Here is a 209,084-nt window from a genome sequence, read left to right as displayed (position 1 = left end):
TGTAAACGCATCGATCAATATCGCTACCCTTGGACGCGCCGTAAACCGCGATGAAAAATCGAATGCTATGTGTTGCGCTATTGCTCATCTAGCTTCAGGTTTAAAACCCAATCCATCGCTATGCGTGGTTGGGTAGTTTATTAATCATTTTCGGTTTATCGTTGTAGTTCCATAGTTTTAGAAAAACATAAAATATCAGCCATGGGCAAAAAAAAAATAATTTTTGATTTTTACCTTCCAAATTATCAGGTCTTCCTTTAAGGTTTAGTATCCTTGATAAAAACTGAAAAACTTTAACAAGAACTTATCAAAGTCTTTTGAGATTTGTATTATTGATAGCACTTTCTTATACAATCGCGGTAAAAATAAAAAAAAATAAATTCTGCATAGTATATTATACGTTAAAAAATCATCAATTATTCAACTCTTCTAGAGTAATTATACTGTTGACAGATTTTTATCTATTGCTACCTTGGAGTAGAAACAAAAGTTTCTATGATCAAAACTTCGCTCATTTTTAGTCCGTAAGCCGATTATTTGGTAAATTACTATCGGTATCAAAGAATATAAAATAATAATTAATACATATGGTTTTTATAGATAATGAAGGTGTTAATGATCCACGGATCAATCTGGCTTTGGAGGAATATGCACTGAGGAATTTTAATCCGAAAAATGATTACTTGCTTTTTTACATCAATGACCCTTCCATCATCATTGGGAGGAACCAAAATACTCTTGAAGAGATAAATTTCAAATATGTACAACAGAAAGGTATACATGTGGTTCGCAGAATGTCTGGTGGTGGTGCGGTGTATCATGATTTTGGTAATTTAAATTTTAGTTTTATCACAGATCACGATGTCAAGAGTTTGAATAACTTTAGAAAATTCACCCTTCCGGTGACAAATCTGTTAAACGATATGGGGGTTCCAGCTGAGCTCAAAGGACGAAATGATGTTCTAGTTCAAGACAAGAAAATATCTGGTAATGCCCAATTTTCTACAGGGAAAAGAATGTTCCATCATGGAACCTTATTATTTGATAGTGACCTGTCTGAAGTGGCAAGAGCGCTAAATGTGAAAATGAGTAAAATCGAATCCAAAGGTCATAAATCTGTCCGTAGCAGAATTGCCAATATTTCTGAATTTCTAGACCATGAACTAGATATTGAAAGCTTCAGAAAATTAATCTTAAAAGGGTTGTATAAAGAAGAAAAGAACTTTGAGACCTATAGGTTAACAACAGAACAGTGGCAGGATGTTTATAAACTTCGAGATCAGAAGTATGGAACTTGGGATTGGAATTATGGGAGCTCACCAAAATTCAATATCAAACGTGCTAAACGTTTTCCAATAGGGGAGATCGATCTTCGGATTTTTGTGGAAAAAGGAAGAATCACCAATTTTAAAATTTATGGTGATTTCTTCGGAAAGGAACCAGTTGAAACGCTTGAAGAATTATTAATAGGTACCCGTTATGAGATAAATGAAATTGCCGAGTTGTTGGAACCTATTGTTATTGAGGACTTTTTTGGTGCATTGCCCAAAGAGGATTATCTGGAGTTGATTTTTGGCGAGGATGACAAGCCAACTGTTTTAAAGCCCATACACAAGTAAAAACCTATAGAAGGTGAGTTAGAAAGCGTATAGCAATTGCTGGAAAAGTAGGTGCTCTATGACTTTTTTTGGTTTAATTCAGCGAACTATTTCTGGTTATGCAGGATGGTAGAGGATGACCCTTTAGCTTATAAACTATTATATTTAGGTCGTTAATCAAACCAAAGAAGTTTATCTATGCAAACTAGTCGTTTAAATCACTGGTATATTTTATTTTTCTTTTTAGGTATTGGACCACTTAGTTTGTTGGCTCAGGATGTCTTTCCTGATGGCACTCCTATACCAGATTGGTTCCGAGAAACGACTCAAATTCCACTTTCTGAATTAGGGAAACAATATTCCATCACAGATTTCGGGGTAGAGCGAGATAGTAGTTTGGTTCAAACCAAGGCTATACAATCAGTAATTGACTTGGCGGCGGAGAAAGGTGGCGGCGTCATAGTGATTCCTAAAGGTGTATTTTTAACCGGCGCCTTATTTTTTAAACAGAACACTCATCTGTATTTGAACCAAGGAGCGATCATTAAAGGCAGCGACGATATCAGTAATTTTCCAGTTTTGATGACCCGAATAGAAGGGGAGTCGGTGAAGTATTTTCCTGCGATCATTAATGTGGATGGAATTGATGGGTTTACCTTAACTGGAAAGGGTACCATTAATGGTAATGGTTTACGCTATTGGAAAGCCTTTTGGCTGCGTAGAGCATGGAATCCGGACTGTACTAACAAGGATGAAATGAGGCCCCGTTTATTATATGTTTCCAATAGTAAAAATATTCAAATCTCAGGAGTGCATTTAATGGATTCTCCTTTTTGGACTACACATTTTTATAAATGTGAAAACGTAAAACTTTTAAATCTAAAAATCACCTCTCCTTCTGCGCCTGTGAAGGCACCAAGTACTGATGCAGTGGATATTGATGTGTGCACCAATTTTCTGATTAAGAATTGTTATATGTCAGTAAATGATGATGCTGTAGCATTAAAAGGAGGGAAGGGCCCCTTCGCTCATCAAGACACGAATAATGGAGAGAACAGAAACATCCTAATTGAAGACAACACCTATGGGTTTTGTCACAGCACTTTGACATGTGGAAGTGAATCTATTCATAATTACAATGTGCTTTTTAGACGAAGTACCGTGGAGGATGCCACACGTATTTTATGGCTTAAAATGCGGCCGGACACCAAACAGAACTATGAGTACATACAGGTGGAAGATATTAGCGGAACTGCCAAAAGTATGATCTTCATCAAGCCTTGGACACAGTTTTTTAACCTCAAAGGGGAGGATGATATTCGAAAATCAAAAGCTTCTAATATCACCATGAAAAATATAAACTTGAATTGCGATGTAGTGTTTAACATTCAAGAGTCTGATCAATATGATTTATCAAATTTTGTTTTTGAAAATTTAAAACTCACTACAAAGAACAGCAATAAGCAGCGGACTGAATTTATAACAGGGGTACAGCTTAAGAACGTAGCGATAAAAGAAAAAGATCAATAAACTATCCAACCACGCATAGCGATGGATTGGGTTTTAAACCTGAATCTACATGAGCGATAGCGCCAAGTAGTTTGAATTTGCGTTTTGTTTTCTTGTCCAAGGCGTATGCATCAGCCACCTTGGCAATAGATCGTATCAGTATTTGAGAAGAAAGCTCATAAAAGTTGCTACATGATTACGAGTCAAGAAAAATAGTTATTAACAAAAAGGGGAGTACTGCTTTGTTCCCATCCATTAAAGATCAATGAGTTTACGCAGTAAGTTTATGAAATTAAGAAATTATAATGTGATTTTGTTGCTCCTTATTGGGAGTACTGCATTTGGACAACAAATTGACCATTGGCCGGAAATCTCAGAATCACAAAAAGTTTGGACTCGCTGGTGGTGGATGGGAAGTGCTGTGGATAGCGCTGGGATCCGTCACAATCTGATATCCCTGAGTAAGGCAGGTATTGGTGGGGTAGAAATTACGCCTATTTACGGCGTTAAGGGGGAGGAAGAAAATACTGTAGAATATCTTTCTCCACAATGGATGGCCCTACTGGATTTTACCGTAAGAACCGCAGATAGCCTCGGTATGGGAGTTGACATGTCTTTGGGTACCGGTTGGCCCTATGGAGGCCCTCAAGTCGAGCAGCAATATGCAGCCAAAAAGATTGTGAGTCATAAAATAGTAGTACAGAAAAAAGAAGTTATCGAGCAAAAAGTTGGCGATTCCATCATAAAAGGAAATCCTATGAAATTCCTTGGGGTCTATGCTTATGGTAGTGATGATACTTTTGTTGATTTACACGATCACATCAAAAAAGGAAAACTACTATGGAAGGCCAAAAAAGATGACTACACGGTATATTTTGTGTATCAGGGTCTCACCGGGCAGCAAGTTAAAAGGGCTGCTCCTGGAGGTAAGGGCTATACGCTTGATCATTATTCAAAAGAGGCCTTTGAGGATTATACGCAGCCTTTTAATCAGGCATTTTTAAAAGATCAATCAAAGCTAAGAGCTGTTTTTAATGATAGTTATGAGGTATATGGAACGGATTTCACACCCAACTTTTTCACTTCCTTTCAACAGAAAAAAGGCTATGATGTTCGTCCCTACCTTAACCGCTTGTTTGAAAAAAGAGATGATGCAGTCTCTAATAGAATTCGATCAGATTACCGGGAGACGATCTCAGAACTATTACTTGAAGAATTTGTAAGACCTTGGACTCAATGGGCACATCAAAAGGGTTTCTTAAGCCGATTACAAGCTCATGGATCCCCGGGGAATCTTATAGATCTCTATGCTGCAGCGGACATCCCTGAATGTGAAACCTTCGGCTCAATGCCTTATGATATCCCTGGCTTTCGAAGACTGACTGAGAATATTCGCCCAGGCGATGCGGATCCTGCCATGTTGAAATTTGCGGCATCCGCAGCTCATATTTCAGGAAAGCCTCTGGTTTCTTCTGAGACTTTTACATGGCTCAGAGAGCATTTTAAAACGGCCTTGTCTCAGTGTAAACCTGAAGTTGAAGATTTATTGTTAAGTGGTATTAACCATACCGTACTCCACGGTTCGACTTATTCACCCCAGCGTGCCTCCTGGCCGGGTTGGAAGTTTTACGCCTCGGTGAACTTTAACGAAAATAACAGCATCTGGGAAGATGCCTCTGGTTTATTCTCATACATCTCTAGGTGCCAATCCTTTTTACAGAAGGGGGTAGCTGATAATGAAACCTTGTTGTATTTTCCAATTCACGATCTTTGGGATCGGTATTTGGATGGGACACTTTTTTTTCAGTTTAAGATTCATTCTCTTGATCAGTGGTTGTTAGATACTCCTTTTTACAAGACTCATAAAAAGTTAACCGAAAATGGTTTTGGAAGTGATTATATCTCAGATGATTTCGTAGGTCAAATAGCATTTAATCATGGAGAATTACAACTTCCCGGAGGTCGGTATAAAGCATTGGTTGTGCCCGATTGCAGTATCATTCCACTGGCTACTCTGGAAAAACTTCTTGACCTAAAAAGCCAAGGTGCAAACATTGTATTTCTAGGGGTCCCTGATGCGGTACCTGGTTTTAATAAATATGCTGAACGCATCTCAAAGCTTGAAGAATTAAACCAAAAAGTGGTGCAAACGGAAGATTTGTTGGGAGAATTAATGAATGTTGGTGTCAAAAATGAAGCCCTGGTTAAAGAGGGACTAAAGTATATTCGAAGAGAAATTAATGGAGAAAAAATTTATTATATCGTCAACCATGGTGATCAGACTATAAGTGAAATTCCTTTAAATATTTTGACTTCTCAAATTACTGTGTTTAACCCTCTAAACGGGGAGGTAGGTAAGGCTAAAATCAAGAGCAACAACGGTAAAACCATGGTTCAGCTAGTTATGGAGCCCGGAACTGCATTTATCTTGCAATCCGGAGAATTAAAAAATGTTTCTGATTTGGTATATACCACGGCCATAGGACAACCAATGGAAATTACATCAGATTGGAACCTAAGCTATTTAAAGGGTGGCCCAGAATTACCATCCTCAACGACCCTTTCAGAATTGGTCAGTTGGACTTCTTTAAGTGACCCTAAAGCCAAAGCATTCTCAGGAACGGCAGTTTATGAAACACAGTTTATGCTCGATCAGTCGGCTGCGGAGTATTGGAAAGTTGAACTCGGTGATCTTAGGGAGAGTGCCAAAGTCTGGATTAATGGTCAATATGCAGGTATGGTTTGGGCATTGCCATTTGAATTGAAAACTAATTTATTTAAAAATGGAATGAACAGCCTGAAAATTCAGGTGACCAACCTATCAGCCAATCGTATTAAACATTTAGAGGAGTCTGGAAAAGAATGGAAGATATTTCACGAGATCAATATGGTTGATAAAGATTACAAGAAATTCGATGCCACCAAATGGGATTACACCCCTTCGGGTCTATTAGGTCCTGTACGGCTTATTCCACTTGAGAAACACAATCCCCTATAAGGGAATGTGGGGTAAATCATCATCATCATAATAATAACAAAAAGAAAAACCAAACTTTAATTCGTAAACCAATGCTTAAGACCAATTTAATGTTGCTTTTTGCTGTACTATTTACAGTGTATAGCTATACGCAGAATAACTTTGATAAGAAGGAGCTTTTAGAAGATATGACCTTGGCTAACGCCTATTTTATGGAAAAATGGCCAGATACTGGAAAGACCATCATCACCAATAAAGAAAGACCTAGTAATATTTGGACAAGAGCGGTATATTACGAAGGTTTAATGGCACTACATGAGATCTATCCAAAGGAAGAATTTTATCAGTACGCCTTAGATTGGGCAGAAAGCCATAAATGGGGTTTTAATGGTGGGAACACCACCAGAAATGCCGATAATTATTGTGCGGCACAGACCTATATCGATTTGTACCAACTTGAGCCAGAGTCTTCAAAGCTTAAAAATACTAGGGCTCAATCGAAGATGCTACTTTCAACGCCTCAGTTAGGAGATTGGGATTGGATTGATGCCATTCAAATGGGGATGCCTGTGTTGGCTAAGATGGGGGTATTGGAAGACAATCCCTTGTATTTCGAAAAAATGTATGACATGTATATGTATACAAGAAACGTCGAAGGAGAGAATGGTCTCTTTAATCCGGAGGATGGACTTTGGTGGAGGGATGCGGATTTCGACCCGCCCTATACTGAACCCAACGGAGAGGACTCTTATTGGAGCCGTGGGAATGGTTGGGTGATTGCTGCATTGGCAAGAGTATTGTCTATTATCCCTGAGGATGCACCACATCGCAAACAGTATGTGGAGGATCTACAGGCCATGGCTAAAGCTTTGGTGCCTATTCAAAGAAAAGATGGCTTTTGGAATGTGAGTTTGCATGATGAAAATCATTATGGAGGGAAGGAGGCCTCCGGCACATCACTTTTTATTTATGCGCTGGCCTATGGGGTAAATAACGATATTCTTGATAAAGAAACCTATATTCCGGTAATCAAAAAAGGATGGAAAGCACTTGTTGAAGATAGCTTGCACAAAAATGGATTTTTGGGTTATATGCAATCTACCGGTAAGGAGCCTGCAGCTGGTCAGCCACTATCCTATACAAAAATGCCTGATTTTGAAGATTACGGACTTGGTTGTTTTTTATTGGCAGGAACCGAGATCTATCGAATGGACTTATAATTTTTAGTAATTATGAAATACCGTGTACTTGTACTGACAATCTCGCTCTGCTTTATTGCTGTTTTCGCAAAAGCTCAAGAGGGTAATACCTATAACATTTGGAAAGAGATTCCAGGGACTTTAAAAATCGACAATGGCAAAGAGCAACAAGAATTAAATGACAATGGAGAAGTACAGCGCGTTTCAAAAGTTGCTCAGCCGACGCTTCGTGTTTATCTTCCCGATCGAATTTTTGGAACTCCCACTGCCGCAGTGTTGATTTGTCCTGGTGGCGGCTATTCTCATTTGGCCATTGATAAGGAAGGGTATAAGGTAGCCAAATGGTTAAACTCCATTGGCGTAGCAGCCATGGTGCTCAAGTATAGAATGCCGAACGACCAAGTCATGGACGATAAAAAAATTGGACCTTTACAGGATGCACAGCAGGCGATTCGGTTTATTCGTACTCATGCACAGCAGTGGAATATTGATGCGAAAAAAGTAGGAGTCATGGGATTTTCTGCGGGAGGGCATTTGGCGTCGACTTTGTCGACTATGTATGACAAACCCACCTATACTAACGAGCTTTCAACAATAAGTGCAAGACCGGATTTTTCCATATTGATGTATCCCGTAATTTCAATGCTGGACCAACATACCCATAAGGGTTCCCAAGAAAATCTACTAGGTAAAAGAGCCTCAAAATCTTTAAAGAAATCTTTTTCCACCAATACATTGGTGGACTCCAATACACCTCCGGCATTTTTGGTTCATGCTTCTGATGATAAGGCCGTTCCTGTGACTAACAGCCTATTGTACTACCAGGGGTTAATCGATGCTGAGGTACCCGCAGAACTTCACATTTATAAAGGAGGTGGCCATGGATTTGGTATGGGGAATACCCAGTCGAATATGGAGTGGCCAAAGACACTAAAACTTTGGCTGGAGGCTACCGGAGTATTGTCTAACCCAAAAGTGTATCTGTTTTCGTATTTTAAATCTAATGGAGAGGATGGACTTCACTATGCTTATAGTACTGATGGCTTTACATGGAAGGCCTTAAAGGATGACGCTTCTTTTTTAACACCACATATAGGGGAGCAAAAACTGATGAGGGATCCTTGTATTATAAAGGGAGGTGACGGTAATTATCATATGGTATGGACTTGTGGATGGACAGAGAAGGGTATTGGTTATTCCAGCTCATCCGATCTTATTCACTGGTCCGATCAGAAGTACATTCCAGTGATGGAATATGAAATAAATGCGAGAAACACCTGGGCTCCTGAGGTCACCTATGACAAGCAATCCGGTCTGTACATGATCTACTGGGCTACCACTGTAAAAGGGGCATTTCCCGAAACACAATCCACCGAAGAGAATGGATACAACCATCGTATTTATTATTGTACCACCAAGGATTTTAAGACCTTTTCAAAAACGGCCTTGTTGTATGAGCCAGGTTTTAATGTTATCGATGCCAGTATTGTTGCCCGGGATGGGCGCTTTATCATGTTTTTAAAAGATGAAACTAGGGTTCCGGCGGCTAAAAACATCCGAATAGCCTATAGTGAAAACTTAACAGGTCCTTATAGTAATGCTTCAACCCCTATAACTGGAGATTATTGGGCCGAAGGCCCCACCTCTCTGAAGTTAGGTGCTTCAACAGTGGTGTATTTCGATAAGTATATCGACAAGCATTATGGAGGGGTTCAGTCTTCTGATCTTAAGCAATGGAAGGATATTTCAACGCAGTTGAGTTTTCCGAAAGGCATGCGCCACGGTAGTGTAATTGAGCTATCCGCTGAGGAATTTCTGCAGCATTTCAAGCCCTTTGTAAAGGCTTCTACCGCACCATAGTTTTAATTGAGGAAGTAAAGATATTAGAGGCTGCTGGCTATTGCCTGAAGTAACTCTCGGACCTCTTGAGTGTTTTTGATATAGTATCTTGCTTTGGATTTTTTAAAGCCTACTTTTATGGAATAGGAGTCTTCAGGGACTTCTTCAAACATATATTCATCGGTCCAATCATCGCCAATGGCAAGGACAAAGTCGTAGTCCTTTCGTGACAATAAATAGGTAGCAGCTCGTCCTTTATTGACTCTACTACTCTTGATTTCAATGACCTTATTGCCATTGAGTACCGTCAATTCATTGTTTGATATCAAACTCGTAACAACGGTATTGAGCTCATTGGTTCTTATTTGAGCCAATTCTGGATCAGCTTTTCTATAATGCCAAGCCAGAGAATATTTCTTTTCCTCAATAAAGGTACCCGGGGTGCGATCCACAAAGGTTTCTAAAACCGGCCGGATGTTTTCCATCCAATCGGTGCGCAAACGCTCCAAGGGTTTCCATGATTGTTTTTTTTCTTTTGCCCATACACCGTGATCTGTGATCATCGAGTAGTTTTTTTCCTTAAACCAATGCTCTAGGGTTTTTCTGTCCCGTCCACTAATGATGACCATATTGGTTTGATTTAAGGCATCTACCTTATCGAGTAATGACAGGAGTTCTTCATCTGGGGCTGCACTTTGAGGATTGTCCTGAAATCCAGTAAGTGTGCCGTCGTAATCCAGTAGAAGAAGTCTGCTCTTGGCTGCTTTAAATTTCTGTAACATTAGAACCTGCTCTTGCTTATCCAAAGGCTGTGAGACGATGACCTTTTCGATTTCTTTTGACGCCTTTAAGGATTTCATAAACTCATGCGACCATTTCTCTACACTGTAGCGCTTGAGCCGTTTTTGTAGCTGATCATTTCTGGAAATTTGTTGCTCAAGTGGCATCTCTATAGCAGTTTTTATAGCGTCTGCAAATTGCTCGAAGTTGTTGGGATTTATCAGGATGGCCTCGTTCATTTCCTTGGAGGCGCCTGCCATTTCACTTAAAATCAGAACACCATCCTTTTTGGTTCTTGTAGCCACATATTCTTTGGCGACCAGGTTCATTCCATCTCTAATAGGCGTGATCAGAGCAATGTCCGCTGAGCTGTACAAATCGATCAAATTGTCAAAGGGCAGCGAACGATAGAAGTACCAAATAGGAGTCCAGTTGATTGTGGCAAACTCTCCATTTATTCTACCTACCAGCTCGTCGGTTTCTTTTTTTAGCAATTGATATTGCGGAACATCAGATCTCGAAGGAACGGAAAGCATGATTAATCTGACCTTTTCTTTAAATTCGGGGTATTTGTTTAAAAAGTATTCAAATGCCCTTATACGGTTTGGAATACCCTTGGTGTAGTCTAACCGATCTATCGAAAGAATCAGTTTGGCATCTTTTGAGGACTGAAAATGCTCGTCTAGCTTTTGTTGCAGTTCAGATCGATCTTCGGTATTTAATTTCCTATGTGACTTGGCGGCATTGTGAAATTTCTTGTAATCAATACCCATAGGAAAGGAATCTACCTTTACAATACGTTCGTGATAGGTTATTTCATTGAAATTTACCTCTAATCGCAAAATTCTTTTGATCGAACTTAAAAAGTGACGTTCGTAATCATAGGTGTGAAACCCAATTAGATTCGCCCCTAAAATACCTTGAAGGAGTTCCTCCCTCCAGGGGAAACACCTAAAAATTTCATAGGAGGGAAAGGGGATATGTAAAAAGAATCCGATAGTAACCTCGGGTTTGTGTTGTCTAATCAGTGCAGGGAGTAATAGCAGCTGATAATCGTGGATCCAAATCTGATCCCCATCTTCTACATGCTCCAAAACAGCGTCTGCAAATTTTTGGTTAACGACTTTGTAAGATTCCCAATATTGATGCTCGAACTCTGTGTATTCCATAAAGTAATGAAATAATGGCCATAGGGCTCTGTTGCTTAATCCGTAATAGAAATTATCAACATCGTATTGGGTTAGACTTACTGTAGCGCAATTTTCTTCGGCTACTAACTTGTCTATTTTTTTACTAAGGTCTTTGTCGAGTTCTTCCTCGGTGAGTCCTGACCATCCAATCCAAATACCCTTTCCGTCCTTATGCACTGATTTCATTCCCGTGGCCAAACCTCCTATGCTTGGGGTCATCTCCAATTCTCCATCGTTGAGGTGGAGTTGCAGCGGTAATCGATTAGAAACGATTATTGTTTTCGTGTCCATGAATTCTTGAATTTAGATGTATTTAAATCAATAGCTTCAGTTGTTTAAGGGAAGGTTTGTAATTACTTTTCGGTCAATTATGGTTTAGATTTCTTCTCTATTGCTTGAAAAAGCAGCAATATTTTCGTTAATTTAAGGAAATTAAAAAATATTAACGTTAGAAAAAACTTAATAAATGGACAATTTAGATTATGGAATCATTGGAAATTGCCGAAGTGCAGCGTTAATTTCCAATCAGGGGTCTATAGATTGGTGTTGTTTACCTGAATTTGACTCGCCTTCCGTATTTGCTAAGCTCCTAGACGATAAGATTGGTGGACACTTTGCCATCAATGTAAGCGACGACTATCATATTGATCAACAATACTATAAGAATACCGGGATACTACTTACCATATTTGACAATGGCTCAGATGCGTTTACGATTTGGGACTTTATGCCGAGGTATCGTATGGATACACAACAGTTTCATACCCCTCCTGAAGTTATACGATACATTGAACATATCAAGGGTAAACCAAAGATCAAAATTGACTACCAGCCCAAGTTGGAATACGCAGAGGGTATTACCAATACATATGTCAAAGACGATTTTATTGTCTCTTTGACCTATCACGAAAAATTTGACACCGTATTTCTCTATACAAGTTTTGATCAACAGAAGGTGGTTAGCGGTGATGAAATTGTCCTAGAAGCAAATGGTTTTTTTCAACTGTGTTACAACGAAAAAATATTTGCCCCTAGTGTTGAAAAGGCTTTTTTAGAGCTTACACGAACCCAGGTCTATTGGCTGAACTGGAATGAGAAAACCCCTGAATACAAAAAATACAATGTGCAAATCAGACGGAGTTCGGTTGTCTTAAAAATGTTGTGCTATGAAAAGACCGGCGCTGTCTTAGCCGCTGTTACCACATCACTTCCAGAAACCATAGGGGAGATGAGGAACTGGGATTATCGATTTTGTTGGATCCGAGACGCCTCCATGGTTATTAAAGTAATCTCAGAATTAGGCCATAAAAATATGGCGAAACAATTTTTGAAATTTATCATAGATCTCATTCCTGATAAGGATGAAAAACTCCAAATCATGTATGGGATTAACAAGGAGAAAAAACTCACCGAACACACTCTTGATCACCTAAGTGGTTATATGGGAAGTAAACCGGTACGTATCGGCAATGCCGCTTATATCCAACGACAAAATGATATCTATGGGATCTTAATGGATGTGATTTACGAGCAGTTCATGAAGTTTAAAACTGAGATTGAGAACATCGAAGATCTATGGACGATTACTAAAGGTATCGTATGGGTGGTTAACAAGCACTGGGAGGAACCCGATAAGGGCATCTGGGAATTTCGAACAGATGAAATGCATTTCACCTTCTCGAAAGTGCTGTGTTGGGTGGCTGTGGAGCGTGCATTACGAGTTGCCAAGTTATTAAACAAAAATCGAAAAATAGAGAAATGGTCAGCTTTAGAAGAGCAAATTCGACAAGACATTCATGACAATGCATGGAACGAAGAGAAACAAAGCTTTACTCAATCCTATGGTTCAAAACATTTGGATGCCTCTGTATTGCTAATGGAAAGCTACGGCTTCATTGATGCAAGGGATCCTAAATACGTTGCTACAGTACATGCTACCGGAAGAGAGTTATCCCATGACGGATTGATGTACCGCTACAAGAATCAGGATGATTTTGGATTGCCATCTTCATCTTTTACCATTTGTAGCTTTTGGTATATCAATGCTTTGAATAAAATTGGAGAGCACCGTAAGGCAACAGCTCATTTTGATAAACTCTTGTCCTATAGCAATCACTTAGGACTTTTTAGTGAAGATTTAGACTTTAAAACCAAAAGACTGCTGGGTAATTTTCCACAGGCTTATTCGCATTTGGGCTTGATAGAAACCGCAATAAATCTTTCCAATTTTATAACTAAGGATGAGCAGGTTAAGGAAAATGTCGGTTAGTAACCGATGTTTAATTTTCATTCACCTCTATCCAATACCCATTGGGATCTTTAAGGTATATTTGACGAACGCCATCTGGACGATCATTGGTGGTGTTTTCTATGCCGGGCCAATTCTCAAAATAGATTTTATTCTCGCGTAAGTGGGTGATAAAAGCATCCAAATTATCGGTATACAACGCAAGATGTACTCCTTTGACATCGGCTACCTCGTGCTTTTTGTCTTCAATGACGTGTAACGCTGCCTTTGTACCCATGGAAAACCAACGGATGTGAGGCTGCTCAGTTTTGTTTTCAATTTCTTCTAAGCCCATAATGTTGTGATAGAAATTGGAACTCTCTTCGAGATCTTGAACTAAAATTGCGAAGTGATCGAAACCCAATTTAAAATTTTGGGCCTTGGTTTGTATACTCATGAGTGTAACTAAAATAACTAAAATGAAACAAAGGTTTTTTTTCATTGGTGCTTGTTGTGTTTGTCTTGGTTTAATGTTTAAGTGTTTCTAACAGTTCTCTGCCAAGCTCTGCAAGGAAAGGAATTCCGACGGTATCATACTGGTAATCACCTGTATTAAAAATACCACTTTCATTGACCAACAAATTCGCCGTTACTATAAATTCTGTACTACTTTCTTTATCATAAATATAGGCGCAGTCTGTAAGGTAACCATAAGCATAACCCACTTTGTTATAAATTTTGATGGATTCTGGGATCCTTTCATGAGTGTCCCCGTAGATAAGGAACTTTCCATAACTGTCGTAATACTCCTGCTCTTCGAAACCTAATGCTCGCGGTACAGAGGACATGGCATGTAATACAAACTCGCGATCACTTGGACTCAGATGAAACTGCTCTTTTTTGCTAAAGGCATCAGGGAAAATTATCCTCTTCATTATACCATGTAGACTGCTAATTGGGAGGTAGTTCTTCGTTGCAAAATTAAAGGGCTCTAGAACCAAAGAATCATTACTATCTATATAACCTTTACCTTTGTACACTGATTTTAAATTCAACCTTTCTACGGCCTTACTCGTCTTGGATTGTATTTGGCTTAGTGTACTGTCGTTTTGGTGAAAGATAATGGCCTTTGACATTGGGTTATGGGCATCTGGCGTTGAAAGTCTGTGGCTGATGCGCAGTGGACTGATACCTTTATCCTTTAGGGCCTTGTTGATATAATCCTTGCCTAGGTATTCAAACAAGCGATTGTAGGCCTCGTTGTCGCTAATGGCAAATATTTTGGTAATCTCCTTGGCAAAGGTGGTTTCCAAGGTATCTCCATCCACATAAAAGAGGGAGTTTCTATCGAAACGTGGATCTTGGTCCAATTTTTCTAAAGCGAGCAAGCTAATTGGGAGCTTAACGGTACTTGCAGGATAAAAATAATTGGAGTCATCTACCCTAAACTGATAATCGGTAAAGGTTACGGTGTCATTTTGCCGATCTATGGTACTCAGCATGACCTGAAGCTCATAATGATCCGCACTATCGATGATCTTTTTGATCTTGGGATGCTGGGATAGTGTTACTTTATTTAGGACATCATTGTTACTACTTTGCTTTGGCCCACAGCCTATCGCAATGGCAATGAGGATATAAAAAAGACTAAGTTTAATGGTTGGCATAAGAAATGATTTTTTTGGTGAAAAGAATTAGCTTTTAGGCGGATCATACTCTTCCCAGCTCTTGTCTTTAAAAATATCATCCCCAAAGTATTTGGCGATTTTTATAAAATCATCCGGTCCCTGATATCCGGGAACAGGGGATAAGATTTCTTGATTTGAATTAAGGAAAATAGTTGTTGGAAAACTCAATTTTCCTTGTAATAATGCTGCTGCTAACTCGTGATAACCGCTTCTCCCTTGTGCAATAAATTTAAAAGTCTTCCCTTTGTAAAGGATGTCTTCTTTTTGCTCGGCATCTAGTTTAACCATATAAAACTTGTCTTTCATATAGTTCAGAACCTTTGGGTTATTAAAGGTGTTCTTGTCCATTTTCTTACACCAGCCGCACCAATCAGTGTACACATCGACAAAGATTTTTTTTGGGGAGTCTTCTGAATTAGCCTTTTCAACAGCTTCCGTCCAGCTGAGCCACTGTATTTCCTGTGAATTGACGCTTGCAATGCTGCAAATAATAAATAAACTTAGGAGGTAGGTTCTCATAGATCTTTGATTTTTAATTTCGTATTCATTCGCCTACGAATTGGGGCAATTATGTCAAGTTGTTTACTGAATTAACTTCAAAGATAATTTCTTTTTATCAAAACAGCTCTAAGGCCTAAAGATAATAATTTCATTTTTAATTGTGGCATTGCACGATTTTCATCACTGCTGGGTTCACACACAAAAAAATCCTGAAACGAACAAAATTGCTCTTTTCAGGATTTCATAAAGATAATTGATCTTTAAATCAGGCTTCTTTTACCAATTCTTTTGTTGCAAAATCTTCGATGTTTGGATCTACTAGATTTGCTACAATATCATCTATGGTTTCTCTTTTGCGAATTAAATGTGCTTTTCCGTTATGCCATAAAACCTCTGCAGGTCTATATCTTGAATTATAGTTACTAGACATTGAAAAACAGTAGGCACCTGCATTTCTAAAGCAAAGAATATCACCTTCAGAAATTTCAGTTATACGCCTATTACTGGCAAAGGTGTCTGTTTCACAGATGTATCCAACGACCGAGTAGAAACGCTCTTTACCTTTAGAATTCGATATATTCTCGATATAATGGTATGAGTTGTAAAACATAGGACGAATCAGGTGGTTGAAACCAGAGTCAATACCGGCAAACACTGTTGAGGTTGTTTGTTTAACTACATTTACCTTGGCTAGGAAACATCCAGCCTCACTGACTAAGAATTTACCCGGCTCAAAGGCAAGGGTTAAATCTTTATCGACTTCTTTGCAGAAGCTATTGAATCGTTTGGATAACTTTTTACCAAGTTCTTCAACGTTGGTTTCAATGTCACCTTCTTTATAAGGTACTTTAAAACCACTGCCAAAGTCCATAAACTCTAGGTCATTGAAATGTTTAGCAGTTTCAAATAGGATTTCGGAAGCATATAAAAACACTTCAACATCCAAAATATCGCTACCTGTATGCATGTGAATTCCATTGACACGCATACCTGTATTATCTATGATGCGGAGTATATGTGGAATTTGATGGATGCTTATCCCAAATTTGGAATCGATGTGACCTACCGAAATTTTTGAATTTCCCCCTGCCATTACATGTGGGTTGATTCGGATGCAAACAGGTACATCAGGATTGCGAGCACCAAATTGCTCTAAAATCGAGAGGTTGTCAATATTTATTTGAACTCCTAATTTGGCAACATCCTCTATCTCTTCCAGAGAAACACCATTGGGTGTAAAGATGATGTCCTCCGGATTAAATCCAGCCATCAATCCAAGCTGTACCTCCTGAATAGAGACGGTATCTAAGCCGCTTCCTAAAGAATTAAATAGTTTTAAGATCGCAACGTTCGACAAAGCCTTTACTGCATAATTAAGTCTCAAGTGCTTTACATTCTTAAAAGCAGTTGTTAGCCTATTGTACTGCGAAATTATTTTTTCCGAGTCATATACGTAGACTGGACCACCATATTCTTTGGTTATTGAAATTAAGTCGCTATGGTTCATTTTTCAATATATTAGACTACAAAGCTAAATAATCTTCGAATACAATTCAGATAATTGGCATATTAATATAAATATAAAACATATTGTTATAATTCTAACATTTAAACAAGATGATTCCAGAACTTATCCCTAGTTTTATTTTAGAATTTTAATACTTAGGACGCGACTTCAGCCAGCATATTTGAATTCCTTAAAATTCTTATTCTTAATTGGGTTTATTAATCTCCATTTGTTACTTTTGTTCCGCTTAAATTATACAACGCATCGTTATGAATTTACACGAATATCAAGGAAAAGAAATACTTGCAAGCTTTGGAGTACGCATACAGCGTGGAATTGTAGCTCAAACTGCGGCGGAAGCTGTGGCTGCTGCCAAGCGATTAACCGAGGAAACTGGTACCGGATGGCATGTTATCAAAGCTCAGGTACACGCAGGTGGTCGCGGTAAAGGTGGTGGTGTTAAACTTGCCAAAAACCTTCAAGAGGTAGAACAAATCGCTGATACTATCATCGGTATGAATTTGGTAACACCTCAAACCAGTAAGGAAGGGAAAAAAGTTCATCAGGTATTGGTGGCAGAAGATGTTTATTATCCAGGTGATAGTGAGACTTCTGAATTCTATATGTCTGTATTGTTAAATAGAAGTACAGGTAGAAATATGATTATGTATTCTACCGAAGGAGGAATGGATATCGAAGAGGTTGCCGAGAAGACTCCTCATTTGATCTTTAATGAAGAGATTGATCCGGCTACAGGATTGCTTCCATTTCAGGCTCGTCAGATCGCCTTTAACTTAGGATTGAGCGGACAAGCTTTTAAAGAAATGGTGAAATTTGTAAGTGCTTTATATAAAGCTTATGAATCTTCAGATTCTTCTTTATTTGAAATCAACCCTGTTCTTAAAACTTCGGATGATAAGATCATGGCAGTGGATGCTAAGGTAACCATCGATGACAACGCTTTATATCGTCATAAAGATTATGAAGCAATGCGTGATATTAGAGAAGAAGATCCCATTGAAGTAGAGGCTAGAGCTGCTGGGTTGAACTATGTAAACTTGGACGGTAATGTTGGATGTATGGTAAACGGCGCTGGTTTGGCAATGGCAACCATGGATTTAATTAAAATGGCTGGTGGAGAACCTGCTAACTTCCTGGACGTAGGTGGAACTGCAGATGCACAACGTGTTGAAACGGCTTTTAGAATCATCCTGAAAGATCCTAACGTAAAAGCTATCTTGGTTAACATATTCGGTGGAATTGTTCGTGGTGATCGTGTAGCTCAAGGAATTGTAGACGCTTATAGAAGTATGGGTGATGCTATTAAAGTTCCAATTATTGTTAGACTACAAGGAACTAATGCGGAACTAGCTAAAGAATTAATTGATAATTCAGGATTAGCGGTACAATCAGCTATTGAATTCAAAGAAGCTGCGGATAAAGTACAAGAGGCATTACAATAATATAGTGTAAAAAACTATTTGCGTTATGCATTTTAATATTATAAAAAAAGAACCTCGGCTAGTCCGGGGTTTTTTGTATCCAATTTTTAGGGGTGTGTTATCATAATAATTTTGAAGCTAAAGTGCAGTAGCTTTATGTAACTATACGGTTAACAGCAGTACCTAAATATTTATATTCAGATTCTATCAAACTCTTGTTTCAACTCTTGCGAATATAAAGGAGTATGACGACGATTAGCAAAGGTTTGATCGAATATTATTCTCCACAATACGGAATTATCAAAACTCACTTTTGGAATCGCAATCCTCACCAATCTCCTCCCATCCTTTACTGCTCGGACACTAGGGTGATTTATGTTTAAAAATTCACAATGACGCTTAGGATTAGAGAATTGTTAAGTATTTTAATTTTTCATTAACTCATTATATATCAGTGTTGTAAATCTAAAATTCGTCATAGATTTGTACTGTTTAACAATCAAAAAACAATAGTTATGAAACGTTCAAAATTAATTTTAGTGCTAGCCATCCTTTCGATGACATTCGGGATGGCCAATGTGGATCCAAATCCAACTGCTAAAGAAATTTCAAAGCAATTATCTGCGATTTTAGGCAAACCAGACTTTAGGTTAACTGAGAACGTCTTGGTGGCCAAGGTTCGCTTTAAGGTTAATGCTGAATCTGAGCTGGTAGTGCTTACTGTAAAATCGGAAAACGAGCTTGTGGAGGCTTATATCAAATCCCGAATGAATTATCGTAAGGTAGATGTGCCTGGCCTAGTGAAGGGAATGGAATACAATGTGAGTGTTCGGATCCTGGCTCATTAAGTTTGTGAGGTTTGGAAAATGAATTGTGCCTGGAAAAATAAAGGGTTGTCTATAGTAGGCAACCCTTTGTTAACCGTTTTATCTCGTTTTGTTATTACAAGTGTAAGCCGCACTCTGTCTTAGGACTGTTGTTCCAACGTCCGCTCCTATCTTCTCCCGGTACAGTACAGTGTTTACAACCAATGGAGTTGTAACCTTGAAACACCAAGGGGTGGAAGGGAAGTTTGTGCTTTTCTATGAAGGCGTCTCTTTGTTCTTTACTAACGTCGAGTAATGGGTAAAATTTTATGATATTACCTCTTTCTTCAAATATATTTAAAGAGGATCGGTGGTCACTTTGCCATTCCATGAGTCCGGAAACCCAGACTGAATATTTCTTTTTGATCAGATCCAGAGGTTTTACTTTGTTTATCGTACAGCAAAACTCTGGATTTTTACGATAAGTTTCGTCTTGTACGGTAAATTCGTGTTCCTCTTTGATGGCGCTTATGGACTCCACGTTTAAACCATATAGGTCGGTAAGCTTCTTTTTATAGTCCAAAGTTTCTGGAAAGTGAAATCCTGTATCTATAAAATACACTCTTTGATCTTTGTTTACTGTTGAAAAAAGATGAAGTAGAAAAGCTGAAGTAGCCGCAAATGAACTTGTCAACATGATTTCATCTGTTGAAAAATCTTCGTACAACATTGCAATACGCTCTTCTATGGATAGCGGCATGTACTTGATATTTAGTTTCTGAAGTTCTTTATCCGTATAGGTTCTCTTTGCAACAAGTTCTTTTTCCAGCATATTAATCTATTTATTCTATAGGGAATTGGTTTTAAAGGTGCTAAGATAGTTTTTTTTTCAAAATATTTTAAAACTCAAGGACTTTCTTATTGAAAAATAAGAGATTTTTAACCTATTGAGTCTGTATTGTTAGATGTGTATATGGTCCTGTATTGTTGTAAATACTAGTGGTTTTTACATAAATCAGACAAAATGTCTGTATTGTTTTCTTAATAGCAGTCATAATGTCAGTATTTATAAATTGGAACTGAATTTGACTATAGGTAGGTGTACAATAAAAAAATTGATCATTAATCTTAAAATTATAGTTATGAGTTTAGTAAGAAGAAATCAAAGTTTGTTTCCAAGTTTTTTAGACGATATGGCCCGACCAGATTGGTTTGGTGGTTTAGAGCGCCTAAGTGATACCGTTCCTGCTGTGAATATAAAAGAGCAAGACAAGGCATTTGCTTTAGAGTTGGCCGTTCCTGGAATGAAGAAAGAAGATTTTAAAATTGAGCTTGACAAGGACGTATTAACAGTATCTGCCGAAGTTTCAAGTGAATCTAAATCTGAAGAGGATGCTGTTTACAGCCGAAGAGAATTTAAGTATGCGTCATTTAAACGTGTATTTACACTTCCAAAGGCTATTGATAAGGATCAAATTAATGCCAGTTATACTGATGGCGTGTTAAATTTAACGCTTCCTAAATTGGAAGCTGCGATTCCTGCTCCTAAAAGATTGGTTGAGATCGCTTAAATTAAAAAAGATAGTTTTTTCATAAGTAAGTAGAGTTAGTTAGTTAAAGAGCGCTCCTTCTTGTTGCAGAGAAGGAGCGCCTTTTCTTTAAGCAAGTGCTTTACAGAAAATCTTTTGACTTAATAGTGTCTGTTCTACCTCTTCAGCTGTAATGCCTTTAGAAACTACCCTAAGTACCTTATCAATGTCTTCGAGGTCGAAGTTGGCTTGTTTTACTCCTGGATGTAATAGGAGGTTTACTAAAACGTCATTCATTTGATCAATGGTGATTACATTGGTCGCGAATACTAAAATTTCAGTGGTTGTTAGATTATTCATAATTGGTCGTTTTTTGATGTTCACATTTTTGTTGTAATCTTTCTTTGAGGCTGGATTTCCAATGTACTTTAGATCGAGCAGAGCGTTTGCCTTTGCCTTTGTCTTTGCATTTACCACCTCCTGAGAATAGGAGTTTGCACAGCAGTACAATACCTCCTGCTTCCCAAAAGCTGATGGTGGATAAATCAAACAGCTTTGGCATTAGCCAATTCCATAGCTGCATAACAGCAAACACATAGAGGGCAATGGCTAAGACGATGAAAATACCAATTCCGATTCCTTTTAAAACTTTCATATTTTTTAATTTTCTTTTAATTCTTGATATAAATTTTCTAGTGCGCATTTTAATTTAGTTACGGCATAGCGTTTTCTAGAGAGTATGGTGTTAACCGATACCTCCTTTAGTGCTGCTATTTCTAAAATTGATTTACCCTCCAATTCATGGAGTACAAATGCATCACGTTGCTCTTTTGGCATTTGAGCCAAACTTTGATTCAAAACCAGGTAAACTTCATCCTTCCACATTTCATTGATCTGATGATCTTGTTCACAACTCTCAATCCAATCAAAAAAGCTTTGATCGTCCTGCTTAGCGTGTTTTAATTCTGAAACCGCGGTAGACTTTTTTTTCCTGATAAAATCTATGGCCTTATACCTTGCAGTGGTGTAGAGCCATGAGGTGACTTTTTCAAGATCTTTAATGTCTTCGAATCCAACGATCAAACTGTAAAATACCTCTTGAACAATATCTCTTGCATCTTCACGACTTATCATCCATTGCTTGAGAAAGGAGATTAATTTTCCTTGCTCATTAACAGAGAGTTGTTTTATTAATGTATTTTTTTCCTTTTGATTCATTGGCCATGGCTAGGGACTATTATATAGTCGAATGAGAAAGAATTATATTTTAAAATAAATTAAAAAAATCAATAAAATTTCAGGTTCACAACACGAATTTGAATGTAATACACTGTAAATCAATATATTTAGTGTTCTGTTTATTTTGGGTAACTTTTTCTGAAGAGTGGTGTTTTTTTAAGGTTTTTTGTGGTTGGTTTTTGGTTTAAGCGGGAATGAAATTTATCGACGGGTGGCTCTCGATGATTTCCAAGATGATTTCAAAATAGGTTTGTCCAGTGCCTTGTTCAAGGGCAAGTAGTTTGGATTTTGCAAATTCTCTATTGTAAATCTCGGGTTTGGATAGCTTGTCTTGGTAAAATTCTATAGTGGTCTCTAGACCGAGGACTCGTTTACTCTTGGTTACATTGGTCCAAATCAGGTTAAATGTAGCCATGGATTTATGGGTTCCAAACCCTCCGTGAAAAAGGTCGTTTAAAGCATCGAGGCTTTGTCCGATTTTCCAATCCTCACCTTGCATAAATAGTTGGTTGATTTGCTCGTAAAAATCCCCAATACTGTTAATGTGGTCTCCGACTATAGTGAAAGAATGGATTTTTTCCATCTTAAATATGTTGTTTAAGGGAAGCTATTTCATCTCTCAATTGTGCCGCTTCCAGGAAATCAAGTGCCTTGGCCGCCTTTTCCATGGCTTTGCGTTTATCACGAATGAGCTTTTCTATTTTTTCTTTGGGCATAAATTCTAGTTCAGGCTCTGAGGCTTTTCTGGCAGCTTCCTTTTCCAATTGATTGGTAGAAATGGAGTTCTTAGCCAGTACACTGTCAAGGCTCTTATTAAGTGCCTTTGGAGTGATGTTGTGCTTGGTGTTGTAGTTTATTTGTTTTTCTCTTCTGTAGTTGGTCTGATCAATAGTACGCTGCATACTCGCGGTAATTTTGTCTGCATACATGATTGCCTTGCCGTTTAGGTTCCTGGCGGCCCTACCTACGGTTTGCGTAAGTGAACGTGTTGATCTTAGAAAGCCTTCCTTATCGGCGTCTAGAATAGCCACTAATGAGACCTCGGGGAGGTCTAATCCTTCTCGAAGTAGATTCACACCAATGAGTACATCAAATAATCCTTTTCTAAGGTCTTGCATGATTTCTACGCGTTCAAGAGTGTCGACATCACTGTGGATGTAGCGACATCGAATTTGTATCCGGCTTAGGTATTTGGTGAGTTCCTCGGCCATTCGCTTAGTAAGTGTGGTTACCAAAATTCTTTCGTCACACTCGATACGTTGGTGGATTTCCTCTACCAAATCATCAATTTGATTTTCACTGGGTCTTACCTCAATAACAGGGTCTAAAAGTCCTGTTGGACGAATGACTTGTTCTACATAGGTTCCTTCACTGAGCTGGAGCTCGTAGTCTGCAGGTGTAGCACTGACAAAAATGACTTGATTTTGTAAGGCTTCAAATTCTTCAAATTTTAAAGGTCGGTTATCCATTGCTGCCGGTAGACGGAAACCGTATTCTACGAGGTTCTCCTTTCTGCTTCGGTCACCACCGTACATGGCGTGTACTTGTGGAATGGTAACGTGACTCTCATCGACAACCATCAAATAATCATCTGGAAAATAGTCCAGAAGGCAGAATGGCCGAGTCCCGGGTTCTCTACCATCGAGGTATCTGGAGTAGTTTTCAATCCCGCTACAATAGCCTAGTTCACGGATCATTTCCAAATCAAAATTGGTGCGTTCTTCCAAGCGTTTCGCCTCTAGGTGTTTTCCAGTTTCTTTGAAGAAATCCAATTGTTTTACCAGATCGTCTTGTATGTATTTAATAGCGTTCTGAAGGACATCCGGTGAGGTCACAAACATATTGGCGGGGTATATGGTTAAGCGCTCATGCTTCTGAATGACCCTATTGGTATTGGGATCAAAGGCTTCGATTTCCTCAACCTCGTCTCCGAAAAAGTGAATTCTATAAGCATCATCTGCATAACTTGGGAATATGTCGATCACATCACCCTTGACTCTAAAGTTACCATGAGTAAAATCAGCCGTAGTTCGAGAGTATAAACTTTGAACTAAACGATGTAAAAATTTAGTCCTTGATATCACTTGGTCCCTTTCAATAGCAATGACATTTTTTTGAAATTCGACTGGATTCCCAATACCGTATAAACAAGAAACCGAAGCGACAACCAGTACATCTCTTCGACCTGAGAGTAGGGAAGAGGTGGTGCTTAATCGCAGTTTTTCAATTTCTTCGTTAATGGATAAGTCCTTTTCAATATAAGTACCCGTTACCGGTATATAGGCCTCTGGCTGGTAGTAATCATAATACGATACAAAGTATTCTACCGCATTATCCGGAAAGAATTGTTTGAACTCAGAATACAATTGAGCGGCCAGTGTTTTGTTGTGTGCTAGTACTAATGTCGGACGTTGTACACTTTCAATGACATTTGCAACCGTAAAGGTTTTCCCTGATCCAGTGACTCCTAAAAGTGTCTGGAACCGCTCATCGGCAGTAATGCCTTCACTGAGTTGGGTGATTGCTGCTGGTTGATCTCCGGTGGGTTTGTATTCTGATTGTATCTTAAATTGCATCTCACAAAAATAAGCTATTAAAGTTAAAGTTCTAACCTTAATGGTCTACTATTCAGGGAAAAGATTCGTCTAGATTTTTAATTTTAAAAGTATTACAAATCTCGCTTCTTCAACAGGGCATAAGACCCGTAAATAAACAAAAATGTCCATATCAAAACTAGGAGAACATCGTACCAATGTACACCGTAATCCTTCTCAAAGGCCTGGCCAACTTGATTGGCAACTGATTGTACCGCATTAAGTCTACTAAAGGGTTCTTTGATAAGATTGCTCATGCTGGTTAGTGGAAAAAACTGCATGACTTTGGTGGCGGTTTCGTAATTAAACTTCCAAGAAAAAACACCTAATAATATCCCTTCTATGATTTGCCAAAGGATTAAAAATCCCAAGGCAAAGGCTGATCTTTTGACCAGTATCCCAAGAAACAGACAGAATGAAAAGAAACCTAAGAGTTTGACAAAAAAGGCCAATAAAAATTCCAGGTCGGAAAAGATTATACTGAGTTCGTTATAATCGGAATAAATCAACCCTAGGATCAAGGCGACAACAAAAATGAATAGGGTTGAGATTACCGAGAAGCTAATAACGGTATAAAACTTTGAAAGTATGAATTCCTTTTTACTCAGCCCATCAATCAGATTTTGCTTAAGTGTCTTATTGCTGTATTCATTGGACATCATCGAAACGATGACAATGGCAAGGAATAGCTTGAAAAATGCAACCAAATAGGTAGTGAAATGCCATATGTACGGGAAGTTAAAGATTCCCTGTTCAGCTAAATTGAAATGGAACTCTCCAATATCGAACTGTACCGCAGCACATAGGGCAATAAAGGTCAGTAGGATGAAGTAAGAAAGTATTAAAAACTTACTGCTTTTATTATTCCATAGTTTAATAAGCTCAATAGATAGTAATCGCTTCATAATTAGTTAGCTGAATTATTGGTTAGAGAAAGGAATTGTTCTTCAAGGCTTTCTTTTCGCCAGATAAGATGGGACAGTACAATATTTTGATCAAACATTATTTGGTTAAATGATGCAGGGTCCATTGGTTCACTTAAAAAGGCGGTGATTAAGCCATTGTCTTGCTTAATACTGCTAAAGTGATCGTTGTTTTGTAGGTAGGACAGCAAGGTATCCATATCCTTAGTTTTTAATTCAAAGTAACCATGGCTAGCAATCATTTGATCCACTCTTCCGCAATAAATCATATGTCCTTTTCTCAATATGATGGCATGGGTACAGACTTTTTCAACCTCGTCTAGCAGGTGAGAGGCCAATAGTATGGTGGTGCCAGTGGAAGCAATCTTTTTTATAATGCTTCGTATTTGATGAATACCCTGCGGATCTAGGCCGTTGGTCGGCTCATCTAGTATTAAAATTTCCGGATCATTGAGTAGTGCAGAGGCAATAGCCAAACGTTGTTTCATTCCCAGAGAATACGTTCTGAACTTACTGTCCTTACGATCTAAAAGCCCTACGAGTTCTAATTTCTCATTAATCTTATCCGGTGAAACCTCCTTTATTTTACATACCAGTTTGAGGTTTTGTTCAGCACTCATGTAAGGATAAAAGTTAGGCCTCTCAATAATGGCCCCTACTTTTTTTAAGGCTTCGTGCGTGGTGGTGCTTCCCCCAAACCACGAAAATGAACCTGAGGTCTCATTGACTACATTGAGTACCATGCCTAGGGTGGTGGACTTCCCGCTTCCGTTCGGTCCAAGAATCCCATAGACGTTGCCTTTTTTTATTTCAAAGGAAACATCGTTGACTGCGGTAAGGAAATTAAATTTCTTTGTGAGGTTATTGACGTTGAGTATGGTCTCCAAAATTGTTGTTTTTTTTAAAATTGGTAGCTAGTTACTTGACGAAGTTAAGTATATTTTGTTACAGTCTTAGGTGCAGTTTTTTGTGAAATGTGTTTTGAATGACTGTTTTTGGACTTAAAATAGTGATTTGAGTAGCATCTGATCGTAGTTTGGGTGATGCTATTTTAGAATTTAATGTATTTTTGAGTATATTCCTTAAAAAAAGTAGCTAATGAGTGAACGATTAATGTCCAGAAAGAAGCCTTCTTTTCCGATTTACCCGCGATTGCATGAATATTTGGAGCGGTATAGTAGAAATACGGAAATAGCAATTTCATATGATGATTTGCTTCGGTTTTCAGGTTCAGTGGTGGTCTATGACGAGAATGACAATGACACTTTATGGATTCGCGTGTACTACTCGGAGTTTGAACGTCCGGAGATAGACTATCAATTAAAAAGGGTCTATACTATGATTTTCTCGGATGGTAATGAGGATATCTTTCAGTATTTAAATGTGGATGCCATTGACTTTTGCACCTTTGGAAACTCCAGGCCATTTCGAATAAAGGTTAGGAACATCCTCAATGATAACTACACCTACCTCTATGTGAAAAAAGCAGATGCCTCTAGGGTATACGGCTTAGAGTTGGAGCATATTTTATCTCCGAATAGGATAAACTTTGCGGTCTTTGATGACACCTTAATAGAGGAACATATCTCTGGAATTCCAGGGGATGAATTCATTAAAAATTCACTCTCACAATGTACCGATATTCAAAAGAATCAAATCGCTAAAGAATTTGTGAAGTTCAACGAGCGCTGCATGATCCGACTATTGGGGGATATGCGTTCCTATAATTATGTAATCATTCCGGTTCATGATTTTGATAATGTCATCTATAAAATTAGGGCGATTGATTTTGATCAGCAATCCTATGAAGGGAACTTTAAGGTATATAAGCCACAGTCTTTTAAGGAAAACTATAAAATGGTTCGAATGGTGGAAAAGCGCTTAAAGCCTGCTTCGATAGAGCAGTATAAAAAGGAAGAACGTTCTTTGCTCGCCAAGCGAATACTGACTTCTAGGAAAAGATTAAAGGCACTACTTCGTTGTATGGTTAATGATCATATTACAACTAAGGAGAATTTAGAAGAATTAAAAAAGGAGCTTTATAATTACACCTTGGATATGAAGTTTAAACGCTGTAGGTCCATGGGTCAGGTACTTAGAGTTGCCTTGGAGTTCGTGCGAAGGAATTATGAAGATGTAAGTATGAAAAGGCTCCTACAGAATAGTAAGAACTATTAATTGCAACACCGCCTTCCAATAAGCAACTACTTAGGATCTCAAAATTTTATCTATAGCTTTTCCTCGTGCAAGCTCATCGATGAGCTTGTCCAGATAGCGTATCTTTTGCATCAGTGGTTCCTCGATACTCTCTACGCGAATTCCACAAACTACGCCTGTGATCTTTTGTGCATTAGGATTTAGATTGGCCTTCTCAAAGAAGGTTCTAAAGTCAACCTTTTGATCAATTAACTTATATAGCTCATTGGAATTAAAACCTGTTAACCAGCAAATGATGTTATCCACCTCCTGTTTTGTTCTGTTTTTTCTTTCAGCCTTTTGTACATAATGTGGATAGACACTAGAAAAAGCCATGTTGTAAATCTTGTGTTCCTTCATCGCTAAAGTTTAATCCCTTACCATAGTTTCGGGTCTGTTGAGATATATAAGTTAACCAATCTTAGATTAGCCTGATTAATTCTTTTCTTCTTTGTTAAAATATACCAGGTAGTAATACATTTGTTTTTCTTCATCCCATCCTTTTTCTACAAATTTTTCTGCGGATTCAGGATTGATGAAATCCATTTTTATTTGGATGTTAGTGTCCAAATTGATCACGTTTTTAATCTTTTTTCGAGCATCCGATACGGCTTTGTTCGCAATAGGAAAGGTGGATACATCTTCGATGCTGTACTTGGGCCCCTTTTCGGTTTTATAATGCTTGAATTCTGGAATTAAATCCGGATTGTCCATAACTTCATTAAGGAAGTTAGTTTCTTCGAACTCATCGTTTTTTGCAAAGTGGTTTACCGCTCGGTTCATAAACATAACCTCTTGCTTTTTGTCCTCAGCGGGAAGTACCACATCTTTGGCGAAATCCTGGCAGAATTTCAAGTATTTCTTAGTGAAAAAAGTTTCGTCTGTTAGGGCATCTACCGACAAGAAATTTTCTAACCAATACTTGGTGTCATAACGGTTGCTATCGATGGAAAGGATTTTAAAACCTTCTTCCTTATTGGTGTTGATGATAAGGCAACCTTTGTCTAATTTATTGATGTTGATACCGTGTCTTATAAGAATTTCTAAATTGTTATCCTTTTCTTCAAATTCTAAAAAATCGTGTTTGAGCTCCGATTTGAAGACTCCAATGGCGTTCATTTTTTCGTTATCCACAACCACATCACTCAAATAGGCAACATAAACTTCACCACTTTTGATATGTGGGTGGTTAGATTGTTCGTACAAATGCTTGGTGATACGTTGTGATAGTTGGTGAATATTGTTTGGATTTTCAAACACTTCAGTTGAGACGTTGTAGAGTTCGTTGTACTCTAAATCTACTTCGTGATCAAAACGAAAATAGTTTTCTTCTTTCTCTCTGAATGGTCTGAAGAAGAATTCTTTTAAAAGCTCATTCAACTCATCGTTCAACTGATAAGGTTGTTCAGAGAAGAATGTGCCTTCGTTCTTGCTTTTGTTTCCAACGCGGTGAATGGAAAGGCTCTCAATTTGAGTAAGATACAGATTGATCATATGTTTTTCGTTAATCGTGTTTGTTATTCAATGTTAGGTTTAACGCATTGGGTACAGCCTTCTTGTGGAAAACGAAGGAATATAATGCATTTTTAAATGAAATGGAGTGTTAATTCCAATTTTCGTTAAAATCGAAGTCGTCGTAACTATCCAAGTCGAAATCATCGGAATCTTCCAAGTCTTCATCTAATTCTTCTGCTTCAAATTGCTTTTGTGGCGGCGAATCGGGAAGTTGACCATGGATATATAAGAGGCTAGGGTAGTTCACTCCTTCTTCTCTTTCGTGAGTCGTGTCAGCGAGTTCGACATAAAAAGTCCACATGCTGAAAAAGTCGTATACATAAATTAAATTCCGATTGTCTTCATCGATCTGGTCCTCGATGATGGTATCATTCATCAATCGAACATTATTGCCATCCTCGCTCATGTCAAATAAGGCAATCTCCTCTCCCTGACTCCATTCCGGATCACTCACATAAAAGGAGGCCATTTCTGTTCCGTCAAAACCAAACGCCTGCGCAATAGTATTGTGAAGGTCTTCCATGGAATTATTTGATTCTATCGCGATATCTCTAAAGACATCCTCTTGCGCGTCAAGTATAATTCTTAGTTTGTATATCATCTCATTAGGTTTTACAGCTATTGCAAGTTACAAAGTTTTTGTCTTATTGAATTTGTTTCCAGTCTCCAAAATCAGGTAGAATTGAACACCGAATAAGAAGGTGGCCAACACCAAATGTATGGCTTGTGTTCCAAATGGAAAATCAATATAATACATGGCCATTCCGGAGATTATCTCTACAATAATGATGTAGAAAACCCAACGAACCTTATCAAAGCCTAGCTTGTTTTTCCAGTTTAAGTACAGTATCCAGGTATTGGTTATAAATACCAATGAGGAGAGTGAACGGTGGATGTAGAATGTTAACTCGGGTTTTGCTAACCATAAATTCCTTGCAGTGTCGCCCAGAAGGCTGACTTGTTCATCCACAAATTGACGTACCTGAGTTCCAAAAATCACTTGGACGGTAGTTAAACCGACTGCAAATACAAGTAGCGCTTTAAAGGTCTTGTTTGGTTTGGTTATTGGGGTGTGTTCTCTGGTTCTATAAATGATCACCAAGATGATGGCCACAATTACAAAGGCCATTAACATATGAATGGTGATTCGAGCTGGTGCAAGCACAGAATACACTACTGTGGCGCCAAGCCAGCCTTGAAAGCCCATTCCAAATACGGCCAACCAAGATAATATGGGGACCCAAATATCTTCTTTGCGGTAATATAATGATGCGATAGCCATGATAAAGGTTGCAAGTCCAGCTAAGGCTCCGCACAAACGGTTGATGTACTCCGTCCAGGTATGGGTAGGGTTAAAAATTGCATAGTCGTGTTTGGTATAGGTCTCCCAGTGAGCTTCGTTATAGCTGTCACCGGTGGTAAAATCTTCTATGGCAACTTTTAAGGTATTGTCAACGATGATAACCTGTCCCTTTTCAAAGGCCCTGTCTGGTTGCCATTCAAGTTGAGATATCTCAGTAGGAGGGATGTAATAACCAAAACACTTTGGCCAGTCCGGGCAACCCATTCCACTTCCTGTCATTCGTACAATAGCACCAGCAATAATAACCAAATAGACAAGTACTAAGGTGACCTTGGCGATACTTCTAAATCTTTTTTTCACTTTTTATCATTGACGGGGGTTAGACCTAATTTTTCACCACGCTTCAGCATATAATCATATGCGTCTTGGTATTGATTGGGGATTTCTCCTTCCAAAATAGCTTCCTTAATGGCTTCTTTGATTAAACCAATTTCCCGAGAAGGCTTAATGTTAAAAGTTTCCATGATTTGTTCACCTGAAATAGGGGGCTGAAAGTTTCTGACCTGATCGCGTTGTTCCACTTCAGAAATCTTTTGACGTACAATTTTAAAATTGTTACTGTATTTTTTATAACGCCTAGGGTTTTTGGTGGTAATATCAGCCTCACATAGGATCATTAAATCTTCGATGTCGTTACCAGCGTCAAAAATAAGTCTTCTTACCGCTGAGTCTGTGACGATGTCTTGAGCAAGTACGATAGGGCGAGAGCTCATCATAACAAGCTTTTGAACGTATTTCATTTTATCATTCAAAGGCATGCGTAGCCGCTTGAATAAGGTATACACCATTTTAGATCCAACAAATTCATGGGTATGGAAGGTCCAGCCTATTTTTTTATCAAATCGTTTTGTTGGGGCTTTTCCAATATCATGTAGAAGAGCCGCCCAGCGTAACCATAAATTATCAGTGTTCTTCGCGATGTTGTCTACAACCTCCAGGGTGTGCCAGAAATTGTCTTTATGGGTTTGTCCTTCCTTTTCCTCAATACCTTGAAGGTTGGTGAGTTCTGGAAGTATTTTGGATAATAAACCTGTCTCGTAAAGCAATTTAAATCCTTCAGAGGGTACGTCGCTTAGGATGATTTTGTGCAGCTCATCAATGATTCGCTCATTAGAAATGATCTCAATTCTATGGACATTCCTTTTGATGGCCTCAAAAGATTCTTCTTCAATTTTAAAGTTTAGTTGAGAGGCAAATCGAATGGCTCGCATCATTCTAAGCGGATCATCCGAGTAGGTGATATCTGGATCTAACGGTGTTCGTATGAGTTTTCGCTCTAGATCTGAAATGCCATAAAAGGGATCGAGTAAACTACCATAATCATCTTCGTTTAAGGAAATTGCCAAGGCGTTAATGGTGAAATCTCTTCGATTTTGGTCGTCTTCCAAACTACCATCTTCAACCACAGGCTTTCTACTATCTGCAGCATAACTTTCTTTTCTGGCACCAACAAACTCTACCTCCAAATCTTGGTGGCGGATCATGGCAGTTCCAAAATTTTTAAATACAGAGATCTTGGTTTGTCCAGGGATTAATTTGGCCACCTCTTTAGCGAGATTAATACCGCTTCCAAGAGCAACAACGTCGATGTCTTTTGGCACATTTCGCTCTAAGATATAGTCCCTAACAAAACCTCCAATGACATAAGACCTAATGCCTAGTTTGACAGATGCTTTAGTAATAAGTTCAAATACCGGGTGTTGTACGGCCTGTATGTATTGTTTTGACATTGTATTTGGATCAGCTTGATGGTCGAATTACTTTCGAATAATCTTCACAACGGCATCATTACCAATTTTAATTATCGATGAAGGTTGTGAATTTGTTTTTTCGAGCTGCAAATTTACCACATAGTCTACACCTTTTAAAATTTCCGAGCCAATTTCTCTAAAGCTTTTTGGTGTGGGACTCCCACTTATATTGGCGGAAGTGGAAACCAAGGGTCTCTTAAATTTTCTGATGAGCTTTTGGCAGAACTCATCGGAGGCGACACGAATCCCGACGGTATTGTCTTCGGCGACAAGGTTTTTAGCCAAATTAATGGGCTGGTCGTAGATGATGGTTGTTGGCTTGGTACTGAATTCTATGACATCGTAGGCTGCCTCTGGAATTTCGTAGACATAGCGCTGTAACATTCGCAGATCAGAAACCAGACAAATCAGTGCTTTATTGTCTTGGCGTCTTTTGAGTTCGAACACTTTTTTAACGGCCGCCTCATTGGTGGCGTCGCAACCAATACCCCAAACCGTATCGGTAGGGTAAAGTATAAGTCCCCCTTTGATGAGGATGTCTATGGTTTGTTGAATCTCGTTATGCATACTGTGTTACGTTAACTTTGGGATGTAATATATTTTTGTCCTTGTTTTAGTTTAGGAAGGATTAAGTAGTCTCCTGATATTTTATTGAAGTCATCAGGGTAAAATTCAAGAACACCATTTCCTGGATAAAAGGTCAATTCACCAAACACTATTTTTCCCTTGGTCGAATATAAATCCACTCTTACTAGAGGGAAGTCCTTGGATAATTGTTCAGAGACTTTTAGCATCTCTGCTAAGGAATCTGGTTTTTCTACATTAGCGTCATTAGGGAGGTAATGTTTATAGGGTAATTTATTCCACTCTATGTCGTAAAACAGCCGTTGGTGGTCACCAAAACGATCTACATCAATGTGAATGAATTTGGGAACACCATTAAAACAAAAGAATTTATAATCATGTAATATACCCCGATCGATATCTTCAAGATACTCCTCAGCAATAATTCTAGGCTTTACATCTTTATAAGCCCATTCCAATCCCGCTTTGTAGTAAAAATTATGGAATAACCATTTTCGCATTTTTAGCCGAGCGGTAATCTTGTTCAATTTAGCCTTGTCTTTTACAATCAAATTAAACCCGCTTCCATGTACACCTTTAAGTACAAATTGATCTGGCAGCGCGTCAAAATCAACCTCATTTACATGATCGTAAACACCGTAGCATTTATTTAAATATTGCTCTCCAATGGTGTCAATAACGTATTGTCTTACTGCGTATTTGTCGACGAGTTGGTTTAAAATCTTTGGACGATAAAAAACTTTTAACCATTGAATTTTCTCGTTTAATTCCTGTGGATTTTCGAGAGACAATTTCTTCTTAGTATAATACCTATAATAGATGCGAACATAGGTTTTTTGAGGAAGAAATTTTAATTTCTTGAGAAGCCCCAGAAATAATTTGTACATAAGGGATTGTTTAAGGTTTAAATAAAATTAATTATCCTTGCATAAAACAAAGATATATAAATTGTAGTTATTATTTTTGTGCGGAATTTAGATTTAATGTTTATGGATAACCTCAAAATCACAGTAATAATAAGCACTTATAATTCAGAAGCTTGGCTTGAGAAAGTGTTGCTGGGTTATAAGTGCCAAAGCTATAAGAATTTTGAGGTCATTATCGCCGATGATGGTTCTCGTTCTACTACAAAGGAGCTTATTGATGCCTATCGTAAGGATTATCCAGTTGAATTAATTCACCTTTGGCATGAAGACAAAGGGTATCGAAGGCAAGAAATTCTCAATATCGCCATTACCAAGTCTAATTATGAATACATCCTGATGACCGATGGTGATTGTATCCCAAGAGCTGATTTTGTTGAGGTGCACGCTAAAAATGCTAAAAAAGGCAGCTTTTTATCTGGTGGTTATTGTAAATTAAGCATGAAATTGAGTGAGCGTATTGACCAATCCGATATCGAAACGGCACGCTGTTTTGATGTAAGTTGGCTCAAATCCATAGATAAGCTCGGTTTTTCTCAAACCTTAAAATTAAAAAGTGGCCCTTTCTTATCCTCAGTATTGGACTTTATAACACCTACCAACGCATCGTTTAATAATTGCAATTCCTCTGGTTGGAAGGCCGACATGATCGCTATCAATGGTTATGATGAACGTATGAAATACGGTGGGCCAGATCGGGAGCTTGGTGAACGGCTGGAAAATTACGGAGTTAAGGGGGTTCAAATTAGACATCAAGCCGTATGCCTTCACCTTGATCATCCTAGGGGATATAAAACTCCTGAATCCTTAAAGCGCAATCTGGAAATTAGAGAGCAGGTAAGAAAACAGAAGACCATCTGGACACCCTTTGGTATAAAGAAAGAAGAAAAAGTAGAGGCTTAACAAAATCAGAGACATGAAAATATTGGTTACCGGAGCAGCCGGATTTATAGGATCACATACCGCGGAATATTTTGCAAAACAAGGACACCAGGTGTATGGTCTGGATAATTTTGATGCCTATTATGATTTAGCGTTGAAAAAGATAAATCAGAAGGACATAGTGGATGCAGGAGTACACTTTGTTGAGCTGGATTTGTTGGATGATCTTAAGGCTAAACTTCCAGGTGATTTTGATTATATATTTCATTACGCGGCACAACCTGGTATCTCTGCAACTACGCCATTAAATGAATATGTGCGCAACAATATATTTGCCACTCAAAATTTGTTAGAATGGGTATACGCAACTTGCCCAAATCTCAAGCTTTTTGTGAACATAGCGACTTCTTCTATTTACGGTAAGTTTGCTACACTTCCAGAAACCGCAGTTCCTGAACCTATTTCTTTTTACGGGACTACAAAGTTGGCAGCTGAACAATTAGTTCTTGGTGCACACCGCAGTGGGAAACTTACAGCTTGTTCGCTTCGCCTATATTCAGTTTATGGACCTAGGGAGCGTCCTGAGAAATTATACACCAAACTAATCAAGTCAATTTTCGAACAGATAGAATTCCCTCTTTTCGAAGGCAGTGAAAAGCATTCTCGTAGCTTTACCTATGTAGGGGATATCGTGGATGCTATGGCTTCGGTTATTGGAAAAGAGGACCGTATTAAAGGAGAAATCATTAATATCGGTACTGATGTTACCTATACCACCGGTCAAGGTATTGAACTAATAGAACAAATTATAGGCCTAAAGGCTAAACTTCAAACTCAGCCTCCTAGACCTGGAGATCAATTGCGAACTACAGCGCTTATCGATAAAGCACGAAAACTACTTGATTACAATCCTCAAACCAGCTTTGAAGAAGGTTTGAAGGCTCAAGTACAATGGTACGAAGATAAATTTCTTTAGTTGTTTGATTTTAACTCTAAGGCTCTTTGCTCTCGAAAGCGTTCATATACCCCTAGTGCATTTAAATAACAAATAATAAGGCCTTTTTTGCCATCTAGAATTCCGAGTCGCAAAAGGAAATGATTGACAAACTTCCAAGTAGGTCTTAGATACTGCTTGAGAATCGACCATTTTTTACCTTTTAAATGTGCTTGTTTGGCTTTTAATTGGCCGTATCGTATCATTTTACCCTTGTAATCTTCGTAGTTTTTATAAGAATAGTGAATCAGCTTTTCTTTTAATTTGCCTTCAGTTCCGTTGACCTTTAGTGTTTCGTGTACAATGCGATTGTTTATAAATTCACAGCGACTTTTACGAAAAAGGCGATAGACCTTATCTGTCTGCCATCCGCTAAAATACAAGCGCTCGTTTTTAAACATAAAGCTACGGTAATTCCAATAGGCATCAAAACTGTTAGGGTTGTTGATGGTTTGAATAATTTCTTTTTGCAGCGCTGGAGTTACCCTCTCGTCTGCATCAAAGAAATATACCCAATCGTTAGTGGCTTGGCTTAAGGCAAAGGATTTTTGTTTGGTAAAGTTTTCAAAGGGGTGTTGTAGTGCTGTTACCTCTGGTTTGTTTTTTAAGAATTCCCAAGTGCCATCCTTACTGTAAGAGTCTACGACTATAATTTCATCCGCGAATATTACACTATCTATGCATTCTTCAATATATTCAATTTCATTATAGGTAATAACTACCACGGATAATTTAGTGCTTTTACTCAACTTGGTGCTTTTTGCAAATATATTGGGTAGGACAGCAATAAAAAAATAAAACCTAGTCAAATGACTAGGTTTTAAGTAATATCATAGGTGTGGCAATCTAGACTGCTACATTGTATTCTCTTAAGGCATCGTTTAAAGAGGTTTTCTTGTTTGTGCTCTCCTTACGACGACCTATAATAAGTGCACATGGAACTTGGAATTCTCCAGCTGGGAACTTTTTGGTGTAACTACCAGGAATTACCACAGATCTTGCAGGTACGAGGCCTTTCATTTCTAAAGGTTCCTCACCGGTAACGTCAATGATTTTCGTGGATGCTGTCAAGACTACATTAGCTCCTAAAACGGCTTCTGTTTCTACTCTAACTCCTTCTACTACTATACTTCGAGAACCTAAAAAGGCGTTGTTTTCAATGATAACCGGTGCAGCTTGTAAGGGTTCAAGAACTCCTCCAATTCCTACCCCGCCACTTAAATGTACATTTTTACCGATTTGGGCACAGCTTCCTACTGTTGCCCAGGTGTCAACCATTGTTCCTTCATCGACGTAAGCACCAATGTTTACGTAACTAGGCATAAGGATGGTTCCTGGAGAGATGTACGCACCGTGTCTCGCTACGGCATGTGGAACTACACGGATTCCCTTTTCAGCATAGTTTCTTTTCAAAGGAATTTTGTCATGGAATTCCAATGGGCCAGCTTCAAAAGTTTCCATTTTCTGTATTGGGAAATAAAGAACCACGGCTTTTTTTATCCATTCATTAACTTGCCAGCCACCTTCTGAGGGTTGTGCTACTCTAAGACTTCCTTTGTCTAATAAGTCAATCACTTTTCTAATGGAATCTTGTGTGTCGCTATTCTTTAACAATTCCCTGTCTTCCCAGGCTGCTTCTATGATCGTACGTAGTGCATTCATAAATATCAAATTTTGTTACAAATATAAGCTTGTTGTTTGTAATTCTAAAGGGATTTGACAGCTGTAACATTTAAAGGTGTTTTGTTTAAAAAAAAAACATACCGAATAGGTGTTTGTCTTGGGAAAGGCTTTTTTAACATATTCCAACACAGTCACGTAAATCACTAGCACGTAGGACTATTGGTCTGCTATTAGAGGCTATTGTGAATAACTTCATGGATAAGTTCTCTCAGGACAAAATCCAAGACTTGTTTTTAGACGTATTTTTGTTGTAAAGCATTTAAACAATGGCAAGGATACTCGGAATTGATTTTGGGGTGAAAAGAACAGGGATTGCCGTGACTGATCCTTTACAAATGATAGCCTCTGGACTTACCACGGTAAGCACCCCAGAACTCATGGCGTATTTAAAGGATTATATAGGTAAAGAAGATGTGGAGCTCATCGTAATAGGTCAGCCAAAACGAATGAATAACGAGTTTTCTGATGTTGAGCAAAATATTCAATACTTTATCGATGCTTTGAAGGTGGAAATTCCAGAGATTTCTGTAGTTCGAGTCGATGAACGATTTACCTCTAAGATTGCATTTCAAAGTATGCTGGATACCGGGGTAAAGAAGAAAGATAGAAGGAAAAAAGAATTGTTAGACCAGGTGAGTGCGACGGTAATTTTACAATCGTATCTGTATAACCGTTAAATTATAAGCGGTTGAATCATAAAACGTTAAATTCAACCAAAAAAAGCTACATCTTGTAGATATACGGACGAGAAGTAGGAATTTTTATTAAATTTGTTAAGTACCCTAAACTGCAAAAAATGTATTTTAAAATAAGTCTAATCCAAAAATAAAGTGAATGAGATGAGAATTACCCTACTTATATTTTTATTTATTCAACTAGCCTTCCCCACTAATGTAGGGAAAGGCGCTGAGATGGTGCCCCAAACAGCAGCTCATGAACAAACTGATTTTAAAACTGCGAATTCAACTGCCCTGAATCTGGAATCAATGTTAGCGTTTTACGCATCCCCACTAGAAAATTCTTTGAAAGTATTTCCAAATCCTGTAAAACGGAAGGATATGCTACACATCACTACTAGTGATGCGGGTAAAAAGAAACTGGCGTTTTACGACATTACAGGTAAGGTGGTGAAAATCCTAGAAACCAATAGGACGGCTTTTGCATTTAGTGTTTCCGACTTAGATAGTGGTGTCTACATTTTAAATGTTTCTACTGCAAATTATCAATCGGCTAAAAAGGTGATTGTTCAATAGTACTGTTGTTTAGTATTTTCCAGAGCATGAAAATTGTGAAGTATATTCATAGTTTTTTGTGATTCAGTGTGCCAATAAGTGTAAGGGTTTAACGTTTCTTTTAATCCTAAGCACTATATTTTTCGTATTTACTTTGTATTTTTGCACTCTTAATCCAGAAGATTATTATGATATTACCAATTACTGCATATGGCGATCCTGTTCTTAGAAAGGTTGGAAAAGACATTACTCAGGATTATCCGGACCTAGATGTGCTTATTGAAAATATGTATGATACCATGTACAATGCATATGGGGTAGGACTAGCTGCTCCACAGATTGGCTTGGCAATACGACTTTTTGTTATTGATGCATCTCCCTTTGCTGATGATGAAGATCTCACAGAACAAGAGCAAGAGTTTTTAGGAGGACTGAAAAAAGTATTCATCAATCCTAAGATTGTTGAGCATACAGGTGAGGAGTGGAGTTTTAATGAAGGCTGCTTGAGTATTCCTGATATCCGTGAGGATATTTCGCGTTGTGATCGCATAAAGATCGAATACTTGGACCAGCAGTTTAACAAGGTTGTGGAAGAATACGATGGATTAGCTGCCCGTGTGATTCAACATGAGTACGACCATATTGAAGGAATACTGTTTACCGATAAGTTATCAAGCCTTAAGAAAAGACTGCTTAAGAGTAAATTGGGTAATATTTCTAAAGGAAAAATTAAAGTTGATTATAGGATGAAATTTCCTGATGCTAAAAAAGGGAGATAATCATTTTGTTTATTAGCGCAAAGCATAGATATTTGCGCACTCAAAAATTAATAGAGATATATGGGCTTAGAAAAAATATTATCGATTTCCGGGAAACCAGGGCTATATGAGCTAAAGACACAAACACGTAGTGGATTTGTGGCGGAATCTTTAATTGATGGAAAGAAATTAAGTGTAGGACTTAAAAACAATGTGAGTTTACTCTCTGAAATCGCAATTTATACCTTGACCGAAGAAGTACCTTTGAAAGAGGTCTTTAATAAAATTAAAGAAAAAGAGAACGGCGGTAAACCTGAGGTTAGCCACAAGGATCCTAAGATTAAATTGGAAGAGTACTTCTTTGAAATTCTACCAGATTACGATGAGGACCGTGTGTATGCTAGTGATATCAAAAAAGTAATCCAGTGGTATAACCTTTTACATGATAAAGGTATTACTGAATTTGATACTGATCCGGCAGAAGCTGAAGAAAAACAAGAGGAAAAAAATGAAAAGGAAGCCCAATAAGGCAAACCTTTTTTGCAACGTATTATAAATGGAGCTGTCTTACTTTTTTGTAGGATGGCTTTTTTATTTTTTATTAATTTAATTCAAAGACTGTAACTTGCGGTCTGTACAATACTAATTCTTAAGTATAGAACTATGACGAATTCCAGAGAAGAGCAGCTTAAAGCCTTTGATAGACTTTTAACCATTATGGATGAGCTGCGTGCACAGTGTCCATGGGATAAAAAACAAACGCTGCAATCCTTGCGACATCTCACCATTGAGGAGACCTATGAATTGGGTGATGCCATTTTGGATAATGATTTAGCGGAGGTCAAAAAGGAATTGGGGGATGTACTTCTTCATATTGTCTTTTATGCTAAAATCGGTAGTGAGACAGGTGATTTTGATATCGCTGATGTCGCCAATGAAATCTGTGAAAAGTTGATCAACAGACATCCGCATATTTATGGTGATGTCAAAGTTGAAAATGAGCAGGATGTTAAACGGAATTGGGAAAGCTTAAAACTCAAAGAAGGCAATAAAAGTGTTTTAGGCGGAGTCCCTAAAAGCTTACCGGCCCTAGTAAAAGCAAACCGCATACAGGATAAAGTGGCTGGAGTAGGATTTGATTGGGAAGAGCCACAGCAGGTCTTTGAGAAAGTGCAGGAGGAATTAGCCGAATTGCAAGTTGAGGTACAGAGGGCTGATCAAGATAAAATGGAGTCTGAATTTGGAGATGTACTCTTCTCTATGATTAATTACGCCCGTTTTCTAAATGTCAATCCGGAAAATGCTTTGGAGAGAACCAATAAGAAGTTTATTAAAAGATTTCAGTACCTAGAACAAAAAGCCGAGGAATTGAATAAATCTATCTCCGAAATGACCTTAAGCGAAATGGACATCTATTGGGAAGAGGCTAAAGGTCTTTAGTGTTGAAAGGCTTAGAATTTTGCTGCTTTGTAAGTGGAAGGCTTCTAGGGTGGTGGGGCTTGCTGAAGATAATATTTACAATATGATAATGAGCGGATAACCCTCAGGATCTTTACATTTTTTTAACTTGGGAAAGGCCTTGCTATATTAGGTCATGGACTGGCTAAACTGTATCTTTGCCGTCTTAAAATTTTGGGATGGTTTTATCGCAGTACACAAAAGAATTTTCATATAACTTAAAACTAGCTTTTCCGGTTATACTCGGGATGCTCGGGCATACATTTGTGGCCTTCGCTGATAATGTGATGGTAGGCCAACTGGGGACAACTGAATTAGCAGCAGTTTCACTTGGGAATAGCTTTGTTTTTGTTGCCATGTCTCTAGGAATAGGATTCTCCACTGCAATTACCCCTTTAGTAGCGGAGGCTGATGGTGCACAGGATATAGAGGCAGGCCGATCCTCATTTAAGCATGGTTTGATTTTATGTACTCTTTTCGGTTTGATTTTGTTTGGGCTACTTATATTGGCAAAGCCACTAATGTATGCGATGGATCAACCTATAGACGTGGTGGATATGGCCATGCCTTACCTGGATTTAGTAGCCTTCTCCTTGGTGCCACTTGTGGTCTTCCAGGCCATGAAACAATTCTCTGACGGGCTTTCACAAACCAAATACCCCATGTATGCCGCTGTGGTTTCTAATGTGGTAAATATTGGACTTAATTATGTATTGATTTATGGTAAATTCGGATTTCCAGAATTGGGAATTATCGGGGCAGCGATTGGGACGCTGGTATCTAGGTTTGCTATGGTTGCCTACCTTTGGTTGTTACTTTACTCTAATAAAAAAATAAAGCCGTATTTGGTTAACTTTAAGTGGAGGACCATTGATAAATCCATGATCAAAAAAGTAGCTAGTTTGGGATTACCCTCTTCGTTACAAATGTTTTTTGAAGCTGCCATCTTTACTTCTGCCGTATGGCTTAGTGGGGTGCTTGGGACAAATCCACAGGCAGCCAATCAAATCGCACTTAACTTGTCTAGTATGACTTATATGGTCGGTGTTGGATTAAGTGTGGCGGCGATGATTCGCGTAGGGAATCAAAAGGGACTCAAAAGCTATAAGGAGCTTCGGAGAATTGCCATCTCGGTATTCTGTCTTACCTTTTTAATTGAAGTCGTATTTGCCTTGTGCCTAATTATTTTTAGGCATTGGTTGCCTACGGTGTATTTGGATCAGAATGATTTGACCAATTTGGCTGATAATAATGAAGTGATTATGATTGCCTCACAATTACTGTTTATCGCGGCAGTTTTTCAAATTTCGGATGGTTTGCAGATCGCCTTTCTCGGTGCACTTAGAGGATTACAGGACGTGAAAATTCCAACGGCGATTACCTTTGTGGCCTATTGGATTGTAGGTTTTCCAATTTCGTACTATCTGGGACTTAAAACAGATCTAGGGAATATGGGAATTTGGATAGGTTTACTGTCCGGACTCACCATTGCCGCAATATTTTTGTACTTTAGATTTAATTATTTAAGTCGAAAACTCATAATGACCAATCCATAGGTACGTACCTTGGATATCAAATGTTTAAATTAAACTATAAAATGGAATTACCAAAGTTTATATTGGGCGATAATACCGACTACCCAACGGCTATATTTATCATACATACGGACTATCCTAGATTTATCATTAATCTTGAAGATGACCAAGTCGAATGGTTAGAGGACTTCGCTCCTGAGGATGAGACTGAGTTGTCTAGTGAGGCGGAAAATTTAATTCAAGCGGCTAACGATTTTTATGATCGTGAAGTGAATCGCTATAGTGAAAACTAGATTATGGAAAAAATAATCAACCTCGATCAAGAACTATTTCTTTATTTAAACGGCTTGGGAAATTCTTCCTGGGATGGGTTTTGGATGTTTATGACCGATAAATGGTCGTCTATTCCACTCTATTTAGTACTGCTGATCCTTTGTTTTCTACGGCTGAAATGGAGAAAAACAGTTCTGATTTTGGTTATAGTGGCCTTGATGGTTACCGTTTCCGATCAAGTGTCTAATTTGTTCAAATATGGTTTGGAACGTTTGCGGCCATGTCATGATGCCCTCATTGAGGAGCAAATGCGATTGGTTAAATCTTATTGCGGTGGGAAATTTGGCTATTTCTCAGCACATGCTTCTAATTCATTTGTAGTGGTTACTTTTTTCTCCCTGATTTTTAAAGGGATTTACAAATGGCTACCATTTGTTTTGATCATTTGGGGAATGGTTGTGGCTTATAGCCGTATCTACATTGGCGTTCATTATCCACTGGATGTGGTCACTGGAATAACCATTGGAATGTTGATTGGTGTACTATTTTATGCCGTGTACCGATGGGTTACCAGACGCTATGTTCTTGATTAAATCTAGCTGAGACTTAACCTAGCTAAATAATCGAAGTGATCGCCCTCTAAGATAAGATCACACTGAAATCCAGCAGCTTCGCTAAGTCTGCTCAGGATGTTGAAATCCAAATAGAGCCACGATGTAGTTTCAGATTCACCCTGGTATGTTAAAGTGTATTCTACTTCTCCGTAGTATTCATTTTCTGTAGATACCCAATGTCCTCCGTCTTGGTCTTGGTCGAACATGTATATGATATCGGAAGAGTCAATTAAGATTTGTCCACCAGGTTTTAAAAGGCTTTTGAGTCGTTCTAATTTTTTGGTCACATCCTGATATCTACCAAATATACCACTACCATTCATAAGCATTAGTAGGGTGTCAAAAGAAACGGATTCTAATTCGAAAACATCCGCGTGAATGGTACTTAATACACCTCTCTTTTGGCAGCATTGGATACCTCCTTTGGAGATATCAAGAGCGGTGACATCCATCTTTCGAACTTCTTGGAGATAAATCGAGTGACTTCCACTGCCCGCACCAACATCCAAAATTGTTCCTTTACATAGCGCTAAGGCTTTTCGCTCTATAGGAGGCATTTGATCATAGCTCCTGAATAAATAGGAGATTGGTAAAGTGTCTTGTTCAGATATAGAGGTCTCTGTTAGTAAATCCTCTTTTGAAACTCCTGTAACGTAATTGAATAATGCTTTGCCGAAAAGATCTTTCATTAAAAAACGGATATGGTTTTAGCCTTGTGCTATGATACTCAAATGTTGTGTTGTACTTTTGTCTTACAAATTAAGCTGTGGATTCAGGGGTCAAGAGCTTGAATTTAAATTGCAATTTGATTAGGCAAATATGGTGAACTTTTAGGTTCTACGGAAAAATATTTACAAACATGGGGTATAGCTACTTGCCCGCCCATATATGGAGCTTTATGGGTTTTGTGTGGCACATTTATGGAGAACGAAGATATTCAAAAACAATTAGAGCAACTTCCAGTACTTGCAAAGCAGAGGCAGGCGGAAAACAAAAAGTATTTTGCCAAATTAAAAAAGAAACCGCCTAAGAATTTAGATTACCTCATGCAGGAGTTGCACGAGCAGACTTTTGCACATACAAATTGTCTGGAATGTGCCAATTGCTGTAAAACAACAGGTCCTTTGTTTACCAATGCTGATATTACTCGCATTGCCAAACACCTTAGGATGAAGGAGCAGCAATTTATTGAAATCTATTTACAAGTTGACCAGGATAATGATCATGTTCTAAAAGAACTTCCATGTAGCTTTTTAGGTTCGGACAACTACTGCACGATCTACGAGGTTCGTCCTAAGGCTTGTCGAGAGTATCCACATACCGATCGGAAAAAGTTTCATCAAATTGCCTCACTTACTATTAAAAATACTACGATTTGTCCGGCGGCCTACGAGATCGTCGAAAAGATGAAAAAGAGTTTACCGATGTAGACGGATTAATACCTTTTACTGCTTTTTTCTTTTAGAAATCCAGAGGTGCATGAGCACTGTATTTAATTCGGAAAAAATAGTATATTGTGGTATGCAACAGTTGATTGACTATTTTGAGACCATTCCTTCCTGGGTCAGGAGTTTGATTCTTGTCGGGGGTATTACTTTATTTTGGCTTTTGGAATATGGGGTTCCACTTTTTCATTTCAACTACAAAAAATTCAGCCATGCGATTCCCAATATATTCTTTACCCTGACCACTGTGCTGGTGAACTTCTTACTTGCTTTTTTACTGTTGAGTATTAGTGACTGGGTGACTTTAGTTGAATTTGGAATTATCCATTGGTTAAGTCTTCCGCTTTGGGCAGAAGTTCTCTTAGGCTTGTTAGTTTTGGATTTTATAGGCGCATGGCTTCCACATTGGTTAGAGCATAAGATTAAACCGCTGTGGATGTTTCACCTGATTCATCACACAGATAATTATGTGGATACCACAACGGCCAATAGACATCATCCAGGAGAAAGCGTGATTCGTTTTGTGTTCACCCTTTTAGGAGTGCTGGTCGGTGGTTTACCCATAGGGATAGTCTTGTTGTACCAATCCTTATCGGTTGTATTTGCACAGCTTACGCACGCTAATATTCGTTTACCTAAAAAATTAGATACCATCATAAGCTGGGTGCTGGTCTCACCAGATATGCATAAGGTGCACCATCATTATATGTTGCCCTATACCGATACCAATTACGGCAATATCTTTTCGATATGGGATCGTATGTTGGGCACCTTCTCAGTCATGAATAATGAGGACTTAGTATATGGCATCGATACCTATCCTGATGTTGATTCCAATACAAACATCACAAAGCTATTAAAAATTCCTTTCGAAAAATACAGAGCACCTGAAGGCTCAAAATTTGAACGATAGGTGTAGTTTATGTAATTAATCGTACATCAGGTATTTTTTTCTAATTTCTTTAAAGTCATCTAAGCCTTGTTTCCAAGTGGCACTAATCTCATCTGCACTCATCCCTTGTTCAATTTGCTTTTGAAGCTTTGCAGTACCGGCATGTTTGGTAAAGGATGAGGTTCTGAAAAACTGGGATTTATCAGTGCTGTGTTGATAGGCTTCTATGATCCAGGTGAGATCCACTTTTTTTGGAGGTGTGATTTTACTTAAGTCTTTACCGTAACACAAAACACCCTTATGCTTAGGATCTTTTGAGCCAAAATTGGGCTGTGGGGTATAGGTGAAGGTAAAGTAGTTGTGATCTAAAAATGCTGCACCAAAGCGTTGAAACTGAAATTCTGTACCTCTACCCGCATTGACGTGGGTACCTTCGAATAGTCCTAAACTCGGATAAAGTTCTATAGACTGATCATTAGGTAAATTCGGGGAAGGACGGATTGGGAGGCTATAGCTAGAGTCATGGGTGTAATTTTTTAAAGGAATCACGGTTAACTCACATTGCACTCCTTCCTTAAGCCACTTTTGTCCGTTGAGCATCTTACCGTATTCTCCTATAGTAAGACCGTATACTAATGGAATGGGTATCAACCCTATAAAACTACTATTCTCTGATTCCAATATTGGTCCATCGACGAAGGATCCATTGGGATTTGGACGATCCAATACAATCACAGGAATATTGTTCTCGGCGCAGGCTTCCATCACTAGGTGAAGGGTAGAAGTATAGGTGTAGAAACGTACCCCTACATCCTGAATATCAAAGATCATTACCTCGATGCCCTTTAGTTGCTCAGGGCTGGGTTTTCTTGAGTCGCCATATAGCGAGACAATGGGAAGACCGGTTTTGGTGTCTTTATTTCCAACTACGTGTTCTCCTGCGTCTGCTTTTCCTCTAAATCCATGTTCAGGTGAAAATATCTTTTCAATCTTTACATTCAGTGCAACAAGGGAGTCTACCAAATGCGTATTGGTTCCGTCATTCTTGAAAATTACAGAGGTATTATTGGCAACAACACCTACTTTCTTATTTTGAATTAAGGGGAGATAGGTCGTTGTTCGGTTTGCTCCAACAACAATTTCGTTCTTCGCAATAGCACTGTTTTTGTCTGTCTTCGTTTTTTCTTTTTGGGCACCATTTGCACACGAAATGATGAGTAAAAACGATAATAATAATGTACTTTTGAAAATCTTAAAGTTTTGCATAGTTTGAATTTAGAATATTTTATTGCTAAACGCCTCATTAAAGGAGGGGGACATAAAAATAGTATATCAGCACCAATAATAAAAATTGCAATTGCTGCAATTGCACTTGGTTTGGTGATGATGCTTATCGCTATTGCCACCGGTGTGGGTCTACAGCATAAAATTAGAGAAAAAATCGCTGCCTTTAACGGACATGTGCAAATTTACAACTACGATAACAATAATTCTGAGGTTTCTGTAAACCCCATATCCATACATCAGAACTTCTACCCTGAATTTAAGACCGTTGACGGGATCAGTCACGTCCAGGCAGTTGCGACCAAAGGGGGGATTATACGAACAGAAAACACCTTCGAAGGAATTATAGCAAAAGGTGTAGGAGAAGATTTCAACTGGAAACCTTTTGAGGAATTCCTGGTTCAGGGTAGATTACCGAATTATTTGGGAAAGCGAAATGAAGAGGTACTGATTTCAGCCTATTTGGCCAATAGGTTACAATTTGAAGTAGGAACGGAATTTTGGGCTTTTTTCCTTAAAGATGATGTTGATGACATCCCAAATCAGGTGAAGTTTACTATCGTTGGGATTTATGATAGCGGCTTTCAAGATTTTGATGCAAATTATCTGTTTGTCGATCTCAGACATATTCAGCGCATGAATGGGTGGTCTGAAGATCAGGTAGGATCTTTTGAGGTTTTTATAGACGATTTTGATAAGATTAAGGAAAAGGGTAGGGCAATTTATGGCGTCACTTTATCCACCTTGGATTCACAAACCATTGCCGATAAGTATTATACCATTTTCGAATGGGTTTCTTTGTTTGATTTTAATATTGCCATTATCATAGGTATTATGATCATCGTTGGTGGTATCAATATGATAACAGCCTTGCTAGTCCTGATCTTAGAGAGAACCCAAATGATTGGGATTCTAAAAGCGTTGGGATCAAGTAATTGGAGTATACGAAAACTCTTCCTCTACAATGCAGTTTACCTCATAGCTATAGGGCTCTTTTGGGGTAACCTCATAGGTCTAGGATTTCTTTGGTTGCAGGACACCTTTGGTTTTATAGCATTAGATCCAACCTCTTATTATGTTTCAGAGGCCCCTGTTTATATTCATCCCATGCATGTCTTGTTTTTAAATATAGGAGTGCTGGCTCTTTGTTCTTTAATGCTATTATTACCTTCTTATATTATCACCAAAATTTCTCCTGCAAAATCTATTAAGTTTGAATAGGTAAGTCAATGTTGTTTTGTGATCTTTAAAGGTATTTTTCTTGATTATTTAGTAACTTCGACATAAATCAATCAAATACCATGAAAAGAAGAAAATTTATTCAATCCTCAGGGATGATTGCTGCTACAGCTTTTTTGGCATCTCCCGGCTATCTATTTGCTAAGAAGAAAGAAAAATTAGGCGTTGCACTAGTGGGTTTGGGCTATTACAGTACTGATCTGTTGGCACCGGCCCTACAACTTACAAAGTATTGTGAGTTAAAAGCCATTGTGACAGGAAGTCCTGAAAAAATTCCTATATGGCAAACCAAATACGGTATCGAGGACAAGAATATATACAATTATGAAAATATGCACACCATTGCGGATAATGATGCAATTGATGTGGTTTATATTGTCCTCCCACCCGCATTACACGCCAAGTACAGTATCATAGCAGCAAATGCAGGTAAAAATGTTTGGTGCGAAAAACCCATGGAAGTAACCTCTAAAAAATGCCGATCCATCATAGAGGCCTGCGCAAAGAACAAGGTAAAATTATCCATAGGTTACCGCATGCATCACGAGCCCAACACACAGTTATTGATGCAATGGGCGAAAACCACACCATACGGTAAAATCAATCATATATACGCTGAAGCAGGATATTATGAGAGTAGAATAACGCACTGGAAACAAATTAAAGCTTTGGGTGGTGGAGCCATGTATGATATGGGAGTATATCCACTCAATGCCATTCGCTATACTAAAGGTATGGAACCCATTGCGGTCAGTGCCCGACACCAAACCAAGCGGCCTGAAATCTATCACGAAGTTGATGAGGCTACCTTGTTTGATTTTAAATTCCAAGATGGTTCCACGGCAAGCGGTAAGACGAGTTTTGGTGAAAACATCAATAATTTGAAAGTCGATTGTGAGGCTGGAGATTATTATTTAAGCCCATTTCAGTCTTATAGCGGAGTTTCCGGAGCTGCTAGTGACGGGACTGAGCTTAAACCATTTAAAGGGAACCAACAAGCCAAGCAAATGGACTTTGATGCTCTAGCCATTATAGAGGACAAAGCGGTGCTTGTCCCCGGCACTGAAGGCTTAAAGGATATTGCCATTGTTGAACAGATCTACAAATCTGCAAGAAATAATGGGACTTGGATAGACCTGTAAAAGTGAACTTGTTGATTTTGAGTTAAATAATGCTTGAATTAATTGGTATTTATTTTGTAATTGATTATCTTCGGAATTCAATTAAACAGCCCCAAATAGCATTTTAGTAATCTTTTAAATAAATTATTATGGGGCAAGAATTACATCACGATTCACCTGTTTTAATCTATGCACTAAAAGCAATCGTATTTTTTCTGATTGCGGTATTGTCAGGGGTAGTTATCTCTGCAGTGCTTGCCTTTTTAGGTATTTTGAATTAGATTATTACACGGTTTGAATTCAGAAAAAGTCTTTAATCTATTTTTAGGTTAAGGACTTTTTTTGTTTTATCTATGGTTTTATTCCTAGTATTGTTTTGAAGCTAAAAAAAATATTTTCAAATTTGCTAGAACTACAGGGATGATTTCTCTCCAATAAGAAGGAATAGTAAAGTATCACATTTAAATTAGAATTTCACAATGTCAGTATTGGAAAAATTAAGTTCTCAAAGTGCAATTGCACTAGAAGAAAAGTATGGTGCACATAACTATCACCCTTTACCAGTTGTATTAAATAGAGGAGAGGGCGCATACATGTGGGATGTAGAGGGAAAGCAATATTTTGACTTTCTTTCTGCTTACTCTGCAGTAAACCAGGGACACTGTCATCCGCGTATTGTTAATGCGATGATCGAGCAAGCAAAAACACTCACCCTTACTTCAAGAGCGTTTCACAACGATATGCTAGGAAGGTTTGAAGCCTATATCACCTCATATTTTGGATATGATAAGGTGTTGCCCATGAATACAGGGGCAGAAGCTGTGGAGACCGCTATTAAAATATGCAGAAAGTGGGCTTATGAGAAAAAGAACATTCCCGAGCAGCAGGCTAAGATTATAGTTTGCGAAAATAACTTCCACGGTCGGACAACGACAATCATATCATTTTCGAATGATCCAGATGCTCGAAAGAATTTTGGCCCCTATACCCCTGGATTTATCAAGATTCCTTATGACGATGTAGGGGCCCTTGAGAAGGTACTAATTGAAGAGGAACATATTGCCGGATTTTTAGTAGAACCAATTCAGGGAGAGGCAGGAGTTTACGTGCCAACTGATGGTTATTTGGAAAAAGCTAAGGCGCTATGTGAACAGCATAATGTATTGTTTATAGCGGATGAAATCCAAACGGGAATTGCACGTACCGGCCAGATTCTAGCCGTGGATCACGAAGGGGTGAAACCTGATATGTTGATTCTAGGTAAGGCTATTAGTGGTGGAGTGTATCCTGTTAGTGCTGTATTGGCTAATGACCAGGTCATGGAAGTCATTAAACCGGGACAGCATGGAAGTACCTTTGGTGGTAATCCAATTGCTGCGGCGGTAGCCATGGAAGCCTTACAGGTGGTAAAAGATGAAGAATTGGCGGATAATGCCCATAGACTCGGGACGGTTTTTAGAGAAAAACTAGGTGAATATATTAAAGGCAGTACCATAGTGAATAAAGTCCGAGGTAAGGGCTTGCTAAATGCTATTGTGATCAACGATACGGATCAGAGTGATACCGCTTGGAATATATGTTTAAAGCTTAAAGAGAATGGTCTGTTAGCCAAGCCTACTCATGGTAATATAATTCGATTTGCACCACCACTAGTGATGACAGAGGAGCAATTACTTGAGTGCGTTTCTATAATTACAACGACACTAAAGGAATTTGAGGTATAACATTAAAATAGACCTCAATTAATACGTTATAATTTCCCGACTCATTTGAGCCGGGATTTTTTATGTCTCATTTTTAATGAACCTTTTAAAATTAGTAGCTGAAGTAGTTAAATTCTAACATACTATTAAGAGTTTTTGGTTTTATTATCTGAGATATTCTTGCTAATTTCGCTATTTAGAATTAGTATAAATAAATTGAAGGTATATACACTCTTAATACTGCTTTTTTTATTGATAGTAATTTCAATTTTTGTTGGAGTAACTGACATTTCCGTCCTTGAGATTCTCCAGTGGAATCAACAACAAAAATTAGTAATGGTGATCAGTAGAATCCCAAGAACAGCGGCTCTAATTTTGGCAGGTGTAGGAATGAGCGTCTGTGGACTGATCATGCAACAAATGACACAGAACCGATTTGTGTCTCCTACAACCGCTGGATCTTTGGATGCCGCAAAAATGGGTGTTTTGGCGTCTTTAGTGTTTATCCCTCAATCAGATGTTTGGCTCAAATCATTGTTCGCTTTCGGATTTACGTTTTTAGCCAGTATTGTGTTCTTAAAAATAGCAGACCGCATCCGATATAGAAATGTCATTTTTATTCCAATTGTCGGTTTGATGTTTGGAGGTATTTTAAATTCCATTACCACCTTCTTTGCGTATAAGAATGATATTGTTCAAAATGTGAATGCTTGGATGATGGGGGATTTTTCAGGAGTTCTCCAAGGGCAGTATGAGTTGCTATATTTTAGTATACCCGCGGTTGTGATAACCTATTTGTACGCCAATAAATTTACCCTTGTGGGGATGGGGGAGGACTTTTCTAAAAACTTAGGATTGAATTATAGAGCGGTCATGAATATTGGACTGTTTTGTGTTTCTCTAACGGTAAGTGTGGTGGTTCTTACCATTGGTACCATTCCTTTTTTAGGGTTGGTTGTTCCCAATATCGTAAGTGTACTTTATGGAGATAATCTAAAAAACACCCTGCCAATCACCGCAATTTTTGGAGCCATTTTCCTGTTGATCTGTGATATCATTGGGAGGTTAATCATCTTTCCTTTCGAAATCCCTATAGGTATGACCGTAGGGCTTATTGGAGGTGTGATTTTCTTAATTCTTTTAATGAGACAAAGACAATGAGTACGACATCAAAAATACTGGTCTTGGTTTTTTTAACCCTTTCTCTGAGCGGTTTATTTTTGTTCTACAACCTCCCGAATAGTTGGGAGTATGCCTTGGAAAGAAGGGGATATAAGGTTGCTTCCATGATTATTGTAGGTTGTTGTATAGCGTATTCATCAGTGGTCTTCCAAACCTTGACCAATAACAAAATCCTAACCCCATCTATAATGGGATTCGAGGCAGTTTATTTGTTGTTTCAGACCTTGATTGTCTTTGTGTACGGAGACCAAACATTTCAGGTGATTAAAAATTCTGAAAACTTTTTTGTTTCGATTGGACTTATGTTGGTTTTTGCTTTTTTACTATTTGTTCTAATTTTTAAAAGAGGCAAAAGCAATATGTACTTCCTGCTGCTGATAGGATTGGTTTTAGGAACCATATTTACTACAGTGAGTTCCTTCTTGCAGTTGGTAATAGACCCCAACGAATTTATGATCGTTGAACAAAAGATGTTTGCTTCCTTTAACAGGATGAACTTGGATATCTTCTGGTATGCTTTAGGATTTATGTTATTGTGTTTTATTATAGGGTTTAGAAAAGTTCACAACCTAGACCTGATTTCTTTGGGTCGGGAAAATGCCATCAATCTCGGATTGGATTACAATAGGACGGTTAGATTTTACCTGTTTATTATTTCAGTGTTAGTTGCGGTTTCTACTGCGCTTGTTGGTCCACTTACTTTTTTGGGAATCCTAGTGACCAATCTAACCTATGAGCTCTTTAAAACCTATAAGCACAATATCCTTATCCCATGTTGTTGTTTGGTGAGTGTCGTGGCTATTTTGGGTGGACAGTTTTTCGTAGAACAGGTATTTAATTTCAATACAACCATTAGCATCATTATTAATTTCATAGGAGGATTATACTTTATGTTCCTTCTACTAAAAGTTAGAAAGGTATGATTAGCGTAGATAGTGTTACTAAAACATATTCGGATCACACCGTTGTGGACCGTGTTTCCATGCAGATTCCAGAGGGTAAAATCACCTCCCTTATCGGTGCTAATGGCGCTGGGAAGAGCACGTTGTTATCAATAGTTTCCAGGCTTCTGAAGCAGAACAATGGAGATGTCATGATCAATGATAAAAACCTGGATTCCTATAAGAGTAGGGCATTGGCCAAAGAGCTTTCCATACTTAAACAATCTAATCATTTAGAGTTGAAATTGACGGTGAGAGAGTTGATAGGATTTGGTCGCTTTCCATATTCTCAAGGGAAATTGACCCAGCAAGATAAGCTTAAAATTGATGAGGCTATCGAGTTTTTAGATCTAAGGGACATCCAACACAAGTATGTTGATGAACTCAGTGGAGGGCAGAAACAAAGAGCCTTTTTGGCACTAGTTGTTGCCCAGGATACGGATTATATCTTACTGGATGAACCTTTGAACAATCTTGACATGAAACATTCTGTTCAAATCATGAAGCGCTTGGAACAATTGTGTAGAGAAAAAGGGAAGACCATCATTATAGTGATACACGAAATAAATTTTGCATCTCATTATTCCGATTATATCGTAGCCATGAAAAATGGAAAAATTCTCCACTCTGGAGCTACGCAGGATATTATGAATCCTAAAATTCTGGGTGAGGTGTTTGACATTGATTTCGAAATCATTCACAAATCTGGAAAACAGATTTGTAATTATTTTTATTAATAGCCTCGAGGCATTATTATACAAGAAATTATAAAAATTGAGAATTGAAAAAATTAAAAATTAACTTCATGAAAAGTAACTTTAAAATAGCGGTATTGCTTTTGTCTATAGTTTTTGTTGGATGTAAGGAAAACAAAAACACTCCGGTTGATCAGTCTGATCAAACTATGGATACTGTAACGATAACCCATGAATTGGGAACTGTTGAAATTGTCAAAAATCCGAAACGAGTAGTTGCGCTTGATTTTGCTTCCCTGGAAATGTTGGATTTGTTAGGTGTTAAAGTTGTGGGTGTTCCAAAAGCATCAATTCCACTGCAGTTGTCTAAATACAAGGATGATGCTTCGGTAGTGGATTTGGGGAATCTTAAAGAAATAAACTTTGAGCTCCTCAATGAAGTGCAACCGGATGTGATTTTTATGTCAGGAAGGATGTTGAATTCTTATGATGAAATTTCAAAAATAGCACCGGCGGTTTATACAGAAATTGATTATACCGATTATTTAAATTCCTTTAAAAAGATTACCCAAATGTACGCCACTATATTCGATGCTTCTGAGTCAACGCAAAAAGCTGAGCAGGAAGTAGAGAACGCTGTAGAAGACTTAAAGAATAAAGTGAAAGCATCGGATAAACGCGCCTTAATAGTGATTCACAATAAAGGTAGGTTTAGCGCCTATGGTAAAGGTTCTCGTTTTGGTATAATACATGATGTTTTTGGTGTAAAGGAGGTTGTTGAAGATTTAGAGGCGGGTCGCCACGGTCAACGAATTTCCAATGAATTTATCCAAAATGCTAATCCGGATTATCTCTACATCATTGACAGAAGTGCCGTAGTGGATAAGGATGCCACTAATAAAGATGAAATTGAAAACCAACTTATCCAGCAGACCAATGCGTATAAGAAAGGTAAAATTATTTATCTTGATCCTGAAGTTTGGTATTTGTCCGGAGGTGGTATTTATGCATTACAGAAAATGATTGAAGAGGTAAGTGTAAACTTGTAAAATAAAACAAATGGCACAAACAAAAGCAACAATAGCCCGAAAGGTCTTAACATTAAAATCCAAAGAATTTCTAACACCTCACTATATCAGAATTACACTGAGTGGGGATGTGACTGAATTTCAGCATTCGACTGTGGGAGATAATAATAAGATATATATACCTCCTGTGGGCGTGGATCAGGTGCACTTTCCTGTACTGGATCCACAAACTGGAAAATGGTTGCATGAAGATAACAAAGTGGCTCCTTCGGTGAGAACCTATACACATAAAGGAGTTGACCTATCTAAAAATGAACTTTATATAGATTTTGCGAACCACGGGGATAATGGTCCAGCTTCTACTTGGGCTGTAAATGCTGAAATAGGTGATAAACTTGGTGTTGCCATGCGTACAACGCCAAAGGTATTATACCCAAGTCATGCGGATTGGTTTTTACTTGTTGGTGATGTCACGGCAATTCCTGTATTGGGTGCTATTCTAGAGGGTCTTGCAGCATCAGCAACAGGGATTTGTGTGATCAAGGTAAACTCGCCTGAGGACATACAGGATTTGACGACCAAGGCGGCTATTGAATTTCAATGGATCGTTGAGCAGGAAACTCAAAATGAGTCTGGGTTAGTAGCAGCTGTAAAAAACCTCAAGATACCTTCGAGATCCAAATTTGGATATGTTGCATCCGAGTTTTCAGATGTCAAACAAATTAGAACCTACCTGCGAAAACAGCTAGAGTGGAGTGCCTCCGAGCTCTATGCCTATTCTTACTGGAAGAAAGGGGTGGCGGAGGATAAATCTGTGGTAGACCGACAAGCAGAAAAAAAATCCATTGCATAAACGTCATTTTCTAAGCTCTTTATCACATCTGTTTAATAACAAAACAGTTGAAAGCTAGGCTCGCAACTGTTTTGTTATTATAAATCCTTGTGGGTTTTAATACCTCTGAAATATTAGGCTCCTTCTAAGCCCCACTGCTCCATAATTTGTTGCTGTTGCTCTTGTAACTCATCCCATCCTATTGTCGAAATAGTGTAAATGGTATACGCTAAGTATAGAAGATTCAAAATTAAGACAACTAAAGCCACTATTTTAACGGTATTCATGGACTTTACACCAGAATCAGTGTAGCCGTCCGGATCTCTAAGTGCTTCATTTATCTTTTTGTTAGCGGTGTAATAGGCAATTCCAGCTGGAATAAATCCAAGTCCACCTATGCAGCAGCATAGAAAACCAAGAATCGATAGTACGTATTGGATCGTTGGGCTCAGGTTTTGTTGTTCTCTTTCCATATTGATTGTTATAAAGGTTAAATTAGTTTATTGATATAACTGATTATGATAGTGGCAATAGTTAGCAGTGCCAAATACATTTTTATTTTATTGGAATACTTAAAACTCCTAAAAGTTGAAAGCCCTATGAATATTAAAAAGATAAGTAATGGATAAATAGCGGGATACATCTTGAAAGCGGCTACAAATTCTCCTTGTCCTAACAAGAACAAAGATCGCTGTAATCCACAACCTGGGCATTCCATTCCTAACAATGTTTTGTTTAAACACGGAATCATGTAGTCTTCAATACTGCTATTCAAAATTTGCATCATTTAACTGCGGTGCCAAGATATCTTGTGTAAACTTATTAAAAAGTTGTGAATCTAACCCATTTCAAAGTGCTATTTTTGCATACAACAAATAAAAAATGTTTGCTTTATGAGAGTGTTTGCAATTGTTTGTATTGTTCTAGGTGCGGGAATTATATTTCTAAGTGACGAGGCATCAACTTATGATGGGTACTTAAAGATTGTAGGCTTTATTTTACTGATGTTTGGACTTTACAAGTGTACTAAGTTCTGGGTTAAGGATAATAAAGAAGTGGAAAATGAAGTCGATGACTCTGATGATCATCAGGACATAGTAAGTAAAAACTAAAGCTTCAAGAAAACAAGGTAGCTATATGAGTAAGTTTGAAGTAGGAGTTAGGGTGGAGGTTTTGGATGATGCTATAAAAGGGTACATCCTTAAGCTTGGCGATCGATCTGCCACAGTGCGTACTACTGATGGTTTCGATATGGAATTCATGTTTGATGAATTGGTGGTAATCAATGATGATTCTTCCCTTAAGGTGAGTAATATTGATGTGTACCATGCTTTGTCTGAAAAGGAATCTAAAATAAAAAAGCGTTCCTTTGTCAAAAAGAAAAAGGAGAAACAAGTTCCTGCAATGGAGGTGGATCTGCATATTGAAAAACTCACTGCCAAATCCAAATCCATGACCAATTTTGATATACTGAACCTTCAACTCAATACGGCAAGAGGTCAACTTGAATTTGCAATTTCCAAAAGAATTCAACGGGTGGTTTTTATTCATGGAATGGGTGAGGGGGTACTGAAGTCTGAACTACATTTCCTCTTTTCTCGATATGATTGCATCAGCTACTATGATGCCAATTATCGCGAATATGGACTCGGTGCTACCGAGGTCTACATTCATCAGAGTGCATTGTAAACCGAGATCTTATAAGTGTTGTTATGGATTGGCTTCTGCTTCCAAATTTAGTTGTGCCTGTTCCCAACCGATGATAGCCGATTTCCTGGGAGTTTCCCATTTGTAACCTCCTATGGCTCCCGTAGATTGAATTACGCGATGACAGGGGATCAAAACGGCAACACAATTGCTCCCGATGGCAGTTCCTACAGCTCTTGACGCTTTTGGGTTTCCGATTTGTTTGGCAAGTTTACCATAGGTGGAAAGTTCTCCAAAAGGGATCTTCAACAGTGCTTCCCATACTTTTAATTGAAAATTGGTTGCCTTAAGATGTAATTTAATATCTTCTATATCACTAAGGTCATGATTAAAAACCCGAAGTGCATTTTGTTGATGGTTATCTGTTTTACGGTAATAAATCGCCTTAGGAAATTTATTTACTAATGCCGAAAATTCTTTGTCTTGATCTGTATAAAAGGCCATATGGCAGATGCCCTTAGATGTGCTGGCAACAAGTAAATTACCAAATGGGCTTGAATGGAAGTTGTACATTATCTGTAGGTTGACGCCACCATTTTTAAATTCTGCCGGTGTCATTCCTTCAATGTTTACAAACAAATCATGGAGACGTGCAGTTCCAGATAAGCCAGTATCATATGAGGTATCAAAAAGGGTAGCCTGTCGGTCCTTCAATAAATTTTTGGCATGGTTTAGACTGATATACTGGAGAAATTTCTTAGGGCTGGTACCAGCCCATTGTTTAAAGAGTCGTTGAAAATGGTATGGACTTAGGTGTACTTGCTCAGCGAGTTCCTCAAGACTTGGTTGTTGTCTGAAATTGGCATTGATGTAGCGTATAACCTTTGCTATGCGGTTGTAATCTATTTCTTGTTGTGTATTCATTTCCCTGAATTTAACACTGTAAAGATCCCATTTCTAAATGGCCCGACAAATACGATTCTTGCGCTCTTTTAAAATTACCCCACTACTTATTCGTTAATGGAGTTTTCAATAGTATAGGTTCCAAAAATGTACTCATCCACATCATATTTAATCTCTTCGCTTCCGTTTTCCAATTGGAACCCGTCAACAAAGCTGATCACACTAGTGTAGATTTGTTTGTAGTTGTTTTTGAGTTTTATGGTTTCATTTGTACTTGCCACAGCTGTTACGCTGGTCAAATAATTCGGAACGGCAACTCCATCGATTATTGTAGTGTCATTTGCCGGGTTTCCGTCTCCATTCAAATCTTCATTAATAGTCAAAATACCATCATTGTCATCATCTGGATCTAGGTGATTTGGAATTCCATCACCATCAGTATCCCTAAATACGGCTACGCCGTCAACAATGTCTATTTCTTCGATAGTAGGTACATTGTCTCCATCGTCATCGATGTCAAGGTAATCTGGATATGCATCGCCATCTGTGTTCTGAGAATTCGCCTTATCTATAGTTCCATTTTCTAATACCACTGCTCCTTCATTGGTAAATGGAATTTCATCCTCGTCATCTTCAAGTAAGCTTGTAACCACTTGAATGGTACCACTACGAGCATACCACTCTTCGGTTACTAATGGTGTTGTAGGTGGAATGTTTTGACAAAAGTAATCACCACTTACTTTGGCATCAAAGATTCTATAGAGTACCTTTACAGAAGAGTTGTTGATAGTAAATGTAGTAGTGTCAACTTGATTTTCAAGGGTGTTTAAAAAGCTTCCATCATTTCCATTTATTTCTAAGATCAATGCCTCAGTACCTGTCTCTGAGATCTTGTATAGTGTAAGTTGACCACAGGCATTGTCGATTTCAGTACTGTCGAAGCTGAGTTCTTCAATTATAATATCACCGTCATCACAGCTAAAGATAAGCAGCCCTAGAACCAAAAATAAAATTTTCTTCATCACCTGAATTTTAAGCTTTAGCAAATGTAACACAACTCAGTTTATAACGAAATTTATTGTGAATAATTTTAATTAAAAGTAATTTTGCTAACATGCAAAAAGTGTATTTAGATAGTGCTGCGACAACACAGCCTAGACCAGAAGTAATCGCCGATATGCAAGATGCGTTGGCGAATTTTTACGGAAACCCTTCTTCCACCCATAGTTTTGGTAGAGCGGCAAAAACTCAAATTGAGAAAGCTCGTAAAACCATTGCAAAGCAATTAAATGCAAGTCCCTCTGAAATCATTTTCACCTCTGGAGGTACAGAGGCTGATAATATGATTTTGACAAGCGCCGTTATAGATTTGGGCGTGAAACATATTGTGACTTCGAAAATTGAACATCATGCAGTTTTACATACTGTAGAGGCTCTGCAACACACTCATGGAATACAGGTTTCTTATGTGAACTTAGATGAATTTGGATCCCCGGATTTGGAGGATCTAAAATCCATTTTACAAGCCACCACTGAAAAAACCTTGGTGAGTTTGATGCATATAAATAACGAAATCGGAAATATGATAGACATTGATGCCTTTGCAGCAGTATGTAAGGAGTATCAGGTATATTTTCATTCGGATACAGTACAGTCGGTCGGACACTGGGAGTGGGATTTAGCCAAAACTCCAGTCGACTTTTTAACTGCAGCAGCCCATAAGTTTCATGGACCCAAAGGCGTTGGATTCGCGTTTATCAGAAAGAATATTCCTTTAAAACCTATGATCCACGGAGGAGAGCAGGAGCGAGGATTTAGAGCTGGTACGGAGCCCTTCCATAATATTGTAGGTTTAGAAACGGCTTTTGTGTTGGCCTACGAAAATCTTGAGCAAGAGCGTAGTCAAGTACGAGCATTAAAAACATATTTTATCGAGCGCTTACAGCAGGAAATACCTGGTGTTAAGTTAAATGGGAACAGCGGAGATGATTCAAAAAGCACCTATACACTGGTTAATGTGTGTTTACCTTTAAGTTCAGAAAAGGGAGCTTTGCTTTTATTTCAATTGGATCTCAAAGGAATTAGTTGTTCTAAGGGTTCTGCTTGTCAAAGCGGTAGTGATACAGGTTCTCATGTCCTAAATGAGATCTTAAGTCAAGAAGATCTAGAAAAGCCTTCGATACGATTTTCCTTCTCAAAATTCAATACTAAAGAAGAATTGGATTATGTCATAGAATGTTTGAAAGAGTACATTGTAAACTAACAGAAATTCAGTAGCTGTACAAACTTTTTCAAAACCTATAGTAATAAATATAAATTCTTGTTCGCCTTGAAGTACTACCAATGCATGGTTATTCTTAGGGAGAACAAGAATTTTTTATTTCCAATCCTCAACCCATTAATCTCTATGGGTTCCTGCTAAATTAAAAAGAAAATAAGTATCTTTTTATCAAGTGCTACAATTACAAATTAACAGTAGGATAATAGAATTTTTGTAATAGTAGCTTTAATAAGTGTATTATTTTACTATCTTTAAAACATCATTTTAAAGTGATACTCTATTTATTAAGCTTTGGAATGAAACCTAAATCGTTTTAGCAACTTTAAATACAAGCATTAATTCTAATCAAATTATGAAGCAAAAGAAAACTGATTCGTCAAGTTCAAGGCGAAATTTCATTAAAACTACAGCCCTTGCTTCTTCCTTTATGATCGTGCCTAGGCATGTTCTTGGTGGAGTGGGTTTTGTAGCGCCTAGCGACAGACTAAACATCGCGGCCATCGGTGCGGGAGGTAAAGGACACTCTGACATTACTAATGCCTCCGTAGGAGGAAGAGAACGCGTTGTTGCCTTGTGTGATGTTGATTTTTCCGGATCGGCTGCCAAAACTGTTGAAAAATTCCCTAAGGCCAAGTTATACGCTGACTTTAGAGAAATGTTAGATAAGGAAAAGGATCTAGATGCCGTGACTATTTCTACACCTGATCACGTACACGGACCTGCAGCTAAATACGCTATGGAACGTGGAAAGCATGTCTATGTTCAAAAGCCAATGACGCATAATATTCGAGAGGCAAGGATGCTTACTGAGATGGCGAGATCTGAAAAGATCGTCACTCAAATGGGAAATCAGGGCGCTTCGAATCCATTACATAAATTAGTTCAAGGTTGGATAGACTCAGGTAAACTAGGTAAGATATCCAAAGTTGAGGTGTGGACCAATAGGCCAGTATGGCCACAAGGAGGCGCCATGCCTTCAGCAGATCCCAGTAAGAAGCCGGAGGCCTTGAATTGGGACTTATGGTTAGGTCCGGCAAAACAAACTCCGTACATTCCAAACATCCATCCATTTAATTGGCGTGGTTGGTGGGATTATGGAACTGGAGCACTAGGTGATGTAGGATGTCATTTAATTGACATTCCATTTAGATCTCTTGGACTGATGTATCCAACTGCTGCCGAATGTAGTGTAAGTTCGGTTTATTCACAAATGTGGACACCGGATTATCATCCTGAAGGATGTCCACCTTCATCGTTTATTACGTTAAATTTTGATGCCACAGAAAAATCGAATTCTCCGATTGTGATGACCTGGAGTGATGGCGGAATTCGTCCTTCACATCCGGATATTATTCCTGCGGACAGTGATATCGGAGGGCAAAACAGTGCTAATGGTGTTTTAATCCATGGAGAAAATGGTATTATTTCAACTAACATCAACGATAGTTCTCCAATGATGCCTAAGTTATATTTAAACGATGGTACCACTGAGTTTGGTCCTGAAGGTGATGTTATGGAAGAAGCTGAATATGGGCACCAACGCAAATGGGTCGAAGCGTGTAAGGCTGGATTTAACAGTAAAGAGCACAAAGCATTAACGTCATCTTTTGACTATGCCGGTCCAATGACCGAAACCGTACTTATGGGTAATTTAGCTATACGTAGCTATATGCTTAGAAAAGAAAGCGGCAATAACGTACAGTACTACGGTCGTAAAAAACTACTTTGGGATGGTAATAATATGAAGATTACCAATCTCGAAGAAGCCAATCAATATGTAACCCGAGAATATCGTCAGGGTTGGGAAATGTAATCCATTTAAATTTTTAAACATATAGCGGAACCCTTTTTAGGTTCCGCTTTTTTTTTTCGCAATGCTCGTTTAATCTACCGAGTTACTAACCTTACAACTTGGCCTATGGATCACCTTAAAATTAACTGAATTTGCTATAAAACATTTCTCGTTAGCCTCTTTATGCAAGGCCATAGCTTTTTCGATCATGCCTTGCTCTTCAACGATTACTTTTGGATGTAGAATGACTTCGATGAATTTTCCACCTCCATCAGTATTCTCTTCCATCGTAGCTGTGGCTTGGTCCGTATAATCAACAACCCTAACCTCATTGACAGCACATAGGTGTAGATACCAAAGCATATGACAGCTGGATAGAGAGGAAAGGAATAGCTCTTCAGGATTGTATTTGGTCTTATCACCCCGAAACGATGGATCAGAGGAACCTTGAATTTCAGGTTTGCCTGAAACTTTGATACTATGACTTCGCTGAAAATCCTTGTAATTGCTGGTGCCCGTTCCCTGATTACCCGTCCACCGTAGACCAGTAGTGTAATGGTGTTGTTTGCTCATTTTATCTATAGTGTTTTTTTGTTTTAAATACTATAATCTTGGTTTCCCCACCATGTTTCCATCCAATGGTCAACAATTTTCTTTCCTTCAATTGGCTTATCAACCACTATGATAAGCTGGTTGTCGTGGTCACTGTATTGATTTAGTATGTTCACTTGACCATCGGCTAGTTTGGAGCAGAAGTTTCCAAGTTGTCCTGGAATGTCTTGTCGAAGTTTCAATATTAAAACGTCATGCACTCCAACTACTTTAATGCCATTGTTTTCCAGTGCAAATTTAGCGGCTTCTGGTTCTTTTACCAAAAAATGGGCAATGCAAAATTCCTCATTCTGAAAAGTACCACCTCCTTCCAAGCTAATGTTATTTTCTCCTAGAATTTTTCCTAGTCGAGCTAGTTCGCCGAGCTTGTTTTCAAGTAAAATCTCTAAATCTTTCATCTTTTATTGTTTTTGTTTCTTCAAAACTAAATTACTTTTTACTTTTATAATTCATTTAATAATGAATTATGGGTGAATCTAATTTTGTGAACATTGCGGCACTAATTTGTGAGCCCGCTCGTGCTAAAATTTTGTGGAAATTACTAGATGGTAGAGCCTATACCGCCACTGAGTTAGCACATGCTGTTTCTGTTTCACCAACTTCACTAAGTAACCATCTTAATAAGCTACTAAAGGGAGGGGTTCTTAAAGTGGTGCCCCAGGGAAGGCATCGTTATTATAGTTTTGCCAATGCTGAGGTGGCATATGCTGTTGAGTCACTAGCTAACCTGATGCAATACAATACATGTGAGGTTCAAAAAAAGAGGGATCTGAATGAAGGCGTAACGTACTGTAGAAGTTGTTATGACCATCTTGCCGGATTTGTGGGTGTTTCCATAACCAATGCCATGGTTAAAAGAGGATACTTAATGCCGAGAGACAAGGACTTTTTAGTCAGTACCAAGGGATGGGAATGGTTAGCTTCTATTCGTATTTTTGAAGGGGACTTGCTAAAGAGCCGTCGTCCTTTAGCAAGACAATGTCTCGATTGGTCTGAGCGTCGTCCACATATTGCAGGACACCTAGGCGCTGTTTTGTTGGAAAAGGGTCTTGAGAACCACTGGTTCAAACGCGTACAATTCTCACGCGAACTCGTTTTGACTTCAAAAGGGAGACAAAATTTGTATAAGTTACTAGATCTGGATTTCGTATGATTTCATTGCTTTAAGGCTTGCGAAGTATCAACTTAATATCGAGTTTTCTTTTAATTTCTGTATATTTAACGTTTTAAACCCTATAGAGATGAAAAAGATTGGACTTACTATTTTAGGAGTATTGGTGCTTGGAATAGGCGGATATTTCCTGCTTAATGAAAAAACAACTTGGGCTGATAGTGAAACCCTTGACGGTTATGATAGCAAAGAAGCTGCAGATCAAATGCCAGTAGAGAGTTTTACTCCTCCACCTCCACCCCCAGTGCAACAACCTATTCAAAATACCGCCGGTTTAAACCCGCCACATGGTCAACCGGGACATCGATGTGATATTGCCGTTGGTGCACCATTAGGCGGAAACAGCATGCTCAATAGTGATGCTTCAGTTACGCTTAATCCTCCTCATGGCCAAGCGGGACATAGATGTGATATCGCAGTAGGAGCACCACTACCTACGAGCTAAGTGATATTATGAGCTCAGATTTGGGCTGTATATATAAATAGTAAAACCCCGATTTTGGTCGGGGTTTGTTATTTATAATAATGACTGTTGAATATTAAATGATGGTCGATTGACCGTAATCGATATTCTCTTGATTGTAATTTGTGATTTCCTCAGCATTAGCAATATAGTCAGCAATAAAGTCACCAACCTTTGTGGTGGTATACTTACTCTGTGGATCTAGGTCCGTGGTAACTACTTTTAATTCTAAGGCTTTTTCTACTGCATTATGAATGGCCTTGGCTTCTTCGTATAGCTTGAAGTGTTCTAAGAGCATAGCAGCCGATAGAATAGAAGCTATTGGGTTTGCGATGTCTTTTCCTTTAGCCTGTGGGAAGGAACCATGGATAGGTTCAAACATCGAATGTTCTTCACCAACTGAAGCAGAAGCTAATAAACCAATAGAACCTCCGATAACACTACCTTCGTCAGATATGATGTCTCCAAACATGTTTTCAGTTAAGATGACATCAAACTGATTTGGATTTAAGATCATTTGCATTGCTGCATTATCTACAAATAGAAAATCTAAGGTAATATCCGGATAGCTTTTTCCAATTTTGGTCACCACCTTTCTCCATAAACGTGATGTTTCAAGAACATTGGCCTTATCGACAAGGGTAAGCTTTTTCTTTCTTGCACGGGCAGCTTTAAATGCCAAGTGTGCTATTCTTTCGATTTCAAAATCTGAATACTCACATAAGTCTGAAGCAACCGTACCTTCTTCATTTAATTTTTTCTCACCGAAATAAATACCTCCGGTAAGCTCTCTGTATATGGTAAGGTCTGTTCCTTGGATACGCTCTTCTTTCAAAGGTGATTTATCGATAAGAGTAGGGTAGGCCTTAATAGGTCTAATATTTGTAAAAAGACCTAAAGACTTTCTGAGTTTTAGAAGCCCTTGCTCCGGACGAACCTTAGCAGAAGGGTCATTATCGTATTTAGGGTCACCAATAGCGCCAAAAAGTACGGCGTCAGTTTGTAGACATACCTCAAGGGTTTTCTCCGGTAAAGGATCCCCGGTTTGATCGATGGCAGCAGCTCCTACTACTGCTTCCTTAAATGTGAAGTTATGATTGTAAACCTCACCAATAGCGTTTAATGTTTTAATCGCTTGTTGCGTAACCTCAGGCCCAATACCATCACCAGCAAGTACTGCAATATTTAAATCCATAAATCTTATTTATTATATAGTTCTTGAAGCTTCGAAAGCTTCAATTTTATCCTTGTTGCTCACTAAAAAGTCAATATCATCATATCCATTGATCAGACACATTTTTTTGTAGGCATCTATTTCAAATGATTCTTTGATGTCAGTGTTCTTAAGTGCGATGTATTGCTCTTCTAGATTGACAACGATTTCAGCGAACGGATCGTTTTGTATGCCTGTTAAAATACGTTGTAATACCTCTGGGCTTACCTGGATCGGTACTAAACCGTTATTGAGTGCATTACCTTTAAAAATATCCGCAAAGTAACTAGATACAATAACCTTGAAGCCATAATCAGCAAGTGCCCAAGCAGCGTGTTCACGGCTACTTCCGCAACCGAAGTTATCGCCAGCTACCAGGACCTGACCACCATAGGTTGGGTTGTTTAAGACAAAATCTTCATTTGGTTTTCCGTCATTACTATAACGCCAGTCTCTGAATAGGTTTTCACCAAACCCAAGTTTACTTGTGGCTTTTAAAAAACGAGCCGGAATGATCTGATCCGTATCTATATTTTCTATTGGCAATGGTACTGCCGTTGTGGTTAGTGTTGTAAATTTCTCCATTATTTTACCTAATATACGGTACTTTTTTCGGGTTATACCAATTCCAATTCTTCTATATCTTGTGTCACATCAACTATTTTACCCGCAATTGCAGTAGCAACGGCGACAAGTGGGCTTGCTAAAATAGTTCGTGCTCCCTGGCCTTGTCTACCTTCAAAATTTCGATTGGAGGTGGAGACGCAGTATTCACCGGCTGGTATTTTATCTTCATTCATCCCCAAACAAGCGGAACATCCACTTTGTCTGATTTCAAATCCTGCAGCTTCAAATACATCCTGAATTCCTTCGGTCTTAATTTGTTCAGCTACTTGTTGAGAACCAGGAACAATTAGGGCATTGACATTCGCTGCCTTTTGTTTTCCTTTAATGTATTCTGCGGCTAAACGAAAATCTTCAATCCTAGAGTTCGTGCAGCTTCCAATGAAGACGTAATTAATAGGTTTACCTAGTAATTTTTCTCCTTTTTTAAAGCCCATATATTCCAATGATTTTTCAAAAGAAACATCATTTTTTTCTGGGATAGATTCTGTGATTTTCATTCCCATACCTGGGTTGGTACCGTAGGTCACCATCGGTTCTATGTCCGAAGCATCAAAATTGTATTCTTTGTCAAAGCGTGCATCAGGGTCCGTTGGAAGTGTTCTCCAATAGGCTACTTTTTTATCAAACTCTTCTCCTTTTGGTGCGAACTCGCGACCTTTTACATACTCATAGGTTGTATCATCCGGAGCAATCATTCCTCCACGAGCACCCATCTCAATACTCATATTACAAACCGTCATACGGCCTTCCATGCTCATGTTCTCAAATACATCCCCGGCGTATTCAACAAAATAACCAGTTCCTGAATTCGTGCCTAATTTGGCGATGATATAAAGGATTACATCCTTAGGAAGCACTCCTTTTTTAAGTTTTCCATTTACACTGATACGCATGCTTTTTGGTTTTGACATCAAAAGGCATTGGCTCGCAAACACCTGAGCCACTTGACTGGTACCAATACCAAAGGCAATAGTTCCAAAAGCACCGTGAGTGGAGGTGTGGCTATCACCACAAACCATGGTCATTCCAGGTTGTGTAATTCCTAATTCAGGGGCGATAACGTGAACGATTCCTTGATAAGGATGTCCAAGTCCATATAATGTAACATCGTGTTTTTCGCAATTATGAGAGAGCATTTCCACCTGTTTTTTGGACAACAAATCTTGTATTGGTAAATGCTGATCCTTTGTTGGCACGTTATGATCTGCTGTTGCAACAATCTGGTCCCTTCTGAAAAGAGGAATATTGCGTTGCTCTAACTCATCAAATGCCTGAGGACTAGTGACCTCGTGTATTAAATGTTTGTCGATATATAATATCTGTGGACCGTTATCCACTTGATGGACCACATGTTGATCCCAAACCTTATCGAATAATGTTTTTCCCATTACGTTCCCTAAGCTATTGCTTTAATATCAATTTTACTAATTTCAATGATCTGATGGATATCTTGATCAATGACTTCTTTTTTGGTATCTGCAAAGGTTAAAAATTCTTCGTAGACTTTATCTAACTGAAGCTTGGTTAATTCATAACCGACTTTTTTAGCTCTGTAGGCTAATGCGGCTCTACCACTTCTAGCAGTTAGCACAATTGATGATTCGGTAACACCTACATCTGCAGGGTCAATGATCTCATAAGTCTCTCTGTTTTTAATTACACCATCTTGATGGATTCCTGAACTGTGAGCAAAGGCATTAGCACCAACAATTGCTTTGTTAGGCTGTACCATCATTCCCATGCGTTCTGATACCATTTTACTGGTGTCGTATAAAAGTTTTGAATTAATTCCTGTATCTAGACCTAGATTTGGATGCTGTCTCATGATCATTACTACTTCCTCTAAAGAAGTGTTTCCTGCTCTCTCTCCAATACCATTGATGGTACATTCGATCTGACGGGCACCGTTAATCACACCCGCGATGGAATTTGCTGTGGCGAGTCCAAGGTCATTATGGCAATGACAAGACAAAATCGCTCTATCAATACCGGTAACATTTTCTTTTAAATATTTTATTTTCGCACCGTATTCTTCTGGCAGACAATACCCTGTAGTGTCAGGGATGTTTAAAACAGTTGCTCCTGCTTTTATCACTGCTTCACATACACGTGCTAAGAATTCGTTGTCTGTACGACCTGCATCCTCTGCGTAAAACTCAACATCTTCCACAAAACTTTTGGCGTATTTAACAGCAGCAACTGCACGCTGAATTATATCCTCTTGTGTGGTTTTAAATTTGTATTTAATGTGTGATTCAGAAGTACCGATACCCGTGTGAATACGTGGTCTAACAGCTCCTTTAATCGCCTCTGCAGCAACTTCAATGTCCTTGCGAACAGAACGTGTTAACCCGCAAACTGTGGCGTTTTTAACAACTTTTGAAATCTCAACCACTGACTTAAAATCACCCGGACTAGAAATCGGAAAACCGGCCTCTATCACATCGACTCCCAACTCATCAAGACGCTTGGCAATGATAAGCTTTTGTTCTGTGTTCAACTTACATCCAGGGACTTGTTCTCCGTCTCTTAATGTGGTGTCAAAGATTTGGACTTTTTCTTTACTCATCTTGATTTTTTAATGTAATTTCAGATTTTGAATTACGAATGTATATCTTGTTCCCGTAATTTATTGTTCCCTTAACCATTTCTTTACAATGTTTAAGGTAACTTTTATAGGGTAAATTATCTGATTATCAATTAATTGAATTTTTATTATTACAATGACAAGTCATCAAAAAGACACTTTATTTATACTCATTAAATCCTTGTCAAAGTCCGAAAAGAGACAATTTAAGTTATACGTAAATAGATTAGGGGTTAATGCGGATGCCAAATTTCTTGCACTGTTTAATTTATTAGATAAAATGCAAGATTATAAGGAGGGTGAGATTCTAAAAAGCGGCATCGTTAAGAAGCAGCAGTTATCCAATCTCAAGGCTCACCTTTACAAGCAAATTTTGGTGAGTTTGCGTCTTAACCCTGTGAATCAAAATATCCGATTGCAAATTCGTGAGCAACTTGATTTTGCTACCATTCTTTATCACAAAGGATTGTATAAACAAAGTTTAAAAATTTTAGATAAAGCCAAGGCTCAAGCCATAGCGTACCAAGAAAAAGTTGTGGCCTATGAAATTGTTGAATTGGAGAAAGTAATTGAGACCCAGTACATCACAAGAAGTATTAGTGGTAGGGCAGATGAACTTGCCGTTCAGGCCAAAGAATTGAGTTTGCAAAATGTATTGACTAGCAAACTTTCAAACCTGTCGCTTCAGTTGTATGGTATAATGCTGCGATTTGGTTACGTAAAGACCGATGAAGAATATCAGTGGGTTACTGATTATTATAAAAAACATATGCCTAAGTTTAAACTCTCTGATTTGGATTTTAGGGAAAAACTTTGGTTGTATAAGGCGCAGTTGTGGTATAGTTTTTTAACCCAAGATTTTTTATCCTGTTATAAATACGCATCCCGATGGGTGTCCCTCTTTTACGATAATGAAAGCATGATTTATCTAAATCCTGTATTCTATCTCAAAGGGGTCAATTACCTGCTGGACTCGATGTTTTACATCAAATATCGTTCTGAGTTTGAGGAATCATTGAATCGATTGCAACATACTCTAGACGATCCTAAATTTCCTCGAAATGATAATTTAGAAGTACTTTCCTTCTTTTGTATTAACGGCAATAAACTCAACCTTTATTTTATGAGCGGCGAATTTGAAGAGGCTCAGTATTTAGAAAAGGTGATTTTGGATGGCGTTAAGCGTTATGAGGACAAAATTGATGAACATCATGTCATGGTATTGTATTATAAATTAGCCTGTATGTATTTTGGTATGGGTGATAATAAAAAGTGTATTCAATACCTGAAGAAGATCATCAACAACAAACAACTTACCATGCGGGAAGATTTGATGTGTTTTTCTAGAGTCCTAAGTCTAGTGGCACATTATGAGGCAGGAATGGACTATCATTTAGAGGTTCAACTCAAAAGCACCTATAAGTTCCTGCTCAAGATGAATGATCTGCACGAAGTTCAGAAGGAAATGATTAAATTCTTAAGGAATCTTGGGGAGATTTATCCTCACGAGTTAAAAGATGAATTTAAAAAATTGCATACTCGGTTAAAGAAGTTTGAGGATCATCCTTATGAAAAAAGAGCCTTTTTATATCTGGACATCATATCATGGCTGGAGAGCAAAATCGAAAATCGTCCGGTTGGTGACATTATAAAAGAGAAGGCCAAAAAGTTAAACCGTTAGGGTGTCTACACAGCAAAATCACCTTAGGCAAGTTACCCAGCTAAATTTTGCAATCGTCTGCATTAGCACCTCTGGGGTATGGGGGCGCTATATAAGCCTTCCGCCAGAACAAATCATATTTTTCAGATCTTTTTTTGCCTTGTTTTTTGTGTACCTCGTTTGTTGATTTAACAATTACAGTTTGAAAATTGAAAAGGGAAGAGATACCTATACTGTTTTGTGGTGTGGGCTTTGTTTTGGAATTCACTGGGTTACCTATTTTTATGCCCTACATCTTTCTAGTGTAGCCATTGGAATGCTAGCCATTTACACCTATCCTGTTATCACTTCTTTTTTAGAGCCGATAGTGCTTAAGACTTCCTTTCAGAAATCCCATCTTATCTTGGGGATCTTAGTGATTACAGGAGTGTATTTTCTGGTCCCTGATATTGATTTTTCGAACCGGCAATTTATTGCTGTTTGTTTTGGTATGGTATCTGCTTTTTTTTATGCCATTCGAAACATTATGATAAAACCCAAGGTTGAGCAGTATAACGGCTCTGTTCTTATGATGTATCAATTGCTGGTCATTAGTGTATTACTAGCCCCACTATCGTATTTTACGGATTTTAAAATGGTTTATATTGCCCTGCCGGGAATTGTGTTTTTAGCTTTAATTACCACCACCGTTGGTCATACCTTGTTATTGAAAAGTTTCAAGTATTTCAGTGCTACCACCGTAAGTATTATGAGTAGTATCCAACCCATATACGGTATCCTTATGGGAATGTTGTTTTTGGGTGAATTTCCAGCCTGGCATACCATTATAGGAGGAGCCTTAATTCTAACCGCAGTAGCCATAGAAAATATAAGGGTATTCAGAGGTGTAAAACCGAAATCTACTTGAAATACCCAATCGCTTATCCGAAGGATTGCATGCTTACCAATTTATGGTATACTCCATTTTTGTCCATGAGTTCTTGATGTGATCCTTGTTCAACGATGACACCTTTTTGCATCACTGCTATAAGATCCGCATTTTGTATGGTCGAAAGACGGTGCGCAATGACTATAGAAGTTCTGTTTCTCATCATTTTTTCCAGGGCATCCTGAACAAGTTTTTCGCTCTCAGTGTCTAAAGCAGATGTAGCTTCATCTAGAATCATGATGGGAGGGTTTTTAAGAACTGCCCTGGCAATTGATAATCGCTGTTTTTGCCCGCCACTTAATTTACCACCGGAATCTCCGATGGAAGTTTGGAATCCGTGTGGTAATTCGTTGATGAATTCCAGGGCATTGGCAATCTTAGCGGCGTGTTCTATCTCTTCGGCAGTTGCATTTAATTTACCGATGCGAATGTTGTTTTCAATGGTGTCATTAAAGAGGATGGAGTCTTGGGTAACGATTCCCATTAGACCACGCAGACTCTTTAAAGAAAGTTCTTTTATGTTATTTCCATCGATTTCAATACTACCGTTATTAACGTCGTAAAAACGAGTGACCAAATTGGCGATGGTACTTTTTCCGCTTCCAGATTGTCCAACCAAGGCAACTGTTTTGCCTTTAGGGATGCTTAAATTGAAGTCCTTCAATACAAAGTCTTCTTCGTATTTAAAAGAAATGTGGTTCAAGACTATTTGATTTTCAAAATCATTCTTTTCAATGGCGTTTGGAGCATCCTTAATGTTGTTCTCTGTTTCCAGTACCTCCAGGACTCGTTCTGCTGCCGCATTTCCTTTTTTAACACCGTAAGAGGCTTTGCTGATCGCTTTTGCCGGGGTTAATATATTATAGGCAAGTCCCATATAAGCAATAAAGGATGAGGGATCCAAAGTTTCGGTTATAAGTACCATACGGCCTCCAAACCATAACAAAATACCGATGACTAATATCCCTAAAAATTCACTGGTAGGGGAGGCAAGATTCTGCCGATTCAACAGGCTGTTGGAGAAATTATAGAAGCGACCTGTAGATTTTTTAAAGTGAGTTATAAATCTGTTCTCTGCATTAAAGGCTTTGATAACTCGTAATCCACCAAGAGTTTCTTCAATGAGGGATAGAAAGTATCCCTGCTCTTTTTGAACATTGTCTGATTGTTTCTTTAATGATTTACCGATTCTAGAAATAAGCAATCCAGCTATGGGAATGAAAATAAACACGAATAGCGTTAGCTCCACGCTAATTCCAAACATAACTATAATAGTAAATACAATGGTAAGAGGTTCTCTTACAATTAGTTCTAATACGGATAAGAAAGAGTGCTGTATCTCCAAAACATCGGAGGTGATTCTCGCGATGACATCTCCTTTTCTTTTTTCTGTATAATAGGATACCGGAAGTTGTACAACTTTAGTATAAAGGCTGTTTCGAATGTCTTTTAATACACCATTTCTCAAAAAGGTGATAAAGTACATAGCCATATAATTGAAAATATTTTTGAGAAGGAACAAGGAGATTACAAGAGAGATCACAAGCACTAGGGCTTTCATTTTATCTTCTCCGGCATACTGGGTAATCCAATAATTTAAATAGTCAAAAATATAATCTTTGAAGTTGCCAATCTTATCCAGGACAGGTTTGTCCGTTACAGGTTTTGTTTGCCCGAATAAAACATTCAACATTGGAATAAGCGCTAAAAATGACAATGAACTAAATAAGGCGTAGAGTATATTAAAAAAGATGTTGAGAAAACCATAACTTTTATAAGGTGCCGCAAAGCGCAATATTTTTTTGAAGTAATTCATATAATCAGAGCAATTGAATTAATTAGCAATATCCTGTTGTTGAAATAAGACTGCAAATTTACATTTTATTATACAATAGCCCGTTGGTTAGAACGGGCTATTTGTAAAGTTTAAAAGTATAATAGATTCAAGCGCCCTAGTCTAATGGGAGCTCTTGAATGATACGATCAATTTTTTGATTCAATTCACCAACCGCTTTTTCGTATAGGGCTGCGTTATTAAGCTCTCCTTTGACACTGAAGTAAAACTTGATTTTAGGCTCTGTACCACTTGGTCTCGCCGCAATTTTGCTCCCGTCTTCGGTATAATAAATCAGCACATTGGATTTTGGAATATTCATAGTCTCTGTAGTGGAGCTTTCTATATTTAAGCGTGTGGAGTTCGCGTAATCTTCAATGCGAACCACCTTTGAGCCGTCAAGAGATTTTAATGGATTCTCTCTTAATTGGATCATCATTTTCTTGATTTGATCAGCACCACTGATTCCTTTTTTAGTCAGGGAAATTAGTTTTTCATGATACATTCCCATCTCCAAGTAGCAATCGATGAGGTCTTGGTAGAAGGAGCTGCCTTCAGATTTTGCGTTAGCGGCAATTTCACAGGCCAATAAGGCAGCTGTGATGGCATCCTTGTCCCGTACAAATTCTCCCACCATAAATCCGAAGCTTTCTTCACCACCTCCGATAAATTGTTCTTTTGGGAAATCTACAATCATTTTTGCAATCCATTTAAATCCTGTCAGCGCCTCTCTATAGGAAACCTTATAGGTGTCCGCGAGAACTTTCATCATTGGAGTGGAAACAATGGTAGAGGCAATAAATTGATTGCCATTTATTTTTCCTTCTTTTTTCCAGTTCTCCAAAAGAAAACGCGTCATCAGAATCATGGTTTGGTTCCCGTTGAGCAGAATCATCTCACCATCGTTGTCCCGAACAGCAATTCCAAGACGATCCCCATCCGGGTCGGTTCCAATTACCATGTCCGCGTTTAGCTCGTTGGCCGATTCTATAGCTATGGCTAATGCTTCAGGTTCTTCTGGATTTGGAGATTTTACAGTTGGAAAATCGCCATCTGGTTTGGCTTGGCTTTCTACAATGTGGACATTGTTATAACCAGCACGTTTTAAAACCTCGGGTAGAACAGTGATTGATGTCCCGTGTAAAGAGGTGAACACTACGGAAAAATCATCTTTATTCTTAGTGTCGAAACTCGCATTGGCTACACTTGCAGTAATGAAGGCTTCATCAATTTCTTTGTCTATGTATTCTATAAGAGTTTCATTACTATTAAAATTGATATCTTCAAAGGACAGCTTTTCAATTTCATCAATGATTTCGTGATCTTGAGGCGGAACGATTTGGCCACCATCTTGCCAATATACCTTATAACCGTTGTATTCTGGTGGATTATGTGAGGCGGTAAGAACAATTCCGCAATGACAGTTCAAGTGTTTTAAAGCAAAAGAAAGTTCAGGAGTGGGGCGTAGCTCAGAAAATAAATACACTTTGATCCCATTGGCGGAAAACACATCAGCAACCACCTTGGCTAAGGTATCACTATTGTGACGACAATCGTAAGCTATGGCTACCTTTAATGCTTGATCAGGGAACTGTTGCTTTAAATAGTTGCTAATGCCTTGGGTGTTTTTACCTAGGGTATATTTGTTGATTTTATTTGTTCCTGCTCCCATGGTACCGCGCATTCCACCGGTTCCAAATTCCAAATTCTTGTAAAAGCGCTCTCTTAATTCTTCAGGATCGTTGTCGATGAGCTGTTGAACTTCTTTTCTAGTCTGAGGATCAAAAGTGTCAGCCAACCAAGCTGATGCATTTTTGATTATTTCTTCTGTTTCCATTTACTGTACTTATATTTAAATTCCTTGGCGTTTGAAATACCCCGAGGGTTAAAAATTCGTAGTTTCTGCAATTTTGTATCGCTTTTCTTGTTTTTTGGATCTTAGGATGAGTTCTCCTAGAAATCCTGCAATAAATAATTGAGTACCAATTACCATGGCGATCAGGGATATGTAGAACTGGGGACGCAAGGCGATTAAACGGCCATAAGGATTGATAAATAATTTGTCAATTCCCAAATAGGCTGCAAATCCAAAACCTATGATAAACATTACCACTCCCCAAGCTCCGAATAGGTGCATGGGTTGTTTTCCAAATTTAGACACAAACCAAATGGTGATTAAATCTAAAAATCCATTGATAAAACGTTCCATCCCAAATTTAGTACTTCCGTATTTTCTCGCTTGGTGTTTGACCACCTGTTCTTCAATTTTTGTAAAACCGGCATTTTTGACTAAAACCGGAATGTATCGGTGCATTTCACCGTGGACATCGATAGATTTTACTACCTCCTTGCGATAAGCTTTTAAACCGCAGTTAAAATCATGTAAATAAACACCAGAGGTTTTTCGGGCTGCCCAATTAAATAACTTGGAAGGAAGGTTTTTAGCCAAAACTGAATCGTACCTCACTTTTTTCCATCCGGAAATAAGATCTAGGTTTTCGCTTTTAAGTCGCTGAATGAGTTGAGGAATTTCTTCTGGGTTGTCTTGAAGGTCTGCATCCATAGTAATGACGACATCACCTTTAGATTCAAGAAAACCAGCGTGTAGCGCCTGAGACTTTCCAAAGTTTTTTAGAAAACGTATGCCTTTAACGCTCGAGTTGTCGACAGATAGTGTCTGTATAATTTCCCAGGATTGATCACTGCTTCCATCGTCTATAAATATAATTTCATAAGAAAAACGATTGGCTTGCATGATTTTTGCAATCCAATCGTATAATTCTTTTAAAGACTCTTGTTCATTGAGTAGTGGTATTACTACTGATATATCCATGAAACTGAATTAACACTATAACTGTGATCAAAGATATAAATTAGAATTCATTTTTCGCTTTTTTTACGATAAGTCCTGTGATTAATGATATCACAAAGCCGATGAAAATATTAAAAATTAAAATAAAAGGATAAGTCACCCAGAAGAACTTTTGTTGCATCTCTATAGCTGTATCCATTTGTTCCTGGGTCATCTCGGGATTATTCTTCATCATTCCAGCTCTGCTTAGTTCAGCAATTTGTTCATGAAAATTAGGATCGATGAAATTTACGTAAATCATAGTATATACGACGGCGATCAACCCTCCAATCAATGCGGTTCCCACGCCTACTTTTAAGGCTTCGGAAACTGATATATAACTATCATTTAATTTCTTAAACTGGATGATTGCCAATAGGATGATACCAAAAAGGATAACAATGGAGATGATGTTTTTCGCCATCCCTTGGTCGTATTGCATATCCATAAAGTGGAGCATTAAACTAAACACTACGGTAACCGCTCCAAGCAATAATCCGTATCTTAAGGCAAACTGCCCGGTTGTAGGTTGTGTACTTTCCATTTCTTATAGTTGATTTTGTTTCTATAAAGTTAGTATCAAATCGTGTATATTTGTTACACAAAAGTAGAAATTTATGTAGTGACATAAATTTTGGATCAAAAGTGTTGGGGATTCAAAATAATTATATAAATTTGCAGCTCGAAAAATCGAACTGAATAAGATAGTTAAAAATATATAAGGCGATGAAAAAAGGTATACATCCAGAAAATTATAGATTAGTAGCATTTAAGGATATGTCCAATGATGATGTTTTTCTTACAAAGTCTACTGCAGATACTAAAGAGACTATTGAAGTAGACGGTGTCGAATATCCTGTTGTTAAACTGGAGATTTCAAGATCATCGCACCCTTATTACACCGGAAAATCTAAACTTGTGGATACTGCTGGTCGTATTGATAAATTCAAAAACAAATACGCCAAGTTCAAAAAATAATAAATTTTTATATTTATTTTAAAACCTCTGACATAATAATTTCAGAGGTTTTTTGTTTTTAGATGGAAAAGATTACCGCTTGACCGTAAAACAATTTTTTGGTCGGATTTCTTTTTCAGTATCGATACTTTAATTTTAATTTTACCTCAAAAAACCAATCATGAACTATATTCTTTTTGACGGTCCATCACGAAATGCACTACTGCCGTTTACCTTTACGCGCCCTGTAGCTGAAATTCGTATTGGGATCCTAACAATTAGAGAGAAATGGGAGAAATTCCTGGGAAACACCACCACAACAATTACAGAAGACTATTTATCGGGTCGTTATCCGATGGTTGAAATGGAAGAGAATGTTCTTATCAACGCTTCTTATTTACCAAATATTGAACTGGTACAGATTATTAAAGGGCTTGAGCACAATCAAGCAGTCTTTCACGGAGAAGAAGTAATTGCATTTCACACTACTGATGCTCAAGAAGACATAGACTTTGATGCATATCAGGCTGTTGAGTACCATGGAGAGTGTGTTCAGATACAGCAAACTTGGGATATCTTTTCCAAAAATGGCCTTGCTTTACAAGCTGATTTTGATTTGTTGACTCACGGTCGAAAAAGTCAACCTATACCTAGTAATAATAGAGTAATCGATCCTGAAAATATTTTTATTGAAGAGGGTGCAGTAGTAGAGTGTGCTACCTTAAACGCATCACCCGGGCCTATTTATTTAGCAAAGGATAGTTTGGTTATGGAAGGCAGTATGATTCGAGGAGGTTTTTTCTTAGGGGAGAGTTCGGTTGCTAAAATGGGAACTAGAATTTACGGACCTACCACTATAGGGCCTGGATGTAAAGTGGGTGGAGAAATCACCAACACTGTAATCTTCGGAAATTCTAATAAGGGCCATGAAGGCTATCTCGGTAATTCAGTGCTTGGAGAATGGTGTAACATAGGGGCTGACACCAATAGTTCCAATCTTAAAAATGATTATTCTACAGTAAAGCTTTGGAGTTATGAAACAGAAAGTTTTGCCAAAACACAATTACAGTTTTGCGGACTTATGATGGGTGACCACAGTAAGTGTGGTATCAATACGATGTTTAACACGGGAACCGTTGTAGGGGTAAGCTCTAACATCTACGGATGTGGCTATCCGCGTAACTTTATTCCGAGCTTTAGCTGGGGTGGTGCTGCAGGTTTTACAACATACAAGCCGGAAAAAGCATTTCAGACCGCCAAAGCAATGATGGAACGACGAGGTATTTGTTTTACCTCAGAGGATGAGAAAATTTTGAACCATATCTTTGATGAGTCTGCCAAGTGGCGTAAAAATTAATACGCCGTTGCCATTGATGCTGTTATAGGTTTAAGCCACTGAAATCTCAGTATATTCTTTTATTACTCTAAATTAGTTGGTATATTTGTGCGCTTTTTTAAAAAGGCATAATTAACTGTTTTTCAAGGTTTAAATTTATTCAAATGGAAGCTAAAAAGGTGGCATTTTATACCTTAGGGTGTAAACTTAATTTTTCGGAGACTTCAACTATTGCTCGCGGGTTTACCGATGAAGGGTTTGATAGAGTTGATTTCTCACAAAAAGCAGATATATATGTGATCAACACCTGTTCAGTTACCGAGAATGCGGATAAGAAGTTTAAAACTATAGTCAAGCAGGCGCAAAAGATCAATCCTGAGGCTTTTGTTGCAGCCATTGGTTGCTATGCTCAGTTAAAACCGGAGGAGTTAGCTGATGTTGATGGTGTGGATTTGGTTTTGGGAGCCACCGAGAAGTTTAAAATTAAAGATTATATCAACGACCTTTCTAAAAATGATTTTGGAGAAGTTCACAGTTGTGAAATTGAAGAGGCCGATTTTTATGTGGGGAGCTATTCAATAGGGGATAGAACTCGTGCCTTTTTGAAAGTTCAGGATGGCTGTGATTATAAATGTACCTACTGTACAATTCCATTAGCACGAGGAATTTCCAGGAGTGACAGTTTGGATAATGTCCTTCAGAATGCTGAAGAGATTTCCAAGCAAGGTATTAAAGAAATTGTACTCACCGGGGTTAATATTGGAGATTACGGAAAAGGGGAATTTGGAAATAAAAAACATGAACACACCTTTTTTGAACTCGTTAAAGCCTTGGATGAGGTACCGGGAATTGAGCGATTGAGAATATCATCAATCGAGCCAAACCTTCTGAAAAATGAAACCATTGATTTTGTGGCTTCAAGTAGAACTTTCGTACCGCATTTTCACATACCACTACAGAGTGGGAGCAATGAGATCTTAGCCAAGATGAAGCGTCGCTACAAAAGAGAGCTTTATGTGGATAGGGTTGCAAAAATTAAAACAGTGATGCCTGATGCTTGTATAGGAGTAGATGTGATCGTAGGATTCCCGGGAGAGACTGATGAGCACTTCTTAGAAACCTATCACTTCTTAAACAACCTTGACATCTCTTATCTGCACGTATTTACCTATTCTGAGCGTGATAATACGGAAGCAGTGGATATGGAGGGTGTCGTGCCTCAAAAAGTGCGTAATAAGCGTAGTAAGATGCTTAGAGGGCTTTCAGTTAAAAAGCGTCGTGCCTTTTATGAAAGTCAAGTAGGGTCAGAACAAACCGTTTTATTCGAAGGGGAAAACAAACAAGGATATATTCACGGGTTTACTCAAAACTACGTCAAGGTAAAGTTGCCTTGGAATCCAGAATTGGTCAACACTCTTCACAGGGTAAAACTTACCGGTATTGCTGAGGATGGTATCCTAAATATTGAATTCTTAGAAGAGGTTAGGGCTGTAGTATAAGAACAAACAAAAACATCGCCGTAAAAGACGATGTAGATGCCAAATTTGCGTTTTAAACGGATGTACTTAAAAGCGGTTTTAGTGCTGTTGTAGCATATCTTGTTCGAATACCAGCTCCCAATGATCCTTTATTTTTGTGTAAAATGCTGTTGCATAGATGTTTTGTGGCTCTTTGTTTGTTATTTTCAGCTTTTTCAGAAAGGTCATTATAGCCGTATTATTGTCGGCCTTAACGATTCTGAAATCTTCAGCTGAAACCGTTTCTATTTTTGTTTTTGGACTTGTAATTCGCTGTTGAATAAAGTCGGTTTTTGCAAACTGCTGTCCATAAGGGGTGATGATGTTAAAGTTTTTTGAGAGCAAGGTGTTTGCGACATCACTGTCGCCATGTTCAATTTCTTTAAGTAAACTTGCTTGAAGTTTTGATAATTCTTTTAATATGGGTTTTTCATTGATATATTTAGAGAGTCCAGCTGTGGTAACAGGACCAAAATGGGTCGGGTAAATGTTTGTTACGTTATTCGCCTTAGCTATTTTCTCAATCACTTCTAGTACCTGGTCTGCTACCGTGGTATTCTCATGATAGAAATGTTCTCTGACATGATGATCATCGGGCACCAAGCTTGCTCCATCAAGTGCAAAGGTACCGATAAAGGCATCCCCAATAAAGAATTGATTTCCAATTAAGACCGTTAAGCCGCCCGGAGTGTGGCCTCCTTTTAATGGAATAATTTTACCATCAATGCCAAATTTCTTTAGATCGACTTCAGTTGTGCCTACTAGAATATCTGGTGTAAATGCAGGATAATCCATATCCATATTTGGTCGTAATCGCGTTCCCCAAATACTTACATCTTTACTTTTAGCAAGCTCAGTTTTACCGCTTGTGAATTTTTCAAAATCGAATTGGCTACCAACAATGGGGATGTCAAATGTTTCTTGCAGGTAGTGTGCGTTTCCGGCATGATCACCGTGGCCATGGGTAACTATGGCTAATGCAATATGCTCTGTTTTAAAACCTAAATCCTCAATAGATTGTGCTAAGGAGTCGGCATAACCTTCTACTGGAACTCCGGTTTCTATTAGAACCAATTTGTTGTTGTTTTCTACTAAGTACACCTCCGAAAAGTAATTCTGGATATGGAATACGCGGGTAGAGGATTGTGCCTTTACAGGGTATGCATACGAATTAAGCACTAATAAAAGCAGTATTAAAATGCGGTAATGTAATCCAGCTGTTTTTGTTTTGATTGTTCTCATTTTTCAATATTTTTCAATTAATTCATCATTATTGACACTGCAAAGTTGCGGATGAATTGAATAAAGAAAAATGAACTAGCTTAGGAAAAATACTTGAACTATTTCAACTTTTGGAAGTTCGCTTATTGCGAATTTTACTTAAGTATTCAGTGCTGAATCCAAGGTAAGAAGCCAGCATATATTGAGGAACTCTGTTGGCTATTGCCGCATATTTTTGCATGTACTCTTGGTAGCGTTCTTCAGCGGTCTGAGTGAAATTGGATAATAATCTCTTTTGCTGAAAGGCCAATGAACGTTGGGTGATGATACGTTCAAATTTCTCTAATTTGGGGATCTCTTTTAAGAAAGTTTGTTCGTCGTCGTATTCAATTTGTACCAGGACAGCATCTTCTAAGGCCTCTACAAAAAGTGTCGCTGGTTCTTGATAAATCAAACTACTGTAATCAGAGACCCACCAATCCTCTACAGCGAAAGCTAGAGTGTGCTCTTTGCCCTTATGATCCACTAGGTAGGTTCGGAAAGCCCCCTTTAATACATAACTCTTGTGTTTGCATATAAATCCGGGTTGTACTATAAACTGTCTTCGTTTAACTCTTTTAATTTTTAAAAAAGTTCGAAAGAGGGCAGTCTCTTCGTCTGTAAGTTGAACATACCTTGAAACATAATCTATTATGGGAGCGAATGTATCCATTGGTTAAAGATAGTCTAAAAGGGTAAGAAAGTCTTCGATCTCAATGTGTTTTAAAACCGAGTAATAGACTTGGGCTTGATTAAATGAATGGCAGCTGGGTATCTAAAATTAAAAAGGCTGTTTTTAAATAAACAGCCTTTTTAATTTTAGATTCTGATCCCGACTGGGAGCAGACACTTAAATTCTTTGTGTTTTCTAAGAAAACCGGCAATTTGGGGGCTAGTGGGTACTACACTTAGGTTTCTCTCTTCAATACTTTTAAGTACAGTTCTAATGAATTCATCTTTGAATTCAGGGTCGGTAACCTCCTCTGGGATTACCAGTTTGGTTAAAAAAACTTTACGCTCTTGTGACGCATACTCGATTTTAGCTAATTTTCCAGCAATCTTCGTTTCGTACTGACGCAAGAACTCATTGTTGTTAATTACTACTTCATTCATTATTGTGAATTTTACTTTTTTGTCAAATTTTGTCAACCTTAACACACATTCTTCACATCTTTTTAATTCGTGTTTAGAAACGGCTCTTAGTGAGTTAATTTAATAAGGTCGTTTTGCGTTATTGATGAAGAAATACATAACTTTAGCACAGCAAAGATACTATAAAAATGGCTAATTATCTATTTTTCAGTGTATAAACTAAACGAAGAGCAATGACCCATGTGTATTTCATGCCTGGAATGGCGGCGAATCCAATTATATTTGAACATATTAAACTTCCTGAGAATCAATATAGAATGCATTATTTGGAGTGGATAATTCCAGAGAAAAAAGAAAGCTTAAAAGATTATGTTAAACGTCTGATTTTAGGTATTAAACACGAAAATCCAATTGTGGTTGGTGTATCCTTTGGTGGAATTATCGTACAAGAAATTGCTAAGATTATCAAAGTGAAAAAAATTGTGGTGATCTCAAGTGTGAAAACTAAGTATGAATTACCTCGACGAATGGTTCTGGCAAAGTATACAGGTTTACATCGATTAATACCAACTTCTTTGGTGTATAAACTGGATGTAATCGTCAAGTACGCCTATGGTGATACTGTTGTAAAAAGATTAAATTTGTATGACAAATATCTCTCGGTAAGGGATAAGTATTATTTGGATTGGGCTATAGATAAAGTTATTCGTTGGGATCAACAACAAGCTCTGCCGAATACCGTTCATATTCATGGCGAAAACGATATGGTTTTTCCATTTGCTCATATCAAGGGATGTGTGTCTGTAAAAGGCGGAACGCATGTTATGATTATAAATAAGTATAAGTGGTTTAACGAAAATCTACCGGGGTTGTTTGAAGATTAAATTTGTATATTATAGAATTAGTTAACGTTAAAGTTTGGGGAAAATGAATCGAATTAAGAAAGTAGTAGTTGTAATTGCAGTGATTGGGGTTGCAGCAATTTTTATCAATGCAGTAAAGAGTACTGGGGTACCACAAACTGCTGCCAATGCTAAAGAAGCAAAAGTTGATAGTTTAAGTTTGGTAGAGGATTATAATGTCTATGCACTGGAAATCCCTGCTGGAATTAATTTTGCTGGTGAACGTGTGCCTGTTGAAGACCCTGATGTAAGAGAGCGTATGGATAGAGAATTACTGGTCAATACGTATTGGCAATCTAATGGTCTTTTACTCATAAAAAGAGCCCATAAATATTTTCCTATTATTGAACCGATCCTTAAATTCCACGGCGTACCGGATGATTTTAAATATCTAGCTGTTATAGAAAGTGGACTTACTCAGGCGGTATCTCCAGCTGGAGCAACTGGTTTCTGGCAATTGATGAAGGCTACAGCCAAGGAACGCGGTATGGAGGTCAATGATAATGTAGATGAGCGTTATCACATTCAGAAGTCTACTGAGGCAGCCTGTGTGTACTTGAAGAAAGCTAAAGAAAGATTTGGTACATGGACCATGGCTGCTGCTGCATATAATGCTGGTAATTATGGTATGGCAAAACAGTTGGAGCGTCAAGAAATTGAAGGGTATTACAATGTGCTTCTAGGTGAGGAAACGAGCCGATATGTCTTTAGAATTTTAGCGATTAAAGAAATTCTTTCGAACCCAAAAGCCTATGGCTTTAATTTTGACCAGGATGACTTGTATACAAATATTCCCGTAAACGAAGTAACTGTAGATACCGCAGTGAGCAATTTTCCGAAGTTCGCCAAGAAATTTGGAATCTCATACAAAACCTTAAAGATTCACAACCCATGGTTACGAGATGATTATTTAAATAATGCCTCTAGAAAGGAGTACATCATCAAAATTCCTAAAGAAGGGTATTACCCGCCATTGAAATAATGTGGAACTTTATTAAAGATCACACATGGGAGATCTTAGTTGGAGTCCACTATATTTTGGCATTAGTGGCTATAATTATGATACTCCTGAAAAACATTAATCCAACTAAAACACTTTCGTATATTATTGTTTTAGCTGTGTTTCCTGGTTTAGGGTTAATTGTGTATTACTTTTTCGGTCAGGATTACCGCATGTTTAGAATGTTTAAAAAACGTGCGCTACTGAATCAAACCAATGTACAGAAATGGACAAAAAAATTGGAGTTACTTGAGGATAAAGCTTATGATATATCCTCAAAGATTCTTGATGGAAATACCAAAATAATTAGATTGATTGACGAGCAGCGCTATTCACCTGTAACCCTTTATAATCATGCCGAAATACTTGTTAATGGTGAGGCGAAGTTTAAACGTCTTTTTGATGATATTCAAAATGCGACCTCTTCCATTCATATGGAGTACTACATCATTCAGGATGATGAAATCGGATCTGAGCTTATTGGGCATCTATGTACTAAAAGCAAACAAGGGGTGGAGGTGAAGGTGAATTACGATTCAGTGGGAAGTTCTCTAAGTAGGGGAAGCCTGAATAAGCTAAAGGAAGCAGGAGTGGAAATCTACCCATTTATGCCGATATACTTCCCGCGGTTTGCTTCTAAATTTAACTATAGGAACCATCGAAAAATAATAGTCATTGATGGGGTAATAGGCTATGTCGGGGGAATTAATATCGCAGATGAATATGTCAACGCTCCTGATCGTGGTTATTGGAGGGATACACATCTTAGAATTCATGGGCAGGCTGCCGGAATGCTTCAATTGTATTTTTTGCTGGATTGGAACTTTGTTGCCGATCAGAGTGTAGAAGTAAAGGAGAAGTGGTTTCCTAAATCTGGACAAACCAACCAATTGCCAATACAAATCATCAGTAGTGGTCCAGATATGAAATGGTCGAATATCATGGAAGCAATGTTTACTGCAATCAACTCAGCTAGGCGCTATGTGTATTTGACAACACCGTATTTTATCCCTAATGAAGAAATTAGTTTAGCTATGATTACAGCTGCCAAAAGTGGGGTAGATGTGCGTTTACTTATACCGAAAACTTGTGACTCTCGTATTGCTAAATATGCGACCTATTCGTATTTAGCGATACTTTTAAAAGCAGGAGTTAAGATATATTTCTACGAGAAAGGTAATATACACGCCAAAACCATTGTCGCAGATGATGTGTTTTCAACCATTGGAACAGCTAATATGGATAACAGGAGTTTTCACCTGAATTTTGAAGTAAACGCCATGTTGTACGATGGTGATACCGCAGTTCAGATGCGAGGCTTGTTTATGAAAGATTTAAAGGACAGTTCTCTAATCGATGTCAATCGCTGGGAAAGGCGAGGTGTAATGCAACGCCTGCTCGAATCTTTATTTAGGCTTTTAGCGCCTTTATTGTAATCTAGATTTTTTTGAGCTGATCCTGCATCATTTTGATCTGATCCTTGAGCATGTTTTGTTTGTCAATCTTTTTGGCCTCATTTAAAAGCAAGGTTGCTTCACGCTTACGACGTTTTTGCATAGAAATACCGGCTAAGCTCAATTTAGTCATGGCCACATCATAATCCATCGACAAGCCTAATTTTAAAGCCTTTTTAAAATATTTTTCTGCCTGGGTTAGATTGGTCTGTGAAGTCATGATCCCTTTGATGTAGTTGTAATACCCATGCTGTTTTGTGGTAAGCGCAGTTTGTGGGTTTTTGATTTTATTCAACCATTTGTCAGTTCCAGCAAAGTCTTGTTTACGCATTCTTAGGAAGGCCAGTAAAATAAACTCATTTCTAAAATAAAGAAAGACGAATATACCGGCGAGTAGAATCAAAAAAATACCGTTACCGATAAATCCTTCTACAAATTGATAAATGGCATAAACTAATATTAGCCCGGCAATAACTAATTTTATATTTTTGTTGAACATTTTCTGGTCATTTAATTGAATAGCCAAAGGTAATAAAAACAAGAGCTAATTAACAACCTGTAGGTCCATTAAAGTTCCAGTGCTAATTATTTAGTGTTTTTTGTAATTAAACAACAGAATTTTATTACGTATTTGATTTTTTTAAACGCTTGAAACCCACTGAAATTGCTGATGATGAAGGGTTTTGATTTTCAATTTCACAATTGAGTGAAAATATTTTTAGAAAGGGGTTTGTCTAAGAGAAAACTCTTCGTATATTTGCGCCGCGCTTTTGTGAAGATACATTGCAAGCCGTTAATCCATAGAATTACAAAGTAGATAAAGATATTTAATAATGAAAAGAACGTTTCAACCCTCGAAGAGAAAAAGAAAAAATAAGCACGGTTTCAGAGAAAGAATGGCTTCTGTAAACGGTAGAAAAGTGCTTTCTAGCAGAAGAGCAAAAGGTAGAAAAAAATTGTCGGTTTCATCTGAAGTTAGACACAAAAAATAATGATCTTTTTGATTCTTAAAATATTCAGGTGTTGCTTTTTATAAGTAACACCTTTTTTTATATCTAATGACTTCATCTTACACTATTTATCAATAAAAAATGCCAAAAAGAAAAGACCTTAAAAGTATACTGTTAATAGGCTCAGGGCCTATAATCATTGGACAAGCCTGTGAATTTGATTATGCTGGATCACAAGCTTTACGTTCCCTAAGAGAAGATGGTATTGAGACCGTTTTAATCAATAGCAATCCTGCCACCATCATGACTGATCCGACAATGGCGGATCATGTGTACTTGAAACCATTAACCACAAAATCCATCATTGAGATATTAGAAAAACATCCTAATATTGATGCTGTTCTACCGACTATGGGTGGACAGACTGCACTTAACTTATGTATAGAGGCAGATGAGAAAGGTATTTGGGAGGAATTTGGCATCGAAATTATCGGTGTTGATATTGATGCGATCAACATTACTGAAGATAGAGAACAGTTTAGAGAGTTAATGTTGAAGATTGGAATTCCAATGGCGCCACAGGCCACTGCAACTTCTTTCTTAAAAGGTAAAGAAATAGCTCAGGAGTTTGGTTTTCCATTAGTGATCCGAGCTTCTTACACCCTTGGAGGTGCCGGAGCCTCTATAGTATATAAGCCAGAAAACTTTGACGACCACCTCAGTAGAGGTTTAGAGATCTCACCTATACACGAGGTGATGATTGACAAAGCCCTTATGGGATGGAAGGAATATGAACTCGAATTGTTGAGAGATGATAATGACAATGTCGTCATTATCTGTACCATTGAGAATATGGATCCTATGGGGATTCACACTGGAGACTCTATCACTGTAGCTCCTGCGATGACCTTATCTGATAGAACCTATCAGAAAATGCGGGATATGGCCATTAAAATGATGCGTAGTATAGGTGAGTTTGCCGGAGGATGTAACGTGCAATTTGCCGTAAGTCCAGATGAAAAAGAAGATATTATTGCTATTGAAATTAACCCACGTGTATCTAGGTCTTCTGCGCTTGCTTCGAAAGCTACCGGATATCCTATTGCAAAAATAGCAAGTAAGTTAGCCATCGGATATACTTTGGATGAACTTCAAAACCAAATCACAAAATCTACCTCTGCACTTTTTGAGCCAACATTGGATTATGTTATTGTGAAGATCCCTAGATGGAACTTTGACAAATTTGAGGGATCCAATAGAGAGCTTGGACTTCAAATGAAGAGTGTTGGAGAGGTTATGGGAATAGGTCGTTCTTTCCAAGAAGCGTTACACAAGGCAACACAGTCTTTAGAAATTAAAAGAAATGGCTTAGGTGCCGATGGTAAGGGACATACAGATTACGATGTTATTATTGAAAAGTTGACCTACCCAAGTTGGGATCGTGTCTTTGTGATTTATGATGCCATTCAAATGGGGATACCACTTAGCCGTATTCACGAGATTACCAAAATTGATATGTGGTTCTTAAAACAATATGAAGAACTGTATCAACTGGAAAAAGAAATTAGTACTCACACCATAGAAACCCTTCCAAAAAGCTTGCTGCTGGAAGCAAAACAAAAAGGTTTTGCTGATCGTCAGATAGCACATATGCTTGAATGTTGGGAGAGCGAAGTTCACAAAAAACGTGAAGAACTGAGCATCAATAGGATTTACAAGTTAGTGGATACCTGTGCAGCTGAATTCGAAGCTATCACACCTTATTATTACTCTACCTTCGAGGAAGAGGTAGAAAGGGCTGATGGTACGAGCTTCACCGAAAACGAGAGTGTGGTTACAGCGAAAAAGAAAATTGTAGTTCTTGGATCTGGTCCTAACAGAATTGGACAGGGAATTGAATTTGATTACTGCTGTGTACACGGAGTGCTTGCAGCTGCTGAGTGTGGCTATGAGACCATTATGATCAACTGTAACCCTGAGACGGTTTCAACTGATTTTGACACAGCTGACAAACTATACTTTGAACCTGTATTCTGGGAGCATATTTATGACATTATTTGTCATGAGAAACCTGAAGGCGTTATTGTACAGTTGGGAGGGCAGACAGCTTTAAAATTGGCTGAGAAGCTCGATAAATACGGTATTAAAATAATTGGAACAAGTTTTGAATCACTTGACTTAGCAGAGGATAGAGGTAGTTTCTCTACCTTATTGAAGGAAAATAATATTCCTTATCCTGATTTCGGAGTGGCAGAAACGGCTGAGCAAGCACTTCAGTTAGCCGATGATTTGGATTTCCCAATCTTGGTACGTCCTTCATATGTACTTGGTGGTCAAGGAATGAAAATTGTAATCAACAAAAAGGAATTGGAAGAGCATGTTGTTGATTTGCTCAGAAAGATACCAAACAACAAACTGCTGCTTGACCATTACTTAGATGGAGCAATAGAGGCTGAAGCTGATGCGATCTGTGACGGAGAAGATGTATATATCATCGGAATCATGGAACACATTGAACCATGCGGAATCCACTCAGGAGATTCCAATGGAACACTTCCACCGTTCAATATAGGGGACTTAGTGTTACAACAGATTAAGGATCACACTAAAAAGATAGCACTAGCGCTAAACACTGTAGGATTGATCAACATTCAGTTTGCGATCAAAGATGATATGGTGTATATCATAGAGGCTAATCCACGTGCTTCGAGAACTGTACCCTTTATCGCTAAAGCATACAAGGAGCCTTATGTGAATTATGCTACCAAGGTAATGCTTGGAGAAAAAAAACTGTCAGACTTTACCTTTAACCCTCAATTAGAAGGTTATGCGATTAAGCAACCAGTGTTCTCCTTCAACAAGTTCCCTAATGTGAATAAAAATCTGGGACCTGAAATGAAGAGTACGGGGGAAAGTATTTTATTCATTGATAGCTTAAAAGATGACCAATTCTACGAATTGTATCAAAGACGAAAAATGTATCTGAGTAAATAGAATGTAGATCTTTTCGATCTCACAAATTATAAAAAGCTGCAGGGGAAACTCTGCAGTTTTTTTTATCCCTGAATATGAGTGATTTATTGATGAAATAAAAATAAATGTATCAAATACACCAATTAATTGAATTCTAGCATTTATATTTGAAGTTGTTCGGCTCGACGCCTGAATGGTATAACGATTTTAATGTATAAAGATATGTATCGGTCATTTTTTTTACTTCTTATAGGTTTGACAATTAGTGTTGCCACTTTTGGACAGTCCAAAGCAAAAAACCCCATCATTCATGCAGATGTTCCGGATGTCTCAATGATCCGAGTAGGTGATAACTATTACATGAGTAGTACGACCATGCATATGAGTCCAGGGGTTCCAATCATGAAATCTACAGATTTGGTGAATTGGGAGCTGGTGTCTTATGCATACGATCGCTTGGAAGAGAATGATGCCTTAAATATGGAAAATGGTAAGAATGCTTATGGTAAAGGGTCATGGGCAAGTAGCCTTCGTTATCACGACGGGATGTTTTACGTTTCTACATTCTCTTCTACCACTGGTAAAACACATATTTATTATACCAAGGATATAGAGTCAGATCAATGGAGTGAAAAATCATTTAGTCCTAGTTTACATGATAACAGTCTAGTTTTCGATAAGGGAAAGGTCTATATGATTTATGGCAATGGAAGACTTAATATCGTAGAGCTTAAAACAGATCTCACAGGAATTATACCAGGTACAGACCGCGTATTAATTGAAAATGCATCTGCGCCGGCTGGACCAAATATTATGCTTGGCGCCGAAGGATCTCAGCTCTTTAAGGTTCATGGGAAGTATTACCTATTTGACATTACTTGGCCTAGAGGCGGTATGCGAACTGTAGTTGTTCATAGAGCTGACAATATTACCGGTCCATATGAAGGCCGTTTAAGCTTTCAGGATCGAGGTGTCGCTCAAGGAGGTCTAGTAGATACCCCAGAAGGTGATTGGTATGCCTTTTTGTTCAAAGACAATGGTGCTGTTGGTAGAATTCCGTATTTGGTACCTGTGACCTGGGAAGATGGTTGGCCAATTATAGGTGTAGATGGTAAAGTACCACAGTCACTTGACCTTCCACAGCGTAAAGGTTTGATTCCTGGAGTGGTTGGTAGTGATGACTTCAAGCGTGCTGCAGCAGAGGCAGCTTTACCTCTAGTTTGGCAGTGGAACCATAACCCTGTTAATTCCAATTGGTCACTTACAGAACGTCCTGGCTATTTAAGACTTAAAACAATCCGACTCGATAGTAGTGTTGTAGCTGCACGAAATACCCTTACGCAAAGAACTTTTGGCCCTACAAGTCAGGGAGAAACCTCCATTACTTTTTCTAATATGAAAAGCGGAGACCTAGCCGGATTGGTTTTACTTGCGGAGTACTTTGGATATGTAGGTGTTAAAAAAGAAAAAAACAAGACTTACATCGTTTATGCTGTTAATGAAGGTGGCAAAGAGACCATTAAAGAAAAAATTCCACTTCAGAAAGGATCCCAAGTGTACTTGAAAGCGGTATGCGATTATACAGGGATGAAAGATCAGGCCAAGTTTTATTACAGCCTCGATGGAAATTCATGGGAAGCCATTGGCGAGCTTCTTAAAATGAGATATACGCTCACTCACTTTATGGGATATCGCTTTGGGTTGTTTAATTATGCCACCCGGCATGTAGGTGGAACTGTAGATTTCGATTACTTCAAAATAAAGAATTAACTACCGAAGTACAGTAGCAGTAATAGCTGCTTTACTTTTCACTAGGACATACTATTGTATGGTCTATCCTTATAACAGTTTGTCTTATAGTGTATGCCCAATAGGATTCCATATCTTATGGATCTCATCGGCGCCGGCCTTACATATCTCCTTTTAAGAATTTTTGTCTGCTTTACAATCCACTATTATTTTGGTATTACCAAGTTGACCGTATCGAAATACTAGTTCAGTCAGGTAATAGTTCTTGATTTTAATACCTTGACTATAGGTCGTAGTAATTTCTAGGTAATAAGATGATGTTAGTAATAGAAAACACAAAAAAAGACTGCCCTTGTGAGGCAGTCTTTCAATCAAACTAGCTAATAATTTACTAGATTCAAACTAACAAACTCCAGTAAAAATTTTAATGCTTCAAAAGTATTGGTTGGATTATTTTATTAATCTCTTTGTTTAAATCTTATAATTCAAAAGTAGCCAAAGTTTCAATGTTTAAAGGGTTTTTACGTTACCATCCTTTACTGTTATGATACACAACATGGTTTTTTTACCATTAAAGTGCTAATCACCTTTATAAAAGTATTAATAATGTAGTTTTGTTGTCTTAACATCAACAATAATAGGGGCGAGACTGCGAATTTTGTTATTTTTTGATAATTTATTGTGAATTATAAATTTTAAAGATTACCTTGTAGTCAAATTAACTATTAGAAATTAGTGTTAATTGCCTAAAGTACATTTGTTAGTCGTGGGTTATATATTTTTTTAATGTTGATTGAACCCCGCAAACGATTGAAATGGCCATTTCCGCTGATTTTGTAACAAACTAACAACCATGAACGCTTTCATTATACTTAAATTAGATCGCATTTTGTGGTCTGGCTTTAATTTGGGGGCTAACACCCGAATTTTCCGACCTAACCTCAAAAAATTCCATCTTACTCTTTTTACAATTCTTTTGGGAAGTACCCTTGTCAATGGGTATGCTCAAACAGCGCGATTTTTCTCTACAGACAATAAATTATCGAGTACACTGATCAATCAAGTGTTCGAGGATGATAGGGGGCTTATATGGGTGGCAACAGAAGATGGACTTAATCGCTTGGATGGTGCTAAGGTTGAAAAATTCAATCATAAGGCTGAAGATTCTACATCCATTTTGCACAATTATGTAAGGGATATGTATCAACTAGCTGACCAGACCCTTTTAATTGGTTATTTTAATGGACTGCAGTATTACGATTATACTACCCAGCGTTTCCATGAAATTCCGATGTATGATTCGCAAGGAAAGCAGATGCAACCGCACGTGACCACAATGGTAGAGCGCAATAATGGTGACATACTTATAGGGACTTCAGGAAGTGGAATTTACCGATTGGTAAAAGATAAGCAAAACATGTATGTGGGTAAGATAGAGGAGGTCATCTATTCTGAGTTTATACAAGAGATATTTGAAGACCGACAACAACGCTTATGGGTGATGACTCAGGATAATGGACTGTATTGCAAACCAAGCGATTCTAATCCTTACGCCTTGCATTTTCTCTACGAAAATGAATCAGAGTCTAATTTATCTAGTATTGTTCAGGCTGAAAATGGAAATATTTATATCGGAAAACTCAATGAGGGCTTATTCCGATTCGTATCTCAGGAGAAAGGCTTCGAGAAGATCCCTTATACGAGCTGTCACTTGGCTATAAAGGACTTATATGTTGTAGACTCAAATAGGATTTACGTAGGTACTGACAACAATGGAATGAAGGTATTTAATCCTAAAACTGAAACTTTTACAGATTTGTCCTTAGGGATTAACAAATTTGATTTTGCCAAATCTAAGGTGCACTCCATCATCATGGATAACTCTGAGAATCTCTGGCTGGGTATCTATCAAAAAGGTATCGCGCTGATTCCATTTAAACCGAATAACTTCAAATATATTGGCTATCAGTCTATCAATAAAAACACCATCGGATCCAATAGTATTACTGCACTACAGAAAGAAAGAGATAGTTCTGGGGTGATGTGGGTTGGTACTGATGGAGATGGGATCTATAAATTGGATGCAGATCATAATTTAATCAAGCATTATTTAACCAAAGAGTCCACGAGCATTATGTGTGTCTACGAGGATTCCGAAGGAGGTATCTGGACGGGTACATATTTAAGCGGGCTAGGATCTTATCAGAAACAGTCCGATACCTTTAAATTTGACAACCCTATTTCGGATAGTAAGGGCAACAAGGTCGATCGTATCTTTACCTTGACCGAAGACGGCGATAAGAACTTATGGATAGGATCCATGGGTTCCGGGCTTTTTTCCATGGATCTCAAGAGTGGTGAGGTTGTCGAGCGCAACATTGGTGAAGCCTTTGGTTTGGCCAATAACCCTGAGGACTATATGCAAAATAATTGGATAAATACCTTGCTTTATACCCCGGATAATAAATTGTATATAGGAACCTACAACGGTCTTAGTTGCTTGGATTTAAATACGAACAGTTTTATTTTTGATGAAGGAATCAATCATGTGTTGGGCCGTAAAATTGTATATGCGCTGCACCAAGACGATCACGGCAATGTTTGGATTGGAACCTCAGAAGGATTGTACTTTAAACCTAAAGATAGTTGGGATCTTCAAAATTTCTCAACAGATGATGGGTTGCCTAGTAATGTGGTATGCGCCATACAGGAAGTGGACAATGGGAACCTTTGGTTAAGCACACATCGCGGTATTTCTAAATTCAACACCAAGGATCTGAATTTCACAAATTTTTACTTTAATGATGGGCTGCAAGGAAATGAATTTAATAAGAGTGCGGTAACCATTGACAACCACAAATCCGTTTATTTTGGAGGTATTAATGGCATATCCTTTTTTGATCCAAATCAAATTACTGAACAGGGGATGGTTCCAGAGATTCGTATGACCGCCCTTTATATTGATAATAAACAAATCAATGCAACAACACGCTCTAACGGTAAACCCATTTTGGATTCAGGTATTTTAATGGCCGATATGCTTTCCTTGGGAAATAATGACAATACCTTTACTATGGAGTTTGCCCCTAGTAATTTTATGGATCCACAACGACTTACTTATTATTATGCGATAAATGATTCCCCTTGGGTAAGTCTTCAACAGGGTACCAATACCATACGTTTTACAGATATGGTTCCTGATCAGTATACCATTAGAGTAAAGGCTAAGGAATTGGGGGCATTTTCTGATGTAAAAGCCTTCACTGTGATCGTTCGTCCACCATGGTATGGAACAATTGCTGCTAAGACAATCTATTTCCTTTTGTTATTAGGTATCGGTTGGGTTGTTATAAGCCAGTTGCGACAACGCCATAGAATTAGTGAGAAAGTACGCGCGCAACACTATGAAAATCAAATTAAAGAAGCGAAAATACAGTTCTTTACTAATATTTCTCATGAAATAAAAACACCTATATCTCTGATATTAAACCCTTTAAAAACTCTTATGAACTCAGACGACGATCAAGATCGACAAGGAGTATATGGGGTGATGCACCGAAATTCAGAGCGAATACTTCATTTGATCAACCAACTTATGGAAATGCGGAAAATTGATCAAGGTCAAATACAGCTGACACACCGTATGGTGGATATGGTAAGTTTCATTGAAGATATCTGTTCACTTTTTGAAGATCAAAAAAGCACTAAAAATGTCAATCTAAATTTTCATAGCAAGGTCCCTAAGTTAAACGTGATACTTGACCAAAATTATTTTGATAAGACATTGCTAAACTTACTTTCTAATGCGTTCAAGTTTACCCCAGAGGGTGGAACCATAGACGTTGTTTTAGAACCTTTTACAGCTAGTAACGGTGTTGAAAGTTTCCGTATAGGAGTAAAAGATAATGGTATTGGGGTTGCGGAGCATGACTTGAACAAGATATTTGATCGCTTTTATCGCTCTAACAAAGTTGAATTACATCCCAAGGAGGGTACAGGTATTGGTTTGCACTTAACGCGTTCCATCGTCAATCTTCACAAGGGCCAGATTTACGCCATCAATAATACAGATCAAGCTGGATGCACTATGATCATGGAATTGCCGATAGATTGCGAGTCTGCAGAGCAGCCTAAAAAAGAAGTGGTTCACAAAATAACCACCATGGATTTACCTGAATCGATAACCGAAATTGAAATCGAAGAGGAAACAGCAGATGTTGTAGCAGAACCCGGTAGAGAAAATGAAACTTATAAGGGTAGGGGTAAGAGTCGAATTTTGGTCATAGATGATGATGCGGAAATCCGAGATTATCTCTCTAGCGAGCTCAGCGATGACTACCACGTCATGGTTGCCTGTAATGGTAAATTAGGATACTCGATGATTCTGGCTCAAACACCTGATCTTATTATTAGTGATGTATCCATGCCGGAGATGGATGGGGTGAGTTTGTGTAGAAAAATTAAGAAAAACATCAATGTCAACCATATTCCTGTGATATTGTTGACTGCGAGATCTAGAGAACAAGACAATATTCTCGGATTGAATATTGGTGCAGATGCTTATTTGCCGAAACCATTCAATCTCACAATTTTAAAAACGACCGTTAAAAATATCATTAACAACAGGGAGATGCTTAAAAACACCTACTCAGGTAAACAGATGCCTGAGGGGCAATTGCCTCCTATTCAAATGAAATCTGCGGATGAGAAATTGATGGAGCGGGTCACCAAATATATTAATGACAATTTGGATAATCCTGAGTTGAATGTTGCAAAAATCGCAAAAGAAATAGGTATTAGCAGGGTTCACCTGTATAGAAAATTAAAGGAATTAACCAATCAATCTACACGTGACTTTGTACGTAATATTCGTCTCAAACAGGCGGCTGACTTATTGGCAAGTAAAAACCTAAGTGTGACAGAGGTAACTTATGCCACCGGCTTCTCACACGTATCTAAGTTCTCTTCGAGTTTTAAAGAGTTTTATGGTTGTTCCCCTAAGGAATACAAAAGTATACATTTAAAGACTCCTGTACCAAAGGATTATGTTGACTCTATGGCGAGTTAAGATATTTAGCTTTAAGGGCTAAATAGGCTTTAAATACTCGAGTATATTACAACTGGGATACCTTGAAACAATCCTCAACCAATGACCTTGGTGAATCCTTATGAATTGCCTGGGTTTTTGCTTTTGGTGAATTGCGAATGCTTAGCGTGGTGTATACGGATTGCTTATGTTACGCGTATTAAGCTGCGTATTTGAGTATGTAGCTTAGGAGTAAGGTTTGGTTTTTTGTGAATAGGTACGTTAGTATTTTCTTTTTGGGTGTACAATTTTGTGAAAATGAATAATTTTTAGAACAAAATTGAAACATCTCTGTTTGTCTTAAGGTTTTTAAATAGCTAGCCAGCGAACCTTTGTTTGGATTATTTTTCTCGTTGTAAATCAGTTCAAGCAAAGCGTGTTCTATATAATTTTGGGAGATATCCGTGGTGTATTCCTTATCAGTTAGATTAAATTTCCTATATAGTTTTGTTCTGCCATTAAATTGAGTAACATACCGTTCTAGTAGTTGTTTGCGATACTTGGTTTGAGTTAACGAATCTGGATTGTATACATAACAGTACAGCACATCATTTATACTATAAACATGCTTGGTATGGAATAGGCATTTTATATTAAAATCCGAATCATTACCCAGAAGGACTGATTCATCAAATAGCAGCTCATTGTCTTTTATAAAAGATGTTCTGAAACAATATGACCAACTAAACCATAGAAATTTATTGTGTAAAGTGTTCTTTTTAAGAAGTTCTAGAATTTGCTCGTGACCAAGTATTTTATTTTTTGGAAATGAGGGAATGTTTACTGTTGCTTCACCGTTTTTAACATAGTTGTACGCAAAATTAAGGAGATCTAAATTATACTTTTCCGCTGTTTCATAGCATATTTCACAGGTTTTTGGGACGAAATAATCATCACTGTCAAGAAATAAAATATATGTGCCTTGAGCGCGTCTAATGCCATTATTTCTAGCAGAAGATGCACCACTATTCGGTTGGTGCCAGTATTTAAAACGGCTATCATTATTTTGATAGTGCAAACAGATCTCTTTCGAGTTATCTGTAGAACCATCATCGATCATCAGAATTTCAATATCGTGGAATGTTTGGTCGAGTATAGAATCTAAACACCTTTTTAATAATGATGAAGTGTTATAAATCGGTATAATTATGGATATTTTAATTTTCATGCTATGTGCTTGATATAAAACAAACCTGTCTTGGTGTTGGTCAGTGGATTTTATAGTTAAAGATCAAGAGAATCCTTTATACTGACCTGAAATCAATTTGAAATGCAGAATACTTCGATGAAGTGATTCCTTTTTGATCCTCTAAAGTACTAGATAGGAACTCAGCGTAGAAATTTGATTTTGTAAAGGTAGATTTGCCTTCCGTAGTTTGATTGGTCAATATGAGATTAAGAATAAGTATAAAATAAGAATTCACCCTTAGCGCGAGCGCCTTGGATGAATTCTAAACTTAAACTTAATTCTAAAATTTATTAATAACCAGAATTCTGATCCTCTGGGTTTATTGCTGAGTTAGAGTTTATCTCTGCTTCAGGTATTGGAAGAAGTTCATGAGTTCCGGCTTGGAAACCAAACTGACCTAACTCCTGGGCTGCCATCCCCCAACGTTTTAAATCTGCAAAACGAACTTGTTCTCCAGCGAGTTCAACCATTCTTTCGTGTACAATAGCATCGAACACTTGTGCTTTGGTTAAACCGTAACTTAACAATGGCATATTCACACGATCTCTGACTTCATTGATGTAATCAATGGCGGTGTCTTGATCTACGGTTTCATTTGCTGCCTCTGCCATCATAAGCAAGACATCTGCAAAACGGATAATACCAAAGTTAATTCCTGACTGTAGGTCCTCATTGGCGTCTTTGTAATAGTTTTGGTATTTTCTCCATACCGCTTTTCTACCTAAACTGATTTCAGAAATGGTAAGTTCTCCCCCGGCATAGGTGTCTCCAACAACATAGAAACTTTCCTTAAATCTAGGATCGTTAGCTTCAAATTCATCCAATAAGACATCAGATGGATAACAATTAAACCAATCGACAAACCCATAAGATTGTCCTCTTAAACTAGCTTCATTTGGACCTTCACCACTCACTGCGTTGTTCCAAAAAGCATTATTGCCCATATCATCATCAAATTCTACTCCAAATATGGTTTCAGAATTATGTTCGGTTTCTTCCATGAAATTATCGAAATAATTATCGGTAAGCTCGTATACACCATAAATCTTGTCAAATGCGGCCATAGCCTCTGAGTATTTTCCTCTGTATAGTTGAACCTTTCCAAGTAGGGCATAGGCAGCACCTCTGGTCGCTCTTCCTTTTTCCTCTGTAGTTTTAGGTAGAAGGGTTTGGGAAGCATCAGTAAGGTCGCTTATTATTTGTGCATAAACTTCTTCAACTGTATTCCTTGGAAATCCTTCCCTACTCTCAGGTACCGTTGTTATCAATGGAACCCCGCCGTAAAGTGTCACTAAGTTAAAATAGTATAAGGCTCTAAGAAATTTGGCTTCGCCTATGTACTTATCTTTTGATTCTTGACTCATTAAAGCATTCGGAATCAGATCTATTTTTTCCTTATTAGTGATAACAAAATTGGCTTTATTGATTCCTCTAAAGGAACTATCCCAAAATTGGTTTACCAATTCTGAACTGGCATCAAAAGAAAAATCTAAAAATAGTCTTTTGTTGGCTTCTAATTGTGGATTCCCCTCGTTTTCATGCGCCATATTATCCATCATAAAGTAGTAGTTTCTACTATATGTACCAATTGTCTGTAGATTGGCGTAAACAGCGTTTACTGCTGATCTGACCTGAATCTCATTTTCAAAATAAGTTTCAGGGGATAATTGCGATGGGTTGCTTAATTCCAAACCATCGGTGTCACAGGATTGCAATGCAAACACCAGACTAAGGATGGTGAAAATATATTTAAATTTTTTCATAATTTTTTTGATTTAAAATTCAAGTTGTAATCCAAAAACTACCGACTTCGGTTGAGGATAATTTCCACGATCTATTCCAATCTCGAACTGGTTTCTAGTGGCCTGATTGTTTAAAGAGACCCGACCAATTTCAGGGTCTAAACCGCTGTAATCTGTTATGGTGATTAGATTTTGACCACTAACATAGATTCTGAATTTTGAAATCGCATCGTTGAAAAATGTAGTAGGAATTGTATATCCTAATGTTAGGTTTTTCAACTTCGTATAGGATCCATCTTCAATAAAACGGTCTGAGGCGCTGGTGTTCTGAACAGCACCCAAGGCTCTTGGAATAGTATTAGAAGTTCCTGGGCCTGTCCAACGATCTAATACTGCAACTCCAGAATTGAACAATCGAGTCATCCCTTGAAGGTCATATATATTAGTATTGTAGACATCGTTTCCATAACTACCCGCGAAAAATGCATTAAAATCGAAGTTCTTATAGTTGGCAGTTAAATTAAGTCCTAGGACCATATCAGGATATGGATTTCCAATTTTTGTTTTGTCCTCGGAAGTAATCATACCATCATCGTTTAAGTCCTTATAGCGAACATCTCCAGGAAAAACAACTACTTGATCAGGGTTTGCACTTAGTACTGCATCAACTTCCGCCTCAGTTTGATAAATACCATCACTTAAGTAACCATAAAAATAGAATAAGGGCTCATTAATGCTTATAGCTGAAAGGTTTTCTCCTTCGAAACCTCCACCGTATATAGGGCTACTGTTTCCACTTGAATTAAGCGTCAAAACCTCGTTTTTACTGTGGCTAATGTTCATATTCGCTGACCAGGTGAAATCACCTTCGAAATCATTATATCCGATATTGAATTCAAAACCTTTGGTTTTAACGGATGCCACATTTGAAGTCAAATTCGGATTGTTGTATCCGTGCGAAAGTGGTAGTGGAAGGTTAACTAACAAATCTTCACTTTTGTTGTTGTAATATTCTGCGGTAAAGGTGAGTTTGTTGTCAAAAAGACCAACATCAAGTCCTATATTACGCATTGTTGTTTCCTCCCATTTGAGATCTGGGTTTGCCAAACCGTTTGCCGTAGTTCCTTGTACCGCAGAACCTCCGATCGGATAAATGAAGTTCGTCAACAAGGTTGAGCTATAAAGGTAGTCACCTATATTGTCATTCCCTGTTATACCCCAGCTTCCCCTTAGTTTTAAATTATTGAATACGGTGTTTTCCATAAAGGATTCTTTACTGATGTTCCAACCTGCAGAAACGGATGGGAACCATCCCCAACGATTGTTAGCACCGAATCTGGAAGAAGCATCTCTTCGAATAGAAGCTGCAATCAGGTAACGTTTGTCGTAGTTATAGTTTAACCGCCCTAAATAACCGATTCTGAGATACTCTGAAGAATTGGAACTAAGGTCAACACCGTTTATAGAAAGTTGATCCACACTATCTGAAATGTCATTTATACTTCTGGCATTAACACTCTCAAATTTGATTTTTTGTTGTTCTGCCAGTGCCAATATTTCAACATTATGATAATCTGCAAAGGTTTTTTTGAAGGTTAAGCTATTTGTGTAAGTAAGTGATTGATAAATACTGGTATTCTTGATGATCTGCGCGTAAGCAGTACTGTTTGTTGCAGTTTCATCATCACTGTATGAAGGAATAAAAGCGGTATTTTTACCGTTACTATAATCAAGACCGACTTGAGTTTTAAAAGTCAAGGCATCAAAGAGTTCATACGATGCAAAAATTCCACCGTTAATATCTACTGATTTGTTTACCACTTCGCCCAATGTCTGTGCACGAACTGGATTTTCTGCATCCTGAAGATCAAAAGAGCTACTAGGACCCTGGAATCCCCCTAAATTATCAGAATTGTATATCGGCAGATAAGGCGCAATCTTAATGGCGTGTTCAAGAATTGAACGTCCTCCACTGTCTCGCTCCGGGTTCTGTTTATCAAATGAAATTCCTAAACTTTCTCCAATTGTTAAATTTCCGAAATTGAAATTACTATTAGCACGGAAGTTAAAACGCTCGTACTTCGTTTCAATCATAGCACCTTCTTGTCCTAGGTATCCTCCAGAGAAACGGAAATTACTATTTTCGTTACCTCCAGCTAGTGCTAGATTATAGCTTTGCATAAAACCTGTTCTAAAAATAGCGTCTTGCCAGTCGGTATCATGTGATGATAAAGAAGCATATGCTGGATTAGTAATTCTATCCGGGGTTGGACCAATCTCAGAGGCATATTGTTTATACTGCTCAGCATTTAGAAGGTCATAGCGATCACTTATAAAGTTCACTCCCGTATAGGAATCAAAACTTAAGGTGGCTTTTTCACTTGGAGTTCCGCTTTTAGTAGTGATGATAATAACACCATTGGAGCCTTTAGATCCATAAACTGCAGTTGTTGCAGCATCCTTGAGTACCTGAATGGATTTAATGTCATTTGGATTTAAGTTACCCATCCCAGAGGAAATGGTTCCATCAATAACATAAAGTGGATCGTTGGCGTTGGGAGTACCTAACCCGCGAATTCGAACTACAGGCGCACTACCTGGTGCACCACTGTTTACAACGTTTACCCCCGGAGCACGACCTTGAAGGGCTTGATCTGCTGTAGTCACTGGTACACTTGTAATATCCTCAGCTTCAATTGTTGCAATAGCTCCAGTTACCTCACTTCTACTCTGAGTACCGTAACCTACCACAACGATTTCATCTAGGGATTGGGCGTCCAATTCCAGTGTGACGTTGATTGTAGTTCTGTTGTTTACCGGAATTTCTACAGTTTTGAATCCAACATAGCTAAAAACTATAGTGGACTTCGGGTCTATACCGCTTAAGGTAAAGTTACCATCAAAATCAGTTGAAGTTCCCTTTGAATTGTCAAGAAGCACTACGTTTACTCCTGGTAATGGACCAGAGCCATCTTGAACGGTTCCGGAGACGGTGATTTCTCCTTGTGCTTGAACCAACCCGAAACTAAACAAGCTCAGTAGGAACAAAAATCGTTTAAAATTAGAATGTTTCATAAATTAGATGTGTTAGAAAGTTAACTAGCTTGTTATCCTTTTGCGAATACCTTTTTTTAGCTAGGAATGCGCTTTTCTAAAGGAATTCCTTTTTTAATTTCAAGGCATCAGCCTCAAAGCCAGGTGTTATACTTAGCCCTTAGCAACTCCAATAGGTTTGGATTAAGCTTTAACCGCATAGCGGTATCTGGAGTATTGCAGAAGATAAGTTCGCTAGTGAAGCAAAGCTAATAGGAAGTCTTATAGTCATTATGACGATATGTTACACATCCTTAACTCCAGGTTACATTATGTGTCAAATACAAGGATATCATCACTTTAAGTACATTATAATTGGGAAAATGTTATGATTTTCTTAAATAAGAAACACCTCTCTCAATCGTTATAAATAATGAATAAACAAGATGTCATGGTCATGTGGTGGTTCAAATATTATATGGAAAACAAAGCAACCAATATTAATTTTAACATCTAATAGTTAAAGAACTCAATAAAGTAGATAATGATGAAAACTAGAATGACCTACGTGCTCGTACTCACCCTATTAATGTTTTCTTGCGGAAATCAAGAGAAAACCAGCAGTGTAAAACCTGTATCGTTTTCCACAATTAGTCAGGGTGCCTTAAAAGGTGATGGGCAGGAGGGTATTGAAAAATCAAAACTCATTATTAGTGATAGTAAGGCATTTATGGTATTGTTGGGAAAAGTTAATACCGTTAATGACCAAATCGATCCTGTACCTTCTATTGATTTTGATCAAAGTATTGTGTTAGCTGTATTTGATGACATCAAGTCCCATGGAGGCCATTCCATTGATATTACAAAGGTTAGTGAACATGAGGATAGGTTTGTTGTTGAAATCGAACGTCTGAAAAAAGGTGGCATGTTAACTATAATAACCCAACCTTATCATTTGGTTAAAATTCCGAAAACGGCGAAGCCTATTATTTTTAAAGAAATTTAAAAGAAATATTGAAATAAATGAAGATAGGAGGTGGGCTTAAACTGTTCACCTTTTTCTTTTAGTTACTTGCTGGCTTTTTTTTTGAATAGCTTTTTAATTGGTACCAACACTAGCATTACTATAATTCCAACAACAAGTCCCGTTAAAAAGTCTTTAATTAAAGAAGGGACTCCAGGTAGCAGGTGATGTAAGTACTCAATATTATGATTAAAAATACCTCCTGATACGAGCAGTAGGGCAATGGTTCCTATAACAGATAGGCTTTTGATAACCCATGGAAGGGAAAAGACCAATGCTTTTCCTATTTTATCAGAAATACTGTCGTGATCGTCATTAAAATTAATCAGACGATACCCATAGTCATCCATTCTTACAATTAAAGCTACTATCCCGTACACACCTACAGTGGCTATAATGGCAATAGTGGACACTACCAATATTTGATTTAGTAATGGAGCGCCAATAACTGAACCCAAAGCAATTATAATGATTTCAATGGAAAGAATGAAGTCCGTTACAACTGCTCCTTTTATTCTCTTCTTTTCAAACTCCGCGATATCTTCTTCTTCAATTTCTTGGGTTTCTGAATGCTCTTCATTTTGGTGACGATGAAATAGAAATTCATATATTTTTTCAGCACCTTCATAAGCCAAATACATACCTCCAATTAGGAGTATAATTACGATGGCTTTTGGTAAAAAAGCACTGAGAACGAAGGCTATGGGTAGAATGATAAGTTTATTTAAAAAGGAGCCTTTGGTAATCGCCCATAGGATCGGGAGCTCTCGGTTCGCTACAAAACCTGTAGCCTTTTCGGCATTCACTGCCAAATCGTCTCCTAGTATACCAGCGGTCTTTTTAGCGGCAATCTTTGTCATTGATGCAACGTCATCCATTAAAGCTGAAATATCGTCAAGTACTGCAAAAATTCCTGATGCCATAATTTTATTTTTTAGTGGACCCCCTATAGAGAATCGAAGGTTTTTACGTGTTAACAAATTAAGTGATTAATTTTTTGACACACAATATGATTTAGAAAATTAGACAAGCACTTTTGTATTGTACCTATATTCTGATTTGCGAAAATGGTTTAATTGATAATTGGGCGATAGGGGAGAGATGACCCTTCCAAGTCCCCAACGGCATCCTCGATTTGTTTTTCGATATACTGAAGATGTGCCCTTACAATGTTGTCCGATACCCTTGGTAAAACACGATTGATTTTTCCGTGTAATTGTATCAAATGATTCAGCGCCAGAGACCGTATATCGGTATTGCTGGTTTTGGTTTCTGAGAGTTTGGCCATCAGTAGTTTTAAAGGATCATTCGCCTTATCGGGTCTAAAGAGTGCAATCATATTGGATACATAATTTTTCTGGACCTCTCTTTGGTAGGCGCTGGGATCGAAAAACACATCCAGGTTTTTCCAGATGTAATTGGTAATATCCTCAAGATATTCTTGCGGTCTATATGGATTATCTCTGTTGTAGCGTTCAGCGATGAAGGAGATTCTACTAATTCTACTACCTCCAAGTAGGGTCGTCATCATGCCTTCCATCATTTGGGTAACAGCATTTTTACTTTTTGGCTCTTCAATAATATTTAAAACAGTGTCATTTAAGAGCCAGGTGGGCTGTGTAAAGAGGTAGCTATTTAAGAACATTAGCGCTTGCTTTTGTTTTCCTTTTGGTACACCTTGGTAGACGGGGCCGTCTTCGTCTCTGGATTTTTTGGTAACATGAATACCGCCAATGTTCTTGGCTACATGATACATATAATCTTTGTATTGAGAAACAATGGTTTGGTAGACTTGATCAAGATTCCTGTAGTTGTCGTTCTCCTTGGAGTCAGTCCACTGTATAATATGCGGAAGTATGCGTTGGAGGTTTTTAATGCCGTAATAGGAAGCCGTCATGGAGTTGTCTCCAAGATCTTCCGTTTGAGATCGGGGATCAAAATCTCTTCCTTCTCCGGAAAACCAGAGTCTGGGATTTCTGGCGACACTGTCAGTGATCACCTGACTTAGGTAGTTTTGTTTTTCTCCTATGGATAAGGAGTCAGCTAATTTGGAATATCCCCATTGAATAGCCCATTTATCGTAATCACCTATTCTAGGTATCAGATTTTCAACGGCAATACTGTCTTCGGGTTGTGCAACATAATTGAACCGAGCGTAGTCCATAATGGAACTGGTATGACCGTTTTTGGAAAGCCAGTCATTGTCTCTTAGACGTTCTACAGGAGTTGCAAAGCTGGCTCCCATATTGTGCCGCAGTCCAAGCGTATGTCCAACCTCGTGTGAGGCTACAAAACGGATGAGTTCTCCCATCAGGTCATCTTCGAAGATCATCTCACGAGCCCTAGGATCTACCGCACCAGCCTGTACCATATACCAATTGTGCAATAGGTCCATTAGGTTATGATACCATCCCAGGTGGCTTTCAAGGATTTCTCCACTTCTTGGATCTACAATATTAGGCCCATATGCGTTTCTTTGAGCGGAAGCAAAATAGCGCAGTACAGAGTATCGTGCATCCTCCAAACTCATACTATCATTGTCTACCGGCCATGGTTTCCCAACGATGGCATTTTTAAAGCCTGCTTGTTCAAAGGCCTCTTGCCAGTCGTTGATGCCCTGTATTAAATAGGGTCGCCACTTTTTAGGGGTAGCAGGATCAATATAATATACAATTTGCTTCTTAGGCTCTACCAATTCTCCGTTTTTCCACTTTTGGAGGTCCTCTTCCTTGGGTTCTAGCCGCCAACGGTGGATGTAGACATCCTGGGCTACCTTTTGTTGGTCATCACCATAACGGAGATAGGAGCTTGCAAAATAGCCAACTCTTGGATCATAAAACCTTTTCTCCATGGGGGTCTTAGGTAAAAGTATAAAGGAGTTGTTGAGCTCCATAGTAATCACCCCAGAGAGTACTGCAGCTGGGATGAGGTCCTTGGACTTTGAAGAGACGGTTACCTTATAGGTTTTAACGGTCTTTACTTCAATGTTAATAGGGAAGGGGCTGATTTTGTTGATATAGGATTTGTCCTTTTCCAAGCTACCGATATTGTATTTCTTTTTCTGTTCATCGCTCAGTGCTAGAAGGTTGTTTTCACTATTGATGAAATCTGTGACATCAATCACCGAGCTAGTGTTTTTGTCATTTCTAGCTTTGACATCAAAGGCTTCTAAGATAGGTGTGATGTTGGAGTTTTGTACTGCCTTGGCAATTGCGTCAGTTTCATCGGCCTTGCTTACAAAAGTAGCAATGCGTAGAAAGATTTTGTTGGCGGGTCCCTTCTCAAAGTAAATTGTTTTTTCACCGATTTCTTCACCACCGTAATTACCAGCACCTGCAGGAGTTTTGATAAAACGAGTCACCACAAGGATATCTCTTCCTAACAGACTATCCGGAATCTCGAAATAGTAATGATCCTTAACCTTGTGGACATCGAAGAGTCCTTTTTTGGTATGGGCATCATCAGTGATGACTTTGTCGTAATCAACTGTAGTTGTGAAATTGAATGACTTTTGGTCAGAATTTATCAATACTTTTGGGCCGCACCCAACTACTAAAAAGGCAATACTTACCACTCTTAAAAACCACTTCATCAGGGATAATTTTTGTGTTACACAACATTTTTTGGTTGGGTTGTGCTCCTGTCTATAGTTTTAAGTATCGTTTAGAGTTTAATTATAACTTTTTTTCTTGGGATATCCAAATGTTTTAACACCTTGAAGAACCCTCTATACAACTCCTTCAGTTTTTTAGTGTGATTTAAACTATGCTGTGATTTATTACGTAATTGGTGAAGATTCGGCTATTTAATGAACACTAGTTTTCGTTTTCTTCAATATATTCTAGAATATCGGAAGGTTGACAGTCAAGTGCTTTACAGATGGCCTCTAAAGTATTAAAGCGAACGGCTTTTGCTTTACCTGTTTTTAATATCGAGAGATTAGATAGACCTAATCCGACTTTTTCAGAGAGCTCGTTAAGCGAGGTTTTCTCTCAATTTTTAATTTTTGTCGTGTACTAAACTTTACGCTATATGCTTTCTGTTATATTTATAGCGGTATTGCACGGGAGTAAGTCCCGTATATTTTCTGAAAATGTTTCGGAATGCTTTTGTATCCAAATAACCTACCTCATACATCACTTCAGAAATATTGTCCCTACTACTTTCAAAACTTCGTTTGGCAGCCTCGACCTTTACACGTTGCAAATACTCCAATACTGTATTTTCGGTGGCTTGTTTAAAACGTCTTTCAAAGCTCCTTCGGCTTATAGCTACCATGTTCGCCAATTCATCCACAGTTATTTTTTTATGATAATTTTTTTCAATGTATTGTTGAGCTCTTTTTACTTCTTCATCCTGGTGAGTTTTTTGACCCTTAAATATCATAAAGACATTTTGACTATTTCTGTCAATATCTACACTGAAGTATTTGGCTGTCATAATGGCCATCTCTCTATTGGTGTATTTTTCAACCAAGTATAATAGTAGGTTCCAGATTGATACAGCACCACCACTGGAATAGATACCATCATCTTCTGTGATAACGGCACCATCCACAACTTCGATTTGTGGATATGTTGACTTAAACTCAGTATAATAGGCCCAATGTGTGGAGCATTTCTTGCCGTTAAGTAAGCCGGTTTCCGCAAGTAAAAAGGCACCTACGCATAGGGAGGCAATTTCAGCTCCCTTATCATGCTGCTCTTTTATCCATGGGATTGTTTGCTTATTAATTTCAATAGTTGCTTTCATATCACCGAATAGGGGAGGAATGATGACCAAATCCACATCAATCGGTTGCTGAATGTTTATATCTGTTTTAATAAAAGTTATACCATCCTGTAGGGGTACCTGATCTTGACAACCCACGAGTTGGATGTCAAAACGGGGGTCTTTGCCACTAGAGGTTAAAAATTTATTAACTGTATTGAATACATACCGGGTGCTTGTAACGGCAGCAGCAACTGCAGATTCCGGGATTAAAAGGGCTATTTTTATCATGGTCTAAATATACCTAAATCGTGGCGTAATTGGCTTTTTTGGTATGTGTTTTAACATTTTTCATTGCAATAACATTGTAAATTCAACGCTTTCACGTAAGATTTTACTTGCGCAGAAATTGAAATTAAATTAAATTTACAACCTTAAAAATTGTGTTCAAACACAACTTTTTAAGAAAGAGTATTGATAATTAATCAATTTAACGTAATCAAAATTTGATGAAGACAAAACTTCTAATTCTTTGTAGTATAGTGTTGCTAACCACAACAACAGTTCAAGCCCAGTTTTGGAAAAAAATTAAGGAGAAAGTTGAAGATAAGGCTACCGAAAAAGTGGATGATGTCTTAAGCGGGTCAGAGGAAACCGCTGAAAACACCTCAGAATCCTCCTCAAGACGTGATATTCCTTACATAGAAGAAGTGTTCTCCTTTAAACCAGGTGGAACCTTACTATTTGAAGATCATTTTATAGATGATCAGAAAGGTTTAATGCCCAAATATTGGAAAACTTCCGGTAATGGGAGTATAGTTGAACTCGACAACTATCAAGGAAAATGGTTGATGATGGCTGAAAATTCCACTTATAAATTGGACACTTTAATAAATCTGCCAGAAAATTTTACTATTGAGTTTGAGTTGATCACCAGTAGTGATAAAGCCGAAGATTTGAGTACAATGAATTTTGGATTTGCTAAGGATAATAGTGTTAGAGCTACCTTGTTGGATGCCTATAATGATGGTGCTGTAACATCCACTGAGTTCCAATTCCACAATGAGGATATCGTTCACTCTAGTAATGATATGGATGCTTATCATAGTTTGAGTTTTCCGTTCAAAGGGTATTCCAATGCTAAAATCAAAGTTTCTATTGTAGTACAGGGTAGGGAAATGCGTGTGTATATAGACAAGTCTAAGGTGTTAGACCGTACCATGTTTGCTACAGGAACAACTAGATTCTTCTATATCACCGCACCATTGCATTACGACAAGGAAGCAAAACTGTTTTTTGGAAACTTCAAAATGGCTGCTATGTAAAAGCAATATTTAATGGTGTTCCATTTCTTTGGTCGCAGGATCACGATATAAACAACAGGGAGGTAGGTTTTGATAACTTGCCTCTTTTGCTTTGTAAAGATCTGTGTCATGTCCAGCCTCTGCAATGGCTAAATGAATCGTTTTGATATCACATTTTTTTTCATTGTACACCAAGCTTAACTGATTGGTGGGTATATCCCAAGAGGCATATTTTACACCTTTAACTTTTATAGCGGCATTTTGGATGCGTTTTTGACACATTTGACAATTTCCATCCACCAGGATAGTTTGATTCTTGTTTTTATCCTGTGCAGTGATAGTAAAGCTGATCAAGAGAAACACAAGGACTAGTCTTAATTTCATGGTTATGTATTTTAAAGGTTTGACAATTTCATGGTTAATTTATTTTATATCGGAATCCGACATAATAAACTCCAGATAAAACAGGAGCATAGCTCATACTTGCGTCGAAATTGGGTCCAAAAGGATCATCCGAAGCGATTACAGGGGTGCTTTGAGTGTAATTTGTAATGTTTTCCCCGCCTAGATAAAGTTCTAATTTGTTGCTAAAGGCACGGGTAATTTGCGTGTTGACTAAGGTATAAGATGGACTATAGCTACCATGGGTGTTCATAGTTGGATCTAAACCATTACGGGGTAACCGTTGTTTACCTTGCCAGTGAACGGTTGTGTCAAAGCGCCATTGTTTACCGATGGGACTTCTTACAGTTTGGTAACTTAAATTGGCAAAAAAACGTTGTTTTGGTTGTAGGGGTTTATCTAATTTGGCAGTTTTGTAATCTGTTTTGACCTCGTAGTTTTTATAGGTGGCTCTGAGTTCTAAATTTTGGAGTAATTCATAACTTAAATCTATTTGAAAACTGTTGGAGTAACTATCTCCCTGTAAATTGTAAAAAGAAATTTCACCAGGGGTTTCCCAATCGACAACAACCTGATTTTCAAATTGTGTTCTATAGTAGTCCGCGGAAAACACCAATAATCGCTTGTTTACGAATAATTTTTGGGTAAAACTCACCCCGTAGTTCCAGGCGATTTCTGGTTCTAAGCCATAGGTGCTTGCATTGCTGTTTTCTATTTGTATTTGACGGGAGGAATTAAAAAGCTTTTGATTTTCTGCTAGTATATTGGCGTTTCGTTTTCCTCTGCCTATAGAGGCTCTAATAGCTGCTTTGTCCCATACGGAATAGCGCAAATGTAAGCGAGGGCTTAGAAATTCACCTAGTCGATTGTGAACATCAAAACGTAGTCCGGCAACCATACTGAACTTATCCAGGTCAGTATAACTGTATTCAAAAAAGGCTCCCATTGCATTATCTACACGATTTAGTGGGGTTGTGTTTAAGCGTTCTCTATAATTGTCAACCATAACGCTTATTCCAGTTTTGTACTTGTGCATGGTACTCCCTATAATACTACTAAAAATGAGGTTGCCATATAGGGAGTTTTGTTGAATGTCATAGGTTCTCAGGCCGTAATAGGCATCTTGGTTGTGGTAGGTGTAGGCCAATTGTAATCCAATGCTTTGAAAGGGTAAATCCGGAAATACGTAACCTAATTTGGAGGAGACGTCAAGGCGATCTGAATGATGTTCACTTCCCCAATACGTACTTGATAATTTATGACGGTTTTTATCAAAATGTATTTCTCCGGTCTGTTTGTGGTCCTTTAGGTATTGCCAGGTTAAAAAGCTTATCCAACCACTATTGGGATCACCAAATTGCCATCGATTCATCAGATTAATTTGCTCCGATAGTGGCGTGTCTAAAAAACCATCACCATTGTCGTCTATCTTTGCGGTACGTGTATTGGCATGCAGGAAGATTCCCGTAGCTAATTTATCAGAAAGTGGTGTATTCCATCGACTGTTTAATTCAAATCTGGCAAAATTGTTGGCATAGATATTTAGGAAAAGGGGTTGGTCTGTTTGGGGTTTTCTGAGCGTGGTGTTGATTTGTCCGGAAATGCTTTCATACCCATTTACAACACTACCCATTCCTTTGGTGATTTGAATGCTTTCAATCCAAGACCCAGGAATAAAGGACAAACCTTGGGAGGAGGATGCTCCTCGAGTACTGGGAATGTTTTCTTGTGTAATTAAAAGATATGGACTGTTTAGCCCTAGAATTTGAATCTGTTTAGTACCGGTGATGGCATCTGCAATATTGACATCTACAGCGGGATTGGTTTCAAAGCTCTCAGAAAGATTACAACACGCGGCTTTTAGCATTTCTCTACTATCGACTGTGACCACATTTTGAACATCGAATAAGGAACGCTGTACGGAGGAAATTTGTTGAGAAAGAACCACAGCTTCCAGCTCAATTTCAGGTTTAAGAATCAATAGCCCCAGGTTTGGACGATTGACCAATAAGGTATCGTTTCTGAAATTTGGGTACTGAATGATAAGAGTTCTAGAGGTTGGATTTTTTGAGATTTCAAATTTCCCATCTGTGTCCGTATAAACCGAAGCCTCATCATTCAACCAATTAACTTGTGCATTGCTCAATGGGAATAATGTTTGACCATGATTGTATGCCTTTACGGTTCCTTTTATTTGAATTTGAGCACTAGATGAGATCAAGCCCAGGCTAATGAAAAAAAATAAGAATAGAACCGTTTTCATCTGATTTTACTACATATTGGTTTGGTTTCGCTGTTGAAATTAGACCAATATAAATACAGGTACTATTCCATTCGATGTAAAGAACCATTATACCGACATAAATTGGTAATCGAACTGCTATTTGCTTTATGTGCCACTACCGTGAAAGCCATAAAGATGGAGATGTTGACCTATGGTTTTTGGCCGCCGGAACCCACCTTTAAAATCCAGTGCGATGTGTTCATCCAGCTTTAGGTTTAAATCCCAGTCCATGGCAATGCGTCGTTAGTTAGGTAGGTAGTTTGTAGATGATCTTTGCCATTTATAGAAATTACCAATGCTCATTTCCATTTTGAATTACTTTTAACAAGAGAATAACTCCACCACCTAACAATAATCTGAAAATAAGTGCTTTAGGCGAAGTAGTTAGATTCCAAAAAATAAAGCATTTTAGAAATAGAGGTGATTTTTCACAATGAAGTTTAGTAAAAGACTATGAGTGTAATCAATACAGTTCGACGCCAATCATTTTGGACACTTGATTTCCTGAGAGGATCGAAAATTAAAAAACGAATCAAAGACATTAAGTTTATCCTTGAAAATTATCAGGACCCTAAATCTGTTAAGTTACGTGCAATACGATTGAATGACTTGATCAAGCATGCCAAGGAAAGCGTCCCATTTTACATGGAACTAAACGCTTCAGATGAATTATCTGACTTTCCTATCATCAATAAAAATCTAATCCGTGATAATTTTGATGACTTTAGATCCTCGAAATATCTAGAAGAATCACTTGTTGCAAAGTATACTAGTGGTTCAACCGGAACACCTTTTCGAATCTATCACGATCAAAATAAAAAACTACAGAATACTGCAGACACGCTTTACTTTGCAAAAAAGGCTGGATTTGAATTGGGCCAAAAATTGGTGTACTTAAGGCATTGGGATCAATACAATAGAAAAAATAAATTGGCTGCTTTTTTGCAAAATATTTTGATGCATCCAGTATCCAATATGAAAGATCATGAGATCGCTGATTTAATTCAACAAATAACTACGGATAAAAGTCCTAAAGCTATGCTGAGTTATGCTTCTGCGCTCACAACCATCTGTAATTACCTCACCAAAATTGAGTCTAAACCTTTAGAAGCAAACATGAAATCTATTATCGCCATGTCTGAATATTTAAGCCCGGATATTAAAGATAAACTGAGGTATTACTTTGGTGTCGAAGGACTTTCTAGGTATTCTAATGTAGAAAATGGCATTATTGCCCAACAATTTCCAGGCAGTTCCATTTTTCATATCAACTGGGCAAGCTATAGAGTGGAGATTTTGGAATTAGATTCCAACAAGGATGTAGTCCCCGGAAAACCTGGTCGAATTGTAATTACCGATTTATTCAATTACAGCATGCCGTTAATCAGGTATGATACTGGCGATATAGGTTATATTAAAGATGATGATCCGTATAATGGCGCCCCTTTTTTGGAGCATGTGGAGGGTAGAAAAATGGATATGATCTATAATACCAAAGGTGAACTTATTACCTCATACATTACTTATCACCTTTTAAAGTATGATAGGATTAAACAATTTCAGCTCATTCAGGAGGACCCCGCTACCTATATTATTAAACTTAATGTTTATGATAATTTTGATCAACATAATTATATTATAGAAGAATTCAAAACCCATCTTGGAGAAGATGCAAATATCAGTATAATTTATGTCAATGACATTCCTTTGTTAGACTCTGGAAAACGAAAATTAGTCATCAACAAAATCTCCTCTAAATAATTCATGAGGCGCTTCTCTATAAACTTGTAAGATTTTCCTTTATTACCTTCTTATTTTTCTTCATAAAAATCAATGTAATTTATTGATTTTCATTTCTTTATATGTTAAATATATTTTTTAGTTTATACTTAATACATTGAAAAACAATGAATTGTGTATAAATCACAATTTTTAACAGTTTGTGCGCAGGCTTATACAATCTAAATCAAGCAATTAAGCGTATAATTACTGAATGAAAATGTGGTTTGTCGATGAAATGTGTATTTCGTCTATTTTTTATCAAGCCCTAATGTGTAATAATTTATTAAATTGAACTTAGCCATGTACAAAAGAAGTTGGTTGATGCTGCTATTCGTAAGTTTAGTGTTAATGTTTATTGCCTGTGACGATGATCAGGCTTTAGATGCATTTTTAAATGGAGATAATGAGAACTCCGAAGTGATTGATCCCGATCCGGAAGCGGGATCAGACGACCCCTATAATGTGATTACAGATGCCGTGGATATTCCATGTGATTACAATTTTGCAAGCACGCAAGTGAATGCATCTCTTAATATTAGCTGTGATTACGATCTTCAGGGACAACGTATCAGTTTACCGGATGGTGTGAAGCTTAATTTTGACGGAGGTAAAATTACCAATGGTAGTTTGGTCTTTGCGTCTAAAGGTGTTATTGATGGTCAATTACTAAATATTGATCTTCAAGTTGAAGGTGGGCTGGCTATTGAGCATCCACACTTTATTTTTGAACCTTCTCGTTGGGATATGGTGCAAGGGAAGACTACTGATGATAAAGCATTCCAGAATAAAGAGAATTTGAATAAAGCCATTGCGCTAACTAATGATCTAGGAATGGAAGTTTTTGAAATTGATAAATTGGATGCGTACTTTTTCGGTAAACGACTCACCTCGCACCCTCCTTATTCGTATGCAGACAATTCCATAATGGTGCCTTCTAATACACACTTTTTAATGAGTGACAATACTTTTATTCGTGTGCAACCTACAAACAACCCATTTAGTAGACTACTCATGACATTTAAGGCACAAAATGTAATAATTGAAGGAGGTAATCTAGTAGGTGACCGCTATTTACATGATTATTCGAATGTTACTGATGAGACAGGTGTCTCCAGATCTACGCATGGTTATGGTTCATTAGTGGGTATAGCTGGATCTCAAAATGTTACCGTGGATAATGTCAATATATACGAAGGAGAAGGAGATGGTGTTTTGGTTCAGATCTCTGCTATTAGAAATAGAGATGGTTCTATTAAATCAGGCGAAATGGAGTCTTCCGGTGTAGTGGTTAAAAATAGTTTAATTGACAAGTGTAGAAGAAATAACGTTTCTGTCATTGATGCCAATGGACTAATTATAGAAAATAACGTTATCTCCAATGCTGGTGGTGAAGATGAAAGTGGAGAGGCTTATGCAGGTACCGCACCAGAAGTTGGAATTGATTTGGAGGCCTATAGAGAACGAAAAGACGATGGTAGTTTATACGAATATGAAAGGGTAACCAATGTGACTATTCGAAATAATAAATTTGTTGGAAATGACGTCGCAGATGTCATCGTGTATACCGCAAGCTTTGTTGAGATAAGTGGAAATACATTTGATAATAGATTAGGTATTAACGCCGGTAATGATGTGGAAATCTTAAATAATAATTTTAAAGCGGGAGCTAGAATTACGAACCAAACAGCTATTAGTTTTGACGATTATTTCGTTAACGATACTGAGCGTTTGACTTATAACATTGAAGTCACCGGGAACACCATTTCTGGTTATGACACCTCCATGAGAATTGGATCCAAAAATGTTACGGTCTCTGGAAATAAATTGTACGACTTTATCACAGGTATAAACATATCAGATACTGAAAACGGCCAACTCTTTAACAATTTTATGGAGAGCGATAGAAGTGTTAGTTACGGATATTTCTCTAGGGGAAATGCTGTCGCGAAGGGAGTGACCATCAAAGGTGATAAAATTAGTGTACAACACCGTCCTATTTATTTAAACGATCTAAATAATAGATTGTCAGGCAGTACGGATAGACTCCTTTTTGATAATTGTACTTTCTTATCTGATCGGGAATTGTATATTTTTAATAGTAAAAATATTACAATTCAAAATTCAGAAATGAGTGTGAAAGTTGAACACCGCGAGTCAGAAAATATTATTTTGACAAATAATCAGATACTCTAGAGACACTCTAATCAAATTTCAAAAGATTCCATCTCATTAACTTGGGATGGTTTTTTTGCTTAGCTCTTTCATGTTTATGCATTTTAACCAGTTATTTTGGCATAGGCCTCGAGTGAATGTTTCCATAAAGTTTGTTGTTCATATCTCTGTATTATGGAAGCTCTAGCGTTGGTGCTCAGTTTTTCTAAAAGTTCAGGCTGGGTTCGTAATGACTTCATTGCTAACAATAACATATCTGTTGATTTGGGTGGAATTAAAACGCCACTGTGACCATCAATTATAATTTCGTTACAGCCCGTAATATTTGAACAAATCACAGGTTTTTCCATTGCGGCAGCCTCCATGACTACCATTCCGAACCCTTCTCTATAGGATGGGAACACAAAAACATTCATGAGTTTAAGGTATGGTTTTACATTACTTTGGTAGCCTTGATATAAAATGGCAGGGTGATTTTTAATAAGTGATCTGGTTCTATCAGATACAGGATCTTGAATGTCTTCAAAATCGCCAATTAAGAGCAATCGGATTTCCGGATGACTTTGATGAAGTTGTGTGAATGCATCGATGAGTTCGTTAGTGCCTTTATCGCCCACTAAGCGCCCGACATAGCCATATATAAAACTTCCATCCGGAATGAGATTTTTGTCAATAGCAGGGTTAGAGGTTGCGTCGACATTAAATTGTTTTGTATCAATGCCATTGATACTTCCATTCCAGATGATTTGTATATTTTTTGATGTAATCTTATTTTCTTCGAGAGTTTTCTTAGTTCCATTACTAACTGCAAAGACATGTGTAGCCAGTTTACAACTTAAACTTTCTATCAGCATAAGGAACCTTCTTTTAAATCCACGAGTTCCTTCGTAACGCAAGCCAAGAACAAAATAAATTCGTACTGGAGTTTTGTTTAAAAATGCGGATAGCATTCCTAAGAAACCGGCTTTGGGCGTACTGGCGTGAACCACTTTGGGCTTTGTTTTTTTAATTAATTTGAAGAGTCTGTATAAACTTACCACGTCAGAAAATATCGAAATTTCTCTTTTCATTGGAACCTCGTGAATTGGAACATCTTCAAGTTCACCAAAGGTATCAAGTCTTTGTCCCGGACTAGAGGCAACTTCGATATGGTACTTACTTTTAAGTACTTGTACCTGTCCCTTATAAAAGTTCAAGGATTGTGGTACTGTTGTAATAAGGAGAAATGTATCTTTCATGATCCAATTCGTGTTTTTAATGTGTAGAAATGTTTAAAAATCCAATATTGGTTTGCAAAACTTTTAAATAAATTGCGTTGGTGATTATCTGACATATACTGTACGGGGTATAATTCTGCAGCTCTTAATGCCTTCAAAGTAGCTGTGAACAACTCTTTGTTTTTACTTTTAGAAAAGAGGTTTTTAAGTAATGAAATCACAAGCTCATTTACCTTGGCTCTACTCTTATTATAGGCAATGGAGTTTTCTGTTATTTTGTATTTGCTATAATTGTCAATAAGGAGAACACTTTGTAGTATGTCCTGAATGAGTTTTTGGTTTTTTGAAGTATTACTGCTACGGGTAATTGAATCAGCGGTTTGAACAAAATTGGATATCACCAGTTCCGTTGACATAATCCTTTGGGCCATAAACACGGCTTTAAAATTAAATTCAACATCTTCTATATATACCTTTTCCTTAAACAGAAGATGATGTTGAGTGAGAAATTCAGTGCGATACAACCTGACACATGCAGAATTGTGATGCCCGCAGTTGAAATATTCTGGTCCAGTTACAGGCTCAGGACAATTTTGATGGCGTATGGAGTAGACTATACTGCCATCTTCTCTAACGCCGTTTGCAGCAAAGTCCAAAATATCCAATTCTTTTGGAACAGCGATTTTCATGAGTCTATTTAGAACATTAGATAATAGATAATCATCCGAATCCAAGAAAAGTAAATAGCGGCCTTTTGCATTTTGAATACCAGTGTTTCTCGCACCTCCCAATCCTTTGTTTTTTTGACTGATGACTCTTATGTTTGGAAAGGATTTCATGAATCCATGGACTATTCTAACACTTCCATCTGGTGATTCATCATCAACCACTATAATTTCGTACTCGCTATGTGCCAACTGCTGATCATAGCAGGAGCGGATACATCTTTCAATGTACTTTTCTACATTATAAACGGGTATAATTATACTTAAATTCATGTTTTATATACTAGGTATTAATAGATTCATTGTATAGGTAAATAAAAAATATAGTAGCAGTACTGCTCCAAAGATTTGGTGTTGGTATGCAAAGAAGCGCTTCTTTAAAAAAGGATAAAATATGACTACTGCTAACATGAACCATGAGAGGTATGCAAAACGATTTGAAAAATTAGCCGTAATAATCAAAATCCAAAAAGCATTCGCTATGAGGTAGGTGCCGTATATGCGATTGTAAAAAATGTCTTTAAAGTTTTTCTTATATATGAAATACCAGCCTGCAAAGGTTCCTGTGGCCCCGTAAATTAAGAAGTCCCAACGAAATCCGGTACTGGAGAACTCACTAGCACCGGCCTCAGATAGTAGGTAATCACTTAATCTATCGTCTGCAAGCCCTAATCCTGAGAACAATCCAACGAAAAAGTTTCCAAAAACCAACGATATTGGAATTGCAGCTAGCCATCCTATGAGGTAGATCTTAGGCTTGTTGTGAAAATAGGTAACAAGATATGCGATGGTGGGTAAGTACATTGATTGATGAAATAGACATGATATAACAATGATTATTGCGGATATAATGGGCTTTTTGTGGTATGCAATACCTAAAATGAATAGGGATGTGGCCATTCCGTTTCGAATGCCGTTCACCCCGTAGGCATAGAAAGAGAAAGACGCCACCAGTGCAATAAAACAATAGATCCAATAAGACTTAAATAAGTTTTTACATGCGATGATTAAACTCCCAATATACAGCAATGCGCAAATAAAGAAAAACCCCGTTTCATTAGTGATTTTTGCACTTATTTTTAATAGATAAGCAAAGGCGATGTCACTCCCTATTTCTACTGGACTGCCAACAGTTTCCCGGTAGAACATATATGCGTAGGTGGTCATATCAACAAAAATCCCATTGATTGGACGTAGTCCAATGAACAGTACTATAAACAAGGCATATGGCCACCCGATTATCGCCAAGTATTTATGGGTTGCCTTGTCTCTATAATCAAATAGTTGCGTATGTAGTAGCGTAAGTAGTATCACAACCAATTGAGTGTTGTAATAAATGCTACTATAATCTTCTATGGAAAATAAGTTAAACATTATTCAACCATGGTTTTAAAATTTTTATAAGCTGACATTAAAGAAATTCTATCGGTCTCCGGCAACTGACTCAATTGGTTAATTTTAGTGGCGATATCTCCTACATGATAATTTTTAATCAGTTTTAATCTGGGATTGTGTGCAATCCATTTATAGGACTGTTCAATTTTGTGATTGTTGTTTAAAAACACTAAGGCTGGTGTATTGGTGATATGGCAAAAGATCATTCCATGTAGCCGATCTGTAATCACTAATTCTGTTTTTTTGAAGGTATCCCAAATTTGGAATAGAGCCGCGATTTTCTTTTTCATGGTCAATCCTTGCCCACCAATGTGGGTATCGTAATAGGTATAGTTGTTGAAACGCTCTTTTACATAATTAGTCAATTCTAGTTCCTGTTGTTCACTGAGTTTTCGCTCCTTGTCTTTTCTCAAGCAAATGATGGCGCCACTGCGCTCAAATTCAGGTTGAGAACGATCTAGGGTGGTGACGATATCCGGCAATAACAGCACCTTATTATTAAAGTGCTTTTTGTAGTAATCGTAAGATTTTAACTCTCGAGCAACTAGCGTTAACTTTGGATGTTTTCCATAGATAGCTATTGCTTTTTGCAATCGTTTTCTACCCTTTTCGGTGGTAGAAAAATCGATGGTTTGAGGAAAGGAAATCACAGGATTGTTTGGGAAGTTTTGAATAACCAATTGCCTGAAATGCTCTATCTGGTGATACATATCACCAGTGTTTCCTCCACCTACTGTTGTAACTATGTCCTGATCTTGAATATGCTTTTTAAGCTGAACAATTCCCTTAAGTGTCCTGCTAATTGGGATTTCAATAACCTGGTACTCTGGGTAAGTATAACTCAAAAATAGATGCTGTGCATAGGTAATGGCCACATCGCCTAGATTTCCGTAATCTGCGGCCAAGAATATAAATATTCGTTTCTCTTTAGAGTTGAAATTAAAGTAATTTTGATCATCTGAGGTACACTTCAATTTTTGCAATTGGAACTGTACTTTGGTCTCAAATGGAATTTTCTTTTTTAATTGCGTAATCAAGCTGCTTTTTTCCATGATTTGATATACATTAAGACCGAGCTTAATCGGTATTTGATTAGTTTTTTATACAATTGATCACTTTTGGTTGCGGGTTGGTAGTAATCGATATATTTTTTAGTCTCCTTATGTTGGAGAATTTCATTGATATATTTTTTCTTTTCTGCAGCGGTTAGGTCACTTTTATAGTATAAGAGGTTGTTTACACAATACTGAATACCCATGACCAGGTTATTGGCCATGGTTTGTTTGATCTTAGTTTTACTATAACCCCATTTTGCTAGAAAAGGCTTTATCGCACGGTGTTTTGTCAATATTAGTTCAAAGGCATCTTTGTGATAGCTTTTAATAAGAGTGGGAACCTCTCTACTGATGTAATGGTAGAAACATTCCTCTATCATCACTAAAGCATTTGCTTTTTGGTAGGCTATGGCGTTAAAAAGCATGTCCTCTACTAGTGAGATGCCCTTGTCAAAGCGAAGGTGGTAGTAATCGATAAAGATTTTAGAATAAACTTTGTTCCATGCATACCCTAGAAGTCCCATAAAATGTGAATTCAATTTTGGTGCTTTTTCGCGACCGATATCAAATTTATAATTGTAAGCATGCATAATTTGCCTCTGAAGTAACTTTCCTTGATCATCCTCCTGATCTAGATAATAGCCAAATACATATATGTCTACGGGGTTAATTTGAATTTGATCGTGGATTTTTTCTAAAAGATTACCTTCGATCCAATCATCACTATCCATAAAATACAGATAACTTCCTTTGGCGTGTTTTATACCAAAATTTCTTGCATCGGAAAGCCCTCCATTTTCTTTGTTCAATAGCTTTACTCGAGGATCCAATGAAACATAATCTTTAGCAAGCTCTGCGCTGCTATCAGGGGAACCATCATTGATGACCAAGAGTTCAAAGTTTTCAAAACTTTGATTCAGTACACTTTCGATGGCCTTGGCGATATATTTTTCTACCTTATAGGCAGGCATGATAACCGAGAAAAACGGATTTTCCATAACAGCGTTTAGTTTAAAAGAGTGTCGATGAGCACCTCCACTTTGGTTGCATTATTGTTTTGTTGATAATAGCTGGACTTTTGCTTTGTTTTATCGGCATAGCTGGATAGTAATGAAGGCTGGGATAATAGACTAAACAGACCTTGATATAATCCTTCGCTAGAGTTCTCTACGATCATACCAGTTTCTCCTCTATCGAGGATGTCATCCATCCCGGCACAAGCGGTTGTCAACACAGGAATCCCTAGTATAACAGCTTCTGTAACTGCCGTGCTATACCCTTCATGGAGGGATGAGCAAACAAATAGATCACATTTAGAAACAAATTGATGTGGATTCTTTTGGAATCCTAAAAAGCTAATGTGGGATTCTAATTTAAGCTGTCGAACTAAGCTTTCAAGGGCTATTTTTTCCTCTCCAACACCCAACAGATACAGATGGATTTTTGGAAATTTTGGTGTTATTCTACTAAGAACTTGGATTAAACGATCAAAGCCTTTTATCTTAGTAAGTCTACCAACACTACATATGTTTATACAATCCGTCTTTAGAGCTTGACCGTTTAGGGATTGTTTCCCATTGTTCAAAATGGCATTGGTATCTATTACATTATGAATAATCTCTCCTTTAGTTTTATTAAGAGCACATTGTTCGATACAAGATTCTAAAACTTCTTTGGATACAGCGATTACGCGGTCAAAACGATCATAGGATAATTTCATTTCTTTATTACTCCAGTATACTTTTTCAATACTTCCCAGGTTTAAATCAGTATGTAACCAAGAAATGAGTTTGGTAGGCTGATGTGGACATCCGCTTACCATTCGTGTGGGTACTCCTTCTAGATAGGCGATAATGATATCGTACTTTTCTTTAATAAATAGATTGTAGAGCTGGCCAGGACTGAATAGTTTCTGAAGGACGGACCAGCCCCTAAAGACCTTTTTAAATATATAACGTTGCTTAATTGCTGGGCTGAGGTCCTTGCGATTAACACCTTCTTCAAAATAGGTGAGCAGATGAATGTCGTATTTTTCTGTATCCATGGAATTCAAAAGGTTGACCAGCACCTTCTCGGCGCCACCTCCTCGCAAATCGGGATGTACAAATAATATGCTTGGTTTTTTAATTATCATTGTTTTGGTGGTTAATGGATAGGGTGTTTCTATATACTTCCGTTTTAGGAATTCTTATTATCTTCTTATTTTTAATGAGGCTGGAACCAAGTCCCGAACCAGACGCTTTTCCGTTTTGTTCATCACTTGGAACATACAGCTGCAATACATCAGAGCAAAGAGTGCTACTTTGCAAAAGAGGCCAAACCATCCTGGCATTGTAATCAATCCAAGTAGGGGATAGGAAATCAGCAAAGCAATTAAAAAACAAAGTAATTGTCCGGAGAAATTTTTAAAGTAGTGGACCATATTTATCTGCAACTCTTTATTCATATACCACCACATGACTATACGCTCCAAAAAGATAAACGCAACTACGGAAGCGATCAAACCTGTAGCTCCATATGACAGTGATAAATTCCATCCTACTGCTACTCCGAGTATGGTGGCTGTTAGTATGATGATTCCTCTAAAGCGGTGTTTGTTTTTCGCTTGTAGCAGATCATTTCCAAATGATTGACTAAGGGTAAAGGTGAGTCCGATCATTATAAGTACCGTATACAGGTATGCTTCTGCAAAGGTATCACCCACCCACAAATGAATGAATTGTCTTCCCACGAGTATAAATCCTCCTAAAATAAAAAAAAGGATGTAGGTGGAAATTCGAGATATCTTAACGAAGGTATCTGTCATGACCTGAGGAGATTCACTCCTAACGGTCATCTGCATAGCTTTGGGAAGAAACAATGAAGAAATGGCCGAGGAGAAAGCTCCGTAATAACTTCCTAATGTTATTCCAACTGCATATATCGCAACTACGGTAGTTTCGTAATTAAGCCCAAGAACAAGTTGCCCAAATTGCCATCTTAACTTATTGACTAATGCCAACACAAATACCCATACCGAGTAGTGGAATATGGACATGGCAAGAGATTTTTCAAAAGTGTAGTAGCGAATTTTGACTTTTAATTTATACAGGGCTATATAGGCCATGGTCACTATAAAGATCAAATTCATGATAGTGTCAATAATCACTAGGCTTATGGAGTCACCTCCATAGAATAAAATAACAACTACTAAAAGTGATCTTAACAGGTATTTGACAAGGTTGATTGCCTTTGGGAGTGTGAAGTTTTCATAAGCCATACAAATGGCATTAAAAGCGCCGCCGGGTATGGTTACGGCAATATTGAAAATCAAAATCATAACCATAATTTTTGCCTTGTTTAACTGATCCGCGGTCAGAGTGTCGCCAAAGAGATCATCCAAGTGTAGGTATCCAATACTGCCCAAGACAAGAATACAAAGGGATATTAAAGCGTAAATAATGAATGAGACTGCCAGGAAATTTTCTTCTCCTTTTTTATCCTCTTCAGCACGATACTTAGCAACAAAGCGTATGATGGAGTTGTTGATGCCAAAATCGAGTACCGTTAGATATCCAACAAAGGCTCCAATCATCGTGTACAGCCCGTATTCGGAAGCTCCTAAGGACTTAATAATATATGGGGTCAATACTATCCCTACTATATTTGTTGCAAATATAGTGGCATATGAAAGCAGTGCTCCGCCTTTAATTTCTTTTGATATCATGGTGCTTCCTAAAGTTCAATTTTTTAAATAAATCCTGCTATTAATCTATTTAATGTGTGTTGATTTTGGCTACACTGAGGGTACGAACTGCAAAACAGTAGATTTAAGAACTAAAAATCCTGTATTACGGGTTAAATATCACAAAAAAGCGCTAATTGAAATTGAGAATAATTTAAACTGCTCAATAATCGGGTTGAACGGTATTCTTTTAAAGAATAGGTGGGTGGAGGGGTGAAGGAAGTCGCTTACAGACCCTGTCTTATAAGGTGTTGACAAGAAAGGTTTTAACGCTATATTTTAGGGTTAAAACCTTTCTGATAGTTGGTCGTTAAGGCTCGACTTATGATTCACCGATTCGGCTATATTTAAAGCCGATGGCATTTAATTTTTTGCTGTCTAATATCCTTCTTCCATCAAACACAAAAGAGGGCTTTAACATCTTAGTATAGATGGTTTCCCAGTCCAAGGTTTTAAATTCATCCCATTCCGTAAGTATGGCTATGGCATGTGCGTCATCTACACAAGTTAAAGGGTCTTTAGATACAGTTAACAGGCGACGATTTTCCTCTTCTGAACGTGTATTTAATCGATCTAAATCCGCATATATTTGCTGATCACTAACCTTTGGATCGTATACTACAATCTCAGCTTGTTCCTCTAAAAGAGCATTAGCCACATATATAGCGGCAGATTCCCGGGTATCATTAGTGTCTTTTTTAAAGGCCCATCCATAGAACACTATTTTCTTACCTGAAACAGTATTATAAAGTGTGGAAACTATGGAGTCCGCAAACCGCTGTTTTTGGTAGTCGTTAATCTTTATAACTTGTTCCCAATAATTCGACACTTCTTCTAGTCCGTAACTCTTTGCAATATACACTAAGTTTAGGATGTCTTTTTGAAAACAAGATCCTCCAAAACCTACGGAAGCTTTCAGGAATTTTGGTCCGATCCTACTATCCAATCCGATTGCCTTAGCTACTTCATCCACATCGGCATCAGTTTTCTCACAAAGGGCAGAGATAGAGTTGATCGATGAAATTCGCTGTGCTAGAAAAGCATTTGCGACAAGTTTAGAAAGCTCTGAAGACCATACATTGGTCAATAGAATCCTTTCCTTAGGTAACCAGTTTTCATAAATTGAGCTCAAGGCTTGTTTTGCAGCCTCACCATTTGGGGTAGAATCACCACCAATAAGAACTCTGTCCGCATTTAATAGATCTGTTATAGCTGTCCCTTCGGCCAAAAACTCAGGGTTTGAAAGGATTTCAAAATTTACATGATTACCAGTGTTGTCCAAAATGTTTTTTATAGCCTGAGCTGTACGTACTGGTAGGGTAGACTTTTCAATAACAATTTTGTCATCCTTGGCCACACGTGCAATATTTCTGGCACATAGTTCTATGTATTTTAGATCGGCTGCTTGACCTTTTCCTTTTCCATATGTTTTAGTGGGCGTATTCACCGAAATAAATATCATATCGGCCTGGTCAATGGCTTGGTCGACTTCTGTGGAAAAGAATAAGTTTCTTCCTCGAGCAGTGGCGACAATTTCTTTAAGTCCAGGCTCATACACAGGGAGCTTATCCAAATCTGTGTCATTCCACGCTTTGATCCGCTCTGCATTGATATCCACAACGGTTACTTGAATATCTGGACATTTAAATGCGATGACACTCATTGTAGGTCCCCCCACATAGCCCGCACCTATGCAACATATGTTTTTTATCGTTTTCAACTTCAATAGATTTTATAGTAATACAGTATGAAATTCTCTCCTTGACATAGGAGTCTTCTAAGTTATCTACAAATATATAAGCTTCTGAATAATTCTTCTTAAAAAATCGTATTCGTTTATTTTTTAGGACTTAAATGGTCGTGATAAGTGTATTTGAATCACTTGTAACCCCAGTGTTTTAGCATAATTCCTTTAATATGACCTAGATTCAAAATAAATGCGCCTTACGTACAATTTCACCGTTGAATGGTAATTGGCAATTAACTTTTTTTTTATGATTTCGTCGTTAACCGAAATAAACTTAACATTCACCGAATTACCTCATGACAGATACTTTACTTTGCTACTTTTACCCTACTTCTTCGAAAAGTTAAATTGATTAATAGCAAGGAATTGATTTAATTGGACAGCGGAGAGAATCCAGGATAGTTACCTACTATCATTAAAAAGCTTCCCATTAAGATGATCCTTAATTTGATGTAATACCATTGGTATTACAAAAACATTAACCAGCCCATCTTACATAAAACTTAACTCTTGTCATTAACATAAGAGTTAAAATGATTACAACACAAAGAAAAATCTGGCTTTCATCTCCCCACATGGGTGGTCAGGAACAAAAGTATGTCGATGAAGCTTTTGCAACCAATTGGGTAGCGACTCTAGGACCAAATGTAGACGGATTTGAAGCTTCAATTACCTCATACTTAAAAGAAGGCGTTCACGTCGCGGCTGTATCCTCAGGAACTTCAGCAATCCACTTGGCATTGATAGTACTTGGGGTAGGTATAGGCGACGACGTATTATGTCAGAGCCTAACTTTTTCCGCCACCGCTAATCCTATAGTGTACCAGGGCGCCAATCCGATTTTTATCGACAGTGAAGAAGAGACTTGGAATTTATCTCCAGAATTGTTGGAAGTCGCCATATTGGATCGTATTAAGGAGCATAAAAAGCCCAAAGCAATTGTTGCCGTACATCTTTATGGAATGCCATACAATGCCCTGGCAATTAATCAAATTGCTAGAAAATATGACATTCCCGTAATAGAAGATAGCGCTGAGGCCCTGGGGAGCGAATATTTAGGAATCAAGTGTGGTACCTTAGGGGACCTCTCTATATTATCTTTTAACGGCAACAAAATTATTACTACTTCTGGAGGAGGAGCCTTGATTACCAGAAGCAAATCTCAAAAGGACGCTGCGGTGAAGTTAGCTACCCAGTCCAGAGACCAAGCGGTGCATTACCAGCACTCTCAGATTGGCTATAACTACCGCATGAGTAATGTAGTGGCTGGGATAGGCCGTGGTCAAATGGAGGTTTTAGAGGATCGTGTACTACAAAGAAGAGCAAATTATAACTATTATCATGAAAAATTAGCAGGATTTCCTGAGCTCAATTTTTTAAGCGAGCCAGAGGGTACCTATTCCAATCGCTGGTTAACAGCTGTTCGGACAGACTCCTATCAGACTAGAGAACGCATCCGACTTGCACTGGCTGAGGAGGATATAGAATCCCGCCCATTGTGGAAACCCATGCATATGCAACCTTTCTTTAAAAATTGTAAAGCATACGTTAACGGCTTCTCTGAATCTCTGTTTGACACTGGCCTTTGTTTACCGAGTGGCTCAAACCTTAGTGAGGAAGAATTAGAAAAAACAACCAACCTGATTAAAAACACCCTATTGAGATGATCTATAGATACTTAAGCTCTTTAGCACCGAAATTTGTATCGAAATGGTTTGTATTAGCCTTCGATATAGTCCTTGTATTGTTTACCTTCTTTTTGGTTTACTTCATAAGGTTTCACCTGACCGTAAATTTTAATATTGAAAACTTTTTGATGGATCTTCCCATTGTAGCTGTATTGTCTGCAATAAGCTTTGTAATTATGGGAACCTACAAACGCATCATCCGTTATACAGGGGTGAGAGATCTTTTAAACATTTTTACAGCTTGCATGCTATTAGGATTTTTAGCCATGGGTGCAGTTGCGATTAACAAGACATATGCAATACTACCAGGTATTACGATTCCTAAATCGATTATCATCTTGCATGTGTTTTTGAATTTTGTAACGCTGGCTATCGCTGGTATCGTTTTTAGATCTGTCTATAAATTTGTGAATTGTAAGCTTAAGGCTAGAAAGAACATCTTGATTTACGGTGCTGGAGAATCTGGTATTATGACCCAGTATGCACTGGCTAACAATATGGATAAAAATACTAATATAGTGGCTTTTATCGATGATGATTTAAGAAAGGTTGGCAACAGTATTAACGGAACAAAGGTTATTGAAACAGGAGCGATTGATAAAGAGTATATACAAAAACATCAGATCAATGAAATTATAATTTCCATTCACAATACAGCCTCTTCTAAATTGAGAACAAGGGTGGAAACTTTTATAGACTACGTACCAACAATCAAGGTTGTACCTCCAATTGAACAATGGATCAGTGGCGAATTAAATGTCAATCAGATCAAGCCTATAAAACTGGAAGATCTATTGGATCGCAGTCCTATAAACATCGAGAATAAGAAATTACAACACGAGTTTAAAGGTAAGGTGCTCATGGTTACTGGTGCTGCTGGTTCCATCGGGAGCGAGATTTCAAGACAGTTGAGTAAATTTAATTTCAAAAAATTGATATTGGTCGATATCGCTGAATCTGCCTTATACGATTTGCAACAAGAATTCAAGCAAGAAGGTGTCAAAGAATTTGTAGCCATAGTCGCTGATGTTAGAGACCAGTTTGGTATTGAAAATGTCATTTCCACCTATAGACCTAATATTCTATTTCATGCTGCCGCATATAAGCATGTTCCTCTAATGGAAGAAAATCCTTACGAGGCCGTTAAAATAAATGTTGGAGGTACGAGAATCTTGGCGAGAATGGCCATGAAATATGAGGTAGATAAGTTTGTGATGGTATCTACGGATAAGGCGGTAAATCCAACTAATGTAATGGGTGCTACAAAAAGGACCGCCGAAATCTATATTGGTAGTTTACAAAACAGTCCTGAGAACACCACAAAATTCATAACAACACGTTTTGGAAATGTATTAGGCTCCAATGGCTCTGTAATTCCATTATTCAAAAAACAACTCGAAAAAGGAGGACCACTTACTGTTACTCATGAGAAAATCACGCGCTATTTTATGACCATTCCTGAGGCTTCTCAATTGGTGCTAGAGGCTGGTTCCATGGGTGAGGGAGGAGAAATATTCATCTTTGATATGGGTGAGAGTGTAAAAATCATGGATTTGGCTAAGAATATGATTCGACTTTCAGGGTTTAAATATCCTGAAGAAATAGGGATTAAAATTACTGGTCTTCGACCAGGTGAAAAACTCTATGAAGAATTATTGGCCAATGGTGAGAATACCTTGCCTACCTATCATGAGAAAATCATGATTAGCAAGACTAAGACCTTGGATTATGAGAAGAGAAAGTCTCAGATCGATGCCTTGTGTATGCTCAACCTTTACCACGATACCAATATCATTGTAAAAAAACTAAAAGAAATTGTACCTGAGTTCATTTCACAAAATTCAGATTACGAATTTATGGATGCTCGTGTGTTGGAAACCAAACTGCCGAATTATACGCTGATGCAGTCTTTGAACTACACACCCAATAATTTCAACATCTAAGCTAAGAAAACATATACTATGTATTATAAGTTGATTAAATGCAGTTTGGGAATTGCTATGCTCTTTTTATTTATAGGCTGTGGCTCTAGAAAGAACATTGTGTACGTGCAGAATGCACGTCCCTTTGAAACAGAAGTCGTTACCAATTCCTTCGAACCTAAATTTAAAATTGATGATATTGTCAGCATCTATATCTCTAGCTTTGATATGGCAGCTACAGCGCCATTTAATCTCACTATTGGGGCTGGACAAAATACAAGGGAACTCGATTACGTGATCGATCAAGATGGAAATATTGATTTCCCGGTATTGGGTAAAATAAAGCTTATTGGTTTATCCACAACAGAGGCCAAAGAGCTTCTTAGAAAGCGGCTTATAGAAGGACAATTTCTAAATGATCCTATTGTAAATATCAGGATTAAGAACTTTAGAGTCACAGTATTAGGTCAAGTGAATAAACCGGGGACCTATTTGGTAGATAGCGAACGGATTACCCTGCTTGAGGCCATTGGTTTGGCAGGTGACCTAGACATAAGAGGCAGACGTAAAAACGTATTAGTTATACGCGATTTTGATGGTGTGAAGACCTATACAAGGGTTGATTTAACCACCAAAGAGTTTGTGAATTCTCCGGTCTATTACCTTACACAGAACGACGTGGTGTATGTTGAACCCAATAAATCTGTCGTAAGAACATCCAATTTGGATAGCAGACTTACCATTGGTTTATCTGTGTTTTCCATTATACTAACCACCGTAATTGCACTGATAAGATGAACACCCTAGGAAAAGAAAATAATGACGATTTAAGGGCTCCGAAACTTGTGATTAAAGATATATTAAAACCTTATCTGAAGAACTGGTATTGGTTTATAATTATTCCGCTGATTTGCTTGATTATTGCCTTCTTGTACTTGAGATATACTGTACCCTCTTATGATGCCACTGCAACAATCATGATTGTGCAGGAGAATAGTTTATCACCCGATGCCGCGCTTATGGCAGGACTCTCCGGTCACAGTGCTAGTTTTACAAAGGTCGAAGGGGAAATTGAGATTTTAAAATCGCGAGCCTTGATGCACCAGGTAGTAGAGCGGCTGAATCTTCAATTACAACTATTTACCAAAGGAAGAATTACTAGGGCTGAGGTGTATAATAATCCACCAATTAAATTAAACTTTTTGGCCTCAGATTCGATAATTCAAAATTATTCGGATTCATTTTACATTCATATTACTTCAAAAACATCCTTACAATACAGTGTTGAAGAGGGAACCCCTAAAACCTACCTCTTTGGAGAAACTATTGAAACTAAGGCCGGAAGTCTTATCATTATTCCCAGTGGGACTCAATTTGATGATTTTATAGGTAAAACTCTTCAGGTTGTCGTATCACCACTTCGTAATGTACGAGAGAAATATAAGAATCGCATAGGGGTATCCCCGATTAGTAAAGGATCTAATATTTTAGAGATTTATCTTAAGGATCCCGTGCAAGAAAAAGCTAAAGACATTGTCAATACTTTGGTGCAGGTGTATAACGAAAGTTCGGTGGAAGAAAAAAACCAGGTAGCCAAAGCTACTGCGACTTTTATAGATGAACGGATTGGACTTATTTCGACAGATTTATCCAAAGTGGATTTGTCAAAGGAGCAATTTAAGGTTGGAAATAAGTTGACAGACATACAGTCCGAGGCTGGTATTTTTCTAGAAACCGGCGCGCAAAATGAACAACAACTTATTCAAGTAGGTACGCAATTAAATACAGTGAATTATATGTCTGCCTATGTGGAGGATAAGAATAATTTTGAGCTTTTGCCTAGTAATGTCGGGTTGTCAGATCAAAATGTTACCTCTGTAACGAGTAAGTACAACGAGCTCGTTTTAGAGAGACAACGACTTTTAAAAGCCTCTGGAGAAAACAACCCCGTGGTGGTTCAACTCGATCAGCAGTTAAATGGCCTTAAGGCCACAATGCTTCAGAATTTGAATAATTTGGAGTCTACTTTAAATATACAGTCTAGAAACCTACATGCCAGGGAGCAATTGATCAATGCCAGAATTTCTTCTGTACCTGGTCAAGAACGAAAAAACAGGGATATTCAAAGGCAGCAGGACATTAAAGAGGCGATTTATCTTTATCTGTTACAAAAGAGAGAGGAATCAGCAATTTCAATGGCTGCAACTGCACCAAACTCTAAGGTCATTGAACCAGCCTATAGTAGCTATAACCCAATATCTTCCGGAACGAAAGTTTATTTTGCAGCACTGATGTTAGGATTTATTATTCCATTTGGATTTATCTATTGTAAGGAACTTTTCGATACCAAAATACGCTCTAAGGAGGATGTGACAAGTGAGATACCTTCTGTTAGGCTTTTGGCACAATTACCTCATGTAGAGCGCCAAAAGGAAATGATGATAAAGGATAATGATCGTTCTATGTTAGCAGAGTCCTTCCGTATACTTAGAACAAATATTGATTATTTAAGGCCTAAGAACCCCAATAAGGAAGGAGAGATACTCTTTGTAAGCTCTTCTATTCCTGGAGAAGGTAAATCCTTTGTAGCACAGAACCTCGCGTCAATTTATGCACTGTCGCACAAGCGGGTGTTGTTAATCGGAGCTGATATCAGAAAACCTGGTCTTAATGCCTTTACACGTGTATCTCCGGGTCCTGGACTCTCGGAATATTTAAAAGGAGACATTGAGATTTCAGAATTGATTAAGCCGATCCTATCACAAAAGAACTTGGATTTGGTTCACTCTGGTAAGATACCACCTAATCCTGCAGAATTATTAATGGATGGGCGACTAAAAGTATTGTTTGATACCTTGAAAAAACAATATGACATCATCATCGTAGATACCGCTCCTTCATTGCCTGTAACGGATACCTTATTGATTGGTAAACACGCCGATAGAGTACTCTATATTGTGCGGGCTAATTATTCTGAAAAACCATTGTTGGATTTTATCAAAGAATTGCATCAGGGAAAAAAATTACCAAATTTATCCCTTGTGCTCAATGATGTAAAGTACTCGAATCTAGGATACGGCGCAAAATTGGGATATGGATATAGCGTGGACAGGAAAGCAAAACGATCTTGGTTAAAAAGAACTTAAGTTCAATCAAAAATATTTTTGGTATTTTCAATCAAGGGGGTAATTAGTCTTTCCACATTCTTTTTCACCTTTATTTCTGATAATTTACTTAGGTGTAATTGATTGTGGATGTCCGTTCCCAAAAAGGAATAGAACCCTTCTTCCAGTAGGTGCATAGCGGCTTTATGAATGCTGTTTCCATAATAGGTGCTCAGAGAAAGTGCATTGATTTGGAACTTACACCCTTTTTGTTTTAACAGGGTTAAAAAGTCACCTTGATGATGGAAATAACGGTAGCGTTCAGGGTGAGCTAATACGGGTATATAGTCTAGTGCAAAGAGGCTGTCAATAATAAATTCAATATTCATTGGGATTTGAATAAAAGGGAATTCAATTAGGACATAACGATCACTGAGCAGCAATAAGTTTTTGTTGTTGAGTTGGATCTCAAAATTGTCGTCAACCATGTACTCAGCAGCCACTTTAAAGACCTTTGGAAGACAGTCTTTTTCTTCTAAATGCTGTTTGAGTTCGTCGTATTGGGCACTGATCAGCTGTGGCGTATTTGGATACATATCCGCCATAATATGGGGGGTAGCTATAAAGCCATTAATACCTAATTCCATGGCTCTTTTGATGAGATGGTAGGAGTCGTAAAGTGTTTTGGGACCGTCGTCAATATCGTGTATCAGGTGGCAATGAATATCCACATAATCTTGTAGTAACTCGGGGAGAAGTCGTTTTTTGTGTAGGATGGTTAGCATTTGTATTACTTGTAGATTTTTGATTAGTTCTAACGACCAAAGTAATAATATGTTTTGAATTGTAGGAGGAATTAACAAAAAAATTAAAGTAGGAACGCCTAGGTTGAAACACTTTAAATGACTATCTTTTACCATAGTTTCAAAGGTTTGCAAACAATTAAAATCAACGCAAATGTTCACAAGTTTTTACGTTTTTATTATGAGTTTTCAGGTAGCAGAAGGAATTCCAAAACCGAGCGATAGTGATCCGATTGATTTCAATTACATCTACAACGTTATTATCTTCATTGTTGTCCCTATATTGATAGCTGTATTCTATTATTTGTGGAGGAAAGGAAGATCCAATAAGGAGTAATTTTCCTACCCAGACGCTTCTCAAATGTTAAAATCACCGTTTTCTTCTAAAACTTTGGCTCTGACAGTGTTAAAATCAAAACTCCATAGTCTTAAACCAAGTGCATGTCGTACATAACATAATTATTTACACTTTAATGTACGTTTAATAAATTAAAAAGATTTAAATGAAAAATGTAGTTGGACGCATCAGCTCCTTTGCTGTTTGCTTGATAGTTTTATTCCAGGTTTCCTGTGATGACAAAGATAAATTAGAGGCTTTTTTAGACCATGAAAAGCCAATTGCCGCAACGGACCTTCAGGCAATCGATTTAAGTACTGAAGGTCTAACACTGCAATGGAATCCAGCCACTGATAATGTTGGGGTAACGGGCTATGAAGTATTTCAAGATGGCGTCCTTATTGGTACCAATGAAGGCGATACGAAATATTCGGTAACTGAACTTTCTCCATCTACATCTTATGATTTTTATGTGGTGGCTTTTGACGCTATGGAAAACGTTTCTGATCCAAGCGAAACTCTTACGGTGACAACCCCGGAGCAAGCGGACACTGAGAAGCCAACGGAACCGAGTAATTTGACATCTTCTAACCTTACCCAAACTTCTGTAACCCTAAATTGGGAAGCTGCAACGGATAATGTTGAGGTCACGGATTATGAAGTCTTCCAAGGAGGAACCTCCATCGGTAAAACCAATGGTGAGACTACCTTGGATATTAGCGGTCTTACAGCTAGTACTGACTATGAATATTATGTTGTGGCCATAGATGCTGCAGGTAATACTTCTGATGCTTCTAATACCGAAAATATCACAACTACCACTGATGCGGATACCGAGGCGCCAACGGCACCAACAAATTTAAGCGCATCTGAAGTAACCACAAATTCTTTGGTGTTGACATGGACGGAATCTACCGATAATGAGGCTGTTTCATCTTATGAAATATTTAATGGTAACAATAGTATAGGAACCGCTACAGGCACAACATTTAATGTAACTAACCTCGATGCAGAAACCGCTTATCAATTTAAAGTAAACGCAAGGGACGAATCGGGCAATGTTTCTGAATTTAGTCAGGTACTGGATGTATCAACAGATGCAGCCGCACCTACACAAACCATTGCTGAAATTATCGCTGCCCGAGATGATCTGAGCACATTGAACTCTGCTCTATCTGGATTTGATTTTAATCTTGATGATGAAGAGGCAGGTCCATTCACCGTTTTTGCTCCTAACAACACGGCTTTTGCCAACTATGGTACTTTACCAACCGGTTTAGCACTAAATGTTTTAATAGCAGGGCATGTCGTAGCAGGAAACAATTCTTCCACTGGGCTTGTTGACATTGGAACTGTAACTACTGGCGCATCGACAACTTTAAGCATTACGCAGAGTGGTAGTGATGTTATCATTAATGGTAATGTAAAAATTATCTTAAAAGACATTCAGGCTACTAATGGTGTTATTCATATCATAGACGCTATAATCACCAATTAAATATTCTTTTTACAAGTATTTTTTAATAACACGCGCTTTAATTTTTAAAATAAATTAAGGGGCGTGTTTTAATTTTATCCTCTTTTAAGGTTAAGTGATTGTAAAGTTTAGAGCGCGATTTAAATAAATGGTTAATTGCATAGCTTTTTAGGATTTTATCATACGTGTGAACCTTAACTTCTGGTATATCATAGTATAGTGAGCTATCTATGGACGAGAAGGACTTTAAAAAAATTTTAGAAAGACATCAGGAAGGAGCCTCTAGTGATTCTGAGCGCAATCAGATATCCGATTTTGAGCATTATCTTGAAGCAGAACATAAGAGTAAGGTATTTAAATCCGAATGGCACAAAAACCAAATTCAGAAAAGTATTCTGATTCGAGTAAAGGATAAGATACAACCACAACGGTACACGAATTGGTATTGGATGGTTGCCGGAGTGAGTATTATAATTGCTACGGCACTTTCATTTTGGCTAAACACGAACTTAGTCACTTCATTGGAGCTTGTCAAGATTAGTGGGCAGGAAAATCAAATTAAAACCATTGTGCTACATGATGGCAGTAAGGTCACCTTAAACGAGAATAGTGTATTGGAATTTCCAGGAAAATTCTCAGACACAATTCGCTTCGTTAAACTTCGTGGTGAGGCCTACTTTAACGTAAAACACGATTCTACACGACCCTTTAAGGTATACGCAAATGGTATTGTTACCAAGGTTTTGGGGACAGAGTTTAACATCGATACTAAAGATCAAAAAAGTAGCGTAGCCCTGATAAGTGGTAGTGTCCAAGTCGATGGGCTCGGTGTTTCTGAGGTGTTGCAGGAGCGTCAGAAAATAGAATTTAACTATCAAACGAATAAGGTCGAACGCAAGGGTTTTGACCCACAGCTAGAACTCTTTTGGATACATCAACAACTTGTTTTTAACAATGAGCCACTCGGTCAAATTGCAAAGACTTTGGAGCGTCAATTTGAGGTTTCTATAACTATTGAGGATGAATCCCTGTCGAATTTGGCTGTATCGGGTGCCTTTAAAGGGAAAGGGCTTTCTTCTATATTGTTATCCCTGTCCAAGGCTGCCGGCTTTGAATTTAAAGGACTAAAGAGCCAGGATATTATAATCTATAAATCACAATCATAAATCTAATAAACCTTAAAAACCCAATGCAGATATGATGAAGACTTAATTCAAATTACAACCTCTTGAATCGGGTAAAAAAAAAGGAAGTGCGGCAACACCTCCTTTAGACTTTAACCTCCGAACAATTTAAAATGTATTAGACAAACACAATTCAATTTTGCTTAAATGATTAAAGCGAATCAAAATTATGAAAAATAACGCGGTTAACAATCATAAAATAATTATGCGTATTTCCACTTTCTTTATTGTTATCGTATTGGGATTGCATAGTTTGTTTGCGACCGAAATAAATGGGCAAACACTCAAAAGTTCAACTATAATATTAAACAAAAGCACTTATACTCTAGAGGAGTTATTTAATGAAATTTCCTCTGAGACAATCTATAGTTTTGTCACTTCTAAGGATGTGATTAATCTGGATACTCCAGTAAACCTAATCGAAGGCGAAAAGAATCTTCAAGAACTACTGGAACAACTTTCATTGGAAAATCAACTTCGTTTTTACCGGATTAATGATCTTATAAGTGTCTCCAAAATAAGAAATACTGAATCAAGTTCAAAAGCAGAGGTAGTTGAGCAACTTAGTATAAAGGGTTTGGTTACGGATCAAGAGGGTGTTCCTCTTCCTGGGGCTACTATTCAGGTCAATCAATCAAATACAGGAGTAGTTACTGATTTTAATGGAGAATTTTCTGTTCAAGCCTCAATAGGAGATCAGCTTAGTGTTACATACGTAGGGTTTCAGCCGTATACATTTGCTGTAGCGGATAAGGACTTCTACGAAATCAAATTGGAACAGGATGTGTCTCAACTCGATGAGGTGGTAGTCACTGCTTTGGGTATTAAAAGAGAGGAAAAGAAACTAGGTTTTTCACAAGAGACTGTAAAATCCGAGGATTTGGCTCAGGCCGTTCCAGTGAACTGGTCTTCAGGTTTGAAAGGGAAGGTTGCTGGATTAAATATCGTATCTGCCGGTTCGGGACCTATCAACTCGCAACAAATTATTTTAAGAGGGAATAGCTCCTTTGATCTTAGTGGGAACTATGCCTTGGTTGTAGTTGATGGCGTACCAGTGAATACGGAAATGACAGCTTCGGGTTCTAGCTCGGCATATATGGGAGAGGATTCTCCTATAGATTATGGAAATGGAATATCAGATTTAAACCTAGACGATATCGAAAGTGTTTCGGTATTAAAAGGTCCCGGTGCAGCTGCATTATACGGAAGTAGAGCGGCAAATGGTGTTTTGATGATCACCACAAAGTCAGGGAAAAACACCAAAGGCTTGGGGATTACGGTCAATTCTAGTACTTCATTTGACGTGATTCAACGTTGGCCAGATTTTCAATATAAATATGGGCAAGGTAGTGGTAAATCATTTAATAAAGAAGGGGATCCTTATTATTCATATCACCAGTCTGAAGATGGAAGCAATACAGGTTCCACAAGTAGCGCCTGGGGTCCAGAGTTTAACGGCCAATATTACTTCCAGTACGACCCTTCAGTTCAAGGGCAAGGAGCAGAGCGAACTTTGTGGAAACCCTATAAAGATAACAGAAAAGACTTCTGGCGAACAGGGGTAACCAATATCAATAATATTTCTATTCAAGGTGGTGGCGAGCGCGGCTCTATGCGTGCCTCAATCGGCCATACAAAGAATGAATGGATTATGCCTAACACGGGATTTGAACGAATTTCAGCTTCGATAAATTCTCAGTACAAGGTTTCTGATCATATCGATGTGGGGGCTGTAGTAAACTACACCAACAGATCTAGTGACAACCTACCTAGTACTGGATACAATAATGGTTCTATTGCGTATTTTATGATTTTTCAAAATCCTAACGTGGATCTGGATTGGCTACGCCCAATATGGAAGAAGGGTCAGGAGGATATCGATCAAATAAGGCCATTTAGTTCTTACATAGACAACCCGTATTTGATGGCCTACGAATCTTTAAACACCCTGGAAAGCAATCAAATTGTCGGAAACATCAATGCCAATATTCATCTTGGTAAGCATATGAATCTTATGCTTCGTAGTTCTTTAAATACCTATAATCAAGGCCGAGATATGAAACGTCCCTTTAGCATTAATCGTTATTCCGAGGGGTATTATGGGACACAAGATATATTCAAACAAGAAATCAATAACGACTTTTTACTAAGCTATGATAACTCCATTACGGATGATTTTGAACTAAGCGCTTCTATTGGTGGGAATAATAGAACGGTTAAAAGACGTGCTACCAATGCATCCGTAACCGGATTAGTAGTTCCCGGAGTCTACAAATTAGCCAATGGGAAAAGTAGCCCTTCTATAGCAACCTCTGATTCAGATAGGACTGTAAATAGCTTGTATGGATTGATGACATTGTCCTACAAAGATCAAATATTTGTGGATGTTACAGGTCGAAACGACTGGTCTAGTACACTACCTAAGGATAACTGGTCGTTCTTTTATCCTTCGGTGAATACAAGTTTAATACTCTCTGATATTTTTGCAATAGATAGTGAGGCTATAAACTTCCTTAAGTATCGATTTTCTTTTGCTCAGGTCGGTAATGATACAGATCCTTATCAAACCAGCAAGTACTATAACAACAGTGATTTTGCGTCCTCAGCTACAGTGCCTTCGACGCTTTACAATGCTGATTTGAAACCTGAAATTTCCACAAGTTTCGAAACCGGAATTGAAGCGCGATTGTTTAATAATAGATTGAATATTGATGCTTCCCTTTACCAAATTACTACAGATAATCAGGTCATCGAATTGGCCTTAGATCGTGATACTGGATATAGTTCCATGTTTGTAAACTCAGGATCAGTAAGAAACAGAGGTATAGAATTAACCTTGAAAGGTAAAATTATTGATGCCAATAATTTTACTTGGAATTCCACATTGAACTGGTCTAAAAATGAGGGCCGTGTTTTCGAATTACCTGATGAGGTGGATAATGAGTTTATTATTGATCAAGGTGGAAACGCCTATATGATCGCCAAGGTTGGTGGTTCGCCAACAGCTATCTATGGTTATGGTTTTGTGCGTTCTCCAGAGGGTGAAATTGTTTACGATAGTGCTGGGTTACCAGCGTATCCTGCCTCAGGAGATTTTGAGCACATCGGAGACGCCATGCCTGATTGGAGAATGGGATGGTATAACGAGTTCAGTTTTGGGAATTTCACAGCAGGTTTAACATTCGATGGTCAGTATGGTGGAATAATTTATTCACAGTCACATCATAAAATGACGCAACAAGGGAAATTGAAATCCACCTTCAAAGGAAGAGAGACGGGAGTGATTGTTGGTGACGGAGTTGTTGAGAATAGTGATGGTAGTTACAGTCCGAACACCACCGAAGCAATTACACCTGATTGGTACAATCGCTATTACAGAAGAGCTAATGTTGAATCGAACTCCTTTGATGCGTCTTATATCAAGCTTAGAGAGGTACGTCTTCAGTATTCTCTACCAAGTAAATGGCTCAAAAAAATGTTTTTACAAGGCGTAGATCTTTCTGTATATGGCAGCAACCTATTGACCATTTCAAATTTTCCACTCTACGATCCAGAAACTGCAGCACTTAACGGCAATAGAATTATGCCTGGTATCGAGATGGGGCAAATGCCTTCACCGGCAACATATGGGTTGAACATAAAACTTAAATTATAATTCTGATGAAAAAATTAAGCGCAATATATATGTTATTCATTGTCTTTTTAGGCAGTGGATGTACTAATGATTTTGAACAGATTAACGAGGATCCCAACAGGATTGCAGAGATTAGCCCTGCAACCTTATTGAATCCTATACTTTATGGATTGGCTTCTCATGGAGCCAATAGAAGTGATGCTATTACCTTTAACCTGATGCAGGTGTCTGTACCATTTCCTAGTGTTTCTGGAGGACTGCATCGTTATGATGTGAGCCTGGGAATCGGAAATTCATCCTGGGATAATTATTATAAATGGTTGCAGAACATTAAGGAGATGAAAAAAGCAGCTGAGCTTCGCGAGGATAAGAATTATACAGCCATAGCCCTTACCCTGAATGCTTTTGCATATGCGAATCTAACGGATTTATTTGGGCCTGTTCCAATGGCGGAGGCTGTAAGTGCGGAGGAAGGTATACTGACTCCTAAATTTGATACCCAAGAACAAATATATACTGCAATATTAGCGGATTTGGAGACTGCAAATGCACTATATGATTCAGAACAGCCCATGGTTTATGAAACGGATATTCTTTTTGGCAATGATGTGGAGCGTTGGAGGAAATTCACCAACTCTTTGCAGATGAGGTTGTTGCTTAGGATTTCGAACAGGTCTGAAACCAATGCTTTTGACAAATTGACAAGAATGGTTCAGAACCCAAGTAAGTATCCTGTTTTTGAAAGTACTGAAGAATCTGCTATCTTACAGGTGACTGGAGTCACACCAAATGTATCTCCATGGGGTAGGCCTCAGGATTTTCGTTTGAGTACTAAAATAGCCAGCTTCTTTTTGGATAATTTAAACCAATGGAATGATCCAAGACGCCCTATAATAGCAACTCAAGCAAATATTGAAGAAGAAATTATAGGTTATAAAGGGATTCCAAGTGCTTATGAAGGGAACGAGTCCCAATTTGAATACAATGCTTCCACCTTTGAAATTAAACAGGTAGAAAATCCGATGAAAATTTATATTTTACCGTATTCAGAGATTGCATTTATCAAGGCAGAGTTGGCTCAAAGAGGCTATATTACCAATGGGCAGGAGTATTATGAAAATGGCGTTAGAGCTGCTATGGAACAGTTGAGTGCTGAGTTGCCGGAAGATTATTTTGAGAACACCCTCACGGCATATGACGGGAGTCTAAATCAGCTTATGTTGCAAAAGTACTATGCATTGTACTTTGTGGATTATCAGCAGTGGTTTGAATACAGAAGAACAGGCTTGCCTGAACTTCCGACTACGGCAGCAATGTTTAACGATGCTCTTATGCCTTCGCGCCTATACTATCCAAGCGACTTAGCCATTGGAAATGCACCAGGGTATAAACAAGCCCTTGAAATGATAGGCGGAAAAGATGACATTAATGTGAGAGTTTGGTGGGATACTGTAGATTAATTTAAATAACGATATACATGCAATTCAATTCATTTTTTAGTTTAAGTTTTGCCCTGCTTTCCATTGCAGCGGTTAACGCTCAAGATGTAGCCAAGGGTTATGTTTATGAAGATCTCAATAACAATGGCAAAAAGGACCGCAAAGAAAACGGAATACAAGGCGTATCTGTAACCAACGGTGTAGATGTGGTGCAAACAGACGCTCAAGGGAAGTATGAGCTTACCGTGGGTGATGATGCTATAATTTCGGTGATTAAACCTTCGGGTTATGCCATTAATACGAACGCAGAAAAGCTTGCACAATTTTATTATATTCATAAGCCTGAGGGGTCCCCTGATTTTGATTTTGAAGGGGTGGCTCCAACAGGAAGATTACCAAGACAACTGAATTTTGCCCTTGTCCCAAATGATGAATCCGAAGAATTCACGAGTCTTATTTTTGGGGATCCACAGCCATATAATTTGCAGGAAGTTGATTATTTTGCAAGGGGAATCGTATCTGAATTAAAGGGAGTTCAAAATGTTGCCTTCGGACTTTCGATGGGCGATCTGGTCGGTAATGATTTGTCTTTGTTTAACCCTTATATAGCAGCGGTAAAAGAAGTCGGAGTTCCATGGTATAATTTACTAGGGAATCACGATCTTAATTTCGACGCTCAAGAAGATCATTTAGCTGATGAGACTTTTGAGGCTCATTTTGGACCTGCTAATTACGCCTTTAATTATGGCAAGGTGCACTTTATCGTACTAGATAACATCTTGTACCCTGATCCACGTGATGGAAAGGGATATTGGGGCGGATTTAGAGCGGATCAACTTGAATTTGTCAAGAATGATTTAAAATTTGTTCCAAAGGATCATTTAATCGTATTGGCCTTCCATATTCCTATTAGTGAACCGGAAGGAGACCCTTTTAAAGACGAGAGTCGCGAGACTTTATTTGCTCTTTTAAAGGATTTTCCACATACCTTGTCTCTTTCAGCACATACCCATATTCAAAGGCAGGATTTCCTTGATGAAACTATGGGATGGCAACAGGATAAACCACACCATCACTACAATGTAGGTACAACCTCTGGTGATTGGTATTCAGGAAAATTGGATGAGAATGGAATTCCGACTTCAACCATGAGGGATGGGACACCTAAGGGTTATGCCTTTATTCATTTTGACGGAAACTCTTATAATGTACAATACAAAGTTGCTGGTGAGGATGCTGATTATCAAATGGAAATTTTTGCGCCAAAGGTCCTGGCGAAGGATAAAGGGACTAAGGCAGGAATATATGTCAACTTTTTTATGGGCAGCGAAAATGATACCCTAGAGATCAAAATTGATAATGGTCCTTGGAAGTTGATGAAGTACGTAAAACAGCAAGATCCATCTTACGAGGCATTAGTTTACGAGTGGGATTTGAGTGAGAATCTTATCCCAGGTAAACGTTCATCCGATCCTATCGAAAGTAAGCACCTTTGGAAAGCCAAGATTAATACCAAATTAGAAGTAGGAGAACACCGAATTGAAATTCGAGCTAAGGACATGTATGGTAATATACATACTGGTAGCAGCTCTTATCGCATCGAAACACTAGTTGATTCTAATGCTGTCAACTAGTTGTATTTAAATTATTTTGATTTGACAATAATTTAGTTCCACAAGAGCCCTAGTATATAATGCTAGGGCTCACTTTTTCAACGTTATGGTAAGAAGGTATTCTAGATTTTTTCAATACCCAAGTAAATAAGGATTTGATAGCATTCTGTTTACCTTCATTTAATAGTGTAAGCGTATTTTTGGCCGGATGATTACCAAGGTTGAAATTTCCATTTCCGAATTGATGAGCCGTGTGAAAAAAGACGACTCTCAAGCTTTTGCGGAATTGTTTGATAGACTGTGGGAGGGTTTGTATAGCTATGCAAAATCTATATTGTTGGATGAGGATCTAGCTAAAGATGTGGTCCAAGAGGTTTGGGTGGATTTTTGGCAGCGACGTCCTCAGATTGACAATATCAATATCCAAGGGTATTTACGACAGTCTACCAAATTCAGTGTATATAAAGAATTGCAACGCAACCCCTTGAATGCTGAACATTTGAAGTATTTGGATACTCTGGAGTCCTCAAGTTCTACCGATGATCAGCTGATTTATAGTCAAACTAAAGGTTTGATTTCAAGTTCAGTGGAAGAGTTACCAACGGGGTGTAGAGAAATATTTAAAATGAGTAGGGAGCAGCAGCTTAGCAATGCTGAAATTGCAAGCCAACTCAATATATCCAAAAGAACCGTTGAAACTCAAATTTCAAATGCGCTTAAAAGTCTTAGGATGCGCTTAAACACCTTTGGATACTGAGCATATTTTTCTGAAACCAAATACGTTTAAAAAATATTATTATCTTTGTGCTAGTTTTTAGATTTTATATGCTTAAGAGAATAAACATATTAATGGTTATAGCAGTGTTCGGGTTGTTCTTACTCCCGGAGCAATCTTATGCATGTGCATTACACTCTAATGAAACGGCTAAAAAAGAAATGCCTTGTTGTAGTGTAAAGGATCTACACCAGGACACAGAGCAAAAGCAGCACTCTGAGAAGGGTACTGATATGGATTGTTGTAAGAATAAACACCAGGATGATAAGAAATGCTCTGGGAGTTGTGGAATGCAATCATGTCATTCTACAACCTTTAGTTTTACTGCGACGCCCCCCATTTGTAAACAAGCTCTAAACGATTTTAACTTTAAAAATAAAAAATCGTACCCTCTGTACGTACAAAATACTTACACTTTAAGAGAATTCTCTATTTGGCAGCCGCCTAAAATAAGCTAAATTACTACTGTATAGTCAATGGTATGCGCTCTCGTTACAGCGGTGTCGTATAGCGTATGCAGTTTCTATTAAAAGTCAGTTCTGACTTATAATTCACTTGTATTAAAATAAATTAAGCACTTCGGTGAAATCAATATCTAAACTATGGATGTTAATTACTGTATTATTATCGGTAGTTGGTATGGGTTTAAGTATTGAAATAATGGTCTTTATACCCGATAGAGTATAGACTTTAATAGGGCTCTAGAGTAGGTAAGTGGTTTCGATCCATTTCCTAGTTAAGACTTTTGATCATATGCGGAACTTGCTTTTAAATTTAAGAATCGAATCGTGCGAACTATTTGAAATGAATGTTCAAAGAAGCAACAGGAATCAGCTAGTTCTATACACAAAAGATTGAAGAAAAGTACCATGAATAAAACAATTCGCTTTTTTTTGCACAATAGGCTTATAACTGTGCTTTTACTAGTTGTTGTACTAGTTTGGGGGCTTGTCACTGCACCTTTCAACTGGGATATGGGTGTTTTGCCCAAGGATCCCGTGCCTGTTGATGCCATTCCAGATATTGGAGAGAACCAACAAATTGTATTCACAGAATGGCCAGGTCGCTCTCCCCAGGATATTGAAGACCAAATTACCTATCCGCTTACGTCGTCTCTTTTGGGAACTCCGGGGGTAAAATCAGTTCGAAGTACCTCCATGTTCGGATTTTCGAGTATCAATATTATTTTTGAGGAGGATGTTGAATTTTACTGGTCAAGAACTCGAATCTTGGAAAAGATCAACGCACTACCCACAGGGCTTCTTCCCGAGGGGGTACAACCCACATTGGGGCCAGATGCAACTGCACTTGGTCAGGTGTATTGGTATACCTTGGAAGGTCGTGATTCACAAGGGAATGTGACTGGAGGTTGGGACTTACATGAACTACGAACTGTCCAGGACTATTATGTTAAACTTGGATTGAGTTCGGTTTCAGGTGTTTCAGAAGTAGCTTCCGTTGGTGGTTATGTTCGTGAATATCAAATAGATATCAATCCAGAGGCGCTCAAGTCCTATAATATCGGGATAGACCAGGTGATGCTGGCGGTGAAGAACTCAAATAGGGATATTGGCGCCAAAACCATAGAGATTAATAAGGTGGAGTACCTTGTTCGGGGCCTTGGTTATATAAAATCTATTGAAGATATTGAAAACACAGTTGTTATCGCAACAGAGAACACCCCTGTTTTGATTCGTGATATTGCGGTTGTAACCCTTGGACCAAGCCAAAGAAGGGGCGTTTTAGACAAGGGTGGTGCTGAGGTTGTCGGTGGTGTGGTTGTGGCTCGATATGGCTCAAATCCGATGGAGGTAATCAATAATGTCAAGGATAAAATTGAAGAACTCAAATTAGGACTTCCTACCAAAACTCTTGCCGATGGTACAGTTAGTAAATTAACCGTTGTTCCTTTCTACGATCGATCACAACTGATCGAACAGACCTTAGAAACCCTGGATGTGGCGCTGACTAATGAGGTTTTGATCAGTATTATTGTAGTGGTTTTACTGGTGCTAAATCTTAGGGCATCAATACTTATTTCTAGTCTTTTACCAGTAGCGGTTTTAATGACATTTGTCGGGATGCGATATTTTGGAGTGGATGCTAATGTCGTGGCTCTTTCAGGCATTGCCATTGCTATTGGAGTTATGGTCGATGTTGGAATTATTTTTGTTGAGAATACGATGCGACACTTGGATATGCCTGAAATTAAGAGCTCCAGACGGGAAGATCTATTGAAGGTAATATACAAAGCGACCACTGAGGTAGCCCCGGCAGTTACTACAGCTTTGGCAACGACAATTGTAAGTTTTCTACCCGTGTTTTTTATGGAAAATGCGGAAGGAAAACTCTTTCGCCCTTTAGCCTTCACTAAAAGCTTTGCTCTGGTTGCGGCTTTTGTTTTAGGTGTAATTGTGCTTCCTATGCTATCGTACTGGTTCTTTTCCTTTAGGGTAAAACGTCATCGGATGCAAATGTTCTGGAATATAGCCCTAGTGGTTTCAGGAGTTGTTATTGCCATTTGGACTTGGATGTGGTTGCCACTGGCTCTTTCAGTAATTGGTGGGCTTAAGCTGGTAGAGCATTGGAGACCCGGTATTTTTGGAAAGCATTCTAAGCATATTATACTCTTTATTATTCTCTCGATTACGATGTTATTCCTTGCCCAGCAATGGGTACCGCTTGGGCATCGCAATTCCTTGCTGAGTAACTATATTTTTGTGGTTGTCATTATAGGCCTAACCTTATTGGCCCTGATGGGTATAGTGAAGTATTATGAATCCATTTTAAATTGGTGTTTGGTGAATAAGGGGAAATTCTTATTGCTGCCATTATTTACCATTTTAATAGGTGGATTAATTTGGATGGGCTTTCCAAAAGTCTTTGGATTTATGGCTAGTGGAACCGAAAAATTAGGGTGGAATATTCGTACGACCTCGGTTTGGAGTGGATTAGCCCATACGTTTCCCGGGATAGGTAAAGAGTTTATGCCATCACTTGATGAGGGAAGCTTCTTATTGATGCCTACTTCGATGCCGCATGCCGGTATAGAGGAAAGTAAGCGGGTGCTGGCGCAACTCGATATGGCCGTAACCAACATTCCAGAGGTGGAGATTTCTGTAGGTAAACTGGGTAGAGCAGAAAGTGCCATTGACCCAGCACCGATTTCCATGTATGAAAACATCATTAATTACAAACCACAATACAGCCTCTCTAAGGATGGAGAATTGAATACTTTCAAAGTGGATGATCAAGGCTTATTTATTTTGAGATCAGGCGAACATTTGGATAATGAACAGATCCTAAATCAACGTATTCCACAAGATCAATTGATTCTAGATCAAGATGGTGAATATTTCAGAAACTGGAGATCACATATCAAAAGTCCTGATGATATATGGGATGAGATTGTAAATGTTACTCAAATTCCTGGGGTGACCTCGGCTCCTAAACTACAACCGATCGAAACGCGATTGGTGATGTTACAAACAGGAATGCGTGCTCCAATGGGAATTAAAGTATATGGACCCAATTTGAAAACCATTCAGCAGTTCGGATTCGAATTGGAGGAAATATTAAAACAGGTGCCTTCAGTTAAGAAGGAAGCGGTGTTTGCTGATAGAGTGATTGGGAAACCTTATCTGGAACTCGATATCAATCGCGATGCTATTGCGAGGTACGGATTAAGTATAGAACAGGTACAACAAACCATAGAAACCGCTATAGGTGGTATGCAAATCACCAATACTGTGGAAGGACGTGAGCGTTATCCAGTAAGGGTTCGTTACCCCAGGGAACTTAGAAACAGTCCTAGCGATCTTGAGAAGATTTTAGTTCCTTTACCTAAAGGAGGTCAGATTCCTCTTGGTCAATTGGTAGAGGTAGAGTATACTGCGGGACCACAGATGATAAAGAGTGAGAATACCTTTTTAGTTAGTTATGTACTCTTCGATAAGCGCGATGATTTTGCTGAAGTTAACGTGGTCAACGATGCACAAGATCTTATAATGGCAAAAATTGAAAATGGCGATCTAATCGTTCCTGCTGGCGTTAGTTATGAGTTTTCCGGCAATTATGAAAACCAAGTACGGGCGGTAAAACGCTTGTCGATAGTCGTCCCAATTGCACTGCTTATAATCTTCCTGCTACTATATTTTCAGTTTAGAAACGTCATCGCTTCATTGATCCACTTTTCAGGTGTATTTGTAGCCTTTGCAGGTGGCTTTATAATGCTTTGGTTATATGGGCAAGAGTGGTTTATGAATTTCGATGTTGCCGGGGAGCATATGCGTGATCTGTTTCAAATGGGAACGATTAATCTTAGTGTAGCGGTATGGGTAGGTTTTATTGCCTTATTTGGTATTGCTACCGATGATGGCGTATTGATGGGAACCTATATCCATCAGGTATTTTTAGAGAAGGATCCCAAAACAGTACCTGCAGTTCGTGCTGCGGTAATTGAGGCGGGTAAGAAGCGAGTGCGACCAGCAATGATGACTACGGCGGTAACCATTATTGCATTGTTCCCAGTGCTTACCTCAACAGGGAAAGGATCCGATATCATGGTTCCCATGGCGATACCAATAGTAGGTGGAATGGTAATACAAATCATGACCATTTTTGTGGTTCCGATCCTACAGGCGTATTGGAGGGAGACCGTGGTGATCCGAGAAGCCAATAATCAGTTAATAACAAATACAGCAGAAAACAATCAATCATGAAAACAATGGGGATAAAACATAGAATAAGCGCGTTACTTTTTCTGTTCATAAGCGTGGGGGCAGTCTCTCAGAGTTTAGATGGGTATTTGCAGCTCGCTGTTGAAAATAACCCGAGTTTAAAAGCCGCACATCTAAAGTATGAAACTGCGTTAGAAGTAGCGCCACAAGTGGGAGGCTTACCTGATCCAACCTTGACGGTAAGTGCTTTTGGCACCCCTATGACTACGGATATGGGAGAGGAGCGGGCCAGTTTTGAACTGATGCAAATGTTTCCATGGTTCGGTACTCTTGAGGCACGAAAGGAGGTGGCTAGCTTAACAGCAGAAGCAGCGTATTTTACTTATGTTTCCAAGAAGGAACAGTTGTTCCTTGATATTAAAAAGGCCTATGCTGAATTATACCAGGCCCAAAAGAGTATCCAATTTCAGCAGGAAAATTTGAACATTCTAGATACATATTACGATCTCGCAATGAGTAAGTTTAGAAGCGGTCTTTCGCCTATGGTTAATGTGGTTCGAGTGGAAATTGCACAGGATGCGGCACGGACGCAACTAACGCTACTTGAGGAAAGTACTGCACCTCTTCGCGCGACATTCAATCTTTTGCTCAATCGAGATGTAGCCGCGACGATAAGTTTGCAAGATACTCTCGAGCTTCAAAGTATGGAGCTGTCAGATGCAGAGCCTTCTTTTAGAGACCATCCTAGTTTGCAACAACTTGAAAAACAACAGCAGTCTTATGAGACACAGAAAAAAGTGGTTCAAAAGGAAGGATTGCCAGGTTTTGGGTTGGGTGTTGGATATATGATCAATGCAAAATCTTCGATGGGAATGCCTGACATGAACGGAAATGATGCCATAATGCCTATGCTTTCTGTGAGTTTGCCGATTTTCAGAAAAAAGTATAACGCGAGCAAACACCAAGCAGAACTGATGGTTCAAAGTGTCCAACTTGAGCAACAACAACAGCAAAATCAGTTTCGTTCCCAATTTCATCAGCAGCAATACGAACTTAACAAAGCTAAACAGCTATTGGAGCTTTATCAAAGGCAAATAGAGAGTTCCGATCGGGCACGTACATTATTAGTGTCGTCTTTTAGTAGTAATACGGGGGATTTTGAAGAAATCCTAAGGATGAATCAGGATATTCTAATATTTAGGTTGCAACGATTGGAAGCACTCAAGTCAGGATTTATCGCTCAGGCCACCATAGGGTACCTGTTGACCAGCGAATTTATAGAGAAGCAAAAGAATTAAGGTCTCAAAATATTTACAAATGGAAATAAAATATAAAAATAGTATTCGAGTTATCGCGATCCTTTTAGTAGGTGTATTTTTAGGATGGTTGCTCTTTGGAGGGAATAGCTCCAATCAAACTCAAGGAAATAATGCAGAAGTAGACCATGAAGAACATACGACTTGGACCTGTTCAATGCACCCACAGATTCGTCAGAGTGAATCTGGAGATTGTCCTATTTGTGGCATGGAACTAATTCCTTTAACTCAGGGAGATCAAACCGGAGATCCGGAAGTTGTTATGATGTCAGACTATGCAAAAAAACTGGCTAATGTTCAAACTGTAATCGTTGGCGAGCAAAGTGAGGCTGGTAAAATTCGACTTAATGGTAAAGTAGCGGTGGATGAGCGTCGAGCATATGTGCAATCAAGTCATATTCCAGGGCGGGTAGAACAACTAATGGTAAACTTTACCGGAGAAAATGTGAGTAGAGGCCAAGCCATTGCAAAGTTGTATTCACCAGAATTGATGACCGCTCAAAAAGAACTGTTACAGGCCTACTCCATTCGACAAAGTAATCCAGCTTTATTCGAAGCGGCCAAGGAAAAGCTAAAGCGATGGAAAATATCTGATCGACAAATCAACTCCATCATAGAGCGTCAGCAGGCCAGTGATCAATTTACGGTTTATGCTGATGTAAGCGGTGTCGTTACAGAAAAGTTGGTGGAGTTAGGAGATTATCTTGAGCGAGGAGAGCCTGTCTATGAGATTGCGAACTTGCAGAAATTATGGGTGCAATTTGATGCCTACGAGAGAACGATCGGTTTGATCAAAAAAGGAAGTACAATAGTATTTACAATAGCTTCACTTCCTGGAGAAACCTTTGAAGGAAAGGTGAGTTTTGTGGATCCAATACTTAATAGTCAGACACGAGTGTCCACAGCTAGAGTCGAGGTTGATAATTCAGATGGGCGATTAAAACCAGGAATGTTCGCTACAGGAATTCTTGAGGTTTCAGTGGAAGAGGATCAAGAGCAATTGAGTGTTCCTAAAAGCGCAGTTCTGTGGACTGGTGAACGTTCTATAGTATATGTTAAGAAGCAGGGAGGCTTCAAGTTGCGCAGTGTTGTATTGGGATCTGCACTTGGGGATGCTTATGTAATTAAACAAGGGCTTGAACCTGGTGAAGAAATAGTGGTGAACGGTACCTTTACTGTTGATGCCGCAGCCCAACTGGCAGGGAAATCAAGTATGATGACCCCAAAAGAAAAGGATCCAACCAATATACATGATCATAACCAATTTGGGCTTCCTGATGTAGAGCAATCGTTCAAGGTTTCACAAGAAAATCAAGAGACGTTACATCAAGTTTTGACGGCTTATCTACAATTAAAGGATGCTCTTGTGGAAGATAACTTAGCTCAGGCCAAGAACTTTACAACTGAACTTTGGGATGCTGTTGGAAAGGTTGATTCAAAATCTATGGATTCCCAGGCACAAGAGACTTGGACGGTAGTCGCCTCTAAACTCCAGGAGATAGAAAAAATGGACATAGCTTCGGATATTGATACAATAAGAGCGTATTTTGAAAAGATATCAGAGATGATGATTTACACCTTTAGCACCTATGAGGTGCGTATGGAAACCATCTATGTTCAGCATTGTCCTATGGCTAATAGTGATCTTGGAGCAAATTGGTTGAGCCGCTCTAAGCAAGTTAAGAATCCATATTTTGGAGCCCAGATGCTATTCTGCGGTGAGATTGTAAAAGAGATTAATTAGATTCGTAAATTTTTAATTCATATATATTTAAAACAAAAACAGATGAAGTATTTAAAAGTAAACCTTGGAATATTGTTGTTGCTAATAAGCAGCCTTAGTTTAACCGCTTGCAATACTGAAAGTAAAAAAAGTGAGGCCGTTGCTGCGACCGATAAAGTGAATAGTGAAGTGCCACAACCAAGTCAAGCTACTCAAATAATTGCGCAATATCTAGTATTGAAGGACGCTTTGGTCGGCGATAATACTGATGCCACAAAACAGGCTGGTGAAAAACTAACAGCTGCACTTTCAAACTTTAAATTGGATCAGTTCAAGGGAAATGAAAAATCAAAGTTGACTCAGATACTAGCAGATTCAAAGTTATCAGCAAGGCAAATTTCTGATAGTGACATAGCACAACAACGTGAGCAATTTTTGAGCCTAAGTGCCAATATGATCGAGCTTGTTGCTATTACTGGTGCAACTCAGAAGCTTTATCAGCAGTACTGTCCAATGTACAATAATAACAAAGGCGGTACCTGGTTGAGTGCACATAAGGAGGTGAAGAATCCTTATTTTGGTTCAAGTATGCTAACTTGTGGTGTAGTGCAGCGAGAAATTTAAAAAGTGCTATGGGGTAAGGGATCTTTTTGCAGTCATTTTTAAATAGCGCTATAGAACCCAAATATTCTTTTAATGTCAAGGTCTAAACGAAATGGATTGCTGTAAAATTTTTGTTTTGATATGTAATAGGAATGAAATCAGTATCTTTGTAAGAGAGGTCGTTTTGGGTAATAATTGTATAATGCACTTGACCTAATGAGTTTAATCAGGAGGTTTATTTTTTAGAAACACAAGAGTGTTTGTGTTTTAAGGACTAAAAATGAAGAATTATGGATATAGACTTTATTGAAGATCGGTTACAACAGAAAAAGATACGTCCTACTGCTATGCGACTTTTGGTCTATAATGTCCTAAAGGAAGCTAAGGGGGCAATCTCGCTTACCGATATCGAAACCATTTTTCAAACCAATAGTGCTCTAGAAATACCAGTTGATAGAACAACCATCTACAGGACTGTTAAAACCTTTGAGAAAAAAGGAGTTGCACACGCTATAGATCAGGGAAATGGTGTAATGGCTTACGCCATTTGTCAAAGCAATTGTGAGGAAAATCACCATCGGGATACGCACTTACATTTTTTTTGTGAACGTTGTAAAAAGACAAGTTGCCTTAGAGATCAACAAATCCCTAAAGTAGTACTTCCTACGGGGTATGAAATCCATGATTTAAGTTTTATTGCCAAGGGAATATGTGACCAATGCGCTTAAAGCTGCAATTCCCTTATGAGCGGAAGGGTAATGGTTCTGCACTATCATTAAAATTAAAGAGGTAAAAATAACAACCCCAATACATTCTATCGACTAGAAAGTATTGGGGCATTTGTCCTCCTGTATATCAGTATTAAAATCCTAACAATCTTGAATAGGAGGAGGTTGTTATCTCTGTTTCTAAATAAGTGGCTTGGAATTGTTTTCTTCCATGTATTCTAGTTTCATACGAAACATTTCTGCCATTTTCTGCGCTCTCCAGCTTGCTTGTTCTTTTACCTCTCCTGTAAATTCAGTATCTAAGGTTTCATTAAAAAGCAATAACCACTGATCAAAGTGCTGTTTCTTGATCGGGAGTTTTATATGAGGTAGAAATGGGGAGCCGTAATAGGTGTGTTCCTCTAGTAATACGGTTTGCCAAAACTGATACATTTTGTTTAAATGAGTATCCCAATGATCACCGATGACTTCCTCAAAAATGGGGGATAAGAGGGCGTCTTTACGGACTTTTCCATAAAATACATCAACTAATCGTTTTATATCTTCAAGGCTTATAATTTCAGGCTTACTCATAATTTTGTCTCATTATCATTGTTGCTATACTGCTTGTACAATGATAGTTAAAAAATAATGTTTAAAAGAATAATTGTAGTGCTCACTGCCACACTACCAAGTAATATGTTATAAGTTATTTTGGGTTTTAAATTTGCTAAGACACTAGTGTTGAATCCCATCGCTGCACATGTGATAAGGAATAGTTCAAACATTTCAATTGGTCCACTTCCTTTCATTAGCACCATCATTGCCGCCACACCTCCAATACAACTGGAGACCAAGATTCCGAATGAAATATACAAATAAAAAGACTTCTCAAAAACTTCCAGGTATTTATTATATAGTGACATCTTATTGAATATTTAGTTGTTGTAAAATTAGCGGGCATTTGCCTGCTATTTTATGATCTCAATCATAATAAGACTGTCATAGGGTTTTTCCTGAAAGGAGGGATTTTATTAGCGATAAATTTTCCGTTTTTTAATCAGGATTTCATTCTTCTTTTCGAGAGATTTTGTTGCCCTTATAATAGTTTCTACTCTAAGGCCTGTAAGATCAGCAATTTGTTGTCGGGTCAAATTAACCTTAAAGGAAAACGGTTCGGTTAACTTGTAGACATCCTCTTTAAGATAATCTAAGATACGCAGTATACAATGTTCAGGTTCCTGTGATGAAATCTCAGACGCCATAATGGCCTTATAATATAATCTAGAGGCTATAGCAGTAGTAACTTCGAGGTGTATTTTCGGATTCTCAAGCAAGAGGTCTAAAAAGCGATTTTTGGCAAGGCAAAGTATTTCGGAATCATGAGTGGCTACAGCGTTTGCCGGGTATGTAATTTCTGAAAACAAAGGAGGCTCTCCGAAACTCTGAGATGCAGAGAAAAAGCTTTGTATAAATTCTTTTCCACTTTCTCGTAAATTGTTCATCTTGACCTCTCCTGAGACAATTTGATAATAAAAATGTGCCTTTTGCTCCTGTCGAAAAATAAATTCATTCTTCAAGTATAATTTGTTATGAGCACCGTAGCGTAATAACAATTCTTCTGGTATCATAACAATCTTTATTTTAAGTGTTTTTCTCGCGCTTGTCTTTCCATGGGAAGCAAGCACTCATATAACATTTCATTTACAGGTACAGGGATTCCGTACTGTTTTGCTTGCTTTACGATATAACCATTAAAAGTTTCCAATTCTGAAGGTTTCCCAGCCATTAAGTCCCGTTGGGTCGAAGCGGTACTTAACCCATCTAAATGTGTTATTGTCTCAAAAACTTTTTCAATATCTGAAGGTCGTAAATCGATATCTTTTGCTTGTGCAACGCTTAAAATTTCTTCCGCGGTACTGCGCATTAGTTGGGTAATGTACTCACTTTCTCGTAGATCCCCAATTGGAGCCCTACACAAACCTCCGATAGCACTGATAGTTGTAATGAACATAAACTTTTTCCAGAGCTCTCTATGGATGTCTTCTGGGATGATACTTTTAATATCAGCTTGCTTGAATACCGCGTCAATTTCTTGAATCCTGGAGGATTTTGAGTTGTTGAGTTCTCCAAAAGTCAATGTTGGTGGAAAAGCAAAATGGCAAACCACACCGGGGGTCTCTATAAAACTAATTAGATTACAAAACCCACAGAGTACCTGTTTCTCATCGATATGTTGTATGAGCTTATTAGGGTTATCCACGCCATTTTGTAGTGGTAGTACTAGAGAATTCTCTCCTAGTATTGTAGCTATCTGCGCTGCGCCTTGGGCGAGCTGCCAACTCTTGACTCCCATAATAACCAAGTCAGGTGTAGGTGCCTGTTTTGGATCATCTGTCACCAAGTTAGGCGTGCAATGGAAGTCTCCTAAGATACTTTTCACTTTAAGACCATTCTCTTGAATAGCCCTAAGTTGTTTTCCTCTGGCAATAAAGGTAACATGGTGATTTGTCAGTGCTAATTTTCCACCAAAATAACCGCCAATTCCTCCAATGCCATATATCAGTATATTCATAAATTTAATCCTTGAGGAGTAAAGTTAACAATTCCTTTAATTATAGCCATAGTAAAAAGCTGTAGGCTTTGTAATTACAATTATTGCACTGGTATTACATATAGAAGAAGTGCTATGGGTTTAGTCTAAAATTCAGACTTTTGAAGGTAGGATAGTATTAAATAGAGGCCATGTTCAAAATATTTTTAATATATTTAGAAAAACAAATTATCAATATGGGAAAATTTGAAATAAACGTAGACAAAGGGGGGAAGTACAGATTTAACTTAAAGGCCTCCAATGGACAGGTTATTCTAAGCAGTCAAGGTTATACTACAAAATCTGCGTGCGAAAATGGAATTGAATCTGTAAAGACAAACTCTCAAAAAGACGATGCATTCGAACGTCTTGAAGCAAGTAATGGAAGTCCTTACTTCAACCTAAAAGCAACCAATGGTCAAGTAATTGGTAGCAGTGAAATGTATTCATCCAGCAGTGCAATGGAAAATGGAATAGCTTCTGTTAAAACCAATGCGCCTGATTCAAAGGTTGTGGATAATTCATAAACTGTCTAAAGGTATTTTAAACGCTATTTGAGAATTGTATGTAGTCATATGAGGAATTGGATAGCGTTTATTTTTTCTCGTTTTCCAGCCATGGTCGAGTTAATTATGTTATAGACTTATTTTTACGGTCTTCATCTAAGAATACATTTGTTCCAAAATTTGGATGTAGAAGGGACGATTATTTAGACCATAAACTGCTCCGATAAATGGGCTTAACCCAAGACATTAGAAAGTGATAATATTGTAGTCAGTCCTTTCGACCACGATAACGATGGCATAAATTTTCAGGGGGGTCCAATCTTTAGAAATTAGTTTTCATGACACCCATTTTAGAAGCAAAATGTTAAACCTTTGCAAAAAGATAAATCAATTTATCATTTTAAGAGTTCCGAATGAATTAAAAGAATAATTTTGCAAAAAAATTATCTCAGTGATTCAGGATATAATAATAGCAATGTTGTGGAGCATCTCTCCTTTTGGAGAGGCTAAGGTGGGTATTCCATATGCTATGTTTAATGACGTAAACATATATCTTGCTCTTTTGTTATGTTTTGCTGCAAATGTGCTAGTATACCCTCTTATGCTGATCTTTCTCGATTCCGTGAATCGTTATTTCTTAAGGTGGAGGTTCTACAAAAAATCAGCTCTTTATGTCGCTCGTAGAGCAAAAGGAGGTGCCAAGAAAAACGTGATGAAATACGGATTTTGGGGATTGCTCATCTTTGTCATGTTGCCAGTTCCAGGGACAGGAGTTTATGCGGGTACAATTGCGACATACCTTTTTATGCTTGATAGAAAACAAGCATTTGTTGCCAATACAGTGGGAATTTTTCTTTCCTGTGTAATGGTTTGGGGAATGACTTTGGCTACCATGAAAGGGCTAGAGTATTGACTCCTTAATTAATTATCAACGTTTAACTAAAAATCGCGAAATTCTCCTTCTATAATCTATGATTTAGAGGGAGTAGTTCACTTTCTTTCGCATTACCATAATAATACGATTGCTGGGAGGCCATTGTTCAAGATGTATAGATAGGGAAGTTCAAACTTTAAGATTCTAACAAAATTATACATTAGGGAATAAAACTCCTTTTAACTTGAAGTAAAATGATGTAATGGATTCACATTTACTTCATTATATTTGAAAAAATATTAGTAATTACTATGGAGCTGATCATTATCTTTGTTTTAACCTTACTTAATGGCTTTTTTGCCCTTTCTGAAATCGCTCTGGTTTCTGTCAATAAAAGCCGAATTCAGCACAATGCAGGTCAAGGTAATAAGAATGCACAATTAGTACTAAGGCTTCTGGATAATCCAGAAAACTTTCTTTCCTCGGTGCAGGTAGGTATCACTTTAATTGGGATTGTCGCTGGCGCTTATGGCGGTGCTACTCTAACGGATGATATGGTGGGATTTCTATCGCAGTTCTCCTTTTTAGGTCGTTCTGTGGAATCTATTTCTATGATTATTGTCATTGGAACAATTACTTACTTTACCATCGTTTTGGGTGAGCTGGTTCCGAAAACCATTGCGATGAATAATCCAGAAAATATTGCTCTTTTCTGTGTTCCTATTGTAAATGTTTTTACAAAGATTACCTATCCTTTTGTCAAACTGTTATCCCTTTCGACCAAGCTAATTTTAAAGTTGCTTAACATTAAAGAAAACGATGAAGAAAGAGTCAGTGAAGACGAACTTAGGTTTATCTTAAAAGTAGCGGGCAAACAAGGGGTATTAGAAACAGAAGAAAGCCAGGCTATGCAAAATCTGATTTCTTTTACAGATCAAACAGCCAAATCACTTATGACCCATAGTTTCGAAGTCGAATGGATTGATTACAACTGGACAAAGGAGGAAATTTTTGATAAAATAAAAGAGAGTGCGCATTCACGGTTTCTTGTCGGCGAAGGGAGCTTAGATGTACTAAAAGGCGTGGTCTATGTAAAAGACTTGTTGGATAGCTACAGCGATCCTGAATTTTCTTTGGATAAGATATTGACAGCACCTATGTTTATCATTCAGAACACACCGGCCTTTAAGATTTTAAATCAGTTCAAAGATGAGAAGCAATACTTAGGGGTAGTTGTTGATGAATTCGGAAGTGTTCGCGGTATTATAACACTTCACGACCTCGTTGAGGCTATTATGGGTGATCTACCTGATATTGACGAACCTGATGAAGAAAAACATATCATTCAACGGAAAAACGGTGACTATTTCCTTAATGGACGGACTCCAATATGGGAATTGAATCAATTCTTTTCTAAAAAAGTGATCGAAGACAATACTGGAAGGTACTCTACTATTTCTGGTTTCTTAATCGAACAATTAAAGACAATGCCTACTACTGGGGAAATTGTAGAAACCGCTTCTTATGTCTTTGAAATTGTCGATATGGATGGTGTTCGAATAGATAAGGTGTTGATGAGTTTAAAAGCAGGTTCTTCTGAATCTATCATAGAATAGAGGCTTTAATTCTAAGAAAGGTATTGCAGTATCATTTGAGTTTACATAACCGGTTTTAATGGTTATTTCAGTGATCGATTGCCAATTCTAAAATTAGAAAAATTTATAGTGTTTGATTCCTAGTCTGACCAAAAAGCAGTATTTTTAACCCTGTTTCATGTCATTTGTTATAACCTTGGTGATTCTTGGGTTGGTGTGATAAACCACGTGTGTTCGATTATAATTGTTGGATTTTGAGTTGTTGTGGGTTTGTTGGGCGGCCGAGAATGGCGAAGCAAGAAACCTCATGGGACGTCTGCATTGCAACATCTAAGGCTACTGTTGTAATATGAGCTGTTTTACATTAAAATAGTAGCAGTGGATTTACCAGAACGACATAAGAAAATGCTATCTAATAACCACGTGTACTGAAAAGCATTGGTAATATCTTGATAGCTTTGACGTAGCTTTGCAAGCACAAATTTTCATGGGGGCTGGGTCATTAATCAGCACGTTTTTTTTTTAGATATTTTAAAATTTGAGTATATGAATATATCGGTTGAGATTGTTTTATTTGGAATTTCAATTCTTTTTTTCTTGAGTATACTGGCCGGTAAAGCCGGGTATAAATTTGGTGTTCCCGCCTTACTATTGTTTCTAGGAGTGGGAATGCTTTTTGGTAGTGATGGTTTTGGAATTGTATTTCAAAATATCGAACTCGCCCAGACCATTGGTACAATAGCCTTGTGCATTATACTGTTTTCAGGTGGAATGGATACGAAAATTGATGATATAAAACCCATCGCCATTCAAGGGGTATTGCTTGCCACGGTTGGGGTGTTTTTCACCGCGATTTTCACCGGACTAGCCGTTTGGTATGTGCTTGGAATGACAATCCCTTCCGCAGGTGTAGGCTTTTTAGCCTCACTACTCTTGGCTTCAGTGATGTCCTCAACGGACTCAGCATCAGTGTTCTCTATTCTAAGGTCTAAAGGGTTGCATTTGAAGAACAATCTTCGACCTATGCTTGAGCTGGAGAGTGGGAGTAATGACCCCATGGCTTATGTTTTGACCATTACCTTGATAAGTATCGTAGGTATGGATTCAGAACCTAATTATTTATTAGCCTTTGGAAATCTTATCATACAGTTGGTTGTGGGATGTGTTTCTGGTTACTTTTTAGGAAAACTAGCGGTGTATACTATTAATAAATTGGGTATTGATAACAAGTCTCTTTATCCGATTCTGGTTTTTACTTTTTGTATTTTTATATTTTCCTTCACTTATTTTATACAAGGTAATGGGTTTTTAGCGGTCTATGTCGGGGGGCTAGTGCTTGGAAATTCTCGATTCGTTCACAAACGATCAGCTGTTAACTTTTTTGATGGTATGGCTTGGATGAGCCAGTTGCTCTTATTCCTCACTCTTGGGTTACTGATCAACCCTAGTGAACTAATACCTATAATTATTCCAGGGCTTATTATAAGTTTGGCTATGATTTTATTGACAAGGCCTCTGAGTGTGTTTTTATGTTTATTGCCCTTTCGGAAGATGCCGACAAAGGATAGGGCTTTTATTTCATGGGTTGGACTGCGGGGCGCTGTTCCGATTATATTTGCCATTATGGTGCTAGCTGCTGATATTCCCAATGCCGATTTAATGTTCAATATTGTTTTTCTTTGCACCTTAGTTTCTCTAATTATACAAGGTACGACACTCTCTCCAATGGCAAAGTTCTTAGGTCTTGTGGAGGAGCCTTCTAAGATAAAAGGTTTGAAAAATTTTGATGTTGAATTCTCAGATGAAATCAAGTCCATAACCTCAGAACTTAAAGTGACCAAAGTTGCCTTGGAAAAGGGGAACCACCTTATGGATCTTCGCCTTCCAGAGAAAACCATAGTGGTAATGGTTAAAAGGGGATCACTCTTTTTCGTCCCTAATGGGAAAACCCAACTTATGGAAAATGATAAGCTTTTAGTTATTACTGATGATTATCAGGCCTTAAGTGAAACCTATGAACGTCTAGGAATCGTTTAACAGACCAATTAGAGGTGCTATAGTATTTAATGTTTCACGAGTCTATACAATATTACAGACGTGGTAGCAAATATAGAAATATAAGCCCGACAATAATAGCTAATCCGAAGCTTAGTAGAGTTCCTATTAGGATGTATTCGGTGAGTTTTCTATCCTTGGCCTGGGTAAGGTCACTGAATCGAAATATAGATTTTGCTGCAATTAGAAACCCGACACCTTCCCAGTGACTACTCGCTATAAAAACAAAAACCAGTAAACGCTCTAGAATCCCTATATATTTGCCGGCGTTTTGCAGGGAATCTTCTTCTTCAAGTTCGGTCTTTGGTCTGTACACTGATATCAGTGTTTTGATAATTACCGAAACAGGTTGTGTTAAGAATACCACGGCAACTATTATGAGCAAAAGATGCGGACTTAATGTGATTGGTAATAGATCTGCTCCACTGATCAATAAGCTTGCCCCGCATAATATGATAAGATGAAGTGTTTGATCCATAAAAAAGAGCAGGCGAGCGTTTTTTAGGTTTTGGAAGTATAGTTTGCCTAAGTCAATTACGTAATGAGACAACCCGATTACAAGGGGTACATACCACCATTGTAAATCCCACAACAGTAGATAATAGCATAGTATGTGAAAAAGTATATGGAGGTATAGACGTTTTGAAGCTACTTTTTTGTCTTGTTTCTCGGATACCATCTTATTGGATTGAAATATAAAATCTGCTAAGATATGAGCCAATAAAAGGCGTAGGAAGATTACTATCATTTTAGGTGTTTTATTTTGGACTGGTACATATGGTTTAATTCTATAACTTCATTGAAAAATGCCCTTTTCAAATGTTCGCTCACGGTGTTTTGCTTTATACCACTTAATACTCCTATTTCTTGCTGTGAGTATCCTGGGTTTTCAATACTTAACTTCACAATTTCTGAAGCATTTGTGGTCCAGTGATCCATAGCGATTAAGGCTAGTTTAAAATATAGGTTTAGCTCCGAATCTAGGGTGTTGTTCCCTGTTTTAATAGCCAAGTTAGACTTTTTTGACCTGAGCGTCTCAAAGGCTTCCCCAGAATAGATAAATGCCGGACCGTTCGATTCTGTTACTTTTATGCCTTGATGGGTTTTCTCTCCAACACCAATGGCCATTCTGACATCTAGACCTTTAATCATTTTAACTGTGGCCTTTATTAAAACGGCTACTTCAAAGGCTTTGTTGTGCTGTGTTAATTCAACTTGGAAGCTATCGCCTCTATAGAACTCCCAATCTTGCTCTGATTGACAGACCTTTTTAAAGATGCTTTTCAAAGGCTTAAGCCAAATGTCAGGATCGTTTAGTTGTCTTGAATTTACAATATCTCCAGTGATGACGCTTATCATGTTTAAGTCTTTAGTATATGATCAAATATCGTCTATTTTACCGATATATACAAATATCGTTTAAAAAAGCGATAAATAGAAGTATCGTCTATTTCAGTGCTATTTGAGATCAATTTTAACATTGTGCCCTTCTAACTCATGAATGAGCTGATTTACCGTATAGTCCAATTGATTGGAATAGGCCTCCCGTTCCTTTTTAAGTGAAATTCTTTTAACGCTTTTAAAGAAGCGCTTGAGTTCCTTTTTGGTTTCTAGTATAAGTCCTGGGACTTTGACACTTTTCCCTTTATCATCCTTGGCGACCATCGTGAAATAGGAAGAATTACAGTGCTTAACCCTGCCAGTCTGAATATGCTCGGCTTCAACTCTGATTCCAACTACCATAGAGGTTTTTCCAACGTAGTTGATTGAAGCCTTCATGGTGACTAATTCCCCAATCTCAATAGGGTTTAAGAAATCTACAGTGTCCACCGAGGCGGTGACACAATAGGTGGCTGAATGTTTTGATGCACATGCAAAGGCAATCTGGTCCAAGAGTGAGAGTATAAACCCTCCGTGTATTTTTCCACTGAAATTCGAATGGGATGGGAGCATTAGTTCAGAGAGTTCCACCTTGGAGGATTCTACGGTTTTAAATTTTGGAATCATAATGTTTCTATGGGTTCGGTTTTAAATTTTTTTGATCTATTATTCTTCGTCCAGATGATCGTCTGAAGCTTTGTCAAGCCATTTTTGATCAATTTGTTTACTAGCCTTTGCGCCCAGGGTCTTTAGCCTTTCAACGCGGGTTAGCAAGTTGCCTTTTCCTGTTAATTTTGTCATCGAAGTATTATAGGTGCTCTGTACTGTATTGAGTTGTTTACCGACTCTCTCCAAATCGTCTAAGAGATTTTTAAACTGATCGTAGAGACGTCCGGCTTGTTTTGCAATAGCTATGGCGTTGTTATGTTGACGGTCATTTTGCCACATACTGTCTATGGTGCGAAGTGTTGCTAATAGGGTAGAAGGAGTGACAATGACAATATTTTTCTCAAACGCTAAATTATACAATTGCGGCTCCTGCTGAAGTGCAACCGCAAATGCAGGTTCTAGTGGGATAAAAAGCAGTACGAAGTCTGGGCTTTCCATCTCATATAAGCTATGGTAATTTTTGGCACTGAGTTGGTCGACGTGTTTTTTAATCGAGTTCACATGTTCTTTGATCCAAATTGCCTTTTGATTCTCATCTTCTTCATTGACAAAGCGTTCAAAGGCAATTAGCGAGACCTTGGAATCCACAATCATCTTTTTGTCTCCAGGAAGATGAATAATCACATCGGGTAAGACTCGTTTACCATCCTCAGTGGAGAAGCTGTTTTGGACGGTGTATTCACTATCCTTTTTCAAGCCGGATTTCTCCAGGACGCGTTCTAGCACCAATTCCCCCCAGTTTCCTTGCATTTTGGTGTCTGCCTTTAATGCTTTAGTAAGATTGGAAGCTTCTTTGGTGATTTGAACATTTAATTCCTGCAGGTTTTTGAGCTGCTCCTGCATGGCAGAGTGTCTAGAGATACTTTCTTTATTGCTGTCTTCTACACGCTTTTCGAAGCTCTTGATTTTTTCCTGTAGTGGATTGAGGATGTTTTTGATGTTGAGTTCATTTTGATCGGTAAATTTTTTTGATTTTTCCTCTAGGATCCTATTGGCTAGCAACTGAAACTCTTTGCTGAATTTCTCTTGTAATTTTTCAACTTCATCTTTTTGTTCGTTATTTCGCGCTAAAAGGTTTTCAAAATCAACCTCCTTTTTAGACAAGCGTATTGCATAATTGTCCTTAATTTCCCGAATTTGTTCTTTGGCTAATTTTTCTTGGTTGAGTTCATTTCGTTGTCCCTCGATTTGATCGAGTAACTGCATCTCTCTATCTTCCATAATCCGTTTTATGGAAATGCTTTTTTGCCTTTCAAGGTAGTTCCCGATAAATACTCCAATAGCAATGGCTACCAAGGTAATCAAGATAAAGATTAGAATGTCAGTCATTATATGTATTTTCGTTGTAAATTATGATACCATTAATATTCTTGTAAAGATAAGAGAATCATGCTGATCTTAAAGGTACAATTCGCAAGATTCAAAAGAAGAATTAGGGTTGAAAAAAATAATTCAAATGAGGGTAAGACGCTGTAATCTCATTTTTTTTCTAGCTTTTGTATGGTTATGCGTCGGTGTTGCGATGGGGCAAAATCGACCACCGATTCATAATTTTGACCTCAACGATTACAAAGCTGGTATTCAGAATTGGGGAATTGCCTACGGTGAAAACCATGTCTTTGTAGCTAACAATGAAGGTTTGTTAGAATTTGATGGGGTCCAATGGCGATTTTATCAACTGCCGAATCAAACCATTATCCGATCTGTTGCTTACTTTGATGGTAAGGTGTATACAGGTTCATATGAGGAGTTTGGATATTGGGAAAGACAGCCTACCGGAACCCTGGAGTACCATAGCCTTAGTGCACTTATAGATCCTTTCTCCTACGAAACGGAATCGATTTGGGGAATTTATCAATGGAACGATCATATTGTATTTAAATCTTTCAGCAGTCTCTTTATCTATAAGGATGGAGCTATAAAAATTATAAAGCCTGAAATGACACTTTTAGGGGCTAATGTGATTGAAGATTCGTTCTACATTTTCGCGAGAAATCATGGTATTTATAGGTTAAAAGACACTGAACTCCAGTTGATTAAAGGTACTGAGTTGTTAAAGGACTTTAAGGTTCAGTCCATGGTTGCTTTATCTGACAAACAGCTCCTTATAGGAACCTCACTCAATGGCATGTTTATTTGGGATGGAAGTGACAGGATCGTGAAGTGGCAACATCCACTTAATGAGGTTGCAAAACAACATCAACTCAATAAGGTAAGCATTAATGAGTCCTATATTTTTCTAGGTACCATTAAAAATGGATTGTATGTACTGAATCGAAATACGGGTCAGTATTACAATATAAATGTACATTCGGGACTTCAAAATAATACCATCTTGGGAAGCTTAGTCAATGATCGCGGTATTGTTTGGCTTTCCTTAGACAATGGTATTTCTGCGATCCCTATGCACTTTAATGCTTATTACCTAAACCCTTCAAATTACGATATCGGGGGGGTATATGATATGGTGAACTATAAAGGGGAAACCTATATTGCAACCAATACCGGAATGTATGTTAGCAATAAGCAAGGGATTCATTTTCTGGAGGGTTCACAAGGTCATATTTGGGACCTTACCCTTGTTGATGGTCTCATTATTTGTGGTCATAATTTAGGAACTTACCAAATTAAAGACGGGAGATGGGAACTCATTTCTTCAAACAATGGTGGTTATGATTTTAAACCAGTGGAAAGACTCCAAAATACCTATATCCAAGGAAACTATACAGGTTTAGCACTTTATGCCAAACAAGGGGATACCTGGGAGGTGAATGAAATTGAGGGTCTTGGGTTTCCAGTAAAAAAGATAGTGTTTGAGAAGGATTATATCGCTTGGGTTGCCCATCCTTATAAGGGGATATATAGAATTCATTTTTCTGATGATTATAAAAAGGTTACAAAAATAGAGAAGGATTATAATGAGTTCTTTGAAAACAGCTATGCGATCAAACTCTTTGAAATCGAAGGACAAATCGCATTCTACAATAATCAAAAATGGTTTGTATTTAATTCCTTAGAAGAGAATATTGTAAGCTTTAATTCCCTTACCAAGATTTTAAAGAATGATCAGCATGCTTATCCTATTACTGATTCAAATTCCTCTCCGGTAGTCTTTAAAAAAGAGGATGGAGGCTTGTTTGTTAGAAAGCATTTGACTGATGAGGATTCTCAATTTTATATCCCAAATCGTTATTATGGGGGGCACTTGATCAAAGGAGAAGAAAGGGCTGTAGTGGTTAATGATTCCGTAGTTCAAATTGCGCTTTACAATGACATCCTAGTGGTTAAAAATCAAAAAATTACAGGGGGTAGTTTGTCTTTCATGCCAAAGATCAATCGCATTCTAAAAAATGGCATACCGCAGGTCATAGATTCTCTGATTCGTATAAAACAACGTGATTCACTTAGTATTGAAGTCTCCACGCCATTTTTGTCTAATAATACCATGGTGTATTCCATAGGGACTAACCATTCGAATTATAGAAAAGTGGAAGATGGAAGGATCTTCATTACCAACCAGAATTTTGGACGTATTCCGATAAGCATTCAATCCATTGTTAAGGGAAGACTCTCGAATAAGGCAACTGTTTTAACTGTTGAAGTGGAAAAACCTTGGTTTTTAGGTGTATGGGGTGCAGTATTGTTGATTTTGTTGTTGCTGTTGCTATCCATTTTTATCTTGACAATTAATAAATATGTACTTATTCGGCATAAGAAATATCTAGAGGTACAGTTTGAGCACCAAAATCAACTTAATCGTAAGGAAGAAGCACTTAGACACGAAAAGAAACTCAATGAAATCCAGAAAAACCAGCATCAACAAGCGTTAAAAAACAAGACCAAGGAGCTCGCAAATACGGCTATGGAATTGACCAAGAAAAATGAGATGTTGATGAAGCTCAAAGAGGAATTGAATTATTTCAAATCTGAAATTATCGATAAATCTCGATACAATAAACTATTGGGCAGGATTGATAAGCATTTGAAAGATTCAAAAGACTGGGAACTGTTTGAATCGAACTTTAATGAAATCCATGATTCTTTCTTTAGAGAACTACATAAGCTGCATCCTGAGAAGCTTACTCCTAAAGATTTAAAATTATGTGCTTATTTAAAAATGAATCTCTCGAGTAAAGAGATAGCCCCACTAATGGGTATTTCCATTCGTGGCGTTGAGATTCACAGATATCGTCTGAGAAAGAAATTAGAGCTCAGCACAGATCAAAACATGAACGAATATCTGACAAACATTTAAGTTTCCTAGGATAGTATATTCCTCATTTTCAAAATGTGTTAAACTTCTTCTAAATTACTTCTACATATTGGTGTTTTTAACACTCTAATGCTGCTAAATTGGTAAAATTTTAAGAATTAGTGGCATAAATAACCCCTTTGTATTTTGAGAAACTAGTCATTTTATATAATAATAGCACATCATCACTACATCACATTAAATCTTTGGAGTATCTCATTGTTCTACGGATACCCGTTAATTATGCCTACTTACAGGTGTTCTACAATTTCTCATAAGTTGATGTATTTAAGCTGAGGTACTTTTTTGCTACATCGTTATAGTTTGTGATAATTTTAAGAAGCTAAATTTAAAATAAGAAAGATGAAAAATCATTTATTAACTCTATTATTGTTTTTTTGCCTGACTGCTTTTGGGCAACAGACGATCGCTGGAGTGGTGTCTGACGATCAAAACATGCCACTACCTGGTGCAAGTATTTTGGTTAAAGGTACAACTACAGGAACTCAAACCGACTTCAATGGGAAGTACTCTATAGAGGCTAATCAAGGAGATACTTTAGTGTTCTCTTATGTGGGTATGGAGACTGCTGAGCTCGTGGTAGGAACTAGTTCTACAATAGATGCCGTACTGACAATTAGTACTAATGAACTTGAACAAGTCGTGGTGGTAGGTTATGGTACCCAGAAAAGTAAGGATTTGACCTCAGCAATCACCACAGTGGAAGCAGCGGAAATTGAAAAAACCCCTGCAGCTCAACCGATGCAAGCCTTACAAGGAAAGGTTGCTGGCCTTCAGGTTGTCAATAATGGTACACCTGGTGAGTCTCCAACAGTACGTATTCGTGGGGTTGGGTCTTATAATACTGGAGAATCAGGGCCTTTATATGTTGTTGATGGTGGTTTTTACGATGATATTAATTTCCTAAATCCATCGGATATCAAGACAATTTCTGTTTTAAAGGATGCTTCTGCGGCGGCAATATATGGTGTACGTGCTGCAAATGGGGTTGTTCTAATTGAAACAAAAGGAGGAACTTATAATCAAAAGCCAGAATTTAGATATGATGGATATACTGGTTATCAGATTGCTCAAAATGTTGTTACGATGGCCAATACCCAACAATTTGTACAGTATGTTAAAGAGACAGGACTTGATGCTGATAATCAATTTGTAGCAAATGCCATTCAGCGCTACGGTAGAAGCCGAGTGGATCCTAGTTTACCGGATGTGAATACAGACTGGTATGATAAGATCATGCGCCATGCAGTTATTACCAATCACAATATTGGAATGTCCGGTGGAGGCGAAAATGCGAAGTATTCTATCGGAGTAAATTATTTTAGTCAAGAGGGTTTATTAAAGATGAAAAATGAATATGAACGATTCAATCTTCGAAGTAATATTGATTTTAAGGTTACCGATTGGCTGACAGTTGGGGGGACCATGGTGCTTAGCAATGCTTCTCGATATCGACCTGAAGCTTCTGCATGGCGGAAAGCCTATTATGCGGTTCCTTTATTACCGGTATACGATCCTTTAAATACTGCTGCAGCACCTATAGCTTATGCGAATTCACAGGATCTGGGATATCGAAGTAGCCAAAATCCTTTCTCACTGCTCTCCTACAGTGAAAATAGAGTTAAAATCAGAAATGTTATGGCCAACTTTTATGCAGAAGTTGATATCATTCCTGACAAATTAACATTTCGAACCGCTTACAATCATAATTTTGAAAACGTCGAAACCAGGGAGGTTCGTTTACCGTATACTATGGGAGGAAATGAAGTTCGAGTGAATTCAGAACTGGTAAAACGAAATGCAACGATATCGAACCAAATTTGGGATAATACACTAACCTATGACAATAGTTTTGGAAAGCATAATGTAACGCTTTTAGCAGGTGCTTCTTTTCGTGATGAATCCTATGAAATGCTAGAAGCAAAGGGGATAGGTTTTCCTTATAACAATGGTGAACAAGCATTTTACTTAGATCAAGCTCAAACCATTGATGTCGATGCTGTTGGTGATGACGGAAGAAGAGAATATGGTTTGTCTTACTTTGGTAGGATAGCCTATAATTTTGACAGTCGTTATTTATTGTATGGGACTTTCCGTGCGGATGGGACCAATAAATATCAGGAGAAATGGGGGTATTTTCCAACCGTTGGTGCTGGATGGGTTCTAAGTGAAGAATCCTTTTTTCCAGAAAGTGATGTGGTGAATTTTTTAAAACTTCGAGGAAGCTGGGGGAAATTGGGTAACGACAATGTAGCCTCCAGTGATGGGGCTTTTACATCAAGTGTAGTCACCACCGCTTTTGGAGATGTGATGTATTCGGGTTTACAAACCTCTAGTGCTTTTACATACTTACGTTGGGAGGTTACTGAGGAGTATAACCTTGGTCTTTCGGCAAAGATGTTTAACAGCAACCTATCTGTGGAGCTTGATTACTTTAGAAGAGATACTAAAGATGCTGTAATTCCTGTAGCAAGACCTTTAGTGCCTGAGAGTTTAAGGCAGAATGTAGGTCAAATTCGAAATCAAGGGTTGGAGGTTGCTCTTAATTGGAGTAAAACTGTTTCTGATGACTTTAGCTATAGTGTTGGTGGAAACTTTTCTACTTTAGAGAATGAAATTCTCAATCTTGGTGGACAGCAGTATTTAAACTTTGGAAGTTCAGATTTTCAACGAAGAAGCATTGTCGGTGAAACCTTGTTCGCGTTTTATGGATTGGAGACTGCTGGGGTGTATCAGAATGACGCTGAAATCCAGGCAGATCCTATTGCCGTGGACAATGGTTTAGTTCCCGGGGATTTTAAATTTAAGGATAGAAACCAAGATGGTGTCATAAACGGGGATGACCGTACAGTACTAGGGTCATTTATACCAACCTATAACTATGGGTTTAATGTGAATTTAAACTACAAAAATTGGGACTTTTCTTTGGCTGCCCTAGGACAAGGTGGAAATAAAATACTAAATAGAAAACGAGGGGAATACCGCTACACTCCGGACACGAATATAGACCGGGATTTCTTCGTCCATCGTTGGCATGGTGAGGGCACTAGTAACAGCTACCCTTCATCCCTAGGCTTGCGAAAACCATGGAACTACCAACTTAATAGCTTCTTCATTGAGGATGGTGATTTCTTCAGAATTCAAAATATCACACTAGGGTATACTATTAAAAATGATAAGATACCACAGACCAGAATTTACGTCACGGCAGAAAAGCCACTAACGGTGTTTAAGTATAATGGATTTAATCCAGAGGTAGCGGATGGGTTTGATAACCAGACCTACCCAGTACCGGCTGTATATACATTAGGGGTAAATATTAAATTTTAAGAAATTATGAGACTACAACATAAATTTATAGTAGCGAGTTTATCAGTAATGACACTGTTTTTTAGTAGTTGTGATAAACTTGATGAGCCAGAATTGAACAACAATTTTACAGGTGGTACGGATTACACCAAAACTGAGGATATGTTATTATCCTTGATCGGCGTATATGACGCCTATACAAGTACTGGTTGGGAACTTCCTCTACTTATTGGGGTTCGTGGAGATGATGTAAATGCCGCTGGTGATCAGGCGGTTTATCAAGATACCGACGAATTTAAATACGACACTAATAACTGGATGTACAATAGTGTGTGGAAAGCATATTACGATGATATCGTTGTTTCCAATACCGCTATTGAGAACATAGATAAGTATATAGCCGAGGCTGATGCTGCTGGGAAACAAAATGGTGAGCAGTACAAGGCAGAGATTCAAATTATGCGCGCAATGGATCATTATTTCTTAGCAAAGACTTGGGGTAGTGTTTTTATATTGGATACATCAGATTTATCTACTTTAGCCCATATTGAGAAGCTTCCAACACGTGAAGAAGTCATGCAATTTGTCTCTGATGAGATGGATGAGGCCATTCCAGCTTTACCGAAAATAAGGCCCAACCAACGTATGGATCTTCCTGGGGGCTATACCGCTTATACTGCTTATGCAGTTAAGGCTTTAGCAAACCAAGAATTGGGAAACTATCAAGCGGTTGCCGATGCCACTGGAGCTATTATTAATTCAGGCTTATTTTCTCTTTATCCTGATTTTTACGAATTGTTTAAAACCCCTGGCAAATTAAGTGATGAAAGTTTGATGGAACTGCAATATTCCGATTACGGTCAAGGCTCTGGAGATCGAGAAGGGCACTTGTACGCACCTTATGGTCCGTCTTCATGGACTCCTGTGGTAGCTGACGCTTCTTCAGGTTGGGGGTTTTATGAACCGACTATGAAATACATTCTTTTTATGTTGGATCGTGGAGAGACCACTCGTTTAGAAACTAGTGTGTTGTTTACTGATCAAGGCATAGCGGCCATACAGGCAAATCCCGGATACGAAACACTTCCAGGTTTTGTTTCAAATACAACTCCTGATGGGGATGTGATTAATGACAATGTAAGAGCTTTGTTTTCAAGTGGAAAACATTATTTGCCTTCCAATCAATTAATACCAGGTCGTACCGATTACGGTAGTAATAAAAATTACATCATGATCCGCTATGCAGAGATATTATTGATGTATGCTGAGGCTTTAACCAGGGGTGCCACTGGTGTGGGATTAACGGCTGATCAGGCTGTAAATATGGTGAGAGCAAGAGCTAATATGCCAGCTGTTTCAGGGGTCACCACACAGCAAGTTTTGGATGAGAAATTTGCGGAACTGGCCTTAGAATGGGGAATTCGTTATTACGATATGATTCGTGTTGACAATTACCAGGAATTGAGTTATGACGGTAGATCCTTTAGTGGCGATTTGGAATTATTGCCTTATCCTCAACAACAGCTCGACGAATTACCAGTATTATCGAAGTAAACTAATGTTTTAAAAACTACAACATGAAACGTATTATATTTCTATTGAGCCTTGCTGCAGTTGTGCTATTTTTTAGCTGTGATCAAGGTATCGACTCCATTAAGGAGGTAGCACCGGGGCACGATATGGCCCCACCTGTAGTTGCCATTGATTATCCGGCAGCCGGATTGGAAATTCAGGTCAAAGAAGACGTGGTTCCAATCACCATTAAATTTGAAGTAGAAGATGATATTGAGCTAAACGCCGTGGTGGTAAGTATGGATGGGAGCGTCATTGGTAACTATAGTGATTTTAAGGATTATAGAAAGTTTGCTGTAGATGATCTCGTGTATCCTAATTTGGAAAACGGGGACCATAGCCTATCGGTTAGTGCAACCGACATTGAGGGTAAAGAAACCACGCAAACCATTTCGTTTGTGAAAAAAGAGGCTTATAAGCCCCGCTATGATGGTGAAATTTTTTATATGCCGTTTAATGGAGATTTTGCAGAGCTCGTTAGTGTAACCAGTGGAACGGCTGTGGGCTCTATTGGATTTGCAGGTGAGAGCGTCTTGGGACCAAATGCTTTAGCCGGGGCTGTAGATTCCTATGTGAGCTTTCCTACTGAAGGTATACTCTTTGAGGAGATCAGTGCAACGTTCTGGTATAAATTAAATGCAATCCCGGATCGTGCTGGTATTTTAGTTATAGGTCCCCAAGACACCGAAAATCCGGATGCTCAAAACAACAGAACTAGCGGATTCCGATTCTTTAGAGAAGGTGCTAGTGGTAATCAGCGTTTTAAACTTAATGTGGGTAATGGAACGGCTGATTCGTGGGTAGATGGAGGAGCTGCAGCTGATCTTGCTCCCGGTACAGATTGGGTGCAGATGGCCTTTACTATTTCCGGTAATGCGGCCAAGGTTTATATTGATGGTACCCTTGTGGCAGAAGCGGCCATTACCGGTGTTGATTGGACTGGATGTGATTTGTTATCTATCGGATCTGGAGCACCACGATTTACCGGATGGGGTCACCTTTCAGATTTGAGTTTTATCGATGAGCTTCGAATATATAACAAGGCCTTGACAATAGAAGAAATTTTAGAAATTCAAAATGCGGATTTGCAATAAAAACTTAGTTAAAAATAGAAATGATATGCGTTTAAACACGATATATATATTTTTGTTCACATTGGTGATTGCGGGATGTGACAATAGAACAAAAAAGGAAACTGACACAAAAGAATCTCAATCTCCGCCAGCCGGCGAGCAAGAAGAATTTGTCCCAACCCAGGATGATATAGCACTTATGGACAAGGTGCAACGCCAAACCTTTGACTACTTTTGGGATGGTGCCCAGCCAAATTCCGGATTGGCAGCCGAACGTATCCATATGGATGGCGAATACCCATCCGATGATAAACATATTGTAACAACTGGAGGAAGTGGTTTTGGTTTGATGGCTATACTTGTGGGTATTGAACGAGGATATATCAGTAGAGAGCAAGCTTTGCAGCGCTATATTAAAATTGTTGATTTTTTAGCCAAAGCAGATCGTTTTCACGGGGCTTGGCCACATTGGCTGGATGATAATACAGGCAAGACCAAAGCTTTTAGTACATACGATGATGGCGGCGACCTTGTCGAGACTGCCTTTTTGGTGGAAGGTCTATTAACGGTAGCTGAATATTTTAAGGGAGGTAACCAACAGGAGCAACAACTCGTAAAGGACATTCAAACTTTATATGAAGGGGTTGAATGGGACTGGTATACCAAGGGCGAAAATGTATTGTACTGGCATTGGTCGGAAAACTACGGTTGGAAAATGAACTTTCCTGTTGGAGGATACAATGAATGTCTGATCATGTATGTACTCGCTGCAGCCTCACCTACACATCCGATTTCAAAAGAAGTATACGATCAAGGTTGGGCCAGAAATGGGGCTATTACCCAGGATACTACTTTCTATGATTTACCGACCATACTCGATCATTACGAGCATGATGGTGACCCTGTTGGACCAATGTTTTGGTCACATTATTCGTATCTAGGGCTTAATCCTAAAGGATTAAAAGATCAATACGCTGATTACTGGACTTTAAATCGTAACCATGCCTTGATTCAATATAGGTATTGTGTTGATAATCCAAAGAATTATGAGGGTTATGGTGAAAACTGTTGGGGACTTACCTCCAGTTATTCGATGAAAGGTTATGCAGGCCATCATCCAGGGGATTTGGATCTTGGGGTGATTTCACCTACTGCTGCACTATCCTCTATGCCATATACCCCAAAGGAAAGTATGCAGTTTTTAAGATATATGTATAAGCAACAAGATTCGTTGATAGGGAAATACGGCCCATACGATGCCTTTAGCCTTGAAGATGACTGGTATGTTCCTCGTTATTTGGCTATCGATCAAGGGCCGATACCGGTAATGATAGAGAATTATAGAACGGGCTTGTTATGGAAGCTTTTAATGAAAAATGAGGATGTTCAACATGGATTAGAAAAATTAGGCTTCACCCATTCAAGTTTATAGTAATGAAAAGGACTCGGCATGTAGTGTTTATTGGTGCCTTGATATTGGTATTAGGTTGCAATCCGCAACAAACAAGTTTTGAATTTGTTGTTCTGCCGGATACGCAGTCCTATATGGAATCTTATCCTGATATTTACTTAAGTCAAATGCAGTGGATTGCAGATAATAAAAATCGGTTTTCTTTTGTGATACACGAAGGTGACATCACGCAAAATAATACCGAGAAAGAGTGGAGACTTGCCAAAGAAGGATTTGATATGTTAGAAGCTAAGGTACCCTATACATTTAGTTTAGGAAATCATGATATGGGTAGTGCTCAAGGGTTATTTGCCGATGTGCGCAATACTAAAAAGGCCAACAGCTATTTTGACCTCAAGATATTGAAGGCAAATAATAATGTGTTTGCTAGTTTTCCTGAAGGAACTGTGGATAATCTCTGTAGCAAATTTAAAATAGGCGGTTATACATGGCTAGTGTTTTCATTGGAGTTTGGGCCAAGAAATAAGACGATTGATTGGGCAAATAAATTGATTTCAGCACATCCCAATGCCAAAGTCATTATCAATACGCATGCCTATTTATATAACGATAACACATTACACGGGGGTGATCATTGGTGGCAACCACAGGACTACGGCATAGGTGAGGATTCCGGTGAGGAGTCGGTAAACAATGGTGTTCAACTTTGGAATAAATTAGTAAAAAAACACCCTGGAATACTTATGGTTTTCAGTGGGCATATTTTAAAATCCGGGGTAGGTACACTAATTTCGAAGGGTGATCACGGCAACACGGTTTATCAAATGTTGGCCAATTACCAAAAAGGGGTGGAAGGCTCTAAGAACGGTGGCAATGGGTTTTTGAGAATTGTAAAGGTAGACCTTAGCGGGCAAACAATAACCGTCAGTACCTATTCACCGTGGTTAGATGCTTATAAAGAGGATACCGCCCAAGATTTTAGTTTTGAAAATATAAACTTTTAATAAAATGAATTCTATAAACAAATGGCTTAGCTGCCTATTGGTATGCCTTCCGGTATTAATGTTGGCTCAACAACAATTGTATAAAGAGGCTAGTTTGGTAAAAGGAACAGATACCTTAAACTATCGAATTTTGTGGCCTGATAATTTTTCAGAAGACCAGGTTTATCCCTTGGTGCTGTTTCTACATGGCGCTGGTGAGCGCGGAAGTGATAATGAGGCACAATTAATACATGGAAGTTCTCTTTTTGCTGCCGTGGAAAACAGAGCTGAATTTCCTGCCATTGTCATCTTCCCACAATGCCCAAGAGACGATTATTGGTCGAATGTGGATGTGGATCGCTCTGGAGAGGGTGTGAAATTGGAGTTTCATCCAGAAAAGACTCCAACTACAGCCTTAAGTTTGGTCATGGAGTTGCTTTCAGAGCAACTCGATAAATCTTATGTGGATAAGGATAGAGTTTATGTCGCCGGCTTATCCATGGGCGGTATGGGAACCTTTGAAATCCTCGGTAGAATGCCACAGACGTTTGCTGCAGCAATTCCCATTTGTGGTGGAGGAAGTGATGATTTGGTAGAAAAATATGCCCAGGTACCGATGTGGGTATTTCATGGAGCCAAGGATGATGTTGTTAATCCACTATACTCTTTGGAAATGGTTGAAGCCCTATTAGAGGCGGGTGGGTATCCGAATTTTACCCTCTATGAAAATGCTAGGCATAACAGCTGGGATTCTGCATTTGCCGAACCGGAATTTTTACCTTGGCTATTTTCAAAAACACGTACTCCTAAAAACTAAGGTAAAGAGTACCATGATAATTATTGCTGCTTAAAAAAATTAAATTACAACACAGGATGAAACGATTAATGATATTATCGATAGCTGGTCTATGTAGTAGTTTGAGCCTAATTGCACAAAACACAGAATCCATACCGGAGGTTGAGGCGCTACTGAGTAAGATGACAGTGGAAGAGAAGATAGGGCAGCTAAATTTAGTTACCCCTGGCGGAGGTGTGGCTACTGGTGAGGTGGTCAGCCGTAATGTGGAGAAAAAAATAAAGGCCGGTAATGTTGGTGGATTATTTGGAGTTTCGGGTCCTGAGAAGATCAGAATGGCTCAAGAACTCGCCGTTAAAAATTCCCGTTTAGGAATCCCTTTACTATTTGGTTTTGATATTATTCACGGTTATAAAACAATCTTTCCGATTCCACTCGGCTTGGCCTCAAGTTGGGATATGGAACTGATAAAACATACCGCTCAAATCGCAGCAAAAGAAGCTACAGCTGATGGTATTAACTGGAATTTTTCTCCCATGGTAGACATCTCCCGCGACCCTCGATGGGGGAGGATGGCTGAGGGTTCCGGCGAAGATCCTTTTTTGGGATCGGCCATAGCTAAAGCGATGGTAAAGGGCTATCAAGGTGATGATCTCACTGCCTCAAATACCATGATGGCTACTGTGAAGCACTTTGCGCTTTACGGCGCCTCAGAAGCTGGAAGAGATTATAACTCGGTCGATATGAGTCATCTTAAAATGTTCAATCAATATATGGCGCCTTACAAGGCAGCAATTGATGCTGGTGTTGGTTCGGTGATGACTTCATTTAATGATGTGGATGGGGTGCCTGCCACCGGGAATAAGTGGCTATTGACCGATGTATTGCGCAATCTCTGGGGTTTTGATGGTTTTGTAGTCTCCGATTATACATCCTTAAACGAAATGGTTGCTCATGGCATAGGTGATTTACAGACAGTTTCTGCCTTGGCTTTAAATGCCGGGCTAGATATGGATATGGTGGGTGAGGGTTTTCTCAGTACGCTTCAAAAATCACTGGCAGAAGGAAAGGTGACAGAAATCGACATTACCAATGCCTGTAGAAGGATATTAGAAGCCAAGTATAAATTAGGACTATTTGATGATCCTTATAGGTATATCGATGAGAACCGCGCTGAAAAAGATATATTGACCCCTGAAAACAGGGCGGTCGCTAGAGAGGCCGTTGCCGCATCAGCAGTACTTTTAAAAAATGATGCAGGAGTACTGCCAATTTCAAAAACAGCTAAAATTGCTCTTGTTGGACCCTTGGCTGATAATAGAAATAATATGTTGGGGACATGGGCTCCGACCGGAGAGGTGAAGTATGCCGTTACCGTCAGAGAGGGTATTGCCAATATTGCACCTGCAGCAATAGTCAATTATGCAAAGGGTTCTAATATCGTAGATGATCCTGAAATGGCTAAAAAAATCAATGTTTTTGGCCCTCGTGTCATGATTAGTGAGGCTTTCCCTGAGGAGTTGTTACAAGAAGCCATGGCAAAGGTCGAAAATGCCGATGTTGTTGTAGCTGTAGTTGGTGAAGCCACCGAAATGAGTGGCGAGGCAGCTAGTCGTACCGATATTCGTATTCCTGAGCCACAAAAAAAATTAATTCGAGCTTTAGAAAGCACAGGAAAACCCTTAATTCTTGTACTGATGAGCGGTAGACCCTTAAATATTAGTGAGGAGTTCGAAATGCCCATTAGTATTTTACAGGTATGGCACCCTGGGGTTGAAGCGGGTAATGCTATTGCAGATGTACTGTTCGGTAATTACAATCCTTCAGGAAAGCTAACAGCGACTTGGCCAAGATCTGTGGGGCAAATTCCGATATACCACAGTATGAAAAACACAGGTAGACCTGCCGGTGATACTAAAGAGTTTCAAAAGTTTAGATCCAATTATTTGGATCTGCCCAATACACCACTACTGCCTTTTGGTTATGGACTCAGTTATACCACTTTTGAATACTCAGCTCTACGATTGAGCAAGGATGAAATCTCTGCGAATGAACCCCTTGAGGTTTCTGTTCAAGTTAAAAATTCAGGAGATTACGATGGTGCCACGGTGGTACAACTTTACTTAAGGGATGTTGTTCGAAGTATTACCCCACCCAAGCGTACCTTAAAGGCTTTTAAAAAAGTGTTTCTTAAAAAGGGAGAAGAGAAAACGGTTAGCATCACCTTACAGCCAGATGATTTAAAGTTTTACAACAATCGATTGGAATTTATTGCGGAGCCAGGAGTCTTTGAGGTATTTGTAGGCGAAGATTCTAACGCTTTGTTAATGAAATCCTTTATTCTACGATAGAATCTCAAATTAATTTTTACGATGTTATTGCCACCTTTATCCGCGATGTAGTTATAGAGGGGCAGTTTATACAAACGAATAGAACAGTAAACACTTGAATATGAAATACTTTAAGACGATAAGAACAGTTGCCTTCTTTTTAATTGCAGGGCTATTGATTTTTGCAGGTTCATGTCAAACAAATACAAAAGAGAAAGAGTCAGGAACTACCTCTGAAGAGACTCGGCCTAGCCGACCAAACATTTTATTTATCATGTCTGACGACCATGCATATCAGGCCATAAGTGCTTATGGTAGTGAACTGAGTCAGTTGGCACCCACTCCAAACATCGATCGAATTGCTGAGAATGGCGCTTTGTTTACCCACATGTATAATACCAACTCAATTTGCGGGCCGAGTCGAGCTGTGATTCTAACAGGAAAGCACAGTCACCTTAATGGTTTTCGTCAAAACGGAGAACGTTTTAATGGTAATCAGCCTACCTTGCCAAAAAAGTTAAAAAGCATAGGTTATCAAACGGCCTTGATCGGCAAGTGGCATTTGTACGGGTATCCTCAAGGCTTTGATTATTGGAATATCATAGAAGATCAAGGGCACTACTACAACCCTGACTTTATTAGGATGGGTGACACCATACGCGTTCCGGGTTATGCAACCGACATAATTACTAAGGAAGCTCTGCAATGGTTAGAAAACAGTAGGGACCAAAAGAAGCCATTCTTTATGATGTTACACCACAAAGCACCGCATCGCAACTTTATGCCTGCGCTGCGGCATCTAAATGCATTTGATTCGATAACATTTCCGGTTCCTGATACGTATTTCGATACCCATGAAAATCAAATAGCTGCACAGCAACAACTTCAAACAATCTATAAAGATATGTATGAGGGTCATGACCTGAAATTAAGTAAGGGTTATGGAAGTACGGAGTTATCCAACAATCCGTGGACTAATGACTTTGATCGCATGAGTGAGGAGCAAAGAGCTACTTGGAATAAAGCCTATCTTCCAAAGAATAATGCCTTTTGGAAAGCTGATCTAAAGGGAAAGGAGTTGGCGGAATGGAAATTACAGCGGTACCTCCAAGAATATCTAGCTACCGTAAAAGCCGTTGATGATGGTGTAGGAGAGGTACTTGATTTTCTTCAGGAGAATGGTTTAATGGAAAATACCATTGTAGTTTATACCTCTGATCAAGGATTCTACCTCGGGGAAAAAGGGTTTTTCGACAAGCGTTTTATGTATGAAGAATCCTTTAGGACGCCTTTTATGATTCAGTATCCAAACAAAATAAAAGCGGGAACTGAAGTAAGTGCTTTAACCCAGAACTTAGACTTTGCTCAAACTTTTTTAGATTATGCTGAGGCAGGTGATTCCTTGACCCGTGGAATGCAAGGTAAATCCTTAAAACCCTTACTCGAAGGAAAGATTTCGGAGAATGATTTTAGGGATGCTATTTACTATCATTATTATGATTATCCAGCATTTCACATGGTTAAAAAACATTATGGTGTAAAGACCAAGCGTTATAAATTGATGCACTTCTATGATGATATCGATACTTGGGAATTTTATGATTTAAAGGAAGATCCTAAGGAGCTGCACAATGCTATTGATGATCCAAAATACCAAAGTGTTATTAAGGCAATGCACAAGACGTTAGATTCTCTTCAAAAGGTGTATAAGGTAACGGAAAAGGAATTTGAAAAAGCACCAAAGAAAAAAGTGGATCAAGCTTATAAAAATTTTGAACGTCTAAGAGGAACTCCGCTAGAATAATGAATATTTCCGGTTATAATTGTTTTATAAGGTCAAATTCTCTATTGTATTAGTTGTTCAATTTTCCTTTAAAGATCCAAAACATATCCCTTTTGATGGATTGTCGAATTACTATAGTCGTGGACCCATAGGTGATAAATTGATTAATTCTGTTCTCCATATTGACTTTATTTATCATATTGTAGTTCAAAAGTTGGTTGTTTGAGATGTTTTTCTAATATTGATATCGATCAATTATTAAGATTAGGGTCTATGTGTCAGAGCAAATACTATTGAAATAGTTGATTTAGTTACAACGAAATCGCTACGGATTTTCTTATTAATAAGTACTAAAAGCTTGTTGACCGTTAAATATTTTTTCCATGAAAACACCGGTGTTATGAATGAGAAATACATCGAAAGTTTTACCAAAGCTGTAGAGTCAAAAAAAGAAGTTCCAATGCATATCAAGCAACTTGTGATACAAGAATACCGAAATGCTACTCCAGAAGATTTTGAATTGAACTTTAATAATGAAGAATCCTACTATTATTTAATCCCTTCTTTGGATGAAAAAGGATATAATATCGGAAGTAATTCTGACACTAGCCCTTATTATACGAATAATGCAACGCATTCTTTGATCTACTCTAGTCTTACTTTTGGAGATGTTGCCAATAAACCTTTAGAATGGGAAATAACACAAGAGACTAAAAAGATCGGGAGGTATTTGTGTTATAAGACGACCGCTGTAGAACGATTATTTAGTCGACAGGGATTTTATTATAACAGGGATGCAATAGCATGGTTTACACCTGAAATCCCAATTAGTTTTGGGCTTCACGTTATAGCGGTTTACCCGGACTAATATTGCAGATAGTGCGAGATAAGTTTACTTTAACTGCTACAAAGATTGATCTAGACCCTGATGATAAGGCTATTAAAATAAAGAGATTAGGAGAGAATGGGAAGGTACTAACCCAGGAAGTAGTTCATGGTTGAATTAAAGAAATGACGGAAGATGCCAAAAAAGAATATGGGGGATAAGTAGTCAATAAAACCAGCAGATTTCACGGAATCTAAAATAAGGATTGGTATATTTGAGAAGCGATAAATTTTACGATAACGAAACGACTTCACATGAGAATTTTAAATTTTATTTTAGCGACACTAATCTGCGGGGTAGTCAGCGCACAGGATCTTAAAGTCATGTCATATAATATCAAATATGACAACCCTTCGGATACAGCCAACAACTGGGAAAATCGCAAAGCATTTCTAATTTCGCAACTGAATTATTACGATGTAGATGTCATTGGAACCCAAGAAGGCTTACACCATCAGCTCGAGGATATAAAGTCAGTTCTGAAACCTTATGATTACGTTGGTATAGGTCGAGATAAAGGAAATACTGAAGGAGAATACTCTGCTATTTTTTACAATACGGATGAATTAATGGTTGTAAAACAGGGAACCTTTTGGCTTTCACCTACTCCGGACAAACCTTCCAAAGGATGGGATGCTGCTTTGAATAGAATCTGTACTTATGCCTTGTTTAAGGATAAAGACTCAGATCATAGTTTTTGGGTGTTCAACACCCATTTCGACCATAGAGGAGATGTTGCACGATTGGAGAGTTCGAAGTTGATACTTCAAAAAATAAAAGAAGTCAATAAAGAAAATAGGGCAGTGGTACTCACTGGGGATTTTAATTTAACGGACAATGAAAAGGGAATTCAAATAATCACTGATCAGATGCTAGATACTCATACGGTAGCCGGAGATAATGCATTTGGACCTAAAGGAACCTTTAATGGCTTTCACTTTGAGAAACCGGTGACCGAAAAAATCGATTATGTATTTATTTCTGAAAATGGGTTTAAGGTGCTTAAGAGTGGAATTTTAAGTGATTCACAAAACTGTAAATATCCTTCAGATCACTTTCCTGTACTGGTAGATCTGGACTTTGATTCGCAGGAAGTTAATTGATTTTGAAACTTGCACTTTGGGGATCAAAACTGATAAGATCACTTTCAAATAAATCGGAGAAACTTCCCTGTTGTATGAGCTGCTTGGGAGTGCCAAAACTTGATTTTTCTTTTTGAAGAATTAATATTTTATCACATAGTTGTAGGGCCAAGGCAATTTCATGAGTGGAAAACACTATTGATTTGGCGGTTGTTTTGGCAATGTTTTTTAATAATTTCAACACATAGGCTTTGTGATAAATATCCAAATGCGTTGTGGGTTCATCCAATAGAATTAGGGAGGTGTCCTGGGCAAGAGCTCTTGCAATCATAACCCTTTGAAACTGTCCATCACTGAGTTGGTAACATTTTTTATCTTGAAGATCATTAAGCCCGGTATCCTTCAACACCGTTTTTACGAGTTCTATGTCTGAGTCGCTTAAATTACCGATCCAGTTTGTATAAGGTTGTCTGCCTAAGGCAATCACCTCCAATACGCTGAGGTTTTTAGTTGGGATTCCTTCAGTAAGTACAATACTTAGTTGTCTGGCAAGCTGGTTAGCTTTGTACCTCGACAATGGGGTACTGTTAAGTAAGATTTCACCCGACAGCTTTGGTTGTAAATCAGAAAGTGTTCTCAGCAGTGTTGACTTTCCAATACCATTTGTTCCTACAACGGCTACCAATTCACCGGAGTGCACATCAAAATTAATGTGTTGCGCCACGGTGTTGACTACAGATTTATGGTGATATCCGATTTGTAAATCTACGGACTTAATGACGCTATGTGTTGTTTTCGTTTTGATAGGCTGTAATTTAAAATATCATTTTGCGTTTTCTAACCAATAACCAAATAATCACAGGAGCACCAACTAAGGATGTAATGGCATTAATGGGTAGGGTTAATGTGCTTCCGGGTAGCTGTGCTACCGTATCACATAACAACATGATCATAGCTCCAAAACCTATGGTCGCCGGGATCATTGTTTTGTGATTCTGCGTCGGAAATAGCTGTCTGCTAAGGTGTGGTACGGCTAGGCCGATAAAGGCTATCGGGCCTGCAAAGGCTGTTATACTTCCTGCCAATAAACTAGTGGCAATAATAATTAAATACCTGGATTTTTTGACGTCAATTCCCATGCTCGAGGCATAATGCTCTCCAAGTAAAAATGCATTGAGTGGCTTGATACAGCTAACGGCAATCAGTATTCCGAGTACAATCAATATGGTCAATAACAGCAATTGATTCCAGCTTAGATTTCCCAAACTTCCGAAGGACCAAAATATATATTGTTGAAGCTGTTCTTTTTCTGTAAAATAAGATAATACACTCACCACTGAACTGGTAATGCTACCAAACATTAATCCAATAATTAATAGCGTCATGGTATCTTTAACAGCACTTGCCACAATCATAATGGCTAATAAGACTAAAAAACTACCTATAGTCGCAGCGATAATAGTACCTGCAGAATAACCAAGTCCTATTCCGATAGCTCCGCCAAAAATGGATGTACCCATTATCAATAAAGCAACACCCAAGCTCGCCCCTGAACTTATACCCAATACAAAAGGACCTGCAAGCGGGTTTCTAAAAAGTGTTTGCATTAAAAGTCCACTAAGGGATAAGCCACTACCTACCAGAATTGCAGTTAGCGACTTCGGAAGCCGATAGTTGACAATGATATACCTCCAAGATTCATTGGCTACAGGCTGGTCCAATAAAGCGTAGAACACCTCTTTAGGAGGAACACTTACTGAGCCCAGGCTTAAATTCAGAAAAAAACTTACGATAAGGAGTAAGCCTACTATGAATAGTGAAGGGTAATATGATTTTGAGGTATTCAAGGTTGCAAAGGTTTAAAGAATACTGTGGTGTAATCGGGCAATAAATCGGGGTGTAAAATATGAATTATATCTTTTAAAACCATGTCTGGACGTGTAGGTGCTAGTTCATAATACAGCATTCCACCCTTATCTCCAATGCTCAATGCATAGGTAAAGATGTTCTTTTGCTTAAAGAATTCAAATTGCTCGTAATGTGGATTTGTTTGTTTTAACTGACTATAATTGGTGAATTGTCCTGAGCCAATCCAATAATCGGTTGCTCTGGCCTTCATTAACACAGTCTCGAAATTAAGAGAAAGACTGCCTGTACCATCGGTGTCTTTCCAAAGATAATTTGCATTGGCGTCACTAAAGAATTGGGCAAGCCAGCTATCTCCAGCTGGAGCGTACCAAATGTCTTTAAACATCGAGCCGCTAATTACAGTGGGTTGGGATGTTGCCTTTAATGCTAATTTTTTTGCTTTATGATATTCATCTACCACGGTGTTAAATATGTGATCGGCCTCTTGTTGTTTTTCGAAGAATGCACCCATAAACTTAATCCATTCTGCTTTTCCTAGCGGTGTTTCTTCCACCCAGTCACCATTATAAACCACTGGAAGCCCTGCCTTTGATATGGTAGTATAGCTCTTACTCTGACTAGAAACTCCAAAACCTATGAAGAGATCGGCCCCTGAGGTGATAATGACTTCTTCGTTTAAGGATTCATTGGTGCCCAATTCTTTTATTTGTCCACTTTCAATCCGCGCTCTAATGGCAGGTGATGAAATATAATCCGTCCCTGGAAACCCAATGAGATGATCTGAAACCTCCAAGAGCTCAAAGGCGGGAATCTGGGTAGTTGAGGTGGCTATCACCTTGTCAACCGGGGTGAAAATAAGAGCGTCAAAGGTAGATCGAAGGTAGTCCAGACTGTCTTTTAATTCTTTCTTATGTTGCTTACTGATCAGGGCGTAGGTAAAGGGGGCTTTGGCATTGGGCCAAGGAGATTTTACTTGTACATAGGTGATGTAACCCTGGGTCTTTATTTCAAATCCCTGTGCGTATTGTATTGGGGTTAGGGCATCTTCATAACCCTGCAAAGCTAAAGGAGCCTTTGTAGCTGAATTTTTAGTTTTTTGATAGGATTCATTACAACCGATAAGTAGTGTAATAAGTAAAAGGTAAAGGTATTTCATCATGACACGCACATTTGTATATTTTCTATCACGGCTTCGAGGGGTAAAATTAAGATTAATTTGTCTTGTATGGCTTCTCTTGTTTAAAATGTTTATTTTTGCCTCGAATTTATGGTTCCTTTTTTGAACATTCAAAAAGGATGAAAAGGGAATACGGTGTAAATCCGTAGCTGTTCCCGCAACTGTAAGCTTTATGTAGCTATAAGTGTTACTGCAATTTTTGTGTTTTGGTATCTTTTATATTACCACTGTTCGAATAGTCATGTATTTGAATGGGAAGGTTGACCAAAACAAAAGCAAGCCAGGAGACCTGCCTAAATTCAAAAAATATTGTCAAACTTTCGGGATAAAAGTTGGCGTATGGTATTTCCATACTTTTTTCCCTTTTTACGAACTAAAAAAATGAACAAAAGAATTCTTTCTTTTTGTGCACTGGGTCTGATTTGCACCCTGGGCTACTCACAGCAAAGCAGTGGGTTAGAAAACACACAAGTTAACCAATTGGAAGCGGTTGTAGTGAGTGATTCCAGATTTGAATTAAAACGTGAAAACTCTGGTAAAACCATTATAACAATCACTGCAGAGGAACTGCAAAGAAATCAAGGACGCAGCCTAGCGGAGCTTATCAATACCAAAAGTGGTATCGAAATCAATGGGAGTCGCAGTAATGCCGGACAAAACCTATCCTACCTCATTAGAGGCGGAAACAATCGACAAGTACTGTTTTTAATTGATGGTATTCCTGTAAGTGACCCTTCACAGGTTGCCGGTGATTTTGATTTAAAACTCGTCGATCCGGCGAGTATTGAATCCGTAGAAATCCTAAAAGGTGCTGCGAGTACTTTGTACGGAAATAGTGCTGCCACTGCAGTAATTAATATCAAAACAAAAAAGGCAGGGTCTGAAAGAATTTCGGCTAGCTTCCAAAGTAGCATTGGGAGTAATCAATCTTCTGATGAAAGCGACTATTCGATTACTGATTTTAGAAACAACCTGAATGTCAATGGACGGTTGGATAAGTTTAGCTATTTGGTTGGCTTTGGTCATCAATATACCGATGGTTTGTCTGCTGTAATCGGAGAGGAGAAGGATCCGTTTAACAGAATAAACACCAATGTCAATTTTGGTTATCAGTTCTCAGACCGTCTTTCTGTAAATATACTAGGGTATTATGATAAGTTTAAAGCCGATTTTGATGCCGCCTCACCTATGGGGGATAATGATAACTACTCCCAAAGTGAGCAGTATAGAGTGACCATATCACCGGAGTATCGTTATAACAATGGTCAATTCAATATCAATGCCTCCTTTAATGAGATTCATCGTGATATTTACTCAGAATATCCAAATGCCTACGCTGCTAAAAGCACTGTAGTAGATGCCTATAATAAGTACAGCTTTAATGATAAGTTTTATACTATTATCGGGTTGAACTATATAAAACGACAAGCCACCTTGGGTGCTGATACCGATTTTACTACTACAGATCCTTATGCCAATGTGGTGTGGGTATCTGACTTTGGTCTGAATCTTAACCTCGGCGGGAGATGGAATAATCACAGTGAGTACGGTAGCCATTTTACCTATAATTTCAATCCTTCTTATACTCTTAAACTTGATTCGAGTTATTTAAAATTCCTTGGATCATACAGTAGTTCATATATAGCGCCGACCCTTCCACAGTTGTTTGGTGCCTTTGGAGCAAATCCAGATTTAAAACCTGAAGAAAATCATACTCTTGAAGGTGGAGTGGAATTTCAAAGCGAGCAGTTTAGATGGAGCGCACTGTACTTTAATCGCGAAGAAGAGAATTTTATTGATTATATGATAGCAATTGAGACTGGGCAGTGGATGTATGTCAATGTTGAGGATCGCTTTACTGTACATGGCCTGGAGCTAGAGGCTTCCTATGAGCCTATAGCTAAATTGCTGATCACTGCAAATTACACCTTTACTGAAAACAGGGATAAGGTGGTCTTGAGAATACCAAAACATAAGGCAAATGCAGGTGTAAACTATCAGTTATTTTCAACAACCGGGCTCGGACTTAGTTACCAATATACCGGAGCGCGATCGGATACTGATTTTGATACTTTTGAAAATGTGGAACTCGATGCTTTTTCACTACTTAACTTCAGTGCGAACCATCAGTTCTCTGATCAATTTAGCATGTTTTTAAACCTGGATAACATTACTAATGAAGATTATCAGGAACTCGTGGGATACACCACTAGAGGTCGAAACGTACGTTTGGGATTTCGATTGACTTTATAATTTAAAGTTCAATTGGGTTAGTCCCTACTACAATACCCAAAAAACAATCGAGTAGTGCCTTTAAGAAATTTAAGGCCTACTCGATTTTTTATATCCTTATGTGGGATTAATTGTTTTCCTATTTTAGACGATCGAGGTCTGAAGGAAGCATATACATCTCCGTACTAAACTTCGGTCCCTTGACCTTACCAAGCTTTTGAAGGCTGGTTGTGCTGAACAAGCTTTGTTTTGCACTTACGCCTGTAATATTGTCGATTGCTTTTTTAAGAAGTTGCTCCTCTGGATCTCCAAAGGGTTTAATCGAAGCAGCAAACATGGACTCGTCTATCTCAAGGTCAGGTGTAAAGCCATCATCGTAATCACTCTCATTATTACTATTAGTTATCTGAAATACTATAGGTTGCATTCCGACATTGTGATTTGGATTTCTGTTTTCTGAACTAGTGAAGTCCTCTTTAGAATCATAAACAGTGATGGAACCTTCATTTTTCCCAACGGTAGTACCTCCTACAACAAAAACATCCATATAGGGGCGAAGTCCGTTGATAATCATCTCGCTCGCAGAAGCTGTATATTCTGTAACGATGACATATACACGGTTAAGTGTTGTAAGTCTGTTTATGTCAAAATCTGCAGTATAATCTCCAGTAGATTTATCGTATAACCAACCCTGATCAAAAAAGGGATATATTGCACCTTCATCCGCATCTCTTTTTTGATTGTATACCAGGTTGGCGAATGTCTTATTATTTGTAACATTTCCATCGATCATACTGGCTAAAAATGCGGAAGTTACTACAGAGCCTCCACCATTATAACGTAGATCCAATACCAACTCGTTAATGTTTTGACTTTTAAACTCTGCAAACACATCATTGAGTTCTTGGTGATAGGTATGTACAAAGCTGTTGTAGACCAAATAGCCTATTTTAGCACCACCGGTCTCAATAATGTCGTGGTAGTATACTGGATTTTCATTGATAACCACCGGTGTTAGAGAGATATCATTTTCATCGTATATGATAGCATTATCTACAATCTCAGCAAAACCTAAGGAGATGGAGCTTTCTGTATACAATTTATTAATTATGGAAAAATTATCTGCATTGAGGGTTGTTCCGTTAACGCTGTAAATCAGATCTCCACGCTCAATACCGGCTTCACTTGCAGGAGAATTCTTAGAGACATAGCCGACATAAACAAAAACATCGGTCTGGCTCTGATCTGCATAGACCGCAAATCCCAGATTTATACCATACGACTCAGAAATACCTCTAAAGGCATTGGCTTGTGCTTCTACATCTTCTATATACCATGAGAAGTCATCCTCTTGAGTATACACCAAATCGTTGAAGAGTTCTTGAGGATTTGAATACTCATTTAAATAAGTGTAATAGTTATCTTGATTGTCATCCTTGGTATCTGCGAGGTCATCGACTTGGCTCTGATAGTAATACCAATAATTCATCCCTTTCCAAATAAAGTCATTAATTTCACTGTTGAGCTCTACTTTTCCAGTAACAGGGTCGTCGATATCATCATCGTCTTTACTACAGCTAATGCTTAGTGCAAGTAAAAGAAGGAGTATCCAAGAGTTTTTTAATTTGTTTTTCATATTTTGGTTATTTGAGGTAAAACGCTGGAAATCAATATTTATTGATTCGAGGCCTTAGTAATTTTATAGTTATATATGTAAGATTACTTACATTTGGCGAATTAAAAAAATAAATTGTAACAAAAGTTACTCATAGTCGTCTACATTTTAGAACCCGATAAAACAAGTATTAAGCAACCAATAAAATGCAGCAAACGGAGTTTTTACATACAGTAATGCCATTTAGGGATAAGTTGTTCCGCCTTGCTAAACGATTGTTAGTTTCCAGAGAGGAAGCTGAGGATGCAACACAGGAAGTACTGATGAAGTTGTGGAATAATAAAAAACAGATGGAACAGTACAACAATGTAGAAGCTTTTGCCGTGACGATGACCAAGAATTATTGTTTGGATCGGTTAAAGTCTAAACAGGCTGGAAATTTAAAACTCGTTCACTCCAATTACACGGATGAGAGTGTTTCACTACAGAGCAGTATAGAGGCTCGCGATAGTTTGCATTGGATGAGTAAAATTATGAATGAGCTCCCTGAGCAGCAACGTATGGTGTTGCAATTAAGGGATGTAGAGCAATATGAATTTAATGAAATAGAAGAAATGTTAGGAATGAAAGCTACCGCGGTTCGTGTTACCTTATCAAGGGCGCGAAAGGCAGTGCGAGAGGAATTGACAAAAACACACAGTTATGGAATCAGTAAGTAGGATAGAAAAATTATTGGAAAGATATTTGGAAGCTACAACCACTGTTGCTGAAGAAATGGAGTTAAGGGACTATTTCACCCAGGGTGATGTAGCATCACACTTGCAGCATTACAGTGCGATGTTTAATTATTTTTCCATAGCCAAAGAAGAACGAAGTACACGCGAACTCCCAACAAAACCTAGAAAGAATCGCTTTTATTTAGCTTGGGCTAGCGTCGCCGCTGTTGCCGTACTTGCTTTTGGTATTTATTTTGGCAGTGAAGAACCTTCTTCCCCTTATGATAAGCTTTATGCGCAGGGCTTTACAGAGGAAGAAATTCAATCTGCACAGATGGCCATCTCTTTATTTACGAATAATTTTAAAAAAGGAGTAGAGGGAGCTAGTTATCTGGAGGAATTTGAAAAAAACACTAACCGATTTATTTTGGATAATTAAAAATAATAAGAAGTAATCTCAAAAGGTATGAAAAAGTATTTAGTAATTATTATGGTCGCATTGTCACCAATTTTGACACAGGCACAAAGCATTTTTGATAAGTATGCTGAAAATTCAGAAGTTACTTATGTAGCCCTACAACCAAAAATGTTTCAAATGCTAAGCAAAATCAGTGTCAGTTCGGATGACCCGGATGCACAGGCCGTATACGATCTGGTCAATAACATTACAAGTTTCAAGGTGATAACCACCGAGAAACAAGATATAACCAATGATTTAAACAATTGGGTGACCAAACACTTGAGTAAGTCTAACTTTGAAGAATTGATGCGTGTACGCGATGGTGATGCCAATGTCAAATTCTATGTTAAGGAAGGTGCTGATGAGTTTCATGTGAAGGAATTGATTATGCTGGTAACGGACCTCAATTATGAAGATTTAGAAGTCGCAGGTAGAAAACCTGAAACGGTATTGTTATCACTAACTGGTAATATTGATCTTCGGCAGATCTCTAAACTGACTTCAAAAATGGATTTACCAGGTGGAGAACAGCTTGGAAAAGCTGGACAACAACACAAGTAGTTCAATCAAATAAGGAGCCTCTAATAGTATTGGGGCTCCTCTTTAATCAATCATCAACAAGTACAGCATTATGAAAAACATCAATAATTACATAGCCATACTCTTTCTCAGTGTGATCTTTTTCTCCTGTTCAGGCGGAGGGCCTAGTTTACAGGAATATTTTGTGAATAAAAACCAAGATGCTAATTTCATTTCTTTAGATATTCCTTCGAGTATTTTAAGTGTAAACAAAACAGCCCTTACAGATGAGCAGAAGCAGGCTTATCAATCGGTAAAAAAGCTCAATGTGTTGGCCTTTAGGGTTAATCAGGAAAATACAGAGGAATACCAAAAGGAAAAGCAAATCATTAATGAGATTTTAAAAGATGAAAAATACCAAGAACTCATGGTACTTAACAGTGGTAATCATCGTGGTACCATCAAGTACCTAGGTACAGATGAGTCCATAGATGAAGTTATTGTATTTGGAAGTAGTGATGAGGATGGGTTTGCGTTAATACGAGTACTTGGGGATGAAATGAAACCTGAAAATATGATTACCCTTGTTCAAGCACTTGAAAACGGTTCAATAGATGCCTCTGGTATTGAAGGTCAACTCAAAGGAATATTCGACAACTAGTAAAAGACTATTAGATATTAAATCCAATCATAAGACACTAAAAAGCCCGAAGCATTAAACTCCGGGCTTTTTACTATGACTATGTGATGGAATTTAAATTCCAGTATAATTTGCAGGTGTAATTTGTTTTAACTCTGCTCTAATTGCATCGGATACATCTAGCGTATCGATGAAATTTGAAATGGATTCTTGATTAATTGCCTGATTCGTTCTAGTAAGGCTTTTAAGGGCCTCATAAGGATTTGGATAGGCTTCTCTTCTTAGAATTGTTTGAATAGCCTCGGCAACAACTGCCCAGTTTTTCTCAAGATCCTCTTCAAATTTAGCTTGATTCAATAGCAATTTATTCAATCCCTTTAATGTAGATTCAAAAGCGATCATCGTGTGTGCAAAAGGCACACCAACATTTCTAAGTACGGTACTATCCGTTAAATCTCTTTGTAATCTCGAGATTGGTAATTTAGAAGACAAGTGCTCAAAAATAGCATTCGCGATACCTAAATTACCTTCTGAATTTTCGAAATCAATAGGATTTACTTTATGAGGCATTGCTGATGATCCAACTTCGCCTTTTTTAATGCTTTGTTTGAAATAATCCATGGAAATATAGGTCCAAACATCACGGTTGAAATCGATAAGGATGGTATTGATACGTTTTAAGGCATCAAACAAAGCTGCTAAATGATCATAATGTTCAATTTGTGTGGTAGGGAAGGAGTGCCGTAGTTGAAGCGTTTCTTCTACAAATTTCCCGCCAAAAGTTTTCCAGTTGATTTCTGGGTATGCGACAAAATGTGCGTTAAAGTTTCCGGTTGCTCCACCAAACTTGGCTGCAATTGGAATGTTTTTAAGTCCGTTGAATTGCTCGGCAAGTCTAACGATAAAGACTTGAATTTCTTTCCCCAATCGTGTAGGTGAGGCCGGTTGACCATGGGTTCTAGCTAACATAGGAACATCTTCCCATTCCTTAGCTAAGCTATGAAGTTTGTCTATCAACTTTTCATAATGTGGCAGGTAGGTTTGTTCCAAAGCCTCCTTGATAGATAGCGGAATAGCTGTATTATTGATATCCTGTGATGTAAGACCAAAATGGATAAATTCTTTAAAAGCTTGTAATCCAAGATTATCGAATTTCTCTTTGATGAAGTATTCAACGGCTTTGACATCATGGTTTGTCGTTTTTTCAATTTCCTTAATCGCTAAGGCATCCTCGGTGCTGAAGTCTTTATATATATCCCTCAGCTTTGAAAATAGTGTGCTGTCAAATCCTTTTAACTGTGGAAGGGGTATTTCACATAGTGCTATAAAGTATTCGATTTCAACACGAACACGGTATTTAATAAGCGCCTCTTCTGAGAAAAAATCAGCTAATTTGTCAGTTTTACTGCGATATCTACCATCTATTGGAGAAATTGCCGTTAAGGAAGTTAATTGCATGTTTAAATTAAATTAAAAATCACTGAAATATTTAAGTGCTACAGTGGTTCTAGTTAAAATCCCTTTGGGATTTGAATTAAAAGCACAAATTTAACCTTATCAATGCAATAGGTCAACTTATTTGTAAAAAATAAAATTCAAATTTTGTTAAGAATATGTTTTGCGCGTGCAGAATAAGCCATGGTGTGGTCTGGAATGCCTCTGTGTAGGATTACTTTCAGTTCTGGATGAATCCATTTGAAGGCTTTTCCTAACAAGTGTAGTGATTCCATGGCATAAGCTTTTGTAGCTACTTTTTCATCATTGATCAACCAATCAAAACTAACGGCAGTCATTTTTTCTAAATCACTCCTTGTGAGGGCCTTAATGGTTCTTTTCTCTTGGTAAATGAAGTATTGTTGACAGAGCTGCATACAAATCCTTGCACAACAGCGTTTGGAGGACTTGTTTTCTAGCTGAGTCAGCTGCTTTATAAAATCTTTTACATAGGGATGAATCCATGAGAGTTTTGCTTTGCACACGTATTCTAATACCCAAAAGGCTGGTTTGTCGAGCTTTGGATTATTTGAAAAGCAATACCTTAGCAATACTGGAAAAAGCTTCTGATTATTGAGGACTTGATCCGCAATATATTGTCGATCCTCTTTGTAGGCTTTTAAGTCTTGAAGTTCCTGTTTGAATTCCATGGTTTGTTTCTTTTCCAAGTTTAGGGTATTACGGTTAACACGAAAAATATACTGTAATCGTTTATGAGGTGTCCTTTTAGTTTTTTATTTTTAATGAAATTAAAAAAATATGCGGGTTTTTAAAAATATTCTTTTTTTGATATTCACGATTTTTATAATCATACAATTTTTTCCGCCTAAACTAAATCGGGCGGACACCACGCCACCTACGGATATCATTTTAGCAACAAATCCCTCTACCGTTGTAGAAGCGACCCTAATTAATACTTGTTATGACTGTCATTCTAATTCGACGCGCTATCCTTGGTACACCGGTATAGAGCCATTGTCGTACTGGTTTGCTTCGCATATTAAGGACGGAAAGAAGAATTTGGATTTTTCGATATGGGAACAATATTCTGCCAAGAAAAAAATACACAAACTAGAGGAGATTACTGAAGCGGTGAATGAAGGTTGGATGCCTTTAAAATCTTATAAATGGTTGCATAGAGAGGCCAATTTAACACCAGAACAAATTAAGGCTATTACCGATTGGGCGGCGTTATTGCAACTTAAATATCAGACAACAGATCTACCACAATAGGAACGCCTATACTTGCTTTTTTCGCAATAATAAATAAATCTGGAATTTCCTTCTCAGCGACACTAGGCTTGGGGTCTATAAAATATACTGGTGCACCTGGTTTTTTATAGTCTACTAAACCTGCCGCGGGATACACTTGCATTGATGTACCAATCACCATTAGAATATCAGCTTGAGTTACAATTTCTGCTGCTGTCTCAAGCATAGGAACTTCTTCTCCGAACCATACAATATGAGGACGTATTTGTTGGTTGTGCTTGCAAAAATCCCCTAATTGGATATCAACTTTCCAATCGAATATAAGATTGGGATCTATGGTACTTCTCGCCTTTAGTAGTTCTCCGTGCAGATGAACCACCTTAGTACTACCGGCTCTTTCGTGCAGGTCGTCTACATTTTGTGTAATTATATGAACTTCAAATTGATCTTCTAATGCGGCTAAGGCTAGGTGTGCGTTATTGGGTTTCACTTCTAATAGCTGTCGACGTCTTTGATTGTAAAAATCCAAAACTAACTCCTTGTTTTTTTTCCAGCCCTCAGGGGTGGCCACTTCCATAACGTCGTGACCTTCCCACAAACCATCAGCATCTCTAAAGGTTTTAATACCACTTTCTGCACTGATACCTGCTCCAGTTAGTACTACAATTTTTTTCATGATTCGATGTCTCTATTGTTGTTTATAAAGTTAGAACTAAATGCTGTCCTTACCGTCGTCTTCTTTTTTGGCCTTACTGATTTGGGCAACTCCTTTTTGAAGAAGGAGGTTATTGGGATAGGTTAGTAATTCTCCATCATCACTTCGGATATGTATGTGGAACGCTCTGATATCCTCTATAAATCCTTCTGTTGGGAAGTCCTTGTCTTGAATTCGAATACGATCTCCGATTTTAAACGGGAAAGAAAAGAAAAGTATAATTCCAGCAGTGACATTACTTAAAATGGACCACACAGCGAAAAAAGCAACTCCAATCACAGCAAAGGCTGAAGAGATAAACCAACCGAGATCGTCGATATTCACACCCCAATAGATACTGATGATAAAAATCCCAATGGCAGTGATGAAGAAATTAAAGTACTTGTAAATTAAGCGTGTTCTGTTAGGGTCGATTTCTCCGAGTTTACCAACTCTTTTAACGGTCTTGTAAATGATGTAGCGAACCAATATAATAATGGCTACAGTAATTAGAGTATACAATAATTGGTTCTTATGATTTTGAAATATTTCTAACATAAATTAAAGTCCTATAAGTGTCTCACAAATATACATTAGCTTTTGTATTTTCAGTGTAAGACAGTATTTTTATTGTGGTATTACTGATGATTCGGATTCTATATTCAGCGTAATGGTTGTCACATAGCTGATCTTCGTTACGGAATCAAGCGCCAGTCTATACTGTATTGTAATTCAAATATGGCAGGGAACCTAATGCGTACAAGTCTTAAGAGGTACTAAGGGCAAAGCTGGGAAAAAGGCATTACAAATTTTTGAACTTTGTCACAAATGTGGAAGTTGTATCTTTGTATTGGAAAATGCAATCTGGAATCTTTGTTTAATGAAGGTTTATTTGTGTTAAGAATACTATCAGTGACGCAATTTAAATTAGATGAATATGAGTAAAATTTTTAGTGTAAGCCGTAGCACTTCAAGTGTTGACTTGGCATTGTTAATTGCCCGTGTGAGTATTGGTGCTCTAATGTTGGTTCATGGACTGTCAAAAATTCCAATGTTGAGCCAATCTCCAGTACAATTTTATGATTTGATGGGTCTTGGAGGTGAGCTATCCCTATGGCTAGCCATATTAGCTGAAGTAGGATGTTCTATTTTAGTTCTTCTAGGATTGGCAACACGGCTTGCAGTTATTCCATTGATCGTAACCATGTTGGTGGCTGTTTTTGTTATTCATGCAGCCGACCCATTTATAAAGCAAGAGATGGGATTACATTATCTTTTGGTTTATGTTGTTTTATTATTGACAGGTGCAGGTAAATATTCTATCGACTACCTGATCAGCACTAAAAAATAATTTAAGACAAGTAGAAGGGTGGTTTTAAAGTGGTGAATTCACAAAATCTTCCAAGGTTTTGTAGACTTCAAATACCGGTAGTCCAACGACATTGTAAAATGACCCTTCTATTCTCTCTATCCCCATCTGACCAATCCATTCTTGAATACCGTAAGCTCCAGCCTTGTCATAGGGCTTGTAGAGATCTACATAGTATTCGATTTCCTCATCTTTGAGCTGCTTAAAGTACACTTTGGTCGTATGGTTTATTGTTTTCTCCAAGCGCGTTGTGGTAAAGCATACCGAGGTAATGACTTCATGAGAATTTCCAGATAAAGACTTGAGCATCTCCAGAGCTTCTGCTCGGTCACCGGGTTTGCCTAAGGCTTGCTTTTTGTGCCATACTATAGTATCCGAGGTGATCAGAATATCCTTGTCTTTCAGATCCTCCTTATGTGGTAGTGCTTTTATCTGAGCTAAATAATCGGAGATTTCAAATTTGTACAAGCGGGGAGGGTATTCCTCTACAACATTTTTTAACCGAATTTCCACATCTAATCCCAGATCCTTGAAAAACTGCTGTCTCCTTGGAGACCCTGAGGCTAGGATGATGTTATAGTCCTTAATTCTCTGATTTAATAACATAGTGATTACTGTAAATTTAATGCTTTGGTCATCCCTGAATGCATGAACTACCCTTAGTCATACTGGGCATCGTAGTTGTCCTTCCAATTTCCTTGAACTTTTAGAACTTGTTCAATGACGTCTCGTACACATCCTTTTCCACCTTGTTTGTGGGAGATGTATTTTGAAATTGCTTTAATTTCTGCAACGGCATCATTTGGACAGCATGGTAATCCCACCATTTTCATAACATGATAATCTGGGATATCATCACCCATGTATAGCGCTTGCTCTGGTTTAATATTGTAGATGTCTAAGTATTCTTCCAGCGTTTCTACTTTATCACTTACACCAAGGTGAATATCAGTAACACCCAATCCCTTTAACCGTGATCGAACTCCAGGATTACTTCCCCCAGAAATAATACAAACGTTATAACCTTTTGTCAAGGCAGTTTTTATCGCGTATCCATCTTTGACATTCATGGTGCGCAGCATTTCTCCCTCAGTGGTAATGACAAGGCTTCCGTCGGTTAATACGCCGTCTATATCAAAGATGAAGGTGGTGATGTTTTCTAGGTATTCTTTATAACTTTTCTCTTCCATGGGTATTTAATATGGATCTAGTAATCGATTTATAAATTTCTTTGTGTAATGGATTTGTCAATTGCTCCAAGTGGGACGAAATAGTGTTAAGATCTCCCCGAACTGCTGGACCCGTTTGAGAGGCTTTTGGGGGAGTGGTATTTAAAGATTTTGTGGTTTGATTGATCAGGGGAAAAAAAATTTCAAAAGGAATTTGCTCTTGATCACATAAGTCAGCCCCGATGGTATACATGTGATTGACAAAATTATTTACAAATACAGCCGTTAAATGAATGCCGCTTCGTTGTTGAGAATTTATCATATATACCTTGTCAGTCATACTTTTAGCTAGCTTTTGTAGAAGCTCTAAATCCTTTTCCTCAGCGGCTTCTATAAGCAATGGAATTTCCGGCCATTGTAGCTGTTTGTCCTTACTAAAACTCTGCAATGGATAATACACCCCACGGCGGTTTTTAGAATCAATGGCTTCCATGCTTGTGTTTCCTGAGGTATGTACTACAAATCTATCTTGAAAGGGAAGGGCGGAAGAAATTTCTGCGATTGCAATGTCACTAACTGCAATAATATAAATATCAGCCTCCTTAAGGTTTTCGAGTTGATCCGTGATCGCTGTTTGTTGCTCAAATTTTTCAATAGCAACTATGTTGCGGTTATACCATTGAACAAGGTCAACTTCTGAATTTTTAGATACCTGGGTAAATAGTTGGTGTGCAACATTTCCACCACCTAACAGAACAATCTTTAACATAGTGCTAAAGTAACTAAACTTGTGTAGAATTCGCTAGAAGTGATTGCTAATTTTTCAATCAAATTTCAAAATTAAAGCCCTTATCTGTAAGCCTTTTGTATATATCAGGATCAAATTTATAAAGCTTGGCAGCTCTGTGGGATACGTTTTTTTCTTTTTCTTTTAGATCGACTAGTAGCTTCATTTTTAGTATTTTTCTTCTAAAGTTTGGCTTGTCTAGTTCTATATTAAGCACCTCTTGGTAGAGTTGCATAAGTTGTAAAAGTGTAAATTTCTCTGGTAGTAGATTAAACCCAATAGGGGCTTGACGTACTCTGTTTCTAAGGTGTTTTAGGCTATAAGATAAAATTTCCTTATGGTCATAAATCATGTCCTTAACCTGATCCATGGTATACCATTTTGCGTCGGAGGCCGTGAATCCAGCCTTGACATCATAGTCCGCTTTTTTAATGAGTGCATAATATCCAATGGTAATGACACGACCTAAAGGGAAACGTTTGGGATCGCCAAAGGCTTTTAATTGTTCAAGGTATAAATCTTCGATGCCAGTAAGCTCCCTAAGTACCCTATTGGCTGCATCGTCGATGCTTTCATCCTCTTTAATCCATCCTCCCGGAAGCCCCCATTTTCCTTTGCTTATTCCCGTACCATGCTCGACGAGCAATACCTCTAGTCGTCCTTGATCAAAACCAAATATTACACAGTCAATTGTAATGGCATTCATCACTTTCTCTTCTATAAGCTTTCCGGATTCCTCGTCTATAAATTTTTTTACCATTTTTAAGTGACTGAATTATTTAGAGTGCATATATACAAAAAATCTTTATATGTGTTGGTATTTGTGTTAAATATTAGCGTTTCTACAGTTTTGTGTAATAATTTTTGAATAAAAGGAAATTAATGATTAGTATTGTAGTCAAATATACTATAAGTTATAGTTTAACTGACTATTAATGGATGATCTAACCAAAACAAAATCTAGTAATGTTTACCTCATTACTGCCGTAGCAAGCCTAGGAGGCTTATTATTCGGTTACGACACTGCTGTAATTTCAGGAGCAGTGGGCGCACTTCGAAGTTTTTTTATTGATGAACTGAGCACAGACCCTGTTCTGGCGAATTCGGCAATTGAACAATATAAAGCCATCATAGTACTTTCGTGCTTGACGGTCTTTGGACTCTTTGGCGCATTCTTTTTTAGGTTCTTTAAACGTACAACTGCGATAGCATTAATAGTGCTTATGTTTGTAGTAGGAGGAGGGCTCTTATATGTGAATTTCGTTTCACAAGAAACGGCACTTACGGAGACGTTAACCAATTCTATTCTGGGCTTTATGGTCAGTAGTGCATTGGTGGGATGTATTATCGGTGCCTCCCTAGGAGATCGGGTTGCTAATTCTGTAGGTAGGAGAAATGGATTGCTGATTGCGGCATTTCTATTTTTAATTTCTGCTATAGGATCGGGGTATCCAGAGCTTTTAAATCCTTTTTCTAGCGGTAATTTATCGGCATTTATTGTCTATAGAATTATCGGTGGTATTGGAGTAGGTTTAGCGAGTATGTTGGCACCTTTGTATATTGCTGAAATGGCCCCTGCAAATATCCGTGGAAAGTTGGTATCTTGTAATCAACTTGCCATAGTTGGAGGGATGTTAATCGTTTATTTTGTAAATTACTTCATAGTCAAAGGGCAATCTGACCAGTGGATCAACACCGTTGGATGGCGTTATATGTTCCTCTCGGAATGTATTCCGGCTATATTGTTTTTAGCTACATTGTTCTTTGTTCCAAAAACACCGCGTTTTCAGGTGCTTAAAGGCAATGATGAGGCAGCTATTGAAACCCTTACAAAATATAATGGTACTACAAGAGCTACCGTTATTCTATCGGAGATAAAGAAATCCTTTGATGTTAAGAAAGCACCTTGGTTAAGCTATGGATGGGGTATCATCGTAATCGGCTTATTGTTATCTGTTTTTCAGCAGTTCGTCGGTATTAATGTGGTGTTGTATTACGCTCCAGAGATATTTAAAGGAATGGGGATGAAAACCGATGCTTCTATGTTGCAAACCATTATCGTTGGGGTTATTAATCTGATCTTTACCGTGGTAGCAATATTTACTGTAGATAAATTTGGACGTAAGAAGTTGATGTTTATAGGAAGTGCAATTATGGCCGTTAGTATGATAGGATTAGGGACTGTTTTATTTGTACAGAACACAGGGATGGCAGCTTTGCTTCTCATGTTGTTATATATCGCTGCTTTCGCGGTGTCATGGGGTCCTGTTACTTGGGTATTACTTTCTGAAATCTTTCCAAATAAAATCAAAGGGGCTATGGCTATTGCCGTGGCAGTTCAATGGCTGGCTAACTTATTAGTCTCTTGGACCTTCCCTATGATGAACAACAATACTTATTTGACTGAAACATTCCACAATGGATTTGCGTATTGGGTCTACGGTATAATGGCTGTGTTATCTGGAATATTTATATTGAAATTCGTTCCTGAAACCAAGGGTAAAACTCTAGAAGAAATGGAACAAATATGGGAGCCAAAGAAAGAAAATTAAACAGTCAAAAATTAAATTAAACGAAATAAAGCGTATGTATTTCTTAGGAATCGATTTAGGAAGTTCATCCATTAAACTATCCCTTTTGGATGGTGAATCTAATAAGACACTGCACGGTGTTACTGTTCCGAAGCACGAGATGGAGATTCATGCACCAAAACATGGCTGGGCCGAGCAGGATCCTAAGCAGTGGTGGGCGTATGTGAAACAGGGTGTTACGGAACTAAAAGCACAAACTGGTGTAGATTTTCAGTCCGTAACCGGAATTGGGATCGCATATCAAATGCACGGTTTGGTCGTGGTTGATGAAAATTTAGAGCCACTTCGTCCTTCTATTATTTGGTGCGATAGTCGTGCTGCAGAGATTGGTCAACATTATTATGAGGCCATTGGTACTCAAAGTTGTCAAGAACAAATTTTGGGATCGCCAGGGAATTTTACAGCTTCTAAATTAAAATGGGTTAAAGAGAATCAGCCTGAACTTTATGCCAAGATAAAATACTTCATGCTGCCAGGTGACTTTATTGCAACAAAGTTGACAGGAGTCGCACAAACCTCTACGTCGGGATTGTCTGAAGCGGCACTTTGGAATTTTAAAGAAAACCGATTAGCAACTGAAATATTGGATGTCATGGGGATTTCTACTGCTCTTGTTCCTAAAATTGTACCCAACTTTGGAGCGCAAGCAACTATTGATTCTAATATCGCAACTGAACTAGGGATTTCTAAAGAAGCTGTGGTGAGCTATAGAGCAGGGGATCAACCAAACAATGCTTGGTCGCTAAATGTGTCCAATCCCGGGGAGATTGCTACTACAGCAGGAACTTCTGCCGTGATTTACGGTTTGAGTAGCCTGGATGATTATGATAAAAACAATCGTATCAACACTTTTTTGCATGTGAATAACCAAAGCGATCACAAACGCAATGGGGTGATGGTCTGTATTAACGGTTCTGGGATCTTATACCAATGGATCCGACAACTAATGTCGGTGGACCGTGAGGAGGCAATTGATTACGAGGTTTTAAATGATCTTGCTAAACAAACTGCTCCCGGGAGTAAGGGACTGCGTTTCTACCCCTTCGGTAATGGCGTAGAACGTATTTTTAATAATAAACCTGCTTTTTCAGGTGTACAGAATCTGAATTTCAATATCCACAAAACTCCTGAGTTTGTTCGGGCTGCCTGCGAAGGTATCGTTTTTGCGATGCATTATGGTTTCGAAATAATGAGAGAGGTAGGAGTGGAAGGCAAGGTTGTTCGCGCTGGAAATTCAAACTTATTCTTAAACCCTGTCTTTAGAGAGGTCTTTATTCACACCACCAATACAAGTCTCGAACTTTATAATACCTCAGGTGCAGAAGGTGCAGCTAGAGGTGCAGCATACGGTCTAGGGTATTACAAGAGTGTTGAAGAAACCTTTGAAGGATTGGCTTGTTTAGAGCGATTGGATCCGGATCCTGAACTGGTTGCAGTTTATAGGGAGATCTATGAAAACTGGAAAAATAATATATAACACATTCATAAAACATATTAATAGCATATAAATCCATTAACTATGAGTACAACTTATTTTAAAAACATTGATAAAATAAAATTTGAAGGTAGAGATAGTAAGAATCCGTTAGCCTTTAAATGGTATGATGAAAACCGCGTTGTCGGTGGTAAAACTTTAAAAGAACATCTAAGATTTGCAACAGCTTACTGGCATACTTTTAACAACAAAGGTGGAGATCCTTTTGGAGCACCTACAGAAGTATTCGCTTGGGATCAACACGCTGATGCTATTGACCGCGCTAAAGCAAAAATGGATGCTGCATTTGAATTTATGAATAAATTAGGTACGCCTTATTATTGTTTTCACGATGTAGATGTTGTTGATGAAGCTCCTTCTTTAGCTGAATTTGAGACCCGTATTCAAACCATGGTTGACTATGCAAAACAAAAACAACAGGATACTGGAATTAAATTATTGTGGGGAACTTCAAATTTATTCAGCAATCCTAGATATATGAATGGGGCTGCAACTAATCCAAATTTTGACGTGCTTGCTTATGCAGGTGCTCAGGTTAAAATAGCTATTGATGCCACGGTAGCTCTTGGTGGTGAGAATTACGTGTTCTGGGGTGGTAGAGAAGGTTATATGAGCCTACTGAACACCAATATGAAACGTGAGTTGGATCATATGGCAATGTTCTTGAGTACTGCTAGAGATTACGCTAGAAAACAAGGATTTCAAGGCACTTTCTTAATTGAGCCTAAACCAATGGAGCCAACAAAACATCAATACGACTTTGATTCTGCTACTTGTTTAGGTTTTATAAACAAATATGGTCTTGAAAAAGATTTCAAATTAAACATTGAGGTGAACCACGCTACATTGGCAGGTCATACTTTTGAACATGAGTTACAAGTTGCTATTGATAGTGGTATGTTGGGAAGTATTGATGCCAACCGTGGAGATTATCAAAACGGATGGGATACAGATCAATTCCCATTGAACCTATATGAAATTACTGAAGCTATGTTAGTGATCTTACAAGGTGGTGGACTAGGTAGCGGTGGTGTTAATTTTGATGCTAAAGTTCGAAGAAACTCTACCGACTTGGAAGACAAATTTATCGCTCATATTGCAGGAATGGACATCTTTGCAAGAGGACTTATCTGCGCGGACAATATATTAAAGGAAAGTAACTTTACCGATTTAAGACAACAGCGTTACAGTAGTTATGATCAAGGTAACGGAGCTCGTTTTGAAAAAGGAGAACTCAGCCTAGAGGAGCTAAGCGATATCGCAAGAGCCAATGGCGAACCAGCACAAATCAGCGGAAAACAAGAGTTGTACGAACAACTTATTGCCAACGCGATTTAGATTATGGTAATACGGTATTCAAACTAATACTTAATTTTTATGAAAAAGCATGTAAATAAGGTTTTGGAAAATAAATTTCCTATGATCGAATTTTGCATGCTTTTTCTCTTTCAAACTAACTAATTTACGCAGTGCAGGGATGCTATACGGACTCTCGGTACTGCTTTTAATCTTTTTGAATAAATGAGACACTTATTTTTTATCAAGCCTCTAAGGGGCTTGTTAGTAATTAGCGTGATCCTTTTCTTTGGTGCTTGTAGTACTACAGTTGCACCGCAAAAAGAAACCAACTCCAGAAAACTAGCATTTAATCAGAACTGGGATTTTTATCTTGTGGACAGTACTGCAATAGGAGATTCAATCTCGGAGCACATCCCATGGAGAAGGCTAGAGCTGCCACATGATTGGAGTATAGAAGGGTCCTTTGATAAAGAAAGCCCTGTGGGCCATGGAGGAGGATATCTTACCGGAGGGCTGGGATGGTATAAAAAGGACTTCACGATTGAAAAGGAAGATAATTCTAAACGCATTAGTATTATGTTCGACGGGGTATACTGCAATAGTGAAGTATGGATAAATGGTCATTATCTTGGCAATAGACCTAATGGTTATATAGGGTTTGAATATGATTTAACCCCTTACTTGAATTTTGGCCAGTCCAACCAGGTTTTGGTAAAGGTAGACAACAGCAAACAACCTAATTCTCGTTGGTATTCCGGGTCCGGTATCTACCGCAATGTATGGCTAAAGACCACAGAAAAACTCTTTGTAGATACTTGGGGGACATTTATCACTACACCTAAGGTGTCAAAAGACTTGGCAGAAGTCCGTTTAGAGACTTCAATTCGAAATACCAATACTACTGAAAAAACAGCTATCCTTCGTACACGGGTATTAAAAGACGGTCAAGAAGTCACACATACTCAAAATGAGTTTTCAATTCAACCTGATGGTACCCAAAAAGTAATTCAGAAACTTGATGTCAGAGCACCTAAACTTTGGTCTGATTTGGCCCCTGAATTGTATACCGCTGTTACAGAAATTTTAATTGACGGTGAACTTATAGACCAAAAACAGACCGGTTTTGGTATTCGTAGTTTTAAGTTTGATCTGGACAAAGGTTTTATTTTAAATGGGAAGCAAACCAAAATAAAAGGTGTTTGCTTGCACCATGATTTAGGACCACTTGGCGCTGCCATAAACACAAGGGCCATAGAGCGAAAATTAGAAATTATGAAAGCCATGGGGGTCAATGGTGTTCGTACGGCTCATAATCCTCCTTCGCCAGAACTACTAGACCTCTGTGATCAAATGGGATTCATTGTTATGGATGAAGCCTTCGATATGTGGGCACATGCTAAGAATCCAAATGACTACGCCAAGGTTTGGGAACAATGGCATAAGAAAGATTTGGAGGATCAAATTCTAAGAGACAGAAATCATCCTAGTGTTTTTATGTGGAGTATCGGAAATGAAATACCGGAACAATGGAGTCCAGAAGGAGCTGAAATCGGTAGAGAACTCTCGGCTATAGTCAAGAGCCTAGATACAACCCGATTGGTTACTGCCGGGATGAACCCTCCAATCCATATCAGGAATAAAGAAGTTACTTTGCAATTTGAAGATACAGCTGCGGAGCCAAATGCACTAGCAGGCTCAGGTGCCTTGGATCTTATAGGGTATAATTATGCCCATCAAACGTATGAAGATCATCAAAATAATTTTCCTAACACGCCTTTTATAGCTTCGGAAACAACCTCCGGATTACAGACTCGGGGCTATTATGAATTTCCATCAGATACAACGAAAATATGGCCTGTACGTTGGGATTTGGAATTTACCAATGGGAATAAAGGAAATACCGTGTCGGCTTTTGATCAGGTACGGACCCCATGGGGTTCACTACATGAAGAGGTTTGGAAGATTATTAAAAAACATGATTTTCTATCCGGTATGTTTGTTTGGACAGGCTTTGATTATATTGGTGAACCAACGCCATATATATGGCCATCGCGAAGTTCGTATTTTGGAATTGTCGACCTAGCAGGTTTTCCAAAGGATGTCTATTATATGTATCAAAGTGAATGGACAACTACGCCTGTATTGCACGTATTTCCTCATTGGAATTGGGATGCAGATACCCTAGTGGATGTCTGGGTTTATTACAATAATGCTGATCAAGTCGAACTGTTTTTAAATGGAAAATCCTTAGGGACAAAATCCAAGCAGAACGATGAGCTTCACCTGATGTGGAGCGTCCCTTTTGAAGAAGGAACCCTAAAAGCGATTTCACGAAAAGACGGTAAGGTTGTTCTAGAACAAGAGGTGAAGAGCTCAGGAGCCGCCTCACAACTTTCATTAATTGCCGACAGAGAAACCATTCAGGCCGATGGCAAGGATTTGTCCTTTATCACTGTTGAGGTTTTAGATAAAAATGGAATTATCGCCCCTAGAGCCGGTGATCAAATTTCCTTTTCATTAGAAGGTCCAGGAAAAATAATCGGAATGGCCAACGGTGACCCTACCAATCACGAAAGCTTTAAGGGCGATACGCACAAGGCCTTTAACGGGAAGTGTCTGGTCATCGTTCAAGCTGATCGCCAAAAAGGAGAACTGGTACTTACAGCTACTGCTCCTGGTCTTAAGCAAGGGTCGATTAGCATACGACTTAACTAAGGCCAAGACTAAAAGAGGCTCTCAGTCTCCAAGGTCATAAAGTGATCAATGGATGCTAAGCTTTGATATATACGAGTTTTTTGATTTATAATTTTACCTGACAATTTAAATAGATATGATTTTGAATATTAGAAAATATGTAATGGCTGCTGCCGTGATTGGATTCACTTCTTGTAAAGAGCAAAAGCAAGAACCTTTGGTGCTTTCTTCACCAAGTGCTGTCAATGAGATTCAGTTTTCCCTTAGTACGGAAGGTGTTCCGACCTATCAAGTATCCCATGGGGAGATTCAAGTATTAAATCCTTCTGAACTTGGATTTGTTTTTAAAGACAAGGACTCACTATACCGCAATTTTGAAATTGTCGGAGTGGAACAACGCAGTTTTGACAAAGAATGGGAACAGGTTTGGGGTGAAAAGAAAACCATCCGAAACAACTATAATGAGCTCGCTGTTCAATTACAGGAGACTGGAGAAAAAAAGAGAAAACTCAATATAGAGTTTAGAGCTTATGATGATGGAATTGCCTTCCGTTATATATTTCCTGAGCAAGGTGTAAAAGACAGCATCTTTATCATGGATGAGCTCACGAAATTCGAGTTGGCACAGGATGGAAAAGCATGGTGGATACCTGCCTATGGAGAACAACGTTATGAGTACCTTTTTACCGAATCACCAGTTAGTACTTTAGATACTGTACATACTCCACTTACTATTGAAAGTAAAAGTGGATTGAGTTTGAGTTTCCATGAAGCTAACTTGATCAATTTTGCCTCAACTACTTTAGCACATACTCAAGGTACCACATTAAAAACCGATTTGGTTCCGTGGGCTGATGGTGTAAAGGTTAGGATCACGGATTCTTTTACGACGCCTTGGCGTAGCTTGCAGATTGCCGAGGATCCTACTCAACTTATTACTTCTTATTTGATTTTAAATCTAAATGAGCCTAATAAAATTGCGGATACAAGTTGGATAAAACCCTTTAGTTATATAGGGATCTGGTGGGGCATGCATATTGGTAAATACACGTTTTGGGAAGGTGAAAACCAAGGGGCAACTACAGAAAATGCAAAGAAATACATAGACTTTGCAGCCCAAGAAGGTATCGATCATTTATTAATCGAAGGATGGAATAAGGGGTGGACTCCTGATTGGTATAAGAATGCCATGCATCAGTTTAATTTCACAAAACAGGCGGATAACTTTGATTTGGAAAAGGTAACGGATTACGCCGCTGAACATAATGTTCGTATTATTGGGTATCATGAAACAGGTTCAAATATTGATAATTATTTAAAACAGATTGATAGTGCCTTTGCTCTATACAATAAGGTAGGTATTCACGATGTGAAGATAGGACATGTTGGTTCGCTTCTTAAAATGAAGGAATGGCATCATGGTCAATTTGGTGTGAATTACTTTAGATATGTTCTTGAAAAGGCCGTTGAATATAAATTGACTGTTCTTTATCACGAACCTATCAAAGCTACCGGTGAGCGTCGAACCTATCCTAATATGATGGCTAGAGAAGGAGCTAGAGGTCAAGAGTACAATGCTTGGAGTGATGGGAATCCACCAGCTTACACCACTATTTTACCTTTTACAAGACTTCTATCAGGACCTATGGATTTTACTGCAGGAATTCTAGATGTCGAAATATCACAAGGATACCCGGGACGTAGAGTTCATAGTACTGCAGCCAAACAACTTGCCTTATTGGTATGTGTGTATTCTCCGATCCAAATGTTTGCTGATCTTCCTGAAAATTACCAAGGGCAGCCAGCCTTTCAATTCTTAAAAGAAGTGCCTACCGATTGGGAGGATACCAAAGTTCTTAACGGAGCCATAGGGGAGTATATCACCACGGTTCGAAAGGATATCCATAGTGAAGATTGGTTTTTGGGTAGTATGACTAATGAAGAACCTAGAGATTTTGAAATCTCACTTTCGTTTCTAGATCCAGATGCTCGCTATGAAGCTCAAATTTACGCCGATGCCCAGGGTACGGACTTGAACAACAAACCTGAGGCTATTAGTATCACATCTAAAGAAGTTACCGCTAAGGATAGTCTTACGCTTCATCTAGGTGCTGGAGGTGGTGCAGCAGTACGATTTAAACAACTTTCGAACTAGTATTTACTGATTCACAAATATCCTTGCTTTTCATTAAGCGGGTAGCTTAAAAATATAGAAGCGGAAAATTACTTTCCGCTTCTATATCCCATAAGGAGTTTTATTTTAAAAGAACTCTTCCACTTGCTGAAAATTCTCAATACTAATTACAATCGACTATTGCTTTAATTTATTGGCAGCATCTTTGTCGACCATCCAAGTGACTTTTTGCTCATCTCTTGTGATGAGTTGAGAAGGATATAAATTGCTGTTTGCTTCTCCTTGAAGTACTTGATATAAGGCTTCTGCTTTATTGTGACCAAAGACCAAGAAAACGATATTTTTAGATTTATTGATTAGAGGAGCAGTTAATGTTATTCTGTACATATCCTGTGTCGCTAAAAAATAAGCGGCTACTTTTTTAACTTTTTCTTTTAGAATAATGTCTTGATTTGGAAATAAAGATGCGGTATGACCATCATCACCCATTCCAAGAATGATCAAGTCAAATTCTTCTCCTTTAGTTAAATGTTGTTCTAATAATGCTTCGTATTCCACAGCATAGTCTGTTGCAGAAATATCAGCCTTCCACATGGGGAAAATCTGATCCTTTGGTACAGGAATATGATTTAGTAAATCATTAAAGGCTGCACCAGCATTGCTCTTTTGGTCATCTAATGGTACCCAACGTTCGTCACCCCAAAAGACATATACTTTAGACC

The 209,084-nt window shown here is 38.2% G+C and carries 177 protein-coding genes, 1 pseudogene and 1 riboswitch (1 of these 179 running past the window's edge); of the genes and pseudogenes, 97 read left to right on the top strand and 81 right to left on the bottom strand.

Annotated features, from left to right (window positions below; genetic code table 11):
- The first annotated feature begins 587 nt into the window (after positions 1-587).
- The 5 genes from ACN0TV_RS05615 (at position 588) to ACN0TV_RS05595 (ending at position 9,143) form a co-directional block, all read left to right on the top strand.
- Positions 588-1,619, top strand: coding sequence for a lipoate--protein ligase (locus ACN0TV_RS05615; protein WP_417360944.1), 1,032 nt, complete (start codon positions 588-590; stop codon positions 1,617-1,619).
- A gap of 177 nt (positions 1,620-1,796) precedes the next feature.
- Positions 1,797-3,128, top strand: a complete 1,332-nt coding sequence (locus tag ACN0TV_RS05610; RefSeq protein ID WP_417360942.1) for a glycoside hydrolase family 28 protein — start codon at positions 1,797-1,799, stop codon at positions 3,126-3,128.
- Between the two features lie 265 nt (positions 3,129-3,393).
- A complete protein-coding gene (locus ACN0TV_RS05605; protein WP_417360940.1) occupies positions 3,394-6,105 on the top strand; it encodes a glycosyl hydrolase in 2,712 nt (903 codons plus the stop codon).
- 71 nt (positions 6,106-6,176) lie between these two features.
- Positions 6,177-7,304 (top strand): glycoside hydrolase family 88 protein, encoded by a 1,128-nt coding sequence (locus ACN0TV_RS05600; RefSeq protein ID WP_417360938.1) that lies wholly within the window; start codon positions 6,177-6,179, stop codon positions 7,302-7,304.
- Between the two features lie 12 nt (positions 7,305-7,316).
- Positions 7,317-9,143: a prolyl oligopeptidase family serine peptidase gene (locus tag ACN0TV_RS05595; protein WP_417360936.1), complete on the top strand. Its 1,827-nt coding sequence runs from the start codon at positions 7,317-7,319 to the stop codon at positions 9,141-9,143.
- A gap of 23 nt (positions 9,144-9,166) precedes the next feature.
- Here ACN0TV_RS05595 and ACN0TV_RS05590 read toward each other — a convergent pair whose 3' ends face one another.
- Positions 9,167-11,383 carry a bifunctional alpha,alpha-trehalose-phosphate synthase (UDP-forming)/trehalose-phosphatase gene (locus ACN0TV_RS05590; protein ID WP_417360934.1) on the bottom strand — a complete coding sequence of 739 codons (2,217 nt, stop codon included), beginning with the start codon at positions 11,381-11,383 and terminating at the stop codon, positions 9,167-9,169.
- A gap of 175 nt (positions 11,384-11,558) precedes the next feature.
- Between ACN0TV_RS05590 and ACN0TV_RS05585 the strand changes: the two genes are divergently transcribed.
- A complete protein-coding gene (locus ACN0TV_RS05585) occupies positions 11,559-13,361 on the top strand; it encodes a glycoside hydrolase family 15 protein (RefSeq protein WP_417360932.1) in 1,803 nt (600 codons plus the stop codon).
- A 10-nt stretch (positions 13,362-13,371) separates the two neighbouring features.
- Here ACN0TV_RS05585 and ACN0TV_RS05580 read toward each other — a convergent pair whose 3' ends face one another.
- The 4 genes from ACN0TV_RS05580 to lysA all read right to left on the bottom strand — a co-directional run bounded on the left by ACN0TV_RS05580 (position 13,372) and on the right by lysA (position 17,015).
- Positions 13,372-13,776, bottom strand: coding sequence for a VOC family protein (locus tag ACN0TV_RS05580; RefSeq protein WP_417360930.1), 405 nt, complete (start codon positions 13,774-13,776; stop codon positions 13,372-13,374).
- A gap of 70 nt (positions 13,777-13,846) precedes the next feature.
- Entirely contained in the window at positions 13,847-14,986 is a 1,140-nt protein-coding gene (locus tag ACN0TV_RS05575) for a serine hydrolase (protein WP_417360928.1), read from the bottom strand.
- A gap of 27 nt (positions 14,987-15,013) precedes the next feature.
- Positions 15,014-15,526, bottom strand: coding sequence for a thioredoxin family protein (locus ACN0TV_RS05570; protein WP_417360926.1), 513 nt, complete (start codon positions 15,524-15,526; stop codon positions 15,014-15,016).
- 247 nt (positions 15,527-15,773) lie between these two features.
- Positions 15,774-17,015, bottom strand: coding sequence for a diaminopimelate decarboxylase (gene lysA / locus ACN0TV_RS05565; RefSeq protein WP_417360924.1), 1,242 nt, complete (start codon positions 17,013-17,015; stop codon positions 15,774-15,776).
- A 269-nt stretch (positions 17,016-17,284) separates the two neighbouring features.
- On the opposite strand from lysA, the gene sucC reads away from it, so the two are divergent.
- Positions 17,285-18,478, top strand: a complete 1,194-nt coding sequence (gene sucC / locus ACN0TV_RS05560) for an ADP-forming succinate--CoA ligase subunit beta (RefSeq protein ID WP_417360922.1) — start codon at positions 17,285-17,287, stop codon at positions 18,476-18,478.
- 494 nt (positions 18,479-18,972) lie between these two features.
- Positions 18,973-19,305: a hypothetical protein gene (locus tag ACN0TV_RS05555; protein WP_417360920.1), complete on the top strand. Its 333-nt coding sequence runs from the start codon at positions 18,973-18,975 to the stop codon at positions 19,303-19,305.
- 94 nt (positions 19,306-19,399) lie between these two features.
- Here the strand turns inward: ACN0TV_RS05555 and ACN0TV_RS05550 are convergent, their stop codons facing one another.
- Positions 19,400-20,095 (bottom strand): phosphoadenylyl-sulfate reductase, encoded by a 696-nt coding sequence (locus ACN0TV_RS05550; RefSeq protein ID WP_417360918.1) that lies wholly within the window; start codon positions 20,093-20,095, stop codon positions 19,400-19,402.
- A 310-nt stretch (positions 20,096-20,405) separates the two neighbouring features.
- On the opposite strand from ACN0TV_RS05550, the gene ACN0TV_RS05545 reads away from it, so the two are divergent.
- Positions 20,406-20,834 carry an Hsp20/alpha crystallin family protein gene (locus tag ACN0TV_RS05545; protein WP_417360916.1) on the top strand — a complete coding sequence of 143 codons (429 nt, stop codon included), beginning with the start codon at positions 20,406-20,408 and terminating at the stop codon, positions 20,832-20,834.
- Between the two features lie 87 nt (positions 20,835-20,921).
- On the opposite strand, the gene ACN0TV_RS05540 is transcribed toward ACN0TV_RS05545, so the two are convergent.
- The 7 genes from ACN0TV_RS05540 to ACN0TV_RS05510 all read right to left on the bottom strand — a co-directional run bounded on the left by ACN0TV_RS05540 (position 20,922) and on the right by ACN0TV_RS05510 (position 26,435).
- Positions 20,922-21,152 carry a hypothetical protein gene (locus ACN0TV_RS05540; RefSeq protein WP_417360914.1) on the bottom strand — a complete coding sequence of 77 codons (231 nt, stop codon included), beginning with the start codon at positions 21,150-21,152 and terminating at the stop codon, positions 20,922-20,924.
- Positions 21,145-21,447, bottom strand: a complete 303-nt coding sequence (locus tag ACN0TV_RS05535) for a hypothetical protein (RefSeq protein WP_417360912.1) — start codon at positions 21,445-21,447, stop codon at positions 21,145-21,147. Before ACN0TV_RS05535 ends, ACN0TV_RS05540 begins: the two co-directional genes overlap by 8 nt.
- A gap of 5 nt (positions 21,448-21,452) precedes the next feature.
- Complete coding sequence (locus ACN0TV_RS05530) at positions 21,453-22,010, bottom strand: RNA polymerase sigma factor (RefSeq protein ID WP_417360910.1); 558 nt, start codon at positions 22,008-22,010, stop codon at positions 21,453-21,455.
- A gap of 205 nt (positions 22,011-22,215) precedes the next feature.
- Positions 22,216-22,614 (bottom strand): ribonuclease inhibitor, encoded by a 399-nt coding sequence (locus ACN0TV_RS05525; RefSeq protein ID WP_417360908.1) that lies wholly within the window; start codon positions 22,612-22,614, stop codon positions 22,216-22,218.
- Between the two features lies 1 nt (position 22,615).
- Positions 22,616-24,607, bottom strand: a complete 1,992-nt coding sequence (gene uvrB / locus ACN0TV_RS05520; RefSeq protein WP_417360906.1) for an excinuclease ABC subunit UvrB — start codon at positions 24,605-24,607, stop codon at positions 22,616-22,618.
- Between the two features lie 92 nt (positions 24,608-24,699).
- A complete protein-coding gene (locus ACN0TV_RS05515) occupies positions 24,700-25,530 on the bottom strand; it encodes an ABC transporter permease (protein WP_417360905.1) in 831 nt (276 codons plus the stop codon).
- Between the two features lie 2 nt (positions 25,531-25,532).
- Complete coding sequence (locus ACN0TV_RS05510; RefSeq protein ID WP_417360903.1) at positions 25,533-26,435, bottom strand: ABC transporter ATP-binding protein; 903 nt, start codon at positions 26,433-26,435, stop codon at positions 25,533-25,535.
- 211 nt (positions 26,436-26,646) lie between these two features.
- On the opposite strand from ACN0TV_RS05510, the gene ACN0TV_RS05505 reads away from it, so the two are divergent.
- Positions 26,647-27,726, top strand: a complete 1,080-nt coding sequence (locus ACN0TV_RS05505; protein ID WP_417360901.1) for a hypothetical protein — start codon at positions 26,647-26,649, stop codon at positions 27,724-27,726.
- A gap of 30 nt (positions 27,727-27,756) precedes the next feature.
- Here ACN0TV_RS05505 and ACN0TV_RS05500 read toward each other — a convergent pair whose 3' ends face one another.
- The 7 genes from ACN0TV_RS05500 to ACN0TV_RS05470 all read right to left on the bottom strand — a co-directional run bounded on the left by ACN0TV_RS05500 (position 27,757) and on the right by ACN0TV_RS05470 (position 33,845).
- A complete protein-coding gene (locus tag ACN0TV_RS05500; RefSeq protein ID WP_417360899.1) occupies positions 27,757-28,104 on the bottom strand; it encodes a DUF2200 domain-containing protein in 348 nt (115 codons plus the stop codon).
- Between the two features lie 75 nt (positions 28,105-28,179).
- Entirely contained in the window at positions 28,180-29,238 is a 1,059-nt protein-coding gene (locus ACN0TV_RS05495; RefSeq protein WP_417360897.1) for a nucleoid-associated protein, read from the bottom strand.
- Between the two features lie 109 nt (positions 29,239-29,347).
- Entirely contained in the window at positions 29,348-29,860 is a 513-nt protein-coding gene (locus tag ACN0TV_RS05490; protein ID WP_417360895.1) for an IS1096 element passenger TnpR family protein, read from the bottom strand.
- Positions 29,861-29,887: 27 nt separating this feature from the next.
- The gene (locus ACN0TV_RS05485) at positions 29,888-30,922 is read right to left on the bottom strand and encodes a COX15/CtaA family protein (protein ID WP_417360893.1); all 1,035 of its coding nucleotides are present in this window, start codon (positions 30,920-30,922) and stop codon (positions 29,888-29,890) included.
- Positions 30,919-32,352, bottom strand: coding sequence for a CCA tRNA nucleotidyltransferase (locus ACN0TV_RS05480; RefSeq protein WP_417360891.1), 1,434 nt, complete (start codon positions 32,350-32,352; stop codon positions 30,919-30,921). The genes ACN0TV_RS05485 and ACN0TV_RS05480 overlap by 4 nt, the downstream gene beginning before the upstream one ends.
- A gap of 27 nt (positions 32,353-32,379) precedes the next feature.
- Complete coding sequence (locus ACN0TV_RS05475) at positions 32,380-32,940, bottom strand: L-threonylcarbamoyladenylate synthase (protein WP_417360889.1); 561 nt, start codon at positions 32,938-32,940, stop codon at positions 32,380-32,382.
- A gap of 11 nt (positions 32,941-32,951) precedes the next feature.
- Entirely contained in the window at positions 32,952-33,845 is an 894-nt protein-coding gene (locus ACN0TV_RS05470) for an ATP-grasp fold amidoligase family protein (RefSeq protein ID WP_417360887.1), read from the bottom strand.
- 102 nt (positions 33,846-33,947) lie between these two features.
- Here ACN0TV_RS05470 and ACN0TV_RS05465 point away from each other — a divergent pair, with 102 nt between their 5' ends.
- On the top strand, positions 33,948-34,784 hold the full coding sequence (locus ACN0TV_RS05465) for a glycosyltransferase family 2 protein (protein WP_417360885.1): 837 nt from the start codon (positions 33,948-33,950) through the stop codon (positions 34,782-34,784).
- A 13-nt stretch (positions 34,785-34,797) separates the two neighbouring features.
- The gene (locus ACN0TV_RS05460; RefSeq protein WP_417360883.1) at positions 34,798-35,739 is read left to right on the top strand and encodes an NAD-dependent epimerase/dehydratase family protein; all 942 of its coding nucleotides are present in this window, start codon (positions 34,798-34,800) and stop codon (positions 35,737-35,739) included.
- Here ACN0TV_RS05460 and ACN0TV_RS05455 read toward each other — a convergent pair.
- Together ACN0TV_RS05455 and ACN0TV_RS05450 are read right to left on the bottom strand one after the other, a co-directional pair.
- Positions 35,736-36,506 carry a glycosyltransferase family 2 protein gene (locus ACN0TV_RS05455; protein WP_417360881.1) on the bottom strand — a complete coding sequence of 257 codons (771 nt, stop codon included), beginning with the start codon at positions 36,504-36,506 and terminating at the stop codon, positions 35,736-35,738. The two genes, ACN0TV_RS05460 and ACN0TV_RS05455, sit on opposite strands and share 4 nt — an antisense overlap.
- A 97-nt stretch (positions 36,507-36,603) precedes the next feature.
- A complete protein-coding gene (locus tag ACN0TV_RS05450; protein WP_417360879.1) occupies positions 36,604-37,419 on the bottom strand; it encodes a 2,3,4,5-tetrahydropyridine-2,6-dicarboxylate N-succinyltransferase in 816 nt (271 codons plus the stop codon).
- Positions 37,420-37,706: 287 nt separating this feature from the next.
- Between ACN0TV_RS05450 and ruvX the strand changes: the two genes are divergently transcribed.
- The 8 genes from ruvX (at position 37,707) to ACN0TV_RS05410 (ending at position 43,289) form a co-directional block, all read left to right on the top strand.
- Positions 37,707-38,117, top strand: coding sequence for a Holliday junction resolvase RuvX (ruvX, locus tag ACN0TV_RS05445; protein WP_417360877.1), 411 nt, complete (start codon positions 37,707-37,709; stop codon positions 38,115-38,117).
- A 162-nt stretch (positions 38,118-38,279) separates the two neighbouring features.
- A complete protein-coding gene (locus tag ACN0TV_RS05440) occupies positions 38,280-38,693 on the top strand; it encodes a T9SS type A sorting domain-containing protein (RefSeq protein WP_417360876.1) in 414 nt (137 codons plus the stop codon).
- A 167-nt stretch (positions 38,694-38,860) separates the two neighbouring features.
- Positions 38,861-39,451 carry a peptide deformylase gene (def, locus tag ACN0TV_RS05435; RefSeq protein ID WP_417360875.1) on the top strand — a complete coding sequence of 197 codons (591 nt, stop codon included), beginning with the start codon at positions 38,861-38,863 and terminating at the stop codon, positions 39,449-39,451.
- A 60-nt stretch (positions 39,452-39,511) separates the two neighbouring features.
- A complete protein-coding gene (locus ACN0TV_RS05430) occupies positions 39,512-39,958 on the top strand; it encodes a DUF5606 domain-containing protein (RefSeq protein ID WP_417360874.1) in 447 nt (148 codons plus the stop codon).
- A gap of 135 nt (positions 39,959-40,093) precedes the next feature.
- A complete protein-coding gene (mazG, locus tag ACN0TV_RS05425) occupies positions 40,094-40,870 on the top strand; it encodes a nucleoside triphosphate pyrophosphohydrolase (RefSeq protein WP_417360873.1) in 777 nt (258 codons plus the stop codon).
- 197 nt (positions 40,871-41,067) lie between these two features.
- Positions 41,068-42,444, top strand: coding sequence for an MATE family efflux transporter (locus ACN0TV_RS05420; protein ID WP_417360872.1), 1,377 nt, complete (start codon positions 41,068-41,070; stop codon positions 42,442-42,444).
- Between the two features lie 41 nt (positions 42,445-42,485).
- Positions 42,486-42,716, top strand: coding sequence for a hypothetical protein (locus ACN0TV_RS05415; protein ID WP_417360871.1), 231 nt, complete (start codon positions 42,486-42,488; stop codon positions 42,714-42,716).
- 3 nt (positions 42,717-42,719) lie between these two features.
- Positions 42,720-43,289, top strand: coding sequence for a phosphatase PAP2 family protein (locus ACN0TV_RS05410; protein ID WP_417360870.1), 570 nt, complete (start codon positions 42,720-42,722; stop codon positions 43,287-43,289).
- 2 nt (positions 43,290-43,291) lie between these two features.
- Here ACN0TV_RS05410 and ACN0TV_RS05405 read toward each other — a convergent pair whose 3' ends face one another.
- Entirely contained in the window at positions 43,292-43,999 is a 708-nt protein-coding gene (locus ACN0TV_RS05405; RefSeq protein WP_417360869.1) for a class I SAM-dependent methyltransferase, read from the bottom strand.
- Positions 44,000-44,230: 231 nt separating this feature from the next.
- On the opposite strand from ACN0TV_RS05405, the gene ACN0TV_RS05400 reads away from it, so the two are divergent.
- On the top strand, positions 44,231-44,740 hold the full coding sequence (locus tag ACN0TV_RS05400; RefSeq protein ID WP_417360867.1) for a YkgJ family cysteine cluster protein: 510 nt from the start codon (positions 44,231-44,233) through the stop codon (positions 44,738-44,740).
- A gap of 91 nt (positions 44,741-44,831) precedes the next feature.
- The gene (locus tag ACN0TV_RS05395) at positions 44,832-45,668 is read left to right on the top strand and encodes a sterol desaturase family protein (RefSeq protein ID WP_417360865.1); all 837 of its coding nucleotides are present in this window, start codon (positions 44,832-44,834) and stop codon (positions 45,666-45,668) included.
- A 15-nt stretch (positions 45,669-45,683) separates the two neighbouring features.
- On the opposite strand, the gene ACN0TV_RS05390 is transcribed toward ACN0TV_RS05395, so the two are convergent.
- Positions 45,684-46,913 carry an exo-beta-N-acetylmuramidase NamZ domain-containing protein gene (locus ACN0TV_RS05390; RefSeq protein WP_417360863.1) on the bottom strand — a complete coding sequence of 410 codons (1,230 nt, stop codon included), beginning with the start codon at positions 46,911-46,913 and terminating at the stop codon, positions 45,684-45,686.
- Positions 46,914-46,916: 3 nt separating this feature from the next.
- Between ACN0TV_RS05390 and ACN0TV_RS05385 the strand changes: the two genes are divergently transcribed.
- The 9 genes from ACN0TV_RS05385 (at position 46,917) to ACN0TV_RS05345 (ending at position 55,693) form a co-directional block, all read left to right on the top strand.
- On the top strand, positions 46,917-48,152 hold the full coding sequence (locus ACN0TV_RS05385) for an ABC transporter permease (protein WP_417360861.1): 1,236 nt from the start codon (positions 46,917-46,919) through the stop codon (positions 48,150-48,152).
- 80 nt (positions 48,153-48,232) lie between these two features.
- Positions 48,233-49,312: a Gfo/Idh/MocA family protein gene (locus tag ACN0TV_RS05380; RefSeq protein ID WP_417360859.1), complete on the top strand. Its 1,080-nt coding sequence runs from the start codon at positions 48,233-48,235 to the stop codon at positions 49,310-49,312.
- Positions 49,313-49,440: 128 nt separating this feature from the next.
- A complete protein-coding gene (locus ACN0TV_RS05375) occupies positions 49,441-49,572 on the top strand; it encodes a hypothetical protein (RefSeq protein WP_417360857.1) in 132 nt (43 codons plus the stop codon).
- Positions 49,573-49,770: 198 nt separating this feature from the next.
- The gene (rocD, locus tag ACN0TV_RS05370; RefSeq protein WP_417360855.1) at positions 49,771-51,015 is read left to right on the top strand and encodes an ornithine--oxo-acid transaminase; all 1,245 of its coding nucleotides are present in this window, start codon (positions 49,771-49,773) and stop codon (positions 51,013-51,015) included.
- A gap of 231 nt (positions 51,016-51,246) precedes the next feature.
- Positions 51,247-52,155, top strand: a complete 909-nt coding sequence (locus tag ACN0TV_RS05365; protein WP_417360854.1) for an ABC transporter permease — start codon at positions 51,247-51,249, stop codon at positions 52,153-52,155.
- Positions 52,152-53,099, top strand: a complete 948-nt coding sequence (locus tag ACN0TV_RS05360) for an iron chelate uptake ABC transporter family permease subunit (protein WP_417360852.1) — start codon at positions 52,152-52,154, stop codon at positions 53,097-53,099. Before ACN0TV_RS05365 ends, ACN0TV_RS05360 begins: the two co-directional genes overlap by 4 nt.
- Positions 53,096-53,854, top strand: coding sequence for an ABC transporter ATP-binding protein (locus ACN0TV_RS05355; RefSeq protein ID WP_417360850.1), 759 nt, complete (start codon positions 53,096-53,098; stop codon positions 53,852-53,854). The genes ACN0TV_RS05360 and ACN0TV_RS05355 overlap by 4 nt, the downstream gene beginning before the upstream one ends.
- A gap of 68 nt (positions 53,855-53,922) precedes the next feature.
- The gene (locus ACN0TV_RS05350; protein ID WP_417360849.1) at positions 53,923-54,861 is read left to right on the top strand and encodes a siderophore ABC transporter substrate-binding protein; all 939 of its coding nucleotides are present in this window, start codon (positions 53,923-53,925) and stop codon (positions 54,859-54,861) included.
- Between the two features lie 10 nt (positions 54,862-54,871).
- A complete protein-coding gene (locus ACN0TV_RS05345) occupies positions 54,872-55,693 on the top strand; it encodes a siderophore-interacting protein (RefSeq protein ID WP_417360847.1) in 822 nt (273 codons plus the stop codon).
- A gap of 113 nt (positions 55,694-55,806) precedes the next feature.
- On the opposite strand, the gene ACN0TV_RS05340 is transcribed toward ACN0TV_RS05345, so the two are convergent.
- Together ACN0TV_RS05340 and ACN0TV_RS05335 are read right to left on the bottom strand one after the other, a co-directional pair.
- Positions 55,807-56,145 (bottom strand): CCC motif membrane protein, encoded by a 339-nt coding sequence (locus tag ACN0TV_RS05340; protein ID WP_417360845.1) that lies wholly within the window; start codon positions 56,143-56,145, stop codon positions 55,807-55,809.
- Positions 56,146-56,162: 17 nt separating this feature from the next.
- The gene (locus ACN0TV_RS05335; protein WP_417360956.1) at positions 56,163-56,423 is read right to left on the bottom strand and encodes a DUF2752 domain-containing protein; all 261 of its coding nucleotides are present in this window, start codon (positions 56,421-56,423) and stop codon (positions 56,163-56,165) included.
- A 142-nt stretch (positions 56,424-56,565) separates the two neighbouring features.
- On the opposite strand from ACN0TV_RS05335, the gene ACN0TV_RS05330 reads away from it, so the two are divergent.
- Both ACN0TV_RS05330 and ACN0TV_RS05325 read left to right on the top strand, forming a co-directional pair.
- Positions 56,566-56,784: a hypothetical protein gene (locus ACN0TV_RS05330; protein ID WP_417360843.1), complete on the top strand. Its 219-nt coding sequence runs from the start codon at positions 56,566-56,568 to the stop codon at positions 56,782-56,784.
- A 25-nt stretch (positions 56,785-56,809) separates the two neighbouring features.
- Positions 56,810-57,361, top strand: coding sequence for a Smr/MutS family protein (locus ACN0TV_RS05325; protein WP_417360841.1), 552 nt, complete (start codon positions 56,810-56,812; stop codon positions 57,359-57,361).
- 21 nt (positions 57,362-57,382) lie between these two features.
- Here ACN0TV_RS05325 and ACN0TV_RS05320 read toward each other — a convergent pair whose 3' ends face one another.
- Positions 57,383-58,243: a methylated-DNA--[protein]-cysteine S-methyltransferase gene (locus ACN0TV_RS05320; RefSeq protein WP_417360839.1), complete on the bottom strand. Its 861-nt coding sequence runs from the start codon at positions 58,241-58,243 to the stop codon at positions 57,383-57,385.
- Positions 58,244-58,329: 86 nt separating this feature from the next.
- The gene (locus tag ACN0TV_RS05315) at positions 58,330-59,244 is read right to left on the bottom strand and encodes a hypothetical protein (RefSeq protein ID WP_417360837.1); all 915 of its coding nucleotides are present in this window, start codon (positions 59,242-59,244) and stop codon (positions 58,330-58,332) included.
- Positions 59,245-59,336: 92 nt separating this feature from the next.
- On the opposite strand from ACN0TV_RS05315, the gene ACN0TV_RS05310 reads away from it, so the two are divergent.
- A complete protein-coding gene (locus tag ACN0TV_RS05310) occupies positions 59,337-60,485 on the top strand; it encodes a cysteine desulfurase family protein (protein WP_417360835.1) in 1,149 nt (382 codons plus the stop codon).
- A gap of 370 nt (positions 60,486-60,855) precedes the next feature.
- Entirely contained in the window at positions 60,856-62,316 is a 1,461-nt protein-coding gene (locus ACN0TV_RS05305; RefSeq protein ID WP_417360833.1) for a Gfo/Idh/MocA family protein, read from the top strand.
- Positions 62,317-62,385: 69 nt separating this feature from the next.
- Here the strand turns inward: ACN0TV_RS05305 and ACN0TV_RS05300 are convergent, their stop codons facing one another.
- Both ACN0TV_RS05300 and ACN0TV_RS05295 read right to left on the bottom strand, forming a co-directional pair.
- The gene (locus ACN0TV_RS05300; protein ID WP_417360831.1) at positions 62,386-62,868 is read right to left on the bottom strand and encodes an OsmC family protein; all 483 of its coding nucleotides are present in this window, start codon (positions 62,866-62,868) and stop codon (positions 62,386-62,388) included.
- A 23-nt stretch (positions 62,869-62,891) separates the two neighbouring features.
- A complete protein-coding gene (locus ACN0TV_RS05295) occupies positions 62,892-63,305 on the bottom strand; it encodes an amino acid-binding ACT domain-containing protein (RefSeq protein ID WP_417360829.1) in 414 nt (137 codons plus the stop codon).
- 68 nt (positions 63,306-63,373) lie between these two features.
- On the opposite strand from ACN0TV_RS05295, the gene ACN0TV_RS05290 reads away from it, so the two are divergent.
- Together ACN0TV_RS05290 and ACN0TV_RS05285 are read left to right on the top strand one after the other, a co-directional pair.
- Positions 63,374-64,060 carry an ArsR/SmtB family transcription factor gene (locus ACN0TV_RS05290; protein ID WP_417360827.1) on the top strand — a complete coding sequence of 229 codons (687 nt, stop codon included), beginning with the start codon at positions 63,374-63,376 and terminating at the stop codon, positions 64,058-64,060.
- Positions 64,061-64,148: 88 nt separating this feature from the next.
- On the top strand, positions 64,149-64,523 hold the full coding sequence (locus ACN0TV_RS05285) for a hypothetical protein (protein ID WP_417360960.1): 375 nt from the start codon (positions 64,149-64,151) through the stop codon (positions 64,521-64,523).
- Between the two features lie 94 nt (positions 64,524-64,617).
- Here ACN0TV_RS05285 and leuB read toward each other — a convergent pair whose 3' ends face one another.
- From leuB to ACN0TV_RS05265, 4 genes are read right to left on the bottom strand one after another with little or no spacing between them, the layout of a single operon-like run.
- Positions 64,618-65,736 carry a 3-isopropylmalate dehydrogenase gene (gene leuB / locus ACN0TV_RS05280; protein WP_417360825.1) on the bottom strand — a complete coding sequence of 373 codons (1,119 nt, stop codon included), beginning with the start codon at positions 65,734-65,736 and terminating at the stop codon, positions 64,618-64,620.
- Positions 65,737-65,748: 12 nt separating this feature from the next.
- Entirely contained in the window at positions 65,749-66,339 is a 591-nt protein-coding gene (gene leuD / locus ACN0TV_RS05275; protein ID WP_417360823.1) for a 3-isopropylmalate dehydratase small subunit, read from the bottom strand.
- 32 nt (positions 66,340-66,371) lie between these two features.
- Entirely contained in the window at positions 66,372-67,769 is a 1,398-nt protein-coding gene (gene leuC, locus ACN0TV_RS05270) for a 3-isopropylmalate dehydratase large subunit (protein WP_417360821.1), read from the bottom strand.
- Positions 67,770-67,777: 8 nt separating this feature from the next.
- Positions 67,778-68,950 carry a 2-isopropylmalate synthase gene (locus tag ACN0TV_RS05265; protein ID WP_417360819.1) on the bottom strand — a complete coding sequence of 391 codons (1,173 nt, stop codon included), beginning with the start codon at positions 68,948-68,950 and terminating at the stop codon, positions 67,778-67,780.
- Positions 68,951-69,104: 154 nt separating this feature from the next.
- Between ACN0TV_RS05265 and ACN0TV_RS05260 the strand changes: the two genes are divergently transcribed.
- On the top strand, positions 69,105-70,649 hold the full coding sequence (locus ACN0TV_RS05260; RefSeq protein WP_417360817.1) for a hypothetical protein: 1,545 nt from the start codon (positions 69,105-69,107) through the stop codon (positions 70,647-70,649).
- A gap of 181 nt (positions 70,650-70,830) precedes the next feature.
- Positions 70,831-71,535: a DMT family transporter gene (locus tag ACN0TV_RS05255; RefSeq protein WP_417360815.1), complete on the top strand. Its 705-nt coding sequence runs from the start codon at positions 70,831-70,833 to the stop codon at positions 71,533-71,535.
- A gap of 13 nt (positions 71,536-71,548) precedes the next feature.
- Here the strand turns inward: ACN0TV_RS05255 and ACN0TV_RS05250 are convergent, their stop codons facing one another.
- From ACN0TV_RS05250 to ACN0TV_RS05235, 4 genes are all read right to left on the bottom strand, one after another.
- A complete protein-coding gene (locus ACN0TV_RS05250; RefSeq protein ID WP_417360813.1) occupies positions 71,549-73,372 on the bottom strand; it encodes an ABC transporter ATP-binding protein in 1,824 nt (607 codons plus the stop codon).
- Positions 73,373-73,508: 136 nt separating this feature from the next.
- Entirely contained in the window at positions 73,509-75,227 is a 1,719-nt protein-coding gene (locus ACN0TV_RS05245) for a phospho-sugar mutase (protein WP_417360811.1), read from the bottom strand.
- A 48-nt stretch (positions 75,228-75,275) separates the two neighbouring features.
- Entirely contained in the window at positions 75,276-76,223 is a 948-nt protein-coding gene (locus tag ACN0TV_RS05240; protein WP_417360809.1) for a glycosyltransferase family 2 protein, read from the bottom strand.
- A 40-nt stretch (positions 76,224-76,263) separates the two neighbouring features.
- A complete protein-coding gene (locus ACN0TV_RS05235) occupies positions 76,264-76,785 on the bottom strand; it encodes a DUF4199 domain-containing protein (protein ID WP_417360807.1) in 522 nt (173 codons plus the stop codon).
- Between the two features lie 182 nt (positions 76,786-76,967).
- On the opposite strand from ACN0TV_RS05235, the gene ACN0TV_RS05230 reads away from it, so the two are divergent.
- From ACN0TV_RS05230 to mtaB, 3 genes are all read left to right on the top strand, one after another.
- A complete protein-coding gene (locus ACN0TV_RS05230; RefSeq protein WP_324301950.1) occupies positions 76,968-77,219 on the top strand; it encodes a type B 50S ribosomal protein L31 in 252 nt (83 codons plus the stop codon).
- Positions 77,220-77,379: 160 nt separating this feature from the next.
- Positions 77,380-78,555 (top strand): GlmU family protein, encoded by a 1,176-nt coding sequence (locus ACN0TV_RS05225; RefSeq protein WP_417360805.1) that lies wholly within the window; start codon positions 77,380-77,382, stop codon positions 78,553-78,555.
- A 143-nt stretch (positions 78,556-78,698) separates the two neighbouring features.
- The gene (mtaB, locus tag ACN0TV_RS05220) at positions 78,699-80,033 is read left to right on the top strand and encodes a tRNA (N(6)-L-threonylcarbamoyladenosine(37)-C(2))-methylthiotransferase MtaB (RefSeq protein WP_417360803.1); all 1,335 of its coding nucleotides are present in this window, start codon (positions 78,699-78,701) and stop codon (positions 80,031-80,033) included.
- 78 nt (positions 80,034-80,111) lie between these two features.
- On the opposite strand, the gene ACN0TV_RS05215 is transcribed toward mtaB, so the two are convergent.
- From ACN0TV_RS05215 to ACN0TV_RS05205, 3 genes are all read right to left on the bottom strand, one after another.
- Positions 80,112-81,293 carry an MBL fold metallo-hydrolase gene (locus tag ACN0TV_RS05215; protein WP_417360801.1) on the bottom strand — a complete coding sequence of 394 codons (1,182 nt, stop codon included), beginning with the start codon at positions 81,291-81,293 and terminating at the stop codon, positions 80,112-80,114.
- A gap of 103 nt (positions 81,294-81,396) precedes the next feature.
- Positions 81,397-81,984, bottom strand: coding sequence for a Crp/Fnr family transcriptional regulator (locus ACN0TV_RS05210; protein ID WP_417360799.1), 588 nt, complete (start codon positions 81,982-81,984; stop codon positions 81,397-81,399).
- Between the two features lie 146 nt (positions 81,985-82,130).
- Entirely contained in the window at positions 82,131-82,424 is a 294-nt protein-coding gene (locus tag ACN0TV_RS05205; RefSeq protein WP_417360797.1) for a GNAT family N-acetyltransferase, read from the bottom strand.
- A gap of 212 nt (positions 82,425-82,636) precedes the next feature.
- On the opposite strand from ACN0TV_RS05205, the gene ACN0TV_RS05200 reads away from it, so the two are divergent.
- The 3 genes from ACN0TV_RS05200 to cls are packed head-to-tail and all read left to right on the top strand — an operon-like array spanning position 82,637 to position 85,741.
- Positions 82,637-83,287: an alpha/beta hydrolase gene (locus tag ACN0TV_RS05200; protein WP_417360795.1), complete on the top strand. Its 651-nt coding sequence runs from the start codon at positions 82,637-82,639 to the stop codon at positions 83,285-83,287.
- A 43-nt stretch (positions 83,288-83,330) separates the two neighbouring features.
- Entirely contained in the window at positions 83,331-84,287 is a 957-nt protein-coding gene (locus ACN0TV_RS05195; RefSeq protein ID WP_417360794.1) for a lytic transglycosylase domain-containing protein, read from the top strand.
- Positions 84,287-85,741, top strand: a complete 1,455-nt coding sequence (cls, locus tag ACN0TV_RS05190) for a cardiolipin synthase (RefSeq protein ID WP_417360792.1) — start codon at positions 84,287-84,289, stop codon at positions 85,739-85,741. The genes ACN0TV_RS05195 and cls overlap by 1 nt, the downstream gene beginning before the upstream one ends.
- Position 85,742: 1 nt before the next feature.
- Here cls and ACN0TV_RS05185 read toward each other — a convergent pair whose 3' ends face one another.
- A complete protein-coding gene (locus ACN0TV_RS05185) occupies positions 85,743-86,258 on the bottom strand; it encodes a DUF2892 domain-containing protein (RefSeq protein WP_417360790.1) in 516 nt (171 codons plus the stop codon).
- 334 nt (positions 86,259-86,592) lie between these two features.
- On the opposite strand from ACN0TV_RS05185, the gene rpmH reads away from it, so the two are divergent.
- From rpmH to ACN0TV_RS05165, 4 genes are all read left to right on the top strand, one after another.
- Positions 86,593-86,751: a 50S ribosomal protein L34 gene (rpmH, locus tag ACN0TV_RS05180; RefSeq protein WP_417360788.1), complete on the top strand. Its 159-nt coding sequence runs from the start codon at positions 86,593-86,595 to the stop codon at positions 86,749-86,751.
- 99 nt (positions 86,752-86,850) lie between these two features.
- Positions 86,851-89,703, top strand: a complete 2,853-nt coding sequence (gene carB, locus ACN0TV_RS05175; protein ID WP_417360786.1) for a carbamoyl-phosphate synthase large subunit — start codon at positions 86,851-86,853, stop codon at positions 89,701-89,703.
- A 201-nt stretch (positions 89,704-89,904) separates the two neighbouring features.
- Positions 89,905-91,452, top strand: a complete 1,548-nt coding sequence (locus ACN0TV_RS05170) for a glycoside hydrolase 43 family protein (protein WP_417360784.1) — start codon at positions 89,905-89,907, stop codon at positions 91,450-91,452.
- Between the two features lie 832 nt (positions 91,453-92,284).
- On the top strand, positions 92,285-96,499 hold the full coding sequence (locus ACN0TV_RS05165) for a hybrid sensor histidine kinase/response regulator transcription factor (protein ID WP_417360782.1): 4,215 nt from the start codon (positions 92,285-92,287) through the stop codon (positions 96,497-96,499).
- Positions 96,500-96,677: 178 nt separating this feature from the next.
- On the opposite strand, the gene ACN0TV_RS05160 is transcribed toward ACN0TV_RS05165, so the two are convergent.
- From ACN0TV_RS05160 to ACN0TV_RS05150, 3 genes are all read right to left on the bottom strand, one after another.
- A complete protein-coding gene (locus tag ACN0TV_RS05160) occupies positions 96,678-97,685 on the bottom strand; it encodes a glycosyltransferase family 2 protein (protein WP_417360780.1) in 1,008 nt (335 codons plus the stop codon).
- 311 nt (positions 97,686-97,996) lie between these two features.
- Positions 97,997-99,469, bottom strand: a complete 1,473-nt coding sequence (locus ACN0TV_RS05155; protein ID WP_417360778.1) for a RagB/SusD family nutrient uptake outer membrane protein — start codon at positions 99,467-99,469, stop codon at positions 97,997-97,999.
- 12 nt (positions 99,470-99,481) lie between these two features.
- The gene (locus tag ACN0TV_RS05150) at positions 99,482-102,523 is read right to left on the bottom strand and encodes a SusC/RagA family TonB-linked outer membrane protein (protein WP_417360776.1); all 3,042 of its coding nucleotides are present in this window, start codon (positions 102,521-102,523) and stop codon (positions 99,482-99,484) included.
- Positions 102,524-103,025: 502 nt separating this feature from the next.
- Here ACN0TV_RS05150 and ACN0TV_RS05145 point away from each other — a divergent pair.
- Complete coding sequence (locus ACN0TV_RS05145) at positions 103,026-103,487, top strand: protease complex subunit PrcB family protein (RefSeq protein ID WP_417360774.1); 462 nt, start codon at positions 103,026-103,028, stop codon at positions 103,485-103,487.
- Positions 103,488-103,549: 62 nt separating this feature from the next.
- Here ACN0TV_RS05145 and ACN0TV_RS05140 read toward each other — a convergent pair whose 3' ends face one another.
- From ACN0TV_RS05140 to ACN0TV_RS05125, 4 genes and pseudogenes are all read right to left on the bottom strand, one after another.
- Entirely contained in the window at positions 103,550-104,428 is an 879-nt protein-coding gene (locus ACN0TV_RS05140; protein WP_417360772.1) for a DUF808 domain-containing protein, read from the bottom strand.
- A gap of 149 nt (positions 104,429-104,577) precedes the next feature.
- The gene (locus ACN0TV_RS05135; RefSeq protein ID WP_417360770.1) at positions 104,578-107,097 is read right to left on the bottom strand and encodes a zinc-dependent metalloprotease; all 2,520 of its coding nucleotides are present in this window, start codon (positions 107,095-107,097) and stop codon (positions 104,578-104,580) included.
- A gap of 223 nt (positions 107,098-107,320) precedes the next feature.
- Positions 107,321-107,494 (bottom strand): annotated as a pseudogene (locus ACN0TV_RS05130) (helix-turn-helix domain-containing protein); the annotation flags it as partial.
- A 34-nt stretch (positions 107,495-107,528) separates the two neighbouring features.
- Complete coding sequence (locus ACN0TV_RS05125) at positions 107,529-108,506, bottom strand: GlxA family transcriptional regulator (RefSeq protein ID WP_417360768.1); 978 nt, start codon at positions 108,504-108,506, stop codon at positions 107,529-107,531.
- A gap of 218 nt (positions 108,507-108,724) precedes the next feature.
- Between ACN0TV_RS05125 and ACN0TV_RS05120 the strand changes: the two genes are divergently transcribed.
- Positions 108,725-109,540 carry a hypothetical protein gene (locus ACN0TV_RS05120; RefSeq protein ID WP_417360766.1) on the top strand — a complete coding sequence of 272 codons (816 nt, stop codon included), beginning with the start codon at positions 108,725-108,727 and terminating at the stop codon, positions 109,538-109,540.
- A 9-nt stretch (positions 109,541-109,549) separates the two neighbouring features.
- Here the strand turns inward: ACN0TV_RS05120 and ACN0TV_RS05115 are convergent, their stop codons facing one another.
- Positions 109,550-109,903, bottom strand: coding sequence for a heavy-metal-associated domain-containing protein (locus ACN0TV_RS05115; protein WP_417360765.1), 354 nt, complete (start codon positions 109,901-109,903; stop codon positions 109,550-109,552).
- 34 nt (positions 109,904-109,937) lie between these two features.
- Positions 109,938-112,184: a TonB-dependent receptor gene (locus tag ACN0TV_RS05110; RefSeq protein ID WP_417360763.1), complete on the bottom strand. Its 2,247-nt coding sequence runs from the start codon at positions 112,182-112,184 to the stop codon at positions 109,938-109,940.
- Between the two features lie 474 nt (positions 112,185-112,658).
- Here ACN0TV_RS05110 and ACN0TV_RS05105 point away from each other — a divergent pair, with 474 nt between their 5' ends.
- Positions 112,659-113,966 carry a CoF synthetase gene (locus tag ACN0TV_RS05105; protein WP_417360761.1) on the top strand — a complete coding sequence of 436 codons (1,308 nt, stop codon included), beginning with the start codon at positions 112,659-112,661 and terminating at the stop codon, positions 113,964-113,966.
- 321 nt (positions 113,967-114,287) lie between these two features.
- Positions 114,288-116,180, top strand: coding sequence for a hypothetical protein (locus ACN0TV_RS05100; RefSeq protein ID WP_417360759.1), 1,893 nt, complete (start codon positions 114,288-114,290; stop codon positions 116,178-116,180).
- Between the two features lie 83 nt (positions 116,181-116,263).
- Here the strand turns inward: ACN0TV_RS05100 and ACN0TV_RS05095 are convergent, their stop codons facing one another.
- From ACN0TV_RS05095 to ACN0TV_RS05060, 8 genes are all read right to left on the bottom strand, one after another.
- On the bottom strand, positions 116,264-117,397 hold the full coding sequence (locus ACN0TV_RS05095) for a glycosyltransferase family 4 protein (protein WP_417360757.1): 1,134 nt from the start codon (positions 117,395-117,397) through the stop codon (positions 116,264-116,266).
- Positions 117,394-118,374: a glycosyltransferase family 2 protein gene (locus tag ACN0TV_RS05090; RefSeq protein WP_417360756.1), complete on the bottom strand. Its 981-nt coding sequence runs from the start codon at positions 118,372-118,374 to the stop codon at positions 117,394-117,396. Before ACN0TV_RS05090 ends, ACN0TV_RS05095 begins: the two co-directional genes overlap by 4 nt.
- 3 nt (positions 118,375-118,377) lie before the next feature.
- Entirely contained in the window at positions 118,378-119,475 is a 1,098-nt protein-coding gene (locus ACN0TV_RS05085; protein ID WP_417360754.1) for an EpsG family protein, read from the bottom strand.
- Positions 119,475-120,548, bottom strand: coding sequence for a polysaccharide pyruvyl transferase family protein (locus tag ACN0TV_RS05080; RefSeq protein ID WP_417360752.1), 1,074 nt, complete (start codon positions 120,546-120,548; stop codon positions 119,475-119,477). The genes ACN0TV_RS05085 and ACN0TV_RS05080 overlap by 1 nt, the downstream gene beginning before the upstream one ends.
- Positions 120,530-121,549 (bottom strand): glycosyltransferase family 2 protein, encoded by a 1,020-nt coding sequence (locus ACN0TV_RS05075; RefSeq protein ID WP_417360750.1) that lies wholly within the window; start codon positions 121,547-121,549, stop codon positions 120,530-120,532. Before ACN0TV_RS05075 ends, ACN0TV_RS05080 begins: the two co-directional genes overlap by 19 nt.
- Before the next feature lie 8 nt (positions 121,550-121,557).
- The gene (locus tag ACN0TV_RS05070) at positions 121,558-122,685 is read right to left on the bottom strand and encodes a glycosyltransferase (RefSeq protein WP_417360748.1); all 1,128 of its coding nucleotides are present in this window, start codon (positions 122,683-122,685) and stop codon (positions 121,558-121,560) included.
- Positions 122,686-122,742: 57 nt separating this feature from the next.
- Positions 122,743-124,257, bottom strand: coding sequence for a lipopolysaccharide biosynthesis protein (locus tag ACN0TV_RS05065; protein ID WP_417360746.1), 1,515 nt, complete (start codon positions 124,255-124,257; stop codon positions 122,743-122,745).
- Between the two features lie 340 nt (positions 124,258-124,597).
- Positions 124,598-125,995 carry a nucleotide sugar dehydrogenase gene (locus tag ACN0TV_RS05060; RefSeq protein WP_417360744.1) on the bottom strand — a complete coding sequence of 466 codons (1,398 nt, stop codon included), beginning with the start codon at positions 125,993-125,995 and terminating at the stop codon, positions 124,598-124,600.
- 560 nt (positions 125,996-126,555) lie between these two features.
- Here ACN0TV_RS05060 and ACN0TV_RS05055 point away from each other — a divergent pair.
- The 4 genes from ACN0TV_RS05055 (at position 126,556) to ACN0TV_RS05040 (ending at position 132,778) form a co-directional block, all read left to right on the top strand.
- A complete protein-coding gene (locus ACN0TV_RS05055; RefSeq protein ID WP_417360742.1) occupies positions 126,556-127,689 on the top strand; it encodes a DegT/DnrJ/EryC1/StrS family aminotransferase in 1,134 nt (377 codons plus the stop codon).
- 149 nt (positions 127,690-127,838) lie between these two features.
- Complete coding sequence (locus tag ACN0TV_RS05050; RefSeq protein ID WP_417360741.1) at positions 127,839-129,653, top strand: polysaccharide biosynthesis protein; 1,815 nt, start codon at positions 127,839-127,841, stop codon at positions 129,651-129,653.
- 18 nt (positions 129,654-129,671) lie between these two features.
- Positions 129,672-130,430, top strand: a complete 759-nt coding sequence (locus ACN0TV_RS05045) for a polysaccharide biosynthesis/export family protein (RefSeq protein WP_417360739.1) — start codon at positions 129,672-129,674, stop codon at positions 130,428-130,430.
- Complete coding sequence (locus ACN0TV_RS05040; protein WP_417360737.1) at positions 130,427-132,778, top strand: polysaccharide biosynthesis tyrosine autokinase; 2,352 nt, start codon at positions 130,427-130,429, stop codon at positions 132,776-132,778. Before ACN0TV_RS05045 ends, ACN0TV_RS05040 begins: the two co-directional genes overlap by 4 nt.
- A gap of 2 nt (positions 132,779-132,780) precedes the next feature.
- On the opposite strand, the gene ACN0TV_RS05035 is transcribed toward ACN0TV_RS05040, so the two are convergent.
- Complete coding sequence (locus ACN0TV_RS05035) at positions 132,781-133,521, bottom strand: tyrosine-protein phosphatase (RefSeq protein WP_417360736.1); 741 nt, start codon at positions 133,519-133,521, stop codon at positions 132,781-132,783.
- Positions 133,522-133,693: 172 nt separating this feature from the next.
- Between ACN0TV_RS05035 and ACN0TV_RS05030 the strand changes: the two genes are divergently transcribed.
- The 13 genes from ACN0TV_RS05030 (at position 133,694) to ACN0TV_RS04970 (ending at position 153,047) form a co-directional block, all read left to right on the top strand.
- Positions 133,694-133,876 carry an adenylosuccinate synthetase gene (locus tag ACN0TV_RS05030; protein ID WP_417360734.1) on the top strand — a complete coding sequence of 61 codons (183 nt, stop codon included), beginning with the start codon at positions 133,694-133,696 and terminating at the stop codon, positions 133,874-133,876.
- 166 nt (positions 133,877-134,042) lie between these two features.
- On the top strand, positions 134,043-135,374 hold the full coding sequence (locus ACN0TV_RS05025) for a fibronectin type III domain-containing protein (protein ID WP_417360732.1): 1,332 nt from the start codon (positions 134,043-134,045) through the stop codon (positions 135,372-135,374).
- Positions 135,375-135,583: 209 nt separating this feature from the next.
- Positions 135,584-136,519, top strand: coding sequence for a FecR family protein (locus ACN0TV_RS05020; RefSeq protein ID WP_417360730.1), 936 nt, complete (start codon positions 135,584-135,586; stop codon positions 136,517-136,519).
- A gap of 187 nt (positions 136,520-136,706) precedes the next feature.
- Complete coding sequence (locus ACN0TV_RS05015; RefSeq protein WP_417360728.1) at positions 136,707-140,192, top strand: SusC/RagA family TonB-linked outer membrane protein; 3,486 nt, start codon at positions 136,707-136,709, stop codon at positions 140,190-140,192.
- A gap of 5 nt (positions 140,193-140,197) precedes the next feature.
- Positions 140,198-141,631: a SusD/RagB family nutrient-binding outer membrane lipoprotein gene (locus ACN0TV_RS05010; RefSeq protein ID WP_417360726.1), complete on the top strand. Its 1,434-nt coding sequence runs from the start codon at positions 140,198-140,200 to the stop codon at positions 141,629-141,631.
- Between the two features lie 17 nt (positions 141,632-141,648).
- Positions 141,649-143,244 (top strand): calcineurin-like phosphoesterase C-terminal domain-containing protein, encoded by a 1,596-nt coding sequence (locus ACN0TV_RS05005; protein WP_417360724.1) that lies wholly within the window; start codon positions 141,649-141,651, stop codon positions 143,242-143,244.
- Between the two features lie 187 nt (positions 143,245-143,431).
- Positions 143,432-143,980, top strand: coding sequence for an RNA polymerase sigma-70 factor (locus ACN0TV_RS05000; protein WP_417360722.1), 549 nt, complete (start codon positions 143,432-143,434; stop codon positions 143,978-143,980).
- A gap of 92 nt (positions 143,981-144,072) precedes the next feature.
- The gene (locus ACN0TV_RS04995; protein ID WP_417360720.1) at positions 144,073-144,456 is read left to right on the top strand and encodes a hypothetical protein; all 384 of its coding nucleotides are present in this window, start codon (positions 144,073-144,075) and stop codon (positions 144,454-144,456) included.
- Between the two features lie 411 nt (positions 144,457-144,867).
- Positions 144,868-148,719: an efflux RND transporter permease subunit gene (locus ACN0TV_RS04990; protein WP_417360718.1), complete on the top strand. Its 3,852-nt coding sequence runs from the start codon at positions 144,868-144,870 to the stop codon at positions 148,717-148,719.
- Positions 148,720-148,724: 5 nt separating this feature from the next.
- A complete protein-coding gene (locus tag ACN0TV_RS04985) occupies positions 148,725-149,975 on the top strand; it encodes a TolC family protein (RefSeq protein WP_417360717.1) in 1,251 nt (416 codons plus the stop codon).
- 19 nt (positions 149,976-149,994) lie between these two features.
- Positions 149,995-151,737, top strand: a complete 1,743-nt coding sequence (locus ACN0TV_RS04980; RefSeq protein ID WP_417360715.1) for an efflux RND transporter periplasmic adaptor subunit — start codon at positions 149,995-149,997, stop codon at positions 151,735-151,737.
- Positions 151,738-151,779: 42 nt separating this feature from the next.
- Positions 151,780-152,340 (top strand): DUF3347 domain-containing protein, encoded by a 561-nt coding sequence (locus tag ACN0TV_RS04975; RefSeq protein ID WP_417360713.1) that lies wholly within the window; start codon positions 151,780-151,782, stop codon positions 152,338-152,340.
- A 269-nt stretch (positions 152,341-152,609) separates the two neighbouring features.
- Entirely contained in the window at positions 152,610-153,047 is a 438-nt protein-coding gene (locus ACN0TV_RS04970; protein WP_417360711.1) for a Fur family transcriptional regulator, read from the top strand.
- Positions 153,048-153,227: 180 nt separating this feature from the next.
- Here the strand turns inward: ACN0TV_RS04970 and ACN0TV_RS04965 are convergent, their stop codons facing one another.
- The 4 genes from ACN0TV_RS04965 to ACN0TV_RS04950 form a co-directional block, all read right to left on the bottom strand.
- Positions 153,228-153,620: a group III truncated hemoglobin gene (locus ACN0TV_RS04965; RefSeq protein WP_417360710.1), complete on the bottom strand. Its 393-nt coding sequence runs from the start codon at positions 153,618-153,620 to the stop codon at positions 153,228-153,230.
- Between the two features lie 47 nt (positions 153,621-153,667).
- The gene (locus tag ACN0TV_RS04960; protein WP_417360708.1) at positions 153,668-153,952 is read right to left on the bottom strand and encodes a hypothetical protein; all 285 of its coding nucleotides are present in this window, start codon (positions 153,950-153,952) and stop codon (positions 153,668-153,670) included.
- Positions 153,953-154,060: 108 nt separating this feature from the next.
- Positions 154,061-154,657, bottom strand: coding sequence for a Crp/Fnr family transcriptional regulator (locus ACN0TV_RS04955; RefSeq protein WP_417360706.1), 597 nt, complete (start codon positions 154,655-154,657; stop codon positions 154,061-154,063).
- A gap of 8 nt (positions 154,658-154,665) precedes the next feature.
- Positions 154,666-155,601: a ketopantoate reductase family protein gene (locus ACN0TV_RS04950; RefSeq protein WP_417360704.1), complete on the bottom strand. Its 936-nt coding sequence runs from the start codon at positions 155,599-155,601 to the stop codon at positions 154,666-154,668.
- 215 nt (positions 155,602-155,816) lie between these two features.
- Here ACN0TV_RS04950 and ACN0TV_RS04945 point away from each other — a divergent pair, with 215 nt between their 5' ends.
- The 4 genes from ACN0TV_RS04945 (at position 155,817) to ACN0TV_RS04930 (ending at position 160,631) form a co-directional block, all read left to right on the top strand.
- Positions 155,817-156,146 carry a YegP family protein gene (locus ACN0TV_RS04945; protein WP_417360702.1) on the top strand — a complete coding sequence of 110 codons (330 nt, stop codon included), beginning with the start codon at positions 155,817-155,819 and terminating at the stop codon, positions 156,144-156,146.
- 430 nt (positions 156,147-156,576) lie between these two features.
- Positions 156,577-157,038, top strand: coding sequence for a COG2426 family protein (locus ACN0TV_RS04940; RefSeq protein ID WP_417360701.1), 462 nt, complete (start codon positions 156,577-156,579; stop codon positions 157,036-157,038).
- Between the two features lie 272 nt (positions 157,039-157,310).
- On the top strand, positions 157,311-158,615 hold the full coding sequence (locus ACN0TV_RS04935) for a hemolysin family protein (protein ID WP_417360700.1): 1,305 nt from the start codon (positions 157,311-157,313) through the stop codon (positions 158,613-158,615).
- Between the two features lie 525 nt (positions 158,616-159,140).
- Positions 159,141-160,631 (top strand): potassium/proton antiporter, encoded by a 1,491-nt coding sequence (locus ACN0TV_RS04930; RefSeq protein WP_417360698.1) that lies wholly within the window; start codon positions 159,141-159,143, stop codon positions 160,629-160,631.
- Positions 160,632-160,683: 52 nt separating this feature from the next.
- On the opposite strand, the gene ACN0TV_RS04925 is transcribed toward ACN0TV_RS04930, so the two are convergent.
- From ACN0TV_RS04925 to rmuC, 4 genes are all read right to left on the bottom strand, one after another.
- Positions 160,684-161,397, bottom strand: a complete 714-nt coding sequence (locus tag ACN0TV_RS04925) for a DUF3307 domain-containing protein (RefSeq protein WP_417360696.1) — start codon at positions 161,395-161,397, stop codon at positions 160,684-160,686.
- A complete protein-coding gene (locus ACN0TV_RS04920; protein ID WP_417360694.1) occupies positions 161,394-162,008 on the bottom strand; it encodes a SatD family protein in 615 nt (204 codons plus the stop codon). Before ACN0TV_RS04920 ends, ACN0TV_RS04925 begins: the two co-directional genes overlap by 4 nt.
- 99 nt (positions 162,009-162,107) lie before the next feature.
- Positions 162,108-162,656 carry an acyl-CoA thioesterase gene (locus ACN0TV_RS04915; RefSeq protein WP_417360692.1) on the bottom strand — a complete coding sequence of 183 codons (549 nt, stop codon included), beginning with the start codon at positions 162,654-162,656 and terminating at the stop codon, positions 162,108-162,110.
- A gap of 39 nt (positions 162,657-162,695) precedes the next feature.
- Positions 162,696-164,027 (bottom strand): DNA recombination protein RmuC, encoded by a 1,332-nt coding sequence (gene rmuC, locus ACN0TV_RS04910; RefSeq protein ID WP_417360690.1) that lies wholly within the window; start codon positions 164,025-164,027, stop codon positions 162,696-162,698.
- A gap of 127 nt (positions 164,028-164,154) precedes the next feature.
- Between rmuC and ACN0TV_RS04905 the strand changes: the two genes are divergently transcribed.
- The 11 genes from ACN0TV_RS04905 to ACN0TV_RS04855 all read left to right on the top strand — a co-directional run bounded on the left by ACN0TV_RS04905 (position 164,155) and on the right by ACN0TV_RS04855 (position 182,217).
- A complete protein-coding gene (locus ACN0TV_RS04905; protein WP_417360689.1) occupies positions 164,155-166,953 on the top strand; it encodes a response regulator in 2,799 nt (932 codons plus the stop codon).
- A 360-nt stretch (positions 166,954-167,313) separates the two neighbouring features.
- Positions 167,314-170,301 (top strand): SusC/RagA family TonB-linked outer membrane protein, encoded by a 2,988-nt coding sequence (locus tag ACN0TV_RS04900; protein ID WP_417360687.1) that lies wholly within the window; start codon positions 167,314-167,316, stop codon positions 170,299-170,301.
- A 6-nt stretch (positions 170,302-170,307) separates the two neighbouring features.
- Positions 170,308-171,834: a RagB/SusD family nutrient uptake outer membrane protein gene (locus ACN0TV_RS04895; protein WP_417360685.1), complete on the top strand. Its 1,527-nt coding sequence runs from the start codon at positions 170,308-170,310 to the stop codon at positions 171,832-171,834.
- A 23-nt stretch (positions 171,835-171,857) separates the two neighbouring features.
- Positions 171,858-172,946: a LamG domain-containing protein gene (locus ACN0TV_RS04890; RefSeq protein WP_417360683.1), complete on the top strand. Its 1,089-nt coding sequence runs from the start codon at positions 171,858-171,860 to the stop codon at positions 172,944-172,946.
- Positions 172,947-172,971: 25 nt separating this feature from the next.
- Entirely contained in the window at positions 172,972-174,357 is a 1,386-nt protein-coding gene (locus ACN0TV_RS04885) for a glucoamylase family protein (protein ID WP_417360681.1), read from the top strand.
- Positions 174,358-174,359: 2 nt separating this feature from the next.
- Positions 174,360-175,340 carry a metallophosphoesterase gene (locus tag ACN0TV_RS04880; RefSeq protein WP_417360680.1) on the top strand — a complete coding sequence of 327 codons (981 nt, stop codon included), beginning with the start codon at positions 174,360-174,362 and terminating at the stop codon, positions 175,338-175,340.
- A 4-nt stretch (positions 175,341-175,344) separates the two neighbouring features.
- Positions 175,345-176,136, top strand: coding sequence for a prolyl oligopeptidase family serine peptidase (locus ACN0TV_RS04875; protein WP_417360678.1), 792 nt, complete (start codon positions 175,345-175,347; stop codon positions 176,134-176,136).
- A 56-nt stretch (positions 176,137-176,192) separates the two neighbouring features.
- Positions 176,193-178,466, top strand: coding sequence for a beta-glucosidase BglX (gene bglX / locus ACN0TV_RS04870; protein WP_417360677.1), 2,274 nt, complete (start codon positions 176,193-176,195; stop codon positions 178,464-178,466).
- 100 nt (positions 178,467-178,566) lie between these two features.
- The gene (locus ACN0TV_RS04865) at positions 178,567-180,249 is read left to right on the top strand and encodes a sulfatase (protein WP_417360675.1); all 1,683 of its coding nucleotides are present in this window, start codon (positions 178,567-178,569) and stop codon (positions 180,247-180,249) included.
- A 379-nt stretch (positions 180,250-180,628) separates the two neighbouring features.
- Positions 180,629-181,096 carry a GLPGLI family protein gene (locus ACN0TV_RS04860; protein WP_417360673.1) on the top strand — a complete coding sequence of 156 codons (468 nt, stop codon included), beginning with the start codon at positions 180,629-180,631 and terminating at the stop codon, positions 181,094-181,096.
- A 272-nt stretch (positions 181,097-181,368) separates the two neighbouring features.
- The gene (locus ACN0TV_RS04855; RefSeq protein WP_417360672.1) at positions 181,369-182,217 is read left to right on the top strand and encodes an endonuclease/exonuclease/phosphatase family protein; all 849 of its coding nucleotides are present in this window, start codon (positions 181,369-181,371) and stop codon (positions 182,215-182,217) included.
- Here ACN0TV_RS04855 and ACN0TV_RS04850 read toward each other — a convergent pair.
- Genes ACN0TV_RS04850 through ACN0TV_RS04840 form a run of 3 tightly spaced genes read right to left on the bottom strand, consistent with a single transcriptional unit; the run spans position 182,210 to position 185,224 of the window.
- Positions 182,210-183,001 (bottom strand): ABC transporter ATP-binding protein, encoded by a 792-nt coding sequence (locus ACN0TV_RS04850; RefSeq protein ID WP_417360954.1) that lies wholly within the window; start codon positions 182,999-183,001, stop codon positions 182,210-182,212. The genes ACN0TV_RS04855 and ACN0TV_RS04850 overlap by 8 nt on opposite strands.
- Before the next feature lie 10 nt (positions 183,002-183,011).
- A complete protein-coding gene (locus ACN0TV_RS04845; RefSeq protein WP_417360670.1) occupies positions 183,012-184,043 on the bottom strand; it encodes a FecCD family ABC transporter permease in 1,032 nt (343 codons plus the stop codon).
- Positions 184,040-185,224 carry an ABC transporter substrate-binding protein gene (locus ACN0TV_RS04840; RefSeq protein WP_417360668.1) on the bottom strand — a complete coding sequence of 395 codons (1,185 nt, stop codon included), beginning with the start codon at positions 185,222-185,224 and terminating at the stop codon, positions 184,040-184,042. The genes ACN0TV_RS04845 and ACN0TV_RS04840 overlap by 4 nt, the downstream gene beginning before the upstream one ends.
- A 92-nt stretch (positions 185,225-185,316) precedes the next feature.
- Positions 185,317-185,554: riboswitch (cobalamin riboswitch) on the top strand.
- Between the two features lie 69 nt (positions 185,555-185,623).
- Here ACN0TV_RS04840 and ACN0TV_RS04835 point away from each other — a divergent pair.
- Entirely contained in the window at positions 185,624-187,495 is a 1,872-nt protein-coding gene (locus ACN0TV_RS04835) for a TonB-dependent receptor plug domain-containing protein (RefSeq protein ID WP_417360666.1), read from the top strand.
- A 118-nt stretch (positions 187,496-187,613) separates the two neighbouring features.
- Here ACN0TV_RS04835 and ACN0TV_RS04830 read toward each other — a convergent pair whose 3' ends face one another.
- Complete coding sequence (locus ACN0TV_RS04830) at positions 187,614-189,110, bottom strand: S41 family peptidase (RefSeq protein WP_417360664.1); 1,497 nt, start codon at positions 189,108-189,110, stop codon at positions 187,614-187,616.
- 185 nt (positions 189,111-189,295) lie between these two features.
- Between ACN0TV_RS04830 and ACN0TV_RS04825 the strand changes: the two genes are divergently transcribed.
- From ACN0TV_RS04825 to ACN0TV_RS04810, 4 genes are all read left to right on the top strand, one after another.
- A complete protein-coding gene (locus tag ACN0TV_RS04825; RefSeq protein WP_417360662.1) occupies positions 189,296-189,808 on the top strand; it encodes an RNA polymerase sigma factor in 513 nt (170 codons plus the stop codon).
- Positions 189,792-190,244, top strand: coding sequence for a hypothetical protein (locus ACN0TV_RS04820; RefSeq protein ID WP_417360660.1), 453 nt, complete (start codon positions 189,792-189,794; stop codon positions 190,242-190,244). The genes ACN0TV_RS04825 and ACN0TV_RS04820 overlap by 17 nt, the downstream gene beginning before the upstream one ends.
- A gap of 27 nt (positions 190,245-190,271) precedes the next feature.
- The gene (locus tag ACN0TV_RS04815) at positions 190,272-190,826 is read left to right on the top strand and encodes a DUF4252 domain-containing protein (protein ID WP_417360658.1); all 555 of its coding nucleotides are present in this window, start codon (positions 190,272-190,274) and stop codon (positions 190,824-190,826) included.
- Positions 190,827-190,896: 70 nt separating this feature from the next.
- The gene (locus ACN0TV_RS04810) at positions 190,897-191,445 is read left to right on the top strand and encodes a DUF4252 domain-containing protein (RefSeq protein ID WP_417360656.1); all 549 of its coding nucleotides are present in this window, start codon (positions 190,897-190,899) and stop codon (positions 191,443-191,445) included.
- Positions 191,446-191,538: 93 nt separating this feature from the next.
- Here the strand turns inward: ACN0TV_RS04810 and purB are convergent, their stop codons facing one another.
- Both purB and ACN0TV_RS04800 read right to left on the bottom strand, forming a co-directional pair.
- A complete protein-coding gene (purB, locus tag ACN0TV_RS04805; protein WP_417360654.1) occupies positions 191,539-192,882 on the bottom strand; it encodes an adenylosuccinate lyase in 1,344 nt (447 codons plus the stop codon).
- A 137-nt stretch (positions 192,883-193,019) separates the two neighbouring features.
- The gene (locus ACN0TV_RS04800; protein WP_417360652.1) at positions 193,020-193,568 is read right to left on the bottom strand and encodes a hypothetical protein; all 549 of its coding nucleotides are present in this window, start codon (positions 193,566-193,568) and stop codon (positions 193,020-193,022) included.
- A gap of 136 nt (positions 193,569-193,704) precedes the next feature.
- Here ACN0TV_RS04800 and ACN0TV_RS04795 point away from each other — a divergent pair, with 136 nt between their 5' ends.
- Positions 193,705-194,151: a heme-binding domain-containing protein gene (locus tag ACN0TV_RS04795; RefSeq protein WP_417360650.1), complete on the top strand. Its 447-nt coding sequence runs from the start codon at positions 193,705-193,707 to the stop codon at positions 194,149-194,151.
- Here the strand turns inward: ACN0TV_RS04795 and ACN0TV_RS04790 are convergent.
- Complete coding sequence (locus ACN0TV_RS04790) at positions 194,120-194,806, bottom strand: SIR2 family NAD-dependent protein deacylase (protein ID WP_417360649.1); 687 nt, start codon at positions 194,804-194,806, stop codon at positions 194,120-194,122. The two genes, ACN0TV_RS04795 and ACN0TV_RS04790, sit on opposite strands and share 32 nt — an antisense overlap.
- 36 nt (positions 194,807-194,842) lie before the next feature.
- A complete protein-coding gene (locus ACN0TV_RS04785) occupies positions 194,843-195,382 on the bottom strand; it encodes a mechanosensitive ion channel domain-containing protein (RefSeq protein WP_417360647.1) in 540 nt (179 codons plus the stop codon).
- Between the two features lie 373 nt (positions 195,383-195,755).
- Between ACN0TV_RS04785 and ACN0TV_RS04780 the strand changes: the two genes are divergently transcribed.
- Positions 195,756-196,175 carry a DoxX family protein gene (locus ACN0TV_RS04780; protein WP_417360645.1) on the top strand — a complete coding sequence of 140 codons (420 nt, stop codon included), beginning with the start codon at positions 195,756-195,758 and terminating at the stop codon, positions 196,173-196,175.
- Positions 196,176-196,199: 24 nt separating this feature from the next.
- On the opposite strand, the gene ACN0TV_RS04775 is transcribed toward ACN0TV_RS04780, so the two are convergent.
- From ACN0TV_RS04775 to ACN0TV_RS04760, 4 genes are read right to left on the bottom strand one after another with little or no spacing between them, the layout of a single operon-like run.
- Positions 196,200-196,799, bottom strand: a complete 600-nt coding sequence (locus ACN0TV_RS04775) for a Maf-like protein (protein ID WP_417360643.1) — start codon at positions 196,797-196,799, stop codon at positions 196,200-196,202.
- Positions 196,800-196,852: 53 nt separating this feature from the next.
- The gene (locus ACN0TV_RS04770; RefSeq protein ID WP_417360641.1) at positions 196,853-197,383 is read right to left on the bottom strand and encodes a KdsC family phosphatase; all 531 of its coding nucleotides are present in this window, start codon (positions 197,381-197,383) and stop codon (positions 196,853-196,855) included.
- Complete coding sequence (locus tag ACN0TV_RS04765) at positions 197,364-198,131, bottom strand: Rossmann-like and DUF2520 domain-containing protein (protein WP_417360640.1); 768 nt, start codon at positions 198,129-198,131, stop codon at positions 197,364-197,366. The genes ACN0TV_RS04770 and ACN0TV_RS04765 overlap by 20 nt, the downstream gene beginning before the upstream one ends.
- Before the next feature lie 58 nt (positions 198,132-198,189).
- Positions 198,190-198,909: an NUDIX hydrolase gene (locus tag ACN0TV_RS04760; RefSeq protein WP_417360638.1), complete on the bottom strand. Its 720-nt coding sequence runs from the start codon at positions 198,907-198,909 to the stop codon at positions 198,190-198,192.
- Between the two features lie 175 nt (positions 198,910-199,084).
- On the opposite strand from ACN0TV_RS04760, the gene xylE reads away from it, so the two are divergent.
- The 5 genes from xylE to ACN0TV_RS04735 all read left to right on the top strand — a co-directional run bounded on the left by xylE (position 199,085) and on the right by ACN0TV_RS04735 (position 208,383).
- Positions 199,085-200,701: a D-xylose transporter XylE gene (gene xylE, locus ACN0TV_RS04755; protein ID WP_417360636.1), complete on the top strand. Its 1,617-nt coding sequence runs from the start codon at positions 199,085-199,087 to the stop codon at positions 200,699-200,701.
- A 34-nt stretch (positions 200,702-200,735) separates the two neighbouring features.
- Entirely contained in the window at positions 200,736-202,217 is a 1,482-nt protein-coding gene (locus ACN0TV_RS04750) for a xylulokinase (RefSeq protein ID WP_417360634.1), read from the top strand.
- A 42-nt stretch (positions 202,218-202,259) separates the two neighbouring features.
- Positions 202,260-203,573, top strand: a complete 1,314-nt coding sequence (xylA, locus tag ACN0TV_RS04745) for a xylose isomerase (RefSeq protein WP_417360632.1) — start codon at positions 202,260-202,262, stop codon at positions 203,571-203,573.
- A 183-nt stretch (positions 203,574-203,756) separates the two neighbouring features.
- The gene (galB, locus tag ACN0TV_RS04740; RefSeq protein WP_417360630.1) at positions 203,757-206,249 is read left to right on the top strand and encodes a beta-galactosidase GalB; all 2,493 of its coding nucleotides are present in this window, start codon (positions 203,757-203,759) and stop codon (positions 206,247-206,249) included.
- Between the two features lie 115 nt (positions 206,250-206,364).
- The gene (locus ACN0TV_RS04735; protein ID WP_417360628.1) at positions 206,365-208,383 is read left to right on the top strand and encodes a glycoside hydrolase family 97 protein; all 2,019 of its coding nucleotides are present in this window, start codon (positions 206,365-206,367) and stop codon (positions 208,381-208,383) included.
- A 156-nt stretch (positions 208,384-208,539) separates the two neighbouring features.
- Here the strand turns inward: ACN0TV_RS04735 and pgl are convergent, their stop codons facing one another.
- Positions 208,540-209,084 carry the 3' portion of a 6-phosphogluconolactonase gene (gene pgl / locus ACN0TV_RS04730; RefSeq protein ID WP_417360626.1) on the bottom strand. It continues 181 nt past the right edge of the window, so the window shows 545 of its 726 coding nt (coding positions 182-726); its start codon lies off the right edge, out of view — the gene reads right to left on this strand; its stop codon occupies positions 208,540-208,542.

It is taken from the genome of Galbibacter sp. (genome assembly GCF_048266365.1).
Classification (GTDB): domain Bacteria; phylum Bacteroidota; class Bacteroidia; order Flavobacteriales; family Flavobacteriaceae; genus Galbibacter.
This window is presented reverse-complemented; position numbering and strand designations above follow the sequence as displayed.

Bases quoted from the DNA above. Each gene is read 5' to 3' on its own strand.
- ACN0TV_RS05615 (WP_417360944.1), top strand. From the start codon at position 588: ATGGTTTTTATAGATAATGAAGGTGTTAATGATCCACGGATCAATCTG.
- ACN0TV_RS05610 (WP_417360942.1), top strand. From the start codon at position 1,797: ATGCAAACTAGTCGTTTAAATCACTGGTATATTTTATTTTTCTTTTTA.
- ACN0TV_RS05605 (WP_417360940.1), top strand. From the start codon at position 3,394: ATGAAATTAAGAAATTATAATGTGATTTTGTTGCTCCTTATTGGGAGT.
- ACN0TV_RS05600 (WP_417360938.1), top strand. From the start codon at position 6,177: ATGCTTAAGACCAATTTAATGTTGCTTTTTGCTGTACTATTTACAGTG.
- ACN0TV_RS05595 (WP_417360936.1), top strand. From the start codon at position 7,317: ATGAAATACCGTGTACTTGTACTGACAATCTCGCTCTGCTTTATTGCT.
- ACN0TV_RS05590 (WP_417360934.1), bottom strand. From the start codon at position 11,383: ATGGACACGAAAACAATAATCGTTTCTAATCGATTACCGCTGCAACTC.
- ACN0TV_RS05585 (WP_417360932.1), top strand. From the start codon at position 11,559: ATGGACAATTTAGATTATGGAATCATTGGAAATTGCCGAAGTGCAGCG.
- ACN0TV_RS05580 (WP_417360930.1), bottom strand. From the start codon at position 13,776: ATGAGTATACAAACCAAGGCCCAAAATTTTAAATTGGGTTTCGATCAC.
- ACN0TV_RS05575 (WP_417360928.1), bottom strand. From the start codon at position 14,986: ATGCCAACCATTAAACTTAGTCTTTTTTATATCCTCATTGCCATTGCG.
- ACN0TV_RS05570 (WP_417360926.1), bottom strand. From the start codon at position 15,526: ATGAGAACCTACCTCCTAAGTTTATTTATTATTTGCAGCATTGCAAGC.
- lysA (WP_417360924.1), bottom strand. From the start codon at position 17,015: ATGAACCATAGCGACTTAATTTCAATAACCAAAGAATATGGTGGTCCA.
- sucC (WP_417360922.1), top strand. From the start codon at position 17,285: ATGAATTTACACGAATATCAAGGAAAAGAAATACTTGCAAGCTTTGGA.
- ACN0TV_RS05555 (WP_417360920.1), top strand. From the start codon at position 18,973: ATGAAACGTTCAAAATTAATTTTAGTGCTAGCCATCCTTTCGATGACA.
- ACN0TV_RS05550 (WP_417360918.1), bottom strand. From the start codon at position 20,095: ATGCTGGAAAAAGAACTTGTTGCAAAGAGAACCTATACGGATAAAGAA.
- ACN0TV_RS05545 (WP_417360916.1), top strand. From the start codon at position 20,406: ATGAGTTTAGTAAGAAGAAATCAAAGTTTGTTTCCAAGTTTTTTAGAC.
- ACN0TV_RS05540 (WP_417360914.1), bottom strand. From the start codon at position 21,152: ATGAATAATCTAACAACCACTGAAATTTTAGTATTCGCGACCAATGTA.
- ACN0TV_RS05535 (WP_417360912.1), bottom strand. From the start codon at position 21,447: ATGAAAGTTTTAAAAGGAATCGGAATTGGTATTTTCATCGTCTTAGCC.
- ACN0TV_RS05530 (WP_417360910.1), bottom strand. From the start codon at position 22,010: ATGAATCAAAAGGAAAAAAATACATTAATAAAACAACTCTCTGTTAAT.
- ACN0TV_RS05525 (WP_417360908.1), bottom strand. From the start codon at position 22,614: ATGGAAAAAATCCATTCTTTCACTATAGTCGGAGACCACATTAACAGT.
- uvrB (WP_417360906.1), bottom strand. From the start codon at position 24,607: ATGCAATTTAAGATACAATCAGAATACAAACCCACCGGAGATCAACCA.
- ACN0TV_RS05515 (WP_417360905.1), bottom strand. From the start codon at position 25,530: ATGAAGCGATTACTATCTATTGAGCTTATTAAACTATGGAATAATAAA.
- ACN0TV_RS05505 (WP_417360901.1), top strand. From the start codon at position 26,647: ATGAGTGAACGATTAATGTCCAGAAAGAAGCCTTCTTTTCCGATTTAC.
- ACN0TV_RS05500 (WP_417360899.1), bottom strand. From the start codon at position 28,104: ATGAAGGAACACAAGATTTACAACATGGCTTTTTCTAGTGTCTATCCA.
- ACN0TV_RS05495 (WP_417360897.1), bottom strand. From the start codon at position 29,238: ATGATCAATCTGTATCTTACTCAAATTGAGAGCCTTTCCATTCACCGC.
- ACN0TV_RS05490 (WP_417360895.1), bottom strand. From the start codon at position 29,860: ATGATATACAAACTAAGAATTATACTTGACGCGCAAGAGGATGTCTTT.
- ACN0TV_RS05480 (WP_417360891.1), bottom strand. From the start codon at position 32,352: ATGTCAAAACAATACATACAGGCCGTACAACACCCGGTATTTGAACTT.
- ACN0TV_RS05475 (WP_417360889.1), bottom strand. From the start codon at position 32,940: ATGCATAACGAGATTCAACAAACCATAGACATCCTCATCAAAGGGGGA.
- ACN0TV_RS05470 (WP_417360887.1), bottom strand. From the start codon at position 33,845: ATGTACAAATTATTTCTGGGGCTTCTCAAGAAATTAAAATTTCTTCCT.
- ACN0TV_RS05465 (WP_417360885.1), top strand. From the start codon at position 33,948: ATGGATAACCTCAAAATCACAGTAATAATAAGCACTTATAATTCAGAA.
- ACN0TV_RS05460 (WP_417360883.1), top strand. From the start codon at position 34,798: ATGAAAATATTGGTTACCGGAGCAGCCGGATTTATAGGATCACATACC.
- ACN0TV_RS05450 (WP_417360879.1), bottom strand. From the start codon at position 37,419: ATGAATGCACTACGTACGATCATAGAAGCAGCCTGGGAAGACAGGGAA.
- ruvX (WP_417360877.1), top strand. From the start codon at position 37,707: ATGGCAAGGATACTCGGAATTGATTTTGGGGTGAAAAGAACAGGGATT.
- ACN0TV_RS05440 (WP_417360876.1), top strand. From the start codon at position 38,280: ATGAGAATTACCCTACTTATATTTTTATTTATTCAACTAGCCTTCCCC.
- def (WP_417360875.1), top strand. From the start codon at position 38,861: ATGATATTACCAATTACTGCATATGGCGATCCTGTTCTTAGAAAGGTT.
- ACN0TV_RS05430 (WP_417360874.1), top strand. From the start codon at position 39,512: ATGGGCTTAGAAAAAATATTATCGATTTCCGGGAAACCAGGGCTATAT.
- mazG (WP_417360873.1), top strand. From the start codon at position 40,094: ATGACGAATTCCAGAGAAGAGCAGCTTAAAGCCTTTGATAGACTTTTA.
- ACN0TV_RS05420 (WP_417360872.1), top strand. From the start codon at position 41,068: ATGGTTTTATCGCAGTACACAAAAGAATTTTCATATAACTTAAAACTA.
- ACN0TV_RS05415 (WP_417360871.1), top strand. From the start codon at position 42,486: ATGGAATTACCAAAGTTTATATTGGGCGATAATACCGACTACCCAACG.
- ACN0TV_RS05410 (WP_417360870.1), top strand. From the start codon at position 42,720: ATGGAAAAAATAATCAACCTCGATCAAGAACTATTTCTTTATTTAAAC.
- ACN0TV_RS05405 (WP_417360869.1), bottom strand. From the start codon at position 43,999: ATGAAAGATCTTTTCGGCAAAGCATTATTCAATTACGTTACAGGAGTT.
- ACN0TV_RS05400 (WP_417360867.1), top strand. From the start codon at position 44,231: ATGGAGAACGAAGATATTCAAAAACAATTAGAGCAACTTCCAGTACTT.
- ACN0TV_RS05395 (WP_417360865.1), top strand. From the start codon at position 44,832: ATGCAACAGTTGATTGACTATTTTGAGACCATTCCTTCCTGGGTCAGG.
- ACN0TV_RS05390 (WP_417360863.1), bottom strand. From the start codon at position 46,913: ATGCAAAACTTTAAGATTTTCAAAAGTACATTATTATTATCGTTTTTA.
- ACN0TV_RS05380 (WP_417360859.1), top strand. From the start codon at position 48,233: ATGAAAAGAAGAAAATTTATTCAATCCTCAGGGATGATTGCTGCTACA.
- ACN0TV_RS05375 (WP_417360857.1), top strand. From the start codon at position 49,441: ATGGGGCAAGAATTACATCACGATTCACCTGTTTTAATCTATGCACTA.
- rocD (WP_417360855.1), top strand. From the start codon at position 49,771: ATGTCAGTATTGGAAAAATTAAGTTCTCAAAGTGCAATTGCACTAGAA.
- ACN0TV_RS05360 (WP_417360852.1), top strand. From the start codon at position 52,152: ATGAGTACGACATCAAAAATACTGGTCTTGGTTTTTTTAACCCTTTCT.
- ACN0TV_RS05355 (WP_417360850.1), top strand. From the start codon at position 53,096: ATGATTAGCGTAGATAGTGTTACTAAAACATATTCGGATCACACCGTT.
- ACN0TV_RS05350 (WP_417360849.1), top strand. From the start codon at position 53,923: ATGAAAAGTAACTTTAAAATAGCGGTATTGCTTTTGTCTATAGTTTTT.
- ACN0TV_RS05345 (WP_417360847.1), top strand. From the start codon at position 54,872: ATGGCACAAACAAAAGCAACAATAGCCCGAAAGGTCTTAACATTAAAA.
- ACN0TV_RS05340 (WP_417360845.1), bottom strand. From the start codon at position 56,145: ATGGAAAGAGAACAACAAAACCTGAGCCCAACGATCCAATACGTACTA.
- ACN0TV_RS05335 (WP_417360956.1), bottom strand. From the start codon at position 56,423: ATGATTCCGTGTTTAAACAAAACATTGTTAGGAATGGAATGCCCAGGT.
- ACN0TV_RS05330 (WP_417360843.1), top strand. From the start codon at position 56,566: ATGAGAGTGTTTGCAATTGTTTGTATTGTTCTAGGTGCGGGAATTATA.
- ACN0TV_RS05325 (WP_417360841.1), top strand. From the start codon at position 56,810: ATGAGTAAGTTTGAAGTAGGAGTTAGGGTGGAGGTTTTGGATGATGCT.
- ACN0TV_RS05320 (WP_417360839.1), bottom strand. From the start codon at position 58,243: ATGAATACACAACAAGAAATAGATTACAACCGCATAGCAAAGGTTATA.
- ACN0TV_RS05315 (WP_417360837.1), bottom strand. From the start codon at position 59,244: ATGAAGAAAATTTTATTTTTGGTTCTAGGGCTGCTTATCTTTAGCTGT.
- ACN0TV_RS05310 (WP_417360835.1), top strand. From the start codon at position 59,337: ATGCAAAAAGTGTATTTAGATAGTGCTGCGACAACACAGCCTAGACCA.
- ACN0TV_RS05305 (WP_417360833.1), top strand. From the start codon at position 60,856: ATGAAGCAAAAGAAAACTGATTCGTCAAGTTCAAGGCGAAATTTCATT.
- ACN0TV_RS05300 (WP_417360831.1), bottom strand. From the start codon at position 62,868: ATGAGCAAACAACACCATTACACTACTGGTCTACGGTGGACGGGTAAT.
- ACN0TV_RS05295 (WP_417360829.1), bottom strand. From the start codon at position 63,305: ATGAAAGATTTAGAGATTTTACTTGAAAACAAGCTCGGCGAACTAGCT.
- ACN0TV_RS05290 (WP_417360827.1), top strand. From the start codon at position 63,374: ATGGGTGAATCTAATTTTGTGAACATTGCGGCACTAATTTGTGAGCCC.
- ACN0TV_RS05285 (WP_417360960.1), top strand. From the start codon at position 64,149: ATGAAAAAGATTGGACTTACTATTTTAGGAGTATTGGTGCTTGGAATA.
- leuB (WP_417360825.1), bottom strand. From the start codon at position 65,736: ATGGATTTAAATATTGCAGTACTTGCTGGTGATGGTATTGGGCCTGAG.
- leuD (WP_417360823.1), bottom strand. From the start codon at position 66,339: ATGGAGAAATTTACAACACTAACCACAACGGCAGTACCATTGCCAATA.
- leuC (WP_417360821.1), bottom strand. From the start codon at position 67,769: ATGGGAAAAACATTATTCGATAAGGTTTGGGATCAACATGTGGTCCAT.
- ACN0TV_RS05265 (WP_417360819.1), bottom strand. From the start codon at position 68,950: ATGAGTAAAGAAAAAGTCCAAATCTTTGACACCACATTAAGAGACGGA.
- ACN0TV_RS05260 (WP_417360817.1), top strand. From the start codon at position 69,105: ATGACAAGTCATCAAAAAGACACTTTATTTATACTCATTAAATCCTTG.
- ACN0TV_RS05250 (WP_417360813.1), bottom strand. From the start codon at position 73,372: ATGAATTACTTCAAAAAAATATTGCGCTTTGCGGCACCTTATAAAAGT.
- ACN0TV_RS05245 (WP_417360811.1), bottom strand. From the start codon at position 75,227: ATGGAAACAGAAGAAATAATCAAAAATGCATCAGCTTGGTTGGCTGAC.
- ACN0TV_RS05240 (WP_417360809.1), bottom strand. From the start codon at position 76,223: ATGGATATATCAGTAGTAATACCACTACTCAATGAACAAGAGTCTTTA.
- ACN0TV_RS05235 (WP_417360807.1), bottom strand. From the start codon at position 76,785: ATGGAAAGTACACAACCTACAACCGGGCAGTTTGCCTTAAGATACGGA.
- ACN0TV_RS05230 (WP_324301950.1), top strand. From the start codon at position 76,968: ATGAAAAAAGGTATACATCCAGAAAATTATAGATTAGTAGCATTTAAG.
- ACN0TV_RS05225 (WP_417360805.1), top strand. From the start codon at position 77,380: ATGAACTATATTCTTTTTGACGGTCCATCACGAAATGCACTACTGCCG.
- mtaB (WP_417360803.1), top strand. From the start codon at position 78,699: ATGGAAGCTAAAAAGGTGGCATTTTATACCTTAGGGTGTAAACTTAAT.
- ACN0TV_RS05215 (WP_417360801.1), bottom strand. From the start codon at position 81,293: ATGAGAACAATCAAAACAAAAACAGCTGGATTACATTACCGCATTTTA.
- ACN0TV_RS05210 (WP_417360799.1), bottom strand. From the start codon at position 81,984: ATGGATACATTCGCTCCCATAATAGATTATGTTTCAAGGTATGTTCAA.
- ACN0TV_RS05205 (WP_417360797.1), bottom strand. From the start codon at position 82,424: ATGAATGAAGTAGTAATTAACAACAATGAGTTCTTGCGTCAGTACGAA.
- ACN0TV_RS05200 (WP_417360795.1), top strand. From the start codon at position 82,637: ATGACCCATGTGTATTTCATGCCTGGAATGGCGGCGAATCCAATTATA.
- ACN0TV_RS05195 (WP_417360794.1), top strand. From the start codon at position 83,331: ATGAATCGAATTAAGAAAGTAGTAGTTGTAATTGCAGTGATTGGGGTT.
- cls (WP_417360792.1), top strand. From the start codon at position 84,287: ATGTGGAACTTTATTAAAGATCACACATGGGAGATCTTAGTTGGAGTC.
- ACN0TV_RS05185 (WP_417360790.1), bottom strand. From the start codon at position 86,258: ATGTTCAACAAAAATATAAAATTAGTTATTGCCGGGCTAATATTAGTT.
- rpmH (WP_417360788.1), top strand. From the start codon at position 86,593: ATGAAAAGAACGTTTCAACCCTCGAAGAGAAAAAGAAAAAATAAGCAC.
- carB (WP_417360786.1), top strand. From the start codon at position 86,851: ATGCCAAAAAGAAAAGACCTTAAAAGTATACTGTTAATAGGCTCAGGG.
- ACN0TV_RS05170 (WP_417360784.1), top strand. From the start codon at position 89,905: ATGTATCGGTCATTTTTTTTACTTCTTATAGGTTTGACAATTAGTGTT.
- ACN0TV_RS05165 (WP_417360782.1), top strand. From the start codon at position 92,285: ATGAACGCTTTCATTATACTTAAATTAGATCGCATTTTGTGGTCTGGC.
- ACN0TV_RS05160 (WP_417360780.1), bottom strand. From the start codon at position 97,685: ATGAAAATTAAAATATCCATAATTATACCGATTTATAACACTTCATCA.
- ACN0TV_RS05155 (WP_417360778.1), bottom strand. From the start codon at position 99,469: ATGAAAAAATTTAAATATATTTTCACCATCCTTAGTCTGGTGTTTGCA.
- ACN0TV_RS05150 (WP_417360776.1), bottom strand. From the start codon at position 102,523: ATGAAACATTCTAATTTTAAACGATTTTTGTTCCTACTGAGCTTGTTT.
- ACN0TV_RS05145 (WP_417360774.1), top strand. From the start codon at position 103,026: ATGATGAAAACTAGAATGACCTACGTGCTCGTACTCACCCTATTAATG.
- ACN0TV_RS05140 (WP_417360772.1), bottom strand. From the start codon at position 104,428: ATGGCATCAGGAATTTTTGCAGTACTTGACGATATTTCAGCTTTAATG.
- ACN0TV_RS05135 (WP_417360770.1), bottom strand. From the start codon at position 107,097: ATGAAGTGGTTTTTAAGAGTGGTAAGTATTGCCTTTTTAGTAGTTGGG.
- ACN0TV_RS05125 (WP_417360768.1), bottom strand. From the start codon at position 108,506: ATGATAAAAATAGCCCTTTTAATCCCGGAATCTGCAGTTGCTGCTGCC.
- ACN0TV_RS05120 (WP_417360766.1), top strand. From the start codon at position 108,725: ATGAAGACAAAACTTCTAATTCTTTGTAGTATAGTGTTGCTAACCACA.
- ACN0TV_RS05115 (WP_417360765.1), bottom strand. From the start codon at position 109,903: ATGAAATTAAGACTAGTCCTTGTGTTTCTCTTGATCAGCTTTACTATC.
- ACN0TV_RS05110 (WP_417360763.1), bottom strand. From the start codon at position 112,184: ATGAAAACGGTTCTATTCTTATTTTTTTTCATTAGCCTGGGCTTGATC.
- ACN0TV_RS05105 (WP_417360761.1), top strand. From the start codon at position 112,659: ATGAGTGTAATCAATACAGTTCGACGCCAATCATTTTGGACACTTGAT.
- ACN0TV_RS05100 (WP_417360759.1), top strand. From the start codon at position 114,288: ATGTACAAAAGAAGTTGGTTGATGCTGCTATTCGTAAGTTTAGTGTTA.
- ACN0TV_RS05095 (WP_417360757.1), bottom strand. From the start codon at position 117,397: ATGAAAGATACATTTCTCCTTATTACAACAGTACCACAATCCTTGAAC.
- ACN0TV_RS05090 (WP_417360756.1), bottom strand. From the start codon at position 118,374: ATGAATTTAAGTATAATTATACCCGTTTATAATGTAGAAAAGTACATT.
- ACN0TV_RS05085 (WP_417360754.1), bottom strand. From the start codon at position 119,475: ATGTTTAACTTATTTTCCATAGAAGATTATAGTAGCATTTATTACAAC.
- ACN0TV_RS05080 (WP_417360752.1), bottom strand. From the start codon at position 120,548: ATGGAAAAAAGCAGCTTGATTACGCAATTAAAAAAGAAAATTCCATTT.
- ACN0TV_RS05075 (WP_417360750.1), bottom strand. From the start codon at position 121,549: ATGGAAAATCCGTTTTTCTCGGTTATCATGCCTGCCTATAAGGTAGAA.
- ACN0TV_RS05070 (WP_417360748.1), bottom strand. From the start codon at position 122,685: ATGATAATTAAAAAACCAAGCATATTATTTGTACATCCCGATTTGCGA.
- ACN0TV_RS05065 (WP_417360746.1), bottom strand. From the start codon at position 124,257: ATGATATCAAAAGAAATTAAAGGCGGAGCACTGCTTTCATATGCCACT.
- ACN0TV_RS05055 (WP_417360742.1), top strand. From the start codon at position 126,556: ATGATTACAACACAAAGAAAAATCTGGCTTTCATCTCCCCACATGGGT.
- ACN0TV_RS05050 (WP_417360741.1), top strand. From the start codon at position 127,839: ATGGATCTTCCCATTGTAGCTGTATTGTCTGCAATAAGCTTTGTAATT.
- ACN0TV_RS05045 (WP_417360739.1), top strand. From the start codon at position 129,672: ATGTATTATAAGTTGATTAAATGCAGTTTGGGAATTGCTATGCTCTTT.
- ACN0TV_RS05040 (WP_417360737.1), top strand. From the start codon at position 130,427: ATGAACACCCTAGGAAAAGAAAATAATGACGATTTAAGGGCTCCGAAA.
- ACN0TV_RS05035 (WP_417360736.1), bottom strand. From the start codon at position 133,521: ATGCTAACCATCCTACACAAAAAACGACTTCTCCCCGAGTTACTACAA.
- ACN0TV_RS05030 (WP_417360734.1), top strand. From the start codon at position 133,694: ATGTTCACAAGTTTTTACGTTTTTATTATGAGTTTTCAGGTAGCAGAA.
- ACN0TV_RS05025 (WP_417360732.1), top strand. From the start codon at position 134,043: ATGAAAAATGTAGTTGGACGCATCAGCTCCTTTGCTGTTTGCTTGATA.
- ACN0TV_RS05020 (WP_417360730.1), top strand. From the start codon at position 135,584: ATGGACGAGAAGGACTTTAAAAAAATTTTAGAAAGACATCAGGAAGGA.
- ACN0TV_RS05015 (WP_417360728.1), top strand. From the start codon at position 136,707: ATGAAAAATAACGCGGTTAACAATCATAAAATAATTATGCGTATTTCC.
- ACN0TV_RS05010 (WP_417360726.1), top strand. From the start codon at position 140,198: ATGAAAAAATTAAGCGCAATATATATGTTATTCATTGTCTTTTTAGGC.
- ACN0TV_RS05005 (WP_417360724.1), top strand. From the start codon at position 141,649: ATGCAATTCAATTCATTTTTTAGTTTAAGTTTTGCCCTGCTTTCCATT.
- ACN0TV_RS05000 (WP_417360722.1), top strand. From the start codon at position 143,432: ATGATTACCAAGGTTGAAATTTCCATTTCCGAATTGATGAGCCGTGTG.
- ACN0TV_RS04995 (WP_417360720.1), top strand. From the start codon at position 144,073: ATGGTTATAGCAGTGTTCGGGTTGTTCTTACTCCCGGAGCAATCTTAT.
- ACN0TV_RS04990 (WP_417360718.1), top strand. From the start codon at position 144,868: ATGAATAAAACAATTCGCTTTTTTTTGCACAATAGGCTTATAACTGTG.
- ACN0TV_RS04985 (WP_417360717.1), top strand. From the start codon at position 148,725: ATGGGGATAAAACATAGAATAAGCGCGTTACTTTTTCTGTTCATAAGC.
- ACN0TV_RS04980 (WP_417360715.1), top strand. From the start codon at position 149,995: ATGGAAATAAAATATAAAAATAGTATTCGAGTTATCGCGATCCTTTTA.
- ACN0TV_RS04975 (WP_417360713.1), top strand. From the start codon at position 151,780: ATGAAGTATTTAAAAGTAAACCTTGGAATATTGTTGTTGCTAATAAGC.
- ACN0TV_RS04970 (WP_417360711.1), top strand. From the start codon at position 152,610: ATGGATATAGACTTTATTGAAGATCGGTTACAACAGAAAAAGATACGT.
- ACN0TV_RS04965 (WP_417360710.1), bottom strand. From the start codon at position 153,620: ATGAGTAAGCCTGAAATTATAAGCCTTGAAGATATAAAACGATTAGTT.
- ACN0TV_RS04960 (WP_417360708.1), bottom strand. From the start codon at position 153,952: ATGTCACTATATAATAAATACCTGGAAGTTTTTGAGAAGTCTTTTTAT.
- ACN0TV_RS04955 (WP_417360706.1), bottom strand. From the start codon at position 154,657: ATGATACCAGAAGAATTGTTATTACGCTACGGTGCTCATAACAAATTA.
- ACN0TV_RS04950 (WP_417360704.1), bottom strand. From the start codon at position 155,601: ATGAATATACTGATATATGGCATTGGAGGAATTGGCGGTTATTTTGGT.
- ACN0TV_RS04945 (WP_417360702.1), top strand. From the start codon at position 155,817: ATGGGAAAATTTGAAATAAACGTAGACAAAGGGGGGAAGTACAGATTT.
- ACN0TV_RS04935 (WP_417360700.1), top strand. From the start codon at position 157,311: ATGGAGCTGATCATTATCTTTGTTTTAACCTTACTTAATGGCTTTTTT.
- ACN0TV_RS04930 (WP_417360698.1), top strand. From the start codon at position 159,141: ATGAATATATCGGTTGAGATTGTTTTATTTGGAATTTCAATTCTTTTT.
- ACN0TV_RS04925 (WP_417360696.1), bottom strand. From the start codon at position 161,397: ATGATAGTAATCTTCCTACGCCTTTTATTGGCTCATATCTTAGCAGAT.
- ACN0TV_RS04920 (WP_417360694.1), bottom strand. From the start codon at position 162,008: ATGATAAGCGTCATCACTGGAGATATTGTAAATTCAAGACAACTAAAC.
- ACN0TV_RS04915 (WP_417360692.1), bottom strand. From the start codon at position 162,656: ATGATTCCAAAATTTAAAACCGTAGAATCCTCCAAGGTGGAACTCTCT.
- rmuC (WP_417360690.1), bottom strand. From the start codon at position 164,027: ATGACTGACATTCTAATCTTTATCTTGATTACCTTGGTAGCCATTGCT.
- ACN0TV_RS04905 (WP_417360689.1), top strand. From the start codon at position 164,155: ATGAGGGTAAGACGCTGTAATCTCATTTTTTTTCTAGCTTTTGTATGG.
- ACN0TV_RS04900 (WP_417360687.1), top strand. From the start codon at position 167,314: ATGAAAAATCATTTATTAACTCTATTATTGTTTTTTTGCCTGACTGCT.
- ACN0TV_RS04895 (WP_417360685.1), top strand. From the start codon at position 170,308: ATGAGACTACAACATAAATTTATAGTAGCGAGTTTATCAGTAATGACA.
- ACN0TV_RS04890 (WP_417360683.1), top strand. From the start codon at position 171,858: ATGAAACGTATTATATTTCTATTGAGCCTTGCTGCAGTTGTGCTATTT.
- ACN0TV_RS04885 (WP_417360681.1), top strand. From the start codon at position 172,972: ATGCGTTTAAACACGATATATATATTTTTGTTCACATTGGTGATTGCG.
- ACN0TV_RS04880 (WP_417360680.1), top strand. From the start codon at position 174,360: ATGAAAAGGACTCGGCATGTAGTGTTTATTGGTGCCTTGATATTGGTA.
- ACN0TV_RS04875 (WP_417360678.1), top strand. From the start codon at position 175,345: ATGAATTCTATAAACAAATGGCTTAGCTGCCTATTGGTATGCCTTCCG.
- bglX (WP_417360677.1), top strand. From the start codon at position 176,193: ATGAAACGATTAATGATATTATCGATAGCTGGTCTATGTAGTAGTTTG.
- ACN0TV_RS04865 (WP_417360675.1), top strand. From the start codon at position 178,567: ATGAAATACTTTAAGACGATAAGAACAGTTGCCTTCTTTTTAATTGCA.
- ACN0TV_RS04860 (WP_417360673.1), top strand. From the start codon at position 180,629: ATGAATGAGAAATACATCGAAAGTTTTACCAAAGCTGTAGAGTCAAAA.
- ACN0TV_RS04855 (WP_417360672.1), top strand. From the start codon at position 181,369: ATGAGAATTTTAAATTTTATTTTAGCGACACTAATCTGCGGGGTAGTC.
- ACN0TV_RS04840 (WP_417360668.1), bottom strand. From the start codon at position 185,224: ATGATGAAATACCTTTACCTTTTACTTATTACACTACTTATCGGTTGT.
- ACN0TV_RS04835 (WP_417360666.1), top strand. From the start codon at position 185,624: ATGAACAAAAGAATTCTTTCTTTTTGTGCACTGGGTCTGATTTGCACC.
- ACN0TV_RS04830 (WP_417360664.1), bottom strand. From the start codon at position 189,110: ATGAAAAACAAATTAAAAAACTCTTGGATACTCCTTCTTTTACTTGCA.
- ACN0TV_RS04825 (WP_417360662.1), top strand. From the start codon at position 189,296: ATGCAGCAAACGGAGTTTTTACATACAGTAATGCCATTTAGGGATAAG.
- ACN0TV_RS04820 (WP_417360660.1), top strand. From the start codon at position 189,792: ATGGAATCAGTAAGTAGGATAGAAAAATTATTGGAAAGATATTTGGAA.
- ACN0TV_RS04815 (WP_417360658.1), top strand. From the start codon at position 190,272: ATGAAAAAGTATTTAGTAATTATTATGGTCGCATTGTCACCAATTTTG.
- ACN0TV_RS04810 (WP_417360656.1), top strand. From the start codon at position 190,897: ATGAAAAACATCAATAATTACATAGCCATACTCTTTCTCAGTGTGATC.
- purB (WP_417360654.1), bottom strand. From the start codon at position 192,882: ATGCAATTAACTTCCTTAACGGCAATTTCTCCAATAGATGGTAGATAT.
- ACN0TV_RS04800 (WP_417360652.1), bottom strand. From the start codon at position 193,568: ATGGAATTCAAACAGGAACTTCAAGACTTAAAAGCCTACAAAGAGGAT.
- ACN0TV_RS04790 (WP_417360649.1), bottom strand. From the start codon at position 194,806: ATGAAAAAAATTGTAGTACTAACTGGAGCAGGTATCAGTGCAGAAAGT.
- ACN0TV_RS04785 (WP_417360647.1), bottom strand. From the start codon at position 195,382: ATGTTAGAAATATTTCAAAATCATAAGAACCAATTATTGTATACTCTA.
- ACN0TV_RS04780 (WP_417360645.1), top strand. From the start codon at position 195,756: ATGAATATGAGTAAAATTTTTAGTGTAAGCCGTAGCACTTCAAGTGTT.
- ACN0TV_RS04775 (WP_417360643.1), bottom strand. From the start codon at position 196,799: ATGTTATTAAATCAGAGAATTAAGGACTATAACATCATCCTAGCCTCA.
- ACN0TV_RS04770 (WP_417360641.1), bottom strand. From the start codon at position 197,383: ATGGAAGAGAAAAGTTATAAAGAATACCTAGAAAACATCACCACCTTC.
- ACN0TV_RS04765 (WP_417360640.1), bottom strand. From the start codon at position 198,131: ATGTTAAAGATTGTTCTGTTAGGTGGTGGAAATGTTGCACACCAACTA.
- ACN0TV_RS04760 (WP_417360638.1), bottom strand. From the start codon at position 198,909: ATGGTAAAAAAATTTATAGACGAGGAATCCGGAAAGCTTATAGAAGAG.
- xylE (WP_417360636.1), top strand. From the start codon at position 199,085: ATGGATGATCTAACCAAAACAAAATCTAGTAATGTTTACCTCATTACT.
- ACN0TV_RS04750 (WP_417360634.1), top strand. From the start codon at position 200,736: ATGTATTTCTTAGGAATCGATTTAGGAAGTTCATCCATTAAACTATCC.
- xylA (WP_417360632.1), top strand. From the start codon at position 202,260: ATGAGTACAACTTATTTTAAAAACATTGATAAAATAAAATTTGAAGGT.
- galB (WP_417360630.1), top strand. From the start codon at position 203,757: ATGAGACACTTATTTTTTATCAAGCCTCTAAGGGGCTTGTTAGTAATT.
- ACN0TV_RS04735 (WP_417360628.1), top strand. From the start codon at position 206,365: ATGATTTTGAATATTAGAAAATATGTAATGGCTGCTGCCGTGATTGGA.